This window comes from Polyangiaceae bacterium (genome assembly GCA_020633235.1).
Lineage (GTDB): Bacteria > Myxococcota_A > Polyangia > Polyangiales > Polyangiaceae > JACKEA01.
In genome coordinates, this window is sequence record JACKEA010000001.1 from 1 (window position 1) to 227,134 (window position 227,134).

General features: G+C 67.0%; 218 protein-coding genes, 1 tRNA gene and 1 pseudogene (1 of these 220 cut by a window edge). 117 read left to right on the top strand and 103 right to left on the bottom strand.

Annotated features, from left to right (window positions below):
* The first annotated feature begins 123 nt into the window (after positions 1–123).
* The 3 genes from H6717_00005 to H6717_00015 all read left to right on the top strand — a co-directional run bounded on the left by H6717_00005 (position 124) and on the right by H6717_00015 (position 3,056).
* A complete protein-coding gene (locus H6717_00005) occupies positions 124–1,164 on the top strand; it encodes a polysaccharide deacetylase family protein (protein ID MCB9575393.1) in 1,041 nt (346 codons plus the stop codon).
* 151 nt (positions 1,165–1,315) lie between these two features.
* Complete coding sequence (locus H6717_00010; GenBank protein MCB9575394.1) at positions 1,316–2,173, top strand: hypothetical protein; 858 nt, start codon at positions 1,316–1,318, stop codon at positions 2,171–2,173.
* Between the two features lie 214 nt (positions 2,174–2,387).
* Entirely contained in the window at positions 2,388–3,056 is a 669-nt protein-coding gene (locus H6717_00015; protein ID MCB9575395.1) for a hypothetical protein, read from the top strand.
* Positions 3,057–3,060: 4 nt separating this feature from the next.
* Here the strand turns inward: H6717_00015 and H6717_00020 are convergent, their stop codons facing one another.
* Entirely contained in the window at positions 3,061–3,780 is a 720-nt protein-coding gene (locus H6717_00020) for a hypothetical protein (GenBank protein MCB9575396.1), read from the bottom strand.
* Positions 3,781–3,930: 150 nt separating this feature from the next.
* Between H6717_00020 and H6717_00025 the strand changes: the two genes are divergently transcribed.
* Positions 3,931–4,569 (top strand): peroxiredoxin, encoded by a 639-nt coding sequence (locus tag H6717_00025; GenBank protein ID MCB9575397.1) that lies wholly within the window; start codon positions 3,931–3,933, stop codon positions 4,567–4,569.
* 89 nt (positions 4,570–4,658) lie between these two features.
* Here H6717_00025 and H6717_00030 read toward each other — a convergent pair whose 3' ends face one another.
* From H6717_00030 to H6717_00040, 3 genes are all read right to left on the bottom strand, one after another.
* On the bottom strand, positions 4,659–5,981 hold the full coding sequence (locus tag H6717_00030; protein MCB9575398.1) for a VWA domain-containing protein: 1,323 nt from the start codon (positions 5,979–5,981) through the stop codon (positions 4,659–4,661).
* Between the two features lie 67 nt (positions 5,982–6,048).
* Positions 6,049–6,432 carry a hypothetical protein gene (locus H6717_00035; GenBank protein ID MCB9575399.1) on the bottom strand — a complete coding sequence of 128 codons (384 nt, stop codon included), beginning with the start codon at positions 6,430–6,432 and terminating at the stop codon, positions 6,049–6,051.
* A 49-nt stretch (positions 6,433–6,481) separates the two neighbouring features.
* A complete protein-coding gene (locus H6717_00040) occupies positions 6,482–7,501 on the bottom strand; it encodes an NAD(P)-dependent alcohol dehydrogenase (GenBank protein MCB9575400.1) in 1,020 nt (339 codons plus the stop codon).
* Positions 7,502–7,550: 49 nt separating this feature from the next.
* Between H6717_00040 and H6717_00045 the strand changes: the two genes are divergently transcribed.
* Positions 7,551–9,056: a DUF4832 domain-containing protein gene (locus H6717_00045; protein MCB9575401.1), complete on the top strand. Its 1,506-nt coding sequence runs from the start codon at positions 7,551–7,553 to the stop codon at positions 9,054–9,056.
* 6 nt (positions 9,057–9,062) lie between these two features.
* Here the strand turns inward: H6717_00045 and H6717_00050 are convergent, their stop codons facing one another.
* Entirely contained in the window at positions 9,063–9,965 is a 903-nt protein-coding gene (locus H6717_00050) for a hypothetical protein (GenBank protein MCB9575402.1), read from the bottom strand.
* Between the two features lie 79 nt (positions 9,966–10,044).
* Here H6717_00050 and H6717_00055 point away from each other — a divergent pair, with 79 nt between their 5' ends.
* A complete protein-coding gene (locus H6717_00055) occupies positions 10,045–10,446 on the top strand; it encodes a hypothetical protein (GenBank protein MCB9575403.1) in 402 nt (133 codons plus the stop codon).
* A 4-nt stretch (positions 10,447–10,450) separates the two neighbouring features.
* Positions 10,451–12,859 (top strand): CehA/McbA family metallohydrolase, encoded by a 2,409-nt coding sequence (locus H6717_00060; GenBank protein ID MCB9575404.1) that lies wholly within the window; start codon positions 10,451–10,453, stop codon positions 12,857–12,859.
* Here the strand turns inward: H6717_00060 and H6717_00065 are convergent.
* The 3 genes from H6717_00065 to H6717_00075 form a co-directional block, all read right to left on the bottom strand.
* Positions 12,853–15,429 carry a hypothetical protein gene (locus tag H6717_00065; GenBank protein MCB9575405.1) on the bottom strand — a complete coding sequence of 859 codons (2,577 nt, stop codon included), beginning with the start codon at positions 15,427–15,429 and terminating at the stop codon, positions 12,853–12,855. The two genes, H6717_00060 and H6717_00065, sit on opposite strands and share 7 nt — an antisense overlap.
* Positions 15,430–15,919: 490 nt before the next feature.
* On the bottom strand, positions 15,920–16,378 hold the full coding sequence (locus H6717_00070) for a hypothetical protein (GenBank protein ID MCB9575406.1): 459 nt from the start codon (positions 16,376–16,378) through the stop codon (positions 15,920–15,922).
* Positions 16,379–16,613: 235 nt separating this feature from the next.
* A complete protein-coding gene (locus H6717_00075) occupies positions 16,614–16,907 on the bottom strand; it encodes a hypothetical protein (protein ID MCB9575407.1) in 294 nt (97 codons plus the stop codon).
* Positions 16,908–17,024: 117 nt separating this feature from the next.
* Between H6717_00075 and H6717_00080 the strand changes: the two genes are divergently transcribed.
* A complete protein-coding gene (locus H6717_00080) occupies positions 17,025–19,454 on the top strand; it encodes a trypsin-like peptidase domain-containing protein (GenBank protein MCB9575408.1) in 2,430 nt (809 codons plus the stop codon).
* Position 19,455: 1 nt separating this feature from the next.
* Here the strand turns inward: H6717_00080 and H6717_00085 are convergent, their stop codons facing one another.
* Positions 19,456–19,674, bottom strand: a complete 219-nt coding sequence (locus tag H6717_00085) for a hypothetical protein (protein ID MCB9575409.1) — start codon at positions 19,672–19,674, stop codon at positions 19,456–19,458.
* 109 nt (positions 19,675–19,783) lie between these two features.
* Between H6717_00085 and H6717_00090 the strand changes: the two genes are divergently transcribed.
* Together H6717_00090 and H6717_00095 are read left to right on the top strand one after the other, a co-directional pair.
* Complete coding sequence (locus H6717_00090; protein ID MCB9575410.1) at positions 19,784–20,581, top strand: DUF1223 domain-containing protein; 798 nt, start codon at positions 19,784–19,786, stop codon at positions 20,579–20,581.
* Positions 20,582–20,661: 80 nt separating this feature from the next.
* Positions 20,662–20,946, top strand: coding sequence for a hypothetical protein (locus H6717_00095; protein MCB9575411.1), 285 nt, complete (start codon positions 20,662–20,664; stop codon positions 20,944–20,946).
* 98 nt (positions 20,947–21,044) lie between these two features.
* Here the strand turns inward: H6717_00095 and H6717_00100 are convergent, their stop codons facing one another.
* Complete coding sequence (locus H6717_00100; GenBank protein MCB9575412.1) at positions 21,045–21,680, bottom strand: TetR/AcrR family transcriptional regulator; 636 nt, start codon at positions 21,678–21,680, stop codon at positions 21,045–21,047.
* 73 nt (positions 21,681–21,753) lie between these two features.
* Here H6717_00100 and H6717_00105 point away from each other — a divergent pair, with 73 nt between their 5' ends.
* The 4 genes from H6717_00105 to H6717_00120 are packed head-to-tail and all read left to right on the top strand — an operon-like array spanning position 21,754 to position 26,852.
* Entirely contained in the window at positions 21,754–22,800 is a 1,047-nt protein-coding gene (locus tag H6717_00105) for an HlyD family efflux transporter periplasmic adaptor subunit (GenBank protein MCB9575413.1), read from the top strand.
* The gene (locus H6717_00110) at positions 22,784–24,619 is read left to right on the top strand and encodes an ABC transporter ATP-binding protein (protein MCB9575414.1); all 1,836 of its coding nucleotides are present in this window, start codon (positions 22,784–22,786) and stop codon (positions 24,617–24,619) included. The genes H6717_00105 and H6717_00110 overlap by 17 nt, the downstream gene beginning before the upstream one ends.
* Positions 24,616–25,746, top strand: coding sequence for an ABC transporter permease (locus H6717_00115; protein MCB9575415.1), 1,131 nt, complete (start codon positions 24,616–24,618; stop codon positions 25,744–25,746). Before H6717_00110 ends, H6717_00115 begins: the two co-directional genes overlap by 4 nt.
* Positions 25,743–26,852 carry an ABC transporter permease gene (locus H6717_00120; GenBank protein MCB9575416.1) on the top strand — a complete coding sequence of 370 codons (1,110 nt, stop codon included), beginning with the start codon at positions 25,743–25,745 and terminating at the stop codon, positions 26,850–26,852. The genes H6717_00115 and H6717_00120 overlap by 4 nt, the downstream gene beginning before the upstream one ends.
* A 74-nt stretch (positions 26,853–26,926) precedes the next feature.
* Here the strand turns inward: H6717_00120 and H6717_00125 are convergent, their stop codons facing one another.
* The 8 genes from H6717_00125 to H6717_00160 all read right to left on the bottom strand — a co-directional run bounded on the left by H6717_00125 (position 26,927) and on the right by H6717_00160 (position 33,137).
* Positions 26,927–27,241, bottom strand: a complete 315-nt coding sequence (locus H6717_00125) for a hypothetical protein (GenBank protein ID MCB9575417.1) — start codon at positions 27,239–27,241, stop codon at positions 26,927–26,929.
* Between the two features lie 3 nt (positions 27,242–27,244).
* Positions 27,245–28,822, bottom strand: a complete 1,578-nt coding sequence (locus tag H6717_00130) for a GMC family oxidoreductase (protein MCB9575418.1) — start codon at positions 28,820–28,822, stop codon at positions 27,245–27,247.
* A complete protein-coding gene (locus tag H6717_00135; protein ID MCB9575419.1) occupies positions 28,819–29,361 on the bottom strand; it encodes a hypothetical protein in 543 nt (180 codons plus the stop codon). Before H6717_00135 ends, H6717_00130 begins: the two co-directional genes overlap by 4 nt.
* Before the next feature lie 133 nt (positions 29,362–29,494).
* Complete coding sequence (locus H6717_00140) at positions 29,495–30,451, bottom strand: threonylcarbamoyl-AMP synthase (protein ID MCB9575420.1); 957 nt, start codon at positions 30,449–30,451, stop codon at positions 29,495–29,497.
* On the bottom strand, positions 30,448–31,134 hold the full coding sequence (gene bioD, locus H6717_00145; GenBank protein MCB9575421.1) for a dethiobiotin synthase: 687 nt from the start codon (positions 31,132–31,134) through the stop codon (positions 30,448–30,450). The genes H6717_00140 and bioD overlap by 4 nt, the downstream gene beginning before the upstream one ends.
* Before the next feature lie 51 nt (positions 31,135–31,185).
* Positions 31,186–31,542: a hypothetical protein gene (locus tag H6717_00150; protein MCB9575422.1), complete on the bottom strand. Its 357-nt coding sequence runs from the start codon at positions 31,540–31,542 to the stop codon at positions 31,186–31,188.
* A 149-nt stretch (positions 31,543–31,691) separates the two neighbouring features.
* Complete coding sequence (locus H6717_00155; GenBank protein ID MCB9575423.1) at positions 31,692–32,294, bottom strand: hypothetical protein; 603 nt, start codon at positions 32,292–32,294, stop codon at positions 31,692–31,694.
* A 63-nt stretch (positions 32,295–32,357) separates the two neighbouring features.
* Positions 32,358–33,137 carry a sigma-70 family RNA polymerase sigma factor gene (locus tag H6717_00160; GenBank protein ID MCB9575424.1) on the bottom strand — a complete coding sequence of 260 codons (780 nt, stop codon included), beginning with the start codon at positions 33,135–33,137 and terminating at the stop codon, positions 32,358–32,360.
* A gap of 154 nt (positions 33,138–33,291) precedes the next feature.
* Here H6717_00160 and H6717_00165 point away from each other — a divergent pair, with 154 nt between their 5' ends.
* From H6717_00165 to H6717_00185, 5 genes are read left to right on the top strand one after another with little or no spacing between them, the layout of a single operon-like run.
* Positions 33,292–34,485 (top strand): serine/threonine protein kinase, encoded by a 1,194-nt coding sequence (locus tag H6717_00165; protein ID MCB9575425.1) that lies wholly within the window; start codon positions 33,292–33,294, stop codon positions 34,483–34,485.
* 2 nt (positions 34,486–34,487) lie between these two features.
* Positions 34,488–35,471: a PEGA domain-containing protein gene (locus tag H6717_00170; GenBank protein MCB9575426.1), complete on the top strand. Its 984-nt coding sequence runs from the start codon at positions 34,488–34,490 to the stop codon at positions 35,469–35,471.
* Positions 35,450–36,901: an SUMF1/EgtB/PvdO family nonheme iron enzyme gene (locus H6717_00175; GenBank protein MCB9575427.1), complete on the top strand. Its 1,452-nt coding sequence runs from the start codon at positions 35,450–35,452 to the stop codon at positions 36,899–36,901. Before H6717_00170 ends, H6717_00175 begins: the two co-directional genes overlap by 22 nt.
* A gap of 20 nt (positions 36,902–36,921) precedes the next feature.
* Entirely contained in the window at positions 36,922–38,229 is a 1,308-nt protein-coding gene (locus H6717_00180) for an SUMF1/EgtB/PvdO family nonheme iron enzyme (protein MCB9575428.1), read from the top strand.
* On the top strand, positions 38,226–39,185 hold the full coding sequence (locus H6717_00185) for a serine/threonine protein kinase (protein ID MCB9575429.1): 960 nt from the start codon (positions 38,226–38,228) through the stop codon (positions 39,183–39,185). The genes H6717_00180 and H6717_00185 overlap by 4 nt, the downstream gene beginning before the upstream one ends.
* Here H6717_00185 and H6717_00190 read toward each other — a convergent pair.
* Positions 39,182–40,048: an ATP-dependent DNA ligase gene (locus tag H6717_00190; GenBank protein MCB9575430.1), complete on the bottom strand. Its 867-nt coding sequence runs from the start codon at positions 40,046–40,048 to the stop codon at positions 39,182–39,184. The two genes, H6717_00185 and H6717_00190, sit on opposite strands and share 4 nt — an antisense overlap.
* A 44-nt stretch (positions 40,049–40,092) precedes the next feature.
* On the opposite strand from H6717_00190, the gene H6717_00195 reads away from it, so the two are divergent.
* The 3 genes from H6717_00195 (at position 40,093) to H6717_00205 (ending at position 43,209) form a co-directional block, all read left to right on the top strand.
* Positions 40,093–42,093, top strand: coding sequence for a PAS domain S-box protein (locus H6717_00195; protein ID MCB9575431.1), 2,001 nt, complete (start codon positions 40,093–40,095; stop codon positions 42,091–42,093).
* A gap of 76 nt (positions 42,094–42,169) precedes the next feature.
* On the top strand, positions 42,170–42,847 hold the full coding sequence (locus H6717_00200) for a hypothetical protein (protein MCB9575432.1): 678 nt from the start codon (positions 42,170–42,172) through the stop codon (positions 42,845–42,847).
* Positions 42,848–42,999: 152 nt separating this feature from the next.
* On the top strand, positions 43,000–43,209 hold the full coding sequence (locus H6717_00205; protein MCB9575433.1) for a hypothetical protein: 210 nt from the start codon (positions 43,000–43,002) through the stop codon (positions 43,207–43,209).
* 4 nt (positions 43,210–43,213) lie between these two features.
* Here the strand turns inward: H6717_00205 and H6717_00210 are convergent, their stop codons facing one another.
* From H6717_00210 to H6717_00235, 6 genes are all read right to left on the bottom strand, one after another.
* A complete protein-coding gene (locus H6717_00210; GenBank protein MCB9575434.1) occupies positions 43,214–44,851 on the bottom strand; it encodes a CxxxxCH/CxxCH domain-containing protein in 1,638 nt (545 codons plus the stop codon).
* Positions 44,841–45,890: a hypothetical protein gene (locus H6717_00215; protein MCB9575435.1), complete on the bottom strand. Its 1,050-nt coding sequence runs from the start codon at positions 45,888–45,890 to the stop codon at positions 44,841–44,843. The genes H6717_00210 and H6717_00215 overlap by 11 nt, the downstream gene beginning before the upstream one ends.
* Positions 45,887–47,290: a hypothetical protein gene (locus H6717_00220; GenBank protein MCB9575436.1), complete on the bottom strand. Its 1,404-nt coding sequence runs from the start codon at positions 47,288–47,290 to the stop codon at positions 45,887–45,889. Before H6717_00220 ends, H6717_00215 begins: the two co-directional genes overlap by 4 nt.
* 145 nt (positions 47,291–47,435) lie before the next feature.
* Positions 47,436–49,718: a DUF1343 domain-containing protein gene (locus H6717_00225; GenBank protein MCB9575437.1), complete on the bottom strand. Its 2,283-nt coding sequence runs from the start codon at positions 49,716–49,718 to the stop codon at positions 47,436–47,438.
* Positions 49,719–49,732: 14 nt separating this feature from the next.
* Positions 49,733–52,138, bottom strand: a complete 2,406-nt coding sequence (locus tag H6717_00230; GenBank protein MCB9575438.1) for a hypothetical protein — start codon at positions 52,136–52,138, stop codon at positions 49,733–49,735.
* A gap of 65 nt (positions 52,139–52,203) precedes the next feature.
* A complete protein-coding gene (locus H6717_00235) occupies positions 52,204–53,844 on the bottom strand; it encodes a WD40 repeat domain-containing protein (protein ID MCB9575439.1) in 1,641 nt (546 codons plus the stop codon).
* Between the two features lie 151 nt (positions 53,845–53,995).
* Here H6717_00235 and H6717_00240 point away from each other — a divergent pair, with 151 nt between their 5' ends.
* The 7 genes from H6717_00240 (at position 53,996) to H6717_00270 (ending at position 61,714) form a co-directional block, all read left to right on the top strand.
* Positions 53,996–54,847: an SDR family oxidoreductase gene (locus H6717_00240; protein MCB9575440.1), complete on the top strand. Its 852-nt coding sequence runs from the start codon at positions 53,996–53,998 to the stop codon at positions 54,845–54,847.
* 29 nt (positions 54,848–54,876) lie between these two features.
* Positions 54,877–56,313: an amidase gene (locus H6717_00245; GenBank protein ID MCB9575441.1), complete on the top strand. Its 1,437-nt coding sequence runs from the start codon at positions 54,877–54,879 to the stop codon at positions 56,311–56,313.
* A 13-nt stretch (positions 56,314–56,326) separates the two neighbouring features.
* A complete protein-coding gene (locus H6717_00250; GenBank protein ID MCB9575442.1) occupies positions 56,327–57,322 on the top strand; it encodes a hypothetical protein in 996 nt (331 codons plus the stop codon).
* Positions 57,315–59,642, top strand: coding sequence for a c-type cytochrome (locus H6717_00255; protein ID MCB9575443.1), 2,328 nt, complete (start codon positions 57,315–57,317; stop codon positions 59,640–59,642). The genes H6717_00250 and H6717_00255 overlap by 8 nt, the downstream gene beginning before the upstream one ends.
* Positions 59,639–60,055, top strand: coding sequence for a DUF192 domain-containing protein (locus H6717_00260; GenBank protein MCB9575444.1), 417 nt, complete (start codon positions 59,639–59,641; stop codon positions 60,053–60,055). Before H6717_00255 ends, H6717_00260 begins: the two co-directional genes overlap by 4 nt.
* Before the next feature lie 30 nt (positions 60,056–60,085).
* On the top strand, positions 60,086–60,736 hold the full coding sequence (gene msrA, locus H6717_00265; GenBank protein MCB9575445.1) for a peptide-methionine (S)-S-oxide reductase MsrA: 651 nt from the start codon (positions 60,086–60,088) through the stop codon (positions 60,734–60,736).
* Between the two features lie 261 nt (positions 60,737–60,997).
* Entirely contained in the window at positions 60,998–61,714 is a 717-nt protein-coding gene (locus tag H6717_00270) for a hypothetical protein (GenBank protein ID MCB9575446.1), read from the top strand.
* On the opposite strand, the gene H6717_00275 is transcribed toward H6717_00270, so the two are convergent.
* A complete protein-coding gene (locus H6717_00275; GenBank protein MCB9575447.1) occupies positions 61,715–62,323 on the bottom strand; it encodes a short chain dehydrogenase in 609 nt (202 codons plus the stop codon).
* Positions 62,324–62,394: 71 nt separating this feature from the next.
* A complete protein-coding gene (locus H6717_00280; GenBank protein MCB9575448.1) occupies positions 62,395–63,198 on the bottom strand; it encodes a hypothetical protein in 804 nt (267 codons plus the stop codon).
* A gap of 148 nt (positions 63,199–63,346) precedes the next feature.
* Here H6717_00280 and H6717_00285 point away from each other — a divergent pair, with 148 nt between their 5' ends.
* The 6 genes from H6717_00285 (at position 63,347) to H6717_00310 (ending at position 69,487) form a co-directional block, all read left to right on the top strand.
* Positions 63,347–64,606 carry a hypothetical protein gene (locus H6717_00285; GenBank protein MCB9575449.1) on the top strand — a complete coding sequence of 420 codons (1,260 nt, stop codon included), beginning with the start codon at positions 63,347–63,349 and terminating at the stop codon, positions 64,604–64,606.
* Between the two features lie 111 nt (positions 64,607–64,717).
* Entirely contained in the window at positions 64,718–66,007 is a 1,290-nt protein-coding gene (locus H6717_00290; GenBank protein MCB9575450.1) for a D-alanyl-D-alanine carboxypeptidase family protein, read from the top strand.
* Between the two features lie 278 nt (positions 66,008–66,285).
* Entirely contained in the window at positions 66,286–66,663 is a 378-nt protein-coding gene (locus H6717_00295) for a hypothetical protein (protein ID MCB9575451.1), read from the top strand.
* Between the two features lie 784 nt (positions 66,664–67,447).
* Complete coding sequence (locus H6717_00300) at positions 67,448–67,675, top strand: hypothetical protein (GenBank protein MCB9575452.1); 228 nt, start codon at positions 67,448–67,450, stop codon at positions 67,673–67,675.
* Positions 67,676–67,792: 117 nt separating this feature from the next.
* A complete protein-coding gene (locus H6717_00305) occupies positions 67,793–68,563 on the top strand; it encodes a hypothetical protein (protein MCB9575453.1) in 771 nt (256 codons plus the stop codon).
* Positions 68,564–68,761: 198 nt separating this feature from the next.
* The gene (locus H6717_00310; GenBank protein ID MCB9575454.1) at positions 68,762–69,487 is read left to right on the top strand and encodes a penicillin-insensitive murein endopeptidase; all 726 of its coding nucleotides are present in this window, start codon (positions 68,762–68,764) and stop codon (positions 69,485–69,487) included.
* 26 nt (positions 69,488–69,513) lie between these two features.
* On the opposite strand, the gene H6717_00315 is transcribed toward H6717_00310, so the two are convergent.
* On the bottom strand, positions 69,514–69,822 hold the full coding sequence (locus tag H6717_00315) for a hypothetical protein (GenBank protein ID MCB9575455.1): 309 nt from the start codon (positions 69,820–69,822) through the stop codon (positions 69,514–69,516).
* 275 nt (positions 69,823–70,097) lie between these two features.
* Here H6717_00315 and H6717_00320 point away from each other — a divergent pair.
* Positions 70,098–70,392 (top strand): annotated as a pseudogene (locus H6717_00320) (macro domain-containing protein).
* Between the two features lie 79 nt (positions 70,393–70,471).
* On the top strand, positions 70,472–70,744 hold the full coding sequence (locus H6717_00325; protein ID MCB9575456.1) for a hypothetical protein: 273 nt from the start codon (positions 70,472–70,474) through the stop codon (positions 70,742–70,744).
* Here the strand turns inward: H6717_00325 and H6717_00330 are convergent.
* Both H6717_00330 and H6717_00335 read right to left on the bottom strand, forming a co-directional pair.
* A complete protein-coding gene (locus H6717_00330; GenBank protein MCB9575457.1) occupies positions 70,719–71,609 on the bottom strand; it encodes an SDR family oxidoreductase in 891 nt (296 codons plus the stop codon). The two genes, H6717_00325 and H6717_00330, sit on opposite strands and share 26 nt — an antisense overlap.
* A gap of 51 nt (positions 71,610–71,660) precedes the next feature.
* Positions 71,661–72,341: a hypothetical protein gene (locus H6717_00335; protein ID MCB9575458.1), complete on the bottom strand. Its 681-nt coding sequence runs from the start codon at positions 72,339–72,341 to the stop codon at positions 71,661–71,663.
* Between the two features lie 57 nt (positions 72,342–72,398).
* Here H6717_00335 and H6717_00340 point away from each other — a divergent pair, with 57 nt between their 5' ends.
* Entirely contained in the window at positions 72,399–73,202 is an 804-nt protein-coding gene (locus H6717_00340; GenBank protein MCB9575459.1) for a class I SAM-dependent methyltransferase, read from the top strand.
* 6 nt (positions 73,203–73,208) lie between these two features.
* Positions 73,209–73,463, top strand: a complete 255-nt coding sequence (locus tag H6717_00345) for a hypothetical protein (protein ID MCB9575460.1) — start codon at positions 73,209–73,211, stop codon at positions 73,461–73,463.
* 53 nt (positions 73,464–73,516) lie between these two features.
* Here H6717_00345 and H6717_00350 read toward each other — a convergent pair whose 3' ends face one another.
* From H6717_00350 to H6717_00360, 3 genes are read right to left on the bottom strand one after another with little or no spacing between them, the layout of a single operon-like run.
* The gene (locus H6717_00350) at positions 73,517–74,317 is read right to left on the bottom strand and encodes an SDR family oxidoreductase (protein ID MCB9575461.1); all 801 of its coding nucleotides are present in this window, start codon (positions 74,315–74,317) and stop codon (positions 73,517–73,519) included.
* The gene (locus tag H6717_00355) at positions 74,310–75,263 is read right to left on the bottom strand and encodes an SDR family oxidoreductase (protein MCB9575462.1); all 954 of its coding nucleotides are present in this window, start codon (positions 75,261–75,263) and stop codon (positions 74,310–74,312) included. The genes H6717_00350 and H6717_00355 overlap by 8 nt, the downstream gene beginning before the upstream one ends.
* On the bottom strand, positions 75,260–77,002 hold the full coding sequence (locus tag H6717_00360) for a thiamine pyrophosphate-binding protein (protein ID MCB9575463.1): 1,743 nt from the start codon (positions 77,000–77,002) through the stop codon (positions 75,260–75,262). The genes H6717_00355 and H6717_00360 overlap by 4 nt, the downstream gene beginning before the upstream one ends.
* 142 nt (positions 77,003–77,144) lie before the next feature.
* Here H6717_00360 and H6717_00365 point away from each other — a divergent pair, with 142 nt between their 5' ends.
* A complete protein-coding gene (locus tag H6717_00365; GenBank protein ID MCB9575464.1) occupies positions 77,145–77,747 on the top strand; it encodes a TetR/AcrR family transcriptional regulator in 603 nt (200 codons plus the stop codon).
* Positions 77,748–77,756: 9 nt separating this feature from the next.
* Here the strand turns inward: H6717_00365 and H6717_00370 are convergent, their stop codons facing one another.
* Complete coding sequence (locus H6717_00370; protein ID MCB9575465.1) at positions 77,757–78,245, bottom strand: CBS domain-containing protein; 489 nt, start codon at positions 78,243–78,245, stop codon at positions 77,757–77,759.
* Between the two features lie 72 nt (positions 78,246–78,317).
* Between H6717_00370 and H6717_00375 the strand changes: the two genes are divergently transcribed.
* The 5 genes from H6717_00375 to H6717_00395 all read left to right on the top strand — a co-directional run bounded on the left by H6717_00375 (position 78,318) and on the right by H6717_00395 (position 83,372).
* Positions 78,318–79,940 (top strand): hypothetical protein, encoded by a 1,623-nt coding sequence (locus tag H6717_00375; GenBank protein MCB9575466.1) that lies wholly within the window; start codon positions 78,318–78,320, stop codon positions 79,938–79,940.
* Between the two features lie 171 nt (positions 79,941–80,111).
* Positions 80,112–80,426 carry a DUF333 domain-containing protein gene (locus H6717_00380; protein ID MCB9575467.1) on the top strand — a complete coding sequence of 105 codons (315 nt, stop codon included), beginning with the start codon at positions 80,112–80,114 and terminating at the stop codon, positions 80,424–80,426.
* A gap of 50 nt (positions 80,427–80,476) precedes the next feature.
* Complete coding sequence (locus H6717_00385; GenBank protein ID MCB9575468.1) at positions 80,477–81,598, top strand: C1 family peptidase; 1,122 nt, start codon at positions 80,477–80,479, stop codon at positions 81,596–81,598.
* Between the two features lie 395 nt (positions 81,599–81,993).
* Positions 81,994–82,539 carry a hypothetical protein gene (locus H6717_00390; protein MCB9575469.1) on the top strand — a complete coding sequence of 182 codons (546 nt, stop codon included), beginning with the start codon at positions 81,994–81,996 and terminating at the stop codon, positions 82,537–82,539.
* Positions 82,536–83,372, top strand: coding sequence for a sigma-70 family RNA polymerase sigma factor (locus H6717_00395; GenBank protein ID MCB9575470.1), 837 nt, complete (start codon positions 82,536–82,538; stop codon positions 83,370–83,372). Before H6717_00390 ends, H6717_00395 begins: the two co-directional genes overlap by 4 nt.
* Positions 83,373–83,780: 408 nt before the next feature.
* Here the strand turns inward: H6717_00395 and hypF are convergent, their stop codons facing one another.
* From hypF to H6717_00410, 3 genes are read right to left on the bottom strand one after another with little or no spacing between them, the layout of a single operon-like run.
* Positions 83,781–86,048: a carbamoyltransferase HypF gene (hypF, locus tag H6717_00400; GenBank protein MCB9575471.1), complete on the bottom strand. Its 2,268-nt coding sequence runs from the start codon at positions 86,046–86,048 to the stop codon at positions 83,781–83,783.
* Positions 86,038–86,493, bottom strand: coding sequence for a hypothetical protein (locus H6717_00405; protein ID MCB9575472.1), 456 nt, complete (start codon positions 86,491–86,493; stop codon positions 86,038–86,040). The genes hypF and H6717_00405 overlap by 11 nt, the downstream gene beginning before the upstream one ends.
* Positions 86,490–87,314 carry a hypothetical protein gene (locus H6717_00410; protein ID MCB9575473.1) on the bottom strand — a complete coding sequence of 275 codons (825 nt, stop codon included), beginning with the start codon at positions 87,312–87,314 and terminating at the stop codon, positions 86,490–86,492. Before H6717_00410 ends, H6717_00405 begins: the two co-directional genes overlap by 4 nt.
* 63 nt (positions 87,315–87,377) lie before the next feature.
* Between H6717_00410 and H6717_00415 the strand changes: the two genes are divergently transcribed.
* Positions 87,378–88,331 (top strand): hypothetical protein, encoded by a 954-nt coding sequence (locus tag H6717_00415; protein ID MCB9575474.1) that lies wholly within the window; start codon positions 87,378–87,380, stop codon positions 88,329–88,331.
* A gap of 12 nt (positions 88,332–88,343) precedes the next feature.
* On the opposite strand, the gene H6717_00420 is transcribed toward H6717_00415, so the two are convergent.
* The gene (locus H6717_00420) at positions 88,344–89,078 is read right to left on the bottom strand and encodes a glutathione S-transferase family protein (protein MCB9575475.1); all 735 of its coding nucleotides are present in this window, start codon (positions 89,076–89,078) and stop codon (positions 88,344–88,346) included.
* Positions 89,079–89,122: 44 nt separating this feature from the next.
* Between H6717_00420 and H6717_00425 the strand changes: the two genes are divergently transcribed.
* Positions 89,123–90,817 carry a hypothetical protein gene (locus tag H6717_00425; GenBank protein ID MCB9575476.1) on the top strand — a complete coding sequence of 565 codons (1,695 nt, stop codon included), beginning with the start codon at positions 89,123–89,125 and terminating at the stop codon, positions 90,815–90,817.
* On the opposite strand, the gene H6717_00430 is transcribed toward H6717_00425, so the two are convergent.
* Entirely contained in the window at positions 90,798–92,750 is a 1,953-nt protein-coding gene (locus tag H6717_00430) for an aconitate hydratase (protein ID MCB9575477.1), read from the bottom strand. The two genes, H6717_00425 and H6717_00430, sit on opposite strands and share 20 nt — an antisense overlap.
* Positions 92,751–92,957: 207 nt before the next feature.
* On the opposite strand from H6717_00430, the gene H6717_00435 reads away from it, so the two are divergent.
* From H6717_00435 to H6717_00455, 5 genes are all read left to right on the top strand, one after another.
* Positions 92,958–93,785 carry a hypothetical protein gene (locus H6717_00435; GenBank protein ID MCB9575478.1) on the top strand — a complete coding sequence of 276 codons (828 nt, stop codon included), beginning with the start codon at positions 92,958–92,960 and terminating at the stop codon, positions 93,783–93,785.
* Between the two features lie 4 nt (positions 93,786–93,789).
* Positions 93,790–94,146 carry a hypothetical protein gene (locus tag H6717_00440; protein MCB9575479.1) on the top strand — a complete coding sequence of 119 codons (357 nt, stop codon included), beginning with the start codon at positions 93,790–93,792 and terminating at the stop codon, positions 94,144–94,146.
* 150 nt (positions 94,147–94,296) lie between these two features.
* Positions 94,297–95,733 carry a sigma-54-dependent Fis family transcriptional regulator gene (locus tag H6717_00445; GenBank protein MCB9575480.1) on the top strand — a complete coding sequence of 479 codons (1,437 nt, stop codon included), beginning with the start codon at positions 94,297–94,299 and terminating at the stop codon, positions 95,731–95,733.
* Between the two features lie 9 nt (positions 95,734–95,742).
* On the top strand, positions 95,743–97,815 hold the full coding sequence (locus H6717_00450; GenBank protein ID MCB9575481.1) for a PAS domain-containing protein: 2,073 nt from the start codon (positions 95,743–95,745) through the stop codon (positions 97,813–97,815).
* Positions 97,733–98,248 (top strand): response regulator, encoded by a 516-nt coding sequence (locus H6717_00455; protein ID MCB9575482.1) that lies wholly within the window; start codon positions 97,733–97,735, stop codon positions 98,246–98,248. Before H6717_00450 ends, H6717_00455 begins: the two co-directional genes overlap by 83 nt.
* A gap of 2 nt (positions 98,249–98,250) precedes the next feature.
* Here the strand turns inward: H6717_00455 and H6717_00460 are convergent, their stop codons facing one another.
* Positions 98,251–100,233: a response regulator gene (locus tag H6717_00460; GenBank protein MCB9575483.1), complete on the bottom strand. Its 1,983-nt coding sequence runs from the start codon at positions 100,231–100,233 to the stop codon at positions 98,251–98,253.
* A 9-nt stretch (positions 100,234–100,242) separates the two neighbouring features.
* A complete protein-coding gene (locus H6717_00465; GenBank protein ID MCB9575484.1) occupies positions 100,243–100,620 on the bottom strand; it encodes a response regulator in 378 nt (125 codons plus the stop codon).
* Positions 100,621–100,823: 203 nt separating this feature from the next.
* On the opposite strand from H6717_00465, the gene H6717_00470 reads away from it, so the two are divergent.
* The gene (locus H6717_00470; protein ID MCB9575485.1) at positions 100,824–101,474 is read left to right on the top strand and encodes a hypothetical protein; all 651 of its coding nucleotides are present in this window, start codon (positions 100,824–100,826) and stop codon (positions 101,472–101,474) included.
* On the opposite strand, the gene H6717_00475 is transcribed toward H6717_00470, so the two are convergent.
* Both H6717_00475 and H6717_00480 read right to left on the bottom strand, forming a co-directional pair.
* Positions 101,475–101,942, bottom strand: coding sequence for a CBS domain-containing protein (locus H6717_00475; protein ID MCB9575486.1), 468 nt, complete (start codon positions 101,940–101,942; stop codon positions 101,475–101,477).
* Positions 101,943–101,952: 10 nt separating this feature from the next.
* Positions 101,953–103,335 carry a serine/threonine protein kinase gene (locus H6717_00480; GenBank protein ID MCB9575487.1) on the bottom strand — a complete coding sequence of 461 codons (1,383 nt, stop codon included), beginning with the start codon at positions 103,333–103,335 and terminating at the stop codon, positions 101,953–101,955.
* 227 nt (positions 103,336–103,562) lie between these two features.
* Between H6717_00480 and H6717_00485 the strand changes: the two genes are divergently transcribed.
* Both H6717_00485 and H6717_00490 read left to right on the top strand, forming a co-directional pair.
* On the top strand, positions 103,563–103,937 hold the full coding sequence (locus H6717_00485; protein ID MCB9575488.1) for a DUF4398 domain-containing protein: 375 nt from the start codon (positions 103,563–103,565) through the stop codon (positions 103,935–103,937).
* Positions 103,934–104,938 carry an OmpA family protein gene (locus H6717_00490; GenBank protein MCB9575489.1) on the top strand — a complete coding sequence of 335 codons (1,005 nt, stop codon included), beginning with the start codon at positions 103,934–103,936 and terminating at the stop codon, positions 104,936–104,938. Before H6717_00485 ends, H6717_00490 begins: the two co-directional genes overlap by 4 nt.
* A 4-nt stretch (positions 104,939–104,942) precedes the next feature.
* On the opposite strand, the gene H6717_00495 is transcribed toward H6717_00490, so the two are convergent.
* Positions 104,943–105,743: a hypothetical protein gene (locus tag H6717_00495; protein MCB9575490.1), complete on the bottom strand. Its 801-nt coding sequence runs from the start codon at positions 105,741–105,743 to the stop codon at positions 104,943–104,945.
* Between the two features lie 41 nt (positions 105,744–105,784).
* Here H6717_00495 and H6717_00500 point away from each other — a divergent pair, with 41 nt between their 5' ends.
* Both H6717_00500 and H6717_00505 read left to right on the top strand, forming a co-directional pair.
* A complete protein-coding gene (locus H6717_00500) occupies positions 105,785–106,042 on the top strand; it encodes a hypothetical protein (GenBank protein MCB9575491.1) in 258 nt (85 codons plus the stop codon).
* A gap of 17 nt (positions 106,043–106,059) precedes the next feature.
* Positions 106,060–107,772: a serine/threonine protein kinase gene (locus H6717_00505; protein ID MCB9575492.1), complete on the top strand. Its 1,713-nt coding sequence runs from the start codon at positions 106,060–106,062 to the stop codon at positions 107,770–107,772.
* On the opposite strand, the gene H6717_00510 is transcribed toward H6717_00505, so the two are convergent.
* The 5 genes from H6717_00510 to H6717_00530 form a co-directional block, all read right to left on the bottom strand.
* Positions 107,773–108,321 carry an OmpA family protein gene (locus H6717_00510; GenBank protein ID MCB9575493.1) on the bottom strand — a complete coding sequence of 183 codons (549 nt, stop codon included), beginning with the start codon at positions 108,319–108,321 and terminating at the stop codon, positions 107,773–107,775.
* 83 nt (positions 108,322–108,404) lie between these two features.
* Complete coding sequence (locus H6717_00515) at positions 108,405–109,322, bottom strand: mechanosensitive ion channel family protein (GenBank protein ID MCB9575494.1); 918 nt, start codon at positions 109,320–109,322, stop codon at positions 108,405–108,407.
* A 94-nt stretch (positions 109,323–109,416) separates the two neighbouring features.
* Positions 109,417–110,688 carry a serine/threonine protein kinase gene (locus H6717_00520; protein ID MCB9575495.1) on the bottom strand — a complete coding sequence of 424 codons (1,272 nt, stop codon included), beginning with the start codon at positions 110,686–110,688 and terminating at the stop codon, positions 109,417–109,419.
* 19 nt (positions 110,689–110,707) lie between these two features.
* On the bottom strand, positions 110,708–110,998 hold the full coding sequence (locus H6717_00525; protein MCB9575496.1) for a GIY-YIG nuclease family protein: 291 nt from the start codon (positions 110,996–110,998) through the stop codon (positions 110,708–110,710).
* Entirely contained in the window at positions 110,998–111,900 is a 903-nt protein-coding gene (locus H6717_00530; GenBank protein MCB9575497.1) for a formylglycine-generating enzyme family protein, read from the bottom strand. The genes H6717_00525 and H6717_00530 overlap by 1 nt, the downstream gene beginning before the upstream one ends.
* Positions 111,901–111,994: 94 nt before the next feature.
* On the opposite strand from H6717_00530, the gene gltA reads away from it, so the two are divergent.
* Positions 111,995–114,973 (top strand): NADPH-dependent glutamate synthase, encoded by a 2,979-nt coding sequence (gltA, locus tag H6717_00535; GenBank protein MCB9575498.1) that lies wholly within the window; start codon positions 111,995–111,997, stop codon positions 114,971–114,973.
* A 15-nt stretch (positions 114,974–114,988) separates the two neighbouring features.
* Entirely contained in the window at positions 114,989–115,528 is a 540-nt protein-coding gene (locus tag H6717_00540; GenBank protein MCB9575499.1) for a DUF615 domain-containing protein, read from the top strand.
* 37 nt (positions 115,529–115,565) lie between these two features.
* Here H6717_00540 and H6717_00545 read toward each other — a convergent pair whose 3' ends face one another.
* The 3 genes from H6717_00545 to H6717_00555 are packed head-to-tail and all read right to left on the bottom strand — an operon-like array spanning position 115,566 to position 118,645.
* A complete protein-coding gene (locus H6717_00545) occupies positions 115,566–116,840 on the bottom strand; it encodes a hypothetical protein (GenBank protein MCB9575500.1) in 1,275 nt (424 codons plus the stop codon).
* Between the two features lie 47 nt (positions 116,841–116,887).
* The gene (locus tag H6717_00550) at positions 116,888–117,793 is read right to left on the bottom strand and encodes a hypothetical protein (protein MCB9575501.1); all 906 of its coding nucleotides are present in this window, start codon (positions 117,791–117,793) and stop codon (positions 116,888–116,890) included.
* A gap of 33 nt (positions 117,794–117,826) precedes the next feature.
* Positions 117,827–118,645 carry a bile acid:sodium symporter family protein gene (locus H6717_00555; GenBank protein ID MCB9575502.1) on the bottom strand — a complete coding sequence of 273 codons (819 nt, stop codon included), beginning with the start codon at positions 118,643–118,645 and terminating at the stop codon, positions 117,827–117,829.
* A gap of 175 nt (positions 118,646–118,820) precedes the next feature.
* Here H6717_00555 and H6717_00560 point away from each other — a divergent pair, with 175 nt between their 5' ends.
* From H6717_00560 to H6717_00570, 3 genes are all read left to right on the top strand, one after another.
* The gene (locus H6717_00560) at positions 118,821–119,234 is read left to right on the top strand and encodes a hypothetical protein (GenBank protein MCB9575503.1); all 414 of its coding nucleotides are present in this window, start codon (positions 118,821–118,823) and stop codon (positions 119,232–119,234) included.
* A 79-nt stretch (positions 119,235–119,313) separates the two neighbouring features.
* Positions 119,314–119,811 carry a hypothetical protein gene (locus H6717_00565; protein MCB9575504.1) on the top strand — a complete coding sequence of 166 codons (498 nt, stop codon included), beginning with the start codon at positions 119,314–119,316 and terminating at the stop codon, positions 119,809–119,811.
* Between the two features lie 8 nt (positions 119,812–119,819).
* Complete coding sequence (locus H6717_00570; protein ID MCB9575505.1) at positions 119,820–120,215, top strand: VOC family protein; 396 nt, start codon at positions 119,820–119,822, stop codon at positions 120,213–120,215.
* Between the two features lies 1 nt (position 120,216).
* On the opposite strand, the gene H6717_00575 is transcribed toward H6717_00570, so the two are convergent.
* The 3 genes from H6717_00575 to H6717_00585 all read right to left on the bottom strand — a co-directional run bounded on the left by H6717_00575 (position 120,217) and on the right by H6717_00585 (position 122,595).
* On the bottom strand, positions 120,217–120,918 hold the full coding sequence (locus H6717_00575) for a hypothetical protein (protein MCB9575506.1): 702 nt from the start codon (positions 120,916–120,918) through the stop codon (positions 120,217–120,219).
* A gap of 119 nt (positions 120,919–121,037) precedes the next feature.
* Entirely contained in the window at positions 121,038–121,934 is an 897-nt protein-coding gene (locus H6717_00580) for an extensin family protein (GenBank protein ID MCB9575507.1), read from the bottom strand.
* 4 nt (positions 121,935–121,938) lie between these two features.
* Positions 121,939–122,595 (bottom strand): class I SAM-dependent methyltransferase, encoded by a 657-nt coding sequence (locus H6717_00585; protein MCB9575508.1) that lies wholly within the window; start codon positions 122,593–122,595, stop codon positions 121,939–121,941.
* 135 nt (positions 122,596–122,730) lie between these two features.
* On the opposite strand from H6717_00585, the gene H6717_00590 reads away from it, so the two are divergent.
* The 3 genes from H6717_00590 (at position 122,731) to H6717_00600 (ending at position 126,069) form a co-directional block, all read left to right on the top strand.
* Entirely contained in the window at positions 122,731–123,384 is a 654-nt protein-coding gene (locus H6717_00590) for a hypothetical protein (protein ID MCB9575509.1), read from the top strand.
* 154 nt (positions 123,385–123,538) lie between these two features.
* Positions 123,539–124,543 (top strand): hypothetical protein, encoded by a 1,005-nt coding sequence (locus tag H6717_00595; GenBank protein ID MCB9575510.1) that lies wholly within the window; start codon positions 123,539–123,541, stop codon positions 124,541–124,543.
* A complete protein-coding gene (locus H6717_00600; protein MCB9575511.1) occupies positions 124,540–126,069 on the top strand; it encodes a hypothetical protein in 1,530 nt (509 codons plus the stop codon). Before H6717_00595 ends, H6717_00600 begins: the two co-directional genes overlap by 4 nt.
* Here H6717_00600 and H6717_00605 read toward each other — a convergent pair whose 3' ends face one another.
* Together H6717_00605 and H6717_00610 are read right to left on the bottom strand one after the other, a co-directional pair.
* Positions 126,070–126,924: a phosphatase PAP2 family protein gene (locus H6717_00605; GenBank protein MCB9575512.1), complete on the bottom strand. Its 855-nt coding sequence runs from the start codon at positions 126,922–126,924 to the stop codon at positions 126,070–126,072.
* Between the two features lie 26 nt (positions 126,925–126,950).
* On the bottom strand, positions 126,951–128,525 hold the full coding sequence (locus tag H6717_00610; GenBank protein MCB9575513.1) for a VWA domain-containing protein: 1,575 nt from the start codon (positions 128,523–128,525) through the stop codon (positions 126,951–126,953).
* A 252-nt stretch (positions 128,526–128,777) separates the two neighbouring features.
* On the opposite strand from H6717_00610, the gene H6717_00615 reads away from it, so the two are divergent.
* Complete coding sequence (locus H6717_00615) at positions 128,778–129,236, top strand: periplasmic heavy metal sensor (GenBank protein ID MCB9575514.1); 459 nt, start codon at positions 128,778–128,780, stop codon at positions 129,234–129,236.
* A gap of 83 nt (positions 129,237–129,319) precedes the next feature.
* Entirely contained in the window at positions 129,320–130,576 is a 1,257-nt protein-coding gene (locus H6717_00620) for a hypothetical protein (protein MCB9575515.1), read from the top strand.
* Position 130,577: 1 nt separating this feature from the next.
* On the opposite strand, the gene H6717_00625 is transcribed toward H6717_00620, so the two are convergent.
* On the bottom strand, positions 130,578–131,000 hold the full coding sequence (locus H6717_00625) for a hypothetical protein (GenBank protein MCB9575516.1): 423 nt from the start codon (positions 130,998–131,000) through the stop codon (positions 130,578–130,580).
* A gap of 135 nt (positions 131,001–131,135) precedes the next feature.
* Between H6717_00625 and H6717_00630 the strand changes: the two genes are divergently transcribed.
* On the top strand, positions 131,136–131,963 hold the full coding sequence (locus H6717_00630; GenBank protein ID MCB9575517.1) for an aldo/keto reductase: 828 nt from the start codon (positions 131,136–131,138) through the stop codon (positions 131,961–131,963).
* 1 nt (position 131,964) lies between these two features.
* Entirely contained in the window at positions 131,965–132,177 is a 213-nt protein-coding gene (locus H6717_00635; protein ID MCB9575518.1) for a hypothetical protein, read from the top strand.
* Positions 132,178–132,179: 2 nt separating this feature from the next.
* Here the strand turns inward: H6717_00635 and H6717_00640 are convergent, their stop codons facing one another.
* Both H6717_00640 and H6717_00645 read right to left on the bottom strand, forming a co-directional pair.
* A complete protein-coding gene (locus tag H6717_00640; protein ID MCB9575519.1) occupies positions 132,180–132,656 on the bottom strand; it encodes a DNA starvation/stationary phase protection protein in 477 nt (158 codons plus the stop codon).
* 35 nt (positions 132,657–132,691) lie between these two features.
* The gene (locus tag H6717_00645; GenBank protein ID MCB9575520.1) at positions 132,692–133,105 is read right to left on the bottom strand and encodes a transcriptional repressor; all 414 of its coding nucleotides are present in this window, start codon (positions 133,103–133,105) and stop codon (positions 132,692–132,694) included.
* Between the two features lie 160 nt (positions 133,106–133,265).
* Between H6717_00645 and H6717_00650 the strand changes: the two genes are divergently transcribed.
* From H6717_00650 to H6717_00675, 6 genes are read left to right on the top strand one after another with little or no spacing between them, the layout of a single operon-like run.
* On the top strand, positions 133,266–134,504 hold the full coding sequence (locus H6717_00650; GenBank protein ID MCB9575521.1) for a hypothetical protein: 1,239 nt from the start codon (positions 133,266–133,268) through the stop codon (positions 134,502–134,504).
* Positions 134,505–134,519: 15 nt separating this feature from the next.
* Positions 134,520–135,563 carry an EfeM/EfeO family lipoprotein gene (locus tag H6717_00655; GenBank protein MCB9575522.1) on the top strand — a complete coding sequence of 348 codons (1,044 nt, stop codon included), beginning with the start codon at positions 134,520–134,522 and terminating at the stop codon, positions 135,561–135,563.
* Positions 135,560–136,075, top strand: a complete 516-nt coding sequence (locus tag H6717_00660; protein MCB9575523.1) for a hypothetical protein — start codon at positions 135,560–135,562, stop codon at positions 136,073–136,075. The genes H6717_00655 and H6717_00660 overlap by 4 nt, the downstream gene beginning before the upstream one ends.
* Positions 136,072–136,872, top strand: a complete 801-nt coding sequence (locus H6717_00665) for a hypothetical protein (protein ID MCB9575524.1) — start codon at positions 136,072–136,074, stop codon at positions 136,870–136,872. Before H6717_00660 ends, H6717_00665 begins: the two co-directional genes overlap by 4 nt.
* Positions 136,872–137,912 (top strand): EfeM/EfeO family lipoprotein, encoded by a 1,041-nt coding sequence (locus H6717_00670; GenBank protein MCB9575525.1) that lies wholly within the window; start codon positions 136,872–136,874, stop codon positions 137,910–137,912. Before H6717_00665 ends, H6717_00670 begins: the two co-directional genes overlap by 1 nt.
* Complete coding sequence (locus H6717_00675; GenBank protein MCB9575526.1) at positions 137,909–138,934, top strand: ferritin-like domain-containing protein; 1,026 nt, start codon at positions 137,909–137,911, stop codon at positions 138,932–138,934. Before H6717_00670 ends, H6717_00675 begins: the two co-directional genes overlap by 4 nt.
* Here H6717_00675 and H6717_00680 read toward each other — a convergent pair.
* Genes H6717_00680 through H6717_00695 form a run of 4 tightly spaced genes read right to left on the bottom strand, consistent with a single transcriptional unit; the run spans position 138,923 to position 142,678 of the window.
* Complete coding sequence (locus H6717_00680) at positions 138,923–140,053, bottom strand: hypothetical protein (GenBank protein MCB9575527.1); 1,131 nt, start codon at positions 140,051–140,053, stop codon at positions 138,923–138,925. The genes H6717_00675 and H6717_00680 overlap by 12 nt on opposite strands.
* A gap of 21 nt (positions 140,054–140,074) precedes the next feature.
* Positions 140,075–140,743 carry a hypothetical protein gene (locus H6717_00685; protein MCB9575528.1) on the bottom strand — a complete coding sequence of 223 codons (669 nt, stop codon included), beginning with the start codon at positions 140,741–140,743 and terminating at the stop codon, positions 140,075–140,077.
* Between the two features lie 38 nt (positions 140,744–140,781).
* Positions 140,782–141,630, bottom strand: a complete 849-nt coding sequence (locus H6717_00690) for a response regulator (GenBank protein MCB9575529.1) — start codon at positions 141,628–141,630, stop codon at positions 140,782–140,784.
* 16 nt (positions 141,631–141,646) lie between these two features.
* The gene (locus tag H6717_00695; GenBank protein MCB9575530.1) at positions 141,647–142,678 is read right to left on the bottom strand and encodes a PAS domain-containing protein; all 1,032 of its coding nucleotides are present in this window, start codon (positions 142,676–142,678) and stop codon (positions 141,647–141,649) included.
* A 221-nt stretch (positions 142,679–142,899) separates the two neighbouring features.
* Between H6717_00695 and H6717_00700 the strand changes: the two genes are divergently transcribed.
* Positions 142,900–143,802 (top strand): TerC/Alx family metal homeostasis membrane protein, encoded by a 903-nt coding sequence (locus H6717_00700; GenBank protein MCB9575531.1) that lies wholly within the window; start codon positions 142,900–142,902, stop codon positions 143,800–143,802.
* Positions 143,803–143,863: 61 nt separating this feature from the next.
* Here H6717_00700 and H6717_00705 read toward each other — a convergent pair whose 3' ends face one another.
* From H6717_00705 to H6717_00720, 4 genes are all read right to left on the bottom strand, one after another.
* A complete protein-coding gene (locus tag H6717_00705) occupies positions 143,864–145,639 on the bottom strand; it encodes a glycoside hydrolase family 15 protein (GenBank protein MCB9575532.1) in 1,776 nt (591 codons plus the stop codon).
* Positions 145,636–146,643 carry an SDR family oxidoreductase gene (locus H6717_00710; GenBank protein MCB9575533.1) on the bottom strand — a complete coding sequence of 336 codons (1,008 nt, stop codon included), beginning with the start codon at positions 146,641–146,643 and terminating at the stop codon, positions 145,636–145,638. The genes H6717_00705 and H6717_00710 overlap by 4 nt, the downstream gene beginning before the upstream one ends.
* 275 nt (positions 146,644–146,918) lie before the next feature.
* Entirely contained in the window at positions 146,919–147,206 is a 288-nt protein-coding gene (locus H6717_00715) for a hypothetical protein (protein ID MCB9575534.1), read from the bottom strand.
* Between the two features lie 50 nt (positions 147,207–147,256).
* On the bottom strand, positions 147,257–148,684 hold the full coding sequence (locus H6717_00720) for a xylosidase/arabinosidase (GenBank protein ID MCB9575535.1): 1,428 nt from the start codon (positions 148,682–148,684) through the stop codon (positions 147,257–147,259).
* A 35-nt stretch (positions 148,685–148,719) separates the two neighbouring features.
* On the opposite strand from H6717_00720, the gene H6717_00725 reads away from it, so the two are divergent.
* Positions 148,720–149,460, top strand: a complete 741-nt coding sequence (locus tag H6717_00725; GenBank protein MCB9575536.1) for an SdiA-regulated domain-containing protein — start codon at positions 148,720–148,722, stop codon at positions 149,458–149,460.
* A 72-nt stretch (positions 149,461–149,532) separates the two neighbouring features.
* On the opposite strand, the gene H6717_00730 is transcribed toward H6717_00725, so the two are convergent.
* Complete coding sequence (locus H6717_00730; GenBank protein MCB9575537.1) at positions 149,533–150,276, bottom strand: hypothetical protein; 744 nt, start codon at positions 150,274–150,276, stop codon at positions 149,533–149,535.
* Positions 150,273–152,045 (bottom strand): hypothetical protein, encoded by a 1,773-nt coding sequence (locus H6717_00735; protein ID MCB9575538.1) that lies wholly within the window; start codon positions 152,043–152,045, stop codon positions 150,273–150,275. The genes H6717_00730 and H6717_00735 overlap by 4 nt, the downstream gene beginning before the upstream one ends.
* Before the next feature lie 143 nt (positions 152,046–152,188).
* On the opposite strand from H6717_00735, the gene H6717_00740 reads away from it, so the two are divergent.
* From H6717_00740 to H6717_00750, 3 genes are read left to right on the top strand one after another with little or no spacing between them, the layout of a single operon-like run.
* Positions 152,189–152,815, top strand: coding sequence for an Isoquinoline 1-oxidoreductase subunit (locus H6717_00740; GenBank protein MCB9575539.1), 627 nt, complete (start codon positions 152,189–152,191; stop codon positions 152,813–152,815).
* Positions 152,812–153,270 carry a (2Fe-2S)-binding protein gene (locus H6717_00745; protein ID MCB9575540.1) on the top strand — a complete coding sequence of 153 codons (459 nt, stop codon included), beginning with the start codon at positions 152,812–152,814 and terminating at the stop codon, positions 153,268–153,270. The genes H6717_00740 and H6717_00745 overlap by 4 nt, the downstream gene beginning before the upstream one ends.
* A gap of 2 nt (positions 153,271–153,272) precedes the next feature.
* Positions 153,273–155,513: a xanthine dehydrogenase family protein molybdopterin-binding subunit gene (locus H6717_00750; GenBank protein ID MCB9575541.1), complete on the top strand. Its 2,241-nt coding sequence runs from the start codon at positions 153,273–153,275 to the stop codon at positions 155,511–155,513.
* Here the strand turns inward: H6717_00750 and H6717_00755 are convergent.
* Together H6717_00755 and H6717_00760 are read right to left on the bottom strand one after the other, a co-directional pair.
* Entirely contained in the window at positions 155,510–156,976 is a 1,467-nt protein-coding gene (locus tag H6717_00755; GenBank protein MCB9575542.1) for an NAD(P)/FAD-dependent oxidoreductase, read from the bottom strand. The two genes, H6717_00750 and H6717_00755, sit on opposite strands and share 4 nt — an antisense overlap.
* A 191-nt stretch (positions 156,977–157,167) precedes the next feature.
* Positions 157,168–158,316 carry a hypothetical protein gene (locus H6717_00760; protein ID MCB9575543.1) on the bottom strand — a complete coding sequence of 383 codons (1,149 nt, stop codon included), beginning with the start codon at positions 158,314–158,316 and terminating at the stop codon, positions 157,168–157,170.
* Positions 158,317–158,408: 92 nt separating this feature from the next.
* Here H6717_00760 and H6717_00765 point away from each other — a divergent pair, with 92 nt between their 5' ends.
* Positions 158,409–159,332 (top strand): site-specific DNA-methyltransferase, encoded by a 924-nt coding sequence (locus H6717_00765; protein ID MCB9575544.1) that lies wholly within the window; start codon positions 158,409–158,411, stop codon positions 159,330–159,332.
* Here H6717_00765 and H6717_00770 read toward each other — a convergent pair.
* The 3 genes from H6717_00770 to H6717_00780 all read right to left on the bottom strand — a co-directional run bounded on the left by H6717_00770 (position 159,311) and on the right by H6717_00780 (position 161,123).
* Complete coding sequence (locus H6717_00770; GenBank protein MCB9575545.1) at positions 159,311–159,976, bottom strand: hypothetical protein; 666 nt, start codon at positions 159,974–159,976, stop codon at positions 159,311–159,313. The two genes, H6717_00765 and H6717_00770, sit on opposite strands and share 22 nt — an antisense overlap.
* Before the next feature lie 9 nt (positions 159,977–159,985).
* A complete protein-coding gene (locus H6717_00775) occupies positions 159,986–160,510 on the bottom strand; it encodes a hypothetical protein (protein ID MCB9575546.1) in 525 nt (174 codons plus the stop codon).
* Between the two features lie 79 nt (positions 160,511–160,589).
* Positions 160,590–161,123: a sigma-70 family RNA polymerase sigma factor gene (locus H6717_00780; GenBank protein ID MCB9575547.1), complete on the bottom strand. Its 534-nt coding sequence runs from the start codon at positions 161,121–161,123 to the stop codon at positions 160,590–160,592.
* Between the two features lie 100 nt (positions 161,124–161,223).
* On the opposite strand from H6717_00780, the gene H6717_00785 reads away from it, so the two are divergent.
* From H6717_00785 to H6717_00800, 4 genes are all read left to right on the top strand, one after another.
* Positions 161,224–161,907: a class I SAM-dependent methyltransferase gene (locus H6717_00785; GenBank protein MCB9575548.1), complete on the top strand. Its 684-nt coding sequence runs from the start codon at positions 161,224–161,226 to the stop codon at positions 161,905–161,907.
* A 97-nt stretch (positions 161,908–162,004) separates the two neighbouring features.
* Positions 162,005–163,795, top strand: coding sequence for a thiamine pyrophosphate-requiring protein (locus H6717_00790; protein ID MCB9575549.1), 1,791 nt, complete (start codon positions 162,005–162,007; stop codon positions 163,793–163,795).
* Between the two features lie 2 nt (positions 163,796–163,797).
* Positions 163,798–164,877, top strand: coding sequence for a mandelate racemase (locus tag H6717_00795; GenBank protein MCB9575550.1), 1,080 nt, complete (start codon positions 163,798–163,800; stop codon positions 164,875–164,877).
* A 7-nt stretch (positions 164,878–164,884) separates the two neighbouring features.
* Entirely contained in the window at positions 164,885–167,947 is a 3,063-nt protein-coding gene (locus H6717_00800; protein ID MCB9575551.1) for an FAD-binding oxidoreductase, read from the top strand.
* Here H6717_00800 and H6717_00805 read toward each other — a convergent pair whose 3' ends face one another.
* From H6717_00805 to H6717_00820, 4 genes are all read right to left on the bottom strand, one after another.
* Entirely contained in the window at positions 167,948–168,463 is a 516-nt protein-coding gene (locus H6717_00805) for a type 1 glutamine amidotransferase (protein MCB9575552.1), read from the bottom strand.
* Between the two features lie 85 nt (positions 168,464–168,548).
* A complete protein-coding gene (locus H6717_00810) occupies positions 168,549–170,273 on the bottom strand; it encodes a hypothetical protein (protein ID MCB9575553.1) in 1,725 nt (574 codons plus the stop codon).
* Positions 170,274–170,369: 96 nt separating this feature from the next.
* Positions 170,370–171,512: a hypothetical protein gene (locus tag H6717_00815; protein MCB9575554.1), complete on the bottom strand. Its 1,143-nt coding sequence runs from the start codon at positions 171,510–171,512 to the stop codon at positions 170,370–170,372.
* Positions 171,509–172,120, bottom strand: coding sequence for a tetratricopeptide repeat protein (locus H6717_00820; GenBank protein MCB9575555.1), 612 nt, complete (start codon positions 172,118–172,120; stop codon positions 171,509–171,511). The genes H6717_00815 and H6717_00820 overlap by 4 nt, the downstream gene beginning before the upstream one ends.
* Before the next feature lie 125 nt (positions 172,121–172,245).
* Between H6717_00820 and H6717_00825 the strand changes: the two genes are divergently transcribed.
* The 5 genes from H6717_00825 to H6717_00845 all read left to right on the top strand — a co-directional run bounded on the left by H6717_00825 (position 172,246) and on the right by H6717_00845 (position 175,989).
* Positions 172,246–173,226, top strand: coding sequence for a glycoside hydrolase family protein (locus H6717_00825; GenBank protein ID MCB9575556.1), 981 nt, complete (start codon positions 172,246–172,248; stop codon positions 173,224–173,226).
* A 41-nt stretch (positions 173,227–173,267) separates the two neighbouring features.
* Positions 173,268–173,603, top strand: a complete 336-nt coding sequence (locus tag H6717_00830) for a TfoX/Sxy family protein (GenBank protein MCB9575557.1) — start codon at positions 173,268–173,270, stop codon at positions 173,601–173,603.
* Positions 173,604–173,714: 111 nt separating this feature from the next.
* Complete coding sequence (locus H6717_00835; protein MCB9575558.1) at positions 173,715–174,152, top strand: rhodanese-like domain-containing protein; 438 nt, start codon at positions 173,715–173,717, stop codon at positions 174,150–174,152.
* Positions 174,153–174,323: 171 nt separating this feature from the next.
* Positions 174,324–175,073 carry a cytochrome b/b6 domain-containing protein gene (locus H6717_00840; GenBank protein ID MCB9575559.1) on the top strand — a complete coding sequence of 250 codons (750 nt, stop codon included), beginning with the start codon at positions 174,324–174,326 and terminating at the stop codon, positions 175,071–175,073.
* A gap of 55 nt (positions 175,074–175,128) precedes the next feature.
* Positions 175,129–175,989 carry an ATP-sensitive inward rectifier potassium channel 10 gene (locus H6717_00845; protein ID MCB9575560.1) on the top strand — a complete coding sequence of 287 codons (861 nt, stop codon included), beginning with the start codon at positions 175,129–175,131 and terminating at the stop codon, positions 175,987–175,989.
* A 46-nt stretch (positions 175,990–176,035) separates the two neighbouring features.
* Here H6717_00845 and H6717_00850 read toward each other — a convergent pair whose 3' ends face one another.
* Entirely contained in the window at positions 176,036–176,824 is a 789-nt protein-coding gene (locus tag H6717_00850) for a lipid-binding SYLF domain-containing protein (protein MCB9575561.1), read from the bottom strand.
* A 158-nt stretch (positions 176,825–176,982) separates the two neighbouring features.
* Positions 176,983–177,249, bottom strand: coding sequence for a hypothetical protein (locus H6717_00855; GenBank protein MCB9575562.1), 267 nt, complete (start codon positions 177,247–177,249; stop codon positions 176,983–176,985).
* A 146-nt stretch (positions 177,250–177,395) separates the two neighbouring features.
* Here H6717_00855 and H6717_00860 point away from each other — a divergent pair, with 146 nt between their 5' ends.
* The 4 genes from H6717_00860 (at position 177,396) to H6717_00875 (ending at position 182,199) form a co-directional block, all read left to right on the top strand.
* Positions 177,396–178,715, top strand: coding sequence for an SMI1/KNR4 family protein (locus H6717_00860; GenBank protein ID MCB9575563.1), 1,320 nt, complete (start codon positions 177,396–177,398; stop codon positions 178,713–178,715).
* Entirely contained in the window at positions 178,712–179,041 is a 330-nt protein-coding gene (locus tag H6717_00865) for a nuclear transport factor 2 family protein (protein MCB9575564.1), read from the top strand. The genes H6717_00860 and H6717_00865 overlap by 4 nt, the downstream gene beginning before the upstream one ends.
* A gap of 63 nt (positions 179,042–179,104) precedes the next feature.
* Positions 179,105–179,641: an AgmX/PglI C-terminal domain-containing protein gene (locus tag H6717_00870; protein ID MCB9575565.1), complete on the top strand. Its 537-nt coding sequence runs from the start codon at positions 179,105–179,107 to the stop codon at positions 179,639–179,641.
* 200 nt (positions 179,642–179,841) lie between these two features.
* Complete coding sequence (locus H6717_00875; protein ID MCB9575566.1) at positions 179,842–182,199, top strand: PQQ-binding-like beta-propeller repeat protein; 2,358 nt, start codon at positions 179,842–179,844, stop codon at positions 182,197–182,199.
* 20 nt (positions 182,200–182,219) lie between these two features.
* Here the strand turns inward: H6717_00875 and H6717_00880 are convergent, their stop codons facing one another.
* Positions 182,220–184,541 (bottom strand): hypothetical protein, encoded by a 2,322-nt coding sequence (locus tag H6717_00880; GenBank protein MCB9575567.1) that lies wholly within the window; start codon positions 184,539–184,541, stop codon positions 182,220–182,222.
* Positions 184,542–184,641: 100 nt separating this feature from the next.
* On the opposite strand from H6717_00880, the gene H6717_00885 reads away from it, so the two are divergent.
* The 5 genes from H6717_00885 to H6717_00905 all read left to right on the top strand — a co-directional run bounded on the left by H6717_00885 (position 184,642) and on the right by H6717_00905 (position 187,847).
* Positions 184,642–185,619, top strand: a complete 978-nt coding sequence (locus H6717_00885) for an SDR family NAD(P)-dependent oxidoreductase (protein MCB9575568.1) — start codon at positions 184,642–184,644, stop codon at positions 185,617–185,619.
* A gap of 105 nt (positions 185,620–185,724) precedes the next feature.
* Complete coding sequence (locus tag H6717_00890; GenBank protein ID MCB9575569.1) at positions 185,725–185,892, top strand: ribbon-helix-helix protein, CopG family; 168 nt, start codon at positions 185,725–185,727, stop codon at positions 185,890–185,892.
* The gene (locus H6717_00895; protein ID MCB9575570.1) at positions 185,889–186,233 is read left to right on the top strand and encodes a VOC family protein; all 345 of its coding nucleotides are present in this window, start codon (positions 185,889–185,891) and stop codon (positions 186,231–186,233) included. The genes H6717_00890 and H6717_00895 overlap by 4 nt, the downstream gene beginning before the upstream one ends.
* Complete coding sequence (locus H6717_00900; protein MCB9575571.1) at positions 186,227–187,069, top strand: class I SAM-dependent methyltransferase; 843 nt, start codon at positions 186,227–186,229, stop codon at positions 187,067–187,069. The genes H6717_00895 and H6717_00900 overlap by 7 nt, the downstream gene beginning before the upstream one ends.
* A 76-nt stretch (positions 187,070–187,145) precedes the next feature.
* A complete protein-coding gene (locus H6717_00905; GenBank protein MCB9575572.1) occupies positions 187,146–187,847 on the top strand; it encodes a hypothetical protein in 702 nt (233 codons plus the stop codon).
* A 52-nt stretch (positions 187,848–187,899) separates the two neighbouring features.
* On the opposite strand, the gene katG is transcribed toward H6717_00905, so the two are convergent.
* Positions 187,900–190,062 carry a catalase/peroxidase HPI gene (gene katG / locus H6717_00910; GenBank protein ID MCB9575573.1) on the bottom strand — a complete coding sequence of 721 codons (2,163 nt, stop codon included), beginning with the start codon at positions 190,060–190,062 and terminating at the stop codon, positions 187,900–187,902.
* A gap of 118 nt (positions 190,063–190,180) precedes the next feature.
* Positions 190,181–190,912, bottom strand: a complete 732-nt coding sequence (locus H6717_00915; protein ID MCB9575574.1) for a MerR family transcriptional regulator — start codon at positions 190,910–190,912, stop codon at positions 190,181–190,183.
* A gap of 491 nt (positions 190,913–191,403) precedes the next feature.
* On the opposite strand from H6717_00915, the gene H6717_00920 reads away from it, so the two are divergent.
* Positions 191,404–192,594 (top strand): hypothetical protein, encoded by a 1,191-nt coding sequence (locus H6717_00920; protein ID MCB9575575.1) that lies wholly within the window; start codon positions 191,404–191,406, stop codon positions 192,592–192,594.
* A 633-nt stretch (positions 192,595–193,227) separates the two neighbouring features.
* On the opposite strand, the gene H6717_00925 is transcribed toward H6717_00920, so the two are convergent.
* Genes H6717_00925 through H6717_00935 form a run of 3 tightly spaced genes read right to left on the bottom strand, consistent with a single transcriptional unit; the run spans position 193,228 to position 194,689 of the window.
* On the bottom strand, positions 193,228–193,446 hold the full coding sequence (locus tag H6717_00925; protein ID MCB9575576.1) for a hypothetical protein: 219 nt from the start codon (positions 193,444–193,446) through the stop codon (positions 193,228–193,230).
* The gene (locus H6717_00930) at positions 193,443–193,781 is read right to left on the bottom strand and encodes a hypothetical protein (protein MCB9575577.1); all 339 of its coding nucleotides are present in this window, start codon (positions 193,779–193,781) and stop codon (positions 193,443–193,445) included. The genes H6717_00925 and H6717_00930 overlap by 4 nt, the downstream gene beginning before the upstream one ends.
* Positions 193,782–193,786: 5 nt before the next feature.
* Complete coding sequence (locus H6717_00935) at positions 193,787–194,689, bottom strand: LysR family transcriptional regulator (GenBank protein MCB9575578.1); 903 nt, start codon at positions 194,687–194,689, stop codon at positions 193,787–193,789.
* Positions 194,690–194,814: 125 nt separating this feature from the next.
* Between H6717_00935 and H6717_00940 the strand changes: the two genes are divergently transcribed.
* The 3 genes from H6717_00940 to H6717_00950 all read left to right on the top strand — a co-directional run bounded on the left by H6717_00940 (position 194,815) and on the right by H6717_00950 (position 197,958).
* Positions 194,815–195,831 carry a zinc-dependent alcohol dehydrogenase family protein gene (locus tag H6717_00940; protein MCB9575579.1) on the top strand — a complete coding sequence of 339 codons (1,017 nt, stop codon included), beginning with the start codon at positions 194,815–194,817 and terminating at the stop codon, positions 195,829–195,831.
* Positions 195,832–195,857: 26 nt separating this feature from the next.
* Positions 195,858–196,361, top strand: a complete 504-nt coding sequence (locus H6717_00945) for a hypothetical protein (GenBank protein ID MCB9575580.1) — start codon at positions 195,858–195,860, stop codon at positions 196,359–196,361.
* Positions 196,362–196,512: 151 nt separating this feature from the next.
* On the top strand, positions 196,513–197,958 hold the full coding sequence (locus tag H6717_00950; GenBank protein ID MCB9575581.1) for an FAD-dependent monooxygenase: 1,446 nt from the start codon (positions 196,513–196,515) through the stop codon (positions 197,956–197,958).
* A gap of 57 nt (positions 197,959–198,015) precedes the next feature.
* On the opposite strand, the gene H6717_00955 is transcribed toward H6717_00950, so the two are convergent.
* From H6717_00955 to H6717_00980, 6 genes are all read right to left on the bottom strand, one after another.
* Positions 198,016–198,570 (bottom strand): dihydrofolate reductase family protein, encoded by a 555-nt coding sequence (locus H6717_00955; GenBank protein MCB9575582.1) that lies wholly within the window; start codon positions 198,568–198,570, stop codon positions 198,016–198,018.
* A gap of 52 nt (positions 198,571–198,622) precedes the next feature.
* Entirely contained in the window at positions 198,623–199,570 is a 948-nt protein-coding gene (locus tag H6717_00960) for a dienelactone hydrolase family protein (GenBank protein ID MCB9575583.1), read from the bottom strand.
* A gap of 69 nt (positions 199,571–199,639) precedes the next feature.
* Positions 199,640–200,551, bottom strand: a complete 912-nt coding sequence (locus tag H6717_00965; protein MCB9575584.1) for a hypothetical protein — start codon at positions 200,549–200,551, stop codon at positions 199,640–199,642.
* A 185-nt stretch (positions 200,552–200,736) separates the two neighbouring features.
* Positions 200,737–200,967 carry a DNA-binding protein gene (locus tag H6717_00970; protein ID MCB9575585.1) on the bottom strand — a complete coding sequence of 77 codons (231 nt, stop codon included), beginning with the start codon at positions 200,965–200,967 and terminating at the stop codon, positions 200,737–200,739.
* Between the two features lie 286 nt (positions 200,968–201,253).
* The gene (locus H6717_00975) at positions 201,254–201,652 is read right to left on the bottom strand and encodes an SRPBCC family protein (protein ID MCB9575586.1); all 399 of its coding nucleotides are present in this window, start codon (positions 201,650–201,652) and stop codon (positions 201,254–201,256) included.
* A 1-nt stretch (position 201,653) separates the two neighbouring features.
* Complete coding sequence (locus tag H6717_00980) at positions 201,654–201,995, bottom strand: VOC family protein (GenBank protein MCB9575587.1); 342 nt, start codon at positions 201,993–201,995, stop codon at positions 201,654–201,656.
* Positions 201,996–202,114: 119 nt separating this feature from the next.
* Here H6717_00980 and H6717_00985 point away from each other — a divergent pair, with 119 nt between their 5' ends.
* A complete protein-coding gene (locus H6717_00985; GenBank protein ID MCB9575588.1) occupies positions 202,115–203,038 on the top strand; it encodes a helix-turn-helix transcriptional regulator in 924 nt (307 codons plus the stop codon).
* A 159-nt stretch (positions 203,039–203,197) separates the two neighbouring features.
* Here the strand turns inward: H6717_00985 and H6717_00990 are convergent.
* Positions 203,198–203,274: transfer RNA gene (locus H6717_00990), tRNA-Met, on the bottom strand.
* A gap of 676 nt (positions 203,275–203,950) precedes the next feature.
* Between H6717_00990 and H6717_00995 the strand changes: the two genes are divergently transcribed.
* Genes H6717_00995 through H6717_01025 form a run of 7 tightly spaced genes read left to right on the top strand, consistent with a single transcriptional unit; the run spans position 203,951 to position 209,302 of the window.
* Positions 203,951–204,412 (top strand): MerR family transcriptional regulator, encoded by a 462-nt coding sequence (locus tag H6717_00995; GenBank protein MCB9575589.1) that lies wholly within the window; start codon positions 203,951–203,953, stop codon positions 204,410–204,412.
* A gap of 13 nt (positions 204,413–204,425) precedes the next feature.
* Positions 204,426–205,649 carry an IscS subfamily cysteine desulfurase gene (locus H6717_01000; GenBank protein MCB9575590.1) on the top strand — a complete coding sequence of 408 codons (1,224 nt, stop codon included), beginning with the start codon at positions 204,426–204,428 and terminating at the stop codon, positions 205,647–205,649.
* 15 nt (positions 205,650–205,664) lie between these two features.
* Positions 205,665–206,096 carry a Fe-S cluster assembly scaffold IscU gene (gene iscU, locus H6717_01005; GenBank protein MCB9575591.1) on the top strand — a complete coding sequence of 144 codons (432 nt, stop codon included), beginning with the start codon at positions 205,665–205,667 and terminating at the stop codon, positions 206,094–206,096.
* Between the two features lie 29 nt (positions 206,097–206,125).
* Positions 206,126–206,515, top strand: a complete 390-nt coding sequence (locus tag H6717_01010; protein ID MCB9575592.1) for an iron-sulfur cluster assembly accessory protein — start codon at positions 206,126–206,128, stop codon at positions 206,513–206,515.
* Positions 206,512–207,024: a Fe-S protein assembly co-chaperone HscB gene (hscB, locus tag H6717_01015; GenBank protein MCB9575593.1), complete on the top strand. Its 513-nt coding sequence runs from the start codon at positions 206,512–206,514 to the stop codon at positions 207,022–207,024. The genes H6717_01010 and hscB overlap by 4 nt, the downstream gene beginning before the upstream one ends.
* Positions 207,024–208,958: a Fe-S protein assembly chaperone HscA gene (gene hscA / locus H6717_01020; GenBank protein MCB9575594.1), complete on the top strand. Its 1,935-nt coding sequence runs from the start codon at positions 207,024–207,026 to the stop codon at positions 208,956–208,958. Before hscB ends, hscA begins: the two co-directional genes overlap by 1 nt.
* Positions 208,958–209,302 carry a 2Fe-2S iron-sulfur cluster binding domain-containing protein gene (locus H6717_01025; GenBank protein MCB9575595.1) on the top strand — a complete coding sequence of 115 codons (345 nt, stop codon included), beginning with the start codon at positions 208,958–208,960 and terminating at the stop codon, positions 209,300–209,302. Before hscA ends, H6717_01025 begins: the two co-directional genes overlap by 1 nt.
* On the opposite strand, the gene H6717_01030 is transcribed toward H6717_01025, so the two are convergent.
* The gene (locus H6717_01030; protein MCB9575596.1) at positions 209,303–210,637 is read right to left on the bottom strand and encodes an FAD-dependent oxidoreductase; all 1,335 of its coding nucleotides are present in this window, start codon (positions 210,635–210,637) and stop codon (positions 209,303–209,305) included.
* Between the two features lie 593 nt (positions 210,638–211,230).
* Here H6717_01030 and H6717_01035 point away from each other — a divergent pair.
* From H6717_01035 to H6717_01045, 3 genes are all read left to right on the top strand, one after another.
* A complete protein-coding gene (locus H6717_01035; GenBank protein ID MCB9575597.1) occupies positions 211,231–212,298 on the top strand; it encodes a GGDEF domain-containing protein in 1,068 nt (355 codons plus the stop codon).
* Positions 212,299–212,411: 113 nt separating this feature from the next.
* A complete protein-coding gene (locus tag H6717_01040; protein MCB9575598.1) occupies positions 212,412–213,839 on the top strand; it encodes an OmpA family protein in 1,428 nt (475 codons plus the stop codon).
* The gene (locus H6717_01045) at positions 213,836–215,128 is read left to right on the top strand and encodes a hypothetical protein (GenBank protein MCB9575599.1); all 1,293 of its coding nucleotides are present in this window, start codon (positions 213,836–213,838) and stop codon (positions 215,126–215,128) included. Before H6717_01040 ends, H6717_01045 begins: the two co-directional genes overlap by 4 nt.
* Before the next feature lie 12 nt (positions 215,129–215,140).
* Here the strand turns inward: H6717_01045 and H6717_01050 are convergent, their stop codons facing one another.
* The 4 genes from H6717_01050 to H6717_01065 form a co-directional block, all read right to left on the bottom strand.
* Entirely contained in the window at positions 215,141–215,419 is a 279-nt protein-coding gene (locus H6717_01050) for a hypothetical protein (protein ID MCB9575600.1), read from the bottom strand.
* Between the two features lie 46 nt (positions 215,420–215,465).
* Entirely contained in the window at positions 215,466–216,152 is a 687-nt protein-coding gene (locus tag H6717_01055) for a hypothetical protein (protein MCB9575601.1), read from the bottom strand.
* A gap of 103 nt (positions 216,153–216,255) precedes the next feature.
* On the bottom strand, positions 216,256–217,251 hold the full coding sequence (gene dctP, locus H6717_01060) for a TRAP transporter substrate-binding protein DctP (GenBank protein MCB9575602.1): 996 nt from the start codon (positions 217,249–217,251) through the stop codon (positions 216,256–216,258).
* A gap of 67 nt (positions 217,252–217,318) precedes the next feature.
* Entirely contained in the window at positions 217,319–217,759 is a 441-nt protein-coding gene (locus tag H6717_01065; protein ID MCB9575603.1) for a hypothetical protein, read from the bottom strand.
* A gap of 214 nt (positions 217,760–217,973) precedes the next feature.
* On the opposite strand from H6717_01065, the gene H6717_01070 reads away from it, so the two are divergent.
* Entirely contained in the window at positions 217,974–219,845 is a 1,872-nt protein-coding gene (locus H6717_01070; protein MCB9575604.1) for a potassium transporter Kup, read from the top strand.
* On the opposite strand, the gene H6717_01075 is transcribed toward H6717_01070, so the two are convergent.
* Complete coding sequence (locus tag H6717_01075) at positions 219,830–222,187, bottom strand: acyl-CoA dehydrogenase family protein (protein ID MCB9575605.1); 2,358 nt, start codon at positions 222,185–222,187, stop codon at positions 219,830–219,832. The two genes, H6717_01070 and H6717_01075, sit on opposite strands and share 16 nt — an antisense overlap.
* Positions 222,188–222,336: 149 nt before the next feature.
* Between H6717_01075 and H6717_01080 the strand changes: the two genes are divergently transcribed.
* Complete coding sequence (locus H6717_01080; protein ID MCB9575606.1) at positions 222,337–222,486, top strand: hypothetical protein; 150 nt, start codon at positions 222,337–222,339, stop codon at positions 222,484–222,486.
* Here H6717_01080 and H6717_01085 read toward each other — a convergent pair.
* From H6717_01085 to H6717_01095, 3 genes are read right to left on the bottom strand one after another with little or no spacing between them, the layout of a single operon-like run.
* Positions 222,463–223,350 (bottom strand): GNAT family N-acetyltransferase, encoded by an 888-nt coding sequence (locus H6717_01085; GenBank protein MCB9575607.1) that lies wholly within the window; start codon positions 223,348–223,350, stop codon positions 222,463–222,465. The two genes, H6717_01080 and H6717_01085, sit on opposite strands and share 24 nt — an antisense overlap.
* The gene (locus H6717_01090) at positions 223,347–224,864 is read right to left on the bottom strand and encodes a glycosyltransferase family 39 protein (protein ID MCB9575608.1); all 1,518 of its coding nucleotides are present in this window, start codon (positions 224,862–224,864) and stop codon (positions 223,347–223,349) included. The genes H6717_01085 and H6717_01090 overlap by 4 nt, the downstream gene beginning before the upstream one ends.
* 41 nt (positions 224,865–224,905) lie before the next feature.
* A complete protein-coding gene (locus H6717_01095; GenBank protein MCB9575609.1) occupies positions 224,906–226,171 on the bottom strand; it encodes a hypothetical protein in 1,266 nt (421 codons plus the stop codon).
* A 77-nt stretch (positions 226,172–226,248) separates the two neighbouring features.
* On the opposite strand from H6717_01095, the gene H6717_01100 reads away from it, so the two are divergent.
* On the top strand, positions 226,249–227,134 hold the 5' portion of the coding sequence (locus H6717_01100; protein ID MCB9575610.1) for a glycerophosphodiester phosphodiesterase family protein. It continues 86 nt past the right edge of the window; only the first 886 of its 972 coding nucleotides appear in the window; it begins with the start codon at positions 226,249–226,251; its stop codon lies off the right edge, out of view.

Sequence of the window (227,134 nt, forward strand, 5' to 3'; positions counted from 1 at the left end):
GGCGCCGCCGGCTTCCGCTCGTCGCACCCGAGGGCGGCGCACAAAAGGAGGAGCCACGCCGACCGCACCATACGTCGCATCGTCGCTCCCCCGTCGCGGGACCCGCAAGCTATCATCGCCGCCGTGCGGCTCCCCTTCGCGCTGATCATCGCCCTCTTGCCCTTGTGGCCGGCAGAGCGAAGTGACGTAGCCGCGCCGCCCCGACAACCTGCTGTGGCAAAGCCCGAGCTGGCTCCGGAGCCGCCGCGGCCGGTGGCGCGCATCGTGGAGGCGTTGCCCGAGGGCGATCGCGTCGCGCTGGACGAGCCCGTCGTCATCCGGTTTTCGGAACAGGGCGACGTTCCGAAGCTGAAGCAGCTGGTCACGGAGCCGAGCACCGACGGCAGCGTGAGCTGGCCGAATCCGCGCACCCTGGTGTTTCGCCCCAAGCGCTGGCGGGCGGGACACCCCCAGCGGGTGGTGGTGGATGTCGGCTCGGAGCGCCGACAGATACTGTTCCGCACCCAGATCCCCGAGCCGGAGGCCATCGTGCCCGGCAAGGGCAAGCGCATCGTGCTCACCTTCGACGACGGCCCGCACGATCGCCGTCAAGCGGATCACCTGCTGGACGTGCTGCGCGATCGCGGCGCGACGGCGATCTTCTTTCCCACCGGCCGCTGGGTGCGGCAGCGTCCGGATTGGCTGCGTCGCGCGGTGAAGGAAGGGCACCGGGTGTGCAACCACACGTACAGTCATCGCAACCTGACGAAGCCGCCGATGACGGAGGAGCTGATCCGCTTCGAGATCGAGAACGGCGCCTCCGACGGCAGCTGCAAGCTGTTCCGGCCGCCGCTCATGGCGGTGGACGGCCGCGTGGAGCGCATCGTGAAGGAGCTCGGCTATGAGCTCTTGCTGTGGGACGTGGACAGCAAGGACTGGCAGGACACCCCCGCGGTGGACGTCGAGAACTTCGTGCTCCGCCGCGCCCAGCCCGATGCCGTGGTGCTGCTCCACATCCACGCTCGCGGCACTCAAGAGGCCCTGCCCTCCATGATCGAGCGGCTGATGCAGGCGGGTTATCGCGTTTCTCACGTTCCCGCGGCCGGCGAGCCGGATGTAGGTCTAGGTGGGAGTCACGCGCGACAGGCCGACTTGGCCGCATTTCGCAATGCGCTGCTAGACTGAGAGCGGTATCGGGAAGGTTTACCTCCTCTCCTCGTAGGATTTGCGGGGCCGTTGGGCCCACAAGCCTTACCCGTTGCTTACCCCAAGGAGACAAGACCCCATGCGAAAGCAGATTGCCGCGCTGTTCAGCGCGCTGGCCCTCGCCGTCCCGCTGTTCGTGTCCTCCCCCGCCCACGCGGGCCTCGAGGCCTGCGGCGACATCAACGTATCCGCAGAAGCCAAGTGCGAGGCCGACGTCACCGGCGGCTGCGAAGCCAACTGCGACAGCCTCAGCTTCGAAGCTGCCTGCTCCGCCAAGGGCTACGTCCAGTGCGACGGCCAGTGCTCGGGCACGGCCACCGCCGAGTGCACCGGGAGCTGCAACGTGGATGGCTGCAAGGCCAAGTGCGATGCGGATCCGGGGAACTTCGACTGCTCCGCCAACTGCACCGCGGACTGCTCCGCGGACTGCAGCGGCAGCTGCGAGGCCGAGTGCGCCTCCGACGCCAACAAGAGCGAGTGCAAGAGCAAGTGCGAAGGCTCCTGCAAGGCCACCTGCCAGGGCGAGTGCAAGGGCAGCTGCGAGGGCACGCCGCCCTCTGCCACCTGCGAGGCCAAGTGCAGCGCCAGCTGCTCCGGCCAGTGCACCGCCAAGAGCAACATCAAGTGCCAGGTCGACTGCCAGGGCAAGCTCGACGCCCAGTGCCAAGCGGATCTCAAGGGTGGCTGTCAGGTCGACTGTCAGAGCCCCCAGGGCGCCGTGGTGTGCGACGGCGAGTACGTGGACACCAACGGCAACGCCAAGGAGTGCTTGGACGCGCTGACCGCATGGACCGCCAAGATCAAGGCCAGCGCCAGCTCCAGTGGTAGCGCCAGCTGCTCCGGCGGCTCCTGCCAAGCGGAAGGTGAAGCCGAAGCCAGCGCCAGCTGCGCTGCGGCTCCTGGCACCACCGGTGGCAACGTCGCCGCGCTGGCCGCCCTGGCCGGTCTCGCGGGCATCGTGATCAGCCGTCGCCGTCGGCGTCGCTGATCCTCTCGCCGAGGCCAATGCCGAGGCGTCGTGACTCCGGTCGCGACGCCTCGTTTACGTTTGTCTGTTGGTCCGGCGCGATCCCCGTCGCGCCCCGAATGCACGCAACGTCGCGCTGGCGACCCGCCGCCGGCGAAGTCGCGCGCGAAAGAGCTGGCCGCACTACGTCGTCAATCGATGGTCGAGCACAGAAACTCCGACTCTCCTGATCGTGATGGCGACGACCCGAAGCGTGGCGCGTTGGGCGCGCCGGCCCATCGACACCGGCCATCCCGGATTCGTGCTGCGTCCTCTCGTGCTCGGCCCTGACAACGTGCCGTGCGTGACCGACGAGCGCCAGGCCATTGGAAATCCGCAGCTCTCCGTTCTCAGCGCCGTTCTCCACGGCAAGAGCCGAGAGGGCGTGCAGGTGGGAACGGCGGCGCTGGCCGCCGCCATGACACTCCCGGCAGAGCAGGCTATGCTTTGCCTGGACCTGATACTCAACGCAGCATCAGCATCCGCCCGACGGCAGTTGGAGACCCTCATGGTGCAACACTACGAGCCGACAAACCCCTTCCTCCGACGCCTGTTGAAGGAAGCCCACGAGAAGGCCCGCGAGGAAGTGCGCCAGGAAGTGCGCCAGGAAGTGCGCCAGGAAGTGCGCCAGGAAGTGCGCCAGGAAGTAAGCGAGGAAGTGCGCCAGGAAGTAAGCGAGGAAGTGCGCCAGGAAGGTCGCATTCTGGCGACCGCAGAAGACGTCATCGGGGTCTTGGACGCCCGAGGCCTCCGCGTTTCCAGAGCGGAGACGCGGCGCATTCGCGACTGTCGCGACCTCGAGACGCTGCGCGCGTGGCTCCGTCGCGCCGCCACCGTGACCCGAACGGAAGATCTGTTCGAGTAGCGGCTCAGTCCGGCTTGCCGCAGCGGATGGAGCCGCCCTCGAACAGACAGCTCTCGCCCTTCTTCTCGCACTTCTCGTCAACCACGAACTTGCTGCCCTTGCACACTACGATGGCCTTGCGGTCGAGGGCGCAGGCGTTCTTGCCCTCCATCTCCTTGATGCAAGGATCGTCGAGCTTGGCCACGCTCAGGTCGCAGTCGAGCTTTCCGTCTTTCGCGCTGCAGCCATCGGGACCGCGGCACCAGAACGACAGCGCCATCTTGCCGCTCTGACAGGTGAGCAGCTGCTTGCCGTCGGTGCTGCAGCCCTTCGGCTTCTCGGTGTCCTTGCAGGCGTCTCCGGGGGCGGCAATGGATGTGTCGCAGGTGGGCCGGCCGTCGCTCGAGGTGCAGCCCTTCGGGCCGCGGCACGGCGATGGCTGGTACTTGCCTTCGACACAAGCGATGAGTGTCTTTTCGTCCGAGCACGCCGCGGCGCCCACGTCGTCCGTGGAGCAAGGGTCCCCCGGCTTGTTCTTGCTGATGTCGCAGTGAATGCCATCCGGCGTGATGGAACAGCCGCCGGGGCCGCGGCAGGGCGTGGCGATGTACTTCCCGCCTTGGCAGGCGAGCTGCGTCTGCTTGTCCTGACAGCGCGCTTCACCCTTGTCGCACGAAGTTCCGACACCGGGCTTGCAGCCTGCACACACGACCAGCAAGAGAACGAAGAACGAATTCCACTTCATGTTCGCCGCATCGTAGCCGCACCCGGCCTTCGGGAGCCAGGGCCCGGCGCTTGACGTTGTGGATCCCCGACACTACCGCTTGTTCGCTCCAAAGCGTGGATGGCTCGCATCCAGTGAGCTCCGCGATCACGCGGGAGAGGAGGAAGAGAGATGGGACTTCATCTGGGCAGCACGGCGCCGGACTTCGAGCAGGAATCTACGGATGGGCGCATCAAATTTCACGACTGGATCGGCGATAAGTGGGCGGTCTTGTTCTCCCACCCCAAGGATTTCACCCCCGTGTGCACCACCGAGCTCGGTCGCGCAGCGAACTTGAAGGAAGAGTTCGACAAGCGTGGCGTGAAGATGATCGCCGTGAGCGTGGATTCGGTGGACGACCACAAGAAGTGGGTGGGCGACATCGAAGACACCCAGAAGGCGAAGATGAACTTCCCCATTCTGGGAGACGCCGACCGCAAGGTGGCCAAGCTCTACGACATGATCCACGAAGAGGCGGACAACACCCTCACCGTGCGCTCCGTGTTCGTGATCGACTCGAGCAAGAAGATCCGCGCGATGATCACTTATCCGGCCAGTACGGGGCGGAACTTCGCGGAGATCTTGCGTGTGATCGACTCGCTGAAGCTGACGGACAACTTCAAGGTGGCGACGCCCGTGGATTGGACGGACGGCGGAGACTGCGTGATCGTGCCGTCGATCACCGACAAGAAGGAGCTCGAGGAGCGCTTTCCGAAGGGCTACCAAGAGCTCAGGCCGTATCTCAGGATGACGCCACAGCCGAACAAGTGAGGCGCGACGGGATCCGCGCCGGACCAACAAACAAACGAAAATGGGCGCGTCGGGAGCTACCCGGCGCGCCCTTCGTTCTTCGTTCAACGTCACTCGGCGACGACGAGCCGCTCGCTGCAGGGCTTGGCGTTTTCGTCCTTGCCCAGGCCCGCGATGCGGGTCGGGTCGCGATCCACCGAGGCGAGCTCGCTCTTGATCTTCCGGGTGATGAGCTGGTCCAAGTTGCCGCTCTGGTAGTTCTCGTGGGTGCCGCCGCAGCCGCTCTTGGCGTCCCCGGCGCCGGTGGACTGCGGGCCTGCACCACCCCGCAGCACGAACATGTTGGTGCCGCCGGTGTACTGGGCGATCTGACGGAACACCAGCTGACCGACGTCGTTCATGCCGGAGGCGGCGATGGTGAAGACCTTGATGCCCTTCTTCGAAGCGCGCCGCATGCTGTCGGTGTACTTGCTGCCGTAGTCCAAGTGGGGCGGCGCGTCCGCGATCACGAAGGTCATGCGGGCCACCGATTGCTCGCTCCACTGCAGGTTGTCGATGGCCTTGGCCAGGCCGGAGTTCATGTCCTCCGGCATGTCGCCGCCGCCGTTTGCGTCGATGTGAGCGATCTTTTTCTGGAAGGCGGCGATGTCCGTGGTCATGGGGTACACGCGCGTGACGAAATCGTCGCTCTTGTCTTTGTATTCCACGAGGCCCACGCGAACGCTGGACAGCGGGGTTTCCAGGGTGCTGGCCACCTTGGCGAGGGTCGCCTTCACGGCGGCGATCTCTTCGGACATGCTGCCGGTGGTGTCGAGCACGAAGGCGACATCGATGGTTCGCGTCGTGGGCAGTATCCGCCCGTCCGCGAGCGCGAGCGTGATCACGCCATCGCTGCCGGACAGATCGTGCTTGGCGCTGGCCGTCGAGCTGCCGCAGCGTGCGCTCACGGTCAGGCGCTTGCCGGACAGGCCTTCTGCTCGCGGGAACAGCAGCGCGCGGCCGGAGGCGAGGGTGGACAGCTCCACTGTGTGCTGCTTTTCGTCGCTGACGCTCAGGCGGCAGTTGGGCACTGCCTTGCCGGCCTTGTCCTTGACCACCACGAAGCGGCGCACGGAGACATCGAGGCCCGCCGTCGGGCCGCTCTCGGCGCCTTCCAGGTACTCGAGGAAGTCGCGGTAGTTGGCGTTGTCGTCCCACTCTCCCGCGCGCACGCCGGCAGCTGCCGAGCGGTCCGCCATCTCGAGGCCCGCCGTCGCCGCGGGAGCCGGGGCGGCCGCTTCTTCGCTGGGCGCTTCTGCGGCCATGGCCTCGGGCTGGGGGTAGCCCGGCGCTGCGTAGCCGGCGCTCGGGGCCATGGCGCTCCGCTCGCCGGCGGCGCCACAGGCGAGCAGGGACAAGGAAATCAGGCTGGGGGCGTAGCGTGCGAGCTTCATGCACGAAAGAACGCACCCGCCCGGAGGATCTTACAGAAGGATGTCGGGGCGGCGCGAAGCCCGTCCCTCAGCGCCGAACGACGCGCTCCGTCGAGGCGAAGGACAGGCAGCTCACCACGCTCCGGGAAAGGTCCTGGGCATGCGCCTTCGCGATGAACAGGCCGGCGCGGTGCTGCGCCTGGGCGCGGCGGTCGCCTCGGGCCGTGGCTGCACGAAGCCCCGAAAGGTGCCGCTCGGCGATGCGCGCTTCGGCGTGGGCCATGCTCAGCTTGCCGCTGACGCAACGGGCGGCTTCGGGCCCCAGGTGCGCGCGCGCCATGCGGAGCTCGCGCTGGATCTGCTCCGCCGCGCGATGGACGTCCGCTACCATCGCCTTGGGCGACGCGGCGCGAGGCGCTGGTGCGCTGGCCAGAGCGGTGGACGAGAGCACCAAGACCGCGACGGCGGCCATTCGAATTCCGAGCATTCGGCGGGTCAGATGCCGCCGTGCTGCCGCGCGTTCAGGCGGCGTTCAGATCGATGCAGATCTTGCCGAAATGATCTCCGCGGCCCATGTGCTCGAAGGCGGCTTTCGCGTCCGAGAGCGGGAACACCTTGTCGACCACCGGGCGGAGCTTGGCCTGGGAGATGGCTCGGTTCATCGCCTCGAAGCTCTCCCGATGTCCCACGATCACGCCTTGCAGCCGCACGTTCTGCATCAGCACCGGCAGCAGGTTCACGTCCGTCGTCGGCCCGGAGAGCACGCCGATGACGCTCACGGTTCCCCCTGGGCGAACGGCGCGCAATGAATTTTGAAGCGTGCCGGCGCCACCGACCTCGATGACCTGATCCACGCCCCGTCCGCCGGTGAGATCCTTGGCGGCTTTGCCCCACTCGGCGGTGGTCTTGTAGTTGAGGGTCTCGTCCGCACCGAGCTCGCGAGCGCGGGCGAGCTTTTCGTCGCTGCTGCTGGTGATGATCACGCGGGCGCCGAACAGCTTGGCCAGCTGCAGCGCGAACACGCTCACGCCACCGGTGCCCAGGGTCAGCACTGTCTCTCCGGCGGCCAGCCGTCCCTCGGTGACCAGCGCGCTCCAGGCGGTCACGGCGGCGCAGGGCAAGGTCGCGGCTTCGGCGTCCGAGAGATGCTCGGGGACGCTGACGACCGACTCTTCGGAGACGACCATCTTCTGGGCAAGCGTGCCGTCCAGCGGACCGCCCAGGGTGGTGCGGAGCTTTTCCCGCGCGGGCTCACCGGCGAGCCAGCCCTGCGCAAAGATGGGACACACGCGATCTCCGACCCTAACGCGAGTCACGCCTGCGCCCACGGCTTCCACCCGGCCGACGCCATCGGAGGCGGGGATCAGCGGCAGCGGCTGCCGCGGGTTGTACATGCCCCGCACCATCAACAGGTCGCGAAAGTTCAGGGACGCCGCGGTCATGCCGAGGAGGATCTGCCCGGGACCGGGCGCGGGATCCGGCCGCTCGACGAGGGCGAGGTTTTCGAGACCGAAGCTGCCTTGGATGACGAGGGCTTTCATGGCGTGGAAACGGTAGCCATGACGTGGCGCGAGGTACAACATGTGGTGCATGCGAGCGGCGAAGTTCCTGTTCATCACCCTGTTCTTGGTTGGGGGCTGTGGCTCGGACGATGCAGCTCCGTCCGGCGGTAGCGGCGGCGCATCCGGTGGCGGTGGGCAAGCGGGCGGGGGCGGCACGGGAGGCAGCGGGGGGAGCGCCGGCGGCAGCGCCGGTGGCGGCGCTGGGGGCCAGGCGTTTCAGGACGCACCCACGACGGCAGTGAGCTACCAGGCCACGGACGAGGACTTCCCGAACCCCGAGCGTGGCTTCTTCCGCAACATCAATCTGCTGAAAGACACGAACGTGTCCTGGGTGTCCGACGCGGACAGCACCTTGGCGCGGTCCTACATCCGCCTCGACGACTATCGCCAAGCGGACATCCCCGCGTCCGTGCTCGCAGATCTGGATACGGGGTTTGCCGCGGCGCGCACGGCGGGGATCAAGGTGATCCCCCGCGTCGCCTACAACTTCGGGTCTGGAGATCCCGACGCGCCGAAGAGCTGGGTGCTGAAACACATCACGCAGCTCACGCCCAGCTTGCAGAAGAACGCCGACGTGATCGCGGCGATGGAGGCGGGCTTCATCGGCGCTTGGGGCGAGTGGCACAGCTCCACGAACGGCCTCGACAACCCCACGGATCGCCAAGAGATCGTCGAAGCGCTCCTTGCCGCGTTGCCCCAGAGCCGCATGGTGATGCTCCGCACGCCCCATTACATCTCGGACATCTTCCCCACGCCCCTCACCTCCGCCCAAGCGTGGGACGGCTCGAACCAGGCGCGGATGGGCCACCACAACGATTGCTTCTTGGCGAACGACTCCGACGCCGGCACCTACTCGCCGGCGCCCATCGAGGACCGCAAGAAGTACCTGGAGCAGTCCACGCAGTTCACCGCCGTGGGCGGGGAGACGTGTCAGGTCACGGTGTCGGAGCACCGCACGGATTGCCCCACGGCCCTGGAGGAGCTCGCGCGCTTTCACTTTTCGATGCTGAACCTGGATTTCTACGTGGGGGATCTGGACCGCTGGAAGACCGAAGGCTGCTTCGACGAGATCCATCGTCGACTGGGCTATCGTTTTTCACTTTCGCAGGCGGCGCTGCCCGAGTCGATTCGTCCCGGCGGACGCTTCGTGCTGGATTTCGACGTGGTGAGCTCCGGCTTCGGAGCGCTCTACAACCCGCGCCCGGTGGTGCTGGTGCTCGAAGGCAACGGCAAGCGCCTCGAGACCCCGCTCGAGTCCCTGGATCCGCGTCGCTGGGCGCCGGGAAGCACCCGCTCGGAGAGCGTGCACGTCGAGCTCCCCGCCACGCTTTCGCCCGGCAGCTACACGGTGGCGCTCAGATTGCCCGACGCGGCGGACGCACTGTCCGCGCGGCCGGAGTACGCCGTGCGCTTTGCCAACGCCGGAGCGTGGAACGCGAGCACGGGAGACAACGAGCTCGGAACCATCGAGGTATCGGACGCCGCGCCGGGAGACGCGAACGCGGCGGCCACCGAGCTCCGGGTGTTGCCCTAAAAGGACTCAGAACACGCCGCTGATGGTCGTCTTGCGGGACTTGTCCGGCGCCTCTTGAGCGACGGCGCCGCCAGCGCTGCCCGAACCGCCGCCGGCCGTGCAGGCGCCGTCCTGGGCGGCGCAGCGCTTGGCGTTCTTGCACACCGCCGCCTGACGGCAGTCCGCCGACGACAGCGCGATGCACTTGCCGTCCTTCGCGCTGCACAGGCCTTCCAGCTTGCAGCGGGACGAGCTCTTGCAGTCAGCGGCGGAGGCAGCGACGCACTTGCCGTCTTCGGCGGCACACTTGCCGTCGGTGGCGCACGCGTTGCTTTTCTTGCAGTCCTCGGCGCTGGCGATGCAGGCGCCGTCCTTTGCGGCGCAGGCCGCCTCGTCCTTGCACAGCGCCGAGAGCTTGCAGTCGTCATCGGAGCCTGCCACACACTGGCCTTCCTTGGCGGTGCAGTGGCCCAGGCGAGCGCAGGGGCTCTCCTTCTCGGGCTTGTCGTCGCTGGTGCCCGCGCAGTGAAGCCGAGAGAGAGCGATGCACTTGCCGCCTTGGCTCACGCACAGGCCCTCGCTGGTGCAGGTCTTGGAACACTCCGCGTGGATGGAGCGCGCGAGATCCACGCAGGCGCCGCGATAGGCGCTGCACATGGCGAGCTTCTGGCAGTCGTCGCCCTTTTTGCAGTCGCTGTCTTCCTCCGCGATGCACTCGCCGTCCTTGGCGCTGCACTTGCCGTGGAGCTTGCAGGCTTCGGCCTCGCTACAGTCCTTGTCCGAGCTGACGACGCAGACGCCCTTCGCGTCCACGGAGCATTTGCCGTCTTTGGTGCACTCCGGCACCGTCTTGCACTTGTCCGCGTCGTCACAGCCGCCGAGCGCGGGCAGTGCGAGGAACGAGAACGCGAGCCACCATCCGAGCTTCATGAGACCTCCCATCCGGTCGGCGAGCATAGCCCGCTTTTCTCCGGTTGCGCGGGCTGAAGCCAAGGGCCACTCTTGGGCCATGCGGCTCGGTGTCTTGGTCTTGTTGCTGTCGATCACGATGCCCCTCGCTTGTGGTGGGAAGAGCGAAACCACGGGGAGCGGCGGCTCCGGCGGTACCGACGCCGGCGGCAAGACCTGCCAAGACTTGACCAGCGAGTATGCGGCGGCGCTTGCGGACGCGAAGAAGTGCGACCCCGCCGTCAACACGTTGTTGTGCACCGCCAAGACCGGCAGCGCGCTGTTCTGCGGCTGCCCCACGTTCTACAATCCTGCGAACAAGGACGCGGTGAATCAGCTGGCGACCCTCAGCCAGCAGGCGCAAGCGATGGGCTGTCAGGTGCCGTGTCCGGCCATCGGTTGTACGGATCCGACGTCGGCGGGCTGCTCGCCCAGCGGCAGCTGCCAAGACGCCCAGAACTGAGCCCGTGATCCGCCTCGGCTCTTCGCGGTTGCCTTGGGCGCCCATCGTCGCGCTCCTTTCGGTGGGGATCGCTCTTTCGCCGGCTGCGTGTCCGGCGCCGGCGAAGCCGGTGGAGGCGCCGGCGAAGCCGGTGGCGTTGAACGGAACCGTGGTGAAGAAGCTGGAAACTTCGGAAGTGCCCCACGGCTCGCGGGTGCAAGCGCGCCCGGGAGACTGGCTGATCTCCGGGCCTCTGGTGCGCGCGGTCGTGGCCGCGGAAAGTGGTGCGCTGCTCGACTTCACGGTGAAAGACTTCCGGCTCGACGCGTTGGACGAGCTCTCGAGCGTGGTGGTGCTGGGCGCGATGCCGGCGCTCTTGCGGCCGACGGGCGTCGTGGCGGAGGGCGTGGACGGTCGTGCGGAGCTGCGCGTGGAGCGCGTGAGCACGGACGGTCGCTTGCGAGTCACGGATCGCATCGCGCCGGCCGCTGGCGGGCTGGTGCTCAGCACCAAGGTCACGAACGTGACGAAGGATCCGGTCCGCGTGCGCATCGGCGATCGCCTGCGCTGGTATGGACGCTTGCCCTTCGCTCCCCATCAGGGCTACGTGGAGAGCGCGAAGCGTGCCGCCGTGGACTTCCTGGCGCGCCCCGGAGCGCGCATGTCCTACGCACTGTTCGCAGACACGGGGCAGCTGGACGTGGACTTCCGGGTGAGCCTGCGCGGGCCGACGGAGCAGCTCGCGGTCGGTCCGGAGAGGGAGGTCTTGGCGGGGCAGAGCGTGGAGCAGCGGCGTCACTTCGTCGTGACCCCCGGTGGGCTCGACGCGGTGGCGCGCCTTGCGTGGGCGGCACGCGGCGTTCGCCTGGGCCGAGCTCGCGGAAAGGTGGATCTGCACGAAAGCTGGGGCCTGGTGGAAGCGTACGACGCGACGGGCGGGCTCGTGTCCGTGGTGGAGCCGACAGCCGATGGCAGCTTCGAGCTCGCGCTGCCGCCCGCCAGCTATAGGCTGGAGCTAAGAAGCCCAGGTGGCACCGACGTGCAGCAAGCGAAGGTAGCGGCGGGCGAGGCCGCGGAGGTGAGCTTCATCGCGCCGGCGCCCGCATCCGTCGCGTATCGCGTCACGGACGCGAACGGCGACCTCTTGCCAGCGCGTCTGAACTTCTCCGGCATCGCCCCGACGACGGATCCCGTGCTCGGCCCACCGCACCTGGCCGCGGGCGCCGGCAATGCCAGCTACGCTTGGACGGGCGAAGGACGCGTGGCGCTGCCGTCGGGGCGCTATCGCGTGACCGTCTCTCACGGCATCGAGTACACCCTCGACGAACAAGAGGTGGAGGTCAGCCGCTCCGAGGGCGTCGTGCTGCGCAGCACGTTGAAACGCGCCTTCGAGCTTCCGGGCGTCGTGGGTTGTGACTTCCACGTGCACGCCGAGCCCAGCGGAGACTCCGACGTGCCCCTCGAAGATCGCGTGCAGAGCTTGCTCTCGGAGGGCGTCGGCTTCGCGGTGGCCACGGATCACAACCACGTGACGGACTACTCTCCCGCGGTGCGAGCGCTCTCGTCGAGTCGTCGCCTGGAAACGGGCATCGGCGTGGAGCTCACCACGCGGGATTGGGGTCACTTCAACGCGTGGCCGTATCCGAACGGAGTGGAGCTACCGCCGATCCCGGATCTCGCGCCGCGGGAGCTGTTCCAGGCAGTGCGGCAGGCCGCCCCTGGCGTGGTGATTCAGGTGAACCACCCGCGCATGGGTCCGGACATCGGCTACTTCGATCAGGCGAAGCTCGATCCGCGCGCGCTCACGGCGGAGCGCGAGGGCGCGAGCTTCGATTTCGACACCGTGGAGGTGTACAACGGCTTCGAGCTGCCGAACCCGGCGGAGGTCGAGAAGAATCTGTCGGATTGGTTCGCCCTGCTGGAAGCGAACAAGCGAGTGGTGGCGGTCGGGAATTCCGACTCGCACCAGCTGTCCGCGCAGTGGGTGGGGTATCCGCGGACGATGGTGACCGTCCCGGACGGAGCCGAGAGCTTTGCCGTGCGCGTCGCGACGGCGCTCCGCGCAGGGCACGCGACGGTGAGCAACGGCCCCGTGGTGGAGCTCGCCGTGGAGGGAAAGGGACTCGGAGAGCTGGTGGCGGCCAAGGGCGATCGGGTGCACGCGCGAGCCGTCGTGCATGCGGCGCCCTGGGTGGACGTGACGGGAGTGGACTTCGTCGTGAATGGCGCCATCGCCGAGCACGCCGACCTGAGCGGTCCCGGTGCCGTCGAGCGAGACCTGACGGTGAGCCGCGACTCCTGGGTCGTGGCCATCGCGCGCGGGAACGCGCCGCTGCCGATCCTGTTCGGGATCCGGGCGTTACCTTTCGGAATGACGAACCCGGTGTACGTCGACCACGACGGCGATGGCGAATTCCGTAAAGCGAGTCAGTGACGGAAGCGCCGGGGATCGACGCTCTTTTCCAGCTCCGACATCAGGGCGTAGGCCGCGCGGAAGGCGGGGACGCGACGACGGACGGCGTCGAGGGCGAAGCGACGGATGGCGTCCACGGCGGAGCCGGGCAGGGTGGAGAGCAACGGTGAGGCGGACAGCGCTTGGGCGACCCGCTCCGTGAGCGCATCCGGGACGCAGCCGAGCCACGCGCCCGCCGCCTCGGGCCGCGCGCGCAGGAAGACGTCCAGCTTCGGAGCCAAGAGCTCCTCGAAGCGCCGCCACCCTGCGCTCGACGAAAGGGCGGGGACGCGCTCGGCGGACAAGAGCTCCGCGCCGACGTCCGCGGGGACGGCGCGCCAGAACGCGTCGGCGTGCGCGGAGCCGACCTTCGCCGGCGCCGCTGACAGCGCCGTCCAGTGCTCCGGCGTCAGTCGGTCGAAGGGTGGGCTCAGCTGATCCGCCGCGGCGCGCGCCAGAGCGGGACCAAGTACCGCGACGGGAACGTGCTCCCAACTTGCGGGCAGGAGCGACGGATCGAGCAAGGTTCCCGTCAGCGTCGGACTCTCCGCGCGCTGCCAAGCGTGCCACGCGCTCGCGCACAGAACGCCGAGGTCCGTCCCCGCAAAGCGCGGCAGGTCGGCGACGCAGCGCGCGTCGATGCGTGCAACGTCATCGAAGCCGAGGGCGCCGCTCTTGGCGGCCGCCAGCGCGTGCCCCGGACGTTCCAAGTCGTGTAGCGGATGCCGGGTTGCCTGACGCAATCGCTCCAGCAGACGCAGCGCACCGGCGCGCAGCTCCGGCGCATCGAAGGCGCCGTAGAGCGCGTCCCGCACGCCGTCGAGCAGCATGGGCAAGAAGCTCGGAGCTTCATCGTCGAGCCACGGGTTGAGGGCGCCGGCGGCGCGCCGGCCACCGCTCTCTCGACTCACGCGTTCCGAAACGGCCAGGGCCGCGAGCCAGAACCAGCCCACGTCCGAAGGCGCGCGGGGGTCGTCGGTGTGGCCGACGCGCGGGCGCGGCGGCTCGCCGTCGAGCTCGATCCACAGCCGCTTTTGGTCGTCCCACAGCTCTCCGAGCTGCTCGCCGTCGATCTCCACGCCCAAGAGCAGCGAAAGCCCCGCGCAGCGAAACACCGCTTCCACCGCTGCCACTTGCGCCGGGCTGTCGTCGTCCGAGAGCTCGGACACGTCCGAGAGGGCGCGCTCGCGTCCGATCGAGAGATCACGCCAAAGATCCCCCAACACCACCGTCGCCGTGCGGCGCCCGAGGAGCGCTTCGCCCCATTCGAAGGGCGAGGCGCCGAGCAGCCCCCGAATGGCATCGCGCTCCGCCGCGCGCGCCAGCCAATGGGGCGCGACGGCCAGGCGCTCGTCGTCCACCGGCACCAAGATGCGCGCGGCGCGCAGGCCGCGCACGATGCGAAAGGCGCCGGGAGGAATGCGCCGTGCCGCCTTGTCCACGTCGCTCGGCCGAATGGTGGTGTCGATCTGACGCAGCGAAAGCCGCAGCCAGTCGACGTCGGCTCCTTGGCGCAGCTCCTCCGGGACCAGCTCCAGCCACTCGTCTTCCGTTCGCGGCATGTGCCAAGGGTCGTCGCTGTCCGTGAGCGCGCTGCGCGCCAGCGCCAGCAGCACGTCGTAGGCGTTGCGTCTCAGCCACGCCGCGTCCGCACTGCCGGAGTCCGCCGCCGCGCTCAAGCGTTGGCGCAAGAAGCGCCGCGAGAGGTCTTCCACGCTGCGCCCCGTCAGATCCGAGCTACCGAGCTCGTCCATGAGCCCGCACAGCCCAATGCCGATGCCGAGCGTTCCCTCGCGTTCGCCCACGAGCTCCGACGAGAGCAGCCACGTGAGCACGCGCTCACTGTCGAAGTGACCATCCGCTGGTAGGCGATCTCGCATCCAGTCCACCAGCGCCGGCAAGAACTGCCGCGGCGCAGGACTGTCGATCACGCGGAATCCATGAGCGCGAACGAACTCTCGAGGAACGGATGCGGACGCCACGCAGATGGCGTCGCGCCCGAGGGCGCGATGGGGCTCGCCCTCGAGCTCCACGAAGGCGGGACGCCGGGGCGGAAGCTCTGCTCCCGAGCCCTGCTCGAACACGGCCAGGCCCCGAGCCGCGAGCCAGCGACCAGCCAGGGTGCGGCCCGACCCGCTCGGTGCGCGCCACCAGAGCCGCCCCCAGCCTTCCGGCCGGACCACCTCCGGAGGGATGCCTGGAGGCAGGGCGTCCTCCAGCAGATCGAGGGAGCGGGCGAAGCGCGCATCCTCCAAGCGAAGCCGCCGCGCAGGATCCTCCACCGCGCGAGCGCGTCCTGGCCAAGCCGAGTGCTGCAGGTCGGGCACTGAACAGCCCAGCAGCTCCGCCAGCACCCGTTGAGCGTCCGGCCTATCGGCCAGCCACTCCAGCTCCTGGTCGCGATCGAGCTTGCTCAGCACCGCCGCCAGCGAGCGCGGTTGGGCGCTCACGGACTCGGGCCAGCTCGGATGGTCGAGGGCCGCCCGGGCCAAGGAACCAAAGCTCCGGACCGGCGGATCCCTGCTCGCCATCAGCTCGCGCAGCCAACCCATCGTCTCGAGAGACGCATGATAGCTCGAGAACCGCGAATATGCATCAGATTCAGATAATCTATCGATTATGCAATCCAATGCACAGAAACGCAATCATATCAATGTATTGCAACTATGATGGGCCAGCCCGGAAGCGCTGTTTCCGCGGGTCTCCAACAAAATCCATGGGGTTTGGATGTGTTGGAGCAACACGAAGTGACGCGCTTTGTGTGGCGCTGACATCAAGTCCTATACCGGCCAGCGGGCCGATGGCTCGGCGTTGCTGAGCTGCGATGAGAGCTGGGAGGGGAGGGCGACAAGGGGGGACGGTGGTGAGATGGCTGGCCGTCGGTGGCACTGGAGAGGGGAAGCGGGGAGGGCATGCGCCCATTCGATCACAGTGAACGGCGGGAGCTCGAAGCACCCGAGTCCGCACACTTGATCAGGGTTCTACGCGCTCATCGTCCGTTCAGCCAATTTTCGGGCAGGCTGGCGCGCGCGGGATGCCGCCTCATTGAGCGGGACGCCAGCCGCCTTCGCCAAGCTCCAGAACATAGCGGCCACCGGCCCGCAGGCCGAGGCTGCCCACGTGCTGCTCCCGACCGTCCCGCGCCACGGCGCGCACATCGAACCGGCCTGGACCAGGTACCGGGACCCGGACGCTCCCGCCCACCTCCAGGGCTGACTTGACCAACAGGTCTCGACCCCAGAGCGCCGCCTGCTCGGGACTGTCGTCGTGAAAGGCCTCCCGGCCCGCGCGATCCACGTCCGCGCTCTTGGCCAAGAACAGGTTGTTCACGATCGCACTCGTACCGTTCTTCACTTCCAGCTGGATGGGGCCGCTTCCGCTGGGTGTGCCGAGCGTCTTCAGGCGAGAGCTGGGACCGCTCGCGCATGCGCCGAGCAACAAGAAAGCGGAGAGCAGGATCATGCGTCGCGAGCAACGACGCGCACTCACTATCGACGCCATACACCGAGAGTACTGCAAACGCGATCGGACGGAGCGAACAAACGATCCGCGCTCATGATGTGCGTCGCTGCCCCAGCGCGATCCATTTTTTCCTCCGCGTTACGGAGGACTGCGCGTCACTCCGGCGAGAACGCGTGCGCGCGGAGTAGATCTCGAGCAATCGCGACACGGATCTGGATCGAGCGCAGTCTTCGATCGCGCGGACGATGTGGGTCGACGGGAAACAGCAGGGTGATCAGCGTCGTTGCGCAGCCGGTGCTCGCACGGCCCACACTACGGCAAAGGGCGCGTCGAGCTCGAAGTGGGAGTCGGCGCCCATGATGAGACATACGCTGCAGTCCAATGCGCCGGTGATTCGTCGCGCACGCTCGAAGCCGCGAGAGCAATGGGGGCGTGGCCAGGGCCGGCCCGGGTACCAATGCTCGATCGAGGGCAGCACCTGAGCCCGGAGCAGCGTCTCGAGGGCCGGCGGCGGCGCTCCGGTATCCCACGGTGTCTCACCCTGGGCCCGTCGGCTTTCCCAAGTCATTCCAGGAGTCTGGAGCGTCGATGCCCGGCGTCACCGGGGCACCGGACAACGCTGGCGATCCGGGCTAGATCGGAACGTGAGCGTTCGGCGGTGGCTCCGAGCGCGAGGAGCTGATCCATGTTTGTCTCGAGTTCTGCTCGCCGCATCCTTTCCCTCGCGGCGATGCTCGCGGTCGTCGGCTGTGGCTCGAAGCCCAAGAGCGCCGTCAACACGCCCCAGCAAAACGGCGGCAAGACCGCTACCGCCAAGAAGGAAGGCGACGGCGCGCAAGCCATTCCGAAGGGCGAGCGCGTGCCGAGCCCCAAGCTCATCGATCGCCGCGCGCGGACGGCGGTGGCGCCGGACACGCTGGGTCTGGTGAAGTCCGCGGCGCCACCTCCAAAGTCCGATGCGGAGGTCTACCGCGCCGTGGCGCCGGCCACCGTCATCGTGCGGGTGCCCGGTGGCCTCGGCTCCGGGGTGATCCTCGATCCTGCCGGCTGGGTGCTCACGAACCACCACGTGATCGCGCACGGGGAGACGCAAGACTTCCAGACCAAGGTCACCGTCATGCTCGGCCAGATGAGCAAGAAGGACGGCGGCATGGTGCGTCAGAAGAAGACCTACGAAGCCTACGTCTACAAGGCGGACAAACTCCGGGACCTGGCGCTGATCAAGATCTCCGATCCCCCCAAGGGGCTCCCCTTCGTGCGCTTGGCCGCCAAGAACCCGGTGCCCGGTCAGCGCGTGATCGCCATCGGACATGCCGGCGCGGGAATGCTGTGGGCCATCAAGAGCGGCGAGATTTCCGCCCTGGGCAAGCTCAGCGAGCAGCTGGCCACCTTGGCGTCCTTCAAGGACGACGCCGCGGGGCGGGAAGCGGCGACCAGCTTCAAGAAGTACCTCGACGATCGCAATCTCGGTCTGGTGATTCAGTCCACCTGCAACATCTTGCCGGGCGACAGCGGCGGCCCGCTGGTCACCCAGAGCGGAGAGCTGGTGGGCATCAACGCCTTTTCCAATCGCGACGCCACCACCGGTGGCCTGCTCTCGTTCCACATCCATCGCGGTGAAATCGCGAAGTTCATCAAGGACAAGCCCAAGAAGGCGGCGCGCTTGATTCCCGATCCCTGGAAGGACGGCGGCGGTGACGCCAGCTACGAAGATGCGGATCTGGACGGTCGGGTCGACGCGCTGCTGCTCCAGGGCCGGCGGCCGTGCAGCTACTGTCCGCGCCAGAGCGCGGCCGTGTTCATCGACGTGGACGAGGACAGCTACAAGGGTAAGAGCGCGTTGCCTGCCCTTTCGGACGTGTTCGAGAAGCACCAGTTCGACGCCGAGCTCGTGTACCTGCAGGTCGAGCGGGACGCGTACCTCTGGTACGACACGGACAACGACGGACGCTTCGACCTCTTGCTCGTGGATCCGGGAACCACGGGGCGCAGCAGCGCGGCGTACCGCATAGAGAAGGATGGAGACCTGAAGAAAGACACCTCTTTGGGTATCGGTCGCGTGGTGCGACCGAGCTTGCTCAGCACGGCGGACTTACGACCGCGCTTGGCACGCATCGCGCGGGCCGCGTTTCCGGATCGCTACGTGGAAGCCAGCGCCAACCTGGGGGAGACGCTGCCCGAGCCCGTGGGTCAGACCGGCACCGGCTACACCGCGGACATGGATCACGACGGAAAGAAGGACGCCGTGCGTATCGAGACGGCGTTCAGCACGCGCCTGATCTTGGACGTGGACGAGGGCAGCGTGCCGAGCCTGTCCGCCAGCGTGACTGCCGACAAGCTCGGCAGCTCCTTCGACCCCGAGGTGAGCATCGTGAGCCAGAGCACGCACATGTGGGTCTGGTACGACACGGACGACGACGGCCGCTTCGATCTCGTGCTGCACTCACCCGGCTCTCGCCTGTACGTGGCAGCGGACGCCTGGAGCGTGGACGCGAGTGGCAAGAAGACGGCGCGCTTGGATCAGGTGGGGCGCAAGCTGATCCGCCCGGGACTGCTCCAGAACGCCACCATGGCCTCGCGCATGAAGACCATGGTGGAGAAGAGCTTCCTCTCCATCATGAGCGCGACGGATGAAGGCATCTCGTCCTTCCCGGATCCGATCAAGGACCATCGCGGCGCCGGGTACGAGCTCTTGGACGTGAAGGCCGCGAAGAAGTCCGTGGTCGTGATCAGCGCCCAGGGCAGCGACGGCTACCTCGTGGATCTGGACGAGAACAGTCTGAAGAACAAGAACGTCAAGAAGCTCGACATCGGCAAGCTGGTGAGCTCCGGGAAGTTCGATGCGGAGTTCGCTTACTTCCAGCGCAACGGCTTGGCTTGGGCCTTCTATGACACCGACAACGATGGCAGCTACGACATCGTGCTGTACACGGCGGACCCGCGCGCCGGCAAAGCCAGCCATGGTTTCCGCGTCGACAAGAGTGGCAAGGTGAGCCTGGATGCGACGCTGGCCGGCACCAACCTGGTCACGCACTCCCTGTTCAAGAAGAAGCGTGACCAGGACAAGCTCGAAAAGCTGGGCAAGCAGCTCTTCGGCGACAAGGCGCTGGAGTGAGCTACTGCAGACGCGCCGCCAGCAGCAGCGTCTGAATCAAGAGGAACGCCATGATCGGGAACAACAGCCAGATGTAACGATTCTGGCTTTCCCGGCCGGCGATCATCAGCTCTCGAATCTCCTTCAGAAGCGCCACCACTTCGTCGTCGGCGCGAGAAGCGGCCGGTGCGGCCTTCTTGCTTTCCGACTTCTCCTCTTCGCGCTCCTCGTCATCAGCCACGGCATTCCTCCGGGATAGGGGCTCGAAAAACCGCCCGAGCGCTCGGGATCTTCGCCGGCTTTCCCTCGTACTGCAACTATCCGGTGGCGGCTGGCATATGCCTCGGGTGATGACACGCTGGCTCTTGGTTTTCGCGGTGGTTTTCGCGGCTAGCTGCTCTCGCGGCAACACAGCGGCGCCGGGAGCAACCTCCGCCACGCCGGGTCCACCAGCCCCCGCAGCGCTACCCGCGCCGGCGAAACGCTCGACGCCCTTTGCCGTGGTGGAGCTGTTCACGTCGGAAGGCTGCTCTAGCTGTCCCCCCGCGGACGAGAACCTGTCGGCGATTGCGGCGAAGGCGAGACCGGGTGTGTACGCCTTGTCCTTCCACGTCGACTACTGGAACGACTTGGGCTGGCGGGATCCCTACAGCGCCGCCGCCTACTCCGAACGACAGCGGCGCTACGCCGACAAGCTCGATGGTCATCGTGTCTACACGCCACAGCTGATCGTGAACGGTACCGATCAGATGGTGGGCTCGGATCGAGCTGCCTCACGGCGCGCGATCGATCGCGCCCTGGAAGCGCCGGTCACCGAGGAGCTCGGGATAGAGCCGGTGAGCACGCGCGACGGAAAGCTCCGCGTGCGCTGGCATGCGAGCGCTGCCCAGGGGCTCTTGCTGTCCCTCGCAGTGGTGCAGAGCCAGGGAGAAAAGGCGGTGACGCGTGGCGAAAACGCCGGGCGCACGCTGTCCCATGCAAATGTGGTGCACGCATTCCAGAGTCGGCGAATGCAGGAGCGCGACGGTGCGTCGGAAATTGCCATCGGCGCGGATGTGATTCGGGAACGCGCTTGGCTGATCGGCTATCTGCAGCGCGAGAGCGACCTTCGCGTAGTGGCGGCGGCCGCGGAGCCCCTCGATTCTTGAGATGTCGCGACGCGTTGCACGCGACGCGTCACGCATCCATGCGTGGCAAGCGCTGTCACGAGTGATAAACCTGATCCCGCATGTCGGAGCACGCACCTCATAGTCGGCGTGGTGGCGCCGATAGCTACGACCTGTTCGCGGAGAGCGCGACGCTCACGCCCGCCAAACGCGACAGCGACTCATGGAAGCTCATGCTCGGCGTCGCTCTGCTGACGTTGACCGGAACGATCATCGGATTCGCGTTGAGCGGCGTCGCTGGCGGTTTGTTGGGCGGGGGTCTTGCGCTGGCAGCCACCGGCGTGCTCCTCGGAGTGAGCACGCTGGTGATGGGCTGGCTCCGCGCCGTGAACGAACGCATCCCCTGAACGCGACGGGGCTCGCGCCGAACCAACAAAGGAAGACGTCTGCTCGGGAGCAGGAGCTTGTCGCTGCGCCGCGGAAACACCGCGGTCCGTCGCACTGCTCAGCGCGGACGTAGGCCGTCCACCAAGAGCGACACGATGCGCTCGATCTCGTCGTCGTCCACGTTGTCCTTCTCGAGACCGAGCACGTAGCGCACGATGGCGTAGCCGACCGTCACGGAGACCAGCGTGCGCGCGACGGTCTTGAGCGGCAGGTCCGTGCGCAGCTCTCCGCGGGTCATCAGGTCTTGGACGGCGGCGAGGGCGTCGGGCGCAATGTTCTTCTCGAAGGCCTGGCCGAAGGTCTTCAGCAGCTCCGGGCGCAGCAAGAGCTCATGGGCAATGAGCTTGAGCTTCTTGGGGTGGGCGCGCACCAGAGCCAGGCGGTCTTGCATCAGCGCTCGAAGGACCTGCGCCAAGCTCTTGCCCGGCTGCTCGAGGACGCCCTGAACCCGCGCAAACACGCCGGGCTCCACCAACAGCAAGACCGACGGGCGCAAGGTGCGAGCCAAGAGCTCCTTCTTCGTCTTGAACTGAGCGAAGAGGGTCTTTTCCGCCACCTTGGCCCGGGCCGCGATGGAGGCGGTGGAGGCGCCGGCGAAGCCTTTCTCGGAGAAGACCTCCAGTGCAGCGGTCAGGATCTTGCGCTGGGTCTCGGTCAGGACCTCGTCGTCTGCGGGGGCCTCGGTGGTGGACATCAGGAAGGCACCTTGACACGGGTCCAAGTCCGAGGCAAGTAAGTACTTACTTACCAGCGCCGAGGACCTCGCCATGAAGAAACCTCTCGCCATCATCCTCACTCTCGCCGTGATCTTCGCGGCCCTCCTGGGCTGGCGCATCCACGCCCAGAGCGAGCAAGCGCAGGCGCCTTCGGGCGGCTCGGCCACCGTGGAGGGGGTCGAGTCCGTCGTCGGTGCGCGGATTTCGGGGCGCGTGAAAGAGGTGCTTGCGCACGAAGGGGACCGCGTGAAGCGCGGGCAAACGCTGGTCCGCATCGATTGTCGCGACAACCAAGCGACTCTGAACGTCGCCATCGCGCGCAAGGAAGCCGCCGAGGCGCAGGTCGGCGTGTACGAGGCACAGCACGGTTCGGCCAGCGACTCCGCCAAGGTGGCGCGTGCTCAGGCTGCCGCCGTGCGGGCTCAGGCCAAGGTGCTCGAAGTGCAGAAGCAACAGTCGGCGCGCGACCGCCAGCGCGCGGAAGCTCTCGCGTCGCGAGGGGCGATCCCCGGCGTGGAGCTCGAGCACAGCACCACGCATCTCGAAGGACTGGATCAACAGCTGAAGGTCGCGTCCGCTCAGGGCACGGCGGCGGAGCTCGGTGCGCGCGCCTCGAAGTCGAGCGTGAAGGTCGTGGACGCCAGCCTCGCCGTGGCCCAGGCGCAGGTCGCCGCCAGCAAAGCGGACGTGGAGCGCGCGAAGATCGCCGTCGCGGAGTGCGAGATCACCGCGCCCAGCGACGGCATCGTCACGGGTCGGTTGGTGGAGCCGGGCGCCGTCGTGGGCCCTGGTTCTCGGCTGATGGTCACGGTTGCGGTGGATCCCGCCAAGGTCACCTTCTTTCTCCCGGACGCGGAGCTGTCCCGCGCCTCCATCGGCGCTCCGGCGAGCGTGCGGGTGGATGCCTATCCCGATCGCGTGTTCAAGGGCACCGTGAGCCGCGTGGCGGCGGAAGCGGAGTTCACCCCGCGCAACGTGCAGACCCGGGAGGACCGCGACCGCCTGGTGTACGAAGTCGAGGTGCGGGTGGAAAACCACGAGGGCCTGTTGCGGCCGGGCATGCCGGGCGACGTGTCCCTCGATGGTACGGAACGATGACCGCGCTTCTGGAGGCGAGCCACGTCGAAAAGTCCTTCGGCGCTACGGCGGCACTGCGCGACGTCAGCGTCTGCGTAGAGCCGGGCGAGCTCGTGGGTCTGGTGGGTCCCGACGGAGCCGGCAAGACGACGCTGCTCCGAGCCATGACCGGGCTCGTGGACGTGGACGCCGGCCAGGCGCGCGTGGACGGCGTACCCTGGACCGACGCGCCCGGGGACGCGCGGGAGCGGCTGGGCTACATGCCGCAGCAGTTCGGCCTGTACGCGGATCTTTCCGTCGACGAGAACCTGCACTTCTTTGCGGATCTCTTTGGTCTCGGAAAGAAGCAGTTTTTGGAGCGACGAGAGCAGCTGCTTTCCCTGACGCGGCTGGAAGAGGCTCACGACCGACCGGCGGGCGCGCTCTCGGGTGGCATGTACAAGAAGCTCGCCGTGGCGTGCGCCCTGTTGCACCGACCCAAGGTGCTGGTGCTGGACGAGCCCACCAACGGCGTGGACCCCGTCAGCCGTCGCGAGCTGTGGGAGCTGCTCTACGAGTTCGTGCGCGAAGGCATGGGCGTGTTGCTCGCGACTCCGTACATGGACGAAGCGGCGCGGGCCAGCCGCGTCGCGCTGCTCGCGTCCGGCAGCGTGATCGCCGATGGCGAACCGACGCGACTGGTTCAGGACTTCGAGCACGTCGTGCTCGACGTCTCGGTGAACGACCGCCGCGCCGTGGACACGCTGTTGGACGAGGCACCGGGAGTCTTGGCCACCACGCCCGCAGGGCCGCGGCTGCGAGCCGTGGTGCAGCAGAACGCAGCGGCGGACGTGTCGGCGGCCCTCGAAGCGGCGGGCGCTGCCGTGCGGCGCGTGCCACCGGACTTCGAGGACCTGTACCTCGCTCGGGTGAGGTCGTCGTGAGCCCGGTGATCGAGGTCAGCGAGCTCGGCAAGCGCTTCGGTGATTTCCAGGCCGTGCGGGGCGTCTCCTTCCAGGTGCAGCCCGGGGAAATCTTCGGCTACCTGGGGGCCAACGGGGCAGGGAAGTCCACCACCATCCGCATCTTGTGCGGGCTGATGGCGCCTTCTTCCGGGAAGGCAACCGTCGCGGGGCACGACGTGGGCAGCGACCCGGGCTCCGTGCGCATGTCCGTCGGCTACATGTCCCAGAAGTTCTCCCTGTATCCCGATCTGACCGCGATCGAGAACATGGACTTCTTCGGCGGCGCGTACCACATGCCCCGTGCGCGGCGGCTCGAGCGCGCGCGCACGCTGCTGGACGAAGTGGGTCTCACGCCGGATGCGGAGACCTCCGTGAGCGCGCTCCCCGGTGGCAAGCGGCAGCGGCTGGCGCTGGCGACGGCGCTCCTGCATCAACCGCGCATCGTGTACTTGGACGAGCCGACGGCGGGGGTGGATCCCGGCGCGCGGCGGAACTTCTGGCGCATCATCCGCAAGCTGTCGGACACGGGCACCACCGTCTTCGTCACCACCCACTACATGGACGAAGCGGAGTACTGCCACCGCGTCGGGCTGATGGTCGCCGGCAAGCTCGTGGCTCTCGACACCCCCGCGGCGCTCAAGAAGACCCATGTGGTCGGCACGCTGCTCGCGGTTCGCGGCAAGGGCCTGCGGGCAGACGCCCTCGCCGCCCTCCCGGGGGTGATCGACGTCGTGCCCTTTGGTGCCGGGCTCCACGTGCGCGGGGAGGGCATCACCGACGGCGCGATCCGAGCGGAGCTCGAGCGCCACGGCGCCACCGGCGTTCATGTGGAGCGCACCGAGCCGACGCTGGAAGACGTGTTCCTGGCCGTCACCACCCAGAAGGACGCCGCATGAACGCCGCGCGCGGAGCAAAGCGGGTGTGGGCCATCGCCAAGAAGGAGGTGATGCACATCCGCCGGGATCCGTGGACGTTCTGGTTTGCGTTGGGCATGCCGGTGCTGCTCTTGGTGTTGTTCGGCTACGCCGTGTCCTTCGACATCGATCACATTCCCGTGGTCGTCGTCGATCAAGACCGCACGCCGGCCAGCCGCGAGCTCGTGCGCCACCTGTTCACGGGCCAGACCTTCCGTCGCGAGGCCGACGTGGACGATGCCGTCGCCGCGGAGGCGGCGTTTCGCCGGGGAGAAGCGCGCTTGGCGGTCGTGATCCCGCCGGACTACGGCGTGCACGTGGCCCGCGGTGGGCGCGCAGAGGTGCAGCTCCTCATCGACGCCGCCGACAACCAGACGGCGGGTAACGTGCTCTCCTACACCGGGCGCTTTGGTGCGGCGACGAACGCGCGCTTCCTGCGGGAGCAGGCCTTCGCCCAGCCGAGCACCGTGGAAGCGCGGGTGCGGGCGCTGTTCAACCCCGGGCTGAAGTCCGCGCTGTTCCTGGTGCCGGGCTTGATCGCGATGATCCAGAGCATGATGGCGGTGTTGCTCACGGCCCTCACGGTGGCTCGGGAGTGGGAGCGCGGCAGCATGGAGCAGCTGTTTTCCACGCCGGTCAGCCGCCTTCAGATCGTGCTCGGCAAGCTGCTGCCGTACTTCGCGGTGGCCCTCGCCCAGCTGGCCCTGGTGCTGGGCGCGGCCACCTGGCTCTTCGACGTACCTCTCAGAGGATCCCTGCTGGGCTTCGTAGGCGTGTCCTGCTTGTTCCTGCTCGCGATGCTGGGTCAGGGCTTGCTCATCAGCGTGGTGACCAAGAACCAGCAGGTGGCCACGCAGGTGGGGGCAGTGAGCTCGATGCTCCCGGCCATGCTGCTCTCCGGCTTCATCTTGCCCATCGACAACATGCCGATCCCGCTTCAGTACTTCACGCGGGTGATCCCGGCGCGCTACTTCGTGCACGCTTCCCGGGCACTGCTGCTGCGTGGCGCAGGGCTCGACGTCGTTTCGGGCGACGCCTTGGCGCTCGCCATCTTCTCCACGGTCATGATCTTGCTGTGCGTGGCTCGCTTCAAACGGAGGATCGCATGAGGGGTGCGTTCATCACCTTCGCCGCCGTCGTGCGCAAGGAGCTGTTACAAGCCACGCGGGATCGCCGCATGGTGTTCATGCTGCTGGTGGCGCCGCTGATTCAGATCATCGTGTTCGGCTTCGCCGCCAATCTCTCCTTCGAGCACGCCGACACGGTCTTGGTGGACCAAGACAAGACGGCCGAGAGCCGCGCCTTCCGCGACGAGCTCGCCGCCGAGGGGACTTTCCGGGTCAGCGAGGTGGAATCCGTCGCCGAAGCGCAGGCGGAGGTCGTGGCTGGCCGTGCTCAGCTGGCGGTGGTCCTGCCGCACGGCTTCGGGCGCCGCTTGAACGCCGGGGAGCACGTGCAGATCCAAGCGCTGATGGACGGTTCCGATCCTGCGCGGGGCGTGCAAGCCGGCTACGCCATCGAAGCCTATGCCGCGACGCGCGCGCCCCCGACCATGCCCGCCGTCGGCGTCCCGCATCTGATCTTGGTGCCGCGCCTGCTCTACAACCCCGGGCTCAAGGGCCGCATCTTCATGGTGCCCGGCACGGCGGCGTCCATTCTGATCGTGATCACCACCATCGTCACAGCCATGGGTCTCACTCGGGAGCGGGAGACCGGAACGCTGGAGCAGCTGTTGGTCACGCCCATCGAACCCATGGTGCTGATGGTCGGCAAGATCGTGCCCTACGCGATCTTCGGACTGATCGACGCCACCTTCATTCTGGTGGTGGGCAACATCTTGTTCGACGTACCCATGCGCGGGCCGCTGTTGCTCGCCTTCACCGGCGTGGGCTTGTACTTGGTGACCACGCTGGGGACCGGCCTCGTGATCTCCACGTTGGCGCGCACGCAACAGCAGGCGCTGATGGCAGGCTTCTTCTTCCTGCTGCCGGCCATCTTGCTCTCCGGCTTCATGACGCCGGTGGACGCCATGCCGGCCTGGATCCGTCCGCTTACCTACGTGAACCCGATGCGTTGGTTCCTGGAGATCTGGCGCACCGTGCTGCTCCGTGGCGGGCGCTTCGCCGACGTGTTGCCGCAGCTGGGCGCGCTTTCCGTGATCGCGGCGGCGGTGATGGCCATCGCGACGGTGCGCTTCCGTCGCTCTTTGGGTTGATATTGTCGCTGCGGCGCGGAACCTCGTTTCCGCGCTGCAACGACATGAATCGTAAACCGAAGGCTCCGCCGGGGTCAGGAGACGTCCGTCAGCTGGAAGTACAGCGTGCGGCGTGCGCCGCACTGCGGGCACCGAGTGGTGACCACCCGCAGGCGCGCGCCATCGATGGTGCGGGCGTCGTGGTCCACTGCGCGCACGGCCTCGCCGCAACGAAGGCAGGGCTCGTTCTCCGCGCGCGGCTCCACTTGCGAGGCGCTGCTCACCGTGAGCGGTCGGCGCGGGCTGCCTCCCGCTTCCAGGCGCGCGAGCTTCTCGCGTTGGTCGCCGAGCTTTTGCAGGACGCGGTCGCGCTCTCGGCGGAGCGTGCGGGCGCGTTTCTTCTTGGCCATGCGTTACCCGAGGAGCGAGTGCACGTGACCGGCGGCGACGGCGGAAAACGCCATGATGGTGAGGCTCGGATCCACGCTGGGTGGGCTCGGTAGCACGCTGGGATCGGAAACGAACAAATTGTCCGTGCCGTGGACGCGGTGATCGAAGCCCACGACGGAGTCGTCCTCTCGCGCGCCCATGCGGGCGCCGCCGCCGGGGTGCGGCGCTGCGAAGACATTGCGCGCAGGCTTGATGCTGACGGCGGCCACGGCGGCGTCGATGTCCCTTTCGGAGTGGATGCGGGTGTCCTCGACGTCGCCGAACAGGACCTCCCGCGCGCCGACGGCGAAGAGCAGGCGCGCCTGCTTTTTCCAGGCGTCGCGGATGCGTTCGCCATTACCGCCGCCCAGCGGCACGTGCACGCGCCGACGATCGCCGTCGAGGTAGACCACGCCTTCTTCGACGTCGTCAATCCAGCTGATGGTGCCGCCCAGGCGCGGCAAGTCGTGCATCAGCTCCGTGTGCGCGGCGCCGAAGCCGGGCAAGGTGGCCGCCAACAGGCCCGGGTGCAGCTGGTTCGCCATCAACAGGTAGCCGCCTTCGCGGTAGCGGCTGCGTGCGGGCTTACCGAACACGCGCTCCGGGCCCGCGTAGCGCGCACGGCGAAACTCCTCCACGCCCCAAGCCGCGGGGATGTTGCGCCACTGGATGATGTCCTCGGAAAAGCGCGCGTGCAGCATGGGGCACGGATTGCAGAAGAAGTGATGCCCGATGGCCGGCAGTCGAGTGGGCAGCTCCTGACGCAATAGGAAGCCGGGCGTGGAGAAGCCGCCGGCCGCCACCACGAACGCGCGAGCGGCGATGGTGACAGTGGGGCCGGCGGGCAGGCCACGGGCGCGATCCAGCACGCGTGCGTGGAGGGCGCGGACGCGGCGACCGTCGAAGGAGAGCCGCTCGGCGCGGGTGTCGGCGAAGAGCCGCGCCCCCGCCGCCAGCGCTCGCGGCAGATAGGTCACGAGCTGGCTCTGCTTGGCGTCGTAGGCGCAGCCTTGCATGCAGTGGCCGCTGGCGCGGCACGCCTTGCGCGCCTGCGGCACGCGGGCCACGTGCCAACCGAGGCGGGTGGCGCCCTCGTGGAGCAGCTGGTTCATGCGATTGACGTACGGATCGGTGGCCGGGTGCACCGACAGATCCCGTTCGATGCTCTCGAAGTGCGGCAAGAGCGTGGCGGCGTCGTGTCCCGTGAGGCCGAACTCGTCCTGCCACTGCTGCAAGCGGTCCGGTGGAGTGCGGTAGCTGTCCGCCCAGTAGTGCACACTGGCTCCGCCCACGTTGTTTCCGTAGGTCATGGCGATGCCGCCGTCGTCGGAGGTGGACAGGCCGCGGCCGCCGTCGATCTTGGCCAGCATGTCCACCTCGCGCTGATCGAAGTCCGCCTTGGTGTAGTAGCCGCCCTGCTCCAGGATCACGACGGAGCGGCCGGCTTCGGCGAGGCGCGACGCCAGGCTGGCGGCCCCGCAACCGCTGCCAACGATGCACACGTCCGCGCTCTCGCTCACGTCGCTACTGGTGGCGAGGTCGGGCCACTGGCGGACGGTCATGCGCGCTCCTTCAAGAGCTTTTGGTAGGCCAAGGCGCTGGCCGGTGGCTTCCGCTCCTTGATCCAAGGGCCGTCGTAGCCGATGGCGTCCCACACCGCGTCGGTGGAGTAGTAGAGGATCTGCGCCATCTGCTTCAGGCCGCTGACGGCCTGCACGAACACCTCGCGCTTCGAACGCAGCATGCGAGTGAGGAGCTCTTGCCGCGCCGTGCGGCCCAGCCGTGTGAAGCGCCCGAGCACTCCGAACAGTGGCGGCGAGTGCTCGATGAGCAAGAGCGCCGCGCGCAAGTCCGCCTGCAGCCCGGGCTCCGCCGCCCACACCTGTTCGTCCATGCCCTGCACCACGCCCAGAGCCACGCCGTCGGGCAAGAGCGCGTCCACCACCGCCTTGGCGATGCAGTACTCCTTCACTCCGAGACCGATGGCGGCTTCTCCGGGCGCCAGCGCGTAGCCCGACGTTAGCCAGCGGAATGCGCCCACGCCGCCGAGCAGCAGGGCGCCGCCCGCGCCGAGCTGGAACAGTCGTCGGCGCGACCACATGGCTCCCGCCCGCCTACCCCCTCCGGAATCCTCCACGAGGGGCTCACCGCCCCTCGTACTCCCCGACGCGACTCCCTTTACTCCCCCCGGGCTCGCTCCGCTCGCTGTTCTCGAGTCTCGACGCATTGGGCTCTCAAGGCCTCCGAGGGCCGGCCGCGCGGCGCAAGCGATCCGCGATGGCGAGGCCGAGGCCCGTCTCCGCGGGGAGCGACGCGAGGATCACGTCGCTCGTTGCGTCGAGCTCTCGCAGCGCGGCGTACAACAGGCGCGCGGCGTCTTCGTTGCTTTGGGGCAGGCACAGCGCGTGGATGCCGGGGGTGAGGTTCGACAGCGGCGCGCGGCATAGCACGCCCACGCGCGCTCCCGCTTCAGCGCGGCGGTTCGCTTCGACCTCGAGGCCCGCGTCGGCCACCAGCACGACGCGGGCCTGCGGCGCGTAGTGCGACTCTAGCGTGCCCGGCGCGCGCACCTCTGCGGAGGCCGTGACGGCCACCGCGGCGCCCACCACGCCTTCCAGCGCTTCGCGCGAGACGCCGCCGGGGCGCAGGATCACCGGAGCGCCGCGGGACACGTCCACGATGGTGGACTCCACGCCCACGCCGCAAGGGCCGCCGTCGAGGACGAACACGCTGTCGCCGAATTCGTCGCGCACGTGCGCTGCCGTGGTGGGGCTCACGTTGCCGAAGCGATTTGCGCTGGGTGCCGCGATGGCCGAGCCGAATGCGGCGAGTAGCTCCAGCGCGACGGGGTGCGACGGCACGCGCACCGCGACGGTCTCGAGGCCGCCGGTGACCGCGAGGGGCACGCGCGGACTGCGAGCGAGCACCAGCGTCAGGGGACCGGGCCAGAACTTCTCCGCCAAGTGGCGGGCGACGTCCGGGACGTCGGCGACCCAATCGCCGAGCCAGCTGGCCGCGCCGAGATGCGCGATCAGTGGGTGATCCGTGGGGCGTCCCTTGGCCGCAAAGATCTTCGCAACGGCCGCGGCGCTCTGGGCGTCCGCGCCGAGGCCGTACACCGTTTCCGTGGGGAATGCGACCAGCTCGCCGGCGCGGAGCAGCTCGCACGCGCGCGCGATCCCGTCCGTCATGCGCCGAACAGCTCCTTGGGGTCGAGCCCGGCGGCGACGATCTCGTCGGCCAGGGCGTCGTCGTCCGCATCGGGACGGAACGCGAGGGGGCCGAACACCGGTGCGCGCAGGAGCTCCCCGAGCTGCCGCCGGTGATCGAGACCCGGCGGCTCTGCCGCAACGGGCTGGAGGACGATGCCTTGCACCGCGACGCCGCGACGCTCGAGGGCCTCCACCGTGAGCAGCGTGTGGTTCACCGTGCCGAGAGCGTCCCGCGCCACGATCAACGCCGGAAGGCCGAGGCGCGCGACCAGATCCGCGAAGGTGCCGTCAGCGCCAAAGGGAACCAACGCGCCGCCGGCGCCTTCCAGCAGCAGCGACGGACACAGCGCCCGCGCCGCCTCGACGTGCAGAGCGAGCTCCGTGAAGGACAGCGTGCGCCCGACGGCCCGTGCCGCCTCTGCCGGTGACGCGGGTAGCTCGAAGCGCAGCGGTGCGACGCGGGAGAGCTCCACGTTGGCTGCCCGTGCCAGCGCCACGCCATCTTCCGGCACCAGCTCCCCCGCCTTGTGAATGCACCCGGTCTCCACGAGCTTGAGGGGGGCTACGGAAACGCCGCGCCGCAGCGCTGCGCGCAAGAGCGCCCGCCCCACCCGCGTCTTTCCGACGCCGGTATCCGTTCCCGTGATGGCGATGCTCGACACGCCGCCCATCGTAGTGCCCCATCCGAAAGCGGCAATGCCTAGGAGCGGCGCTCACGTCCCGGCGTCACCGCCGCTGCTGTTGCTGGGGCACTCCGCCGGCGTTCCCAGGCGCTCGTTGGTGACAGTGGCGCCGGAGAACGCGCAGTTCGCGCTGCAGGCGCCGCTCACGGCGGCGCACTTGTGACCCGAGCAGCTCCGCGTGGTCCCCCCAGGCTGTCCATCGCACTCACACACGACGCACAGGCAGTCGTCCGCTCCCAAGCAGGTTTCCCCCGGCTGCTTCAGGGTGCCGGACGAGCTGCCTCCGCTGCCCCCGTCCTTGCCGCTCTGACTCGAGTCGTCACTGCTGCTGCAGGCTGCCAGGGACAGGGCCAGCGTCAAGGCAATCGATAGCGACAGGGATCTCATGGGGCGTTCCTCCTCCGTCAGAGTACGCCGCGAGGCCCCGCAGCCTTCCGTGGTGGTGTCGCCGCCACGAACTTTTGCATTTGTTTTTCTGGTTCGGCGCGAAGACCTCGCGGCGCGAGCTTCCGCGCCGGACCAGAAAAAAGATCGGACTATTGCACGCAGTAGGTGCCGCTGGCGTTGCCCACTTCCTCGCAGTTCCAGAAGTCCGGGCAGTCCGTGAAGCTGGAGCAGATCTTCGAGCAGTAGCCGAAGGCCGAGCCGCTCTTGAACAGGCAGATGTTGGAGTTGCAGTCGCCGTCGCCCTGACACTCGTCGCCGACGTTGCCGCCGCCGGTGCTGGAGCCGCCGCCCGAGCCCGGGCCGCCGCCGGTGCTGGAGCCGCCGCCGGAGCCGCTGTTGCCGCCGGACCAACCCCCGTGGCTGCCGCAGGCGTCGGTGCAGGTGACCTGCTCCGAGGCGCAGCAACCGTTGTCGCAGAACGTGGAGTTGACGATGCTGGAGTCGGCGCAGTGGCACACGATGTTGGGGCAACCGTCGTTGCACGAGGTGCAGGAGCTGCCACCGCCGGAGCTGGCGTTGCCGCTGCCGCCATTGTTGCCGCCGCCGTTGTTGCCGCCGCCGTTGTTGCCGCCGCCGTTGTTGCCGCCGCCGTTGTTGCCGCCGCCGGAGCCGTTGCCGCCCCCACTGCCGGAAGAGCAGGCGATGAGGCCCGCCGCGAGCAGTGTCGATAGAACCAAGCCAATGCGATGCATGGGAATTTCTCCTTCCACCGCATGGACGCGTCCCCCCGGAGGCTGTCGCAAAAAAAGTTCGGCTCAGCCGTCCTGGCTGCCGAGCAGGCGGGTGACGCTGGCGTCCAGCTGACTGCCGATGATGCGGATCACGCTCTGGATCTCCGGTGCCGGCAGGCTCAGTCGCTGGCTGAGCTCGGTCACGGTGCCGTCGAACAGGTCCTCCCGTGCCCGGGCGAGCCAGCGGGCGGCGGTGGCGCGATGTACGCCGTACAGGGCGCCAATGGCGTCGATGCCGAGATCGTCGATGAGCTGGTGGCGGAGCAGGTTGCGCTGCCGGGGCTCCAGCTGGGCGATGGCCATCTCGAAGGCGGCCTTGAACTCCTCGCCGTAGCGGGCCTTGAGCGAGAGGAGCTCGGGATCCGAGTCGTTCACCAGCTCTTCCAGGTCGGGCTCCGAGCGGCGCGTCCGCGCGTCCGCACGTCGCGCCAGGGCCACCACCTCGCGAGCTGCGATGATGCGCACGAAGCCGCGCAGGCTGCCCTTGCCGGTGTACTGCGCGAGCTTGCCCGGGCCGCCGTCAGGCCCGACCAGCAGCTTTTGACGAGTGGTCTGCAGCGCGTCGTCGAGGCTGGCGCTTCCCACCTCGAAGCGAGCCAGCGTGCTCCTCAAGCCGCTGATGCACTGCTCTTCCAGTCGATCCACGGCGCCTGGCACGCCCAGCAGCGCGGCGCGCGCCAGCCAGATGTCCGCTGCGGGAGCGTCTCCGTCGGCAGCGGCCATCGCCTTGTCGAATTCCTCTGCGGGCAGGTCGATGTCCGGATGGGCCGCACGCGCCTCGGCGATCAGCTGTTCCGACACCATTGTCCGACCGTAGCCCGTTCCCCGCGCGCTGCGGATGCGCGAGCATAACTGTCCGTAATCATTGACTGCTCGGCCTCGCCCCGACCCCGCGGCGGTGGCGTGCTATTCCCGCGCCGGAAATATGGGACTCGGTGGGCAACAGCCGGGCGACGTGGTGGCCGACAGGTTCCGCCTCGTTCGGAAGCTCGGTGCCGGCGGCATGGGAGCGGTGTGGCACGCCACGCACGTCGTCACCGGACGCACGGCCGCGCTGAAGTTCCTTCACGCCGGTCGCCATGCGGACGCGAATGCCCGCGCTCGACTGCTGCGCGAAGCGCGCGCCGCGGGCGCCGTGGAGCATCCCGCCGTGGTGCCGGTTCACGACGTGATCGAGGTCGACGGCGCTCCGGTGCTGGTGATGGACTTGCTCGAGGGTGAGTCGCTGCGGGAGCGGTTGGATCGCGAGGGCCGGCTGTCCGCGCGGGCCGCCGTGGACGTGGCACTGTCCGTGCTCGGGGTGCTGAGCGCGGCGCACGAGAAGGGCATCGTGCACCGCGACTTGAAGCCGGAGAACGTGTTCCTGTCCGCAGATGGAATCCATGTGTTGGACTTCGGTATCGCAAAGATCACTCGCACGGACGGGCTTCAGGGCCTTTCCACCGCCACCGGTGCGCTCTTGGGCACGCCGCACTACATGGCGCCGGAGCAGGCATTCGGCGAGAAAGACGTCGACGGACGCGCGGACCTGTGGGCCCTCGGCGTGCTGCTGTACGAGTGCTTGAGCGGCACGCGCCCCATCGAGGGCGACAACCTCGGTCAGATCTTGCGGGCGATGACGGAATGCAAGAGCACCCCGCTGCTCGAGGTGGCGCCGGAAGTGGATCCGGAGCTTGCCAAGGTGGTGGACGGCCTGTTGGTGGAGCGCTCCGAGCGGCCCAGCGATGCGGCCCTGGTAAGCGCCAGCCTGCAAGCGCTGGCGGGTACCCTCAGCGGGACGGTGCGCGTCTCACCGAAGCCCAAGGCGCGAGGGGCGGAAGCGACGACGGCGGAGCCCGTCACTCGCGAGGCGCCGCGCTCGAGGTCGCGCGGCGGCTACGTGATTGGGGCGGTGGCCGTGGCCCTCGGTGCATGGGTCGTTTTTCCGCGTGCGCCACGAGCCCATTCCCTCGGGCGCGGTCTCGGCCAGGTGACCGTGGCGGCGGTGAGCGCAGCGACGGTGAAGAGCGAAGTGCCCGAGCCGCCGGTGGAGCCGAAGGCCGTTGTTCCCCGGGTGTTTCGCCGCGTCGTGCAACCGAAGGCGCCGCCGTCCGCCGAGCCTCCCGAACAGCCGGCACGGCCCGACAAGCTCATCAACGAGCCGCCCTTTTGAGCATGCTGCGACTGTTGCTCGTGATCGCGCTGCTGTTCGCGTCCGGAGTGGCGCGGGCGGAACCGGACGCGGATCCCAAGACGGAGCAGGCACGCGAGCTGTTCCGACAGGGCGCGCGCTACGCCAGCGACACCCGCTGGGGCGAGGCGCTGGCGCACTTCGAGCGATCCGCCGCGCTCCGTCCCCATCCGGGCACCACGTTCAACATCGCGATTTGCCATCGTGCGCTGGGGCGCTACACACGCGCCGAGCGTGCGTTCCGCGCGGCGCTGGCAGAGAACACCGGCGGCGAGCTCGCCGAGAGCGTGGTCCACGACATCACGGGTTATCTGCGCGAGATCGACGCGACGCTGGTCCGGGTTTCGGTGACCCTCACGCCAGCGACGGCGAGCATCACGGTGGACGGAAGCCCGCTCGAGGTCGTCTCTCGCGCCCCCTTGACGCTGCGGGCGGGAACGCTGGCCGCCGGTGAGAGCCAGCGGCCTCCCGGGGGGAAATTCGTGGTCGTACTCGATCCGGGCACCCACGTGCTCTTGCTGAGGCGACCGGGTTACGCAGACGCCGTGGTGCGCAAGAGCTATCGCGCGGGACAGCGCGGGGCGCTGAAGCTCGAGCTCGACCGCTTGCCGGCGTCGTTGAGCATCACCTCCAACGAGGCCCGGGCGGCCGTGAGCATCGACGGCGTGGACGTGGGCACGGCGCCGGTGCGGCTCTCCCGCCCTGCAGGGAGCTACCGAATACTGGTGCGGAAGGAAGGCTACCTCCCCTACGACGGCGTCGTGCGCGCGCGGCCGGGACAGAGCTTGGAAGTGCCGGCACGGTTGATCAAGGATGAGCCGGCGCTGACGGAGCGCTGGTGGTTCTGGACCGCGGCCGGAGTGGTCGTTGCTGGAGCCGTGCTCGGTACCTACGCTGCAACGCGACCCGAGCCCGAGCGACCGGCAGTGGACGGCGGAGGACTGGGATGGGCCATCCGCGCGCCCTGATCCTGCTCGCCTTCGGTTGGGGTTGCTCACCGGCGGCGCCAAAGCCGTACGGTGAGGTGCTGTTGAACGTGGACACCAACGTGACGGTGCCTCGCTTGGCGAGCGAGCTGCGCGTCGACTCCTACGCCGAGGATGGAACCTGGTTCGACTCCCGCGCCATCGGCCTGCCCGACGCCCCGAGTTGGCCGGTGAGCTTCAGCGTGTACTCCGCCGACGAGACGCGGGAGACGTGGGTGTGGGTGCGGCTGCGCGCCTTCTCCAACGGCGCCGTGCGGGACTACCGGGGGGAGCGCTTCACCACCGTGGAGGGCCCGGCGCCCGTGCCAGAGGGGGAGCAGCCGCGACTGACGAAAGATGGCGTGGACGTCACGCCCCAAGAGGAGCCGCTGCCCGCCCTCAGCGTCGATCGCCTGCTGCGCGTTCGGCTCGCACCGGGGAACCGCGGAACGGTATCCGTGCTGCTCGATGGCAGTTGCGCCGGCCGCATGGCGTTCCTTGGCGAGCTCGCTCCCGGTGTGAGCAGCAGCTGTATCGCCGGTCAGGACACCGTCGCCCTGGACGCGGAGCGGAGCGCCGGCATTCAAGCTGCAAAGGAGACTCTGGCGGGCACCTGGGGCGAGCCCTGCGAGAGCGCGCGGGAAGGAAATCGCATCTGCGTACCCGGGGGCGGCACCATCCTGGGCTCCCGTGAGCTCTTGCTGTATCCGGGTCTGCCGCCGACACCGGAACGCGTGATGTACCTGTCGCGCTTCTGGGTCGACGAACGCGAAATGAGCGTGGCGCGATTTCGCGCCGCGCTGGCCCAGGGTTTTGCACCCGCGAACATGCCGACGGAAAATCCCGGGGCCTTGGGGCCGGACTACGTCCAGAACGGCTGCACCTGGAGCACGACGCCCAACGGCCGGGAGGGCTACGCTCTGAACTGCGTGTCGCAGGTCACGGCGCGGGCGCTGTGTCAGTTCTTGGGGGGCGATCTTCCGACGGAGGCTCAGTGGGAGTACATGGCGACCTCCGCCGGCCGCAACGAGCGCATGCCCTTCCCGTGGGGAACCGCTCAGCCCGAGTGTGAGCGCGCGGTGTACGGACGGCTACCGCTCAGTGGCGTCGCCGGCGTTTGCCAAAGCCTGGGGACGGGCCCGGTACCCCTCGACGAAGGACCGGGGGACGTGACCCCGCTCGGGATCTTCGGCCTCGCCGGAGGCATGAGTGAATGGACCCGGGATACCTACGCCGACTACGGCGCGCCGTGCTGGAAGCAGGCGCCGCTCGCCAACCCCGAGTGCAGTGGCCCCGGCGCGAACGTGTCCATGCGCGGCGGCAACTGGGCCACGCCGCCTACGATCCTGCGTAGCGCTTCTCGCTTGGGCACCAGCGCCCAGGGCAAAGCGTCGTTCATCGGGTTTCGCTGCGCGTATCCGGGGGCGGCGTGAAACGGCTCGCGTGCGCTCTGATGGCAATCCTCTGGGGGTGCAGCTCGGCGGCGCCTCCACCCGAGGGACAGCTGCTGGTCTACGTCACGACCGACGCGCCGTTGCCCCCGGCACCTGGGAAGCCAGAGAGCGACGTGGTGCCCTTGTTCGACCGCGCCGAGCTATCCGTAATCGAACCCGGCGCGAGCGCGCCGTGTACGGACTGCCGTCGGGTGCTCGCGCTCGACGCCGAGGCCGTGGACGCCGGCCGCGTGAGCTTCGGCCTGGTCGCTCCCCCGGGGCGTGCAGGCTATCGCTTGCGCGCGCGCTTGTTTCGTAGCGCCACCACCATCTCCGCCGAGCCCCGCCCCGCCTCTACCATCGAAGCGGTGGCGGAGCTTCCTGCGGTCGTCGCGGGCGAGGTGACTCGGCTCACGCTGGTGCTGCGGACCGACGACGTTGCGAAGCCCGAGCTGCCCGTGGCGCTAGTCCCCGGCAAGCCGCCGCGGAGCCTGGTGGGAAGCTATCCCGGCGCTCGACGCACCCCGTGCCCGAGCGCGCCACCGCCCGGCATGGCCTGTGTCCCGGGCGGGGCGTTTTGGATGGGAGATCCCAGCTTGGACACGACGGACGGCGCCGAGTACGACGGCCGGCTGGAGCGCATCGTGGTGCTCTCCCCGTTCTTCGTGGACACCACGGAGGTCACCGTGTCCGCGTTTCGCGCGTCGGGCCTGGCCACGCCGCTCTCGCCCGGGGGACCCAGCAACAACCCCCACGTGGCGGACGCCGATTTCTTCGACTGTCGCTACACCGATGCGCCGGGAGCGAACGAGGACTACGCGGTGAACTGCCTGAGCTGGCAGAAGGCCGAGGCCTACTGCGAGTCCCTGGGCAAGACGCTCCCGACGGAGGCACAGCTCGAATATCTCGAGAGTCGTCTGGGGCGCGCGCCCTTCGTGTGGGGAACCGACGCGCCGACGTGTGCCGACGCGGTCTTCGATCGGGACGCGAGCGGCGGCTGCAAGCCGTTCGGCCCGGCGCCGATAGGCAGTGGCGCTCGCGATCGTCTGGACCTCGACGGCGTGGAAGTGTTGGACGTCACCGGCGGCGTCACGGAGTGGGCTCGAGATCAGTGGAATCGCGAGACCGAGGGCTGCTGGGGCACGGGCGTGTTCTTCGACCCTTTCTGCGACACGCCGAGCGCGCTGGACCCTGCGGCCCGCGTAATGCGGGGCGGCGGCTGGTATGCGTCGATCTGGCTGCTCCGGGCGTCGCTGCGCGCCCGCACCGTGGACGAACAGTTCGCCGTCGCGGGTGAGATCGGGTTTCGCTGCGTGAGCAGTCCATGAGCGAGTGCCTGGACGACGCCGTGCTGCTCGGCTTCGTGGAGCAGCGCCTGGACGGCCCGACCGCGGCGCGGGTGGAGCGACACATCGACGCCTGCGGTGCCTGCCGTCGCTTGCTCGCGATGCTAGCGCCCAGGGAGACGCGGGGACGCACTCTGGACGGGCGCTGGCTTCTCGAAGAGCCCATCGGCGTGGGCTCCATGGGGCGCGTGTTCGCCGCGCGCGACACGCAGTCCGGCGAGCGGGTCGCCGTGAAGCTGATGCGCGACGGGGTGCCGGCCCAGCTGGAGCGCTTCGCTCGCGAAGCGGAGCTCTTGAAGCGTATCGCCCATCCCGGCGTGGTCGGCATCCGCGAGGTGCTCGAGCTCGACGACGGCCTCGCTTTGGTGATGGACCTCTTGGAAGGGATTTCCCTTGAAGTCCATCTCACGAAGCGAGAGCGAGAGACTGCCGGCGAGGCGCGGCGCATCGGGATCGCGCTCGCAGAAGCCGCCGGGGCGGCACATGCCGTCGGCATCGTTCATCGCGACGTCAAGCCCGCCAACGTCTTCTTGGAGCGCGGCGAGCCGCCGCGGGTGCGGCTCTTGGACTTCGGGCTGGCCAAGCTCATTCGAGCGGACTCCGCGGCGAGCACCATCGGGCGCCTCACCGCCAGTGGCACGGCCATCGGCACGCCGGCGTACATGGCGCCAGAGCAAGTGCGCGGCGAAAAGGATGTCGATGCTCGCGCCGACGTGTGGGGCGTAGCGGCGGTGATGTACCGCATGCTCGCGGGTCGTGCGCCGGTCGAGGGTCGCAGCTTCGGCGAGGTGTTTCGGCGCCTGCAAGCTCCCGTTGCGCCGCTCGGGAACGTGCGCCCGGACGTTCCCGCCGCCCTCTGCCGTGTGGTGGACCGCGCGCTGTCCCTCGATCGGGAACAGCGGCCCGCTGACGGAACGGCGTTGGCCCGGCAGCTCTAACGCAGACGCCGCGCGTGGCGACCGAGACCCTTCCACGGGTCCTCGCGCTGCTCGAGGCGGTCGAGCACGCTCTGCATCGAGAAGCCGTCGGGGCGGAGGTCGTCGTCGAGCTCGTCCCAATCGAGGGGCACGGCCACACTCGCGTGCTGTCGCGCCCGCACGGCGTAGGGGGCCACTGTCGTTTGCGCGTAGCCATTGCGCATCACGTCGAGATACAGCCGCCCGTCGCGCTTGTCCTTGCGTTGCTCCAGCGTGAAGCGGTCCGACTCCAGCTCGCTCGCGATGTCGCGCGCCTCGGCGCGTACCTGGTCGAAGTCTACGCTGCGATCCAGCGGCACCACCACGTGCAGCCCCTTCGAGCCCGTCGTCATGACTTGGCAGTAGTACCCGCGCTTCTCGAGCACCGCGCGCAGCTCCCGCGCTGCCGCCAACACCAGACCGAAACCGCCCTGGGGTGGATCCAGATCGAAAATCATTCGATCTGGATTTTTGGGGCGGTCCGCTCGGCTCAGCCACACATGTGGGGTAATGGTGCCCTGCCCCACCAGGTAGGCAAGTGTCGCTGTGTTCTCGACCAGCGTGTAGCGCGTGCTACCGCCCTCCTTCGCCTGGGTGCTCCGGGGCACGAAATCGGGGAAGTGGTGGGGCGTTTCCTTTTGGAAGAATCCGTTCTTGCCAACGCCATCCGGGTAGCGCTCAAGCGTGACCGGTCGGCCCGTCAGATGCGGGAGCATCACCGCCGCCACCGCAACGTAGTAGTCCGCCAGGTCCCCCTTGGTGATGCCGAGCTCGGGGAAGAGGACCTTGTCTGCGTGCTCCAGCGCGACGGTGTGGGGACCGAAATGCAGCTCTCGTCTGGACATGATGATAACGTAGTGCGCGGAGCCGCTTTCCCCAGAGCCACACCGTGAACGTCGCCGAATTGCTAGCCCTGTTGCGACGCGTGGATGCCGTTTCACTGCGGCAAGACGGCACGGTGGTGGCAGATGGTCGCGAGGTAGGACGCCTCACTCCCGGCGAACCGGCCTACGAGCACATCTTCCGCAGCGCCGAGGACGCGATGATCGTGTTCGATCCGGAGGACGAGAAGATCCTCGAAGCGAACGACAGCGCGTGCCGCCTGTACGGCTTCGAGCGAGAAGACCTCGTGGGCCGCAGCCTGGCCACGCTTTCTTCGGACGTGATGCAGGGTCGCCACTACATCGAACAGACGCTCGAACGCGGCGCCCTCGCCGGCATCGAGACGGTGCAGCTGCGCGCGGATGGCACTCCGATGCACCTCGAGTGCAGCGCGAACCGCGTGGAGTTCCAGGGCAAGAAGGCAATCTTGAGCATCCAACGGGATGTGACCAAGCGTCGTCGCATCGCCCACGAGCTCGAGCGCCTGGCCGCGGAGCTCGGCATCATGCGGGCGGTGGATCAGGCTGTGCTGGCCGGCGAGCCGCTGGAAAACGTGGCTCGTGCGGCACTAGCGCGGCTCTTGGATCTGGTGCCGGTGCAGCGCGCCAGTGTGGTGCTCTACGACGAAGAGCGGCGCACCGCGCAGCCGCTGGTGCAGGCCGGCGCGCTCGACGAAGTGCTGCCCAAGGCGCCGCTGCCGCTGGGGGATTGGGGCGACCGCGACGACCTCCAGAGCGGTGCCACCCGCTACCTCTCGGATCTGCGCGCGGAAGGCCGCACGCCGCTCCATCGCCGCCTGGTGGACAGCGGCATTCGGAGCTTCATCACCGTGCCGCTGCTGGCCGCGGGTGCGCTCCTGGGTGAGCTGAACATGGCGAGCGCCGAGGTCAGCGCCTTCGACGAGGATCGCCGTCACCTGGCCCAGGCGGTGGGCAACGAGCTGGCCATCGCGCTGCACAGAGCGCGATTGGCGCAGCGTCTTTCGCAGGAACGCGCGCGCCTTTCCGCACTGATGAACGGCCTGCCGGACGGTGTTGCGCTGCTCGATGCCAATGGTCGCGTGCTGCTCGAGAACGAGCGCGGCCGGGAGCACATGGAGCTTCTGGCTCGCTCCGAGCAGTTCGCCCAAGGCAAGGACGACCTGGCAGCGGCGTCCAGGCCCACGCGTCTCGAGGTCACGGTACAGGGGCGCGTGTTGGTCGTTCGCTTCGAGCGCATCATGGACGAGACGGGTGTGCTCACGGGTAGCGTGCTGTTGAGCGAGGACGTCACGGCGGAGCGCGCCATCGAGCACCGGGTGAAGGAGCACGAGCGCCTGGCCGCCGTCGGGCAGCTCGCTGCCGGAGTCGCTCACGACTTCAACAATCTGTTGCAAGGCATCTCCGCGCACACGGAGCTGGCAGCTCACGTGAGCGGAGTGGCGGAGGTACGCCGACGTCTGGAGCCGGTGCTGGAGCTGTCCGAGCGCGGCGCGCGCCTCATCCGACAGATCTTGGATTTCTCCCGCAAGACCCCGCGCCATGCGGAGCTTCGAGACCTGGGCGCGCTGGTGGAAACCGGCGTCGAGATGCTACGCCACTCCATTCCCCCCAGCGTGGACCTCACCGTGGATCGCGGCAGCGAAGCGGTGTTCGTGCAGGTGGACGAAGCACAAATGGACCAGGTGCTGACGAACCTCGTCCTCAACGCTCGCGACGCCATGCCCTCCGGCGGCGTGCTGCGAGTGACCGTCGGCAGCAGCGAGCCGCCGGAAGATGCGCCGGAGCTTCCCGAACGCTGCGGCTACCTCTCGGTGCAAGACAGCGGCACCGGCATCGACGAGGACGTGCTGCCCCGGGTGTTCGAGCCGTTCTTCACCACCAAGGAGCCGGGTCACGGCACCGGCCTCGGTCTATCCCAGGTGTACGGCATCGCGCGCCAGCACGGCGGTGTCGTGCGCGTGCAGAGCAGCCGCGACCAAGGCACCACCTTCACCGTCTATCTTCCGCTCCACGAGTCCAAGCGCTGAAGCTCGCTTCTTTTGTTGGTGCGGCGCGATGCCCGGCGCGCGAGCGAGCTTCACGAAAATGCAGTACCGTCAGGGCATGCCTTTCGGCGCCCCACGGGTGGCGCTCGTTGCTGCCCTGCTCCTCAACGGCTGCGGCTCATCCGAAGCTGCGGCCGGAGGCGCCGCTGCGGGCGGTGGCGGAGCCGGCGCCCAAGGTGGCGGCGCCGTGGGGGGCGGTGGCGGCGCGAGCGGGGACGGCGGCGGCGGGAAGGACGCGGGGACCTTCGTCGTGCTCCCGGCTTCGCTCAAGGCTCCCGACGCGCCGCTGAACCTGCTGAGCGACGGCGATCCGCTGGTGGTCGCCCTCGCGCCCCAGGGCGGATACTTCTCGTTCGTTACCGCGCGCTTCGGTCCCTTCGACGCCGACGAAGTGGAGCTCATCGTGCGCGTGAAGGAGCCCGGCACCGGCCGCGTGGTGCGGGAAGACCTACGCCAGGGGCCGGTGGTGAAGGTGCCGGGCTCGCCGGGCTTGGTGGAGGCGGACCCCGCCTACCGCGGCGCGGTCGCGCATCTTGCAATGTGCCCGATCCAGGACGAGCCGATGGTGGGCAAGGCGTGGGATCTGGAAGTGACGGTGACGCCCAACAACGCGGCCCACGTCACGGGGACGGGCAGCGTGCGCGTGACGCCGAGCTGCATGCCGACGGACGGGGGCACGAAGTCGATCTGCGAGTGCACCTGCGCCCCGGGCTGGGAACCGGGGGCGTGCTACTGACGAGCCGCGACGGACGCGGCGTGAGGTACCGCGGCGGACCGACATTCCCTGGCCGTCGAAGCACTGCGAAGTGACAGGGGACGCCCGGCATTCGCGTGGAAAGCGGCTCTTGGCTTGACCGGGTGGTGGGGGCGGGGGTAGCTCTCACGGCCGTGAGCGAGAAGTGCGACAAGCGTGCGATCCTGATCGTGACGCAGAGCGTGCAGGGGACGGCCTCCAACGTGGCCAAGCAGCGCGTGGAGCTGTGCTGCACGGAGCCGGCGGGGCACGAGGGGCCGCACTACGACCGCACGCACGACGAGCGCTGGCAAGATGACGGTCGCGAGCTGACGACCGTCTTGCGCCACGAGTCGGACGAGTAGCTCGTCAGAACGTGACCTTGCCGTCGATGTGCGTGGTCTTGTCCGCGCTGAACTTGGTGTGACAGGTGCTGCACGACGAGTCGTTCGGGTGTGGTGCCGGCGGCGGGAATCCGTGACAGGCACCACAGGGGGCTTGATTCACTCCGGTCCAGGTCGGGGCGGTATTGGAACCGTTCGAGTTCCAACTGCCACCGTGGCAATAGGTGTTCGTGCAGCTGACGCCGTCGTAGGTCGGAGTGTTCACGTTGGTGCCGTTGGCGTGATCCAACGTGGCGACGCCGCTGAACGTGAGCTCTGCAGGCCCCGCGGTATCGTAGTGCCCCGGGGCGTCCACGCTGGCGGGCACGACGTGGCACTCGACGCACTCCACCGGGCGCCCCGTGATCCCACCGCTGAGGTGCGTTTGGTGCGCGCCTACGCCGGGGAAGCTGGTGGCCGTGTGGCCCGAGAGGTCCACCGGCGGCGCCGCGTTCTGCTGGCTGCCGTGGCAAGCGTTGCAGGTGGTGGGTAGCACCACGTCTACTGTGCCATTCACGTGCAGGTCGCGGTTCACGATGGTCTGATTGTCCGCTCCGACGACTGCGCCATGGCAGAAGTTGCAGTTCGTCATTTGCGGGTGCGGCGCGGGGGGCGGCGCACCGTGGCAAGTGGTGCAGGAGAGGTTACCGGCGGTGCTGGTCCACTCCGGGCTGTCCGTCCCAGTGGCGCTCGGTCCGTGGCACCAGGAGTCGCTGCACTTCTTGGCGGTCCGATTCCAATCTGGAGCGCGGCCACTGGTAGTGGCCACGCCGGTGAAGATCACCTCGGCGGGCGCGGTGTCGATGTGGCCGGGATCCCCAACTTCCTTGGGTACCACGTGGCACTCACCGCAGGCGACGGGACGGCTGTTGGCGCCGCCCGCGAGGTGCACCTGATGGGCGCCCACGCCGATGGCGGTGATGTCGCTGTTGCCCTGCGTGTCCACCGGCGGCGCGGCGTTCTGCTCGCTGCCGTGGCAGGTGCTGCAGGTGAGGTCGATGACCTCCACCTTTCCGTTCACGTGCTTCTCGGGCGCGATGAACTTCATGTTCGCGCCGATGACCTCGCCGTGGCAGTTCTCGCACTGCTCCACCGCGGGGTGAGGCAAGGGCGGTGGCAACGCGTGGCAGCTGCCGCAGGCGTCTGCGCTCGACCGTGGATGGGTCCAGCGTGTCTCTGCGTTCTGGTGACAGTAGGTGTCGGTGCAGCTGCGCGCAGCCGCGCTGTAGCTGGGATCTCGACCGCCGGTCTTGGCCAGCTCGCCGAAGGTGAGCTCCGCCGGGCGATCCGTGTCCGCGTGGCCCTTCTGCCCGGTGGTGGTAGGCACCACGTGACATTCCTGGCACGGTACGGCCGCGTGGGTGGGGCCGTCGTGCAGGTGATTCTGGTGGGCGCCGACGCCGGGGTAGGAGGGATCCGTGTTGCCGTTCAGATCGATGGGCGGCGCGGACTTCACCAGATCGCTGCCCGGGTTGTTCGGGCTGCCGTGACAGCTGGTGCACTCCAACGTCTTCGGTGAGGTGTCTTCCGAGCGTCGGTCGAGGCAACCCGGAGCCAAGGCGGACAGCGCGGCGAGGGAGACGGCCGCGCACAGGAGGCTGGTGACGCGCGCGCTACTGTTCATGGCAGTACCTACACATCGCCGCGCCGTCGGAGCGGCTGCTCTTCCAGCCGTTCGGGTGGGGGTTGCCGCCGTAGGCGCCCACCTTGTGGCAACGGATGCAGTTGGTGGCGGGGCCCTGATCGTGGCACGCGGCGCAGGCAACGATGTCCCGTCGTGCTGCGCGACCGTGGAAGCTGCGCCCGTCGGTGTTGCCGCCCACCCAGCCCGGCGGGTGGGGGTTGGCTCCGCGGATGGCGTTGCCGCTTACACCGTTCTTCACGTGGCAGCTGTCGCAGGTTTCCACGGTGTGGCACTTGAGGCAGCGGGTCGGCTGGCTCTTGGCTTCTATCGGGTGCCGAGTCAAGAAGTCCCCGCGGTGCACCAGACGCCGCTCGATGGAGTCCGGACGGCGCTTCTCGATGCTGAGCCCCTGGCTCACGTCGTGGCAGTCGTCACACTGCTGCTGGGAGTGGCAGTTCTGGCAGATGGCCTGCTTCTGCCGAGCGAGCACGCCATGCCGATGGGTGACGAATCCCGCATCGTGACGCAGGAACGTCTGCGGCATGAGCTGAGATAGGTCGGCGCTTTGATGGCAGGGCGTGCACACGCCTTCGTCCCACTGCTTCTGGTGCTCGTGGCAGGTGAAGCAGCGCGCCATCGTAGGAAATCGTGGCTCGCTCTTTTCCACGATGCCAGCGTGACACGGCACGCACTGGCCTTTGTTGCCCGGCATGGCCAGGTGCTTGGCGTGGAAGAAGCGAATGCCGTAGGCCAGCGGCTCGGGATCTTGCGGCGGGCGATTCACTGCGGCCAGCGCCTGCTGATCCGTGGGTTTGTGGCAGCGCTGGCAGACGTCCACCTTGGGCAGCGCCGCGGTGCGGTTGCCCTGCTTGGGGTGGTGACAGGTCGCGCAGCTGAGGCAGTCCGGCAGGCCCGGGCCGCCGCACTTGAGCTCCGTGAGGTGGAGATCGTGAGGGAAGCGCGGCTGGCTGTGTTCGCTGCACGCCAGCAGCAGCGCCAGGCCGATGGCCAAGAGCAGGAGCAAGCGAGCGTGCTTCACGTGCCCCCCCTTCCGCCGAACAGGTAGCTGAGGCGCACCAGGCTCTGCACGTCGGACTTGGCGTAAGGCGAGCGCGCCACCGAGGCCCCCCACAACACGGACAGCTCCGGCAGCACGGCGTAGCCGAGGGTGCCGGCGTACACGCTGGAGGTATCGATGCCTCGAATGCTCTCGTCGTAGAAGTAGAGATAGGCCTCCGCAGTGGCCGTGAGGGGTCGCACGATGCGGCGACGCAGCGAGGTGCGCAGGGAGTGGTAGCCGTTCTCCGGCGCAATCACCCGGCCGTAGGCCACGATGATCATCGTGCGCTCCGGCCGATCCGGCGACCAACGCACTTCCGCGTCTCCCCGGCTGCCCCGCTCGCCGTCCGAGAACAGCTCGATGAAGCCATTGCCTTCCAGGGCCAAGCGCGGCATCGCGTGCAAGGTGAAGCCGCCGCCGACCTCGTCGAAGGAATCCGTGCTGAACACGCTGAGCACGGATTGATGCGAAAGGAATGCGGCGGGCACCGTGTGCGTGAACTCGCCGGTCAAATCCACGAGGTAGTGGGGCGTTGCGTCGACCCACGCCCGCGCGTCTGCCAGGCGACTGCCGTCCAGATCGAAGATGCCATTGCCGCCGACGGCGAGCTTGTCGCTCGGCTGCCAGTGGGCGTCGGCTCCGACGTTGCGATGGGCGAGCTCGCTGTTTTCGTGCTGCTCGTGGAAGGACGCCCCCGCGGACAGCGGCCCCTTGTCGTAGAACAAGCGCGCCCCCGCCAGCCAGTAGCCCGTGCGGTTCGGATCCTCCAGCGCGTCGGGATTTCGAAGCAGCGTATCTTGTGCGCTACCGAGCTGCTGATAGCCGATTTGTTGGTTCCAGCGCGGAAGCACCGAGAGACCGCCGTAGGCTTCGGCTCCCAAGCCGACGTCCAAACGGCTGCCCACGGCCAGGCCGTCGAAGCGCGCGTAACGAGCGGCACCACCGGCGAAGGCCTGGCGCCCGAGGCGGAGCCAGGTTTGCCCTTGGTGGTAGCGCACGTTTGCGCTCTGGACGTCGCCGTCCAGGCGGTGCTCGCGGGCGACGCCGTCGCCGTTGTCGAGCTCCCCCAGGTGCACTCCGCCCCAAGCACTCAGCTCGACGTCGAGGCTGTCCTTGTGTCCGATGGCGTCGATGTCCTGGACGCGCAGTGACAGGTACTGATTGATGGGCGCGACGCGGCGGCTCACGACCAGCGCGCCGTCCGGCCCCGGGAGCAGCGCGCGCTCATACAGCTGAAACAGCGTTTCGCCGCGGGCCACCACGGAGTAGTGATCGGAGGGTTGGTCCTGCACGTCGTCGTCCGCCGCTGCAGCCGAAGCTGACAGCGCGGTGACCGTGAGCGCCGCACCAATGCTCGTAACGAGTGGTCTCAATACCACGACAGCTTTCTACCACAGCGTTCAAGCGCCGAAAGACCCGCCGAGCGTCCGACGTGACAGCGCGCAGCTCGAGGATCCCGACTCCAACATTTTCGTCTCAGACTTCAGTGTTTTGGAGCAGGGTGCGCAAATTTCGCGCGTTTTGTCAGGGGTAGAGGCGATAGCGACGGCGGAGCCGCTCGAAGGCGGCGAGCGCGTCGGCACTCTGGCCGGGTGCAGCAGCCACCAGGGAATCCATCGCGCGCTCGTTCCACTCGCTTGGGTGACGCGCGGCGATCGCGCGCCGGAGGGCGAAGGCCAAGGCGACGGGGCGGAACCGTTTCACGTCGGTGACGTGGAAGGAGACGGCCTGGCAACGCTTGCCGGAGTAGGGAGAGGCGGTCGGGACCATTTCCGTTGCGCGGAGCTGGACGCCCGGCACATGGACGCGCTGGACGATCGCCCGAGCGTCCAGCCAGGGCGCTCCGATCCACTCGAAGGGCCGGCCGGTGCCGCGCCCCACGCTCAAGTTCGTACGCTCGAGCAGACCCACGCCTGCGTAAAGCAACGCCTCAGTGGGGCTGCGGATGTTGGGGGACAGGTTCACCCAGGGCAACCCGGTCTCGTCGAAGGGCTCGGCGCGGTGCCAGCCCTCCATGGGGATCACCTGTAGATTCAGGGGAAGGTGCCGCTCGCCGCGAAACAAACGTGCGAGCTCACCCAGGGTCAGGCCGTGGCGCACGGGCAGCGGAAAGGGATTGACGAACCCGAAGCGCTCGGCGACGGGCCCCTCGACGTGAACGCCGTCGATGGGATTGGGCCGATCCAGCACCACCACGCGCAGGCCCCGCGCCGCAGCGACTTCCATTACGGCGAGCATGCTCGAAGCGTAGGTGTAGATGCGCGAGCCCACGTCCTGCACGTCGATCACCAACGTGTCGATGCCCTCGAGCATCTCCGGGGTCGGGCGCCGAGTGGCGCCGTACAGGCTGAAGACCGGGACGCCGGTCTTGGGGTCCTTTCCGGACGGAACGGGGCCTTCGCGATCCGAGCTCAAGCCGTGCTCCAGGCTGAATGCTGCAACGAGCGTGGTGTTGCTGGCTTCGGCCAAGAGGTCGAGGGTGCGCCGGCCGTCGCGGGCGCGGCCGGGGGCGTGGGTGACGAGCCCAATGTGCGCTCCAGCGACCGGGGCGAATCCCGCCTTTACCAGCACGTCGATGCCGGCGAGCACGGCTGGCGGCGCCGAGGCCTCCCGGAGCCCAGCGGCTGCGAACAGCTGCCACACCAACGGCTGCACCTTGCCGTGGGGCTTTGGGTGCAAGCGACTGCTGAGGAACACGATGAACGCGTCGCGCTCCGGATCGATCCACAGCGCGGTGCCGGTGAAACCGGTGTGGCCGAAGGTGCTGGGGGAAACGCCGAGGGCGTAGGGTTCGTTGGGAACGTCCCAGCCGAGGCCCCGGCGCTCGTCGCCGAAGCTCACGATCGAGCGGGGCAGACCGCGTGCGAGCACGGGGTGCGCTGCCAGTGAGCGGGCGCCCAGAAGATAGCGAGCGAAGCGCGCGAGATCGTCCGCGGTGGAGAACAGCCCGGCGTGCCCCGCGACGCCACCGAGGCGCGCCGCGCGGGGATCGTGCACGCTGCCGCGCAGGCCGCCTTCGGTGGGGGCGCTACGCCGGGGGTCGGCGCCGAACGCGGTGTCGTTCATGCCCAGGGGCTCGAAGATCTCGCTCCGCGCGGCGTCGTCCAGGGAGCGCTTGGAGACGCGCTCCACGAGCTCGCCGAGCAGGATGAAGCCCAGATCGCTGTACTCGTAGCGCGTGCCGGGATCCCGCGTGGCGGCCAGGCGAGCAATGGCGGCGATGGCGGCCAGGTGGCCGTGCTCGTAACGTTCGAGGGCGTTGTCCGCCGGCAGGCCGCTGGAGTGCGTGAGCAGCTGACGCACGGTGATGCTGGAGGCGCCGAGCTCGGGGAGCCAGCGCCGCACGGGCTCATCGAGGGCGAGAGCGCCGTGCTCCCGCAGCTGAAGCACCAGCGTCGTGGTGACCACGGCCTTGGTCAGGCTTGCCAGATCGAAGACCGTGTCCGCCGTCATCGCTTCTTGCCCGACGACGCGCTCACCGTACGCGCGCCGGAACACCACGCCGTTCCGCCGCCCGATGATCACGACGCACCCCGGGATGCGACCGTCTGCGATGGCGCCCTGCACGAGCGCGTCGATACGCGCCGTCGCCTTCGCGCCGAGGCGCGCTTCCGGTGCTGGCAGAGCGACGAGCGGAACCGTGACGGCGTGACTACGCGAGAGGACGCGCGCCGGCACTCGACGGGGCGCGTCGGTGAGTGCCAGGAGCGCCAGCACCAGGGTGAACGCGCGGAGCCGCACGTCGGGGAACGCCGTGCGGGGCGCCGCCATTCCGCCGCGGCGGGTGGTTCCGCGGCGGACCGACATGAGAAGACTGCAGCCTACGGCAGCGTGTACTTGTAGCTGCCGCCTCCGTCCGTGGCGATCCACAGCACCTTGGGGTCGACGGGGTCGGCGACGATGTGTCCGAACTCCGACACCATATTGCCGGTCGGCAGCTGGGTCCAGGTCTTGCCGTCGTCGGATGTGATGGCCAACGGGTTGACGTTGGTGGGGCTCTCGGAGCTGGCGTACGAGGTGTAGCCGGCGACCAGCTTGCCGTCCTTGGTGTACGTCACGGCAGAGACCGTCTTTGGAGTCTTGGAGCTCGCCGGGGAGATGTCGTCGTCGATCTTGCTCCAGCCGGATTCACCGTCCGGCGACAACCACACGCCGCCTTTGGAGCCCCGCACGCCGACGGCGACCTGTCCCGAAGGTCCTACGGCGACTCCACGCGCATCCGACATGGAGCTGCTCGCGCTGGTGCCGGCGACTCGGGCCCAGGAATCTCCGAAGTCCGTCGACTTGTACACGCCACCGCTGCCTGCGACGGCAAAGGTCGCGTACAGCACCTCGGGGTTGCTCGCGTCTTGCGCCAGTCCGGTCGGATACTCATGGCCGTTGTATGCGGGCAGCCCACTGAGCTGAGACCAGGTCTTCCCGTAGTCTGGAGACGACCAGATCCCCGTCTGCCACGGTGTGCTGTCGTTCAGGAAACCGCGCACGATGGCGAACAGGTTTTTCTTGGTGCCGGACTTCAGGAAATGGAGCTGGATGGTGGACGTCGCGTAGAACGTCTTCAGCAGCGACCAGGATTCCATGTCCTTGCTGGTGAAGATCCCGATGCGGGCGTTCGGCGAGCTGTCTCCACCGTAGGTGACGTAGTACGTGCCTTGGTCGTCCTTGGCGAAGCCGCCGGAATCGTGGCCCTTGGTCTGGGTGCCATCCCCCACCTGCTGGAAGTTCTTCCAGCTCTCGCCGCCGTCCTTGCTGATGGAAAACCCCTGGTCGAAGCCGCCGACCATCGCGTTCTTCGGGTCGTCCGGATCGACGAACACGTCCCACCCGCCCGTGATCATGATCTGTCCGGTGTTCTTGTAGAACCCGGGGGTGGCCGCCGGCGTCGCGTAGGTCGGCACCCAGGACTTCTTGGTCTCGGTGCCGTCGCAGGAGAGGGGCTGGCCGTTCGTCTTGATGAAGAGATTCGTTCCGGCGACGAGGAACGTCGGGTCGGATTTCGAGACGTCGAAGGTCAGTCCCGCGCTGCTCCCGAAGTACGTCGCCCACCCAGTGTTGTACGGGAAACTGTAGCAGGACCAGGTGTTGCCGGCGTCCGAGGACTTGTAGATGACGTTGCCGAACATGGCGTAGAGGTTTTTGCCGGCGTCGTCCATGATGTGAAAATCCATCACGCGGACGTTGTCCTTGGCGGCCGATCCCGTGGGCCCGAGGCGCGTCCAGGTCTTGCCGGCGTCAATGGATTTGTAGAGGCCGAAGCTGGAGGTCGCCGGGTCGTGGTCGGGGTCGCTCGTCGACGTCGAGTGCATCCCTTTGGCGGCGTACACGATCGACGGGTCGTCCTTCACGACATCGATGGCCATGATGCGTTGCTGGAGGCGCGAGTCCTGGATCTGGCTCCAGGAGCTGCCGCCGTCGGTAGACTTGAAGATCCCGACCATGCCCGCGTAGTAGACCGTCTGCCCGTCGGCGGACGCGATGGCGATGCTCGCCGTGGAGTATTCGGCGGTTAGCGACGGACCGCCGGTGAGCCCTAGCGGTGTCCACGAGGCGCCGCCGTTGACGGACTTGTACCCCATCACGGCGTAGTCCGGATCGGTACGCCACTTGGTGTTGGAGCCCGCGCCAATGTAGATCACGTCGTGATCGAAGGGACTGATCTTCATTGCCGAGAAGCGATTGGCATGGAGAGGGGCGCCGCTGGCATACCCGTAGTCCGGCAGTCCATCATGAAGATCCACGAAGGACTTGCCCCGATCCGTGGACTTCCAGATGCCGCCCATGGTCGCAACGAACACGGTCTTCGGATCCATTGGATCGAGCTCGATGGTACCGATCTTTTGGCTGAGCAGGCCGCCGTGCTCGCCGATGATCCTATCCCAGCTGTCGCCCCCGTCTTCGGACCGCATGAAACCGCCGTTGTCGGACGCGATGTAGACGTACTTCGGATCGACAGGATCGATGACCACGTCGTTCACGAACGCGTCGCCGCCGGGACCGAGCTGGACGATCGGCGGGCCGCTCGGCGAGCCGCCGGAGCCCGCGGCACCGCCGGAGCCCGCGGCTCCGCCCGAGCCCGCGGCGCCAGCCGAGCCTGCGGCGCCACCCGAGCCGGCGCCGCCTGTGGCCACACCGCCGCCGCCGCTCGCGTCGCCGTTCTCGCTCGAGCCACAGCTCGGAAGGGCGCTGCAGAGAACGACGAGGACTACAAGAGTGCTACCTTTTGCCATGAATTTCCCTCCAAGGAGCCTAGCGTTTCGCGGCGCTTCCACGTTCGACAGTTTCGGACACGGTCTCAGAGTTGATTGCACTGTCCGCAGCCGAATCCGTCGTAGACGAAATCGCCCACACCACTGATCTGGCGCGCCGGTTGGATCTGCCCGTCCACGATCGCGATCGAGTAGAGGCGCGAGTACTGGCCCGGGGATGCGTCGAGGTAGATCACGTGTTCGACACCGTTGGTGCTCTTCACGTAGCTCCAACCCGAACCTACCGAGAAGCTTCCCTTCGACAGCGGAGCGCCGCTCCCTAGGTCGAACAGCTCGTAGCCGAGCCCCGAGCCCTTGCGTACGAACAGGGCCTTGGAGTCAGTGGAAAACTGCGGGAGCGCGCCCGAGAGCGGGAACGCGGCGAGGGACGAGAGGTTCGTCAGCTTCAGCGAGCTCCCGACCGACACCAGCCAGTGATCGTCGGCGCTCACCATGAAGTCGTAGCCCACGTCGGGCGGTAGGGTGACCGCGGTCGCCAAGGTCGCGTCCCAGAGCGTCTTCTTGTCGGTGATCAGATACTTGCCGGAGGGCGACCACTCGAACCATGGCGGCTGATTGCCGAAGCCCGTGGTCGTGAGCTGCGTCACGGCCGGCGACGTCTTGCCGAAGTCGAGCAGCGCCACTCCCTTGCCGGGATCGCTGTTCGACCTGAACGCGAGTCGAGCCCCGGATGCCGCCCACCCGAAGCCGTCCACGTGCACCCCGCTCGACTGCCACGCGAGTGTGGGCGCCGAGCCTGCGAGATCGTAGACGCGCAGCGTGCCGTCCGCGCTCCACGTCGCGAGATGCGTGCTGTCCCCGCTGAATCCGCACTTGTCGAAGCTCGGCAGCGGGGAGAGCGTGGCCGTGCCGCCGGAGAAATGGACCACGCTCGTAGGCCACGCCGCCCACTGGTGATCCGGCGAAACGAAGTGGCCATCGGCGACGGATGCGCTCTGCAACGTGTGCACGGCGTTCGTGCTCGTGGTCACGGTGCGAAGCTCCCCGAAGCCCGAGGTGTGATCGTATGCGGTGTACAGCAGTAGATTGGAGCCGAGCCAGGGACCATCGCTCGGGGCGTACTTCGGCTCCACCGCCACCAGATCATCGGAAAGGCCAGTGAGAGTCGTGGCCAGCGTCGGCGTCGAGCCCGTCAGGTCCCAGACGTTGATGCCCTTCTCGCTCCCGGTGAGCGCAGCGACGCGCGTGCCATCCGGGGAGAAGTGCGCGTGGACGCCGCCGCCCACGGCGACCGGGGACGGGTTCGGCGCAGCGACGTCCACCACGTACAGCGCCGTCGACCACTCCTTGTAGTAGACGAAGCTTGGCGCACCGAGACTCGGACCGCCCCCGCCAGCGCCCGCGGCGCCCCCCGCTCCGGCAACGCCACCGGAGCCGGCAACGCCACCGGAGCCGGCAACGCCACCGGAGCCGGCAACGCCACCGGAGCCGGCAACGCCACCGGAGCCGGCAACGCCACCGAATCCCGCAACGCCACCGAATCCCGCTGCGCCACCGAATCCCGCTGCGCCACCCGATCCGAGTCCTCCGCTCCCCGGCGTCGCGCCGCTCCCCCCTTGCCCGCCCACCCCGCCGGTGTTGGTCGCCTCCGGTGTTCCTGCGCCGTTGCCGCCACACGCCGCTGCCAGCACGGCTACCGCGATTGCACATAGTCTCTGAAGTCTCATGACGAGCGGACCTACGAGAGCGCGTGCGCCGGGGTTCCCTGGATGTCCGAAAGTGCAAAGCTTCAATGTTGGCTCGCCGCGGAAACATCGCGGCGAGAAGTCCGAAAGTGTCGAGAGCGCGGCGGTCTGCCCGCCCTCACGATGCCTGGCCATGAGGGTCCTCGTCACCGGCGCCAGCGCGGGAATCGGCCGCGCGGCAGCGCTGAGCTTCGCGCATCGTGGTTTTCGAGTCTTTGCCACCGCTCGTCGGCGTCCGCGGCTGGAGGCGCTTGCCGCGGCCGGTCACGGCAACATCCACGCGATCGAACTGGACGTCTGCTCCGCCGACTCCATCGCCAAGGCCAAGGAGCGCATCTTGGAGCTGACGGAAGGCTACGGCGTGGACGTAGTCGTCAACAACGCCGGGATCGCCCTGGCCGGCCCGCTGGCAGAGGTGGATGACGCTCACGTCCGTAGCCAGTTCGAGACCAACGTGTTCGGACTCTTGGCAGTCACTCGGACGTTCTTGCCCAACATGATGGACCGGCGGAGTGGGCGCATCGTGAACGTGAGCAGCTCCGGGGGACGTATCAGCTTGCCGTTGGTGGGCGCCTACCACGCCAGCAAGTTCGCCGTGGAGGCGCTCTCCGACAGTCTGCGCTGGGAGCTGTCGCCGTTCGGCATTCGCGTGTCGGTGATCGAGCCCGGACCGGTCCGTACTGAGCTGGGGGACAAGCTGCTCTCGTCGGCCCTGAAGCTCGGTCCGCGTTCGGCATATGCCGCGGTGCTGCGCAACGCCGACGAGGTGAAGGCTTTCGCGGAATCGCGTATGGTCGAACCGGAGGCCATCGTCCGCGACATCGAGCACGCGGCGCTGGCCAAGCATCCGCGGGCTCGCTACCTATCGCCGCGGCCGATGGGATTCCTTCTGGGCCTGTACCAGCTGGTGCCCACTTGGCTTTCGGACTGGGTGATCTGCCGCGCCACGGGCATGACGCGCTCGCGCTTGCTGCTGGGCGCCTGAGCGCCGCCGCGTGCTATCGTCCCGCCGACATGCCGCTGCACGAGGTGTCGGGACGGGAGCTCGCGCGCCGGATAAGAGAGCGTGAAGCCTCGGCCAGAGTGGTGTGCGAGGCGCACATCGCGGCCATCCGTCGCGTGAATCCGGTGCTCAACGCCGTGGTGGCCACGCGCTTCGACGACGCTCTCGCCGAGGCGGACGCCGTGGATGCCCAAGTGAAGCGCGGCGATGCGCTGCCGCCCTATGCCGGTGTGCCCTGCACCATCAAGGAATCCTTCGCGGTGACCGGCATGCCTCAGTCGTCGGGGCTTTGGGCGCGGCGGAACGTGCGCGCCACTGAAGATGCACCCACGGTGGCGCGGTTGCGCGCTGCGGGCGCCATCGTGCTCGGAGTCACCAACGTCTCCGAGCTGTGCATGTGGATGGAGAGCAACAACCGCGTCTACGGTCGCAGCAACAACCCCTATGATCCAACGCGCATCGTGGGCGGAAGCTCGGGCGGGGAAGGGGCCATCGTCGGTGCCGGCGCGTCGCCCTTCGGCTTGGGCGCGGACGTCGGCGGTTCCATCCGAATGCCAGCGTTCTTCAATGGCGTGTTTGGTCACAAGCCATCTGCCGGCCTGGTGCCCAATCGCGGGCAGTATCCGGTGACGGAAGGCGAGGGTCTGAAGCTACTGTCTACCGGTCCGCTATGCCGGCGCGCCGAGGATCTGTACCCGTTGCTGGAGGTGCTCGCCGGGCCCGATCCGGAAGACCCCGGTACCCGCGAGCTGCCGCTTCGGGATCCGAGCAGCGTGGATCTGTCGAAGCTCCGCGTGCTGGTGGTGGATGGAGACGGCGTCAGTCGAGTGAGCGCCGAGCTCGTCTCCGCCCAGCGCCGCGTCGCCGACGTGCTCGCGCGTCGCGGCGCTCGGGTGCGTCACGAGCGCATCGGCGCCCTGAAACGCACGCTGGAAGTGTGGTCCGCTGCCATGTCCGCCGCGGCGGACACGCGCTTCGCGGAGCTCCTCGGGAACGGTCGGCGGGTGCGCGCGGGCCGCGAGCTCGGACGCTGGCTTCTCGGGCGGTCGCCGCACACGCTGCCGGCCATCGCCTTGGCGCTTCTCGAAGGCTGGGCGGACAAGCTCGAAGAGCATCAGCGCCACATGCTCGCGATGGGCGGCGAGCTCCGCGGCGAGCTCACGGATCGCATCGGCGAGGACGGCATCATGCTCTATCCACCGTACCCCACGGCGGCGCCCAGGCACTTCATGCCCATGTTGCCGCCCATTCGCTGGGCTTACACCGCACTCTTCAACGTGATGCACTTTCCCGTGACGCAGGTGCCGCTCGGGCTCGGGCCTCAGGGTCTACCGCTCGGCGTGCAAGTCGCGTCCGTCCACGGCAACGACCACGTCACCATCGCCGTGGCAGAAGAGCTCGAGCGCGCGCTCGGTGGCTGGGTGGTCCCGAAGGCCCGGGCACGGTAGGTTTCCGCCCGGCATGACTCGGTACTGGCTCGCGTTCTGTTTGCTGTTTGCTGCCGGTTGCTCGGACGATCCCGCCCCGGAGCAAAGGCGAGGTTGGAGCACTGCTTTCGACGCGAAGGACAGCGGCTGGCTACTCTCGTCCTGGGGGCCCGCTCCGAACGACGTGTACGCCGTCGGTGGTACGGAGAGCGAGGGCGCCATCCAGCACTTCGACGGCAGCAGTTGGCAAGCGCTGTCCCTCGGAGTTTCGGTGCCGCTCTTGAACTGGGTCACGGGCTTTGCTGCGAACGACATCACCGTGGTTGGCAACGAAGGTACCGTGGTGCATTGGGACGGCGCGACCTGGTCGGCACAGACCACGCCCACCGGCGAACCGCTGTGGGGTGTGTGGGGCGCGGCGCCGACGGATCTGTGGGCCGTGGGCGGCTCGGGGCGCGCGACCGGCGTCGCCACCCTGCTGCACTTCGATGGCACGAGCTGGGAGTCCGTCGCGTTGCCACCGTTGCAAAAGGCCGGGGTGAACGCGCTGTTCAAGGTGTGGGGCACGAGCGCTTCGAACGTCTGGGCCGTGGGCCAGAAGGGCGCCGTGATCCACTACGACGGCTCCGCCTGGAGCGAGCAGCTGGTCGGCGCCAGCGACGATCTGATCGCGCTATGGGGCACCGGACCGGATTTCGTGGTGGCCGTGGGTGGCCGCTCCATCGGCATCGCCAGCGTGTGGAACGGCAGCGAGTGGAAGACCGAGTCTTTGGCTCCCGTCCCCGGATTGAACGGCGTCTGGATGCGCACCCAGGATGCCGTGCACGTGGTGGGCGCAGCCGGTACACTAGGAGTGCTCCGGCCCAAGGACTTCTCGTTCAAGGATGAGTCCCGCGACACGGAGCTCGACATCCACGGCGTGTTCGGAACTGCCGCAGGAAGCCTCTTCGCCGTAGGGGGGAACTTTCTCGGCCCGGTGCCACCTTACGAAGGCATCGCCCTGACGAGGAAGCTGCTTGACGATGAATAGACGGAGCTGGGTCGTGCTTGCCCTGCTGCTCGCGGGCTGCGGCGACGGTGAACCCAGCCAGGCGCCCGACCCCGGGATTGCCCCAGGCATCTTCGGTGCCCTGGGCGAGGTGCGTCCATCTGCCACGCCAGAGCAACAGGCCACCTTCGAGCGTGGGCGCGCGGTGCAGCTCCGGCGCTTCACCCCCGCTACCGGACTCGGCCCTCAGTTCAACGTCACCTTCTGCGGCGCCTGTCACGAGCGTCCGGTGCCGGGCGGCAGCAGCGCGCGGTATCGGAACTTCCTGCTCGTCGGGCAGAAGCTTTCCGACGGCTCGTTCACACCTACGGGGGTGAACGGCATCCAAGATCAGTACACGCTGGCCGAAGCGGGCCGCGTCCCGGACGCCGAGAACACCAACAACCGCGCCCTGCGCAACGCGATTCCGTTCTTTGGTGTCGGGCTCATCGCGGAGATCCCGGAAGCGTCCATCTTGAAGTACGCCGACCCGGACGACGCGAACCACGACGGCATCAGTGGTCGCCCCAACTACGACCGAGGCTTCGTGGGCCGCTTTGGGCGCAAGTCGCAGACCGTGAGCATCGAGGGCTTCATCCGCGGGCCCCTGTTCAACCACGCCGGCATCACCACGGACCCGCTGCCCGACTCCATGAAAGCGGAGCTGCCGGTGCCCAGCGTCGCGCCCCCCGAGTCCGATGCGTTGTCTGTCAGTGGAGATCTCGGCACCGTACGGCAGCGGCAAGCCGCGGCGCCGGCGGAGCCCACGGTGGACGACGACCCGGTGCAGGATCCCGAGCTGTCCGCCGACGACCTCTTCGATCTGGTGTCCTTCGCCATGTTGCTTGCGGCACCTCGACCGGACGAGCCCACCGCGGAGAGCGAAGCCGGCAGGGATCTGTTCGCGGAAAGCGGCTGCACCGGCTGTCACGTTCCGGCGCTGCGCTCCCCCCGCGGCATGATCCCGCTGTACTCCGATCTCTTGCTCCACGACATGGGGCCCGAGCGCGGGGACGGCGTGCGTATGGGGGAAGCCTCGGGCTCGGAGTTTCGCACTCAACCGCTGTGGGGCGTGGGCGCCGTCGCCCCGTACTTGCACGACGGCGTGGCCGACACGCTGGACGAGGCCATTCGTCTGCACGCCGGCGAGGCCCAGGCCGCCCGTGATGCCTACGTCGCCCTCGCACAGGAAGATCAGCAGCTGATCGTGACGTTCCTGGAGTCCCTCGGTGGCTCCGCGCAGACCTCCGCCGGCCTGCTTCCGCCCGACGCTCCGATGTTGCCGGTGGGCGACTACGGCGGACCCGATCGCGAGCTGTCCGCGCCCGAGAAGGACCAGTTCCTCCGCGGCCGGGCCGTGTTCGATCGCGACATCACTCGCGGCGCCGGCCTCGGCACCGCGTTCAACGGTGACTCCTGCCGCGCCTGTCACTTCGATCCCGTGATCGGCGGCTCCGGACCGAGCGACGTCGACGTCACGCGCCAAGGCATCATCGAGAGCGGCGTGTTCACGGCGCCCAGCGGGGGCACCATGGCGCACCACCAGAGCCTCGACCCACTGCGGCCGGACGTGGATCCCAAGACCAACTTCTTCGAGCTGCGCCAGACGCCGCCCATCTTCGGCTTCGGCCTCATCGATCAGATCCCCGACTCCGCCATCTTGGCCCACGCCGATCCGACCGACGCGGACCAGGACGGGATCCGCGGCGTGGCGCACGAGCTGAGCGACGGACGCCTCGGTCGCCTCGGATGGAAGGCCAACGTGCCGTCCGTGGCGGAGTTCGCTCGCGATGGCTTGAGCAACGAGGTGGGCGTCACCCTCGCGGATCAACCCGGGCTCAGCTTCGGCTTCGCGACGGACGCCGATGCGGTGGCCGACCCCGAAATGGGCGCCAGCGACATCGACGACCTGATCTTCTACATGCAGCACCTCGCTCCGCCTCCCCGCACCCACACAAATGCCGCTCTGGAGGCCGCCGGAGAGCAGGTGTTCCAGTCCGTGGGTTGCGCCAAGTGCCACGTGCCCGAGCTGTCGACCGAGAGCGGAACGCCCGTGCCGCTGTACAGCGACCTCTTGCTCCACGACGTGCTCCCCGCGGGCGCCAACGGCATCGTGGAAGGCATGGCGGGCATGCGCGCCTTTCGCACCTCACCCCTTTGGGGCTTGGCGAAGAGCGCGCCCTACATGCACGACGGCCGCGCGTTCACCGTGCAAGACGCCATCCTGGCGCACGACGGCGAGGCCGCGAAGGTACGGCAAGCTTTCGAGGCGCTGCCGCCAGCGGATCGCGACGCACTCATCGCGTTCTTGAAATCACTGTGAAGGCGCTGCCTATCGCCTTCGCGCTGCTCGCCTTCGCTTGCAGCAGTGATCCGGAGTGCGATGGCACCGAGGTGACGATCACCCGCGGTAAGAGCACCTTGCTGAGGGTGTGCGCCGAAGTGCGCGATACCGAAGCTGGTCGCGCTCGAGGCCTCTCGGGACACGCGCCCCTGGCAAAGGACGAAGGCATGCTGCTCGACTTTCCCGTGGAGGGTGAGGTGTGCATCGTGAACACGGACGTGAGCTTCGACATCGACGTGGTGTATGCGACGGACGCTGGTGACGTGACGGCGATCGAAACCTTCGCCGCTGGGGACGCCGCCCCGCGCTGCCACCCGGCCACGCGCCGTGTGCTCGAAGTCTCGCGCGGCGTCGCCGCGACGGTGCAAACCGGCGACCAGCTGGTCCGGTAACCGCGGGCGTTTCCGCGGCGTACCAACATCATGCGCTCGATAGTCTTGGCCCTGCTCGTTTCTCTCCCGCTCGCTGCGTGTCACGGCTCCGTGAGCGACAGCGCCCCGCGGCACTCCGCTACGGCTCCGGTCGTGGGCACGGATCCGGGGCATTTGGGCGCGGGCACGCCGCTCACGCCGCGCACGGGGGACGAGCTCGCGGCCTTTGCGGGCGGCTGCTTCTGGGGCGTGGAGGACGTGTTCCGCCACGTGCCCGGCGTGGTGGCCACGGCCGTCGGCTACACCGGCGGCGACAAGCCCTACCCGACGTACTCGGAAGTGTCGTCCCACACCACGGGCCACGCGGAGACGGTGCTGGTGGAGTTCGACCCCAAGCGCGTGAGCTACGACACGCTGCTCAACGTGTTCTTCGAGAATCACGATCCCACGCAGCTCAACCGGCAGGGGCCTGACGTGGGCACCAACTACCGGAGCGAGATCTTCACCTTCAGCCCCGCACAAGCGAAGGCCGCACAGCGCGCCAAGACCCGCGCTCAGAAGAAGCACGACGAGCCGGTGGTCACGCAAATCGCGCCTGTCGGGCGCTTCTGGAAGGCGGAGAACTACCACCAGCAGTACGACGAGCGCACCGGCACGCATTCCTGTCCGCTCCCCGGTGGCGTACCCAAAGGCGCCATCTAGCTAGCTAGAGCGCATCTCACAACCTGCTCACGAGCGCTTTCGGGCGTGCGGCACCATCTGCAGCGTTGCCGCTCGTTGAAAATACTCCGAGTATTCCGTCCTCGCGCCGCCTCGCAGCTGGCACCGCACGCCTCGAAATCACAACCCTCGAGGTTGCGAGATGCGCTTTAGATTGGTTAGCGCTTCTTGTTGGTGCGGCGCGATACCCGTCGCGTTTCGCCTCGGAGTTGCGTTGCGACAATGGCAGCTGTACGAGGACGCATGGCGAAGCGCGTCGCGGTCCTCGTTCTTCTCGTCTCCGTCGCGGGCTGCGGCGGCGCTGCCGGAAATTCTCCGCCGCCGGCGAAGGCCGCCACGGAAGCCAAGGAGGCGCCGGCAGAAAAGCCCGCGGAATCGTCCGCCAAAGCGGACTTCATGGCGCAGTGCGAGCACGCTCCGGAGCAGCACGACTTCTGCGCTTGCAGCTTCGAGGTGGCGTCCAAGGTGCTGTCGCCGGAAGAGCTCGAGAGCCGCCGGCTGCCCCGGGAGCGCGAGCGTGAGCTGAAGGCCGGGGTGATCCGCGAGTGCGCCGGCAAGTTCCCCGAGCCCGTGATCAAGAAGGGTTTCATGGTCGGCTGCGCGTCGCAGGGCACCGGCCTCAACGGCTTTTGCGCCTGCACCTGGGAGACCTTGCGCAAGAGCGCGGAGCCGGGCGAGATCGCGACCATGGACGCGGGGCAGGACTCCCGCGCGCTCGGCGCGGCCAAGACGTGCATGGCGAAGATGCCGAACCAGGAGCTGCTCGCGAACCTGAAGACGAAGTTTCTGGAGGGGTGCAACCAGGAGCCGGGCTACGAGAAGTTCTGCGACTGTGCTTGGGGAACTTGGAGCGCGGAGATGACGCCGGCGGAAATGATCCTGAGCGGGCCTGGATCCAAGAAGACCCGAGACGCGGTGCCCAAGATCAAGAAGGCGTGCAGCGCGCTGGCGCCGAACTGATCACGCGAAATCGCGAACGTCCAAGAGCGCGCCCGTGTCCGTACCTTCCACGCTGGCCAGGTAGGCCCGCGCGGTGTCCTTCGCGCTCATGCCGCCCTCGGGATCCATGCCCAGCTTCAACATCGTTTCCTTGACCCAGATGGGGCTCACCACGTTTACGCGGAGCTTGTGCTCGCGAAGCTCGAGCGCCGCCGCCTTCACGAACGCTTCCAAGGCACCGTTGGCCATGGCCAGGGCCGAGCTTCCGGGCATCGGTTCCCGGCTGAGCACGCCGCTCGTGAGCGTGAACGAAGTGCCCACAGCCACGTGCTTCATGCCGGCGCGGAGGACGTTCACTTGGCCCATGAGCTTGTGCCGGAGGCCGAGCTCGTAGTCTTCCTGAGAGAGCGTTGCCAAGGGACCGAACTTGCCATCCCCCGCGGTGGTGACGACGGCGTCGATCTCCTTCACCCGGCCGAAGAAGCTCTCGATGGACGCCAGGTCGGCGATGTCGACGCGTTCGTCACCGCTCTGGCGCGCGGCGCGGACCACCTCGTGGCCGTTGTCCTCCAAGGCATCCGCCACCGCGCTTCCGATGGTGCCGCTGGCACCGATGACGACGACCTTCATGCTGACCTCCCTCTGGGCGCGGCGCCCAGTCATGGTTTTGGCCCAGCTCGGGTCGCTTCACAAGGGAAGACTTACTTGCACGTGATCGGGTTGTACTGAACGACGGTCGCCTTGCAGGCGGAGACACCGCCCGACGACAGCTCGCAGACGCGGTAGTCCGTGCTGCCGCAATAGGGATTCTCTCCGGGCCCCGTACGCTTGGTCGGCAGGTATCCGTCGCCCTTACAGGGCTTGCTGGGACTCGAGGGATCCAACGCGCAATCTCCGGTGGCCTTCAGATACGCACCGCATTCCGTCTCGGCGCCGTCGCAGTTGTAGTCGAAGGAAACCTTGCCGTTGTCGATGGGGTAGCCGGTGTGATTGCAGTTGTTGCTGCCGGGGAAAGCGTATTGATTCTCGTCGTTGCAATCCCCGCAGGCCTTGGGCTTGCTGCCGGCCTTCACCCAGCTGGGGCCTGGGGGGTCGCAGCTCTGCACGGCGGGCAGCGCGCCATAGGTGTCGTTGTCGTCGTCCTTGCACCACGAGGCTGCGGTGCAGCCGCCTGCGCCCGCGCTGCCGCCCGTTGCGCCTGCGCCCGCGCTGCCGCCGGTTGCGCCCGCGCCCGCGCTACCGCCGGTTGCGCCTGCGCCCGCGCTGCCGCTGGCGCCCGCGGTTCCTCCCGTGGCTCCCGTGCCTGCAGTGCCGCCGGTCGCCCCCGTGCCCGACGCACCGCCATCGCCCGCAGTGCCCCCCGTCGCCGCGCTGCCCGCGGATCCATCCGGCGCGTCCCCTCCGCTACCTCCACCGAACAGCTCGTCGTTGCCCGAGCCACCGCACGCCGTGGTCCAACCCAACGCGGCAACGACCAGCGCGAGCTTTGCTCCACCGAGTCTCATTCCAAGCCCTCCTGCTCAAGTAGTGGAGCTGTCCAAAGCACGGGGCGTGCCGAAGAGAAAACTCACGAGTTTGTGGAGGACGTGTCCCGCGTGGCTATGCATTCGTTGCGGACACCGGACGTTCGGTGCGGTCGTGTAGGATGTGGCGATGCGGTGGGCGTTGCTACTGGTCGGGTTGTTGGTGTGGGGTTGCGGGAGTGACGACGCCAACGGGGCGGGGGGGAGCGGGGCTGCTTCGGGCGGCGGCGGCACCTCTGGCAGCGGCGGTACGTCCGGCAGCGGCGGCGCTTCGGGCAGCGGCGGCACATCCGGCAGCGGCGGTGTGGCCGGCAGCGGGGGCACGAGCACCATCGCGCACGGCGAGCAGCTCTCCCTATCCGACGTGGGCCCTGCGGGGCTCGGCGTGACCGAGCTGGAGAAGACTGCCGTGAACGACGAGCGCATCAGCACCTGGCCCACGGACGGTCTGCCGTCTTGGATCCCGGACGCGCCCTACGTGTACGACGACAATCCCCAGAATCACGGCGGCGTGGTGCCCGCCGGCGGGATGGACATCGACGGATTTCAGATCCCCGGCGGAAGCTGGGTCGTGCAATTCCGCGACTTCGGCAGCGATTCCATCATCGTCAGCGGCAACAACGATGGCACCTCGCCCGACCTACCGGGGGTCGTGTTTCGGGGCTGCCGCTGGCGCGGCGCGATCACGGCGCCGGGCTTTCTGAACGTCTACGCGAACAGCAACACCAAGATCTGGATCTTGTATTCGGACGCGGGCGGGCTGGGGGCTTCCGACGCCGACTACAACGAGATCCCGTTCAAGCTGAGCGACAGCACGACGGACAGCGTCTACTACCGAAACTACATCTCCTACACGACGACGGCGATCCAGCCGGGCTCCTTGGGGCCGCAGATCATCGAGAACTACATCGAGAAGATCACGTACTACTACGACGGTCAGCCGCCACCGGGAGAGTCTACCGGCAAGCATTTGAACGGCGTGAGCCTCAACGGCGGCCAGACGAACGCGCTGATCCTCCGCAACAAGATCTTGCTCCAGAACCCGGATGACGCCGGACGTACCGTGGACCAGACGGACTGCATCTACTTCAAGCAGGAGCCCGGGACGTTTCCCGGCACCGGCAAGAACGTGGACGGCAGCATGGGCTACGCCGTGAAGGACAACTACATTGGCGGAGGCGCCTACAGCGTTTACGCCGGCTGGGACTCGTCCGAAGGGGCGCCGGCCCCGGGGTCGGTGAAGAACATGGTGCTGAGCGGCAATCGCATCACCACCCAGTGGTGGCCAAAGGGCGGCGCTCTCGGTGCGATCGCCAAGGAGCCGCCGTGGGGCACGGACGGCAACGAGAAGACCGAAAACACCTTCGCGGAGAGCGGTCAGCCCTGGTGAGGGTGCCAAGCGCGGGTTGGCAGCGAAAACCCGAGGTTGGCGGTGATGCGGGGGTAAGTGTGCGGAAATGCGGCACATGCCGTGGGCACTGGGCTTGCTGTAGGTCCTGGCGTGAAGACCCAACGCCCCTTGTTCCTCGTGTTTCTCCTCGCTCTGTTCGCGGCCGCCTGCGTGGCGCCTCCAGAGGACTCCGCCGATCCCGCGGAAGGCGTGCCGGGCGGGGACGAGGCGCTGATTGCCACCAGCAGCGATGCGCTCTCCAGCATCGACTGCTCGGAGTCTTCGGACACGGGCTACACGTCGGGTAAGGCGTTTGCCATCACCGTGGTGACGGTGGACGGCAAGAAGGTCGAGAAGGACACGGCCAACGCCTACTACGTGATGGCGAAGGCCGCGGCCGCCGCGGGCGTGAACTTGAAGATCGTGAGCGGCTTCCGCACCATGGCGGAGCAGCAGTACCTCTATAACTGCTACGTCAACTGCAGCTGCAACAACTGTAACCTCGCCGCCAAACCTGGCTACAGCAATCACCAGAGCGGCCACGCTCTGGACTTGAACACGTCCGCGAGCGGCGTGCTCACTTGGCTCAACAACCACGGCGCGACCTACGGGTTCAAGCGCACCGTGCCCAGCGAGACGTGGCACTGGGAGTGGTGGGGTGGTGGCCCCGGCGGTGGTCCGTGCGGCAAGGCGAAGTACGCCGGCGAGTCCCTCGGCCTCAGCGGCCAGAGCTATCCCATCGTGTCGCAGGGCGCGGTGGAGGTGGAGGTCGGTGAAACCGTCACCGGTTGGGTGAAGCTCAAGAACATCGGCACGGAAACGTGGAAGGCCGGCACCGTGAAGCTGGCGCCCATCCCTCGGGACAAGCCGAGCCCCTTCGCGAGCCCCAGCTGGCTCTCGGATCACCGCATCTCGACGCCCAGCGCAGACGTTAAGCCCGGCAGCGTCGGGGAGTTCCCCCTCGACATCACGGGTAGCGTGGAGGGGGAGTCGCTCCTCGAGCTCGGTTGGGTCGCCGAGGGCATCACTTGGTTCGCGGATTCGGGCGGCCCGAAGGACGGCTACTTCGCCGTGAAGGTAAAGGTCGTGCCCAGCACCAAGCCCCCGGGAACCGGCGGGCAGGGCGGCGCCGCAGGCGCGACGGGCAGCGGTGGCAGTGGCAGCGGCGGCGATGCCGGCGCTGCGGGTACCACCGGCGCGGGCGGCAGCGCCGGTTCGAGCTGGGGTGACGGCGGCGTGATCGGCGCGGCCGGCAAAGGCAGCTCCGGCACGAAGGTCCTCGCCGATCCCGGCAGCGACGGTGGCTGCAGCGTGTCGACGGAACGCGCCCCAACGCCGTCGTGGCCATGGCTGACGATGGCCGCACTGGGTCTCGCGCTGATCCGACGCAAGCGCGGGTAGGCCCTGCCGCTTGAGGGGGGGCTGGGTCCGCGGTATCGGGATGGACCGTGGACGCCGGCGTCACCGTGATCGAGGGGCTCGAGCCCGTCCGGCGGCGTCCGGAAATGTATCTCGGCGACGTTGGTCTCCACGGTTTGCACTGGCTCGTGCGTGAGCTCCTGGACTGTGCTCATGGTCTCACCAGCTTTCGGGCTCGGGTCGACCCGCAAACTCTTTGGATCGACACGGAAGCTACGCCCGTTCGCACCACACCGCGGACGGTGGGGCGCCCGCCCTACTTGATCGAGGCATGTACGTCGATCGCCGTCCCGATCGATGAGCCCGCGACGCTGCGCCCAACCGAGGCACTGGACGAGTCGACCGAGGTCGCCGTGTTTCGTTCGATCGGCCAATCTCCCGTGGCAGTGGCCCTTGCCAACGCGGTGTCTGCAGAGTTCGTCCTTTCCTCCCGCGCCAAGAGAACGAACACTACCGTGCAGTTTGCCGCAGGACGCCTCGTGGGCGGACCAGACGTCGCCGCCACAACGGCGCCGGACGGAGTTTCACTCACCTTCAGTCCCGATCCCGAGATCTTCGAGCGGACGACGCTTCGCTTTGACATCGTGTGCGAGATTGCTCGTGACGTAGCCTGTGTCCGCGAGCGAGGGCCGTCGTGATCAACGCCGAAACGAGCGCAACCTACACGTGCAAGCCGCCACGATGACCGAGCGGGTTCCCTCCTTCTACTTGTTGGTCCCGGGTCCGTGGCGCGCTCCAGCGGAAATCATCGGAGCTCTCGGCGCACACGGGATACACGGCGAGCCCGGGCAGCCGACGGGGATCGAGCCTGGTGTCGTGCGTGTGGACATCATCGAGGACGGTGAGCTGGCTTCCGCCTGCAGCTGGGGGCGGCGGGGCCCCCTTCCAGATGCGCTCCTCTCGCACGTGGCGCGCTGCGGGAGGGCCGCGCTGCTCGAGTGCGGATTTCGCCTGCAGGAGCAGCCTCGTCTCGTCGCGAAGATAGGGCGGAGCTTGCGGGACGCTGGCGGCGTGCTCGTACGGATGGAGGCCTCTGGCTCGGCGTCTGAATGGGAACCGTGGCTCGAGGCGTTGGAGTCGGGCGATCCGACTCACCTCTACGAGGTTGCGGTGCTCCTCGTGCGCGACGACGACGGCGTCATGTTCACGTGTGGCATGCACCACTTCGAGCTGCCGGACGCGCAGATTGCCATGGGCGACCCAGTGGAGGCGATGGCCTGGTTGGACGCCTTCTGCGTCTACCAGTTGGCGGAGCAGCCGACGCTCGTGTCCGGGCACACGTTCCGCCCGCACGAGCACGCACCGCCGCGCGCCCTCGAGCGCTGGCCCGATCATAGGCACCGTACCGATGACGGACGCCATAATCCATTCGGCGTCTGGCGCTTCTTGGCGCCCGGTGACTCCGGGCTCCAGGCGTCGGCGTTGGTGTCAGTGCTCGTACCCGCGCTTGCCGCCGTGCTCCTGGCCGCCGAGCGCACCAAAGGAACCCCGCTCACCCGCGACGAGGTGGAGAACATCCGCGACAACGCGTCTGCCATCGCCATGACCCCGACGGATGCGGCGAAGTTGGAACAGTCGAGGGGGTACGCCGACATCGAGCCGGAGCGCGCCTGGGAGCAATGGCAGCTCCTCCGCAGGCCAGGGGCGTGAGGGTGTTGGTCCGGCGCGGAAGCACTCCGCGACGCCAAGCGCAGTGTGCCTCGCGTCGGGTCCAAGATTTGGATAGCCTTTAGAAAGGTGGGCAAGGCGCGAGCACGAAGGGGCGCGGTGGTCGGCGTCGTAGAGCACGGGAACTCGGCCGTGCTCGTCACCCTGGCGGCGAATGGCAAGCTCCTGGATCGCCGGCGCGTCGACCTCACCGACGGCCTGCCCACACATCCGCATCACCACGAGGGCTCGTGGGCCGTGGGTCGCTACCTCGATAGCCCTTGGGCCAAGCCGACGTCGCTGACGGACGCCATCGCGCTCGTCGAGCGCGTGCGCGTGGCTGCAGGGCAGGGCGCCGAGCGTGCGCTGGAGATGTTGGCTCAATCGGTCGCCGTGCCCGTTGCGAGCATCGCTCTGCGCGAGTGCCCGGAGCTGCCGGCGACCACGGAGGAACGCATCCGAGACAACCGCGCGCAGACCTACGCCGACACCGTGATGTATCGCCAGGCCTTGGCGGAGGCCGCGCGGGCGCGAGATTGGACGGTGCGCTGGTACGACCGAGAGCGGGTCTTCGAGCAAGCGTCCGTGGCAGTGGCCCAGGACGACATCCAGTCCTTCTTGACCGCGATGGGTCGCGCTGTCGGGCCGCCCTGGCAAGCTCAGCACAAGCTCGCCGCAGCGGCTGCGCTCGTCATCGCCTTGGGCAATTCCTTTGGCCTCGAACAACCAACAGCATGGCGATTCCGTGTTGAGGAGGTAAGCGCGGGAGTGTACCGAGCATCCGGCGTTGACGCTCAGGGGCGTAGCGTCTCCGCGACGGGAACCGATCCCAACCGAGCGCTCTCCGATTGTCGCGCCTACGCCGAACGAGTCGGAGACATCACGAAGTAACGAGGGGCGGACCAATTGAGCATTCCGAGGCCTCCCACTCACACTTGGTATTGAACGTCTGGTGAGCAGCCGCGCGGTTGCCGTGCTCGTGGTGGGCATAGCAGATAGGTCGAGGCGCGGGGAACGGCCGTTTGAATGTTGGCTCGGCGCGGATCCCGTCGCGGACGCGGTGCTACGATTGCCCGTCAGGTTCAGGGGATGCGTTGGCGCAGCAGAGCGTTTCTCGGGTTGGGGCTCGCCCTTGTCACCATCGGCGGAGCCGTGGTGATCTGCTGTCACGGCGGATCGAGCACGCCCAGCACGTGCTTTGGATCGCCGGGCGCCGGGGCGCTCGCACACGGCTGGCGGCTGCCGGCGTCGGGTCCGAACTTCAGCGCGTACAGCTCGACGGGGTGGGCGCTGGGGAGAACCTACGTCCACAGCGCGGTGTACCCGGTGATGCTCGACGCCTATGCGTCGCTCCGAGACGAGCATCCGACGCTCCGCTTCGTGTATGGAGAGACGGGGCTCGTTCGCGGCGGCCGATTTCGTCCGCACCGCACCCACGAGAACGGCCTCTCGGTCGACTTCATGGTGCCGGTGTTGTCGCCAGACGGGAAGGTTGGGACGTTGCCAACGTCGCCCGTGGACAAGTTCGGCTACGGCCTCGAGTTCGACGCTTCGGGTCACAGCGGACACTACTCGATCGATTTCGAGACGATGGCGCTGCATCTGGCGGCGCTTCGTGCTGCGGCGGAGCGACATCGAGTGGGCATTGCGCGAGTGATCTTCGCGCCGGACCTTCAACGACATCTGCGTCGCACCAAGGCGTGGCCCATGATCCGCCGGCTGCCGTTCTCCGCCCGTCCCTCTTGGGTGCGGCACGACGAGCACTATCACGTGGATTTTCGTGTTCCTTGCCAGCAGCTGTCGCGGGCGCGGTAGTGGCGTAGCCGCCACACCCGCGGAGGTCAGTCGTCGCTGGCAAGTGCGTCCCGTTCCTGTTCGCGAATCCAACGGCGCAGCTCAGCCTGGTCGCCCGGCACGACGGCAGTCCGCTGGCCGACCTCGTACATGATCACGAGCTGCCTGCAGGCGCGACAGCGCACCTCGAAGACCTTGGGCTGCCTCCCCCGTGAGCAGCGGAAGACTTGTTGGCGAATCGGTGTGCCATGGCCATAGCGAGCCCACGCCATGGACGCTGCGCACGCCGGGCAGGCGTCGCCCGGCTGTCGCGTGGTCAGGCTCTCAACATCGATGACGATGGGTCTCGTCGCCATCGGCCGAGTCTACGGCAGATTCTCCTCGCGTTGCTTACCCGCGCACGCAATGCCGGCTAGGCGTGCGCAACTTCATCACAAACCTGGCGCCCACATGCGATGGCCGCGTAACGTTTCGCTCCATTGTCACCGATAGGAATTGCGCTGAATCGCTTGCACTTGGAGCTGGGAGACATCACCAAGCTCGAAGTCCACGCCGCCACCGGGCAAGAGCGCCTCGTTCGCAGCGTTCACGATGGCATCGGACGGAGCCATTCACGACGCCGCAATGTCTTGTGATCCGCGAGCTGCGCCCCGGCGTCAGATGTGCGACCGGTCAGGCCTGCGCTACACCGGGGTTTGCGCTTCCGGCGCGCTGGGTGATCCACACCGTGGCACCGGTTTGGCGCGCCAGCGCTCGGCTGCGGCGCATTTCGCCATCCACTGCGACGCGCGGCGCGAATCGCGGTCGAAGAATCCGTGAGCGCGCTGATGCTCAGACCCGAGCTGCGCGTCCATTGGGTCGCATTCGAGCACGACGTGCACGCTGCATTCGCGCAAGCCCTCCGTGAGCGCGGCGCGGAAACCTAGCGGCCTCCGCAGCACAAGATGGGCGCTTGACCGCACGTGGTAGTCTGTGTGGCGCGTGCCCGCGGATACATCGGAGACGATGAGCTTGGGCCAGCTGCTGCTGGTCTACTCGCTCTTTCCTGTGTTGATCGTTACGTACTACGGAATCCAGCGCGCACGGCGAGCCGATGCCGGCTGGCTTTCGTGGTTGCCCATAGCGCTCTACCTCGGGACAGTGACTTCGGTCGTCTGGAGTCACCTTGGCATGCCTCACGCCCTCGCGATGGGCATGGTCTACGTGTTCGGCGTCAGCAGCGCGTTGTCCGGGATCTGGTTGTTCTTCAAGTTCAGGTCAAAGGACGAGAGCTCGTAGAGTCGGAGTCCTGGCACAGCCCGCTGAAGAAGTCCGCCAGGTGACGCTTCCCGACCTGTGGTGCGATGGCATCCCCGCTCAGCACGGCGAACATGGACAGGAACGTGGCGGCGTTCTGGTTGAACGGTTTCGCCATGGCGGCCCCTGCTTTCAGCACCCACGCGGGAAGCGATCCGAAACGCGGAGGCTTGCCGAGCTTTTCGAACGCGAGCTCACCGACGCCTCGCATGGAAAAGACGTCCGGGCCGCCAATCGGGCGCGCGACGTCGGCGTCCGAGCTCCGAGTCAGCTCGTCGACGACGACCTCCGCGATGTCCGCGCCGTGGATCGGATTGAAGCGACCCGCGCCGCTGCCCACCAGCCACACCCGGCCGCGCTTCGCCATGTCGAACATCTCGCGCATGTCGTTGAAGAAGCCGTTGGGCCGCACCACCGTGGCTCGCATCTTCGAGGCGCGAAGCGCGTCCACCACGCGCTCGCGCGCTTCCGCCACGGCGAGCTGGCTCCGGAGCTCGTCTCCGCGAAACAGCGAGGCGAACGCGAAGTCGCGCACCCCCGCGCGCTCCGCCAGCTCCACCAAGTTCAGGTTCGCCTGGCAGTCCACGTCCCAGATCGTCGGCTTGCGCGAGAAGCTCCGCAGGCCAATCGACGAGAACACCACGTCGATGCCGTCCATGGCTCCGGAAAGCGTGCTCGGCTTCGTGGCTTCTCCCACGAACACGTCGTCGCACGCGTCCCGCACTGCGAGCCGAGCTTCGTCTCGCGCCAAAGCGCGCACCCAGTACCCCGCTTCGTGCAGCACCTTGACCACCTCGCCGCCGAGGTAGCCGGTAGCTCCCGCGATCAGTGCTCTCCGACGCTCCATGCCGTCCCTCGTGGCGCGACGGGTATCGCGCCGCACCAACATACACCCGAGTCAGTCCATGGGAGCGACGGCCACATAGCGGATCGCGGAAGGGCCATCCCCCGACTGCTTTTTGCTCATCTTGAGCGTGACTTTGTGGCCTTCCTTCCACTCCCAGCTGGCTTCCATGCTGGCCTTGCCGTCGTCCATGCAGGTGACGAAGCCGTCGTTCTGACACTCCGCGGGGACGTTCGTGGCTTCGGAGCTCGGTGGGCCGAACTTCTCTTCCAAGGTTTGCCGCATCTTCTGGAAGCGCTCGGACCATGCGGCGTAGCCCTTGCCGTCCACCACCACGACCATGCCCACGCCGCACAGCCGGAACTTGCAGAAGTTCAGCACCGCCTCGCCGTCGAAGGCGGCGCCTTCCAGTGCCTCGCTGCAAGAGTAGGTGGGCGCGTGCTTGTGCCAGGTCTTGCCGTGTCCGGTGCATTCCCCCATCACCGCACGGTGCTCTTCGCCAAAGGTGAAACCGAGAGCGTCCGTCGGCGCGGGGGAAGTCGGTCCCGTCGGCTTGGGCGGTGGCTCCGGCTTCGGCTTCTCCGGATCCTTCTCTTCCGGCTCCTGCTCCACTTCCTTGTCGGCGGTGGCGGTGGGCATGGGCGCCTGTGGCGTCATCACCGGCTCACGCCGTTGGCGCGGCCGGCAGGCGGGAAGCAGGGCCAAGATTGCGATGCCGGTCCACAGAGTCTTCATGACGTCGCCGAGTATAGGGCAATTGTTTCCCGCGCTGGCGCTGGCTAACGTTCGCGCATGCCTGCTGCGGAGAGCCTCGTCGCTTTGCTCGCTTCGGAGCTCCGCGCGGAGCCTTCCGGGGAGCAATTGAGTCTTGCTGTTGCGCGGCATTTGCAGCGGCAAAATCAGTTCGTGGACCTCTCACCGGAGCGATTGGCAGAGCTCCGCGAGCTGTGCGAGCAGGCGGTGGCACACCTGTTCGACGTCATGGAAGGTGACTCGCAGGAGGAGGCCGTGAGCGAGGCCGTGCACCTGCTTTCCCAGGAGATCCAGGATTGGTTTGCCCGGCGCGAGCCCGGCGCGAACGTCCCCTCCACGCGGCAGCAGGTCGTGTGCAGCGAATACTCCGCGACCTTGCAGCTCTCGGTGCTCGGTCTCGACGCGGAAACCCTCCGCGAGCCCGTGCTCGACCTCGGCTGCGGCGAGCACGCGGAGCTGGTGGTGGCGCTCCGGCAGCGCGGCATCGAAGCGTTCGGCATCGATCGCGTGGCGCGGCCGGCGCCCTTCGTGCTGCTCGGCGACTGGTTCTCGCGGCGCCTGGATCCGGAGACCTGGGGCACCGTGATCTCGCACATGGCGTTCTCGAACCACTTCGTGCACCAAGATCGCCGCGGCGGTCCGGAGGCCGCGCTGTATGCCCAGAAGTACATGGAGATCCTCCGGAGCTTGCTCCCCGGCGGCACCTTCGCGTACGCGCCGGACCTGCCCTTCATCGAAGAGCACTTGCCCGAAGACGAGTACGCGGTGGAGCGCGTCAGCGTGCGCAGCGAAGACGGCGAGCTCTTGCCCTACGCGGCAACGCGCGTGACGAGAGGGGAGTGAAGCGGATTGGCCGAGGTGATGGAGCGGGCTATGCTTGGTGCGATGTGCAGCGAAGCCCAACGTCTCGAAGAGGCACTCGAGCTGGCCGAGCTTGCGGTGGAGATGGTGGAGCAGCAACTTCGCCGTCGGTTTCCGAACGCCACAGATGCCGAGATCGAAGCAAGGCTCGGCGAGTGGCTGATGGATCGCCCGGGCGCGCCGCAGGGCGATGCAGTCGGACGCGTGGTGACGATCCCGCGGTGCGATGAGCCGGCTTCGTGATGGAGCTGATTTCGGAGCTGGAGCGAGCGCAGCGAGAGCTTGGCCCGGATTGATCAGGTCAGCTCGCTCTTGAGGCTTCGCGTCATGCTGCGTTGATACATGCCGGGGGCGATGCGCGAGAGCCACACCGCGACCTTGCCCACGGGGGAGAGCACGACCAGCTTCTTGCGGGCGAGAGTGGCGTCGTGGATGGCGTCGGCCACGCTCTCCGGCGTGGCCTCTTTGCCGACCTTGGAGCGGGGGCGCGCCACTCGCTCTCCGTGGGCGCCGAGGGCGCGGCCCTCGAAGGGTGTGGTGGTGAACGATGGGCACACCATCAAGACACCGACGCCATCATCGGCGAGCTCCGCCCGCAGGCTCTCGAACAAGCCGTGGAGCGCGTGCTTGCTGGCGGAGTAGCCGCTGCGGCCGAAGAGCGGAACCAAGCCGGCGACGCTGGAGATCACCACGATCATGCCGCGCCGCTCGACGAGGGAAGGCAGCGCGGCCTTCGTCACGTGGATGGATCCGAAGTAGTTCACCTCCATCACGCGGCGAAACACGTTCGCTTCGGTGTCCTTGAAGCTGCTCCGGTGCACGAGGCCGGCGTTGTTCACCAGCACGTCCACGCCGCCGAAGCGCTCCGTCACTTCTTTGAGGGCGGCGCGGGTGGCGCTCTCGTCGGTAATGTCGACCTTCAGCGTCATCAGGCGATCGGAAGCAGTGCCCTCGGCCAGCTCGGCGAGGGAAGCTTCGTCGAGATCCAGCGCGGCGACACGAGCGCCGCTCTTCAGGAAGCGGGCGGCGAGGGCGCGTCCGATGCCCCCGGCGCCCCCCGTGATCACCACCACGCGGTCGCGGAACGCCTCAGGCATGGCCGTCCTTGCTCGCGAGGTAGCGCTCGAAGGCCTGGCGGCTGGTCCACTTGGGAGTGTACCCGAACTGCTCCTTGAGGCGCCGGTTGGACAGCACCGGGCGATAGCGCAGGAAGCGCACTTGCTCGGGGCCATACTGCGTCTTGCCCAGGCGCTGCAGCACGCCGAGCGCAGCCCCGAGGAGCCCCGCCGGCACGGAGAGATAGGGCTTGCCCATCACGCGCGCGATCTCCCGCGGCGTCAGCGCGCCGTCTCCGGCGAGGTTGTAGGTGCCGGTCGCGTCGCTGAACACGCCGCGCACCAGGCACTCGACCACGTCCTCGTCCCAGATGAACACGAAGGGCGAGTCCGAGCCGCGCACGCCGATCATGGCGGGCTTCTCGAACAAGTCCGTGACGGGGCTCTTCACGCTGGGTCCGATCACGGTGCCCGGGCGGAACACCAACTGGGCGAGCTCCGGGTGCTCGCGGCGGTGGCTCGCGAGCATCTCTTCGATCAGTCTTTTGTGGTGGGAGTAGGGGAACTCGGCGTTCCCCCGGACCGGATCGTCCTCCGTGAGCCAGCTCTTGTTGTCCGCGTGGTAGCCGTAGGCGGCCCCGCTGCTGGTGACGATCAGCTTCTTGACGCCGTGGGCCACGCACGCCTCGAGCACGTTGCGCGTTCCCTCCACGTCCACCTGATAGGCAAACTCCGGTCCCTTTCCCGGCGGCGGCCGCAAGATGCTGGCGAGGTGCACCACGTGGGTGATGCCACGATCGCGAATCACGTCGGCGAGCGCGGGATCGCACACGCTCATGCTCACGTACGTCACGCCGTCGATCCGCTCCTTGGGCTCGGCCACGTCGAGGGCCACCAAGGCACTCAGCTCGCGGCGAGCCAAGGCCTCCACGGTGAGCCGCCCGACGTAGCCGGCGGAGCCGGTGACCAGGACGCCGGGAGGGCTCATCCGGCGGGCTCCTGGTGCATGTCCTTGAAGGCCTGAAGCCCGGGCGCCCACAGGTGCAGCATGGGATCCACGTCCACGTGGACCACGGCGGCCTTCTTGGCCGCAAACGCGCGGGCCAGCGCGGCTTCCAGCTCTCCCGGCGCTGCGACGCGTTCGCCGTGGGCGCCCATGCTACGGGCCAGGTCGTCGAAGCGGACCTCGTGGAAGTCCGTGTTGATGGTGCCCTGGTCCTCCACGCCGATCACCTCGCGGGCGGTGCCCAGCGCGAACTGCTGCGTGAGCTTGACCATGCCCCACTGCTTGTCGCACAGCACCACGAACACGACGGGCAGCTCGTGGCGCACCGCGGTCTCCAGCTCCTGGCAGTGGAAGCCCATGGCGCCGTCGCCCAAGATGCACACGACGCGCCTTTCCGGGTGCGCCACCTGCGCGCCGAGAGCTTGCCCTACGCCGGCGCCCAGCATGCCCAGCTTGAAGGTGCCGAGCAGCGTGTTCGGCGTGCGCACGTCACTGAAGAACTGCGTCCACACCACGGTGTTGCCGCCGTCCGCCACGATCACGGTGTCGTCCGGCACCATGCGCCGCACGGTGGCCGGCACGTGGGCCGGGTGCATCGGGGTTGCGTCGTTCTGGAGCGCCACGTCGAGCTCGCCGCGGGTCTTCTTCTTGGTCTCGGAGATGGAATCGAGCCACGCCTTGCGACCGCTGGTCTTGGCCGGCGTCTTCGCGAGCTCCGCCGCGAGCGCCTCGAGGAAGGCCTTGGCGTCCGCCTGTACCGCGAGCTCCGTGGGGCGGTTCAGGCCCAGGATTTCTTCGTCCAGATCCACCTGGATGAAGCGTTGCTCGCCGACGCGACCCCAGTAGGGCGGCTTGCCCCACCAGTCCGTCTCGCCCAGGCGCGAACCGATCACGAGCACCACGTCCGCGCTGGTGCGGGCTTGGTTTTGCGCCTCCATGGCGCTCACGGGCAGGCTCAACGCGTGCTGCTCCGGCAGCGCGCCGCGGCCGCCCCAGCTGGTGCTCACGGGCGCCTGCAGTGCTTCGGCAACCTGCTTCAGGGCTTCGAAGGCCTGGGCGTGCACCACGCCGCTGCCGGCGTGGATCAACGGCCGCTCGGCGCCGCGCAGCAAATCTGCGATCTGCTTCACGACCACACCGGGAGGCGCGATGGCGTCCGTGCGCCGGTACTCGTGGGGCTCGCGCAGCGCGAGGGGCTCGAGATCGTAGGCACCATTCATGACGTTCTCGGGAACGTCCACGTGGACCACGCCCGGGCGGCCGCGGTGGGCGACGCGGAACGCACGGCGCATGACCTCCGGGATGCGCTCGAAGGTGGCAGCGCTGCCGCTCCACTTCGTCATGGGCCGGGTGACCGCCACCTGGTCGAAGTACTGGAACGTGCCGCCGCGGTCCGGATACGTGATCCCTTGGCGACGCGAGCTCGTGATCACGAGCACGCGGTTGCCCTCACCGTTCTCCACCGCGATGCCGGGCAAGATGTTGGCAACGCCGGGGCCGTTGCTGGCGATGCACACCCCGAGCTTGCCCGTGAGCCGCGCGTAGGCGCCGGCCATGTGCGCGGCGCTGGTCTCGTGCCGCGGCGACACCAGCTCGATGCCGTACTTCTTGAAGCTCGCGTACAGGCCCAGATACGTCCCGTCCACGATGCCGAAGACCTTCTCCACGCCTTCCTTGGCGAGCATCGCCGCTACGACCTCGCCGCCCAGTGCTCGTTGCATGACCCCTATTCCTTTCGGTGCTGACCGATCGGTCAAACAACTACGCCCCAATATTCTTGCTTGCAAGCAGTAATTTTGGCGCTCAAGGAATTCGTGGACTTAGGCTTGACCGATCGGTCCACTCGGAGCAGGATGCTCCGAGATGTCCCAAGAAGAGGGCGCTGCCGAGCGCATCCTGGACGCCGCCGACGAGCTGTTCTCGACCCGGGGTTTCGCGGCCGTGAGCATGCGGGACGTGGCGGACCAGGCCGGAGTCAAGAAGGCGAGCGTTTTCTACCACCACGGAAGCAAGTCCGTGCTCTTCGACAAAGTGCTCGAACGCTACTACGACGCCCACGTTCTCGCCTTGTCGCGGGCGGCGGACGGTGAGGGGAGCGTCGCCGAGCGGCTGCATCGCCTGATCGATGCTTATCTCGACTTCATCGAGGACCACCAGCGCTACGTGCGCTTGGTCCAGATGGAGATCGCGTCGGCATCGGAGAATTTGCCGCGGATCCGCCACGGCTTGGCGCTCATCTCGGATCGCGTCGCGGCGATCCTCGACGGCCTGGTTCCCGAGACGGGCCCCCTCGCCGCGCGACACTTCTTCGTGACGTTCTCCGGCATCGTCAACGCCTACCACCTGTACGCGCCGGCGCTGGCGCCCACCTGGGGCGAAGATCCCTTGGCGGCGGGGCCGCGGCGGGAGCGCCGCGAGCACGTCCACTGGATCGCCGACGCCCTCCTGGAACGTCTACAGGCGTAGGGGAAAGCCCTACGAGCCGTTCGACTTCTTCTGCTCGCGCACCATGTCGCGGAGCACCCGAACGAGGTCCAACGCGCTCACGATGCCGGTGACTTTAGTGCCATTGGTGACGAGCACGCGATGGATGCGCCCCCGCGCCATCATGTCGGCGACCTCGTCCAAACTGCTGTCCTCAGCGATCTGGAACATCACCGGCGTCATCACGTCACGCACGCTGCGACTCGACTGGGCCTGGAGGTGCATGCTCGCCAGCTCGTCGGCGGCGAGGGGACGATCCAACGTGGAGACGAAGAAGCCATCGGCGCGCGTGTTGTCGGTCTCCGCGTCGTCCGAGCGCAGCAAGTCCGTGGACGACACGACTCCGATCAGCTTGCCGCCGTTGTCGACGACCGGAGCGCCCGAGATCCCGTGCTCCAGCAGGAAGCCCTTGAGCTCGTCCAGCGTCCAGTCTGCTCCGACGGTGAGCAACTCCCGAGTCATCACGTCTTTGATCTGCATCGAGTCCTCTTCTGATGGGGCGGGCTACTTAGCAGGGAATCGCCGCCCGGTCAGCGGTTGTATACTGCCGCGGTGAATCCGAGGGCCTTGGTGCTGGTGGTCTTGGCTCTGACGGCTTGCGGGGCGCCCCGAGCGGCGCCGGTCGTCGCTGCTCCTGTAGCGGCCGAGCCCGCTGCGAAAACCCCCGATCCGACCCCGACTTTGGAGCTTCGGCTACGCCCGGATGGCGCGTCCTCCCAGGTTTTTGTCACGGTCACTGCGGAGGGCACACCCGCGGAGCTCGCACGCTGGGCCGGGGCCATTCCGCCCCAGTTGAGCGCGCGGGATCGGCAGGGGTCCGTCGCGTTGCGTCGTGATCAAGTCGGCCTCGGGTTCGAGCGACCCGTGCACGCGCCACTCACGTTGGAGTACGCCGTTCGGTCCGGCCCGTTCGGCCAGGTCACGCCCGGCGGCAGCGCCCTCGATCCGAATCACTTTCGTGGCGCTGGTGAAGATCTCTTGCTCCTTCCGGTCGCCTTCGAGGATCGGCCGGTGCCCGTGCGCCTGAGCATCGACGCGAAGAGCTTCGGTCCGGACGCCGGGGGAGCTTCCAGCTTGGGATCGGACTCCGAAGAGAGCCTGTCGATCAGCGGCAGGGCGCTCCGGCGCTCGAGCTTCATCGCCGGTCCCCTCGGCCGCGCACGTTTCGATGCACCGGAAGGCATCGACCGCGCAGCATGGCTGGGCTTCACCAGCTTCGACCCGCGCCAGGTGGCCGCCGAGGTTGCCGGCTTTCGCACGGGGGCGCGGCAGTACTTCGCTGCCCGCAGCGCGCCCCCGCTGACCTTGTTGCTCGTGAGCGACGCGCGCCGTCCGGGTCGCTTCGACGTCGCGCGCCGTACGGCGAGCATCTTGATTCAGGTCGGAGTGGCTCAGCCTTGGGACGCGCCACTGCGGTTGGCCGTCTATCAGCGAGTCCTCCAGGAGTGGCTTGGCTCGGAGCTGGCCGTCGCTCCCCAGAACCCCGGTGACGTGGTGGAGCCTGCCTGGTTCACCGAGGGCATGAGCCGACACCTGGCACGGGACCTGGCGTTCCGCTTTGGGCTGCTATCGGCCGAGGAGGTCGCCGCGGAGGTCAACCATCTGATTGGGCTGTACGTTACGAGCCCCTACCAAAACGTTCCCTTGGGAGAGCTCGTCGAGCAGCCGGACCGCGCCGCTGCGTTGACCCAAGCCGTGGTGCGCGGCGCGCTGTACTCGCTGTCCCTGGGTGACATCGACGACCTGCTTCGAAAGCTGTTCCGCGAGGCGCGCAGCACCAACGCCCCAGTGAGCATGGACGCCCTGGGAGGCGACCCCACGCCCCTGCGTTCCGGCGCGCGGATCCAGCTGTCCCCGGACGCGCTCGGTCCGTGCTTCATCCCCCGACGACAAAGCGTCACCCCCTTCGTGCTGGGCTTCGTGGAACAGGGGCACACGGTCAAGAGTCCCAGCGGCCCCGCCCGAGCAGCAGGCCTCGTCGATGGCGACGAGTTTTCGGACCTTCGCTACCAGTCGAACGACCCTTCCGTAAAGGTGCGGCTGAAGGTGAAGCGCGGGGACGCTTGGCAAGAGCTGTCGTTCTTGCCCGCCGGCAAGCCCGTCTTCGCCCAGGGTTTCGCCAAGAAGCCTGGCGTGAAAGACGACGACTGTCGCCGCGGTCCGGCGAAGGAGTAGCCGGCGCACCGGTTGCGTGGGCGCAGAAGCTCACGGCGAAACCTTCGTGCTCTGCGACATGCAGCTCACGTCCACGTCACTTCGCGACCGTTGGAATTCGTCGCGCGGCTGTCGAATTCACTGCGCCTGGCCTGCGGGTTGCACGTCGCGAGCGGACTCGAGGGTGTTCTGATGACGCTGCGTCGCTATTGCGTGGTGTGGTTCGTGGTGGCGTGCACTCCTGCTCCGTCAGGGCCGGCGGCAACGAGCTCGCCGAACGCCGAGCCTCCGCCAAGAGCCGAGCCCGCGCCCACGGCGCAGGGGATGGCCAACCCCGCCAGCAAGCACTGCATCGACAACGGCGGGAAGCTCGAGATCCAGACGGAGCCTGCAGGGGAATACGGCGTGTGCGTGTTCGCCGATGGCTCCCGATGCGAGGAATGGACCTTCCTTAGGGGCAGCTGCAAACCCGGCAGCTGCAGACAGCCTTCGGGTCGTTGCCCTTGAAAACTTCCGTCCCGGCATCGTGCCGGCGACTCGGAGATGGAGAACCAATCATGAAGCTCATGCGCAAGGCCACGGGGGCTCTGGTGATCGCGGGCGGTCTCGCTCTCTCTCTCGGCGCTTCCGGGGCGAAGCCCAAGGTCGCGCCCCAACCCAAGGTCGTCCTGAAGCTCAAGACCATCCAGGCGTCCGCCAAGCTCAAGCAAGCCATCAAAGGCAAGGCGCTCTACCAAGCCGCCAAGGTGGAGTCGGTCCTCAGCTACACGAAGACCGGCGAACCGAGGCTCAAGCTGAAGACAGGGGCCCAGGTGCTCCTCGAGAGGGTGGACAAGGCCGAGGCGCCGGCGCCCACGCAGCTGAAAGTGGCCGCCGCCAAGCTCGACCCAAGCCTGAACAAGTACGTCAAGTACGTGAAGGCACCGTACTTCAAGTTCGAGATCCCGAAAGTCACCCTGCTGCCGCCGGCCAAGGTGTCGCATCGAGACCGGGAGACGTCGATCAAGAATCAGGGGCCGCGCGGTGCGTGCGTCGCCCACGCCGCGATGGCGGGCCTGGAGTCCTTCTTCAAGTGGAAGAACAACGCGAATCGTGATCTCTCGGAGCAGCACGCCTACGAGATCTTCGCGGCGCAGGAGGGCACCAAGACCTGCTACGACTCCGGGCTTCAGACCTGGAAGGCCGCGGGCTATCTGACGACCAACCGCGTGTGCGACAACTGGCCGTACACCACGTCCGTCCCGTCCTGCAACATCACCGTTCCGGCGTCCTGCACCAGCGCTGCGCGCTTCGGACACCTCAGCACGCAGGTCATCTTCGGTACGGCGTTCGGCGGTACCGGCGACACCACCGCCAACAACACCAACTATCTCGAGTCCATCCTGTCGATGGGCAACGACATCGTCTTTGGCGTCTACGTGGCCGGTTCTGATTGGTCCGACGGCACGCTGAGCAGCGGCGTGGTCGACGTCCAGACCAACAGCAACGGTACCCCCGCCGCTGCCTACGGCGGCCACGCCATGTTGATGGTGGGCTACGACCGCGACGCCAACTACTTCGAGATGAAGAACAGCTGGGGCACGGGCTCCGGCCACGCGGGCTACGCCTACCTCAGCTACGAGTACATCCAGACCTACGGAAAGTACGGCTACTACATCAAGACCGCGACCGCTCCATAACCGGCTTCCTTTGTTGGTTCGCCGCGGAACCGAGAGGATTCGCCGAGAGGATTCGCCTTTGGCGAATCCTCTCGGGAGCTTGTTCAACACCGCTCCGACCCGCGTCTGGCGACTGCTCCAACCCGAAGAAGAGCATGCGCCCGGCCTCGCCGGGTTCTCCCTCGCCTCTCACTTCCAAAACGTGATCTGATCGTGCCAAAGACTGTCCATGTGATTCCAGCGAACGGGTCCCCGCCCCCGTTCGCGTTGTGACTCGACAGCCTTGCTCTGCGCCGACCAGACGGGGCTTGTGGCTGTTCTGGCAACCCGGCGCTGGACCCGAGCTCGGGTCTCGAGTCTAAGCGTGTCACAGGATGCGTGGCTCGGTCGTCGTTCTGGGTAGGAGGACGACGACCATGCTCAAGTGGCTGATACGCTGGAGGATTTCCGCTTTCGAGGCGGATCTGGGATACGACGCGAGCTACCTCCGGGACCTGTTGGACCGGGACGTGGGGGCATTTCTTCGCTTCGCCCGGGTCTCCGGGCTTTCGGACTATCGCAAGGACGTGCCCGCCGCGGCCTGCTACGCGGCCAAGATCACCGGCGCACTCCGCGAGGACTGTGGACCATGCACCCAGCTGCTGGTTACGATGGCCTTGCGCGACGGCGTCGCCGAGGAGACCCTGCGAGCGGTGCTGACGGGCGACGAGCAGCGGATGGGCGAAGATGCGCGGCTGGGCTTCGCTTTCGCCCGAGCCACGCTCGATCACGCACCGGAAGCGGACGCGCTGCGACACGAGGTGGAGCGCCGCTGGGGGCCGCGGGCGATCATTTCCCTCGCGTTTGCCGTCGTGTCGTCCCGCCTGTTCCCCACGCTCAAGTACGCACTCGGTCACGGCCGAGCATGCCAGCGCGTTCTGGTCTCCAACGAGCCCGTTCAGGTGGCGCGGCTGTCGGCATGAGCGAGCACGATTTCGAACCGCATCGTCGTTACCTGGTGAGCGTCGCCTACCGAATGCTCGGATCCATCGCCGAGGCGGAGGACGCCGTGCAGGACGCCTACCTGCGCTGGCAGAACGTGGACCACGCGAGCGTGAGCGATGCTCGTGCCTACCTCGGTAAGGTGGTGACGCGCCTGAGCTTGGACCGCTTGAAGTCCGCGCGCATGCAGCGGGAAAAGTACGTGGGCACGTGGCTCCCGGAGCCCATAGTGGAGGACGCGGGGGCAGCGGCGGCAGAGGACGTGTCCGTGGCACTGATGATGACGCTGGAGCGACTTTCGCCTCTGGAGCGGGCGGCGTTCCTGCTGCACGACGTCTTCGATCTGGGCTACGCGGACATCGCGAGCGCGCTGGATCGGAGTGAAGCGGCGTGCCGCCAGCTCGCGGCGCGGGGGCGCACCCACGTGCGGGAGAACCGGCCGCGCTTCGACTCGGATCGCGGTACGGAACAGCGCGTGACCGAGGCGTTCGCCGTGGCCGTTTCCACGGGGGACGTCACCGGGCTCGCGGCGGTGCTGGCGGAAGACGCCGTGCTGTACTCCGACGGCGGCGGGAAGCGCTCGGCGGCCCTCAATCCGATCTACGGCCGCGACAAGATCCTGCGCTTCTTCTTGGCGACGGCGCGCAAAGGTCGCTTGCCCACGGACGCCCAAGTGGTGCGTATCAACGGGCACCCTGGGTTTCTGTTCCATCGCGACGACGGCGTGGAGACCCTGGCGCTCGAGATCCGCCACGGCAAGATCGTGGCCTTCTACGGCGTGCGCAACCCGGAGAAGCTGCGTCACCTCGCGTGAGTGAAGTCGGCAATCGCGCGGGTGAGCGGAGCCTCCGGGGCCATCAAGTCCGTCATCGCAGTGAAGTGATTGCGCCCGGGCGCCGTAGCTCATCAGCAGCGCCGGCGCTTCGGCCGGGAGTGGGAAGAGCAGCGGGCTTTGCCGCCGGATTTCCGCGCACTGGAGCTGGAGTGACGGCCCCAGCGGCCGTACGTCGTACAGCCCCGAGAGGGGCACGCCGCCCGCGATCGCTCGCGCGTCGAGGCCACGTCGTTCTCTGCATCGAGGGCCGCCTGCGTTTCGAAGTCTCGGCACGACTTCACGGTGAACCTCCGTCCTCGAGCGGTGCATCAAGCCTGCCGCTTGCAGCCGCGGATTTCCGGGAGTCTTCGCGTAACGGCCGCGGATGTAGCTCGAACGCGCGCGGGATCAGCGCGCGCCGGCGATGGCCAGCTGGCCCAAGCTGATGCCGCCATCGTTGGGCGGAACGCTCCGGTGGGTGAGCACGGAGAGCCCGTCCAATCGAAGCCGCGCACGGAGCGTCTCGGCCAAGAGCGCGTTCTGAAACACACCGCCGCTGAGCGCCACGGTAGAAAGTCCGGTGCGCGCCGCGATGCGCTCCACCACCGCGGAAACGATGTCCACCAGCGTCGCGTGGAATCGGCTCGCGACGCGGGCGACGTCGTCATCCACCAGGCTGCGGATCAGCGGAGCCGTGTCCACGCGGAGCGGCGTGCCCTCGATCAGACCGAAGGGATAGGGGGCCGCGCCGGGTAGGGCCCGCGCTTCGAGCGCCATCGCGGCGGCGCCCTCGTGGCTGGTGCGGTCTGCGACGTTCGCGAGGCACGCGACGGCGTCGAACAGGCGCCCCACGCTGGACGTGAGCGGCGCGTTCACGCCGGCCTCGATCATGCGTAGCAGCCCGCGGACGTTCTCTCGTTCTGCCACGGCGTGGGTCAGCGGATCGATGCCCGCGTGGTGTAGATGGCTGACGGCCATGCGCCAGGGCTCCCGCGCCGCCGCGTCCCCGCCCGGCAGCGGGACCTCCGTGAAGCACGCGGCGCGCTCGAAGTGCCGCGCGTCGCCGACCAAGAACTCGCCGCCCCACGCCGCGCCGTCGCTGCCGTAACCCATGCCGTCGAAGATCACGCCAATGGCCGGGCCGTCGAAGGCATTGTCCACCAGGCACGACACCAGGTGCGCGTGATGGTGCTGCACCGCCACGAGCTCGACGCCTGCCTGTTCGCACGCGTAGCGTGTGCTCGCATAGTCCGGATGCAGGTCGTGCGCCCAGCGCAGGGGCCGCACTCCGTACGCGCGTTGGTAGTGGCGGATGCCTTGCGCCCACGCGCGGAACGCGGACACGTCGTCCAGATCCCCCGCGTGCCCGCTCACTACGGCATGCTCGCCGAAGCCCAGCGCGAACGCGCTCTTCAGATCTGCGCCGAGCGCCAGGATGGGGCGCGCCAGCGGTCGGGACAGGCGCAGCGACAGCGGCGCGAAGCCCCGGGCTCGCCGGAGCGGCAGCTCTGCCCCGCTCACGACGCGGGAAACCGAGTCCTCCACCCGTAGATGGATGGGGCGATCGTGACTCAGGAAGAAGTCCGCAATGTCGGACAGGCGCTCCCGGGCGTCGTCGTCCTCGAAGGCAATGGGCTCGTTGCCGCGGTTGCCGCTGGTCATCACCAAAGCGCGACCCACGGCCCGGAGCAGGAGATGATGCAGCGGCGTGTACGGCAGCATCACGCCGCACGTCTTCACTCCCGGCGCCACCGCTTTCGACAAGGGAGCGTCCGCGCGCCGCGCCAAGACGACGATGGGTCGCTCCTTCGAGCACAAGAGCGCAGCTTCTTCTGCGCTCACGTCGGCGAGCTGTCGCGCCGCGTCGAGATCCGTGACCATCACCGCGAAAGGCTTCTCGTCACGGTGCTTGCGGCGCCGCAGCTCTTCCACGGCGCGGTCGTTGCTCGCGTCGCAGGCCAGATGGTAGCCGCCCAGACCTTTGATCGCGCCGATCTCGCCGGCGCAGAGCCGCCGGGCGCACTCCTCCAGCGGCTGGTCGCTGCCGGCGAGGGTGAGCCTCGGCCCGCACCGGGGGCAGGCGATGGGCTGCGCATGGAAGCGCCGGTCGCGGGGATCCTCGTACTCTCGACGGCACTCCGCGCACATTTCGAAACCGCGCATCGTCGTGCGCTCGCGATCGTAGGGCGCGCTCACGACGATACTGAGCCGCGGGCCGCAGTTGGTGCAGTTGATGAACGGATACCCGTGGCGCCGGTCCGAGGGATCGAACAGCTCCACCAGACAGTCGTCGCAGGTCGCGATGTCCGGCGCGATGACCACGTCGCCATCGCGTCCGCCGGCACTTTCGCGGATATCGAAGCGCTCCGCGCCGCTGGGCTCCAGCGCTTCCACGCGCACGTTTTCCACGCGAGCAAGCGGCGGCGGTCGGTCGCGGATCTCCTGCACAAAAGCGTCGAGCGCCGCCTCGGGCCCTTCCACCTCCACTCGCACCGCGCCGACCTGGTTCTGCACGAAGCCGCCGAGCCCGTGCCGCTCCGCCAGGCCGTACACGAACGGACGAAACCCGACGCCCTGCACCGTGCCCGTGACGATCAGCGCGCGGCGATGTCGTTTCTGCTCCGTCAAGGGGATCGCGTGCTCGTGGTTCCGCGTCTCACCAACATCATTCTTCATTTGGGGGTCGGTCCGCCGCGGAACCACCCGGACGTCCCCGCGTGACGCCACCGAGACGGTCGGCCCAGTTCTCCGGGTAGCCGTCGAAATACCGCGTCCAGCGCCGGCCGGTGACCTCGCGATGGGCAATCGCGTAGAGCACCCGCATCACGCTCGGCACGCCCACGAGGGGAAGGTACAGGGGACCGAGCAGGCGCGACTGAAAGGTGTGGCCGTACTCGTGAGCGCGCGTCTGATCGTCCAGCACGAAGTAGCGACTTTCGCGTGCGCGACACCAGAACACGAAGTGCCCGAGCGACACCGCTGCGAGCTTGGACTCGATCATCAAGCGACCGCCTTGGCTGTCGGTGCCGACGGCAGTCCCCAAGGTCCTTTCCAGGCCAAGGAGCGAGAGCCCCAGCACGTTCTGGGGCAGCTCCCACAGAGCGAGGGCGATGCGCTTCATGGTGTCTTCTTGCAGCGTCGCGCTCGGGCCTCGACCCGCGCGGGAGGTGTGGTTGCGGAAAGTGCAGCTTCGCACGCCTTGGCCGGCATCCCGCTGCTCTCGTACGCGTCCATCAGGCTGACGATCATGGCGGCGGCGGTGTCGTCGTCGGGTGCGATGTTACGGAAAAAGCTCCACGCCGCCGTGGGGCGCCCGACGGTGACGTAGGTCGTCACCACGCCCGCGCGGGCCAAGTCGGAGATGGCTTCGCCGCAGGCGCTCTTGTCAGCTGCTTCGATGGCGCGCTTGTAGTCTGCCAACGCCCGCGATCCTTCGTCTTCCTCGAGCTCGGCGATGCGCAAAGCGGCGTAGGCGAAGACCGGGTTGTCCGCCGGCGGGTACTTGAGCACTTCTCTCATTGCCTGGATCGCGAGCTGCGCTTTGGATGGATCCTTGGCGGCTTCTTCTCGGAACTGCTCGCCGAACGCCAAATACGTGAGGGGCACGAAGCGCGAGCGCGGGTAGTTCTGGATCAGCTCGAAGTACGTCCTGCGTGCCTCCGTCAGATCTCCACGACGCTCCGCGTCGAGCGCGGCGGCGTAGAGATCTCGCTCCTCCGGCGCGCTTGGCAGGTCGCTGGCAGATCGAAGCAGGGCCACGCACTCGTCCAAGTCCGCCCGCCGCGAGGGCGCCGCTTCGGGAGGGGCGTCGCCGGATTCGTCCGAGGCATCCTCGGCGGGGGGCGCGACCGTGACCACGGGCTTTTCGACCGCCGGAGCCGGCGCGGCTGCCCCGCAGCTCGCCATCAAAACCCAGGAAAGCACCGCAAACGCTCGTGTCACGATTCGATCATAACGCGCCGGGCCCCTCTTGCCCTTCCTGCATTGCGGGGTTACCGAGGCCCAATGGACGCGGTGGCTCTCGGCGGCGGCGAGGTGGCCTTGGAGCTCTATGACGTCTTGCGCGGTTTGGACCGCGCGGGCTGGCGGGACGACGTCTCCACCGCCTTTCGCGACCGCCTGGGGCAGATCCAGCAGCGGGTGACGCACATCGTCAACGCCTCCGCCGCGACCAAGAGCGCCCTAAGAGAGCGGCTGAACGAGGTGGGGCGGACGATTCGAGAGAGCGCACCGGCGGAGCACAGCGCTCCGCGGGAAGCGTGGCTCGCCTTTCGCGCTCGCGTGATCCCGGCCTACGAGGCCTTGGCGCAGGGGCTTCGCGCGCAAGCCGTGGACGTTCCCAGCTTGCGCCCCAAGAACTGGACGCGCTCAGCGTTCCACGTGCTGTCCGGGTTGACCGTGCTCTTGCTCGTGGAAGAGGTGCTCTCGCTCCGCGGCATCATCATCGCGCCGGCCATCTTCGCGGGCACGTTCTGGTTTCTGGAGGTACTGCGCCGCGTGAGCCCACGAGCGAACGACGGACTGATGTGGATCTTTCGCCCCATCGCTCATCCCCACGAGCGGCATCGGGTGAACTCCTCCACCTGGTACGCCACCGCGCTCCTGACCATCTCGTTCATTCAAGAGCAGATGGTGTGTGCCGTCGCGGTGGCCGTGCTGGCGCTCGCGGACCCCATGGCGGCGCTGATCGGACGGCGCTTCGGCAAGCTCCGAATCGCGCAGGGGCGCTCCTTGGAAGGCACGCTCGCGTTCTTCGTCACCGGCGTGCTTGCGGCCGTGGTGACACTCCTGGTTTGGCACTCGGCCACCCCCATGCTCGCGGTGATCGGCGTCGCGGTGGCCGCGTCCGCCGTCGCCGCCGTGGTCGAGCTCTTCAGCAAGCTCGACGACAACTTCACCGTGCCCGTCGCCGCAGCGGCGGGCGCCTGGGTTGCGGCGCTGGCCCTCGGCGCGATCTGAGGACCCTGAGCCTCAGGCTTCGTCCAGCTCGGGGTAGCGCCGAAAGATGCCGTCTTCGTTGAAGGCGAGGCGGCGGGGAGAAGCGAGGTAGGCGGCGACGTTCGGGCGCCGTGACACATCGTCGGCGAGCTGAACGAGCTTCGGAACACTGGCTGCAAAGTGCTTCCAGGCGTTGGGAAACGCATACTCCAAGCCGCGCACGACCTGGAACATCGAGAGATCCACCGCGGTGAGCGAGCTGCCGACCATGTACCTGCCACCGTTTTCGTCCAGCAAGCTCTCGAAGTAGTGCATGAACTTCGGCAAGCGCGACGACAAAAACTGCTCCGCGCGGCGCTTCGCCTCGGCCTTCTGCTCTTCGTAGTAGGCGCCCGAGCCGATCGGGTGGTGCGTGTCGTGCACCTCGGCGACGAAGTCGGCGATCGTGAGCTGATGCTGAAGGGCTTCTGTGCGAAGGGGTTCGCTCTCGGGGGCGAGACCCAGGCGCGGCGCCAGCACCTGGAGGATGTTGGCCACCTGGGCGACGAGCCGGCCGTCCACGACCAGCACCGGAGGCGCGAAGGGCAGCGGCCGACCGCGCTCACCGCGGAGCACGGCGAGCAGAGCGGGAACGCCGCCTCCCTCGGACTCGGGCAGGCGAGCGACGTCGCGGTACGACGCGCCGGCTTCTTCCAGGGCCAGACGCACGAATTCTCCGCGCCCCGGGATGTTGGGCCAGTAGTAGAGATCGAACGAGCCTTCGGTCATCGCTTTTTGACGCCTCCGTGGCTCGGAGGATACTCGCTCCCGCCGTGATTCGCCCCTCTGCCCGCGCTCCCGACGAACCACGTCGCAAGTTCACCCGCGGTCGGGAGCATCCGCGCGGCGTGGTGTGGTTCGGTATTCGCTCCTTTTGGGGGCACCTGCGCCACCTGTTGGCGAGCGGTATCGCGACGGAGGACGTCGACAGCCGCGACTGGATGACGCCCGATCCTCCGGCGGAGCTTCTCCGACGCATCGTCCGCGAGCTCGGAGTGGAGTCCGAGGCGGAGACCCTGAGTGAGGCCCTCGGTCGAGAGGTGTGGATCGACTATCTGGCGGATACCGGGGACGACGTTGCGGTGAGTCGCGCCGTCGCGCGGCTGGTCTTCGCCGAGTACGAGTTGCCGGATCCCGAACGCGAGGGAGAAGTGCTCAGCGCACCCCGCGGCGACCTGCTCATGTTCGGTGGGGATACGGCGTACCCCGTGGCCACGGCCAAGGAGATCACGAACCGAGTGCTGGTGCCCTTCAACCAGGTGCTCGAAGAAGCGGACGACGAACGCCCGCGCGTGTTGCTCGGCATTCCAGGGAACCACGACTGGTACGACGGGCTGGATGGCTTCGGGCGTCTGTTCCGGCGGCGAGACCGGCAGGACGACGACGACGGTCCCCGTCCGAGCACGGTCGGAATTTGGCGGCGTCCTTTCGAGCACTACGCGGACTGGGCCAAGGAGCTCGTCAAGGGCGGCTACGTCTCGAAACCACCGCTCTTGGCTCTGTCCGGCTACGTCCCGGTGCAGACTGCGAGCTATTTCGCCCTGCCGCTCAGTCCGCAGCTCACGCTGTGGGCCATCGACCGTCAGCTCAAGCAGCTGGACTTTCGGCAGCGGCGGTTCTTCTCCGAGGCTCGGGACGAGCTGCCCCACGGTCGGTTGTGGTTGATGCTGCCGGATCCCGTGTTCGCCTTCGGTGAGCCGAGCCGCACGGGCGTGGGGATGGTCACTTCCCTCCAGCTCGACCTGGATGCCGAGCCTCACTTCGTTCTCTCGGGGGACATCCACCACTACGAGCGCCTCGAGGACGGCCCCACGTTGCACGTCACTGCCGGGGGCGGCGGAGCTTTCCTGCACCCCGCCTGTCCGGATGCGCCGGGGCGCATGCGGCCGACGCTCTCCTGGCCTGGTCCTCGCGCGTCGGCAGCGCTGCTCCGGCAAGTCCCATGGAAGGTCGCGGTGGGACGTTCTGGGTTGATTCCTCACATTTTGCTGTTGGCCTTGTACGGTCCCGTGCTCACGACGGTTCGCGAGCTGGGGATCGCTCCAACCCTGCCCGGGCTGGTTGTTGCCTGGATCGGCATCACGGTCGTGTTCTCGCTGATTGGAGGGCTCCGCTCGAAGCGCCGAGGGGTGATCGTCGCGCTCGCCCTACTTGCCGCGGGGGCGATCGTCGCGCTCCCCGTGGCGCCCGCGGCGGCGGCGAGCAGTTGGCCGGCTGCCGCACTGCTCCTGCTGCCCACCACGTTGCTCGGTGCCTTCGTGTTCGGCGCGTACCTGGCCCTCCTCACGCGGTTCGGGCTGGAACAGACGCAGGCCTTCACCGCGCTGGACCACCCCGGTTTCAAGCACTTCTTGCGCTTGCGCGTGCGCCCAACGGGTCAGGTCGATGGCTGGTGCATCGGTAAGCAAGACCCGCTCTCGCAGGAGCCTCCCGTGCTGGTCGACTCCTTCACGTTCGATCCGCGGTGACACGGTTTCGGACCTCCGCAATCCGCCCACCTGCAAAGATCACTTCGAGCTCGCGCTCAGAGAGATCGTGCGCCACTCGGAGAGTCTTCTTTCCGGCTACCTCGATCGCAGCGTCCCTGTCGGGTGCAAGCCGAGCGGTGTCCAGACCGAGGGTATCGCCCTCGGAGACGGCGTCCTTGTCTTCGGGGGCCTTGAACAGCAATGGAAGGACGCCGTAGTTGATCAGGTTGGCCCGATGGATCCGACTGAGGCTCGTGGCCAGGACCAGTCGCAGTCCTAGATGTCTAGGGGCGAGGGCCGCGTGCTCCCGGCTGGAGCCCTGTCCGTAGTTCTCCCCCGCCACCACCGCGTGGCTTCGTAGCTCGCGGGCAGCTTCGGCGTAACTGCGACCGTCTTTGGTCTCGTAGGGTTCGAAACAGAAGTCTGCAATCTTGTCGATGTTGCTCCGATACGGCAGGACCCGGGTTCCCGCGGGCAGGATCTCGTCGGTGGACACGTCGGCTGGGAGTGAGAGCAGCACCCTGACCTCCAGCCGCTTCGGGAGCGGATCGAGAGTGGGCATACTTCCAATGTTCGGGCCTTTCTCCAGAGGTTCGTCGGCGCCACTGGTCGGCGGGTGTCGATACGGGTCCTCGGCCAACAACGGCCCTCTGGGCGCTTCGAGATCGAACCATTGACGACCCAGCTCCCGAGGATCGGTGATCTTGCCCGCCAACGCAGAGGCCGTGGCCGTCTCTGGGCTGCACAGCCAAACGCGATCTTCTCTCGTGCCTGAGCGGCCAGGGAAGTTGCGAGGTGTGGTGCGTAGGCTGTTCGTCCCCGTCGCCGGCGCCTGGCCCATCCCGATGCAGCCGTTGCAGCCGGTCTGGTGTACCCGTGCTCCGGCGCCGATGAGGTCGGCGAGCAAGCCACTACGAATGAGCATCAGTAGAAGCCGACGCGACGTTGGGTTGACGTCGAAGCTCACGGTTGGCGGCGTGTGCTTGCCTCGCACCATCGCCGCGGCGATGGCGAAGTCGCGGTACCCGGGGTTGGCGGACGAACCGATGTACCCTTGGTACACGGGTTCACCGACGACATCGGAAACGGGCACCACGTTGCCCGGGCTCGAAGGCTTCGCAATCAACGGCTCGACCTCCGATAGTTCGATGGTTTCGGTGTAGTCGTAGCTGGCCCCATCGTCTGCGGCGAGGGCACGGAAATCCTCACCCCTTCCCTGGGCGCTCAAGAACTCCTCCGTGCGCAGATCGGAGGGAAACACGCTCGTCGTGGCTCCGAGCTCCGCGCCCATGTTCGCGATGACATGGCGATCCATGGCACTGAGGCCGACGAGGCCCGGACCGCTGTATTCGATCACGCGGCCGACGCCACCGGACACGCCATGACGGCGCAACAGCTCCAATATGACGTCTTTGGCGCTCACCCATTCGTCGAGCTCGCCGACCAGTTGCACATTCCAGACCTCCGGCATCGGCACCACGTACGGCTCGCCTGCCATGGCCAGGGCCACGTCGAGCCCCCCCGCTCCGATGGCCAGCATTCCGAGGGCGCCGCCGGCGCAGGTGTGGCTATCCGAACCCAGCAAGCTCTTTCCAGGAATCCCCAGCCGCTGCATGTGTACGGGATGGCTCACGCCCCCGCCAGGGGCGCAGAACTCGATGCCGAAGCGGCGGCAAGCGCTGGCCAGGAATAGGTGGTCGTCGGGATTCTTGTGATCTGCTTGGATCAGGTTGTGGTCCACGTATTGAGCGGACACCTCGGTTTTTACGCGGTCCAGACCCAGCGCCTCCAAGGCCAGCATCACCAGCGTTCCCGTCGCGTCTTGGGTCAGGGTCTGATCCACGTGCAGGCCGATTTCGGCTCCCGGCTCCAGAGCGCCCCATTCGAGATGGGAGGAGATCAGTTTTTGAGTGAGGTTCTGGGGACTCGGCATTGGGACTCGTGGCGGTTTGCCCGGGGCGATCCGCGCCAGGCGTGGCGGACGGGGAAGGGGATGCCCGAAGAAGACGGACGTCCCGCGTGTGCTCCCGGGCTACAGCATGCGACATGCCAGATCCCCCGGAGGTGACGCAGCGTCGCCAAGAGAGATGTTGCGTTCGGAATGCCGATGGGTTCCTCTGGAAAGAACCGGAGGGTCACGATGGATCCGTTTGCACCAATCAATGGAATCTCACTGGAGCGCTATGCGGACATCGGCGCGGCGTTGGACGGCAAGGACAAGGATCCGCAGGCCACGGCACAAGTGCTCGCGGCGGAAGGGGTGAGCCAGGCGGACTGGGAGGCGGCGAAGACGGGCTGGACCGCGCGCATGCAGGACATGTCCCTCATGGGCCGAGTGGCAACGGCGTTCATGCCGATGTATCAAGCGGCGCTGGCTCGCCGAAAGGGTGGCGCTGCTCGGGTCAGCTATGAGGACTACGTCCACGTCAGCGCGCTCATCAAGATCTACGGCTTCGAAGCGGGCGTCCAGGCCGCCGGCGTCTCCCAGAGCGACTGGACCGAAGCGGCGGGCCATTGGAACGCCACCATGGGCCAGAACATGATGCAGTACGCTGGACATCCCAACAATCTCGCCCAGGAAGAAGCGCGCATTCGCGGTGGCTCGCCTCCGCGCCAAGTACAGGTCACGCGGGACTCGAGCGCGGCGGCCATGCAGCAACCCAACGCGCAAGCAGTGATGGCGCAGGCCAACATGGATCCCGTCCAGGCGGCGATGCAGAACCCCGCCATGCTGCAGGCGCAGGCCGCACAGGCGGCAATCATGCAGAACCCGATCGGCTTTGGTTTCGGCCAAGCGGCTTCTTTCGTGACCGGCGGCATCGTGGCGGGCTCACGCGTCGGCGTGAAGTGGTCGGACGGAAACCAGTATCCGGGCCAGGTGATGCAAGCCGCGCCCGGGCAGTACCTGGTGCAGTTCGACAACGGCTCTCAGCAGTGGATCCCTGCGAACGCCGTGGTGAAAGCGTGACCTCGTGAACTGCGAGCACTGCGGCGCGAACTTGTCCCTGGAGGACATGACGAAGCCGAACTGCCCGTACTGCGGCTTGGTCCTCAAGCATCACGCGAGGGCGGCGGAGCACGCCGCCCTCGTCAACAAGGTGCTCGACGATCGAATCCGTGGTCAGTACCCGGGGCTCGCGCCCGGTCAGGTGCCGCAGATCGGCTACCAGTACGGCGCGCCCCTGTCGCCGTCGTTCCAGCAGTTCCAGAGCCAGCAGGTGAATCAGGCGGTGCGCCGGGCCGGGGTCATCACCCTCATTGCGATCGTGGTGCCAGCGGTGTTGGCGATCGGGATCGGCGTCGTGGTTACCTTGTACCTCTTGCTCTGAACGCGCGCTGCATTATGCCTCAGTGGGGCGTATTGCCACGTGTCGGCCCGCGTACTTCGCGTAAATACGCCTCGGAATGGCCGGCATGGGGCTTGCTGCCTCGATCGCATCCCGTTGGCGTCCTGCCTCTGGGTCACTGAGGAGAGTTAGATGCAGTTGTCCGAGGCCGAGCGCCAGCCCGACCGAGATTCCACCCCCCCCGAGTCCTCGAGGATCCGCTCCAGCGGAGCTCGTCGGGGCCGCGTCCTGTTCGTCGATGACGACCGTGGCATGTGCGAGCTGGTGGCGTTGACGCTCTCCAAGCGCGGCTACGAAGTATCCGTTGCCAGCTCCTCCTCGGGCGCGCTGGCAGAGCTGGACTCCGGGGACTTCGACGTTCTGCTCGCCGACCTCAACCTCGGTGACTCCGACGGACTCGAGCTCTGTCGGCGCGCCTTGGAGAAGCAGCCGGACCTTCCCGTGGTGGTGCTCACGGCGTTCGGCAGCATGGACGCAGCGGTCGGGGCAATTCGCGCGGGGGCCTATGACTTCGTCACCAAGCCGATCGAGATGGACTCGCTCGGCATCGTGGTGGACCGCACGGTGCGGCACCGCGCACTCACTCGCGAGGTCCAACGGCTGCGCCGCGCTGTGTCCACGCCCGAGCGCTTCGACGCCATCATCGGCGAAAGTCCCGCGATGAAGCGCCTGGTGGAGCTCGTGGGTCGCATCGCGGAGAGCGATGCCGGCGTGTTGATCACCGGAGAGAGCGGCACCGGCAAAGAGCTCATCGCCCGCGCCTTGCACGAGCAGAGTGCCCGCCGCGGACACTTCGTGGCCATCAACTGCGCGGCGGTTCCGGAACAGCTGCTCGAGAGCGAGCTGTTCGGCCACATGCGGGGCGCGTTCACGGACGCCAAGTCGTCCCGCGCGGGTCTGTTCGTGGAAGCCGACGGCGGCACCCTGTTCCTCGACGAGATCGGGGAAATGCCGCTGGCCATGCAGTCCAAGTTGCTTCGGGCCTTGGAGGAACGCGTGGTCCGGCCCGTCGGTGGCTCTCGAGAGGTGCCGTTCGATGCCCGGGTGGTGGCGGCGACCAACAAGGAGTTGGAAGACGAGGTCGAGGCGGGACGTTTTCGCGAGGACCTCTTCTATCGCATCAATGTCGTCCGCCTGGAGGTGCCGCCCCTGCGCGCCCGCGGCAACGACACGCTGCTCTTAGCGCAGCACTTCCTGGAGCGGGCGGCCAAGCGTGTGAAGCGAGAGCTGTGCGGGCTGGTTCCGGAGGCCGCTGAGCGGATCATGAGCTATCCGTTCCCCGGCAACGTCCGCGAGCTCGAGAACGCCATGGAGCGGGCGGTGGCGCTGGCGCGCTACGACCGCATCACGGTGGACGATCTGCCCAAGAAGATCCGGGAAAGCTCGGCGATGTCCGCAGTGGTGTCCAGCAACGACCCGAACGAGCTGCCCACCATGGAAGTGGTCGAGCGCCGCTACATTCAGCGCGTGCTGGACGCCACCAACGGCAACAAGACCCAGGCCGCCAAGATCCTCGGGCTGGACCGCAGGACCCTGTACCGCAAGCTTCAACGTTACGAATCGAGCTGAGTTCCCGAAGTGTTTGCCGCTGCCGTTCCCCGGACGGCTACCGAATCCGACCAGGAGCTGTCGCTCCTGGTCGACGTTGCGGGAGCCGTCAACGCCACACGTTCCTCCGCTGAGGCTCTGCAGGTCTCGCTGGAGCGTATCTGTCAGTTCCTGGAGTGGCCCGTGGGGCACGCTCTCTTGGTAGCGCCGGAAGACGACCGATTGGTCTCGGTAGACGTGTGGCACCTTGCGGATGAGCAGCGCTACCGTTCCTTTCGAGAAGCCAGCGCGGAGGTGGAGTTTTCCCGTGGTGGCCTGCCCGGAGCCGCGCTGAAGTTCAAGCGGAGCCAGCTGATCAAAGACGTGAGCGCCGAGCCGCGATTCCTTCGGCGGTCGGCGGCGCTCGCCGTCGGCTTGCACACGGGGCTGGCGATCCCCATCCTCGCTTTGGACCACGTAGTGGGAGTGATCGAGCTGTTCGACACGCGGCCGGCAGATCTGGACGCGCGGGACATCACGGTGCTCGAGCACGTGGGTATCATTCTGGGTCGTTCGGTGGAGCGAGAGCGAGCGCAATCCGCGCTGGAGGAACGTGAACGCGCACTGAGCGAAGCGCAACGCATCGCTCACCTGGGCAGCTGGCAGTGGGACGCGGGCTCCGGCCGGGTAGAGTGGTCCGATGAGCTCTACCGCATCCATGGCTTGGAGCCTGGCATCGGTCCGGTGAGCCTCGACGACGCGCTGGGCTACGTTCATGTCCAGGACCGAGCGAACGTGGAAGCCGCGCTACGGCGAGCCAAGGACGAGGGCGCGAGCTTCGAGTTCGACGAGCGCGTGGTGAGGCCGAGCGGTGAGATTCGATGGCTTCACGCCAGAGGCATGCCCGTCTTCGGTTCCGACGGCGAGCCCCGAGGGATGATGGGAATCGCCATCGACCTCACCGAGCGCCGTCAGGCGGAGGAGCGTGCGCGTGCGCTGATGTTCGAGCAATTGGCCCGCCAGCGATCCGAGCGTGAGCGGCTACGGCTGGGGGCCCTCTTCGACCAGGCGCCGGCCGTCATCGCTGTCGTGGATGCGGACACGGGCCGATACCAGATGGCGAATGCCGAGCTGGCCGGGTTGGTCGGTCAGAGCGTCGAGCGCGGAACGAGCACCCGCGAGCTCTTCCCACGGTCGCCGGACGATGTTTTGAGGAAGGCCTTCGACGTCGCCACCGAGACCAGGGTGCCGCAGTCCGTCTCCGAGGTGAATCTCGGAAACGGGCGCGAGCGGTACTATAACTTCCTGTTCCAACCGGTGTTCCGCGACGAAGGCGAGACCATGGAGATCATGATCCATGGCGCGGAAGTCAGCGAGTTGGTCGCAGAACGCCGGCAGGTGGAGGACAAGATCGCCGAGCTGGCGCGGGTGGCCGCGGAGCTCGAGCGCAGCAATCGCGAGCTGGATCAGTTCGCCTACATCGCGTCCCATGACTTGAAGGCGCCGCTGCGCGGCATCGCCAACGTATCCACTTGGGTGGAGGAAGACCTGGGAGACGCAGCGGACGACGAGATTCGGGAGAACCTCCGTCTGCTTCGAGATCGAGTTTCCAGGATGGAAGCGCTCATTGATGGGCTCTTGCAGTACTCGCGCGTGGGCCGCTTCTCGCGGGCGCCGGAGCCGTTGGACGTTGTCGCCATTTGTCGAGACGTTGCGGAGCTCTTGGATCCCCCGAAGAACGTTTCCATTGTCGTGCCTCCGGAGCTGCCGGAGGTGGAAGCGCAGTTGGCACCATTTCGGCAGGTGCTTCACAACCTCTTGGCCAACGCCATCAAGTACGCCCGCGTGCCGTCGCCACGCATCGAAGTGGGGGGGCGCAGCAACGGAAGCCATGTCGACTACTGGGTGTCCGACAACGGGCCGGGCATCGCGCCGGCCCATCAAGAAAAGATATGGGGCATCTTCCAGAAGCTCGAGAGTCGCGACGTGGTGGACGGAACCGGCATCGGGCTCGCCCTGGTCCGAAAGATCGTGGAGACCCATGGGGGCCGAGCGTGGGTCGAGTCCACGCCGGGTGAAGGAGCCACATTCCACTTCAGCTGGCCGAAGGTCTCAGGAGAGTAGTGTGAACGACAGTACCCCGCCGCACGCCCAGTTTCACGTTCTACTTGTGGAAGACGACGAGATCGACGTGAAGAACGTGCGCCGCGCGTTCGAGAAGAACCGCATTCTGAATCCGCTTCATGTCGCTCGAGACGGCGAAGAAGCGGTGAAGATGCTGGAGAGCGGTGAGATCAAGGCCGAGCGGCTCTTGGTTCTCCTGGACCTGAACATGCCGCGCATGAACGGCATCGAGTTCTTGCGGCATATCCGGGGGGACGAGCGCTTCAGGTTGCTGCCAGTGGTCGTGTTGACGACCTCGAACGACGAGCGCGACAAGGTGGACGCCTATCGGCTGGCGGTGGCGGGCTACATCGTCAAGCCGGTGACATTCGCTCGCTTCGTCAAGGCCATGGCCGCGCTCAACAAGTACTGGACGCTGGTGGAGCTTCCCTGATTTCAGTCGACCGCCGGCAGCTCGAAATAGAACCGGCTTCCGGCGCCCGGCTTGCTCTGCACCCGAAGCCTGCTGCCGTGGGCGAGGACGAGCCCCGAGGCGATGGCGAGGCCGAGACCTGCACCGGGCGCCTTGCGATCGCCACGCCAGAACCGATCGAACAGGTGCGGGATGTCTTCGGCGGGAATTCCTCGGCCCGTGTCCGTGACGGATAGAGTTACCGTCGCGGACTGCGCGCAGCCGCCGACCGTGATGCTGCCGCCCCGCTCCGTGAACTTCAGCGCGTTGCCGATGAGATTCGCCAGCACCTGGCCGATGCGATGCGGATCCGCGGACACTAGGGGAAGCCTGCCGTCGATTTCCGCGATCAAGGCGATACCCCGTTCGTCGGCCTGTGAGGCGAACAGCGCCACGGAGTCCTCGAGCACACCCGCGATGTTCGTGGACTCGATGCTGACCGCGAGCGATCCGGTCTCGATGCTCTCTGCGTCCAGCAGGTCCCGGATCAGCCGGTCCATACGCTCCACGCTGCGAGTGACGGTCTTGGCATGGTCCACGATGCCGTCTTCGCTGCCCCACTCGTCCTCCAGGCTCTCTGCCACCAGCATCAGCGTGCCGAGAGGGCTTCGAAGATCGTGGCTGACGACGGCGAGGAGGTCGTCCCGGATGCGGATGGCGCGTGCGAGCTGTTCGAGCAGCCATGCGTTGTCTACCGCCAGCCCGACGCGCCGACCGAAGTCTTGAGCGAAGGCCATGTCTTCTCGGTCGTAGCGGCGCGAGCGGCTGGCCATGAGCAGCAGGCCGAAGACGCTGTGCGCCGAAAACGGCACCAGCACTGCGGTCGGCTTGCTTTGCTCCGCTGCTCCGCTGCCGATCAAGAGCTCGCGAGCTTGCTCCAGGTCGAGTGCCGCCACCGCCCCCAAGCTGCTGGCGCGGCTGAGCGGGTGGTCCATGTCGTCAGGGGTGAAGAGCTGAGCCTCACACAGCTCCCGGAACAGCGGTGGCTCGAAGTCGACGCTCTCCGCGCGCGCCCACTGCACGCGACCACCATTCCGGGGTGCCACGCCCACGAGGCAAGCATCCGCCAAGGTGGGAACGGCGACGTTCACCGCCGTATCCAAAGCCGGGGAGAGCTCGCGGGTGGCGCCCAACACCGGGCTGGCGGCGGCGAGAAATGCCAAGCGCTTCTCGGCACGACGTTGCTCCGTCACGTCCGTGAGCGAGATCACGGCGCCGCTCGGAGTGCTGCGGTCGCTGCCCATCAAGAGGCTGACGCGCTCCTCGACCTCCAGCCGTGACCCGTCGCTGCGCAGCAAAGACAGGCGGTTGCGTGAGCTCGCTACGGGAGAGCCGAGGAGCGCCTGGCGGACGCGGGTCTCGAAGTTGCCGTCGTCGACCCGCACCAGCTGCCACAACGGCTTTCCGTTGGCTCGGGCGTCGTCGACTTCGAGCAGCCGCTCGGCCGCCGGGTTCAGGTACGTCACGTTGCCGGTGCTGTCGGTGGTGACCACGGCGTCGGCGATGCTACGCAAGGTGGTGGCCAAGGACTCTCGGTGAGCGCGGAGGTCGTCCTCCGCCTGACGCGCCTTGCGTTCGACCTCCGCCAGCCGCACTGCGCGCCGCACGGCCCCCGGGATCCGCTCCCCCATGCCGCTGCTCTTGGTCAGATAGTCCGCCGCGCCGGCCTGGAGCAGCTGGACGGCGAGCTCCTCGTCTCCCTGTCCCGTGAGCACGACGACCGGGACCCCCAGTCGTTCTTGGGCGATCTTGAGGAGGATGCGGCTGGCATCTCCGTCCGGCAGATAGAAGTCGACGATGGCGCAATCCACTTCGTGAGCCGACAGGCATTCCATTGCCTGTGCGCAAGTGCTCGCTTCCAGGACGTCGAACTCGTCGCTCGAGGTTCGGAGCGCGCGTATCACCGACTTGCGGTCGATCGCGTCGTCGTCCACCACGAGAACATGGAGTGGGCGCTCGGCCGCCATCTGCGCTGGCTAGTGGATCCCGCCTGTCACGGATTCGAGCACGGACGCCAGCTTCCCCGCGGTGATGGGCTTCTCCAATACCGCAGAGGCAACGCCCTTGGCGCGTGCGATGACATCCCTGGAACCACTGACGACGACGACTGGCATGTCGGGCTGAGTTTCGTGGATCTCCCGCGCCAGATCCAGCCCGTCGTCGACCTCACGAAGGGTGGCGTCGGTCACGACGGCGTCGATGTCCGGGGACGACTTCAGTCCGGTTCGAGCCTCGCCCGCCTCTCCGCATGCGAGCACCTGGATGCCTCTGCGCTCCAATCCGCTCTTCAAGAGCTCACGAAGGTCTCGCTGGTCCTCTACGAGTAATACACGCACGGCAGCATCAGGGTGCATGGTTGGCTCACCTCCTTCAAGGGAAGGCTCGATCAGCTCGGGGCGAATTGCCCCGCTGCGAGGCAGAAGGGCCGCCCGGAGTGCTTTCCGATAAGCGCTTTTCCGTGAAATGATCCCTCTGAAGTCCGTCACATGTTTGGCCGTTTCACCCTTCGTGCCAGTTCTTCCTTGGGGTTTTGCGGGCGTGGCCCCAGTTTCGCATCATGGCCGGCGTGGACGAGCTCGATTGGTTGAAGGTGCTGGACGTGCTCAGGACGGCGTCCTGGGAGCGGGCCATGCGGAGCGTGGCACACGAGCTGGGAACTCCCCTGAACGTGGTGCTGGGGCACACCGAGCTGTTGGAGGAAGACGGTGCCGCCCCGGGAAGTGTCGGCGCCATCGGATCGCAGGCTCGCAACATGACGGCGTCCCTCCAGCAGGCGGTGGGCTTCGTGGCGGAGGACCGAAGGCCGGCCGCAACGTTCGAATCGGTGACGGCCAAGGTGATGGACGCAACGCGTTCGGAGCTCGACGAGCGCTCCGTGTCGCTCACCTTGGAGGGAACCGGTAACGCGGGGATGTCGAAGGAAGAGACGTTCCTGTTGCTGGTGGCGCTGGCTCGGTTCGGCGCCCGCTTTGGTGATGTGAAGATTGTCGCCGAGGGCGGCAAGACCCCCAGGGTTTGCATGACGTGTCCCGACGGAGACGCTCGGGCGAACAGCGTGCGTCAGCTCGCGGAGCCGTGGTTCACCGAAGGCTCCGTTGACGCGCTGGAGTTGGCCATCGCTCTCTGGATCGTCCGTCGCGCCCACGGCAAGACCAGCCTGCAGCGGGACGCGGGCGTGCTGACCGTCGAATGCAGCTGGGCCGGCTGACTACCAGCCCAAAGCGCGCAAGACGTCGCCAGCAAAGACCAGTCCTTCGATTGCGCCCGTGCGGGAGGTGACGAGCGCGAAATCGCTCGGTGTTCTTGCGAGAACGTGCGCTGCCATGTCGACGCGTGTCGTGTCTGGGAGCACGGCCGCTCGCAGCAAAGGAGCATCCACGGCCCGCATGTCGCCGAGGCTCGTTTGTTGGCGTTGCGACACCACAGCCAGCAGCCCTTCCGGAGTGATGACTCCCAACGGGCGCTTCGATTCGTCCACTACGACGAGCGCACGAACATGACCATGGCCGAGCGCTCTCCCGACGCGTGTCAGGCTGGCAGTGGACGGAACGCACACCGGTCGGCTCATCACTTCGCTGACCATCTGAGGCAACGTGCCCAGCTGGCGCGGGCCCGCGTCGGGCCAGGTGTCGTGTTCGGTGCGTACGGGGGTCGTGTCGCGGCTAGCCTGCTGCATCTATCTCTCCTCAGTCCCCGAGGGTGCCCAGAGGCGTGAGCCCTTGATGCTGGATCCATTCGCGGTACCGCTCCTTGCGGGCCGCGATCTCGTCAGCGGACAGCGGCGCGCTCGGGGGCGCGACCCGCTGCGGCACGGGCGTGGTAGTCTCCGTGCGCTCTACTTCGGGCTCGGCTGCGAGGGTCGGGCCGGGGATGGCGCCGCGCACGCCCAGCACGAACGGTGGCGCAGGATCGATCTCGGCCTCCCCCACGGTGCCGAGCTTCGGGGAAAGAGACGACAAGTCCGGCTGGCTCGCATACGCGTAGCCCGCAACGCCCAAGAGCGCGAGGGTCGCGAGCACGGCGAGCGTCCGCGGAAACAGTGAGCTCTTGGGGATGTCCCTGCTGTCCACGGGCACGTCGTCGAAGACGGGAACTTCGCTGTCCCGGATCACGGCGACGGGGTTTGCTTCACTGGTCATGGGCTGGCTCGCGACGCTCTCCTCGATCGGCTCGGCGTAGGGACCGAGGGCCTCGGCGAGCGCCGTCACGCTCGCGAATCGCTTTTCACGATCCTTCTCCAGGCACTTCATGACAATCCGTTCGAGAGCAGGGCTCACCTCCGAACGAACCGCGCGCACCGGCGGCGGATCCTGGCTGAGCACCGCGGAGCAGATCGCTGGCACGGTAGGGCCGTCGAAGGCGCGTAGGCCCGTAAGTAGCTCGTACAGCACCACGCCAAGAGACCAGATATCGGTGCGCTGATCGGTGTCGTCTGGCGTGGTCATCTGTTCCGGTGACATGTAGCTGGGAGAGCCGACGCTCTTGCCGGCTTGGGTCATCCGCCGGCTCGTGGCGACCGCGCCGAAGCGCGCCGACACGCCGAAATCCAAGAGCTTCAGCGAACGCTTGCCATTCGGGTACTCGGCGAGGAACAAGTTCTCCGGCTTCACATCGCGATGGATCAAGCCACGAGCGTGCGCCTCCTCCAGCGCCTCGCACGTCGCCATGGCATGACGAACCGCCTCGTGAATGGGCAGCTTTCCTCCTTCGTGGAGGATCATCGAGAGATCCTGACCTTCGAGGTGCTCCATCACGAAGTACGGAATGCCGCTCGGCATCCACCCTGCGTCCAGCACCTTTGCTATGTGCTCGCCACGCAGCGACGCGGCGATGCGAGCTTCGTCCAGAAAGCGCCGCAAGACCTCGCCGTCTGCGGCGTGGTCGGCCCGGACGAACTTGATGGCCACCGTCTGCCCCAGCTCCAGATGGGAGCCGGCGTGCACTACGCCCATTCCGCCGGTGGCGAGACGTTCTCCGACGCGATACTTCCCGGCGAGCACGGTGCCCGCCTGTACCGGATCCGCGGCGTTTTCGTTCACCACGTAGTCGATGTCCACAGAAGCATTCATGGCTGACCTCGGGGATCCCAACAGCAAGTGTCGCGCCAAGCGCCTGGGGTCAGAGAAATTCGAGAAAGCTGCGTGAGCAAGGCGATGTCGTGCGGTGACGAAGCGCCCCGAGCGCGGCGCTTCGCCCCGTCACAAATCACGACATCCGCCTTGGTTTGACGCTGGATCGCGAGTTGGTCCGACCCTTGCGTGAACGATGGGAAACCAACCAGACAGGAGGACCACACATGAACCGACGACGCATCGTGCGCAGTCTGCGCATCGCGCCCGTGGTGGTGGCGTTCGCGGCATTCGGCTGCGGCGGCGCCGCAGTTCCACATCAAGAGCTGACCAACGCGAAGTCCGCGATCAGCGCAGCCGAAGCGGCTGACGCCAGCACGGTTCCGCAAGCGACGCTGCACCTTCAAATGGCCAAGGACGCCGTGCACGAGGCCCAGGGCCTGATCGACGACGGCGATAACGAGCGAGCGGCCAAGGAGCTCGTACGCGCCCGCGCGGACGCTCAGCTCGCATTGGCCCTTGCGAAGCAGGAAAGCGCCCGCGCCGATGCGGACGCAGAGCTTGCAAAGATCCAGGAGCTCGAAAAGGAGGCAGCCCAGTGATTCAGAACGACTTCAGACGACCCATGCTGCGCGGCGCCGCAATCACCGCGCTCTCTTTGTTGCTTCCCACCCTGACCGCGTGCGGCGCCAGTCAGCACTCGAAACAGTTCATGGACGCCCAGCAGGCGATCCACAGCGCCGAGAACGGGCGAGCCGCTCAGCTTGCTCCGGCTCACCTGTTGGAAGCGAAGAAGACGATGAAACAGGCCGAGGCAAAGGACAACGGCTCCCCAGAAGAGGCCCAGCTGGCCTACGTGGCAGATCGACAAGCGCGCGTGGCTACGGCCTACGGGGACATGGCTTGGGAGCAGCAGCGCTTGATTGGCCTGCGCCAGAAGTATCAGCAGCAGCAGACGGAACAGCGCCGCGCCGCCGAAGCCGACTTGCGTCGCGCGAAGGACAAGCTCGCGGAGACCAAGGAAGCGCTGAGCACGGTTCAGAAGCGGCTCGACAGCAAGGACGGCAAGGTTGCCGACCTGGAACACAAGAAGCAAATGCTCGAAGCGCAGCAGTCCCAGCTCGAGGGACAGCTCCAAGATCGCCAGAAGGCGTTGACCGAAGAACGCGCGAAGCGTGAAGCGGCCGAAAAGCGCGCTGCCGACGCGATGAAGAGCCTTCAAGAGATCGCCAACGTGAAGGAAGACGCCAACGAGACGACGATTACGCTGTCCGGCTCCGTGCTGTTCAAGACGGACTCCGCCGACCTCTTGCCCATCGCACGTGATTCCCTGGACCGCGTGGCGGATGCGCTCAAGAATGCCGACGATGACCGTACCTTCGTGATCGAGGGCCATACGGATTCGCGAGGTTCCGCGACGCACAACCAAAAGCTATCTCTGGATAGGGCTCAGTCCGTGCGGGACTACTTGGTGAATCACGGGGTGGACTCTTCTCGAGTCACCACCGTGGGGCGAGGGGAAGCAGAGCCCGTGGCGACGAACCAGACGGCGGAAGGTCGTGCCAACAACCGGCGCGTGGAGATCATCATCCGCAAGAAGTGAGCGGTCACATTCCCAGGCAGGCCGCGATGAAGTGGAAGTAGAGTCCACCGAGCGCCCACAACGGGAACGTGACGAAGGAGGTATGCCCCTCGTCGATCTGCCAGTGGTTGTAGGTCCAAAGCCCACGCTCGAAGAACGTGCTCATGCTGCGGCCGTAGCCGTATTCGGTGAGAAAACCGACGACGGCGAAGGCCGCCATCAGGAGCGCGTACTTCGAGCTGGCGAAAACGGACAGCGCAACGGCAGTGGTGACGATCGGTAGACAGAACACGAAGAACGCGGGCTTGCTGAATTCGCGAGCTCGCGCCTTCGTGTATCCACGCAACGCGAAGGACGCCAGCAGGCCGATCCCGAGGGCGACGGTGCTGATGGCCATGGGGACGAAGGGCGCGCCGCTACCGACTCCGCCGAGCAGGCGACTGGTTTCGTGAAACAAGAGCGCTCCGACAGCCCAGGGCAAGAAGTTCAGCGTGCTGGTGTATCCGGATAGGACGGACCGGTAGCTGTAGGTCCAGATGGGCTCGCGGAAGAAGCTCCGCCACAGCACGGAGACGAGCAGCTCCCCCACGATGCCGGCGACCCCCGCCACAACGAAGAGCAGCAGGTAGCGCGCGTCCACCAGCAGAGCCAAGACCACGAAGGCCAGCGGAGCCCAGCCCATCAGTAGGTAGAACTTCTTCAGGGAAAAGTGGGGGTCGAACAGCAGCGTGCTGCGGCGCGCCGCGACGACCGCGACCATGGCGCCGCCATACACGTTGGACACCATCACCAGGATCAGCAGGGACAACGCCGCGGCGGTGACCATCGCGCTAGCCCCCGCTTCGCCAAACCACTAGCATCACCGCCATGCCGACGGGGCGCCGCGTGGCCGTGATGCTGTCCGGGGAAGACTGGAAGATGCTGCAGCAGCTGAGCACTGCATTCGGGGACAAGCCCCCGGAGGTGGTGCGCAAGCTCATTCGCGAAGCGTATGCTCGCAAGCTCCCGGGTCTGGAGTCCAGAGCGGGCTTTGGTTTTCTCGAGCTCCTGCCCCAGCCCAAGCGAACCAAGCGCGCAGCCAAGTCCAAGAAGACCGCCGTGAAGAAGAAGGCCAAGAAGGCCTGAGCCGCGAACGGGGGTCGATGACCAGCGAAGACGACACCGTCGTAGACGGAACTCCGCTCCGCCCCGACGACGAGGATTCCAGCGACCTGATCGCGACCTCGCGCCTGAAGCGCTCTCTGCCGCCGCTGGCCACGGGGCCTACGGCGGCCAGCGCGGGAACGGCGCGCACCACGGAAAGTGTCCTCTTGCTCCGCAACGAGGAGGCAGCGCGGACGGTGGCGCTGATGCGTCTGGTGGCTCCCGTCACCGCCATGGCGATCGCAGCGCTGTGGCTGAGTGATCGCACGGACGGTCGCGTTCTGTGCACCGCCGTGTTCGGCGTGACGCTGGTAGTGACGTTGTGGCTGCTGGCGCGCTTTCGAGATCCCTCGCGCTTCGACGTGGGCTTGGCCGTGCTGCAGGGAATGCTGTGCGTTGCGGCCATCTTGGTTGCGGCCATGTTCGTCGGTATCTTTTCCCCGGTGATCATGGCGGCTTGCATTGGCATCTACTTCTTCGGCCAGAGCGACTCGGAGTGGGCGGGGTGGGCGATCTACCTGGCCTGCGGGCTGGGTTACGGTGCGCTGTGCTTGGCGGCCTTGCTGGAAGTGGTGCCCTTGAACAACGCCGTCGTGGCCATCGAGACGCCGTACTTCCGCGGCCTGTGGGTCCTTTCGGTCATGATTCAGGTCGTGCTCGCGCTGACCTTCTGGATGGCGCAAAAGACCCGACGAGCAACCCGGGAAGCCTTCGAACGCCTGGACCGTGCAGCGCGGCAAATCCGACAACGAGAAGCGTTGCTCAACGAGGTGCGGGCCGAGCTCGACAACGCGCAGGCCGCGCGCTTGGGCCGCTACAGCGGGCGCACCGTGGGGAACTACCTGGTCGACGAAGTGATCGGTCGCGGCGCCATGGGCGAGGTGTACCAAGCACGGGACCTGACCAAGGACCAGCTGGTGGCGCTGAAGTTCCTCCACCCGATGGCGCTGGAAGATTCGGCGATCTTGCAGCGCTTCTTCCGGGAAGCCGAAGCGGCCGGTGCGATACGTTCGAGCCACGTCGTGCGCGTGCTCGCCACCGGGACCGCGGAAGACGGCGCGCCGTTCATAGCGATGGAGCGATTGGACGGCGTGGATCTCTCGGAGCGCCTGCGCGACAAGAAGCGCCTGTCGGTGAAGGAAGTCATTGGCATCGTGCACGACGTCGCCGAAGCTCTGATGGCTGCGGACGCCGCGGGCATCGTGCATCGGGACCTGAAGCCGCAGAACGTGTTCCGAGCCGAAGAAGGCCGGCGCAGGACCTGGAAGGTGCTCGACTTCGGTGTCTCGAAGGTGCGGGAGTCGGCTGCCACCTTGACCCAGGGCAACGCCATCGGAACGCCCAGCTACATGGCGCCGGAGCAAGCCATGGGAAAGGACGTGGACCACCGTGCGGACGTGTTCGCCCTCGGCGTCATCGCCTATCGCGCGCTGACGGGGCGTCCCGCGTTCACGGCGCCGGACAGCGTCACTACGCTGTACAACGTGGTGCACACCCAGCCTGCCAAGCCCGGGGACCTCGCGAAGATGGACCCGGACGTGGAGCGCGCGCTGTGCTTGGTGTTGGCCAAGGATCCGGAGCGACGTTTCCGGAGCGCGACGATGTTTGCCGCCGCGCTCGCGGACGCCGCGGTCGGGCGCCTCGACGATCGGCTGCGGGAGCACGCCGACAGGCTGATTCGCGAACAGCCCTGGGGTCGCGAAATCCGTTAGCTACGGCGCGTGAACCACGTTCAGCTGGACGACGTCGACGCGACGATCCCAGCCGAACGAAAACTCGTTGGTGTTCCCCTTGGCTCCGGCCTCTCCGCGAGTGGCGACCGCGATGCGATCGGGGCTCACGCCGTAGCCGACCAACACTTGCTTGACCGCCTTGGCGCGCTCGAGTCCGAGCTTCCGATTGTATCGCTTGGACCCTCGTGGGTCGGCGCGACCCACGAGCTTCAGGTCGAGGTGCTCGTACTTCGGGCTCTGCAGGCAGACCGCCAGCGCCTCGAGCTCGCCGCGGTCTTTCATCTGCACCTTGGCTTCGTCGAAATCGAACTGAGCCTGGGTGTAGCCGCAGTCATCCAACCCGTCGCCAAGGGCGAGGGTGATCTTGCGGCTTTCGTACGGACCCTCGTCGGGAAACGTCGGCGGATTCACTTCCGCTGCTTTCACGTCGCGCGGCGAGTCAGCTCGTTGTTCAGGGGTGGTGGTGGCGCAGGCCGCCAGCGTGAAACCGCAGGCGCCCAGCGCGAGAAAGCCTCGCATTCGGGTCATCTAGAAACTCCTTTCGTGTCGTCCGGGCGCTCACGAGGGACCGCGGACGAAATCCTTTCATTGCAGCTTGCGTGCCGAAGTCGTCAGTTGGCCTGGGCAGACGCCTCTCGCGGGCGTTCCGTCTTGCTGCGCAGCGACAGGGGCTCCGGGAAGGTGAGCGTGCGTTGGGGGAAGGGGATTTCGATGCCCGCTTCGTCCAGCGCGCTCTTGATCGCCATGATCACCTCGCTCTGGGACTCGCGGAACTCCGCGGGCTGAGAGCTGGTCCACCAGCGAATGTCGAAGTTGATGCTGCTGTCCGCCAGTGCTTCGGCGAATACCTGCAGGGGCCGTTCGCCCTCCACGCTCGCGCACTGGGAGACGGCGCCATGGATCACCCGCTGAGCAGTGGCCAGATCGGTATCGTACGCCACGCCGCAGACGACCCGGGCCCGCCGAACCGGTTCGGCGGTCAGCACCGTTACGGCGTTCTTGAACAGGATGCTGTTGGGCACCAACAACAGCTCGCCATCCAGTGCGCGAATGAGCGTCATGCGAATGGTGACGTCCTCCACGCGCCCGGTGATGCCGTTGCATTCGATGACGTCGCCCATTTCGAAGGGAAAGCGCCACAGAATCAGGATGCCGGCGAAGAAGTTCTCGAAGATGTCCTTGAAGGCGAAGCCGATGGCCACCGATCCGAGGCCAACCACGCCAACCAGCTGGCCGGGCGTGAGCGATGGAAACGCGATGGTGGCGGCCACCGTGATCCCGACCAGCCAAACGGCGATGTAGGACAACTGACGAGCGAGCCCCACCAGGCTGGGACGTTTGTCTGCGCGTTCGAGCAGGCGCTTCACCGAGCGCGCCGTGAGCTTGGCCGCGAAGAACGTTACGAGCACCGCCACCAGCGCGGCTGCCAAGCGTGGCAGGCTGGCGATCAGCTCGTTGCCGAGCTCCGACACCTTGTCGGCGAGAGTGGTCAGGGGACCCAGAGATGCAGCTATCGCTTCGTCGTGCATGGCGCGTTGCCATGCACGCGGCGCGCCGACCTCGGCGCGCTGGAACGGTGGCGCGAGTGAGGCGCGTTGCCCCACCGCGTGCGCTGGCGCACGCTCAGCTACCGAACCAACGACGCCAGAATGGGCCTTCCTTCTTCTCCGGGGGCTTTTGCATGCGTTCCCGTGGCGGCGGCGGGGGCGGCGCTGCCTTGGGCGGGGGCGGAGGCGCCGCGGCGGCCTGCGCTTGCGGCGGTGGGGGCGGGGCGGGCTTTGCCGGCTCTTCGAACAAGGCGTCCAGGCCCCAGGAGCTGGGGTCGACGAAATCTCCGCCGCCAGCTTCCACGCCGGGCGTTCCGAGCTTGGACGGCTCTTCGTCGAAGGCGTCCGCGCCCGAGAACTCGTGGAGGGTCTCGAGGATCAGATCTCCGATGACGCCAGCGCGGTCCTTGCCTTGGGCCTTCCTCTTCTTGTCCCGCTCCTCCGCGGCGGCCCGCACGAGACCCGCGATGTCCAAGTAGATGGCGACGCGGGGCAGGTGTTGCATCACCACACTGAGGTCTCTCGCCATTTCGTCGGCGGTCCGGTAGCGCTGCTCGGGATCCTTCGCCAAGGCGCGGGCGAGCACGCGCACCACGTCCTCGCTGATGTCTGGACGAAACTGTCGCGGGTCGGGGATGTTCGCTTCGCGGACGAGCTTGAACGTCTCCACGTCCGACGCGCCGAGGAACAGGCGGCGGCCGGCCAGCATTTCCCATAGCAGGATGCCGGCCGCGAAGATGTCCACCCGGCGATCCGCTTTTTGGCCCAGCGTCACCTCCGGCGCCAGGTAGCCGAACTTCCCCTTCACGATGTCTTCGTCTTCCGCCGTGAGGTGAGAGCTGGCCTTGGCCAAGCCGAAGTCCACGAGCTTGACCTCACCGAAGCGGGTAATCAGCACGTTGTGGGGCGAGATGTCCCGATGGACGATCTCGAGCGGCCTCCCGGAGTTGTCGCAAGCCTGGTGTGCGTAGGCGAGCCCTTCCGCTACGTCCAAGGCGATGCGGCAGGCGACCTCCACGTGCATGCGCTCCCCGCGCTGATTCAGGAACTCCAGCACGTCCTTGAGGTCCGCGCCGTCCACGTACTCCATCACGATGAAGTGGGAGCCTGCGCCCTGGCCGATGTCGAACACCTGCACGCAGCGAGAGTGGTTGAGGTACGCCCCGAGGCGCGCCTCGTCCAAGAACATGTTGATGAACTCGCGGTTCGCGCTGAGCTTCGGCAGCACGCGCTTGATGGCGACCTTTTTGCGGAAGCCCTCGATGCCCGCGCTCTCTCCGCGGTACACCTCGGCCATGCCGCCCGCGGCGATGAGCTCGACGATCTGGTAGCGCTGGGCTTCGCTCATGAGAGCACAGAGTACGCGATTAGCACTCTTGACGCGATAGCTCGCGAGCGAAAGCGCTCAAGCGGCGCCCCTGCGTGAGCCGCAGCTTTTCCGCTCGAGACAGGCGCTTCACGGCGTGCTCCAGCCGCAGCGCTTCCCCCTTGGACCGGCAGCGGCGCGTAGCGCACACCGTGAGCGGGCCTCGGCCGCGAGTGTAGCGGGCGCCCTTGCCGGCGTTGTGGAGGGCGATGCGCTCTTTTACGTCCACCGCGACGCCAGTGTATAGCGTGTCGTCGCTGCAGCGGGCTATGTAGACGAACCAATAGTCCATCACGGGGCGCAGCAGCGGAATCCGTAGATGTCGTTCTTGGTGTCGCGATCGTTCGCGTTCGGGTTTTCGCAGGTGAGGTCCGTCTCGCCGTTGAACCAGTACGAGCCTCCGCGCACTCGGCACTGGTCTTGAGCGCCGCTGTCGGTCTGGCAGGAGTCTTCCCACTCCCACACGTTGCCGCTCATGTCGAAGATGCCCGGGGTGCCACCCTCGCAGCCCTCGAGCTCTCCCGCGTCCAGTGCATGCCCCGCCGCGTAGTCCACGCCGTTGCAGGTCGCGGGTGCGTACACGTTGCCGTACGGGTACTTCTTGAACCCGCTCGAAGAGCACGCCCCCATCCACTGGCTCTTGAACGGATCGCTCACGTCCGCGTAAGCGTTCGCTCCTCCACCGATCTTGCCGCACAGGCGCTTGCCGGCCCACAGGCAGTAGGCGTAGGCATCGCACCAATCCACGTACACCACGGGTCGGTTCGGCTGCGCTGCATTCGGCCAGCTGGAGCTGGGCACGAAGCTCGAGTTGAAGGCACAGGCGGCGGGTTGGCCGGACGTTTCGGGACTCTGGTCGAGGAACTCGGCGTACTGCGCGTTGGTGACCTCGGTGCTGTCGATGCAGTAGCCGCCCACGCTGACCATCGTGGGACCCTTGCCGCTCGGGCAGGGCGTCGACCCGCCGGCCCCGCCGGCCTCCGCCCCCGCACTACCGCCGGCATCGGCGCCGGCACTGCCGCCTCCGGCGTCCACCCCCGCGCTCCCTCCGGCGCCGGCGACACCTCCGGTCCCGGCATCCACGCCTACCGCGCCTGCTCCGCCGAGACCACCGGTGCCCTTTCCGGTGTCGTCGTCCGTCGCTGCACAGCCCAGCACAAGCAGAGCCGAGAACGTGAAGAGCGCGCTTCGCATGGCGCGGGGATTAGAGCACATGACGCCCGTGGGTTGCTCGTGCCCCCACCGGCCCCGTAGCTTTTGGCATTCTCCAACCCCCGGTGGTGACGCGGTGTACCAAATCGTCCGGCACGAGCAGTTCTCCGATTCCACGTTCCTGTGGGAAGTGTTCGCGCCGGACGTTGCGCGCGCTGCCCAGCCTGGCCAGTTCGTGATGCTGCGGCTGCACGAAGGTGGGGAGCGTATCCCGCTGACCATCGCGGATTTCGATCGGGGGCGCGGCACCATCACCATGGTGATCCAGGCGCTGGGCCGCTCCACGCACGAGATGCTGGACAAGTATCGGCAGGGCAGCTGGTTTCTGGACTTCGTCGGACCGCTGGGTATCGCCAGTCACGTCGGTGAGCCGGGGCACGTGGTGCTCGTGGGCGGCGGCTTGGGCGTCGCGCCCATCTTTCCGCAGGCGCGAGCCTTCAAGGAGGCGGGCTACCGCGTCACTTCCATCATCGGCTTCCGCAGCCAGCCGCTGGTGTTCTGGGAACAGCGCTTCCGTGAGATCAGCGACGAGGTCATCGTGTGCACGGACGACGGCAGCTACGGGCGCCCGGGCTTCGTGACGGAGGCTCTGGCCGAGGTGATCACGCGTGATCCGGCGCCCGATCAGGTCATTGCCATTGGTCCGTTGCCGATGATGCGGGCCTGCGCCGACGTGACGCGCCCCGCCGGAGTCCACACCGTGGTGAGCCTGAACGCCATCATGGTCGATGGCACCGGCATGTGTGGCTCCTGCCGTGTGACCGTCGGTGGGGACATCCGTTTCGCCTGTGTGGATGGACCGGACTTCGACGCCCACGCCGTGGATTTCGACGAGCTCATGGTGCGTCAGCGTCGTTTCAAGTCCCAAGAGACGCGCGCTCAAACGGACTACGACCACGTCTGCAACCTGGAGCTCCAGCTGTTCCAAGAAGGCAAACGGAACTACAAGAAGATCAAGGCGATCCCGGCGACGGCGACGCCCATGCCCACGCGCGACGCCCTGGAGCGCTCGCAGTCTTTTGCGGAGGTGAACCTGGGTTACGGTCAAGACGACGCGCTGCTAGAGGCCGAGCGCTGCATCCAGTGCGTACGCCCCACCTGCGTCGCCGGCTGTCCCGTCGGGATCGACATTCCCCGCTTCATCCGCCACGTCTTGGTGCGAGACCTTCCCGGCGCGCTCTCGGTGATCCACGAGAGCAACCTGTTTCCGTCCATCTGCGGTCGCGTGTGCCCGCAGGAGAGCCAGTGTGAGGCGCAGTGCATCCTGCACAAGAAGATGGAGCCCGTCGCGATTGGTCGCCTCGAGCGCTTCGTGGGGGATCACGCGCCCGAGCCCATCCCGGAGCCGGTGGCGAGAAACTCCGCGCTCGGAAAGGTTGCCATCGTGGGCTCCGGACCTTCTGGGTTGGCCTGCGCGGGGGATCTCGCGCGCCAGGGCATCGAGGTGGTGGTGTACGAAGCGCTGCACGTCGTTGGCGGAGTGCTGCGCTACGGCATTCCGAGCTTTCGCCTACCGCGGGAATCGATCCAGAAGGAGATCCGCTCCCTCGAGCAGCTGGGGGTTCGCTTCGAGGTGAACAAGGTCGTGGGTAAGACCTTCACCTTGGAACAGCTCCTGGGCGAGATGGGCTTTTCGGCGGTGTTCGTCGGAACGGGCGCTGGCTATCCGATGTTCCTCGGCTTGCCGGGGGAGTCCGCGGGGCAGGTGCTGAGCGCGAACGAGTTTCTCACCCGCGTGAACTTGATGGGCGGCGACTCCTTCCCGCATCGAGACACGCCGGTGGAGCTGGGGGGCGACGTCGTCGTGATCGGTGCCGGCAACACGGCGATGGATTGCCTGCGTGTGGCCAAGCGCTTGGGCGCCAAGAACGTGCGCTGCGTCTATCGCCGCACGGAAGCTGAAGCGCCCGCGCGGATCGAGGAGCTCCGGCACGCCCGAGAAGAGGGCATCGAATTCTCGTTCCTCCACGGACCCACCGAGATCCTCTTGGACGCCGATCAGAACGTGCGTGCGGTTCGCTGTCAGCGCATGGAGCTCGGCGAGCCCGACGACTCCGGTCGCCGCCGGCCGGTCCCGGTCGAAGGGGAGATCACGGAGTTTCCGGCCCAGACGGTGATCTACGCCCTGGGCACCCGCGCCAATCCCATCGTTCCTCGTTCCGCCAAGGACCTGGCCCTCAACAAGTGGGGCTACATCGAGGCGGATCCGGTGAGCCAGGCCACGAGCATCCCCGGGGTGTTCGCCGGAGGGGACATCGTGACCGGAGGCGCCACCGTGATCCTCGCGCTGGGGGCGGGCCGGCGCGCCGCTCGGCACATGACGGCCTTCTTGCGCGACAAGCAGTGGCCCCCCGTCGCCACGGACGGCAGCCAGGACGAGCATCCAGTGGGCGAAGGCAAGTGTCCGCGCTGCCATGGCGCCATCGAGCCCGGGGATCCGTACGTCTGCTGCGCCGGGGAGACCATCGTGTGGCAGTGCTTGGACTGTCACAAGGTGTACGAGGGCTTCGCCTTCCCCTACGGCCTATGCTCCGCCTGTGGGGGCAAGCTCACGCGAGAGCTCGAGGCCGGCCATTCCGACGACGGCACCCGTCAGGCCGTGCGCGAGGCCATGGAGGTGGAGCTCGGAGGCCTGTCCTTCTACCAGCGTGGCGCGGAGACCTCTCGAGATCCCGAGCTGAAGGACCTCTTCGCTCGTTTGGCGGCGATGGAGCAGGAGCACCTGGGCCTCTTGGCCGCGCGCTATCACATTGCGCCCCTCGAGCTGGGCGCAGCGGATCTGGGTCCTCAGACGGCCGCGCTGTACGCGGGCTTCGATGGTCCCGTGGACGGCACGCTGGAGCTCTTGGAAGTGGCCGTGAAGCTGGAGCAGCGGGCACGGGACTTCTTCGCCGCGCGCTCCGCCGGCCTCACCCGCGGGAGCACCGTGTGGCGCATGTATCGGGAGCTGGAAGCGGAGGAGCACGAGCACGTCGCCCTGCTGCAGACGGAGCTCGAGCGCCGCCGCGCGGGGCTTTCGGGGCTGCTCGGAGTCGCCGGTCCGCCCGCGATGTGACAGAGTGCGCCTCGGATGCGCAAGCTTCACGAGATCGCCGCCGATCAGGACGAGGACCTCACCTCCCGCAGCGACATCAAGCGCGCGCGCAAGGTGAAGGAGGAAGCCCTCGCGCGGCTCGCCAAGGAGCTCGTGGGTCTCGGTGAGCGCACACTGGCCAAGCTGGAGCTACCGGAGGACGTGCTCGACCCCGTGGTGGACGCGCAGCGCATCCAAAGCCCCATCGCGCTGGAGCGCCAGCTGCGCGTCGTGCGTCGTGCCTTGCGGGACGCGAGCTGGCCGGAGATCCGTACCCGCCTCGATCATCTCTTGGAGCACGGGACGCTGCCCAAGGAGCGAGCAGCGAGCGGCGGCACTCACGAGCGGGAATGGGTGGTCCGTTTGATGGGCGAGGGTCAGCGCGCGCTGGAAGAGCTCATCGCCGATCACCCCACGGCGGATCGCAAGCATTTGCGCCAACTGATCCGCAACGTGCAGACCAGCAACGTGCAGCGCAAGAAGCGGGCGGAAGAGAAGCTGGCGGCTGCGGTCCGCTTCCTCCTCGACCACGGTTGATCGTCTTCTGTTGTTGGTCCGCCGCGGAAACCACGCGTCAGAAACAGGGGGGTGGTTTGCAGGAACAGTAATTGCCGGCGCACTGACCACCGGCGCACGGGCACTGGCCCTGGAGGCCACAGCTGGCCGAGCATTGCACTTGGCCGCCGCAGCCATCCGACGCGGTGCCGGCGCACTGGTTCGAGGGGCACGGGTTCGTGTTGGGCACGCAGCTGCAGGTTCCGTTCACGCAGGTGTTGGGCGCGGAGCAGGTACCGCAGTTGAGGGTGCCGCCGCAGCCGTTCGAGATCGTCCCGCAGCTCTTGCCCTGGGCGGCGCAGGTGGTCGGCACGCAGGTGCAGACACCGCCGCTGCACACGTCCGGCGCAGAGCACGTGCCGCAGTTCAGGGTCCCGCCGCAGGCGTCGGAGATGGATCCGCAGTTCTTGCCCTGGGCGGCGCAGGTGGTCTTGGTGCAGCCGCAGACGTTGGCCGTGCCACCGCCGCCGCAGGTGTCCGGGGCCGTGCAGCTGCCGCAGTTCAGCGTCTTGCCGCAGCCGTCGGAGATGGTGCCGCAGTTCTTGCCCTTGGCGGCGCACGTGGTCGGTGTGCAGGGGGCCGTGCCGCACTTGTTCGCGCCGCCGCCGCCGCACACTTCGTTCCCGGTGCAGGTGCCGCAGTTGGTGGTTCCGCCGCAGCCGTCGGAGATGGTGCCACAGTCCGCGCCCACGTCCGCGCAGGTGGTCTTGGTGCAGCCGCACTGGTTGTTGGTGCAGATTTCCGGAAGCTGACAGGTGCCGCACACGATGTTGTTGCCGCAGCCGTCGGAGATGGTGCCGCAGGCAGCGCCCTGGTCCGCACACGTCTTGGGCGTACAGCCGCAGGCGTTGTCCGCGCCGCCACCGCCGCAGGTCTCGGGCGCCGTGCAGGTGCCGCAGTCGAGGATCGTGCCGCAACCGTCCGAGATGGCTCCGCAGGTGGCGGCCAGCTCCTTGCACGTGCGCGGTACGCAGGGCGTGCTTCCGCACTTGTTGGGTCCGTCGCCGCCGCAGAACAGACTGGCGTCGCAGGCGCCGCAATCCAGAACGCCGCCGCAACCATCGGGAATGTCGCCGCACTCGGCGCCCTGTGCAGCGCACGTCTTCGGGGTGCAGCTGCTTGCGTCGCTGCCGCTGTCACTCTGGGTGCTGGAATCCGGAATCGTGCCGGCGTCCATGGAGGCTTTGCCGCCCTTGAGGTCGTCGAGGGAAGTGAGGCTGCACGACGCGGCGCTGACGATGGTCCAAGCGGCCGCCAAGCCCATCGCCAGCACGCCCTTCGAGATCCGGCCCATGTTTCAATGCTACGCGGGCGCCGCCACGGAGGCCAGGTGGATCGCCGTCAGGGTCCCGACGATTGCCCGGAGCACAGTGAGGCCGAGGCGATCTGATCCACCACGCAGATCCCGCTCTTGCAGCGGCTCGACGCGCACTCCGTGGCCTCGCCGCAGGCCGCTCCGTTGGCCTTGGCAGCCTGACACGTGCCGTTCGCGTCGCAGTACGAGCTCTCGGGGCACTGATAGCCACCGCCGCAGGGCTCGCCGACCTTCGGCGTGGCCACGCAAACGCTGCCGTCGCAGTAGGCGCCGGCCACGCAGCCCTCGTAGCTGCAGGGTTCACCGATGGCCGGCAGCGGCTTGCAGGTCCCGTTGCAATACAGACCGTCGTTCGTGTAGCAGGCCGCGGTGCCGGACCCGGAGCTGGTCCCGCCGGTGCACCCCGAGCTCGTGCCGTGCTCCGTACACGTCATGCTGCACGCGTCTCCGGCCGTGCCGCGCGGCTCGGTCACGCACGCCCCCTGGTCGCAGTAGGCGTTTCCGCCGGCAGGCGCGGCGCATTCGACGCTCTTCTGGCAGGCGGCGCCCGCGGGGAGCTTGCCCACCAGCACCAAATCGCACTGCTCCAGGCCGTCCAGATCCACGGCCCCGCACGAGCGCACCAGATCCGAGATCGCTGCGACGCATTTGCCCGCGGCCACGGCGTCGTAGTCGACATTGGGATTGCCGAGCGCGTAGCTGGCGGACAGATCGGAGTTTCCGAGCGCCTTGCACGCGGCTGGATCGTAGGGAAACCCAGCGCTCTGGCAGCACGGGCCGACGTTGTCGCAGACGGCGCTCACCACTCGCTCGACGAACTGATCCGCCGGCACTGGCTGTGCGCCGTCGCTTGTGGTGGATCCGCTACACCCGGATCCCAGGGCCACACCCAACAGACCGACCGAGGCAAAAAGAACGGAGTTCCGAAGCATGCACTACCTCCGAGCCAGCTGACCAAGCAATGGTCATACCGGTCGGCGTGACCAGTAGCTGGAGAGCGTGAGTCCGGACACCAAGTGCCACACCCCCCACCACGCCGCCACGATGGCCATGCCACCCAGCCCGTGGAAATAGCTGAAGATGAGCACCAACCCGAGGGCCGAGTTCTGTATCCCGACCTCGATCGAGATCGCCCGGGCGTCGTAGCGCGAAGCGCGCAGCAGTCGTGCCGAGCCGTACCCCAAGCTCAGGCCGAGCGCGTTGTGAGCGGCCACGGCGAGCGCCACGTAGCCCACGTAGTGCAGGAAGTAGGTCCAGTTCGCCGCCAACGCGCCGACGATGAACAGGCTGAAGGCCACCAGCGAGAAGATCTTCATGGGCCGCCTCAGTCGCTCGGCCCAGCGTGGGCGTCGCGACGCCACGGCCATCCCCAGCAGCAGCGGGATGCCGAGGATCATGAAGACGGTGAGCAACAGTGAAATCGGATCGAGGTGAACCTCCTCCAGCACGGCCCGGGTGGACGGGTGCAGCGCTCCCCAGAACGAGAGATTCAGGGGGGTCATCACGATGGCCAGCACGGTAGAGACCGCCGTCATGCTCACCGACAGCGCCGCATTTCCCTTGGCGTGATGGGTGAAGAAGTTGCTCATGTTGCCGCCCGGGCACGCGGCGACCAAGATCATGCCCAGCGCGACGCTGGGTCGCGGCGAGATGACGCGAGTGAGCAGGAACGTGAAGGCAGGCAACAGCAGGAACTGCGCCGTCAGGCCAATCAGCGGCCCCTTGGGGCTCCTGAGCACGCGCCGGAAGTCTTCCCCCCGGATGTCGAGGGCGACCCCGAACATCACGAAGCCCAGCACCACGTTCAGCGCCACCAGGCTGCTCGGACTGAAGTTCAATCGGACTTGATCGATGTCCAAACCGGCTCCCGCACGCTCCACCGTAGACCGACCCCGCGCGCCGACCAAGGCTTCGCGACTTTTCGTGATCGCAGCGGCTCGCCGCGGCCATGGGGAGGGGATGGCATCCGTGCTGCTGCGCCTGCTCGCCGCCTCCTTGGCGTTCACGCTCACGGGTTGCACCGCCGGGCTCGGCGCCGGAGCCGCCGTGGTGGTCGGCGGCGCGGGGGTCTTCGCCTTCGATTGTTCGGACCACGTGGTGCTTTCGGTGCGCGATCACTCGGGCGCGGAGCGCTGCGGCGTGCCGCTGATTGCCCGGCAGGGAGATCGCGAGCGCTCGCTCCATAGCTGCGAGCAGTCCCCGCTGGCGGAAGGCACGTGGACCGTGACCGCGGCGCCCGGCTCCGGCTACGTGCTGAAAGAGCAAGTGACGTTGCCGCACCGCGACGGGTGCGACCGCGTCGTGTACAGCGTGGAGCTGACGGAAAGCGCCGAGCGAAACTTCAGCGCGACGGCAGCTGGCCGCAGCTGGTGAGCGCGCGGTTCCGCGCCGCCGCGACAAACCCAACAAAAGATCGTGATGGGTGGAGATAGCTGTGCTCTAGATTCGCCTCATGAAGTGGCTCGGCGTGGTGGCTCTTCCGCTGTTGGTGGTGGCATGCGGCAGCTCGGATGACTCCTCGGGTGGTGGCAGCGGCGGCCACCCATCGGACGGAGGCTCGACGGACACGGGAGCGGACGTCGTCGCGGACACGTCCCCGCTGCTGGAGGCGGGGGATGCTCCCATCGTGGACGTGCTGGTGAAGCCGGACGTGGAAGACGCGGGCGCGTGCACGCTGACCAAGCCCTATTCCAGTCAGAATGCTGCCTGCAACGCGTGTGCGGAGCAGCACTGCTGCTCACAGGTCAATGCCTGCACCGCCGATGCAGAGTGCGACGACAGCTACGTGAACTGCATCTTGGCCTGCGCGCTGCTTCCTGAAGACGGCGGCGCAGATGCGGGCATCGATCCATGTCTGGCGGACTGCGAAAGCCAGTATCCGAAGGGCAAGGCGGAGTTCGACGCGGCCATCGGCTGCGCCGACACGCAGTGCAGCGTCGAGTGCCAATAGGAGGAGCCATGATCGACCACATGAGCATTCGCGTTTCCGACTACGAAAAGAGCAAGGCCTTCTACGTTTCTGCGTTGGCGCCGCTCGGCTACGTGGTGGTGATGGAATTTCACCGTACGGAGATCCCGAGCCTGCCCACGGCGCACGTGCTTGGCCTCGGTGCCGGCGGAAAACCCGATTTCTGGCTGAGCCCCGCGGACGGTCCGGTGCAGCCCACGCATGTCGCGTTTCGCGCGGATGACCGCAGGACGGTGGACGCGTTCTACGAGGCTGCCAGCGCGGCGGGCGGCAAGGACAACGGCAAGCCCGGCCTCCGCGAGATGTACCACCCGAGCTACTACGGCGCGTTCGTGCTCGATCCCGACGGCTACAACATCGAAGCCGTGTGTCACACGCCGGAGTAGATCACTTCTGCACGGCGGCGCAGCCGAGGAACGCGCCGCCGCCGCAGGCACAGTCGCACGGCTCCTTGCCCGGGCATTGGTAGTCGCACTCGCACAAGCAAGTGTCGGTCAGGGCTTGGCAGTCGCTGCGGTCGAAGCACTCGCAGGCGTCCAAGCCGTCGCACGGGGGCAGGGTGCAGTTCGCCGTGCTCACGCTCCAGGTGCCGCCGTCGCACTGTGCGACGACGTGGGGCGAACCGTCAGAGCACTTGGCGTAGGTGCAATATTGATACGGGCTGGCGCAGGGATCGCTCGAGCCGCACGCGGTGCCGGCCACGGGGGGATCGTAGGGACAAGGATCCGGCGGCGGCGGGTTGCAGCTGCTGGCGTAGGCCTGCCACTTGTCGTCGACGCAGCTGGCTTGCCACGCGGGGCAGCACACCCCCTGGTCGTAGCTGCAGATCATTCCGCTTGCGCCCTTGCAGCTGTCACCGTTCGTCGGGAACGATGCCGGGCACTGGGGCGAGTTGCCGCCGGTGCCGCCGCTACCGCTCACGGCGCCGAAGCCGCCGCTGTTGCCGGACCCTCCAGAGCCGCTGACGGCGCCCGAACCCCCGGTGTTTCCGGAGCCTCCAGTGCCGCCGTCGCTCGCGGTGCTGCCGCCGCAGGCGGCCAAGGCGGAGGCGACGGTGACGACGAACGGAACGCTGAGCTTACGCGACAAGGGGTGCTCCTTCGATGCGGCACAGGCTGTGCCAGAAACGACTTCTCGATCCGGGGGTGGACGCCTCCTGGCGCCTCCTCGGGCCCATCCAGCCGAAGCTTCAGCAACCTCCGTACCATTCAGTGGACGATGACGGCGGTATCGCCCCGCTTGATGTCCAGGTGCAGATGATTGCGGTGCGCTGCGTTGAAGCCGGGCGTGAGCAGATGATGGAACACGCCGGCCCGCGCCAGGTCGCACACGATGTCGTGCAGGGCCACCGTTTCGGGCGTCGGCGCTTCGGGCTGGCTCTCTGCACCACACGCCTTGTCCCCCACCGTGCCGTGCCAATCCCGCTCCACGGACAGCTCGCGGCCGTCCGCCAGCGTCATGCTGAAGACGTCCATCGCCAAGCCGTAGGCGTGCTGACTCTTGGCGTGCTTGCCGGGTAGGTGAGCTTTCGGGCGATAGAAGTTGTCGACCCGCACCGACGCCACGTCGTGGCGCGTGAGCACCGCTGCCATGTCCACGAGCGTCAGCGCCAAGCGACAATCGAGAATGCCATAGGGGCTCTTGCCGCCGGGTGCCACGAAGCGCACGCCCCCGATCTTTCCAGTGATGCGTCGCGGATTGGCGACCCCCGGCGTTGCGCGACGAGCTCGACCCACGGCCAGCTTCTGCTTGGCGAGCTCCGCGCGACAGGCGGCCGGCGACAGATTCGCCCAACGATGTGCCGGCGTCTTGGCTGCCGGAGGCGGATTCACCAAGTCCTGGAACGCGTAGTGCTCGGGCTCCGGCTCGGGAGCTTCGGGCGCGGCTTCGGCGTCGGCCACACCCGCGTCCTGTCCATGTTCATCTGGGGGTTGGTCCGCCGCGGGCTCATCGGGGACGGTCGGTGCGTCCTCTCGCGGCGCGGGCACGGGTGTGGGCTCGCTCGCCCGCAGCAAGGTGGACGGCTCACGGTGCTGCTCGGCAGCAGCGCAGCCACTGGCGCTCGCGACCAGGACGGCGAGCGCGCTCACGATCAACGCACGCACGACCCTACGTGCTCGCCGGGCCTTGGGCGGAGGGTCCGCCTTCATCCCGCCGCGTGGACGGCTGCGCGGGGACCGTGCGCTTTTCCGCGACGCACAGCCAGGCTGCGGCAGGGCTTGGATTGTGCGCGCGAAACCACGTCGCCCGCAGCTCTTTGAGCGCCAGGGTCGGCTCCACCGCGGTGGCGATGTCACGCACCGAGCGACGCGGGGGCCCATGCTCGCGGTCCCTGCCCTCGGTGCTGCCGATCAACGAGAGCCACACTCCGCCCGGCGACAGACAGCTCGCTACACGCTTCGCGAAGGCGGCGCGCTCCGACGCTTCGTCGAAGATGTGAAAGCAACCACGGTCGAACACCAGGTCGAAGGGGCCGTCGTGGATCTCGTCGTTCAGGAAGTCGAGGCAGCGAAACGAAACGGAGCCGCCGGCGTGCTCCGCCTTCGCCTTCTCGATGGCGAGGGGCGAGAGGTCCACGCCCAACACGGAGAACCCGCGCTGCGCCAGCCAGCGCGCGTTGGTGCCCGTGCCGCAGCCCACCTCGAGGGCGCGCCCCGGGCGCGCGAGCCCGGTGCTCACGGCCTGCTCCAGATGCTCATCCACCACGCCCACGTCCCAGGGGGTGTCTCCCGAGCGATAGCGTTCGTCCCACATCCCTTGGCTCATGGCCGCCACATGTAGCAAAGCGGCATCGGAGCGCCAGGTCGCTGCGCCAATGTCGGCGGGAAACCTACCTCGACCCGCATGTTTGCCGAGGTTGTGGGATGGTAAGCTGGTGATCCTCGTGCGGCGGAGGTGCTCGTGATGCGTGTTGGCAAGACTCTGGGTTTGCTCGGTCTCTCACTCGTGATGCTGCTGGGCTGCAGCAGTGAGGATTCGGGCAGCGGTGGTCAAGGGGCGACGGGCGGTGGCGGCGCCACGGGGGGTGGCAGTTCGACGGGGGGCGCTTCGAGCGGTGGCAGCAGCGCCACCGGTGGAAGCGGCAACACGGGCAACACCAGCTCGGGGGAGCCTGCAGCGCTGGCCGGTATCACCCAGCTGCACAACGCAGCGCGGGCCACCGAAGGCCTGTCGCCATTGACCTGGGACCCCGCCCTCGCGGCCATCGCTCAAGCCTGGGCGGACAGCTGCGTGGACAACGAAGCGCCCACGGGGCTCATCGATCACAACCAAGGCCGCAGCGACAACTACCCGGGCTACGTGGGCGAGAACATCTACGGCTCGAGCGGCAAGGCCACTGCCGAGGGCGCTGTCTCCTCCTGGATGAGCGAGAAGGCGGACTACGACATCAGCACCGGCCAATGCGCGAGCGTGTGCGGCCACTACACCCAGGTGATGTGGTCGACGACGACGAAGCTCGGCTGCGGCATCTCGAATTGCGCCGGGCTGAAGTACGCGAACAGCATCGTGTGCGACTACGCGCCGGGCGGTAACACCGGCGGCAAGCCGTTCTGACGCCGTAGCGCGAGGTCGGGGCGCGACGGGGATCGCGCCGGACCGACATGATCTCGGTCCCGGGGCGGCTTTCCCGAAGGGCTCGGCTGTGCTAAGCGGCTGCGCACATTTCCGTACACTTGCTCGGGAGCACGGTGCGGAGGGGATGAAAGCCATGAATTACCGACATTTGCGTTGGCCAGTGGTGGTCTTTGGGCTGGCTCTGGGCGTGGGATTCAGCGCCTGCGCAGGCACGGAGACGCCCTCGGAGTCGGGGCAGCAGGCCCAGGCGGCGACCCGCCTGCCGGATCGCTTCGAGCGCACGCTGCCTTGGGGCGAGGCGGACGACGAGCTCGGCCTCCGGCCAGCGGTTGCCGAGAGCATCGCCTACGGGCCGAACGCGGTGGCCGTGACCACGCACGGCGTGCTGCTGCTCGATCGCCTGAAGCAGCGAGTGGTGATGGTGGACGACGCGCACGCGCTCCGCACCGTGGCAAAGGTCAGTGAGGACAACGAAGATCTGGTGGCGGGCACCGACGGCGCGTTCGTGGCCTACAGCCCCGTGCGGGCGCGCGCGAGCTTCTACGACGCGAACGGCGCTCCGGCGGGGGAGCTGTCGATCCCGCGGGCGCTGACGAACGGCGTGCGGCTCTCGCTCGGCATCTCGCGCAGGCTATCGCTGGTCACGGGCTACCAAGAGCAGATCGCCATCGGCAGTCCGGCGGCGCCGATGGCACTTTCGGTTTCGCTCGCGGCGAAGCGTGAAGGCGCCCACGTGCTCGCCGATGGTCGCGGCGTCGTGGTTCGCGTGGAAGATGGCGCGGGCACCCTGGAGGTCGTGTCGCAGCCCACGGAACAGGAGCGGAGCGCGGTCGTCGGCAGTGTCGCGCTTCCCGGCAGCATGACCGCGGCGCGGGTCGTTGGCGGCGACGCCAGCACGGTTTGCCTGCGCACGGAACAGGTCGCCTTCGGGGCGAAGCTCTCGGTCAGCCGGCGCGCGCTGTGCGTGAGCACGAAGAGCTGGAAGGTGGTGCTGGATCAGGCGTTGCCCGCGGTGGGGCTGTACGTGCCGCGCACGGAGGTCGCCTACGGTGACGGCCATCTCGCGGTCATTCGCCCGACCGAGGCGGGGCTCGAGGTTTCGGCTGTGCGCGTCGTCCGCACGGAGGTGTCGCAATGAAGGCGCTCCGAGCGGCCCTCTTGGGCCTGGGCGTGCTGTCCTTGGGCGGCACCGCCCTCGGCATCACACGCACCGAAGCCATCGTGCGAGCCAAGGCGTTCTCGTTCCACCCCTGGACCGCCACGGCGGCGAACCAGACGGCCTCGTGCAACGGCGCCTACAAGAGCGTCAACTCGCCGGGGGACTACATGGGGCTGCCCTACGACTGGGGTGGCTACATGTCGCTGTTCGAGTTCGATCAGCAGATCAAGGCGGGCTACGGCGCGGGCTCCTATCCCGCGGACGGCATTCTGGATTGCACCAGCGGGCTGGATTGCTCCGGGTTCGTCAGCCAGGCGTGGAAGTCGGGCCACATCACCACCAGCACGGCGGACACCGTTTCCAGCGCCATTGCGCTGTCCGAGATGCTCCCGGGAGACATCTTCAACGACGCCGGCAACCACATGGCGATGTACAGCCACAAGTTGGGGAACGGGGACCCGGTGCTGTACGAGTCCGTGTTCTACAACGTGCATCTGAGCATGCCCGGGTGGTCTTGGGTGAACGGCTTCGTGCCGCGGCGTTACCAGAACATCACCGGAACGTCCGCCGCCACGCCGGACGGAACGCTGGCGGATCCCGTCAAGATCGGCAGCTTCCCGTTCACGGATTCCCGCAGCACGCAGAGCTCCATGAGCGACGTACTGGACGGGTGCGGCACGGCGCCCAACACGGACGAGAGCGGCCCCGAGGTGGTGTACCAGGTGACGCTGACCCAGCCCGGTCAGCTCACCGTCAGCGTGCAGGACGACGTGGGCGTGGACATCGACGTGCACCTGTACACGTCCGCGAACACCAACGACTGCGTGGCGCGCGCCGACAGCACCTTCACGGAAGCCGTGGATTGCGGCACTTACTACGTTGTCGCGGACACCTGGACCACGCTCGCGGGGAACTACACCCTCACGGTGGACTTCGCACCCGCTTCAGGTCAGGCCTGCGGTTCTGGCCCGCCCAAGTACGACTTCAAGGGTGCCCCCGGCACGCCCTGCGCGTACCCGGGAAACCAGACGCTGCCGTTCTGCAACCCGAACCTGGGTGCGGACACCTGCCTGTACACTTCGAGCTCGAGCTTCTGCTCCATGCCGTGTGGATCCGCGTCGGACTGCGGCGCCCTGCCCGGCGCGTGCTGCGCGGACATCGGTAGCGGGGAGAAGTACTGCTTGCCCGCGGCTCAGTGCGGCGCGGCGCCGGGGGACGCCGGCGTGACGCCCAAACCGGACGCGGGCGGCGATCCGACGGACGCGGGTGTGGGCGGAAGCGGCGCCACCACCGGCACCGGCGGTGCGGGCGGGGGCAGCGCGGGGACCATGCCCGGCACCGGCAGCTACGGCGGGCTCAATGCCGGCGGCGCAGGGAACGCCGCGCCGGCTTCGCAGGGCTCGGACAGCGGCGGCTGCAGCACTGCGCCGCGGAAGAGCGGCCCCGCGGGGTGGCTGTTTGTGGGGCTCGGTCTCGCCCTCGCGTTGCTCCGACGCCGGCGCTGATCACAGCCTTCCGAGCCACTCCACACCGAGCGTCTCGCCCGCCACCCACGGAACCACGATCGAGCTCTCCGTGGGTGTGGGCAGGGGCGTGCGGTAGTGGAGCAGCGTCGGCATCAGCCACCCCGAACCGAGACCCAGCGCGGCACCCGACAGCACGTCGGACAAATAGTGTCGCGATGAGACGATACGAGACGTCCCCACCCAGGTGGCGACGCCCAGGCCCAGAGCGCAGGTCAGGGGATCGGCAACGCTGCCGTAGATGTCCAGGTTCAGGTGGTGCGCGCAGCCGAGCCCCGCGCCGGTGAAGGCGATGATGGTGTGGCCGCTGAGGAAGCTCTGGCTCTGGGCCTCGAGCTGGTCGCAATCCTTGTCGAAGCTCGGATCGCCCGCGCAGTGCTCCAGGAACGGGCGCTTTCTTCCCACGAGCTTCTGGGTGCCTACGGAGATGGTGCCGCTGATGGCGAAGGCCTGGGCGTCGATGAGCAGCATCTGCGCTGCCGCGTCCGGGCTCTGGTGGGCGGCCCCCACGCCCACGGTGGCATCCAGCACGGGGAACGCCATCAGAGAGTAGAACCCCGCGTCGCCGACGGCGACGGCGCCGTCCCGGGCGGAACGCGACCCGAGGGTGGCAGCGTCCGTCACGGCCTCGTCGAACAGCACGCCGCCGCTCGGCCCGTTCAGGTTCTGTTCCAGGAACAGGATTTCCGCGGTCAGGGTCGCGGCGAAGGCGCCGGTGGTGACGTACTCCGCGGGGCGAAAGCGAGGATGATCCCAGCGCACGGGCTCCGCTCGGGCGGCGGTGGTGGAGAGCACGAGGAAGAAGAGCAGCTTCAGCTTCATGGTCGATGCGGCCACGGCGGCGCGGCTGCATCATTCCATAGTCAGTACTGGAGCAGCGCCTTTTCCAGCAGTGCTTGGATCTCCGTGAGCTCGGGGTCGGTGCCGCCGGCGTTCGCGCTCTTCACCGCGTCCAGAGCTGCCTGCAGGCGAGACTTGGACGGCTGCTTCAACGCTTCGGCGTAGGCCACGATGGCGGAGCCCTTGGCCAGGTACAGCGGCGTTGCGCCCAGCAGATCGGCGAAAGTGGTCGTCTTTTGCACCTGCTTGGACTGGTGCGTGTCCGGTGTTTCCCAGCTCACCACCAGCTCGATGGGATCGGCGTCCGCGACCACGTCGGGCGAGCAGGCTCGCACCACCTGGTTGAAGACCATGGCATCGTTCGGCGCCAAGTGCTGAGGCTCCACTTCCTTCGGGTCCGTGGAGTACTCCTCGCCGTGGAACACCTCGATGTTCATGTACCAGGGCATCCGCAGCTGGACTTGCACGGCCCGGGCTGCCACGTCCATCACCTCGTCGAAACGTTGGCCGAACATGCGGCTCACCTCGGCTGACTCGTCGAGGTACACGTAGGCGCCGCGGCCCGCGTCCGTGACGGCGTTCATCAGCGTGTCGTTCACGCCGGTGCCCACGCCCACGCCTACCAGGTACACGCCGTCGCCGTCGTTCAGCGCGGCGCCCTTGGCGATGATTTCCTTGTCCGTCACGCCGGCGTTGGCCTGGCCATCGCTGATCAACACCACGCGATTGAGCTGCCCGGCGACGAAGTTCTTTTGCGCCAGCGCGTAGCCGGCGCTGAGCCCACCGTTGAGGTCGGTCCCGCCGCCCGCCGAGATCTGGTTCGCCATGTCCATGACTGCGGGATCGTTCGGACCACCGACGCCATAGGAGTCGAGGACCACGGCATTGCTCGTGTTCCAGGTGACGGCGCTCACCTTGTCTCCCGCTTGCAGCTGGCCGGCGATGGCCTTGACCGTCTCGCGCTCGAGCTGGATGGGCGAGCCGCCCATGGATCCCGAGGTGTCCAGCACGAAGGTGATGTTGACGGGGCGGCGCGGTTTCACCGCGGCCGGCGAAACGACGCCGACCTGCAGCTCGAAGGCGCCGGGCGCGCTGCCTTGAGCGAGCTCGGGAACGATGCTCAGGGTGCCCGCCGGCGCCGACGGGTAGCCGACGTTGTAGTAGTTCAAGAACTCGTAGGTGCGGATCAGGCTGGCCGGCACCGTCTGACCGTTCTCGATCAGACTGCGAGCGATCACCGGAGAGGCCATGGAGTTCGAGTCGTCGGAGGACAGATAGAAGACGGCGTCCTTGCTGTCGTCGAGGCCGTCGCAGGTCAGGCCGGCGTCCGCGGCGTCAGGGCCTGCATCCGCTCCTGGCCTGGGCGGCGCCCCCGCAGCACCGCCCGCTGCGTAGCCTCCCGCGCTGCCCCCCGAGCCGCTGTTGCCGACGGCGCCTGCTCCGCCGTAAGCGCCGCCGCCACCGTAGCCTCCCGTACCAGAGCTCACCGCGGGATCTCCCGTCGGCATTCCGCCGCCGGCTGCGTCGTTGCTGGAAGAGCATGCCGCGATCCAGACGAAGGTGAGGGTCAGCGTGCCCAGGGCGAGGTGCAGGCGCATGATCGCCCTTTCAGCATGGAGCGTGCCAGCGCTCCGATCGGCGAGCTTTTGGTGGGGACGACGACGGCGCTGGCGGCGTTCGGATCGTGCTGGCACGGCCTGGCACATCCTGGCGCGCTTCACACTTCTTCACCTTGACACTGTGGCGCTCGGCTTCATTCTGGTGGCGTTGCGCGGCATTTGGGCCCGCAACGAGAGCCCGCTGGCGGCACGAGCCCCAGCGCGAGGAGACACAACATGATGCACTTTGGAATGCCCCGATTTTTCGGGGGGCACGAAGGCATGGGCCATTGCCATGCCGCAGGGCACTTTGGTCGTGGCGGCGGACCTCACGGTCATGGGGGCGGGCCCGGCCGCGGTCCCTTTGGTCACGGCGGCGGAGCGCGCCGTCCGCTCCGGTTCTTGGTCCACAAGCTGGAGCTCGACGAGCGACAGGCTTCCCAGATCGCCAAGATCTTGGAGGCGCTGAAGATCGAACGCGCTCAGGCGGAGGTCGACGACCGCCGCGCCACGGCCTCCTTCGCGGACGCGATAGAGGGCGAGGCGTTCGACGCTGCCGCAGCGGAAGCTGCCGCTCAGCGGCGAGGCGAAACCGCAGCGCGCGTGGCGGCCGCGGTGCAGAAGGCCCTGTCGGAGATGCACGCCGTGCTGCACGGTGAGCAACGCGAGATCCTTGCGTTTCTCATTCGGAGCGGCGCTCTGGGGATCTGAGATCGGGAAACGCGCCGCGTCTCTTTGGAGGCGCGGCGCGTTTGCGCATCGGACGGACGCGGGGGCGTGGTACTCCCGCCGCCATGCCGTTCACCAGGCTGAAGCTCGTGTTGGCCGCGCTCGCGGCCGTTCCCGCCTGCGCGCCCCACTGTCCCCAATGTCCACCACCGGTGGTGAGCCCCGCGCCCGTCTCGGCCGCGCCGCCCGTGGCGCCGACGGCAGAACGCGAAAAGCTCGCGGTGCTGCCGATCGACGATGACGAGCTGTTCCGGCTGGAGCGCGGTGCGCTGCAGCGCGAGCTCTCGGCACGTGTCGCGGAGCTGCTCCCGGCGTACGAGGTCCTTCCGGTCGCGGAGGTGAACGCCGCGCTGATCGGGAAGTCGCAGTCTGGGGCGCGCTGTGCGTTTCAAGGCGTGGCGCCGGAGCGCAGGGTGCGGGATCGCGGCTGGACCTCCGCAGCATTGATCGAGATCGGAGGCCTCGAGGGCAAACCTCCGGAGCTGTGGCTGGAGCTCGGGAACGGCCCCAACGTGCGCCACGAGCTGGCCGCGGAATGGAAGCGCGCTCTCCCCCGCATGGAGCGCTATCGCGCTGCCTTCGCTGCCTTTCACTCGCTGCCAGCGAACGCCGGCGTCCTGGGGGGGCTCGCCGCCTCTGGTGACTCCAAGGGCGCGGTGAAACAGGGAGCGATCACCCTCTGCGAAGAGAAGTCGTTCTTCGAGTGTAGCGAGACCACGGCAGAGTGGAAGGACGCCGCCCCGGAGCTCGAGAAGTGCTTTGCCGGAGTGGACCAAGAGCGCGACAAGTTGCTGCTGGAGGGGTCACGCTGCGAGGTCGTCAATCTGAACGACACCAGTGGCGCGCGGGGCAAGACCGAAGCTTGCGTGTGCGGCGTCCTTGGCCGGTCCAAGGCGGCGTCCCGTGCAGGGCGCCGGAAACTCACCGTAAGCTATCTCTCGCCCGACATTGCCGGCAAGCCTCAGCCCGCGCTGCGCGTGATCGACGTAACCGGTGGGCTCGACTCCCAAAAGGACTGGGTTTCGCAGAAGTACGATGAAGGCGGCAAGACGCGCTATCGATCGTGGCAGCGTCTCGGCGTCGACAATCTCGACGCCGCGGCGCCCGCCCTCGCCCGTTGCAGCTTCGAGCCGGGCGCCGTGGTCACGGCGGAGCTCGCGGTGACGGGTGCGGGCACCGTCGCGCGCACCATTGTCACCAGCGGCGCCAAGACCAAGGCGCAGGCAACCTGCGTGGAGAACGCCTTCGGCCAGGCGGAGCTGGATTGCCCGTCCGGTGATTCCGGAGCGACGCTCCGAGTGTTGCTCCGCTATCCAAGGTAACTCAGGTGTCGTGCACCTTGCAGCTCAAGGCGAGATAGGCGCGGTAGGCACCGTTGGGAACGGTGAGGGTCACGCCTTGCACGTCCCGGAGCACGTCCGACTCGCTCCGTGCGGGGCCATCCGTGTAGCTGCAGGTAGTGGATAGTTGCACCACGGCGGCGCCCATCGAGCACTTCAGCGTCAGCGTTCCTTTGGTACGGCCGCCCTCGGGAGTCGTGGCTTCCGGCTTGCCGTACTCGCATTTCCAGGCGCCGCGGGGCAGCGGCACCTTGCCTCCCGAAGCGGCGAGCTTGAGCGGTTTCAGCGCTGCACCATTCTCCGAGAAGGCCAGGCCGAACTCGATGCCCGGCTTCTCTCCGGCTTGGCCTGCGCTGGCCACCAGAAGCGCTGCGATACCCAGGACAAGGGAAATGCGATGAGCCATGGGTGCATCGTATCGCAGATTTGACCGATCAAGGACGCCTCGGCGTGGCATTGGATCCCGGGTGATCCCCCGTCAAACGGCCATTGTTCGGGTGGCGCAATCGTTGCTCTCCGTTCCATCCAGGAAAGGAGAGCCATGGAGTTCGTAGACGTTTCGAACGTGAGGATCCCCGCACTGGGATTCGGAACCTGGCAGATCACGGGAGCGGCCTGCCGCAGCGCTGTTGCCGCAGCGCTGGAGATTGGATATCGGCACATCGACACCGCGCAGATGTACGAGAACGAAGCGGAGGTGGGGCTCGCTCTGTCGCAAAGCGGCATTCAGAGGGAAAAGCTGTGGGTCACGACCAAGCTGGCACGCCTGAAGCCGGAGAAGGTGCTGTCCTCCACTCGCGAGAGCCTTCGGAGGCTGAACACTGACTACCTGGATCTGCTCTTGATTCACTGGCCCGACCCGGAGATCCCGCTATCGGAGACTCTTGGCGCCATGCAAGAGCTGGTGAAGAGGGGCGAAGTGCGCCACATCGGAGTGAGCAACTTCACTCCGAAGCTGGTGGCGGAAGCTTTGGCGCAAGCCCCAATCATCTGCAACCAGGTCGAGTGTCACCCGTTCCTGAATCAGGCGGCTTTGAGGCAGATCGCGGTTCAGTCACACACTGCCTTGGTGGCGTACGCGCCGTTGGCGCGCGGAAAAGTCGGTCGCGACCAGACGCTGCTGGACATCGGCCGGGCCCACGACAAGTCCCCGCATCAGGTCGCGCTGCGCTGGCTGCTCGACAAGAAGAACGTCGTCGCCATCCCGAAGGCGCAGCTGCGAGAGCACGCCGAGGCGAACTTCGGCATCTTCGACCTTCAGCTCACGGCTGAGGAGACGCGACGCATCGACGGCTTGAACCGAAGTGAGCGTCTCATCGACCCCAGCTGGGCACCGAACTGGGGCGAGCGACCCCGCGTCGAGGCGTGAGATGTCCCATCAGAAGATAGATGATCTTCCGGAGCCCGCGCGCTCCAAGGCGCTACACGTAGCCCAGCAACTCCGCAATGCCGGCTACTCGCTCGTCACCGCGGAGCTCCTCGCGGTTCGCGAGGTCGAGAACGAGGTACTGGAACGCATACCGGCGGCCACTCACGAGTCCGTGATCGAAGTGACCGCCGTCTGCGTATCGACCAAACGCTGACCTCACTCCTCCAACAAGCTGCGCAGCATCCACGCGGTCTTTTCGTGGACCTGCAGGCGCTGCGTCGCGAGATCCGCCGTCGCCTGGTCATTGGTGGCATCCGCGACGTTCAGCACCTGCCGAGCGGTGCGCACGACGGTCTCGTGGCCTTCCACCAAGAGCTTCACCATTTCCGTAGCCTTGGGCACGCCATCGGTCTCCTTCACCGACGAGAGGCGGGCGAAGGCAGAGTAGCTACCGGGCGCGGGATGACCGAGAGCACGGATACGCTCCGCGACGGCATCCACCGCCAAAGCGAGCTCGTTGTAGTGCATCTCGAACATCGTGTGCAGCGTCTGGAACATCGGGCCGGTGACGTTCCAGTGGAAGTTGTGGGTCTTGAGGTAAAGGGTGTAGCTGTCCGCGAGAAGCTTGGACAGCTCCAGGGCCAACCGTTCGCGGTCCTCTGCCTTGATGCCGATGTCGATCTTAACGGTCATTTCGTTTTCCTCCAGCAGGGATACCAGCGGCGTCGTCAAGCGCGGCGCTTCTTCTTGGATTGAGAGCCCCGTAGCACCACCTGATACTCGCGCACGTCGAACCCCTCGAGCTGATTGACATTCGACACTTCAAGCGCGTCCCACGGGATATCCGAGATGACGCCCGTCTCGTCGTCGATGAAGTGGTGGTGGGCGGACGTGTTGGGATCGAACACCACGCGGCCCTCGGTAAGCGCTACCTGACGCAGGAGTCCCTTCGCCACCAAGAGGTTGAGCGTGTTGTAGATGGTCGCGCGAGAAATGTGGGGGAAGTGCTCGCGAACCCGGTTCCAGACCTCGTCCGCCGAGGGGTGCTGATTGGTGTCGAGAACGTACTGAGCCACTGCCACGCGCTGAGCCGAGGGTTGGATTCCATGCGCGTTGAGCAGAGCGGGGATGTCGACGGTCACGTGGTTAAACGTAGTCCAAGATTAGACGTTGTCAAACTTGGCTAATTGAAAGCGACTTGCAAGAGACGCCGAAGTGCATGCGATAAGTCGCCGATACATGCGGAGCAGTACGACATAAATGAAATTGAAAATCATTTTCATTTAGTCTAGGGTCCGCTTCATGACTTGCCGGCCCGCGCTCCTGGCAGCGCTGCTGCTTCTTTCCCTGGGCCTGGGCGCCTGCGGGTCGGACGACGACAGCGCGCCTGCGACGCCGCCCACGCTCTCCGTCGACAGCTTCGATGTCCCCATCGCCGACCTTCCCCCAGCCCTGCAAGCGGCATTCGACGATGGGGACATTGCTTTCAGCACGCCGCTCCGAGAAGCTGATGGGCTCGGCCCGGTGTACACGCGCTCTGCTTGTGATTCGTGTCACGCGGAGGGGCTTCGCGGACCCGGGCTCGTGCAGAAGATGTCGGTGGTGAACGCGGACGGCGTCACCGCCAGCAGCGACCAATCCTCGCTCGGGTTTGGCCACACCGTGCACCCTCTCGTGAGCGGGGGCGGAAGCACTCCCGTACTTCCGCCGGACGATCCCAGCGTACTGGTGACCACCCGCCTCGGTCCGCCCATTCTGGGGCGCGGTTACATGGAGGCCGTGCTCGACAGCGAGATCGAGCGTGTCGAGAAAGAGCAGTCGCAGCGGACGGACGGCATCTCCGGGCGCATCAACCGCACCGCCTACCAATCCGCGGCCAGCGCGGCGCCGGAGTTCGATCCCTTCGAGAAGGGGGACGTCGTCATTGGACGCTTCGGGCTGAAGGCGCGCATCGCGACGCTGGACGACTTCGTGGCGGACGCGTTCCAGGGCGACATGGGGATCACGAGCCCGATGCGCCCTGACGAGGTGCCGAACCCCGACGGGCTCACGGACGACGCCAAGCCGGGCCTCGACGTCGGGCACGCGAGTATCCAATCCCGGGCCATGTACGTCCGACTGCTCGAGATTCCGCGGCGGACCGACAACAAAAAGGGACAAGAGCTGTTCGAGCAGACGAACTGCTCCGTGTGTCACGTGGCGACGCTCCGGACCCGCAGCGACTATCCCGTGGCGCTGCTCGCGGGCATCGACGCGCCGGTGTACACCGACTTCCTGCTCCACGACATGGGAAGCGAGCTGGCCGACGGCCTGCCCGTGGGCGTGGATGGTGACGCGAACGGCTTCGAGTGGCGCACGGCGCCGCTCATCGGCCTGCGCTTCGATCGCACCTTCATGCACGACGGCCGCGCCCACAGCGTGGAGCAGGCCATCGTGATGCATCGGGGTCCCGGCTCCGAGGCAAACGGCTCCATCGATCTCTTCGATGCGCTCTCGGCGGCGGATCGAGATGCGCTGATTCAATTCGTCGAATCCCTCTGACACAGGAGACATCCAATGAAGCGTGCAGTGCTCGTCCTGCTGACGGCGTTGTCGGCGTGCTCTTCGAGCGACGATGCAGAACGGACCAGCTACGAGACGAAGGTCACCACGGGCATGCACCAGACGCTGCTCGTGGACATCACCGAGCTCCGAAACGCCAGCGTCGCCCTTCAAGACGCTGCGCCTCTGACACAGGGCAGGGGATGGGATGCGACGGAAGATGCCGCGGCCATCGAGAACATGAAGAAGGCGTGGCTCCGGGCGCGTGGCGCCTACGAACGCACGGAAGGTGCTCTCGCGCCGCTGTTTCCCGACATCGATGGCGCCATCGACGCGCGCTACGAGGACTTCTTGGAGGAGCTGGCGCCTGCGGGTGACCAGGACTTGTTCGATGGACAGGGCGTGACGGGCATGCATGCCATCGAGCGCATCTTGTTCGCGCCGGAGATACCAGCCGAGGTGACGGAAGTGGAACAGACGCTGCCGGGGTATGCGCCCGCCGCCTGGCCCGCCACCGAAGCGGAAGCGAAGAAGTTCAAGGAGGAGCTATGCGCCGCCTTGGTGAAGGATACCGAGACGTTGCTCGACCAGTGGGCGCCGCAGCACATCGATGTGGGCGGGGCATACCAAGGGCTCATCGGTCTGATGAACGAGCAGCGCGAGAAGGTCGTGAAGGCGGCGTCTTCGGAAGAGGAGTCGCGCTATGCGCGGCGCACCCTGGCCGATCTCCGCGATAACCTCGCGGGCACGCGCAAGGTGTATTCGCTTTTCAAACCGTGGCTGGCAACGAAGGAGAAGGGTGAGAGCATCGACGCCGACGTGGAGGCCGGCTTTGCGGCGTTGGATGCCGCCTACTCCGCCAATGGCGGCGATGCGATTCCCACGCCTCCCGCGAGCTGGAGCTCGGAACAGCCGTCTGCCACCGATTTACAGACCCCCTTCGGTCAGCTCTACACCGCGGTGTTTACCGCCGTGGATCCCAAGGAGCCCACTTCGGTGGTTGGTAGCATGGACCGCGCGGCGAGCGCCCTCGGCTTGCCTGGGCACGAGGAAGAATGAAGCGCGCGACGTGGGTGCTCATGGCCACCATCGCCCTCGCCGGTTGTTCCGGCGCCGGCGAGGAGCCCGCGAGCGACCAGAAAGACGTGTTCGTGGCGTTCGCCGCGGACTTCAAGGGCTTCCGCTCCTGGCAGGCCTTCGACGTGACGGAGGACGCCGACCTGGTGGGCATTCACGATGGCAGCACGGTGATGGAATACGTGAACGCCATGCCGCCGGCGGGCAGCGAGAGCTTTCCCGTCGGCACCATCATCGTGAAGGAAGCCACCGTCGGCACCTTGGCTCACGAGATGTTCGCCATGGTGAAGCGCGGCGGGGGTTACAACTCCGGCGCGCCGGGGTGGGAGTGGTTCGAGCTCGAGAGCACGGGAGCGGAGGACGTGGTGATCGTGTGGCGCGGCGTGGGACCGCCCTCCGGCGAGAACTACGGCGGCGACCCCAACGCCGGCTGCAACACGTGTCACGTGGACTGCGGCAACGACGCCGTGTGCGCCAAGGCCCTTGCCCTATGAAGCTGAGCGTCTTCCTCGTGTCGATGGCGCTGTGTTCGGTGGCGGTGGCCAATCCGCGTCCGCTTCCCTTCAGCTATCAGCACGAGCAGCTCGCAGAGGGTGAAGCGGAGCTCGAGCAGTTCGTGGATCTGAATCCGGTCCGCGCGCGCTCGGACAGCACCGGCGAGCCGGTTTGGTACGGCCAGACGCAGTTCACCACGGAGCTCGAGTACGGCATTTCCAGCCGCCTCGAGCTCGGTCTCTATGCCGTGATCGTTCCGGGAGCAGCCAGCGGTTTCGCCAGCATTCCGCGGGCCTCGGAGAGCAACGGCATGAAGCAGCGGCTGCGCTATCAGCTCGCGCCCACGGGGGTGTGGCCGCTGGACGTGGGGCTCTACGGAGAGGTAGCGGAGAACGAGCGGGAGATCGAGCTGGAGGCGAAGATCATCCTGCAACGCCGCATTGGGCCATTGCGGCTCATCGCCAACGCTTCGGCGGAGCAGGAGATCTACTACGACGGCACGCGGGATCTCGTGCTGTCGCCCTCCGCGGGCGCCACGGTGGAGATCACGCCGGCGGTGCAGCCGGGCATCGAGTGGTGGATGCACGCGGAGTATCCCGAGGAAGACCCGCCGGACCCGCGTCCCTTCACCCTGGGTCCGCACCACTACGTGGGGCCCGCGCTGCTGCTCCAGTTCGGCAAGGTGTGGTGGACCTCCGGCGTGTATCTGCGGGTGAACGAGACACGCCGCACGCTACAGCCGGGTGAAGGTTTTGGTGCCTTGTGGGCGCGAAGTGTGGTGGGTATCGGTTTATGATGGTTCGGCGCGATACCCGTCGCGGGGTGCTGGTCGCTGCGCTGCTCGTCGCCTGCTCGTCTCCCGACGACGCGGAGCCCGACTCAAAGTACGAAGCTCGCGCCGTGAGCGGCGTGCACGACGGCACGCTGGCGGACATCGACGAGCTGCTCGACGCCGTAAAGGAGCTGCAAGCCGCGGCGCCCACTCCCGCCGGCCGCGGCTGGGACGCCGCGCTGGATGCGGACGCCATCGCCGGCATGAAGACGGCGTGGTACCGCGCGCGCTCCGCCTACGAACGCTCGGAAGGGCTCATCGCGCCGCTGTTTCCGGACACGGATGCCGCGATCGACGCGCGCTATGAAGACTTTCTCGCTGCGTCCGGATCCGACGACACACCCTTCGATGCCCAGGGCGTGACGGGCATGCACGCCATCGAGCGCATATTGTGGGCGGATTCTACCCCCGGCTACGTCGTCGAGCTGGAGAAGTCCCTGCCGGGCTACGTGCCCGCCAAGATGCCAAGCACCGAAGCCGAGGCCAAGGCCTTCAAGGCCGAGCTGTGCGAACGCCTGGTGACGGACGTGACGACGCTCCGCAGCGAGTGGCAGCCACTGAAGCTGCACGTGCTGATCGCGCTGCAGGGACTCACTTCTTTGATGAAGGAGCAGCGCGAGAAAGTGGTGAAGGCGGCGTCCTCCGAAGAGGAGTCCCGTTATTCCCAGCGGACGATGGTGGACCTGCGGGACAATCTCCAGGGCACGCGGGCGGCCTATGCTCACTTCTCGCCCTGGGTCGTCGCCGAGAACGCCGCAGCAGACCAGCGGGTGAGCGCCGGATTCGGGCGACTGGACGCGGCGTACACCGCCATTGTCGGGGATGCGTTTCCGGCCGTGCCCGCCAGCTGGAGCTCGGAGGAGCCGAGCGCCACGGACCTCGCCACTCCCTTCGGCGCGCTGTACACGGCGGTGACCGACGAGTCCAACCCCGCAAATCAGGGCAGCCTGGTGTCGGACATGGCAGCGGCAGCAGCCGTGATCGGGCATCCTTTGCCGCAATGAAGCGCGAGCGCCAGCTACGACGTCTGTTCCAACAGCTACTGACCCTCGCTGCCGTGGCACCGGGCGTGGTGGCGTGCTCGGACGACAACACGTTGCCCGCGCGGCCGGCGGATGCGGGCGTGGCGGACGCGGCCTGCGCCCCCACGTTGATCGACGCTTCCACCAGTCAGGTGGACGGCGCGCTCGAGTGCCACGCCTACCACTCCCTCAGCTGCGGCTTGCCGCCGGGCATCGAGCCGACGGGCTGCGAGTTTGCCCTGGAGGACTGCCTCACCTTGTGCCCCACTTTCGGTGCCTACCACTGTGCGGCCACTGCGGAGTCTTGCACCGACGCGGGCTGGGTCGACGGCGGCGCGCTCATCGTCTCGTGCGACTTCTGTCCGTCCAACGTGGGGCGGCGCCCCCTGGGATACGAGGACGCGCCGACCGACGTGTCGTCCGTCGCAAGCTACTTCGCGGAAGTATCGCGCTTGGAGGCGGCGTCCGTCGGGGCATTCGTGGAGCTGGAACGGGCGCTCCGGCGCTTCGGCGCGCCCCGGCGCTTGGCTCTGGCTGCACGGCGGGCGGCGGACGACGAGCGCCGGCACACCGCGCTGACCGCTGAGCTGTGCCGCACTTTCGGCGGCGCGCCGCGGAACGACGTGCCTTCGCCCCGGAGCTACGCCTCGCTCCTGGAGCTGGCCCTGGACAACGCTCGCGAAGGCTGCGTGCGTGAGACGTTCGGCGCACTACTGGCGCAGCTGCAGGCGCGCCATGCGCGGGAAGAACGGATCCGGAAGGCCATGAGTGTGATCGCGCGGGACGAGACCCGTCATGCGGGCCTGGCGTGGGAAATCGCCGACTGGCTCGAATCACGGCTTTCTATCGAGCAATTGCGGGCAGTCCACGCCGCGCGCGAGCACGCCGCCGCGGAGCAGCGGCTGCTCGTGCGGGAGCCGACCCCAGCGTTGCGGGACGCGGGCGTACCGCCCGCCGCGTTGCAGCGGACACTCCTCGCAGCGCTGTGGACCTCAGTCTCTTAGAAACCGCGTGTCGGGGTTCTCGCGGCGCCAGAGCACGGTGTCCATGAAGTAGTGGTGGATGTTCACCACGGCGAAGAACGCGGCGAAGTAGGGCGTGGCGCCCAGATCGTCGAGCTCGTGGGACGCTCCCGTGAGCACCAGGCGCTCGTCGAAGAACCCCGGCATCAGGTGGAAGAGCAGAAGGCCGAGGCCGATGGCGGTGACCGCCAGAAGACCGAGGCGCACCCCCACGGGTCGACCGAACGCGGGAGGACCCTCTTCCGATCGCGCGCGGTTCTTCTCCAACAGGTGGACGAAGTACAAGTACTGGAGTGAATGGAGCGCCGGGATCACGTAGATCATCAGCGGATCCATGCTGGAGAAGACCGTCCACAGCCACGCGGTCACGAGGAAGCCCGTGAGCGGCGCCAGCGGCGGCCAGCGGCCTTCGCGGCGGCGCTTCTGAATCAGCACGATCGCCAGCGCCAGCGCGCTCCCCAAGAACAGGACGCCGGTGATCTCGAGAAGCCCCGCGGGGTGGGCGACGGTAGTGTACACGACGCCCTTCTCTTCCACTTCGCGGCCCGGATCGAACGGGCTCGCCCAGGCGAAAGCCCATGCGGCGTAGCAGTGGAAGAGCGCGACGGTCCGCTCGACCCGCGTGAAGGTCGAGCCGCGCCGTGCCGAGAGCACCGTCAGCACGCCAAAGCCTTGCTTCACGTAGTGCCAGCCGACGAGCAGGAACATCAGCTGGATCAGCATGCCGAGGGCGGGAGCCGAGCCCTTGGCGATGCTCGCGCCGGCCCAACCCGCGAGCACCACGGGCACAACCACGCCCGCAAAGACGTAGCGAGCGCGCTGCACGGGCGAAAAGACGCTGCCCAGCGCGCGTTCTCGCGCACGCCGATAGAACAAGACGTAGCTGACGGAGAAGTGCGGATCGTTGATCACGTGGGCAGCGTGGAACGCGACGAAGCCGACGAAGAGCTCTGGCGCATCCAGTCCAAACGCACGTTGCGCGAGCCAACTCAGCGGAAAGAGCACCAAGGTGACGCCGCCGGTGAGTAGGAACTCCGCCCAGCTCCTCCCGCGCTGCGCGGGAGCCGCGGGCTGCGGCAGCGCCACGCTGGCGGTGGTCATATCGACGAGGGTACCACGCGCTCAGCGGCAGGCGTCGAGCTTGGCCTTCGCCCGCGCGAGCCGAGCCTCGCACTCCCGCAGTACCTCGGCGGAGGCGTGATACGCCGATTCGGCGCGGGCCAGGGTTGCATCTATGGCTGCCATGTCTGCGGCCGTGCGCATTCCGCTGTTCTGCGCCACCGCGCGCGCTTTGGACACTTCCTTCTTGGCACGTACGCGCGCCTCCGTGGCGGCCGCGACACTGGCTTCTTCGCGAGCCACACGGGCGGCGTAGTGCGCCGCCGCCTTCTCGCGGGAGAACGTCGAAAGCACTTCGACTTCCTCCGTGAGCTCCGCGATCAGCGCCTTCTGTCGTGCGATCTCCTCGTCTCGACCGTCGTGGGCCAGCACTGCGGCCTGGCGAGCGGATGCCAGCTGTGCCTCCGCTCGCGTTTTGGCGATGTCCACGTGAGTGTTGGAGGCCTGGGTGATCAGCGCAATTTCCGCCGCGTGCTCGGTGCGCAGCGCCGCCAGATTGCGCTCGTACAAATCCTTGGCGGATTTCAACTCGTGGCGGACCGCTTCGAGCTCCACTTCGCTCCTGAGCCTGGCGAGGGTGTCGGGATCCGCGCGGCTACGCCACTCGGCTAGCTCGGCTTCGAGAGCTTTGATGCGGGCTCGGGCGGCATTGGGGTCATCAGGCTGAGTCATCGACCTTCGGAAGGTACCACGGCTGCCCCGAAACCGAGCTATGGCTCGCGCTTCGTGTAGCCCAGCTCCCGTAGTCGCCGGAGGTTGGTGTTGACCTGAGGGTGCTCGGGATCGATGGCGTGCGCAGCTTCGAAGGCGCGCACTGCGGCGTCGTAGTCCTTGGCCAGGAGCGCAGTCACGCCGCGCTCGAGCTCGCCTTCGAAGTCGGGGGTGTGGCCTTGCTCGTCCAAATCCTTGGCGGTGTTCATCAACAGCGCTTCCGGGGTGCCCTCCAGCGTCCGAGGCCCCGGATCGCCGACCAAGGAGTGGCACCGGATCCTCGCCCCCCCACGCCACGCCACCTCCGAAAACGCCTCGACTCCCGAGAGGTCGTCGAAGGATGCCGTCCAGACCTCACCTTCGTGCACGACGATGGAACCGCGCCGGCCATCGGGCCATTGGGCGTCGAGCACTACGGAGCGGTGGGTCATGCCCGCCAACTGAAGGAAGTCCGAGATCGAGAAGGGGTCTTCCGCCGCCATCGCCATCAACTTCGTTCGGATCGCGTTTCGAAGTTCCTCGAGGGCTACCGGCTTCTCGAGCACTTCGATGTTCGCGTGTTTGGGGAGCTGAGGGCCGTACGCCTGAAGATATGCAGATACGAAGATCACCGGTATCCGTAGCCCGCGTTTGCCCAGCTCGCCCAAGAGCTCGATGCCGGTACGTCCGGGCATGTCGATGTCCGACACCACGATGTCCGGTGGCTCTCGCTCCAGCAGGGCGACGGCCTGTTCCACGTCCCCCGCTTCTTGGACGTCGAGGTCCAAGCTCCTAGCCAGCCCGCGTGCCAGGGATGCGCGCAGCATGGTTTCGTCCTCGACGATCAGCACTCGTCCGACGGCGTTCACGAGCGTGCTCCGCTTCTCAAGCCAACGAGTCGGCCCATCCCATTGCTCCGGAAGATGCCCCCCGGGGTCGATCGATTGGCACCCGCACGGAGACGCTGGTGCCAAACCCTGGAACCGAGCTCAAGTCGAGCTCGCCTCCTGCGACTTCGACTGCGCGGGCGCACAAGGCGAGGCCAATGCCACTTCCGCTCTGCTTCGTGGTGAAGAACAGTTCCGTGGCACGCTCCAGCACGGAGGGCGTCATGCCGCCTCCAGTGTCCACGACGACCAGATTCAACGTCCGGTCCAACAGGTGGGCGTGGAGTAGGACGGCGCCACCGTCGTTGCAGGCATGGAGGGCATTGGTGACGAAGTTGAACACCAGCGCCCGCACCATCGCCGGGTCCAGAGGAAGCAACGGTAGATCTGCGACGTCGTGGCGGAACACCACGCCGGCATTGCGGAGGCGTGGCTCCAGGACGCGGCACGCTTCACGGATTGCGAAGTCGATGGCCGAGTCCCGCTTCGACCTCAACAGACCGTGTACCGCACCGAACCCCTCGAATCCGAGCTTCATGCGCCGCACCTCGCTGAGGATGGCGTGCAGTTGGTCCGCAACGTAGCCGGGCTCCACCTCTTCGGCCAGCACCTCGACTGCGGCGGTAATCGCGGCCAGAGGATTCTTGAGCTCGTGGAGCAGCGACGGCAGAGCCTCTCCGATGGCCGCCAGGCTCATCAGTTTGTCGCGCTCGCGTTGCAGTTGCTCCACGCGAGAAATGTCCTGGAAGACCACGACGGTGTCGGAGCCGGAGCGTGCCGTGGAGAACAGCACGGACACCGTTCGACCCGTGCTCGAGATGATGGTGCACTCCCTTTCTGTCGGCGCGTCACTGCACAGCCCCGCGGGCGCGAGAGAACCTTGAAGCTCCTTCCGTGGCTGACCGAGCACCTCCGCGGCGCGCTCGTTGGCGAAGCGGATCTTCCCCGCTGCGCTCAGCACCAGGACTGCCGTTGGCAGCACCTCGAGGATGCGCACTCCGCCGCGCTGCCGTGCTCCGTTGCCGTTCATGGGATGCTCTCGGCAACCGTGCCATGTACCAAACGGGACCGACTTGACCGCGGTCGTGACGGCCCTCCGTCGTGTTTCTCGTCATTTGCCGGCGCGACAGTGTCTCGACCGGGTACAGCGGCGGATTGTCGCGGGTCGGGGCGAAGGGCCACACCCGGAGTCGCCGCCGAGCCCGTTTAGAGGCCCATTTTGCGTGGCACGGAACGCGCAGCATCCGCCGCATGGACGCTTGGCCGGTCCTCGGAATCTCCATCGCCGTGCTGCTCGGCCTGGACTTGTTCCTGCATCGAAGCGCTCGCGAGACCTCACGCACCGCTGCCATCGCCTGGAGCGCGGTGTGGGTCCTCGCCGGCCTGGGGTTTGGTGTCTACGTCTGGGCGACGCTCGGCAAGTCGGCGTTTCACCAGTACATCGCTGCGTACGCCATCGAGAAGAGTCTGAGTCTCGACAACCTGTTCGTCTTCCTGATCGTGTTCAAGACCCTCGGCATCGAGCAGGAGCAGCAGCACACGGTGCTGGCCTGGGGCGTTCTGGGCGCGCTCGTCTTTCGCGGGTTGTTCGTGTTCCTAGGAGTGGCCGCGCTGGAGCGCTGGGATTGGGTCAGTTGGGGGCTCGGTGCAATATTGGTGTGGGCCGCCGTGCGTACCTTTCGAGAAGATCCCGACGAGGAGAAGGACAGCAGGATCGTTCGGTTCCTTTCGAAGCACCTTCCCATCGCGCGGAAGACCGCCGCGACCAAGTTCTTCGTGAAGCGTTCCGGTCGCTGGCTCGCCACACCGCTCCTGGTGGCGGTGATAGGCCTGGAGCTCACCGACATCGTCTTCGCGACGGACTCCGTCCCCGCCGCGCTCAGCGTGTCGCGGGACCGCTTCGTGGTGTACAGTTCCAACGCGTTTGCCGTTTTGGGACTCCGGGCGCTGTATCTCGTATTGGCGCAAACCCTCGCGCACCTTCGATACCTGCACTACGGACTCGCTGGCGTGCTCGCCTTTGCGGCGTTCAAGCTATTCGTCTCGGACTGGGTCGAGATCCCTCCTTTACTTTCCATAGGCGTGATCGTCGGCGTGCTCGGCGTGGCGGTCGTTGCCAGCCTGCTGGCCGGTGACCGCACGGTCTCGGCTTAGAGCCGGTCTCAAGACCACCGCGCGGCCGCTCAGTCGGGTCGGTCCGGTTTGAGACCCGCTCTCAAGTTGCGCCATCCAGAGCGATTGCGGCGCGGATCAAGCCAAGGTGAGTCAGCGCCTGGGGGAAGTTGCCAATCAGGTCACCGTCGCCGCGAATCTCCTCGGAGTAGAGACCCAGGTGATTGGCGTAGGTGAGCATCCTCTCGAAGAGCTCGCGTGCCTGTTCGTGCCGGCCGTTGCGAGCGAGGACCTCGATCAGCCAGAACGAGCAGATGCAGAAATCGTTCTGCTCTTCGGGCTTTCTACGCATCAGGGCGCTGCCCTCCACCAACTCGAGTCGCAAGCGCTCCAGGGTGGACGCAAAGCGAGGATCCGATGGCGCCATCAGACCGCTTTGCTCCAGGAACAAGAGCGCCGCATCCAGCGAGTCCGAGTCATATGCCCGCGTGAAGGTGCCCAGCTCCGAGTCGTAGCCACGATTCAGGATGTCTTCGTAGACACGATCCCGAGCCGTTCGGATGCGCGGAACGTCGAACGGCAGGCCCCGGCGCTGAGCGAGGCGCAAAAGGTTGTCCAATGCAGACCAGGCTTGGATCTTCGAGTGCACGAAATGCTCGGGTTCTCCGCGCTTTTCCCAGACTCCCGCGTCCGGATCGGAAGCGTGCTCGGCAAGCCAGTCCGCCATGCCCCGGAGCCAATTCCAGTCCGGATCACTCACGCGCTCCACTTCTTGGTCGTAGAGCAGTACGGCGCGCACGTATTCGCCGTACACGTCCAACTGCATCTGGTTCGCGGCAGCGTTTCCAATCCGGACGGGGCGCGAACCCTCGTAGCCCGCCAGGTGCTCGAGGTTCACCTCGTCCAGCGGGGTCCCGGACAGCGAATACATGACGTCGAGCGGACCCCGTGATCGATTCCCCTCTTCCCTCCGCTCGTTGAGGAAACGCATGAACGCTCGTGCTTCTTGATGAAAGCCGAGGCGCATGAAGACGTCCGTCGTCCAGCATGCATCTCGCACCCAACAGAAGCGATAGTCCCAGTTGCTCTCACCGCCGAGCACCTCGGGCAAGCTGGCGGTGACAGCGGCGGCGATACCGCCGCTGGGGGCGTGGGTAAGGAGCTTCAGCACCAGCGCGGAGCGCTCCACTTCCGCGCGCCAGCGCCCTCGGTAGCTGGCCCGAGCGATCCAGTTGCGCCAGTACGCGATGGTCTTGCCCAGCTCCTGCTTGTGGTTTCGCGCGATGTCCTCCGCGCCGACGTGGCCGTCTCGACGTACGGTGAGCACCAGCGCGACGGACTCGCCACCCGAGAGCACGACTTCGCCTGTGACGCCGCCATCCACGGATCTGAGATGCCGGGGACAATCCAGCTCCAAGCAGAGGCGGGGCGTCTCGAAGCGAACGCTGCCACTGTCTCGCAGGACGACGTGCTTTTGTCGTGCGTAGTCGAAAGCCGGACGACACTCTACGCGAAACCGAGCCTCGCCGCGCACTGCCCGCAAGATCCTCACGATGGCATGTGACCTCGAGGAGCCGCCGTGCTCGGTGGGGATCGGCATGAAGTCCTCTACCTCTCCGATCCCGTTTTCCGTGCCGAAGCGGGTGAGGAGCACGTTGGTTCCCGATACATAGGTTTGTTGCTGCGCGGAAGCGTCCGGAACCCAAACGCGGAAGTGTCCACCCTTTTCGTCGTCCAGCAGGCCGCCGAACACGCTGGGGGAATCCATCTCCGGCAAGCATGCCCAGTCGATGGATCCATTCTTCGCGACCAATGCGGCGGAATGCATGTTGCCGATGACGCCGTAGTGAGAGATGGGCTGGAACGCCACCGCACTCACCAGAGCCAGAAGGCGCCGCCCACGACCAACATTGCGACGACCATTACGGCGGCCGCAGACGCCCACACGGCGCGATGCACCGCGAGCCATGCGGCTGCACTTTCAGAGCGTGCGCGTTCGTCGAACTGTCCGTGAGCCCCAGGGTCACCCGGTAGCGGTGAATGGAGATTGTCGGGTCGTGAAGGGTCGATGCGCTCTTCTGTCTGCTGGCCGGAGTAGGCTTTTTTGGCCAGGTAGTGGTCGAGGAACGCGGAAGCCAAGCGCGAGCCCCAGACCGTCTTGATCGTGGAGCCCCCCAGCCAAACCTCGCGGCGGGACGTGAGCGCGATGTCTGCGACCGACCGCGCGATCACTTCGGGTTGGTAGATCGGAGGGACAGGCTGCGGTTGGTGGTCCAGTCGCGTGCGGCACCAGCCGAACTGCGGCGTATTCACCGCCGGTAGTTGCACCATTGTGAGATTGATGGCGCTTCCATCGTGGATCAGCTCGCTGCGCAACGAGTCCGTGAATCCGCGCATTGCGTGCTTGGCCGCGCAGTAAGCGGATTGCAGCGGAATCGCACGGTAAGCCAGTGCCGAGCCGATCTGAATGATGTGCCCCGCATTCCGAGGTCGCATGCGTGCTAGCGCGCTCAGGGTGCCGTGCACCGCACCCAGGTAGGTGACGCGGGTCACGCGGTCGTACTCTTCCGCGCTCATCTCCGCGACCGGACTCAAGACTGTCACCATTGCGTTGTTGATCCAGACATCGATGGGTCCGAGATCGCGTTCCACGCGCTCTGCCGCCGATTCGACTCGTGTTGCATCTGCGACGTCCGCAGAAATCGCGATGACCTCTGCGCCGTGGCTCTGCAGCTCGTCGCGGGTCGCCGCCAGCCGATCCTCGCCGCGAGCGATGAGGGCAATCCGTGCACCTCTGCTCGCCATCTCCCGCGCGATTGCCCTTCCGACGCCCGCGGAACCACCCGTGATGACGACGACTTTGCCCGATATGTCCACACTCATGCAGCTCGCCCATGCATTCGATGTGCCGCCAGGGGTGAGGCTAAAATCGTCCGGCTTGGACGCGTCGCGACGTGGCACATTGTCGCCGTGAGGCGGATCTTCTCGCTCCTCGTCTTGCTCGCCAGTTGCCTCCCGACGCCCTCCGCCGCCGATACCAGCGCGCGCCAGAGGCCAGCTGGGCCACCGCCGAAATCGCGCTGCACTTCGCACCCGCGATGGGCGGCTACCGAATGGCCGTGCCTCGTGCCTTTCCGCCACTTGCACGACGGCGCTTGCTATGGGGAGTCGCCCGCGTTCGAGCCGAGAGTAGTGGCTTTCTGAGGGTCCAGCGTCCAGCGATCGCGTGAAGCGCTGGGCGTCGTCGGATCCCCGTGGAAATTCAGCATCCCAAAGCCAATCAGTTCCTCGACCAGCTGTTCGGCGACGAGATCGGAGCACTCCAACCGGTCCCGAATCGCGTCCCGCACACGGGTCTTCCCCCGCAGGTAGCCAGCAAGCTCTTGCTGGCTCAACCGCGCCTTCAGATCAGAGGCCAACACGGCCAAGTCGGTATGGGTTTTCATCGCCCGGTCTCTTTGCAATCCATGGGCCGCTCTGCGCGTGGCAGATGGCCTCAGGGGGAGATCGGGATCGTGGGCGAGAGTGGCAGCTCCCCGCGCAACATCTTGGCGCCCGCGCCACCGAGCCGCAGATACCAGTCGCTGGGCAATGACTGGCCGTCGGCGTCGAGCGTGACGAAGCTTGCACCGGCGGGCACCGTCGCCGAGGTGGGTGCGATCTTGAACATAGCCGTTCCCTCGTCGACCTCGTCGAACATGGCGCCGTACAGCATGGTGCTGCCCTTGCTCACGGCGTTGAACACCTGCCGCCACCAGAAGGTGCCGCCCTTCCGAGGGATCTGGTTCAGCGGCCCACCGTTCAAGTTTTTCCAGGAGAATCCTGGCCACACAACGGGCATGTAGTCGAAGCCGTGGGTTTGCGCGTCCGCGAGATCCACGGCGATCTGCCCGATTGCGAAGTTGTCGGCGCCCGCGTCGTCGGCATAGCGACCCACGCTCCACGGGCTCACGATGTCGAAGGAGCGGTACACGAAAAGCCACGCCGGATCCGTCTTGGAGTCGTCGCTCAACGTTCGCCAGTGGGTCGGCACTCCGCCCATCAACGTTACTTGCGCAGTGTTCTGGAAGTAGCTCACCAAGGCAGCGGCTTCTGCCGGCGTCCCCGGTCGGTCGGAGAAGCCGAGCCCCCAGATCGCGAGCAGCGGCCTATTGTCATGGCGTTGGTAGCGCGCGCTGCTCGTTACTCCGAGGTCGTTCACCAGGTGCGCCCAGTCTTGCTTCAGGTCGTCGACCAGGGTGGCCGCGTTCGCGCCGGATATGTCGTACATGATCGCGAAGGTGCGGCCATGGGCCTCCGCGCCCGCCATCACGTTTTGAGCGACCTTGTCCCGAAGGGCGAGGAACGCCGGGTCCTTCAGCTCGGAGACGAAGCGCTGCAGCATCACGCCGTCGATGCCGGCATCTTCCATCCACGCGAAGTGCCGCACCACGGTCGCGTTCGTGTACGCGGAGTAGAGCGCGGCTACCTTTCCGCCGGGGAGTGTGAGACTGGTAGGGAACAGCTCCGACGCCGAGAGCTCGGAGACGTCGGGCCACATGTCCACGGTGAGGTGCTGAGCGTCGGGGGTGTTCTGGGAGAACCAGTGCACCCATCGATTCGGCGGAGCGCCGTCGCCCTCGCAGGCAAACCAGCCCTGATAGCCGAACAGGAGCTTGCCCGTGGCCGTGCTCACGTCGACCGCGCCCGCCGTGCCGCCGCTGCCCGCAGTACCTCCGAGGCCAGCAGCACCGCCGCCGCTCCCCGCGCCGCCGCCCGTGCCGCCGCTGCTCCCCGCGAAGCCGCCCGTACCATTGCCCGCAGTACCGCCGGCGCCCCCTCCACTCGTGGCGCCGCCAGTGCCCGCAGCGCCCGGTGCTCCGGACTCTTCGCTGCTGCATGCACTCACGAGCGCCATCACGGCCAACGTCAACGCCACCCGCATGCACCGAGTGTGCGCTCATGGTGTACGGTGGAGCAATGGGGAAGAAGGCGAAGGCGCGCCGCGCAGAGACCGTAAGAGAGCACGCCACCGGGATCGAAGAGGCGAGCGGTGTGGCACCGCTTCCCGATGGCTCATTTCTGGTGGTGGATGATGAAGAAGGCGTGTTCCGCCTTGCGCTCCAGGGCGAGCCGGAGTCCCTCGCCGCCGGCCGTGGGCTCGCCGATCTCGAAGGTGTGTGCGTGGCTCACGACGGCGCTGCGGCCTGGGTGCTCGCGGAGCGCGATGGCGGCGTGTGGCGCTTCGAGATGGCGCAAGGAAAGCTGAGGAACGGCGTTCGAATCGGCGCGTTGCCGCGGCTCAACGATCGCAAGAACGCCGGCTGGGAAGGCCTCGCGTTCGCGCCAGCGGGAACCTGGGCGGACGCTCCGCGTCTGGTGGCCGCACATCAGAGGAAGCCGCGCTCCATCTCCATCGTGGAGCCCGACTCGCTGCGCGTCGACCGAACGTTCTCGTTGCCCAAGGCCGCCAAGAAGGCCCTCGACGATCTGAACGACGTTGCCGTACACCCCGAGAGCGGCGAAATCGTGGTGCTCAGCGGCAAGGCCGGGCGTCTTGCTCGTCTCGAGAGAGACGGGGAAGAGCTCGAGCTCCGCGGGCTCTATTCGGTCGAGGAACACGATGACGACGTGCCCGAAGGGCTCGCCTATGATTCGAGCGGCCGTCTATGGATCGTGTGGGACGGCAGCGGCCGTCTGCGTGAGATCCGTCTTCCTTGACGATGGCTGCCGGTCCGCCGCGGAACCCGCGCGGCGCGCCTTTTCCGCGGCGGACCAACATCCCATCGGACCTCAGGGTCCTCCGTCGGGAGCGCCGCCATCCATCTCTTCGCAGCTGCCCTCGGTGTAGGAGCAATCGATGCACGTGGCGCGGGCACACGTGTCTGCGTCGCTGTCGGAGAACGCCAGCACCTGGACCGTGGAGCGATACATCGTAGCCGGCGTGAGCTGGCAGTACTCGTGCTCCTCCGGTGGATCTTCGAGCTCCAGGGTCGTGTACCCGGGCGGGAGCGTCATCGCCACGCAGCTTCTCGCGTCCGACGCGCTCGAAGAGTGCACGACCCTGACTTCCGTGGCGCACAGGTTGGGGTCCCGCACTCCGATGCTGAAGACTTCCGGCCCTACGCACGGACCCGAGGGGCCGGTGACGCACTCGTTGGAGCTCGGGTCGCACATGGCGTCTGCGTTGCAGGTACCGGTGGACGAGAAGCGGCTTTCGCAGCAGCGCTCCCCCACCTCGCCACAGCCGCCGCACACGTCCAAGGAGCGTGAGTCGTCCCATTCGCAGGTAAGCCCCGTGGCGCACCCGCGTGACGAGTTGTTGCAGCAGTGCTCGCCCGTGTGTCCGCAGCTCACGCACATTCCGCTGTGGCACTCCGAGTTGGCGTCGTAGCAGGACGAGCCACCGAGGAACGAGGTTCGCGCACAGGGGTGGCCGATGTGGCCGGCGAGCGGATCGGTGGAGCCGCCGCCGCAGTTGATGCCGAACAGCACGAAGGCAGAAAGGGCAATCGCGGTACTCAGTTTCTTGATCATGACTTCTTCCCCCACACGGCCGTCAGGGCAACGATGGACAGTTTTCCTTCGAGGTAGCCACGCGCGACGACGTCGCCGCCGCCCGTCATGCTCAGGGCCTCGATGGGGGAGAAGCTCTGGTCCGGGAGCAGGGACTTCAGGCTGACGACTCCGATGGAATCGCCCACCAGGTAGACGCCATCCGGCTTGCCCTTCGCGTCGAGCGCGTTCACGACGGCGAGGCCGTTGTCGTCGATGCCGACGGCTTTCTGCGCATAGGAGGGCACGGCGTCGAAGACCTTCAGCTTCTTTCCGCGGGACAGCAGAAACGCACGGCTCCTGCCCTTGATGTCGCGCGTCCAGCCGACCACATCCGAAGCTGAATTGGCAGCCGTGACGCGCGTTTCTCCACCGAGGCCGCCGATGTCGAACGGCTTGTCGCCGTAGAACACGAAGCCACGCTGCACTTGATCTTTGGTGTATTGACCGGCGAGCAGCATTCCGCCGCTGCTCGTCGTGATGCCGCTCTCTTTGCCGACGGCGAGCGAGAACAGCTCGCTGCCGTTGTAGTAAGCGCCCATCGGTGCCTTTTGCGTCCAGGCTCCGAAGGCCGTACCGAGAGAGCTCACGCCCTGGATGGAGAACCCTGGGATGGGAATGACTTTTCCGTCGTCCGGTCTCACCTGGAAGGCAGAGAACCCGACTTTCGGAACGTCTCCCATGCCATACAGGTCTCGGAGGAAGGTCGGGAAGATCTCTTTGGCGTGGAAGCCGAGCACCTCGTCAGCGGGATAGATGTTTTGATTGGCGTCGGCCAGGTACCACTGATCCGCCACGCGCGCGGCAGCCTCTCCGTGGTCCAGGATGCGCAGGTCGTCGATCACCCACGGGGGGAACTTCTTCCGCGGAAGGATGTCTCGAAGCGTGTAGCCGAGCTGCTGCAGGCACTGCTTCTGCACGTGAATGGGCACCGTGCGCGCGGCGCCGCCAGCGGCCGCCCACATCGTCACGTCCCCTCCGAAGCCGGCGGGAATGCGGACCAAGAACCCCTTCTGTGTTCGATAGGCGTCGACGTTCACTCGCTGGTCCGGGAAGAACTCGGGGCGATCGCTCATCAACCGTACTACTCCGCCGCCATCCGGGGCCGGCGTGGCAATCGTCACGCGACCGGTGAAATAGCGGTCGCGATCGACGGCGCACAGGCGGCTGGGCACGTCGACTTCCAGGTCGTTCAGAATCGGGCGCGGCAGGCCGCCCAACATCTGGAACTGCAGCTCCGTGCTGGTTCGAGACCAAGTGGTCCAGAACGGCGCCGTGCCATAGGCCGTGACGCTGCTAGTCGGTAGCGCCGTGAGGACAACGCTGTATGGGCAGCTCGACGTGTTGCACGTCGGGTCGGTGTCTTCGGAGATGTGGTCGACGCGCGCAACCAACTGCCCCGCGAGGCGTGTCAGGTGGGTGTCGAACGCGACCTCTTGAGGCACCGGCAGGGTTTCATCGAAGGTCCAGGTGATGACGTTGCCAACGGCGATCCCGTGCATGTGCACGTTCATGCTGAAGTCCGCGCCCAGGTCCGCGGTGTTGATGGTTCCGTCCAGAGTGCCGGGCGCCTTCGAAAGCACCAGGCCTCCGGCCGTGAGCGATTTGTCGTCGATTTCCAGGTGGGCGGTGCGAAACAGCACACTCGCGCCGCGCCGCACGTCATCTGCGGGTGATGCAGATGCCGAACGCGCGGCGAGCAATGCTGCGCACGCAACCAGGCCCGTCCCCACTCTCTGTAGCCAGCGCATTTTCTCCTCCGTGTTGTTCCGGTGCGAAGACCGAAAGGACGTGGGGGTATTCGTCTTCGGGGAAGCGAACCTGACAGAGAAAACGCAACCGGTTGCCGCTTCGGGGCCCTGCACTATAAGGGCAAACCGTGCGTCACTATTTCGTGTTGGGGATCGTGCTGGCCTTGCCGGCATGTGGTCGAACGGTGGAGGCTCCGCGTTCCGGACACGCCGAGCTACCGCCGGTAGAGGCGGGCGGACTCCGTCCGGTCAGCGACTTCGAGACCATCACGGATCCCACCGCGCGTTCCGCCGCCATGTTCCTGGAGGCGAGCCGCGTGCTGACCCATCCGCGGTGTCTGAATTGTCACCCCGCGGGGGATACGCCACTGCAAGGCGAGAGCATGATGGTGCACGAACCGCCGGTCACGCGGGGCGTGGGCAACCGTGGCGTGGTGGGAATGGAGTGCACGAGCTGCCATCAAGATGAAAACCTGGAGCTGGCGCGGGTGCCGGGCGCGCCGGACTGGCACCTGGCCCCGATACAAGCGGCGTGGGTGGGACGTTCGCCGCGTCAGATCTGCGAGCAGCTGAAGGACCCCAAGCTCAACGGCAAGCGCACGCTCGAGGCCATCGTGGAGCACAGCGAAAACGATCGCTTGGTGGCGTGGGGTTGGCAGCCGGGCCACGGGCGGGAACCCGCGCCGGGTTCGCAGGCCGCGTTCGCAGCGCTGATTCGCGGTTGGGTCGAGGCCGGTGCTGCGTGCCCGGCAGAAGGGAGCACGCCGTGAAAATCACCCTCAGCGTCAACGGCAAGCAGCACCAGTTGGACGCGGATCCCGACATGCCGCTGCTGTGGGTGTTGCGCGATCTCCTGGGGCTGACCGGCACCAAGTATGGATGTGGTCAGGCCCTGTGCGGCGCCTGTAGCGTGCACCTGGACGGGCAGGTCGTGCGCTCGTGCGTCACGCCCGTGAGTCGCGCTGCAGGACGCGCCGTGACCACTATCGAGGGATTGTCGAAAGACGGAACCCACCCTCTGCAAGAGGCGTGGGTCGAGCTCGGTGTTCCCCAGTGTGGCTTCTGCCAAGCGGGGCAAATCATGGTTGCCGCGGCGCTGCTCAAGGAGCACCCGCGGCCCACGGAAGAACAGATCGAGCAGTCCATGGCGGGCAACCTGTGCCGCTGCGGTACCTACACGCGCATCCGCACGGCCATTCACAAGGCTGCGGAGAAGGGCAAGTGAGCATGGAGGCGCGGCACGTCACCCGCCGGTCCTTCCTCTTGGGCCTGAACCTGTCGCTCGGCGGTCTGGCGCTGGGTTTCTTTCCCGGCGCCGCGCTGGCGCTCGAAAACAGCGTGCAGCGCATCCGGTCCACCTTCGATCCGAACGTCTTCATCCACGTGAGCGAGAGCGGCGAGGTGACCATCGTGTGTCACCGCTCGGAGATGGGGCAGGGGATCCGGAGCTCGCTCCCCGTGCTGCTAGCGGACGAAATGGGCGCGAGCATGGAGCGGGTGCGCGTGGTCCAAGCGGATGGCGACAAGGCCTACGGCGATCAGAACACGGACGGGTCCACCAGCATCCGTAGCCATTGGGAGGAGCTGCGGAGGGCGGCTGCCACGGCGCGCACGGTGCTGATCGCCGCAGCGGCGACCAAGCTGAGCGTGCCTCCGGGCTCACTCGTGGCTCGCGATGGGACCGTCACCCACGACAAGACGAAGCGATCGCTGAGCTTCGGAGACCTGGCGCCCATCGCCGCAAAGCTTCCGATCCCGAAGTCCGTGAAGCTCCGCCCGGATTCGGAGCTCTTGCATTTGGGCAAGGAGCTGCCGCTGCTCGACGGTCCGGCGTATGTCACCGGCAAGGCCGTGTACGCCGCGGACGTGCGCCTGCCGGGCCTGTTGGTCGCGGTCATCGCGCGGCCGCCGGTGGTGGGCGCTCGCGTCAAGAAGCTCGACGCTTCTTCGGCTAAGAAGATCCCGGGCGTGCGGCACGTCATCGAGATGCCCGCCCCCAAGAAGCCGTGGGCGTTTCAGCCGTGGGGTGGCGTCGCGGTCGTTGCCGACAACACCTGGGCGGCGTTGCGCGGGCGCGCGGCGTTGGTGATCGAGTGGACCGAGAGCGAGAACGACGGCTACGACTCGGCGAAGTTTCGCGGCGAGCTCGCCCGCTCCGTGAGCGCTCCCGGAAAGGTCCACAAGCAAAAGGGTGACGCGGAAGCGGCCCTCCAGAGCGCCGCGCAGCAGGTGGAGGCGGAGTATTACGTGCCGCATCTCCCGCATCTTTCGATGGAGCCCCCGTGCGCCACGGCGCATTTCGACAACGGCAAGCTCGAGGTGTGGGCCTCGACTCAGGCACCACAACGAGCGCGGACGGAGGCGGCCAAGACCCTCGGCATCCCCGAGCAAGACGTGACGGTGCACGTCACGTTTCTCGGTGGCGCTTTCGGTCGAAAATCGAAGGCGGACTTCGTTGCCGAGGCCGCCGTGCTCGCCAAGAAGGTTGGCGCGCCGGTGCGCGTGCAGTGGACGCGGGAGGACGACGTCCAACATGACTACTACAACACCGTGAGCTTCCAGCGCTTGAGCGCGGGGCTCGATGCCGAGAAGAAGGTCGTCGCCTGGCGGCGCCGAACGGCGTTTCCGCCCATTGCCTCCGTGTTCAACGCGACGGCGGACACCCCTTCGGCGGGAGATCTGCAGCAAGGGGTGCTCGACCTGGCCCTGTCCGTGCCCAACGTGCGGGCAGAAGCATGCAGCGCGAAGGCCCACGTTCGCATCGGCTGGCTGCGCAGCGTCTACAACATCTTCCACGGCTTCGCGACGGGCTCGTTCATGGACGAGATCGCCCACGCTCGGCGCATCGACCCGCGCGAAAACCTTCTCGAGCTGATCGGAGCGCCGCGCAAGCTGTCGCTCTCGGACCTCGGCATCTCCGATCTGTCGAACTATGGAGCGCCACTGTCCAAGCATCCCGTGGATGCCGGACGCCTACGCGGGGTGGTCGAACGCGTGACGGACGCTTGTGGTTGGAGTCACAGAAAGGACCGCGCTCTGGGCCTGGCAGCGCATCGCAGCTTTCTGAGCTACGTCGCTACGGTCGTATCCCTGGTGAAGGAGGGCAACCGCGTCCGGGCGGACGAGGTGTGGGTGGCGCTGGACGCGGGTATCGTGGTGAACGCGGAGCGCGCTCGATCCCAGATGGAAGGCGCGGTGATCTTCGGGCTCAACTTGGCTTTGTTCGGCGGCGTGACGTTCGAGAAGGGCCGCGCACAGCAGACGAACTTCCACGACCTGAGGCTGCTTCGCATCGCCGATGCACCTCGGAAGATCCACGTGGAGATCGTGAAGAGCGACCAGCTACCCGGCGGAATCGGAGAACCGGGCGTTCCCCCCGTGGCGCCGGCCCTCGCCAACGCCTGGTTCGCCCTCAGTGGCAAGCGGGCGCGCTCTTTGCCTTTCGGCAAGGATCTGAACGTCGGTTAGGCGACGAGCTCGCGGTGGTCGCCGGCGCACAATAGCTGCACCACTTGGCGTCCGCTCATCACAGCCGTCGGAACTCCCCCGCCGGGCTCGACCCATTGACCGGCCATGTACATGCCGGAAAGTCCCGGCAGCGTCTTCGGCACGTGCTCGAAGATCTGGCCGTTGCTCGGCATCCAACCTTCGTAGGAGCCACGCCAGGAGCGCGCTGTGGTCCAGAAGGTGAGGGGCGTCGCGATGTCCGTCATTTGCACGGCGTCCGACACTCCGGGAAGGTGCGGTTCGATGAGCTCGAGGGCCTGACGGGCCACGGCGTCCTTGGCGGCGTTGTAGCCAGTGCCGCGCTTCGCCCACCAGTCATAGTGCGTGGCGGCCATCAGCTGCACCACGCTGTGGCCCGGTGGCGCGTAGCACGGGTCGTCGTTCTCCAGGCGCAGGTAGAGCTGGTGGCCGGTGCGTCCACCCAGCTCGAAGGGCGTGACACCATCGACGTGCAGCAGCGAGGGTTCGTCCTTCAGCGCCAGCGACACTCCAAAGCTCGCAAGCACGATGGGATCGAAGAGCTTCCAAGTTTGTAGACGCTTGCGCGCGGCGTCCGCGCCAAAGTGCCCGCCGAGCAGTCGCAGCACCGTTTCCGGCATGCTGGACGTCGAGATCACGACGTCGGCGTCGATGATCTCGCCGTCGTCCAGGCGCACACCCACCGCTCGGTCCCTTGCGACCAGGATCTCGTCCACCGTGGCGTGCACCCGGACCTTGCCACCCGCGCGCTCGTAGCTCGCGATCAGCGCATCGCGGAACGCTTCCGTGCCGCCCACCGGACGTGAAAGGTAGCCGCGCTCGAGGTAACCGAGCACCATCAACATGAACAGCGCCGGCGCTTCGGGTGGCGCCAAATGCTCGAAGAAGCGAGCCAGGCGCGGATCCTTCACGTGCTCTTCCAGCCAGCGCTTCATCGGCTTTCGGAAGCGCATCACCGTCGGGATCTCGTGGCGCGCGTGCCACAGGTAGGCGACGGAATCCCCCAAAGTGGAGAGCTCCGGTGGGTGGTCCACGCGCGGATCCAGCTCCGCGAGATGGCGCGCGCCGTCCACCACGCGATGGATCTCGTCTCGATCCGTGGGCGACAGATCTTCGAGGTCCCGCGCGAGGGCTTCCAGGTTCTTGGTGACGGACACCTGAATGTGGTCGTGAACGTGACGGTATGTCGAGAAGTGCTCCAGCGTGTGGCGCTGCACCGCGGGCAAGATCCCCAGCTCCTCGTACACGCGGTCGAAGGCGCCGCCGGTGAGCCAGTGGATGCAGCCGTCCACCAGGTACTCGCCGCGACGCCATGCCGTGCACACCCCACCCAGCGCCAAGTTGTGCTCGACGATGGTCGTCTCGTAGCCGTTTCGTCGTGCGTACACTCCAGCGGACAGGCCGGCGAGGCCGCCGCCAATGATCACCAAGCGTGAGCTCGCCATGCCATTCGTGCGGGCAAGGGGTGTGCCCTGGGCGAATTCCGCAGCGCGATGCAGATTCGCGGAGCCGCGTTGCGCACTGATTGCGCCGCTTGGAGCGAGCGCGGCAGATCCTTCAGCGACGGGATTCGCGCCGTATCGACATCATGGGCATGGGGATGTTGGCTCGGCGCGATACCCGTCGCGAACGGCCGTCAGGCGGCGTCGCCGAAGATCTCGCGCTCCACCGCGAGCTCGGCTTCACCCTGGGTGCACTCCGCGCTCATGAAATCCTTGTCCACGTGGCCCGGGCGCGTGGCACGGCAGTACGCGTTGAACACGCGGTTGAAAAACGCATTCTGCTGTCGCGCGTCCTCCGGCTGCAGGAAGCCCGCGCGCTCGGTGAGGTGGGTGACCTTGCGCATCACGGAGCCCGCGAAGTCGAAGGCGTCGATGCCGAGCACGGCGAGCTCCGGCTCCAGGTACATGATGAGCGGCAGCGTGGGCAGCGTCATCTTGATGCGCCGCACGCGTCCGAGGGGGCTTCGCATCTGCCAGCGGCTCAGCGGGAACTCCTTGAAGTAGTTCATGGGCAAGGCCGTGTGCCGGCTCTCGTCCAGGTGGAACAGCCGCAGTACGTCGAGCCCCGGCAGCGTGGACAGCACGCCGAAGATGCTGAGGGCGATGCTCTCCACCAGGATGTTCATGCCGAAGAAGCGGTCCAGTCCCTTCGCCTTGAGGGTGCCCTCGAGCAGCAAGTACTCCCAAGCGCTCTGGCGCGGCACTCCCACCCCGAAGGCTTCCACCAGCTCTCGCATCACGACGAAGTGCTTGGCCTCCTCCAGCACCTGCATGGTGACGGCGGCCTTGGCACCGGTGCTCTTCACCTGGGGCAGCAAGCTGGCGGAAACCAGCCAGGCGTAGGCCTCGCCGTGACCGATGGCCGACAAGATCGCGACGATGGCGCGCTTCTGTTCCACCGTGTACTCGCGATCGAGAAGCGCCTTGAACTCCGCGCTGGTGATGCGTTCGCGGATGCTGCGCTCCTCCCCCGTCATGCTCTTTTCGGCCAGCTCCACGATCTCGCCCTCGTGCTTGCCGGCGTCGTGGAACGACGACCACGGTGCGGACAGCTCGGCCTTCCACAAGAGACGCAGGCTCTTGTCGTAGTGCTTCTTGCGCAGCCCGTCTTGGGCGCCTCCGACGAACTCGTAGTGCACGTCGTCGTACTGGGCAGCGCGGCCGCCCAGATGCGCGAGCTCCTTGACGTGGTCCCAGGAGCGGAGCACGCCGTTGGCGACGCGCTCCACGTTGCGGTTCAGCTCTGCGGCTCGCGGGTTGACCGGGCGCTCGTGAAACTGCATGCAGCCCTCCTACGCCGAATTTTACAGCGCGCGCGTCGAGACGGTCTTGCTCTCGGTCAAGAGCAGGCGGCGTGTTAGCGTGCGGCTGCTCGATGACCAACCGCTCGCACCACAATTCCGGCCATCGCCGGATGAACGCGATGCGAAAGCGCGGCGAGGCCCACTCGTCCGAGAAAGCCGTGGTCGCCGAGGTTCCGACGCAATCCAGGCACGCAGTCCTGAGTGCGGACTGCCTGGAGGTGCTCGCGCGCATTCCAGACGGTTCCGTTCAGCTCATCGTGTGCGATCCGCCGTACAACATCCAGCTGGCGGACTGGGACGCCCACGCGGACTACATCGCCTGGGCGCGAACGTGGCTGGCGGAAGCCGAGCGGGTGCTTTCGGACACCGGCAATCTGGTCATCTTCGGTGGGCTCCAATTCCAAGGGGAAGCCGGCAGCGGGGACCTGCTCTCCATCTTGCATCACATGCGCACGGCGAGCGCGATGCGCCTGGTGAATCTCATCGTGTGGAACTACCCCAACGGGATGAGCGCCCATCGCTTCTTCGCCAGCCGGCACGAAGAAGTGGCGTGGTTCGCCAAGTCGTCGGGTTACTTCTTCGATCTGGACGCCGTGCGGGAGCCGTACGACGAAGAAACGAAGGCGGCGTACCTGAAGGACAAGCGGCTCCGCCCGGAGAGCGTGCAGAAGGGCAAGAACCCCACGAACGTGTGGCGCATCGGACGCCTCAACGGAAACTCCCGAGAGCGCGTAGGGCACCCCACGCAGAAGCCGCGACAGCTCGTGCAACGGCTGGTGCGAGCGCTGTCGTTCCCGGGCTCCGTGGTGCTGGATTTCTTCGCGGGCAGCGGCGTCACGGCGCGCGTCGCCATCGAAGAGGCGCGCCATAGCATCGTGGCGGACGTCGACCCCGCGCTCTACGGCTATCTGGAAAAACAGCTCGAAGACTTGGACGGCGTTGTCTACCAGCTCTCATCCGAGCTGGACGCGGATCATCCGGTGTTCGGCGCCTGAAACAGGCCGAAGGCGCCGCCCTGCGGGTCGTCGCAGGCCGCGAGCAGCGCCCCGGTGCCTCCCACCGTGGGCTCGAGGGCCAGACCCGAAAGGCGGCGCACGCGCTCGAGCGCCGCGGCGATGTCCGGCACGCGAAAGAAGAACTGCCACTGGGGGTGCACGCCCTGTCGGCCGGCGAGATTGCTGACGCTGCCCACCGGCTCATCGGAATCGCCCCAACTGAAGGACTGATGCCGCGCGCCCGCCACCTCCCGGAGCGCCAGCGCCTTCCAACCGAACAGGGACGAGTAGGTCGACCACGCCTTGGCTTCGTCGTCCGTGATGAGCAGATGCCAGCCGATGCGGTGGCTCGGCGAACCCTTCGGGCAGAGCGCGACGATGGCGCCGAAGGGATCCCGAAACGCGGGTGGGCCGAGGCGCTGTGCGCCGCGCTCCTCGAGGCGCTGCCCCGTCAAGGTCACGTCCTCCACGCCGACATGGCCCAGCCAGTGGGGCGGTGCTCCCGCAGCCTTGGCCCGCTCCGGCAAGGGAGCGAGGGAGAACACGTCGCCCCAGGGCAGGCCGTCGAGCACGTCGTCATAGAACGCGCGGGCGGCGGCAAGGTCATGGCTGCGGTGCTCGAAGCGATGGAACGGATTCGGCATGACGGAAGCCTAAGACGCGGAGAAACCTCGTGTCTCGCTCGCGAGGCATCGGTGGGCCAATTCTCGCCCCCAAGCGGCGCTTGGGCAGAACAGCACGACACGATGAAGGAACGGAACGAGACCCGTGCTCGACTCCAAGATCGAGCATTCTGGCCCGTGCCACCAGCGCTCCAAGTCGTCGCTCGCTTGCTCATGCAGCGTGCTCGACGTCGCGCGTGCCAAGCGGGGGGCGATGTCGGCAGGGAGAACCTCCAGCGCTTCCGTGTAGCGGGACGCCGTCCAGCGTGCGGCCTCTTGCTCCAGCAGCGTGACCACGGAGCGGGCGACGAGCGCAGGATCGTGGTCTTCGATTCCCGCGTCGTCCTCCACGTCCCAGATCTGACCCCGAGCGTCGACGTACAGCGAGGCGTGGGCCGTCGCGATGCGCACCCACTCGGCTCGGTGGCGGAACGGCGGACAGAAGCTGACGAAAGCCAAGCGACGACCGGGCCATTCGATGCCGTCGAGGCGGAGTCCGTCGACCAGGCGCGGCACGGGTAGGGGAAATGTGCCGCCACCTGGATCGAATGTTCCCTCGGACGAGAGTAGCGCTCGCGCCCGTTCGGACAGTGCTTCAGTCGACACAGCAGCCGCGTTCCGCGCAGCCGCACTCCGTACAGGAGCGCGCGCGCAGGGTTCCGCAGTGCTCCGCCATGCGCTTGCGCAACGCTGCGCGGGCACGATGGAGCCGCACGCTCGCGTTGTTCGTGGTGAGACCGAGCTCCGCCGCCACTCCCGGGAGCGGCGCGCCATCGAGCACCACGCGCCGGAGTATTTCCGTGTACTCCGGCTTGAGCTGCCGCGACTGAGCCAGCACGCACGAGCACGGCGCCGTCTCGATCGCCGGGTCGTCTGCGACGTCCGCTGGAAGCTCCACCTCACGCTGGGCGCGCAAGGCGTCTCGCAGCGCGTTTTGCACGATGCGCGCCACCCATGCTTCCGCGCGGGCTGGATCCCGAAGCTGCGCGGCGTGCTCCAAGGCGCGCGCGCTCGCCGTCTGCAGCACGTCCTCCGCGCTCACGCGTCCCGCAGCCTTGCTTCGCACTCGGCGTAGCAGAACGTCACGCTCGGTCTCGAGCACGCGGCGAACGGCTGCAGAATGGCCCACGAATGCGAGTTTGGGGCGGCCTGGCTTCCGGAGCAATCCCGACGCCGGAAATATTTGGACGAGCGCTGTAAGATCGCCGGACCCTCTGCGTCAGTCGGGCATGCAACTCGCAGACGTGACTCGCAACTACGACCGGGCCGCCAAGCACTACGACAAGCTGACGGACGTGGTGTTCGGCGGCATTCTGGGCGTCGAGAAGTACCGCAAGCGCACCGTGGAGCTCTTGGGCGACCTGGCCGGCAAGACGGTGCTCGACGTCGGGGCCGGAACTGGGCGCAATTTGCCGCTGCTCTTGCCGCGCGTGGGCCCCGAGGGCAGCGTCATCGCACTCGATTACTCCACGGGCATGCTGCAGCAGGCGCGACAGCGCGTACGAGACGCCGGATGGGAGAACGTCCGCCTGCTTCAGGGAGACGCCGCGCGGTTGGCGGGCGTGACGGTGCCCGTGGACGCGATCATTTCCGTGTGGTGCTACGGCATCGTTCACGATCTTCCGGCGGCGCTTCGGCGCGCCGTGGAGGTGCTCCGTCCGGGCGGGCGCTTCGCCATCATGGACTTCGATCGCGCCCGACCCGACCATGGCGTTCTGCACTGGTTGTACCCCACGTATTCGCTCCTTTTGCGCTGGGCTGGCATCGATTCCAAGGAGGATCTGGACGATGCACGCTTGCGCGACAAATGGCGCCGCGGGCGCGAGCTGCTCGATTCGCTGCTTACGGACGTTCAGGTGGAGCGCTACTTGGCCGGAGGGGGCTTTGTCCTGGCCGGACGCAAGCCGGGCTAAGCGGCGGCGATCTGCCACGGTGCGAAGCATCGCCACACTGCTCGACGAACAAACGCGCAATTGAACGGGGCATGGTGAATGCATCCGAGCGCCCGCCATGAGCAGCAACACCGTCAGCGACTTCGTGATCCAAAGGCTACAGCTCTGGGGTATCAGCCGTATCTACGGTTATCCGGGCGATGGCATCAACGGGCTGATGGGTGCGCTGCGCCGCGCCGAGCGGGAGATGCGCTTCGTGCAAACGCGGCATGAAGAGCTGGCCGCCTTCATGGCCTGCGCGCATGCAAAATTCAGTGGGGAAGTGGGCGTGTGTATGGCCACTTCCGGTCCCGGAGCCATCCACTTGCTGAACGGCCTGTACGACGCCGCCATGGACAACCAACCCGTAGTCGCGCTGATCGGTCAGCAAGCCACAACGGCAATCGGCAGCGACTATCAGCAAGAGGTCGACCTGGTGAGCCTGTACAAAGACGTGGCGCACAACTTCGTGCACGTGTGCATGAACCCGTCCCAGGCGCGCCACTTGATTGACCGTGCCATTCGCATCGCGAAGGCGGAGCGCAGCGTCACTTGCGTGATCTTCCCCAATGACATCCAAGAGGCCGACGCGGTGGAAACACCGCCCCGCGCTCACGGCGTGCCCCTGAGCGGAGTCGGTTACTCGGAGCCGTCCATCGTGCCCCGTGAGCGGGAGCTCGACCACGCTGCGGAGCTCCTGAACAGCGGTGAGCGGGTGGCCATGCTGGTGGGGGCGGGCGCATTGGGGGCGAGCGCGGAGGTGCTGGAGACGGCGGACGTGCTCGGCTCGGGGATCGCCAAGGCGCTGCTCGGCAAGGCCGTGGTGCCGGACGACCTGCCGAACGTGACGGGGGCCATTGGTCTGCTCGGCACCGAGCCCAGCGACTGGATGATGGCACACTGCGATCGCCTGCTCATGGTGGGGACGAGCTTTCCGTACTCGGAGTGGCTGCCCAAGGAAGGCCAAGCGCGGGCCGCGCAGATCGACATCAAGCCGCGGAAGCTTGGCCTGCGTTTCCCCACGGAGGTCAACTTGTGGGGGGATTCCCGCGAAACGTTGCGGGCTCTGTTGCCGCGCTTGAAGAAGAAGGAGGACCGAAGCTTCAGGAGCAGCATCGAAGAGCGCGTGAGGGCCTGGTGGCAGCTGTTGGAAGACCGCGCGATGAACGACGCGGATCCCATCAATCCCCAGCGCGTGTTCTGGGAGCTTTCCCCGCGCCTGCCGGACGAGTGCATCCTGACGGCCGACTCCGGTTCCGCGGCGAACTGGTGGGCGCGGGACCTGAAAATCCGGCCCGGGATGATGGCGTCACTGAGCGGAAACCTCGCCACGATGGGTCCCGGTGTTCCGTACGCGCTGGCCGCCAAGCTGGCGCATCCGGACCGCCCCGTGATTGCCGCCGTTGGAGATGGCGCGATGCAGATGATTGGCATGAACGGGCTCATCACCATTGCGCGGCTCTATCCGAGTTGGACCAACAAGCAGCTCATCGTCCTCGTGCTCAACAACGGTGACCTAAATCAGGTCACCTGGGAGCAGCGGGTGATGGCAGGAGATCCGAAGTTCGACGTTTCCCAAAACCTTCCGGCGTTCGCCTTCGCCGGCTATGCGGAGCTCTTGGGGTTGAAGGGCATCGTGATGAAGAAGCCCGAGGACATCGCGCCGGGGTGGGAGGAAGCACTGTCGGCAGATCGCCCCGTGGTGGTCGAGGCGTTCACCGATCCTGAAGTGCCGCCGCTGCCGCCCCACATCAGCTTCGAGCAGGCCACTCATTACTGGCAGTCCATCGTGCGCGGGGATTCGAACCGCTGGCGCATGCTCAAGCAGTCCGTCAAGGACATGGGACCGAGCTTCACTGGCAAAGGCTGAACATGGCGACCATCGAGAGCGTCGCCGTAGAAGCCTACGAGATCCCTACCGAGACTCCCGAGAGTGATGGCACTCTCGCCTGGAGTTCTACGACCTGGATTGTCGTGGAGCTCCAGGCCGCGGGGGAGCGCGGCCTGGGCTGGACCTGCTGCGCTCCCGCGGCGGCGGACTTGGTGCGTCGGAAGCTGGGGCCCTTGCTGCAGGGGCACGGCGCGCTGGACATTCCGGGCGCACACCGAGCGTTGCTCGACGCCGTGCGCAACGTCGGTCGGCCCGGAGTTGCGGCCTGCGCCATCAGTGCGTTGGACGTGGCACTCTGGGATTTGAAGGCTCGGATACTTGGCGTTCCACTCTCCGCTCTGCTGGGTCGCGCAAGGTCCAGCGTTCCGGTCTACGGAAGCGGCGGCTTCACCTCCTACTCGGCGAGCAAGCTCGAGCGGCACATGGCGGCGTTCGTCGAGCTGGGGCTTTCGAGCGCCAAGATGAAAGTGGGCCGTGACGCTTCAGCGGATCCGGAGCGCGTGGGTCGCGTCCGCGCGGCCGTCGGCAGCGACGTGGATCTGTTCGTGGACGCCAACGGCGCCTACCAGCGAAAACAGGCGCTGGAGATGGCCGCGCGCTTCTCGGAGTTTGGGGTGTCGTGGTTGGAGGAACCTGTGAGCTCTGACGATCTGGAGGGACTGCGACACCTGAGAGACCATGCGAGTCTGCGGGTGGCGGCTGGAGAGTACGGTTACGACTCGTTCTACTTCTTGAGGATGCTCGAGGCCGGCGCGGTGGACGTGCTGATGGCCGACGCCACGCGCTGCCTCGGTTACACTGGCTTCCTGGAGGTTGCAGCGCTGGCGCGTGCATTCCACGTGCCTCTATCCACGCACTGCGCGCCGTACCTCCACGTTCCCGTGGCCAGCGCCGTGCCGGACCTCCTGCACATCGAGTACTTCTTCGATCACGCGCGCATCGAACAGAAGCTGCTGGACGGAGCAACGGTGCCGATGAAGGGGGCCCTGACCGGTGATGCGAGCCGGCCCGGCCACGGCTTTGAGCTGCGCCGCGCCGACGCGCAGCCCTACCACTGTTGAGGAAGACATGGAGCTCGTATCACTCCGAACCGGGAAAGACGGCCGTCCTGCATTGATCGGGGCGCTCCAGCGTGCGGTGCGAGGCGAGGTCCGCTTCGACGCAGGTTCGCGTGCGCTTTACGCAGCAGACGCGTCCAATTACCGCCACGTGCCCACCGGTGTCGTGTTTCCGAGAGACGCGCAGGACGTGCTTTTGACGCTGGAGGCATGCCGGCGGCACGGGGTCCCCGTACTCTCGCGCGGCGGCGGTACGAGCCTCGGCGGCCAGACCACGAACGTCGCGGTCGTGCTGGACTTCTCTCGCTACATGAACGGCGTGCTGCAGATCGACGTCGACGGGCGATCCGCGCGCGTGCTTCCCGGCACGGTGTTGGACCTGCTCCGAGACGAAGCAACGAAGTACGGCCTGACGTTCGGTCCCGATCCTTCGACGCACGATCGCTGCACTCTCGGCGGCATGATTGGGAACAGCGCATGCGGCATTCACGCCGTGATGTCCGAGTTCTACGGGCCGGGTCCCCGCACCGAGGACAACGTCGAAGAGCTCGAGATCGTCACCTACGACGGGCTTCGCATGCGCGTGGGGCCCACCTCGGAGGAAGACCTGCGGCGAATCGTCAATGAAAAGGGACGACGCGGCGAAGTCTATCGCCGGCTTGCCGAGCTGCGAGATCGCTACGCAGACGCGATTCGCGAGCGCTTTCCAGACGTTCCGCGTCGCGTATCCGGATACAATCTCACCGAGTTACTACCGGAGCGAGGCTTCAACGTGGCGCGCGCGCTGGTCGGCTCAGAGGGAACCTGCGTCACCGTGCTGGAGGCAACGGTGACGTTGGTGGACGCGCTTCCCGCGCGCTCGCTCTTGGTCGTCGGTTACTCTAGCGTCTATGAAGTGGGGGACGTCATCCCGTGCGTCCGGGAGCAGCGGCCCGTGGGGTGCGAAGGCCTCGACCGACGACTGATCGATTACGATCAGAAGAAGGGGGCACACGCCCGGGATCTCTCGATGTTGCCGGACGGCGACGGTTGGCTGCTGATCGAGTTCGGCGCGGACACCAAAGAAGAGGCAGACGAGCAAGCTCGGCGCTGCCTCGACGCTCTGCAGAGGCAATCTCCAAAGCCCACGGGGCACCGGCTGATGGACGATCCGAGTGCAGAGGCGCGAATCTGGGCCGTGCGCGAGTCGGCCCTGGGAGCTACCGCGTTTGCTCCCAACGAAAAGGACACCTGGCCGGGGTGGGAAGATGCCGCTGTCCCCGTGGACCGAGTCGGGGTCTACCTGCGCGAGTTTCGACAGCTCCTGGAGCAGCACGGCTACGACTGCTCCCTCTACGGTCACTTCGGTCAGGGTTGCGTGCACACCCGCATCGACTTCGACTTCTCGTCCAAGGAGGGGATGGATCGCTACGCCGCCTTCACCGCGGAGGCCGCCGATCTCGTCGTTCGACACGGGGGCAGTCTTTCCGGTGAGCACGGAGACGGCCAGGCGCGTTCGGACCTGCTGCCCAAGATGTACGGCTCGGAGTTGATGAATGCTTTCCGCGAGTTCAAGGCGATCTGGGATCCGGATGGCAAGATGAACCCCGGGCGAATCGTGGACCCGTCTCCCCGAACGGCGGACCTGCGCTTGGGTCCCGGCTACCAGCCAGAGCGGCCGGATACGTACTTCTCCTATCCCGAGGACGGCGGCGACTTCTCTCACGCGACCGTGCGCTGCGTGGGCGTGGGCAAGTGCCGGCGCGAGGACGGGGGCACCATGTGTCCGAGCTGGCGTGTCACGCACGACGAGCAACACACCACGCGCGGCCGTGCCCACCTGCTGTTCGAGATGCTGCGTGGGGAGGTGATCACGGACGGATGGCAAAGCGAGGAAGTGAAGGCTTCCCTCGACCTGTGCCTCGCCTGTAAAGGCTGCAAGGGAGATTGCCCGGTGGACGTCGACATCGCCACTTACAAGGCGGAGTTTTTGGCGCACTACTACGAAGGCAAGCGCCGACCGCGGCAGGCTCTGGCTTTCGGATACATCGATGTATGGACATCCTTCGCCTCGAAGCTCCCTTCGCTCGTCAACTTCGCGACTCATGCCCCCGGGATCGGACGCTTCTCCAAATGGGTGGCCGGTGTGAGTCAACAGCGCGAAGTCCCACGCTTCGCGCGCCAGAGCTTTCGCGCTTCCTTCGCCGGAAGAAGCCCGCGCGGACACGGCAAACGGGTGCTCTTGTGGCCCGACACCTTCAACGACGCCTTCTTCCCCGAGATCCTTTCGGCGGCGGTGGAAGTCCTGGAGTCGGCGGGCCATCGGGTGATCATCCCCGACACCAAGCTGTGTTGCGGTCGCGCACTGTACGACTACGGGATGCTGGAGCGCGCCAAGCGTCTGTGGTCCCGCACCTTGGACGAGCTGGATCACGAGATTGCCGCCGGTACCCCGATCGTGGGCGTGGAACCCAGCTGTGTGGCTGCATTCCGCGACGAGCTGCCGAACTTGATGAGCGACGACCCCCGTGCGGAAAAGCTCGCTGGGCAGGTACGCTCGCTCTCCGAGCTGTTGACTGAAGAAGGTTTCCAGCCGCCGACTCTCCGGGGCAACGCCTTGTTGCACGGCCACTGCCACCAGAAGGCCGTGTGGGGAACGGACAGCGACCAGCGCTTGCTCGAGGGAATGGGGCTCGACGTGGAAGCACCGGAAACCGGTTGCTGCGGGATGGCCGGCGCCTTCGGGTTCGAGAGCGACAAGTACGAGATTTCGATGCAGGTGGGGGAGCTCGACGTCCTACCGCGAGTCCGCAGCACGGAGCAGAAGACGCTCATCGTGGCCAATGGGTTCTCCTGCCGCGAGCAGGTGATGCAGGCCACTGAGCGCCGGCCGCTGCACCTTGCAGAAGCCGTGCGCCTGGCACTGCACCAAGACGAGATCCTCGATCACGAAGCGCCTCCCGAACGCCAGCTCCCCGTGCGTCGACCCCGAATGAGGGCGTCGGCGGCAGCGCTATTCGTCGCGGCGTTGTTCGTAGCTATCTTGCTGCTGTCGTTGTGGGCGCCGGCGCTGGGAGCGCCGGCCCCTCGGTGATCACGCTCCGTCGATTTGCTGCATGAAGCGCTCCGTGAATGCGGGTAGGTCGTCCGGCTTGCGCGACGTCGTCAGGTTCCCATCCGTCACGACCTCGCGGTCGACCCACGTCGCGCCCGCGTTCTTCAAGTCGGTCTTGACGGAGGGCCAAGATGTCATGGTGCGCCCATCGACCACGCCCGCCTCGATCAGAAGCTGAGGCCCGTGGCACACCGCCGCTACCGGCTTGTTGGAGCGGAAGAACTCCTGCACGAAGCTCACCATGTGCGGGTCCGTGCGCAGCTTGTCTGGTGAGTAGCCGCCCGGGATCAGCAGCGCATCGAAGTCCGTCGGGTCACGCTGTTCGGGCGTCCCTGCCACGGCGGTCTTGGACTTGCCCCGCTTGCCATGAATCTCCTCGCCGGCCTTTTCACCGATGATCACCACCTCGTGACCAGCAGCCTCCAGAGCCTCTGCGGGGTATGTGAGCTCCGAGTCCTCGAAGTCCGAAGTTACCGTGACGGCAATCCTTGCCATGTCGCTCTCCTTTTGGTTCGGGTTCACCTGGCATTCAGCAAATGCCGTGCCCGGTCCGAGATCGCGGCGCATTGCCACGCAGGGGTCACAGCTTGGTGATCGTCAGCGATTTCAACGCGTACTGGCTGTTGTCGGTGGAGTCCGAGTCCAGGCTCAGGTGGTAGCCCCACTTGCCCACGAAGCGCGCGTCGGTGACGTCCCAGGTCAAGGTGTGCCACTGGTCCTGAGCGGGCACGCCGTTCCAACTGCCGGTGGACTTGGTTCCGGCTGCAGATTCGTACTTCAGGTTGAAGCCGGCGGCGCCGTTCGTCGTGCGACGCACCACGGCGGTGACCCGCAGGGGCACCGTGTCCCAAGTGTTGAAGTTTGGATCCAGCGTGAAGGAATGCGCGGCTGCGCTGCCGCAGTCCCGCGCTAGATCGCCCCCGAGCGTGATGGTGGGCGCAGCGCCGAGCACGTGCAGCCCTTGCTCCGCGTTCGGCGTGAAAGAAATCTCCTTCGCTCCGCTGAAGTCGCCCCCCCACCAGAACGGCGCGCCCTTGTCGTTCGCGGCTTCGTTCACCAGCGCAGCGGGGATCTGACGCACGATCAGCGGCGCGCTCAGGGGCACGCTGCTGCCACTGCTTCCGCTCCCGGTCAGCGGATCCACCACGTCGACCGTCTCGCCGAATTCGATGGTCGGGCTGGTGCCGGGCGCCGGCCAAGCGACGAGCAGCGGCCCCGACGGTCCGTCGAACACGAAGCCGTAGTGGGCGCCGTCGAGCAGCACCCAGCCCAGGTACTTGGGCAGCGCGCCGAGGTTTTCGATCAGCACCTTGGCCGCGGTGAACGACGGCCGCGGGGTTCCGTCATCCGCGAGCAAGCCGAAGGGGCCGGAGTCGCCGTCGATGCCCTCGAACCAGTGGATTCGAGTCACGCCCTGGGCGATCGACAGCACGTACGCCTTCAAGAACGTGGCTGCCTGATGCTCCGGCGTGTGTGATCCGTCCACCGGCTCCCCCAGCTCCGTGAACACCACCGGGACCCACTGCTTCGCAGGGTTCAGCTCCGCCAGCATCTTGCGCACCGTCGGCACGATGCCCATGAACTGCCCCTCGAAGCCGCGGTCCACCAAGTCCAGCGTCTCGTACGGATGCAGCGTGATGTAGTCGAAGTGGTCGGCCGCTCCCGCGACAATGGCCTGCGACATGAAGCTCAGGTGCACGCTCGCAGAGCACAGCCCCACTTGCAGCGTGGGGTCGACTTCCTTCACCGCGTCATAGGCGCTCTTCACGATCGCCGCGTAGCTCTCGGGCGTCTTGTCCGTGGAGAAGTTGGGCGGCTCGTTCCACACCTCCCAGTACTTCACGCGGCCCTTCGCCTCGGTCACCAGCTGCTTCACGCCGTCGCGCCAGGCGTTCAGGTCCCCGGCGGGAAAGGCCGCCCCCTGCTGCAAGATGCCGCTCACCTCGAAGCCCGCGGCGAGCGCGTCGGACAAGCTCTTGTCCGCGTTGTCGCGATCGAAGCCGCGCAGCCACGCGATCCCGGTGGTGCCGATGGTCGTGAGCCAACCGAGGTTCAGCGAGCGCGAGTGGGACGTGGCGATGCCGAAGGGGCTGCCCTCGCCGATGCCGGTGGGGCCGCCGTCACCCATCGGCGAATCCGTGGTGGCGTCTTGGGCACCGCCGTCGCTGCTGGTGCCACCGTTGCCTCCGGCGCCGCCGCCATCGGCTCCCGAAGTGCCCGGCGGGGTCGTCGACGAGTCGTCTCCGCAGCCCGCCGCCACCACCACGCCAAGCCCTTGCACGAACTGCCGTCGAGTCTGCCGCATGGCCGAATCTTAGGTTTTGTCGGGCCGCCGCGGAACCGCCTGGGACGGGGCTCGCGCCGAGCCAACAGGATCTCGAAACCAGCGGCGCGGCTACTTCTATTTCGACTTCTTGCGGCGCGCTTTCTTCAGCGCCTTGGCCACGAAGTCCGCTGCAGCGCCGCCTTGGGCAGCCTCTAGTTCTGGCACGGCCTCCGCGCCTGCGGCTTGGAAGTATGCGAGCAACGACTTTTCCGGCAGCGGTGCGAATCGGCGGGACGCCTTCAGCTCGCCACTGGCGGCGAGCTCGGCGTGCCGCTCGATGCCGCGCAGGATGTGCTCCGTGATCTGCGGTGATGGATGGCGCTGCGCGAGATCCGTGCAGTCGCGCGGGGTCACGAACTGCACCCAGCCATGCTCCACGGTCTTGCCGCGGATCACGTCGCCGCGGTTGGCGGCGGCATAGATCGGTCGGAGCAGCACGAGCTCGGCGCGGCGCTCCTCGGGAAAGAGCGAAAGCACGTGCTCGCACAAACCCAAGCTCGGGTGGCGAAGCGCGATGGGCAGTAGCGGCACCGTGCGTGCGTCGAGATCGGTCGCGAGCAATGCCTCCACCAACACCGCCGCCGAGAGCGGGGAAGGGTTCGACGCCGCGAGCAGCGCGTCCGCGGCCTGCGCCGCTGCGTCCGGCGGACAGGCCCGGACCAACATCGAGACCAACCGGAGGCGATGCTCGAGAGCCCACGCTTCGTCGCCCTGCCGGACGGCGATGCCCTTCTTGTAGCTGTCTGCGTCCGGCGCAAGCGGTTGCCACAGCGAGTATGGGAAGGTGGTGACCACCTCGTGCCAGGCGGCCGCGGTCTCGGTGTTGGCAATGGCATCGAGGGTCGTGCGTTCGTCCAACAGCCCATGCGCCACGTGAGCGATGGCCATCCAATACGGCACGCTGGCACCGCCTACCTCGATCTCGAGATCCGCCGGACCGCTGGGAGCGTCTCCCACGAAACGGGCGATGTCTTCCCTCAGCGCCGGCAACCCCACGTAGGAGGTAGCGCTCACGCGGACCTTCGCGAGCACGCGGGCCAGCCGTAGCTCGGTATCGGAGAGCTCGGCCTTGGTGCGAAGCGGGAGCGGTCGGTACTCCTTCCCGAACACCTGCCACACCAGGTTCTGCGCGGTCTTCACGTCCTCGGCCGCGGGCGGATCTCCGAGCGAGGCCTCCAGCGCCGTCAACGTCGACTCCACATCCATGTCGTCGGTCACTCCTCGAGCATCAACGTCTTCTTCCACTCCCGCTGGTCTGCGAACTTGGAGAAGAAGGGGTTCTGGCGAGCCGCTTGAATGGCGTTCGGATCGTCGCGGATCACGCGCTCGAGCTCCAGCCGTGCATCGGCGGAACGGCCCAAGATGGCGAGCGACTCGGCCTGTTTGTAGCGCAGCATGCGGGCCCTGGGCATGTGCTCGAGGCACGTCGCGCCCACCTGCAGCGCGTCCTCATGGCGGGTGAGGCGTCGCAGCAGGAGCACCAGGTTCAGCGCCACGTTGGTGTGCGTCGGGTCCACTTCCAGTGCCGCGCGGTAGGTGCTCACCGCGTCCTCGAGGCGGCCGAGCTGATCGAGCGCTGCGCCGCGGTTGAAGCGGCAGTCCGTGTGCGTCGCATCGAGCGCGATGCCTTCGTCCGCTCGCGCCAGGGACGCGTCCCAGTCGCCTGCCGCCGCCAGCACCGTGGAGAGCAGATACAGCGCGTCCGCCGTTGGCTCGCGAGCGACGATGCCTTCGAGCTCGCCGCGGGCGTCCGAGAAATCTTGATTCACCATCGCGTGGTACGCGCCATGGAGGGGCGACGCGGGATCTTCCCAACTACGTTCCACTGGTTCTCCTGTCTGCTGACCCTCGCCCACGGTAGGCTCGGGCCCGGCTTCTTTCCAGGGAATGTTGGCGCGCCGCGGTCACACCGCGATCCCGACGTCGATTCCCGGCTACACTTCGTCTTGGCATGAGGCTCGCGATCTACGGGATCTGTCTGGCGTTGCTCGCCGCGTGTTCCGGTGAGGACGACGGCGCGAGCTCGCCGGACGCGGGCAGCGGCGGCGCGGGCGCAGCCGGCGGTACGAGCAGTGGCGGTACGAGCAGCGGCGGCACTGCGGGAGGCAGCGCGGGCACGGCCGGCAGCGCGGGCGCGGCGGGCAACGGGGCAACGTCGGCGTGCAAGCGCGGCGTGGCCTACGGCGAGCACTCCAAGCAGGATCTCGCCGTGCTCTCGCCGGCGGTGAGCTGGTGGTACAACTGGGCGCACACGCCGGACAAGGCGCTGCAAGACGGCAGCTACGCATCTCAGGGCGTCGAGTACGTGCCCATGATCTGGGGCGGCACCTTCGACGCCAGCACCGTGAGCGCCGAGCTGCCGAGTGGCGTGACGGCCCTGTTGGGCTTCAACGAACCGAACTTCGGCTCCCAGGCGAACCTCTCGGCGACGAAAGCGGCCGCGCTGTGGCCGGAGGTGGAGAAGGTCGCGGATGCCCAGGGCCTCACGTTGGTGTCCCCGGCGGTGAACTTCTGCGGCGGGAACTGCCAAGAAACGGATCCCTACAAGTACCTCGACGACTTCTTCGCCGCGTGCAGCGGGTGTCGCGTGGATCGCGTCGCGTTCCACGTGTACGTGGGCTGCCATCCGAGCGGCGCGAACAAGGCCCAGTGGCTGATCGAGAAGGTGGAAGAGTACAAGAAGCGCTTCTCCCAGCCCCTGTGGCTCACGGAGTTTGCCTGTGACGACGCCAGCGGCTTCGACGACCAGATCGCCTTCATGAAGGACGCCGTGAGCTACCTGGAGGGCGACGCCCGGGTCGAGCGCTATGCGTGGTTTTCGGGCCGTTCGACCAAGATCCCCTTCGTGGATCTGCTGGCGGCGGATGGTGTCCTCACGACGCTGGGGCAGGCGTACGTGAGCGCCGCCACGTCGCCCGCCTGCACGCACTGACTCACTTCGCGATCTGCTCGTTAGCGCGTACCATCCCGGCCATGAGCTACGACGAAAAGCTCGCCGCCCGTGTCCGCACGGCGCTCGCACGCCGGCGCGGCGTGACGGAAAAGAAGATGTTCGGTGGCGTGTGCTTTCTCGTGAACGGCGCCATGTGCTGCGGCGTGCTCGGGACGGAGCTCATCGCCCGGGTGGGCAGCGAGCACCACGCGGACGCCGTCGCCGACAAGCACGCCCGGCCCTTCGACTTCACCGGCCGCCCGTCCAAGGGCATGGTGTACGTATCGGCGGCTGGCATTCGCACCGCCGCCCAGCTCCAGCGCTGGCTCGACCGCGGCCTCGCCGAAGCGCGGGCGAAGGCCAAGAAACGCGGCTGACCCGCTCCATTTGGCTGGAGCTCCTGCCAGAAGCTCGGATTTGCAGAGGGGGGCTGCGGCTGGGCACGCCGCGTCCCTATGCTACCGTCTCGGTCCCTTGGAGGAGACAAGATGAAGAAGCTACTCGTGTCCGCTGCCATCGCGCTGTGTCTGGTCGGCTGCAACAAGAAGTCGGACGCCGACGCGGCGACCACCACCGCCCAGGCCGGCAAGAGCATCACGGAGACGCCGCTCCCGGAGGTGCGCAAGTTGGTGGAGACCAAGTCCGCCACGGTGCTCGATGCGAACGACAACGACACCCGTAAGGAGTACGGCATCGTCCCTGGCGCCAAGCTCCTGACCAGCTCGGACGGCTACGCCCTCAGTGAGCTGCCGAGCGACAAGGACTCGAAGCTCGTTTTCTACTGCGGCGGCATGAAGTGCCGCGCCTCGGATCACGCCGCCAAGCGCGCCCAAGAGGCCGGCTACAAGCAGGTGAGCGTGATGCGCGAAGGCATCCGCGGCTGGAAGGAAGCCGGCGCCCCGACGGAGCCCCTGCCGCAGAGCTGACGAGCGCTGCGCGGTGTTACCGCGGCGAGCCAACACCCTGATCTTCATTGATCGAGATCATGTCGGTTCGCCGCGGAACCTCCCGCTCCGCCAGATGACGCATGCATTTCGGCGGCGGTTACGTCACTTGCCGGCTCGCCGAAGCCGTCGGTCGTGGGCCATGAAACACCCATGACCGAACCGAAGCGAGCGTTGGTGTGGGACCTTCCGGTCCGATTGTTTCATTGGCTTCTGGCCGGGGCGTTCCTGGGCGCCTTCGCCATCGCCAACCTGGTGGACGACGAGAGCACGCTGTTCGCGGCTCACATGTGGCTGGGCGCCATCGCCGCCTTCATGGTGGTGCTGCGCGGGGTGTGGGGCTTCATTGGCTCGCGCTACGCGCGCTTCGGTAGCTTTGCCCTGAGCCCGGCTGCCTTGGTCCGATACGTGAAAGGGGCGGCGGCGGGGAATGACCCGCCGACCCCGGGCCACAACCCCGGGTCCAGCTTTGCCGCGCTGGCCATCTTCGTGCTGATGCTGGGTCTGGCAGCGAGCGGCGCGCTGATGGCGCGCGCCGAGGTCTTCGAGGAGCTCCACGAAGCGCTGGCCTGGACCTTGATGGGAGTGGTCGCCATTCATGTGGCCGGCATCGTGTGGCACACCATCCGGCACCGAGAGAACATCGCGCTCAGCATGGTCGACGGGCACAAGCGGATAGCCAAGGGCGCGGCCATCGAGTCGTCCCACGCGCTGGCGGCGGTGGCGTTCCTCGGGCTCACCGGGCTCTGGGCCGGAGCCCTGTACGATGGGTACGACGCCGCGGGCCGTCAGGTGACGTTGCCGCTGTTGGGGGTCAGCGTTCAGCTCGGTGAGGCCGAAGGGGCGCACGCCGAGCGTGGCGAGCACGAAGAGCACGAAGAGCACGACGACGACGACGATTGAGCTTCGGGCCCCCCCGCTTTTCGGCGCGGCGCCGCCGCGGTAGGCACGCCCTTGCATGGCGACGGAGGACAAGCCCAAGGAGCCCGAGGACAGCTCCATCCTGGTGCTCGGGGTGCGCGCGCACCCGCTGCGGGACATCTACCACCTCTTCTTGCGGGTCTCCTGGCCCACGGCGCTCGGGATCCTCAGCGCCATCTACCTCGCCATCAACCTGGTGTTCGCGCTGGCGTACTGGCGTCTCGGTGGCGTCGCCAACGCGCGGCCTGGGTCGTTTCAGGATGCGTTCTTCTTCAGCGTGCAGACACTGGCCACCATCGGCTACGGCGGTCTGTATCCCGCATCCCGCGTGGCCAACGTGCTCATGACGGTGGAGTCCATCAGCGGCGTGTTCGTGACGGCGATCTTCACGGGACTGGTCTTCAGCAAGTTCTCCATCGCGACGGCGCGCATCGTGTTCTCGCGGAACATGGTCATCACGCCGCGCGACGGCGTGCCCACGCTCATGCTGCGCATCGGCAACGATCGCAACGATTCGGTGCTCGACGCGCGGGTGCGATGCGTGGTGACGCGAACCACTCACACGGCAGAGGGCGAGACCTTCTACCAACTGGTGGACCTGCCGTTGGTGCGCGACTTGGCGCCCGTGCTGTTTCGCTCCTTCGTGATCATGCACTGCATCGACGAGCAGAGCCCGCTGTTCGGGCTTTCGGCCCAGGGGCTGGCCAAGGAAGAGATCGAGGTGATGGTGAGCGTGTCCGGCATCGACGAGACCACGAAGGGCTTGGTGCATGCCGTGCACCGTTACGATCACAGTGACATCCTGTTCGATCACCGCTTCGTGGACGTGCTGACGGAGCGCAGCGACGGCCGCATGGTGCTCGACGTGCGACACTTCCACGACGTGGAACCGCTGTAGGGTCCGGGAAGACGGAAGTCCGCGGACGCCCGTCCTCCCGCCGAGATCAGAGGGTCTTCAGTTCTTGCGCCAACGGTCCCGGCTTGCTGGGAACATTGCCGCGCAGTACGTCGTCAGCGGCGACCTTTTTACCGTAGTATGCTGGGTTCTCCTCGTCGTCCCAGGAGATGTCGGTAGCGCTCAAGGCAGCGCCCGCGAACGCTCCTTCGGTGTCCGACCAGAAGACCACGTCGCCCACGTCCTTGCCCAGCGACGCTTCCGACAGGGCAGAGTAGTCCACGACCGTGAGCTTGGCGCCGGCGTTCAGGGAGAACGTGTTGTCGGCCTTGAACGCGCGGAGCGCCTGATCGCTCATCAACAGCATGGCGATCTCCCCACCTTCGCCACCAAACTGGGCACCGACGCTGATGCCACCGATGTCGTAGAACAGGGGGCCGTTCCATTGGTCTGCTTCTTTCCCCAATAGCGCGCCTTCGCCGCCTCGTATGCCTACGCCCACGGCGCCCCGCCCGTAGTCGGGGACGATGAACACGCCCTTCGCCTTGCTCAGCAAGGTTTTCACGCCTTGGTCGGCCTTCATCTTTCGAAGAGTCTGAGTCGCGTCCTTGACCAGCTCGCTGGCGTCCTTGGCGTCCTCCGTGTCGGCGTTCGGCACCTTGGCGGCCTCGTCCTTCGGGGCCACTTCCGTCGCTGGAGCAGCAGGCGTCGCCGGCTGCGTCGTCGATCGGGTGTTGGCCGCGGTGCGCTCGTGGGAGTCCTCCGGACCCTGCCTGTCGCAAGCCGCCACAGCAGCAACCATTCCAGCCACCGAAAGTAGCTTCGCGTAGAGTTTCATCGCTCACCTTTCCGTCCCTCGAGGACAGCAGAGGTCGGGCCTGGAGCAAGGCACGTGCCGCATGCTGCCGACGCGAGAACCCGGGCGATTGAAGCTACTTTCGTGCTCTGCCGCAGTGCGGCGGGTGTGGCAAAGCTGAGCCGCCGCCGCAACTCGCCTCAGGCGTAGGCGCTTTCCTTGGTGGCGCGGCGCATGGCGTTCCCGCCGAAGAACGCGATCGAGCCGATAGGCACGAAGGGGAGGGCGGCGAGCATGACGAGTACCGCGCCGCCGCGATTGCCCACGTACGAAAGCGCGATGCCCACAGCGGACACCAACGTGCAGGCGAGCATGAAGAAGCACAGCCCGCCGGGGTAGCGGCCAGTGCTGAAGGCCGCGATAGCGACGACGACGTTGACTCCGGTTCCAACGATTGCACGGGTCATTCCGGGCATTGAAATCTCCTTTGCCCAGAGAGTTTGCACCCCACATGCCAGTCAGTTTTTGGGGGCTTTATCGTCCAAACGTCACCTGCGGGTGACGCCGTGAGGTTCCGGGGCATGACCTTCCGGTGCTGGTATCCTCGGCTTCCATGGCCGCGAAGAAGTCGCCCACGAAGAAGCCCGCCGCCGTACCTGCGCTCCTCGAGCAGCTCGAGCGGGCGCTGAAGAAGCGCTACCCGAGCGTTCACGAGACGCTTCGCCCGGGCCTTGACGCAAAGGGCGTGGAGCGGCTTTCGCGCTGCGTGTCGAAGAAGCTGCCTCCGGACTTCGTCGCGCTATATCGCTGGCACGATGGGGTCTCCGGGGAGGAGCTGTTTCAGGAGTGGGGGCTCTTGCCGCTCTCGGACGTGGAGCGGGAGCAACGGACTCTGAGGAGGGCCGCGCGTGCCACGTTCGGAGGGGAGACCCTGGCGTTCATGTCGAACTTCGCCGGCGACTTGCTGTATCTGGATCTCGCAGGCGTGCTCGGAGGCAAGCCCGGGCAGGTGCTCGCTTGGCGCCACGAGGAGCCCAAGGCTCCGGAGGTCGTCTTCGCCAACGTTCGCCAGCTCGTGCTCACGATGGCGGAAGCGGCCAAGAAGGGGCTGCTCTTGCCGGACGACGACGAGGACGCCTTCGAGCGGCTGTACACGCGGCTGAACCCGCATCGCGGAGACGGCGACCTGAAGGCCATATTGAAGGCGATCGAGAAGACGTCGGAGCCGAAGAAGCGCCTGGCCCTCACCGATCGAGCGCTGGCCCTCGACCGGAAGAACCGGGACGTGTGGCGCGCACGCAGCGACGCGCTGAGCGATCTCGACCGTGACGAAGAAGCCGCGGACGCGCTCGCCGAAGAGATAGCGCTGACCAAGGAGCCCTTCATGCGGGCACGGCTCGGGGTGCGCCGCGCGGAGCTCCTCAACTACGCGGGCTGCCATCAGCGCGCGGCACAGGCCGCCAAGGCCATCGTGAAGGAGCTCGAGCGCGGTGGGGACCGGGGAGATCTCGCTGCCGCGTGGGCCGCCATTCAGACTGCGGAGGCGGAGCTGGGCAACGAGCGCGAGGCGCTGACCGCTGCGAAGAAGGCCGCGACCGTGTTCGAAGGGCCGGAGGCGACTGCTGCGAAGTATTGGATGAGCTACACGCACGTCGAGACCGATCCAAAGCGTCTGCGACAAGCGCGGGACAAGACCCGAAAGCTGCTTCGCAAGTGGGTGGGCGCGAGCCCGCACACGGCCAACGACCACGAGGCTTGGTACAACATGGCCTGCATGTCCGCGCTGCTGGGTGAGGCCGATGCTGCGCACCAAGAGCTCTCCAAGGCCGTGGGACTGAACCGCGGCTACGCGTCCGACGCACCGGGCGACGACGACTTCGCGAGCGTTCGCGGTGAGTCGTGGTTCAAGAAGCTGACCGGAGCGCGATCATGATCCAGCCGGAGGACGTGCTTCGGCACTACGTGCAGCGACACAACCAGGGCGTAACCCGTGGCAATTTCGAAGGCCTGATGGAGATGTTCCGGGACGATGCCGTGCTGGAGATCCAGGGGCGGCGCAGCTGGTCGGGCAAGGCGGCCATCGAACGCGCCTTCCGGGAGCAGCCGCCCACGGACGAGCTCGTCGCGCTCGCCTTCCGTTTCCAGCCGCCGGGCACCCTCGAGGCGGACTACGCCTGGAAGCGTACGCCCTCCCAGCGCGCCGGCAGCCTGCGTTTCGAGATCGTGGACGCGTCCATCGCACGATTGCAGATCACTTGACGCGAGGAGCACCAAATTATTCAAGGACGGAACTCGGGGTGCCGCGCGCTGTCACTTCCTTCCATGTGGCGCTGGCTCGGCTTGGTGTTGCTCGTCTCTTGCGCGGCTCCGCGCGAGCCCGACCACGGGCCCAGCGCGGCGGTGACGGTGCCGGAGCCAGCGCCGCACTACAAGCAGCACCCGGATGTCGCTCCCGACGAGCTCGGCGAAAGCGTCGCACAGGATGCAGGCAGCCAAGCGCCCTGCCAGGTGGTCGAGCCCCCGCCGCTGTCGCAACCGCCACCGCGCATCCGCTCGGGGCCGCCTGTTACGAACTACATCTCGCCTCAGGTCGTGATGCGGCCCATTCGCGAGCGCGCCGCTTGTCTGCGCCGGTGTTACCAAGCTGGACTGGCGCGTGATCCGAGCCTCGAAGGTCGCCTCGTGATCCGATTCGTGGTCGATGCCGACGGCTGGGTGCGTCGAGCACAGCTGCAAGAAAGCCAGCTCGCTAGCGACGACGTCGGGGAATGCGTGCGGCAGGTGTTTCTCGGTCTGCACTACGAGCCGTTGCACGACGCGATAACCGTGGTCTATCCGGTCGTCTTCGCGCCGGATTGAGCTCGTGTGGAGGTCAAGGCCGGGACGTCGCCTCGCGGTCCATGACAGGCGCCTGGTGGCTTCACTGGGCGATTTTGCCGGAAACCGGCCATGCCGTGCGACGCTCCCTGTCGCACGAGCAATTGCGCTGGGTTCCTGCTGCGCCTTCGGGGTAGGGTCGAACGATGACCGCGCCGTAACGCGCGGGTGGGTGGTGACACATGAAGCATACGCTGTGGATCTTGGGTGCGAGCCTCGGGGCCGCCTTCTCGTTTGTCGGGTGCGGCGGTTCCGACGCTGCGAACCTGACGGGTGACAAACCGCCGATCGTCGACGCCGGACCGGACGTTCCGGACGCGGTCGCGTGCGGAGCGGGGCAGGCTGCGTGCGGGGGCGCCTGCACCGAATTGAAGACGGATCCTGAGAACTGCGGGGCGTGCGATCGCCGTTGTGACCTGAACGAGAGCTGTGTGGACGGCGCCTGCCATCCCGCGTGCACGGGGGACACCATCGAATGCGATGGCGTGTGCGTGGATCCGTTCCACGATCCGAGCCACTGCGGCGGCTGCGGTGGTGTGTGTGGTCCTTCCGAAGTATGTGATTCTGGCCTTTGCTCTCTGACCTGTGGCGGCGGCAGCACGAAGTGCGGCTCAGCGTGTGTGGACGTCAAGAATGATCCCGCAAACTGTGGAGCGTGCGGGACCCACTGCGCGGCGGGTGAAGTGTGCGTGAACGGAGCGTGCGGACTGCAGTGTCCGCCGGGCACGATTCAGTGCGGTGGCCAGTGCCTCGACACGTCGAACGATCCCGACAACTGTGGCGCCTGCAACACCACGTGCCCAAGCGGCGAGCTTTGCTCCGCCGGCAAATGCGGCGTGATTTGCCTGGGCGGGACAGTGCTGTGCAACGGCAAGTGCGTCGATACGGCGCACGACCCGGACAACTGCGGCAGTTGCGGAAAGATCTGTGGCGTCGGCTACGACTGCGTCGCTGGTAAATGCGCTTACACTTGCGGCACGGATTCCCTCCTGTGCGGCGCTGACTGCGTGAGCCCGCTGACGGACCCGAGCAACTGCGGCGGCTGCGGCAAGAAGTGCCCGACCGGCCAGGTTTGCAACAACGGCACCTGCGGCCTGGATTGCGGAAGCCTCACAGCGTGCTCGGCTCAGTGCGTGGACATCCAGAGCGACACCAAGAATTGCGGGGCTTGCGCGAAGCTCTGTGCGCCGGGCGAGGTCTGCGTTGCAGGTCAGTGTGGCTGCCCTTCCGGCTACGACAGTTGCCTTGGGAAGTGCATCGACGTTCAGACAGATCCGCTCAACTGTGGCGCCTGCGGCGTGGGCTGTGGTGATGACGAGGTGTGCACTGCAGGCGTTTGTGTGTGCAAGCCAGGATGGACTTCGTGTGGCGGGACCTGCGTGGACACGAAAACGAGCTCGCAAAACTGCGGCGCATGCGGAACGACTTGTGTGGTCGGCAAGGTGTGCACTGCAGGCGGCTGCGCAACGTCTACAGGTCAGTGGAACACGCTGGGCTTCGATGTCGCTCACACCGGGGAGAACACCGCGGAACTGGGCAAGCCGCCGCTCTACCTGGCGTGGACGCACGAAGTTCTCGAGAACATAGCGCTGAACCCGGTGGTGGTAGCCGGCGGCCGAGTGTTTGCCACCGCGAGCGCATACTTCGGCACCCTGACCCCTTTGGTGGCATTGAACGCGTCCGACGGCACCAAGCTTTGGGACTACAACTTTGGCGACATATTCAGCGTCGGTCAGCCGGCCACTTTCGGTGGGTACGTGTACGTACCCACTGGCAAGGGGACGTCCGGGCTTCCCTATGTTTGGAAGTTCGACGCGGCAGCGGGAACGACTTCATGGTCCGCCACCATGAACGCGCAGTGGGAGCACTACTGGGCGCCGATTGTCGTGAACGGGGTCGTGTACTCCAACGGTGGAACTTATGGTGGTCTGTACGGATTCGCAAACACGGATGGCGCGCAGCTCTTCTTCCAATCATTGGACCAGTACGACGAGTGGAGCCCCGCCTACGGTGGAGGCTCCGTCCTCACCTTCGTCAAGGGGATTCTCCGCGCTCACGATCCGGCGGCCGGAACCGTGTCGTGGTCCACGACCGTGACTTGGAACTGGTCCGGGTATGCCATGAAGACGGCTCCAGCCGTCGCATATGGTCGTGCCTACGTGATCGCGCCTCCCAACCTCTACGCGGTCAACCTCACCACGCACGCCGTGGATTGGACGGCGAACGGGACCTATGCGGGCATGGCAGCAGTAGCCGGCAACGTCGTCTACGGCCTGAGCGCAAAGCACCTGGTGGCCCGGAACGCGGACACCGGTGCCCTCGTTGGCACCTTCGCCGGTGACGGACAGCTCAGCTACCCGCCCGTGATCGCGGGCAACTACGTGTATGCGGCCAGCGACTCGAACGTGTATGCGGTGGATCGCACGACGCTCAAGTCCGTGTGGACGGCTGCCAGCGGTGGCTGGCTCACCATCGCGGACAAGCGGCTTTTCGTAGCCAAGAGCAACGGCACGTTGGAAGCGTACGTCTTTGAGAACTGAGGTGCCGCGCGGGACTCCGGCTACTTGGCGCTGATGCGAAAGTCGGAGACGCGCGCTTCGGCGCTCACGGTGTTCTTGCCGCTGCCCCCGTTTCGCACTTCCGTCGCAATGTTCAGCGCGGTGGTGACTCCGGTCGACAAATCCCCGTTGCTCGGGCCGGTCAGGTGGCCCTGCGCGACGAGCTGGCTGAGGATCGAGTACCAGGGGATCGTCAGCGGCGTGTCCTGCTTGCGCGGCACGGTGATGCCGAGGGCCTTGCCGTCCAGCTCCACCCACTGAAACGGCGGGCTCGGGTTGAACTTCTTTTGCACCAATAGGGGTGAGCTCGGGAAAGCGTCACCCCAACCCACGCTCTGCAGATCGATCTCGACCGTGATGCCTTGGTTGTTCCACTCGCCGGCGTACGTCGCGATCAAACGCGAGCCTCCGTTGGGGGCGAAGTCGTCGTACCAGACGTTGGCGTGAAACACGGTCTCGGAAGGCTTCGGGTAGTTGGGCCCCCCGTTGTGGTGCTTGTGATCGAAGAAGGCGTACCAGGTGTAGGAGCCCGCTCCGCAGGGGTGAGCGAAATCGATGAAGTTCGACTTCAAGATGGCCTGCTGATTCTTGCGACCGAGCTCGTCCACGTGCGGCGCCCACAGCAAGCTGAGCGGACCGCCCGCGTTGATCGGCAAGGACTGGCTGTTCACCCCGGTGCACGTCGCCTGCAGCGCCTTCTCGGATTGGTTGGCGATGGTCCAGTTGCGACCAGCGACGGGGCAATCGGTGGTGTCTTCGTAGTAGTTGGGCTGGCCCGCCGAGATCGACTTGATGCAACGGTGTTGCAGGTTGTAGTCCCAGCCGTAGGTCGCCGAGCAGCTGCTCCCGGCACACCCGTCGAGACAGGCCTGCGCGCTGTCCGCGTAGATGCAGGTGCCGTGCTGGCAGCTCCCGGTCTTGGCGTAGCTCACGATCTCCGTGCCGCCGGAGCAGACTTGGGGCGGCGGATTGACGCAGTTCAAGCTCGCGCACGGGTCGCCGCTGCTCGAAGCTTCGAAGTAGCCGCTGACGTCGATGATCAAATGCGTGGCGACGGTCGTGTACACGCAAACGCGCCCGCTGTTGCCCGGTTGAATGATGGCGTTGTTCGCCACGGTCTTGCCGGCGCCGAAGTTGACGGTCGAGGTGCTGGGCACGCCGTGACCTTCCGGGTACACCACGGCAAAGCCCGCTGCGGACGGATTGACCGCGACCAAATTCAACACGACGCCGCGGGCACTGGCTGGCAGCTCCGCGTTCGCGAGCGTCACGCAGGTCTTCGATTGAGCCGCGGGCTGGGCGCCGCCCGTGGTGTCCAGGCGGCGAGCGGGTTTCAGCGGATGCAGCCGAGTTTCCGTCGAGAAGAACGCGCTCACGTCCACGACGTAGTGACTCGCCGCCGGCCCGAGGGTGACGCACACCTGACCGCCGCTCCCCACGGCAACGATCGCGCCGTTCGCCAGCGTTTGCCCGGCCTCGAAGTTCAGGGTGGACGTGCTGGCCACGTTCTGACCCGCTGGATGGAGTCGCAAGAAGCCCTTCGCGTCGGGCTGCACGGTGGTGACGTTCAGCGCCACCGCTACGGCAGAGTCGGCAACACCGGCCGCGCCGGCGACCTTGAAGCACTGGGTCGAGCTGGCGGCCGGCTTCGCTCCGGTGCGCGTGTCGAGCAAGCGCTGAGGCGTGAGCGCGGTGTAGCCCGAGCTTTGCGCGAAGAACCCGCCGACGTCGATCACGAAGTGCACGCCCGCCACTTGCGGCGTGACGCAGATCTTTCCGCTGGCTGGCAGACTCACGATCGCGCCATTGGCGACGGTCTGATTCTTGAAGCTCAGGGTGGACGTGTCCGGAGCGGCGCCGTCCGGATGCGCGATCAGATATCCGGCGGCGCTCGGCGCCACCGCGGTCAGATTGATGAGCACGGCCTTGGCGTCGGCGGGGATGGTTCCCGTACCGGCGAGCTTCACGCAGCGCGCCTTGCCGATGGCGGGCAGCGCGCCGCCCCGCGTGTCCAACGCGCGATACGGATGCAGCGGGACGAAGCCATCGCCGGGCGGAGGCGGCGGTGGCGGCGGACCCGCGTCGGGCGTGGTGCCGCCGGCTCCGGACGTGCCACCGACGTTCGAGCCGCCGGACGACCCCGCCTGTCCACCGCTGGCCGAGACCCCGCCGCCACCGTCGAGGGCTCCGGCGTCGAGGGTGTGTGCAGCGCCGCTCTCGTCGTCGCTCCCGCACTGCGTGAGCGCGAGCAGTGAAAGTGCCAGCAGCGCTTGCAGGAACCAACGCTGCGACGGTTTCAGGCGCAAAACCCGGAAAGATTGCACGCGCGCAGCATATCACGCTCGGATGGCGCGGGCGTGACGCCCCCGAGCGCGCGCGCAGCTGCTAACTTGGCGCAGCGACACGCGAACACAGGAGCAGGGCATGGCCGTTTCCGATCAGAATCCGACGCAATCTGGCTTCCACGCGCACAGCACGGGCACCGAGGTGTTGGCCGACGTCGACCTCACCGGCAAAACGGCGATCGTGACCGGTGGTTACAGCGGCATCGGCATCGAGACCACGCGAGCCCTCGCCGCCAAGGGCGCGACGGTCATCGTGCCGGTCCGTTCACCGGAAAAGGCAACCGAGAACCTCGCGGGCGTGCAGGGCAACGTGAAGACCGCGCCGCTCGATCTCGCCGATCTGAGCTCGGTCCGCGCGTTCGCTCAGACCCTGCTCGGCGAGCTCGAGCGCCTCGACCTGCTCATCAACAACGCCGGCATCATGGCCTGCCCCGAGGCGCGGGTCGGCCCTGGTTGGGAGTCGCAGTTCGGCGTCAATCACATGGGACACTTCGCGCTGACGCAGGCGTTGCTCCCACTGCTGGAGAAGACCTCCGGCGCCCGCGTCGTCGCGCTCTCTTCCACGGGTCACAAGATCAGCGACATCCGCTGGGACGACATCCAGTTTTCGAACGGCGACTACAACAAGTGGAAAGCCTACGGTCAGGCGAAGACCGCCAACGCTTTGTTCGCCAACGCGCTCTCTCGCCGCTTGAAGAAGAGCGGCGGCCTCGCTTTCGCCGTGCACCCCGGGGGCATCTTCACGCCCCTCCAGCGCCACTTGCCCAAGGAAGAAATGATTGCCCTCGGTTGGCTCGGGGAAGACGGCGAGCCCAGCGAGATGGCCAAGGCCGGCTTCAAGACGCCCGAGCAGGGCTGCTCCACCACGCTATGGGCGGCGACGTCCGCGCGGCTCGTGGGCAAGCCCGGCGTGTACTGCGAAGACTGCGACATCGCCGCGCCCACGGATCCCGAGAGCCCCATGGCCCGCTACAAGGGCGTCGACGCCCACGCCGCGAACGACGAATCCGCCGAGAAGCTGTGGAGCCTCAGTGAGAAGCTCCTGGCGCAGGCATGACGCTTGATTGTCGGGCCGGCGCGGGCACGACGGGGTTCGCGCCGGACCAACATCCAGATGCAAACGGCCTTGCGGCTAGCATGCTAGCATGCTAGCTCTTTGGGCGTGGCAGGCGAGGTCCGACAGTTCAACGTCTATTTGCCGTCGGAGCTGATCCGCGAGGTCAAGCACCACGCCGTGGAGACGGAACAGTCGCTGTCGGCGATCGTGGCGACGGCGCTGCGTGAGCACCTCGCAGCCCAACGCAAAGCGAAAGGACGGAAGCGACAATGACGACCAAGGGAATCGACATGGTCTTGGTGGAGACGCACAACTGGGGCAAGTCCGTCGCCTTCTGGAAGGCGCTCGGCTACGAGATCGAGTTCGAGACGGATCATCACTCGGGGCAGCTGCGGCACCCGGCGGGCGGGCCCAAGATCTTCGTGGCGGAGCGACCGGAAGGCCAGCCACTGCAGGTGGTGTTGGGGCTCGCGACGGGATCTGCGGAAGCGTTTCAGCCGCCGGCCGCCGGAACGGTCACCCAGCCGTTCGAGAAGCAGCACTGGGGGGTGCTTCAAATGCTGGTGGCGGATCCGGACGGGCGCCCGGTGAGCATCGAGGCGCCGGCATCGTGAAGGAGCCGGACTCGACGGCGGTGCGCGTGGCGCTGTGGCGTGCGCTCCACGTTCAGGTGGATCCGCCGCCCCACGTGATCGAAGACGAGATCGGGCTCCGGCTCGCGGCACCGGATGCGGGCTGGCAGGAGCGTCCGGACATGAGCCCGTTCACGCGGCCGTTTCGTGCGTCGATCCTGGCGCGGGCTCGCTTCGTGGAGGACTCCGTCGCGGAGCGTGCGGCGCACGGGGTCACGCAATACGTGATCCTCGGCGCGGGGCTCGACACCTTCGCGCAGCGGCGGCCCGTTGCAACAGATATGCGCGTGTACGAGGTCGACCGACCGGAAACGCAGGAGTGGAAACGCGAGCGCCTCGTGGAGCTGGGGTTTGGCGTTCCCCCGCACCTGTGCTTCGTGCCCGTCGATTTCGAAGCGGGGGAGCCGTGGTGGGAGCGGCTGGCGGCGTCGGGCTTCGATGCCGGACAGCCCGCGGTCGTCGCGTCCACCGGGGTGAGCATGTATCTGACGCGCGACGCGATCCTGGACACGCTGCGGCACGTCGCGGCGCTGGCAGCGGGATCCACCTTCGTGATGTCCTTCATGCTGCCGATCGAGATGACGGACCCCGAGGTGCGCGTCGCGGTCGAACGCGCGGCGGCCGGTGCGCGCGCCAGCGGTACGCCCTTCATCAGCTTCTTCACCCCGGAGCAGATGCTCGCGCTCGCCCAAGAAGCGGGTTTCCGGAGCGTCGCACACGTCTCCGCCGAGGAGCTCGCGCAGCGCTACTTTGCAGATCGCACGGACGGCCTACGGCCGCCGAAAAACTCGGAAGAGCTTCTCGTGGCGTCCACCTGAGGGGTCTGCGGGTGAAACCAGGCCGCCGGCTCGACCCGCCATCCGCTTCGAGCTATGCGTGTCGTGCCGAGTCGACATGGTCTTGGTCCTTCTGGCCTTCTTCGCCGTCCTCTGCGCCGTGGCCGTCGCGGTCGCGTTCATCGTGATCGCCGCGAAGTTCTGGGCGGCGGAAAGTCGGGGCGATGACCTTCGACACGCCGTTTCCGCCGGCGACGCGTGCTCTCTCGAAGCGTGGAGCCCAGAAATGCTGCCATGGCTTTCGAAGGACGCAGTCGGGAGCTCGAGCTACTACCGCCCGATGGGTGGCGCCCTCACGTCGAAGCTGGCGTTGACGCTCTTTTCCGCGCAAGGTGCGGCGCTGGTCGCCATCATCGGGGAGGTCACTCGCCGAAAGGGTCGCGGACGGATCGACGTCTTGGTGCGCGGCACGAGCATGGTGCTTCAGCTGGAGGGCGCCCGTTGGATCGTGTTCGTCAACGGCGGCCCTCTGGGCGCGATCGAGCCCACCTCCGGGCGACTCGACGACGTTCGCGGAATGCCGGTGGGCTTCTGCCGGCCGAGCGCGGGAGGCGCACAGGTCGAGCTCCGCGGAGTGAACGTCGGGTGGATCGAGGCGGGGGCAGAGCTTCACGAGGCTCGCGTCGCGAACCCGCGACCGCTGCTTCGCCTCGCCGCTCCCGTGACCGAACCGGAGCCGGTGCTGTGGCTGCTCGCCGCCATCGCGTTCACTCTGGTCAATCAGCTCATGGTCTCGAGCAGCGGCCTCATGTCCATTTGACGTGGTCCGGCGCGGAACCTCGAGGTTCCGCGCCGAGCCAACATCAATCGCTTCACGCCAGGTCGAAGCGGTCGAGGTTCATGACCTTGGTCCAGGCGGCCACGAAGTCCTGTACGAACTTCTCCTTGGCGTCCGCGCTGGCGTACACCTCGGAGAGGGCGCGGAGCTGGGAATTCGATCCCAGCGCCAAGTCCACGCGGCTGCCGGTCCAGCGGAGCTCACCGGTCTTGCGATCGCGTCCTTCGAACACGTTGTCGTCCGAGGTCTTCTTCCACTCCGTGCCCATGTCGAGCAGGTTCACGAAGAAGTCGTTGCTGAGGGTGCCCTCCTTGTTGGTGAGCACGCCATGCTTGCTCTGCCCCACGTTGGCGCCGAGCACCCGCAGACCGCCGATCAGCGCCGTCATTTCCGGCGCCGTCAGGGTCAGGAGCTGCGCCTTGTCCACCAACAGCGCTTCCGCGGGCACGCTGTACTTGCCCTTGAGGTAGTTGCGGAAGCCGTCGGCGATGGGCTCGAGCACGGCGAAGCCGTCGACGTCGGTCTGTTCCGCCGTGGCGTCCATGCGCCCCGGCGAGAACGGCACCGTCACGGAAACGCCCGCGTTCTTCGCGGCCTGCTCCACCGCTGCGCAGCCGCCGAGCACGATGAGATCCGCCAGGGACACCTTCTTGCCTCCCTTTTGGAAGTCGGCCCGAACGCTCTCGAGCTTGGCGAGCACCTTCTGGAGCTGCGCCGGCTGGTTGGCTTCCCAGTCCTTCTGCGGCGCCAGGCGAATGCGGGCGCCGTTGGCACCGCCGCGCTTGTCGGAGCCGCGGAAGGTGGAGGCCGATGCCCACGCGGTGGACACCAGCTCCGGGATGGACAGCCCCGACGCCAGCAGCTTCTGCTTCAGCGTCGCGATGTCGCTTTCGTCGATCAACGGATGGTCGACGGCGGGGATCGGGTCCTGCCACAGCAGGTCCTCCTGGGGAACCTCGGGGCCGAGGTAGCGCGATCGCGGACCCATGTCGCGATGGGTCAGCTTGAACCAGGCGCGCGCGAAGGCTTCCGCGAATTGATCGGGGTGCTCCAAGAAGCGCCGGGAGATCTTCTCGTAGGCGGGGTCGAAGCGCAGCGAGAGATCCGTGGTCAGCATCGTGGGTCGATGCTTCTTGGACGGATCGTGGGCGTCCGGGATCACGGCGTCGGCGTTCTTGGCGACCCACTGGTGGGCGCCGGCGGGGCTCTTCTCGAGCTCCCACTCGTAGTTGAACAGGTTCTCGAAGAAGTAGTTGCTCCACTTCGTCGGCGTTTGCGTCCACGTCACCTCCAGGCCGCTGGTGATGCAGTCGCCGGCCTTGCCGCTCTTGAAGCTGTTTCTCCAGCCGAAGCCCTGCTCCTCCAGGCCCGCGGCCTCCGGATCGGCGCCGACCAGTTGGGCGTCCCCGGCGCCGTGGGTCTTGCCGAAGCTGTGCCCGCCGGCGATGAGCGCGACGGTCTCTTCGTCGTTCATGGCCATGCGCGCGAAGGTCTCGCGGATGTCCTTGGCGGCCGCGACGGGATCCGGATTGCCGTTCGGCCCCTCCGGGTTCACGTAGATCAGCCCCATCTGCACTGCGGCCAAGGGGTCTTCCAGATCGCGATCACCGGAGTAACGCTCGTCGCCGAGCCACTCGCGTTCGGCGCCCCAGTAGACGTCCTGATCGGGTTCCCACACGTCGGCGCGACCGCCGGCGTAGCCGAACGTCGGAAAGCCCATGGACTCCAGCGCCACGTTGCCCGCCAGGATGATCAAGTCCGCCCAGGAGATGTTCTTTCCGTACTTCTGCTTGATGGGCCAAAGCAGCCGCCGCGCCTTGTCCAGGTTCACGTTGTCCGGCCAGGAGTTCACTGGGGCAAAGCGTTGCTGCCCGCGGCCGCCACCGCCGCGCCCGTCCCCGGTGCGGTAGGTGCCGGCGCTGTGCCACGCCATGCGGATGAAGAGCCCTCCGTAGTGGCCGAAGTCCGCGGGCCACCAGTCTTGGGAATCCGTCATCAGCGCGTTCAAGTCGCGCTTCACCGCGGCGAAGTCGAGGCTCTCGAAGGCCTTCTTGTAGTCGAAGTCCTCGCCCATGGGGTTGGACTTGGCGGAATGCTGGTGCAAGAGGTCGAGCCGCAGTTGGTTCGGCCAAAAGTCCCGATTGGACGTGCCGCCGCCGGCGACGTGATGGAAGGGACACCCCTTTTCTGATGACATGTTCTCTCCTTGAGTCGGGTCGTTCGACTGTGGAAAGAACCTAGGGCTGGCCCTCGCGACGAGCAATTCGATCGATCCTATGGGCCGATACGCTCCGCTTATCGCGAGGGCACCGTGCTCAGTGGCCGGGGTCGTCCACCATGCTGCCCAGGTAGGCAAAAAGCTCTTCCGATATGCCGTGGTCTTCCCGGGCTTTCTTCTCGTCGTGAAGCAGCTTGAAGATGCGCTGGGTCATGTCGCTGTCCCCATCGCTCACGGACTCCACGGCTTCCTGGAAGCGCTGCCACAGGCGCTGCGCTTCAGGATCCCGCGGCGGCAAGCCGCGTTGCCGGGCGGCCTCCAACTCCTGGATCACGGGGGTGACGACCTCGTCTCCGCTCTGGGCGTGGGCCTCGAGACGCTTCTGCTGGGCCGGCGTGAAGTATTTCTCGTACATGGTGATGAGCTCCAATGCTGAAAGTAGCGTTTCAGTGGTTTGGGCGTCATCGGGGCTTCCGCCTTCGAGCTGCCGAGCGAGCTTCCGTAGCTGAACCGAGAGCCGCTCCAAGTCCCGCCGTTGCGCTTCGATCTTGGCCAGGTGATCGGCGACCACCTGGCGCGCATCGACGCTCCCATCGGACAAGCAATCGGCCACGGCGGATAGCGAGAGCCCCAGCTGTTGCAGGCTCCGTATCTGTTGCAGCCGCTGAATGTCCGCGGGCGTGTACAAGCGGTGCCCGGAGCGCGTGCGCCCGGACGGCTTCAGAAGCCCGATCTCCTCGTAGTAGTGCAGCGTCCGCACCGACACGCCCGTGCGCCGGGCGACCGCTGTGACCTTGAGTGCTGCCTTGGGTTCGACGGGGTTTGCCACGATGACGAGCCTAACCTGCGCCCTCACGCCGCGTGAGGATCAAGCCTCACGTCGGGAGAGGTTCCGCGCCGGACCAACGAAGATTGGCTCTCCTCACACATTCGTGGGTGCCTAGACCCACTGTTCATCTGGGGTGACCACCATCGGTGCCACTCCGGCGAGAGCGACGGACAGGTGCCGCCGCTGCGGCGTGTCGGTCGAGGGCCAAGCGACCTGAAGATCGAGAACTATGGCGACGCAAGACGAGTGCGAACGGACGACAGAATTCGACATCGCGAATGCGATTTCAGTTGACGAGCTTGCGGACGCTCCGCGCTCTCATTCCGCCGATGTGGTTCGGATCACGCGTGCGCAGCGCACGTGCGCCCAATGGGCGCGCGTTCGAAACGAAATCGATCTTCGAAGTGCGCGCGGGCTCGAAGGGCAGCTACGGCGTGCTGAAGAAGGCGAAATTTCTCGTGGTATGCCGGGGGAAACCACGGGGGGTTGTCATGTCATCGTCCAAAGCCATTTCCGTAGAACTGTCTGCCACCGAGCGCACTGCGCTCTCCGCACTTAAAGACCTGTCCAATCGCGATCTCTGGTCCAGCGCGGTGGTGGCCAACGCCGGGCGGCGCAAAGCCACCGCGCACTTGGTCGCCCACCTCGCTGAAATCGACCGTCGCGAGCTCGTGTACGACGAGGGCTACTCGTCGATGTACGACTTCTGCGTGCGCGGCCTCGGGATGAGCGAGGGCACGGCGTATCGGAGCATCGCCGGAGCGCGGGCAGCGCTTTCGTTTCCGGTGGTGCTCACGCTGCTCGCGGACGGAAGCCTGCACCTTTCTGGGCTTTCGCTCTTGGCTCCGCGGCTCACGCAGGACAATCACACTGCGCTGTTGAAACAAGCCGCCGGCAAGTCCAGCGCGGGGATTCGCGTCGTGCTCGCGCGCTGGTTTCCGAAGCCGGACGTCCCGGACCAGGTGAAGCCGCTGCGCACTGGTGGAAAGGGTCCAGCGCCCGGCGTGGAACCGCTTTCGGAAGGGCGCTTCGAGGTGCACTTCAGTGCCGGAGCGAGCCTGAAAGCGAAGCTCGAGCACGCCCAGAATCTGATGAGTCACGTGAGCCGGGAGCTGGAGGTCGTGATCGAACGGGCGCTCGACGCGCTGATTCGCGAGCTGGAGAGGAAGCGCTGGGGCAAGACGGACAAGCCGCGCCGCTCCCGCGGGACGAAGCCGGGCGAGCCCGGCCGTGCAGCCCGGCGCGAGGTGTACGAGCGCGACGGCGCCCAGTGCTGCTTCGTGTCGGAGTCTGGCGTGCGTTGCACTGCGAAGGCGTATCTCCAGTACGACCACATCGAAGCCACCGGCATCGGTGGTAGCGATGGCGCCTCCAATGGTCGGGTGTACTGCAGGAGCCACAATTTGAATGCGGCCAAGAAGACCTTCGGCCGCGAGTACGTCGAAGAGAAGATTCGCCTTCGTCAGCGAAGGCGTTCAGACACCGAGGACACCGGGGACACTACCGACGCCGAGGACACCGACGCGCGGGAGAAGCAAGACAAGCTCCTCTTGGCGTTGACGACTCAAGGCTTCAAGAAGGGCGAAGCCAAGAAGGCGACGGAGAAGCTCGCTGCCGAAGCCCGCAGCCTCTCGCTGGAAGAGCTGCTCCGTCGTGCACTGGCGTTGCTCGTTCCGCGGTAAGCGCGATGCGCGCCGGCTGATTCCGCGCCGAACGGACGTCGGGCCGCAGCTTGTGAGAGAGGACCGACTCAGGTGGGGCCAAGTGAGATGAGGAGGGCTCAGAGGGACGTGCCACTCGACTGGGTCATGGTCTTTCTGGTCCGGCGCGGCAAAGGGCCGAAGCGTCCCCTCTGCGCGACATCACGCCAGTGAAGGCTGGCGAACTCGGCGCGGGGTGAGTCTGCGCAGGGCCTCGCGGTGCGCCCCTGCGCGCATCGTGACGCGAGACGCGGCGCGCCTGAAGTCCTGTCCACTGAATTCGGCTTCGGGTTGCGACCCTTTTTCCCGATGGCCGAAACGCGGGGACCGGCGCACCAAGGCTAACGATTCCTCAGCCACGAAGATGTCAGGTCGGCGTCGACCTCGGTTGCGCCGACCTCTTCAGTCGCTCAGCGGCACGCGCTCCCGCCGCACCGCCGCCCAGCGCCAGTCCGCAGGCGCCTCGGCGCTTGCGTCTGCCACGGCGGGATCCGATGCGCCCCGCACACTGACGTCGCCTGGTCGGCCGCCACGCGAGGTACCGCGCCGGACCAACAAACTCTTGCGGGGGAATGTCGAACCGCCGCGGAACCTCGCGCTTTGCTGGCTTGCGGCTCAAAACTGCGTGATCTGGACGATCCTGCGCGCCTTGGGATCTCGAAACAGGTAGATGTGCGCGTCAGCGAGGCTCTCCGTGAGGCGACCGGTTCGGAGCTGTCCGAGAAAGCGCATCGGCGTGCCGTCGGGACGCTTCGGGTGCGCGGGGTTCTGATGCCAGAGCGGCTCGCCACCGATGAACACGTCGGGCCAGAGGCGGGCATCGGACTGTTTCACGAGCTCCGCGGGACCTCCACGGTAACGAGCTCGACGGCGCGACACTGCCACTTGGGCTTGGCCCGGAGTGTCTTACCCTCTGGGTAGAACCGCAGCAGCGCCTTTTCGGTCCTGCCGCGCAGGCCGCTCGTCGTCGCGTCGAACTCCAGGCGCTCGACCTCCGTGAAGAAGAACACGAGGTCCGCGGCATTGCCGCCGACCGACTTCGCGTCGATGTGCAGGCACGGCACGAGGCGACCCAAGAGGCGCGGTTCCCAGCCGGCAATCGAGTCGGGCTTGGGCCCAACGACGTGAGCGGAAGCGCGAGTCGGCCTTGCGAACAGCACTGTCGGCATGTCCTTCACCCACGCACGGCGAACTGCTTGGCGGCTTCGATGAACGCCCGGAGCGGGGCGGAGTGGCGCGAAATGGCAGGGTAATAGAGGAAGAAGCCCGGGACCTTCACGGCGTAGCGTTCCAGCACGCGCTCCAGGCGCCCCGCCTCCAGGGCTGCCGCGATCATGGGCTCCGGAACGTAGACGAGCCCCAGACCCCGCTCCGCAAGCTTGGCGCACAGCTCGGCGTCATTGGTGACCACGCTGCCGCGGACCGGAATGCGCCAGCTCTTTCGACCGCGCTCGAGCTCCCACGCATAGAGAGCTCCCGTGGTCTGGGACCGGAACGTGATGCAGTCGTGGTGCAGTAGGTCTTCGGGACGCTCCGGCGCGCCGTGGTGCGCCAAATAGTCGGGAGCGCCCGCAACGACGAAGCGAAAGCCATCGGTGAGGCGCACTTGAACCATGTCCCGCTCGATGGCCTCGCTCAGGCGAACGCCGGCATCGTGACCCTCCGCCACGATGTCCACGAAGCGATCCTCGACGGCGACCTCGACCTCGATGCGCGGGTGGCGTTCGTGAAAGGCCGGCAGCACGGGCTCGATCACGAAGCCCAGGGCCGCGCGGGGTACGGACAGGCGTAGGCGCCCGACGGTCTCCCCCGGTTGGGCCGACACCTCCGTGAGGGCGGAGAGCACGTGCGCCATCGACGGGCCCGCGCCCTCGACAAGCCGACGCCCGGCGTCCGTCAGCGCAACGCTGCGGGTCGTGCGGGTGAGCAGCACCACATGGAGCTGCTCCTCGAGCTGCCGCACGGCCTGGCTGACCGCGGATCGAGAAACTCCGAGCTCGCGGGCGGCTCCGCTGAAGCTCCGAGCCCGGGCGACGGCCAGAAACGTCTGGAGCTGGGGAAGGGGAGCGGGATTCACGGTCAAATCAGCCGATAGCGGCGGAGGATTGTCAAGAAGCACTTAACAGCTCGTCGACACGTCGAGCCCTACCGCACCAAAGGCGATCGGCGCATGTTCAGTCGGGCAAACGAAGGGAGAGAGCGATGCGAGGAGCAGTCATCCACGGGCCGCGCGACGTGCGTTTCGAAGAGCGGGAGGACCCCAAGATCCAAAAGCCGACGGACGCCATCATCCGCATGTCGGTCACCTGCGTCTGTGGATCGGATCTGTGGCCGTACCGCGGCTTCAATCCGATCGAGGCACCGACCCCCATGGGTCACGAGTATTGCGGGATCGTGGAAGAGGTGGGCCGCGACGTCACGTCGGTGAAGCCGGGACAGTTCGTCATCGGCTCCTTCTTCGCCTCCGACAACACCTGCCCGCACTGCCAAGCTGGCTACCAGACGTCCTGCCAACACCGTGAGCTCGTCGGTGACGCCCAGGCGCCGATCCTTCGCGTGCCGCTGGCGGACGGCACGCTGGTGGCCACACCGGAAGTGCCGCCGGACAGCATGCTGCCGAGCCTGCTCGCTTCCTCCGACGTGTTTGGCACCGGCTGGTTTGCTGCCGTGGCCGCGGAGGTGAAGCCCGGCATGACGGTGGTGGTCGTCGGCGACGGCGCCGTGGGCTTGCTCGCCGTGCTCTCCGCCAAGCAAATGGGAGCGGAGCGCATCATCGCCATGAGCCGACACGAATCACGTCAGAAGCTGGCGCGGGAATTCGGCGCGACGGACATCGTGCCCGAGCGCGGCGACGAGGGCATCGCCCGCATTCTGGAGCTCACTCGTGGTGTAGGTGCGGATGCCACGCTCGAGTGCGTGGGTACGGCGCAGTCGATGAAACAAGCCGTCGACTGCACGCGTCCTGGTGGCACCGTGGGCTACGTGGGGGTTCCCCACGGCGTGGAGCTGAACGGGACGGAGCTGTTCTTCAAGCACGTGCGCTTGTTCGGCGGACCCGCGCCAGTGCGCCGCTTCCTGCCCGAGCTCATCGAGCTGGTGCTCTCGGAGAAGGTCGCCCCCGGCAAGGTCTTCGACCTCACGCTGCCGCTGGAGCAAGTCGCAGAGGGCTATCGAGCCATGGACGAACGGCGTGCCATCAAGACGCTGCTCCGGCCATGAGCCCGTGCTCGTGGTAGAGCGCCCGCATGAACCGCGTGCAGCTCTTGGTGATGGTCGCCCTACCACTGCTCGGCTGTGATCAGCACAAGGCCACTCCGCCAGGTGCGCCCACGAGTCCCCCACCGGAGGTGGCGTCCAGTCCGACGGCACCTGCGAACGCGTCCGAGCGGTACATCGTGCCGGTAGAGCGAGGCGCCGAGTTCTTCCGAGGTCACTACGAGGACGCTGGCCAGTACTTCGAGCCAACGAACGCCCAGGTGCGCGCGTTCGAGGACCATCTCGCGGACTTCCTGCAATCCTCCAAGGATCCGGGAGCGGGAGCGTTGGCCGCCAAGCTGCACCGCTATCGCCGCCAGTTCGTGGGTGTCGTGACCGACGGCAAGCGCCTCGTCTTCGGCAACTTCTTCTGTTCCGACGTGCCCGCCACCACGCCGGTGATCGTGGACGACGGCGGCGACTGCTACTTCAACGTCTTCTTCGACCCGACGACGGGCGCGTTCTCGAAGCTGATCATCAACGGCGACGCCTGAAAATCGCGCGCCGCCGCTCCGCGTGAAGTCGCGCGAAGAGCTCCCTCCGGAGAAGGTGGCCACCCCCTGCCACTCTCGTCATATGCCAGGGTCGGGGGCTTGCGACAAGCCCCGGGTCGTGCCCCACAGTTTTCGCCGGAGGAGCGAAGAGATGCACGAACACGCGGTGGTGATTGCTGGCGGGGGCCCCACGGGGCTGATGTTGGCGGGGGAGCTCGCGCTTGCACGGGTCGACGTTGCCATCGTCGAGCGGCGCAAGACCCAGGAGCTCGAGGGCTCGCGCGCCGGCGGCTTGCTGGCGCGCACGCTGGAGGTGCTCGACCAGCGCGGAATCGTGGAGCGCTTTTTGGAGGAGGGGAGGAAGGTAGAGGCCGCTCCATTCGCGCAAGGCACCCTCGACATCAGCGACCTGTCGACCCGTCACAACTACTACCTCGGGCTGTGGCAGAGCCGCATCGAGCACATCTTGGCGGATTGGGTCGGCGAGCTGTCGGTGCCAACGTATCGCGGGGCGGAAGTCACGGGCTTCGAGCAGGACGATGCCGGCGTTGGCGTGCTGCTTTCATCCGGCGATCGATTGCGAGCTCGGTATCTCGTGGGCTGCGATGGCGGCCGGAGCCTCGTCCGCAAGCAGGCCGGCATCGACTTCCCAGGTTGGGAGGCATCCACCAGCTACCTGATCGTCGAAGCTTCGGCGACCGAGGAGCCGGAGTGGGGCATCCGCCGCGGCGAGAAGGGCATCTACGCCGTGGGAAAGCTGGGCGACGGTCGCCTCCGAGCGGTGCTGAGCGAGCTTCGGATGGGCGTGGGGGAGCCCACGTTGGAAGACGTCCGCGAAACCCTCGTCGCCGTGTATGGCATGGATTTCGGCATCGTCGATCCCACCTGGATCTCGCGCTTCACGGACATGACGCGACAGGCGGCTTGCTACCGCGCGGGCCGCGTGTTGCTCGCGGGCGACGCGGCGCACGTGCACTCCCCCGTTGGCGGCCAAGGGCTGAACCTCGGCGTGCAAGATGCCGTAAACCTCGGCTGGAAGCTCGCCGAGGTCGTTGACGGCAGCGCGCCGGACAGCCTGCTGGACAGCTACCACGCGGAACGACACGCGGCCGCGGCCCGAGTGCTGCGCACCACCATGGCGCTCACCGCCCTCGAGCGGGGCGACGCGCGCAACGAAGCCTTGCGAGAGCTCGTGCTCGAGCTGATGCAGAGCGACGAAGCCCGCAAGCGGTACACCGCGAAGATGTCGGGGCTCGACATCCACTACGACCTGGGAGAAGGCCATCCGCTGCTCGGGCGGCGCATGCCGGATCTCGACTTGGTCGACTCCGGGCGCGTGTTCACGCTGCTCCACGACGCCCGTCCGCTGCTGCTCGACTTCGGCGCCGCTCTCGAACTGGGACCTTGGTCCGATCGCGTCCGGCACGTCCGCGCACACACCACGAGCGCGTGGGACATCCCGGTGATCGGTGCGGTGGCGCCACCAAAGGCCGTCCTGGTTCGCCCCGATGGTTACGTCGCCTGGGTGGGCGAGGGCACGGACGCGGGGCTTCGCGCTGCGCTGACCCGCTGGTTCGGACCGACCGTCGATTCCTGAGCTACTTTTGTTGGTGCAGCGCGGACCACGCCGCGAGAGCGGCGTCTTTCTGCAGGCTCATCCCTCCTTGCGGCGGAAGTGGAGTGCCTGCACGCCGGAGTCGAACCGCCGCGTCGAGAGCAGCTCGAGATGCCGCGCCGTTGACAAGCCATGAAACAACGTCGGCCCGCGGCCACTGATGACGGGATGAAGGACGATACGGTACTCGTCGATGAGTCCCAGCTCTTCGAGGGCAGCCGAGAGCATGGGCGCTCCGACCAGGACACCGCGCTCGGTCTTCGCTTTCAGCGCAGATACTGCCTCGCCCAGATCACCCTCCACTTTGAACGTGTTGTGCCACGGAAAGTCGCTCCGCGAGCCCGACACGACGTACTTCGCCTTGGCCTCGAGCTTCTGTGCCCACTCGCGCATCGCGCGCGGCGCCTTTTCGTCGCGTGCTACCGCGGGCCAGGCTGCCTCCATCAGCTCGTAGGTGTTGCGTCCGAAGAGCATCGCCCCGCTGTCATCCATGAGCTGCGTCCAATAGTCGTGCAGCTCGTCGTCCACGATCCCCTGGGTGTGATCGATGCACCCGTCCAAAGTCACGTTGAGACCGAAGGTCAGGAGGCCCATGGCCCGGCATTCTAGCGGAAGGCGCGCGCAGTGCGCAGCTCGCCCGGACCGCTCAAAGGTGCTTCTCGAGGAGCGCGAGCAGGCGCGAGTGGGCGCGTTCAGCCTCGGCTTCGGCGTACACCGGGGAGTCGATGGCGCACCAGCCATGCTGCGCGGGGTAGACCTCGATCTCGGCCGGGAGCTTGGCGGCGTCAGCGGCCTTTCTCAGGACCGTCTTGGCTTCGGGATCGCGCTCGTCGTCGTTCTGCGCGATGCAGATGAGGGCCGCGGCCTTCATCTTGGAAAGCAGCGTGTGCGGGCTGTCGGGCTCTTTCGTCACCAGGCCGCCGCCATGGAATGATCCGATGGCCCCCACGCGATCCGGAGCTGCCGCTGCGGTGCGGAACGTGAACGGGCCGCCCATGCAGTACCCGGTGGTCGCGAGCTTGCGCGCCGTGTCCACCTCGGGCTGCTGATCCAGCCACTGGGCGAAGGCGGCGCCGTCGCGAGCGATGCCCTCGGAGGTGAGCGCTTCGCGCATGGGCGTGATCTTCGCCTTGCCCTCGTCCGTGCGCCACTCGGCGAACGTCTTCAAGATGGGCAGCTTGGCGGAGCGGTAGTACTGATTGACGACGAGGACTGCGTAGCCGTCCTTGGCCAGCCGCGTCGCCATCTTCTCGTAGGCTTCGCGGAGCCCGGCCACGTCCGGCCACACGATCACTCCGGGGTGTTTGCCCCCCGCCTTCGCGACGAAGAAGCCCTCCGCAGTTCCGTCCGGCGTCGTGATCTCGACCTTGCGCTCCGTGACGTCGCTCGGGGGCGTGCTCGGCTCGGGATGGGCGGCGGTGGGACCGGGTGGCGGGGCAGGGGGAGGCTTCGGGCCCTGCGGCGCCGGTGCGGGACCGCAGCCCGTGAGCAGCGCCGCCGCCGCCGCGCCGGCCCCGATGCCGAATTCTCGCCGTCCAAGCCGCTTCTGCTCCAAATACACTTCGTTCTCTGCTTCGGTCGTGTCGTCACACATGCTCGATCTCCGGTGGGCTGGCTCGACGGGTACGCCGTTGTCGCCGCAGAGTTTCGCAGTTTCTCGCCGTCAAGTTCCAGCGGGCTTCAGGATGCGGAGCACGGGCGCTCCCGCCGGCCCCTTAGCGAGGGGAAAGAACACGCGGTGCGTTTTCGGATCGACGGCCACGGTGTGGCTGGCGTCGCCGGGGTGCTCACTGTCGATGGCGACGAGGCCCGCCTTCCCGATGTCGAAGACCTTCAGGTTTCCGCTCTCCGCCGCGACGTAGAGCCATCCGAGGCTGGGGTCGATCGCGAGCACGTCGGGCCCGGCGCCGCTCGCCGCAATCTGGAGCGTTCGCGTGGCAAGGTCGACCCGGACGAGCTTCGAGTTGCCCTCGCACGCGATCAGCGCGCTCTTGCCGTCGGGGTGGATGCGCAGGCCATGGGCGCCGATGCACCCTGGTAGAGGAATGCGCAAGGTGACCTTGGCAGCGATGGGATCGACGGACACCAATTGGTCGGGGGGCGATGATCTCACGACGGTGACCCAGAACACGCCGCGCGCCGCGTCGTACACGACGTTGCCGGTCTCGGCTCCCAGCGGCACTTGCTTCCGCGGTCCGCCGCCGGAGTCGGCGATGAGGGACAGCGCGCCGTCGCCCTGATCGTACACCCCGACGACCTGGTCCTTCGCATCCCAGCCGACACCGTCCGGCGCGGAGCCGGTGGTTCTCCGGTCGATGACCTCGAGCGACGTACTGTCGATGATGACCAGCTGGTCTGGCGAGCTGGTCACGAAGATGCGTTCCACATCTTGCGCGACGATCACGCCGCGTGGTGTCGGGATGTCCGAGATGACCTTGACCACCGAGCCGTCTGCCACGTTGACGATCACCACCGAGGCGTCGTTCATGTGCGCGATGACGAGACGCCCGTGGACAACGTCGATGTCCTGGTAGTCGAAGCGGACCGGCTTTCCGGGAAGCGGAACGTCCGCCACGCGCACGAGGGGGAGCGCCGCAGTTCCCTCGCCGCGTCCTGAGCGTCTAGCGTCCTGGGGTTTCGCGCTGGCGCGCTGCGGCGGGCTCCCGGACGGCGTGCAAGCCAGTGCCAGCAGTGGAATCAACCAGAAGACGCGTTGCATGTGGCACCGAAGAGGTTTTCATCCTTGGCTTCGCAGGAACATCACAGCTCTGCGCGTCGCGCAGGTGGCTTCTTGACCTCGAAGTCAGGGTCGTCCCCGGCGCTGGGCATCGCCAGCAGGTGTTGCTTCAGGCTTGGGGAAGGCCGGCGGAGCAATACCTCGCGCAGCAACTCACGATGCTCGGCCTCGGCGGAACGTCCGTGCCGTGCTGCCCGGAGCTTGAGCGCCTCGACCAGCTCCTCTTCGAGGTTCCGCACGATCAGCTGAGCCATGATTCGATGATAGCGCCGTTCCGGATGTGGGCAGAGCCTACGCCTCATCCGCGGCCATCCCGAGCCATCGAGCGCGGCGTCGCTGCCTCGCAGCGGCGGAGGGGGTCGCCGTGGCCTCACCTGGGGTCCTCTCGACGACCCGCGAGCCACGTGGCCGTGCGCGAGAAAGCCAGGCCGAGCAAAAGAAAAGCCCGCCGAGAGGCGGGCTTTTGGTTGCACGGGGGCGATACGCGGGCTGGACCACGCTCAATCCGTGCACGGGTTGTGCTGTGTCCCGCTTGCGGCGTCACTCGTCCGAAGCGTGTGCCAGGCGATCGAGGGCGGCTTCCATAGCGCGGCAGCCGGCGTCCATCGCGGCCTGGATCCGGGCCCTGGTCTGGTCCGGGAGAAAGTCCACGCGTGCGCCGTCTGGTTCCGCGTGAACCTGGACGGCGCCGTTGTAGTGCGTCGTGTGCTGGCCCTCGATCGTCCATACGAGGCGCCTCGCCGCCTCGTCGAGCGTTACGATCGGCTCGCGGACCGTCATGCCGGAGGCAAAGGTGACGACCCGCGCACCCCCTTCGAGTCGCGTATGGGTGACGAACCCCGGCACCAGCCGCGTGTGCAGCGCCCCAACGTCGCGGATCGCATCCCAGACGTCCTCGGGTTGCGCTTTCGTGATGATGTCTTTGCGTACTGTTGCCATTTCACTTGCCGGCGTTGCAGCACGCTTCAAGCCGGTTGGGCCCGCAGTCGGAGCGCAGGCCGGGATGGCCGTTGTCGCGACCCCCGCGCGCAAGGGCGGCGGCATGGAAAGCATCGACGCTCCGGCGATTCGTGGCGGAAAGGCAGATGTGGAGGCCCGACGAGGGATTCGCGGACGGCGGCGCCTCGCTGGCGATCACCCAGAAAGATGCGCTCTCTCCTCCATAGCCGAGGGACGAGTCGTCCTGGCTGACGCAATGGAATCCGAGGGGCTCCAGTGCTGCATCGTAGAAGGCCTTGGCCCGGCCCAGGTCGCGTACTCCGATAGAAACGTGGTCGATCATCGAGACCTCCTTGCTTGCGGCAGGAGCAGCGTAGGAACGTCCGGGCCGGCGGACTTGGGAAAAATTGCCATTTGCGCGTCGAGCCAGAGCCTTGGTGTGCGGTGCTACGCTTCTTCTTGATGACGGCCGAAACGACGACTCTTCGCGCGGAGTCCTTGGCGTCGGGCCACGGCTGGAGCGTATTGGATGTTGTCTGCACGGCGGGCCCGCACAACCGCCCGTTCGAGGAGAGACACCAGACGTTTTCGCTCTCGCTGGTCGTGGACGGAACCTTCCAGTACAGGTCGCGACACGGATCAGTCCTTCTTGCCCCCGGCGCGGTGCTGCTTGGCAACGTGGGCGACTGTTTCGAGTGTGGGCACGAGCACGGAACGGGAGATCGCTGCCTCTCCGTCCAGTTTGACCCTGGCTACTGGGAGGACCTGGTGGCCGCCGTGGCCGGTGCCCGAACGACTCGCTTCGACGCTCCGCGCGTTCCACCCGCGCCGGCCCTGCTCGCGTCGGTGGCGTCGCTCTGTACGGCGCGGGCGGTCGGTGGATCCGCGCTCGAGGAGGCGGCTCTCGAGTTTGCAGCCTCGGTGCTGCGCACGGCCGGCGGGCTACGGGGCGTCGGGCGCGGCGCCAGTCCTCGCGATGAGCGCCGCATCACGGAAGCCGTGCGTTCCATTGCGGACAAGGCGCACGACCTGGAATGCGCCGACCTTTCCCTGGGCTCGCTCGCGCGAAAGGCCGGCATGACGCCCTATCATTTCCTGCGTACGTTCCGGAGTGTCGTGGGGATGACGCCCTACCAGTACATCCTGCACACGCGAATGACCCGTGCGGCCGCGCGCCTGCGCTCGTCCGCCGACTCCATCTCGGACATCGCCTACGAAGCTGGCTTCAACGATCTTTCCACGTTCAATCGCCGGTTCCGACGCCTCCTTGGGGCGAGTCCGGGGCGGTATCGTGAACGAGCCAAGGGCGCCGCATCATTGCCAGCGGCGGAGGAGAGACGGGCTGGAAGCTGCGGCGTCGCGCGGCTCCGTCCACGAAACCCGTGAGCTCCAAATCTGCCCACGACAAAACGGAAGAGCCCGCCGGAGGCGGGCTCTTCCAGTGGTTGCGCGGGCAGGACTTGAGCCCGGGAGCGAGCTGCGGAGCAGGGAGCGAGGCCCTGAAGCCAGGCCGAGCAAAAGAAAAGCCCGCCGAGGGGCGGGCTTTGGTTGCGCGGGCAGGATTTGAACCTGCGACCTTCGGGTTATGAGCCCGACGAGCTACCAGGCTGCTCCACCGCGCGTCAGAGGTTCGCGCACTCTAGTCACAGCGCGGGCCGAGTCAAGGTCCGTGCGTCAGGGTGAGTAGGTCGGGCGCTCGAGCCAAATGTCCGCGGCAGCGGTCGCCGTGGCGTTTGGGCCAAATGTCCGCGGCAGCGGCGCCGTGACGTTTGGGCCAAATGTCCGCGAGTCGCCGTTGGGGGCCAAATGTCCGCGGCAGCGGCGCCGTGGCGTTTGGGCCAAATGTCCGCGAATCGCCGTTGGGGCCAAATGTCCGCGAAGGGTCGTTCGGGGTGGGGGAGGGCGGAGGGGCGCGGCGCGACGTCCGTTCGCGAGGTTCCGCGGCGGACCGACATGATGCGCATCAATTTGGTACGGATTACGGGGATTTTCGTGGTGGGCGCGGGGTTGACAGAGGGGCGGCCTGCCGCTAATACATGCCGTAGCGTAACCCTCACCCATACGTAAGGGTTCGAGTCATACTAGGAACATCGCCTGAGCGGCCCTGCTGTCATCCCCATCCCCCGGCACTTCCGCTCGAGCGTGAGAGCCCACAGCCCACAGCCCACAGCCCGCAACGTTCGAAACCTCATGACTGACAAGCGCCATCTCGATCTCGTGCCGCCGGATCCCAAGTGGATTCACGGCGGCGGTGCGTCCGCGCCGGACGGCGAGGGGGACGACGGCGAGCTGATGCTGGTGGGGGAGATCGCCAAGGCCACGGGCAAGACGGTGCGCGCCATCCACCTGTATGAGGACATGGGGCTGCTCCGCCCGCAGGATCGCTCCAAGGGGCGCTACCGCTTGTTCGGTACGGACTCGCTGGTGCGCGTGCGCTGGATCACGAAGCTGCAAAGCCTCGGGCTCTCGCTCTCGGAAATCCAAGAAGTGGTGCGCGAGCAAGAGGGTGCTGCGACGGCGATGTTCGCGGCGGCGCGCTTGCGCGAGGTGTACCTGGAGAAGCTCGCCGAAGCGCGGGCAAAGCTCGAAGAGCTGCAGTCCCTCGAGCGCGAGCTGGAAGAGAGCCTCGCCTATCTGGACGCGTGTGATTCGCACTGCGAGCCGCAGATCCCCACCCAAGGCTGCTCCAACTGCGAGCGCCACGACAGACCCACCACCGCTCCGGACTTGGTTGCCGGGGCCCAAGCCCAAGCCCACTAGCTCGGAAACCGAAATGGCCCTCAAGCTTCCCGTTTACATGGATTACCACGCCACCACGCCGGTCGACCCGCGCGTGCTGGAGGCGATGCTGCCGTATTTCACGCAGGACTTCGGCAACGCGGCGAGCCGCACGCATCGCTTTGGCTGGGAAGCGGAAGCCGCGGTGGACGACGCTCGAGATACGCTGGCAGCGTTCATCGGCGCGGATTCCAGCAAGGAAATCGTGTTCACCTCCGGTGCCACGGAGAGCGACAACCTCGCGATCAAGGGTGTTGCCGAGTACTACCAGAGCCGCGGCAATCACATCATCACCACGCAGATCGAGCACAAGGCCGTGCTGGATTCGTGCAAGCGCCTGGAGAAGCAGGGCTATCAGGTCACCTACCTGGCCGTGGGCAAGGACGGCATCGTCGATCCGGACGACGTGAAGAACGCCATCACGGACAAGACCATCCTGGTGACCGTGATGCTCGCCAACAACGAGGTGGGCACCATTCAGCCCATCGCCGAGATTGGCAAGATCACGCGGGAGCGCGGCATCCTGTTGCACTGCGACGCGGTGCAGGGCGTGGGCAAGACGCCGTTCAACGTCAAAGAGATGAACGTGGACCTGGCGTCCATCACGGCGCACAAGATCTACGGACCCAAAGGCGTGGGGGCGCTGTACGTGCGCCGCAGCAAGCCGCGCGTGCGGCTGGTGGCGCAGATGGACGGCGGTGGCCACGAGCGCGGCATGCGCTCCGGCACGCTCAACGTGCCCGGCATCGTGGGTTTCGCCAAGGCTGCGCGGATCCTGATCGACGAAGGCGCGGAAGATGCCGCCCGCATCAAGAAGCTGCGCGACAGCCTGCAGCAGAAGATCGAAAAGGAGCTCGACATGGTCGTGCTCAACGGCCACCCGGAAAAGCGCTTGGTCGGGAACCTGAACCTCTCGTTCTCTTTCGTGGAGGGCGAGGGCCTGATGATGGCCATCAAAGACGTAGCCGTTTCCAGCGGCTCCGCCTGCACCAGCGCCAGCCTGGAGCCCAGCTACGTGCTGCGCTCCATGGGGCTGGACGAAGACCTGGCGCACTCCAGCATTCGCTTCGGCCTCGGTCGCTTCAACACCGAAGAAGAAGTGGATTTCGTGGCGGACCTCGTCGTCTCCAAGGTGAAGAAGCTCCGCGACATGTCGCCCCTGTACGAGATGTACAAGGACGGCGTCGACATCAAGTCCATTCAGTGGGCAGCACACTGACAAAGGAAAGGAACCATGGCGTACAGCAACAAGGTCATCGAGCACTACGAGAACCCGAAGAACGTCGGCACGCTCGACAAGGAAGACCCTTCGGTGGGCACGGGGCTCGTGGGAGCGCCGGCTTGCGGCGACGTCATGCGCTTGCAGATCAAGGTCAGTGAAGATGGCGTGATCGAAGACGCCAAGTTCAAGACCTTCGGCTGCGGCTCGGCCATCGCGTCTTCTTCCCTGGCCACGGAGTGGATCAAGGGCAAGAACGTGGACGAGGCGGAGCAGATCAAGAACAGCCAGATTGCCGAAGAGCTGAGCCTGCCGCCGGTGAAGATCCACTGCTCCGTGTTGGCGGAAGACGCCATCAAGAGCGCAATCGAGGATTACCGCAAGAAGAAGGCCGCCCGCGAAGCACTGGCGCAGCCCGAGGCCGCTGGAGAGTCCGCCCAGACCTGAGGAGCGCGGCGCGTCCGCGACGAGATCCCATGGAAGCAGCCACCGTGACCACCGAAACCCGAGAGCCCCAGATCCCCGCCGACAAGCTCGGCATGCGCATCAGCGATGGTGCCGTCGCGTTTGCGAAGGAGAAGCTCGCCAAGCGGGGCACGCCCGATGCGGCGATTCGCTTGGGTATCAAGGGCGGCGGCTGTTCCGGCTTCAGCTACGTGATTCAGTTCGAGGATGATCCGCCGCGCGAGCGCGATCGCGTGTACGACATCGAAGGCGTGCGCTTCATCGTGGACAAGAAGAGCCTGATTTACCTCGCCGGCTCCTTGCTCGACTACGAGCGCACGTTGATGTTCCAGGGTTTCAAGTTCCGGAACCCGAACGAAGCCTCGAGCTGCGGCTGCGGCCACTCCTTCACCGTGAAGTGAGCGACCCGTTTTCCACCCTCGGGGTCGAACCGGCGTTCGATCTCGATCTCGCCGTGCTCGAACGGCGGCACCGGGAGCTTTCGCGCGAGCTTCACCCGGACCGCTACGTCGGAAGACCGGCGGGCGAGCGGCGACAAGCGCTCGGGCGCGCGATAGAGGTGAACGAAGCCTGGCGCGTGCTCAAAGACCCCATTCGCCGTGCGGAAGCGCTGCTCACGCTCAGCGGCACGCCGGTGGGAGAGACGAACGAGCCCAAGCCGGATCCCGAGCTGCTGATGGACATGATGGAGCAGCGCGAGAGCCTGGCGGAGGCGCGCCAGAAGCGCGACCCCGCGCTGTTGGAGAAGCTCGCCGGCACCATGCGCGATCGCTTTCAGAAGACGGAGCAGTCGCTCGGGACCGCCCTGGCCGCCAAGGATGCCGCCGCGGCCGTGCGCCAGCTGGGCGAGCTCCGCTACCTGCGGCGCTTCTTGGATGAAGCGGCCGCCATCGAGGACGAGATTTTCTGATGGTCCTGCTCGATATCTTCGACCCCAAGGCGCCGCCGAAAGCCATCGGCATCGATCTGGGAACCACGCATTCGATAGTGGCCACCGTGAAGGACGAACGGCCCGCGGCGCTGACCACGTGTGACGGCACGCCGCTCCTGCCGAGCGTGGTGTATTACGGGGATCACCGGAACATCGTGGTCGGCGAGGCCGCCAAGAGCTACGCCACGCGCCATCCGGAGCGGACCATCGCTTCCGCCAAGCGCTTCATGGGACGCGGCGCGTCGGACGCGCAGACCGCGCGCCTCGGGACTTATCGCTTCGTGCCCCCGAAGACGGAAGACGACGCCAAGGTCGTGCGCTTCGACGTGGGCGTGGCGGAGGTCACGCCGGTGGAAGTGAGCGCGGAGATCTTGAAGAGCCTGCGGCAGAGCGCGATGGATCAGCTCGGCGCCGTGGGCGGTGCGGTGGTCACCGTGCCCGCCTACTTCGACGATGCCCAGCGCCAGGCCACCAAGGACGCCGGCCGTCTCGCCGGCTTGGAAGTGCTGCGTCTGCTGAACGAGCCCACCGCCGCGGCGCTGGCCTACGGTCTGGAAAAGAAGGACAACGGCCTCTTCGCCGTGTACGACCTGGGCGGCGGCACCTTCGACATCACCATCTTGATGCTCGACGACGGCGTGTTCCAGGTAAAGAGCACGGGCGGGGACAGCGCCCTCGGCGGGGACGACATGGATCGCCTGATCGCCGAGGAGATGCTCTCCGCCATGGGCTTCGCGGAGCCGGCGGATCGCACGCCCGAGGTCATCGGCATTGCGCTCAGCGCAGCGCGGCAGGCCAAGCACGCCCTCACGGATCGCCCCGAGGTGCAGGTCGAGCTCCCGAAGCGCGGGGGCGGCGCCGCCGAATACGTCATCACCCGCGAGCACTTCGACCAGCTCATCTTGCCGCTGCTGGATCGGACCGGCCGCGCTTGTCGGAGAGCGCTGCGCGACGCGGAGCTCGCTGCAGAGCAGCTGGATGGCGTGATCCTGGTGGGTGGCTCGACGCGAGTGCCCCGGGTGCGAAGCTACGTCGCCGAGGTGTTCGGCAAAGAGCCCCTCGGGGACATCGATCCGGATCTCGTCGTGGCCTACGGCGCGGCGATCCAGGCCGAGCTGCTCGCCACCTCCAGCGACGAGGTGCTGCTCTTGGACGTGTTGCCGCTGTCCCTCGGCGTGGAAACCATGGGCGGCGGCGTGGACAAGATCCTGCCGCGCAACACCACGATCCCGGCGGGTGCCAAGAGCGTGTTCACGACGTACGCCGATAACCAGACGGGCTTCGACATTCACGTGGTGCAGGGCGAGCGGGAGCTGGCGTCGGACTGTCGATCCCTCGCGCGCTTCGGCCTGAAGGGCATTCCGCCGATGCCGGCAGGGATGGCGCGCCTGGAGGTGGAGTTCTTCGTGGACGAGAACAACCTCCTGAAAGTGGAGGCGCGCGAGATGACCACCGGCATCACGCAGCACGTGGAGGTGCAGCCCAGCTACGGCCTGACGGACGAGCAGGTGGAGGACATGCTGCTCGACGCCTTGGACCACGGCGAGGAAGACTTCGAAGCGCGGCGCCTGGCGGACGCCCGGGTGGAGGCGGAGCGCATCTTGCTCGCCACCAGGAAGGCCATCGCCGCGGACGCGGATCTGCTGGAGGCCGGCGAGGGCGAGCGCGTGGAGAAGGCGATGGCAGATCTCCGAGAAGCGATCGACACGGCGAAGAAGGCCGCGCGGGTGCAGCTGTGCATCGACGCGCTGGACGACGCGACCCACGAGTGGGCCGGGCGGCGCATGAACCGCGCGATCCAGAGCGCCATTGCCGGCAAGGGCGTGGACAGCGTGCGAGAGAAGGTGGAACACGCCAAAGGCGTGGACGCCCACGTGGAAGACCACGCGCGCGCGCGTGAGGAGCGACACTGATGCCGCGGGTGAAGTTCATCGATCAGGGTGTGGAGGTGGAGGTGCCGGTGGGGACCAGCATCCTCTCAGCGTCCAAGAAGATCGGCGCGCCGGAAGGGGACGCGTGTGGTGGCGTGTGCGCCTGCTCCACGTGTCACGTGTACGTGGACACCGGCCTCGAGCTCCTAGCGGAGGCCAGCGAAGACGAAGAGGACATCTTGGACAAGGCCTTCGACGTCCGAGAGAACTCCCGCCTCGGCTGCCAAGCGCGCATAGAGAAAGACGGCGAGGTCGCCGTGCGCATCTCCAAGGAGAGCCTGGACGCCTACTACAACGAGCACCCGGACGTTCCGCGGCCGGAGTGACTACGCGACCCGCACTTCTTCCGCAGCCCGCTCGCCGGATTCCACGGCGCCTTCCATGAAGCCCATACAGGCGCGGGCGGTCTCCGACCCCGCCCAGTGGATGCGTCCTACGGGAGCGCGCAGCGCCGCGCCGTGGACGCTCAGGCTGCCAGGGGGAAACAGAGCGATGGGGCCTCCCCCGCTGTACTGCTCCGTGCACCAGTCCGTCTCGACGTACGCCATCGGCCGCTTCGCCTCGTCGCCGAAATAGCGCGCGAGCTTCGACAGGATCAGGCGCCTTCGCTCTGCCGAATCGATGCGATGCCAGCTCCTCGCCGGCGCTCCGCCCACGAAGGCGAGGAGACAGGCGGCGGAGCCGTCCGCGCTCGATTGATCGAAGGTCACGGAAATGGGGCCGTCGCCGCTGGCGGCTTCACCGCTGAGGCCACGCTCGCGCCAGAACGGGCGCTCGTAGCGGGCAAAACACTTGACTGCGGCGCCCATGGGCGCGCGCTGCGTCAGCTGCTCCCGTAACGCGGGCAGGCGGGGCGAAAATGCGATGCGGGCCCCGAGGGGAACGGGCACCGCGACGACCACGCGCGACGCTCGCACCTCGCCGCCAACTGATTTCACGATCACGCCGTCACCATCTTGGGCGATGGACGTCACCGGCGCCTCCAGGACGACGCGGAGCTCCTTCGCCAGCGCCAGGGACACAGCCTGCGCCCCACCGACGATGCGATCATGTTGGAAGCCGCCTTCAGTGGAGATGAGCTTCTCGAGACTGCCCGCCGAGCGTACGTAGGCGAGGGCGTGGAACAGCGAGAGCTCGCCGGATTCCGCGCCGAAGATGGTGCGCATGGCGGCGTCCATCGCTGCGCGTGCGTCCGCGCTCCACATCAGCCTGCGTCGCATTGCATCCAGAGTGGTCGCGTCCCACGCGGCTGCCCGCGGATGGCTCCAGGGCTCGACCGGATCCAGCCGCCGCGCGAGCGCGTCGATGCTCCAGATGGCCGCCTGCATCTGCGCGAGCTTCCATGGCGCCATCCAAGGAATGGTTCCGGAATAGGTCGAGATCCGACCGCGCATCTCGAGGATCTTCTTGCCGGTGTCGAAGGTCGGAAACGTGGACAGTCCGAGCTCTTTCAGCAACGCGTACATGCGTGGTTGCCCGGCACCGATCCACTCGCCGCCGTAGTCCACCTCGGCGCCTTCGAGCTGCCCGCTCCAGGTGCGTCCGCCCACGCGGTCTCGCGCTTCGAGCACGACCACGCTCTTGCCGGCCGCCGCGAGCCTGCGCGCTGCGACGAGCCCCGCGATGCCGGCCCCGACAACGACGACGTCTGCGTCCCGCATCCCGCGGGAGAGCTTACTCCGCCGGGGCTGCGTTTTCGCGCGGAGCCGGGCGCTCCGACGCCGGGCCCAGCGAGCCCAGGAACGTGCACTGCTGGCGATGAAGCAGCGCGTTGGCCACGCAGCGGGCGTATGTGCGGAATCCGAACAGCTTCACGATCAACCCCGCGTGAAGGACGAGATGTCGGGTTCGGATGGTGCCCAGCATGACAGCCGAGAAACTGCATACACCATGCCGTGCCGATTTCGAAGATTTCCGTTCAGGGGCACCAGTGCCGCCTTTCAAATGTGAAATCGGAGGCCCAGATCCGCAGTGCCGTTCGGGGACAGTGGTTCCGCGTTGGACCAACAAAACCAGTCACGAATGCAGCTGGATGTTGGCTCGCCGCGGTAACCGCACGAAGCGGTGTAGGCAATGATGCGACCTGGTTCTCAGAGCACGGCGCAGCTCCCCGCCAAGCTCGTAGAACAGCGGACCGATCGACACATCCCAATCCCAGCGCGGCGGCGCCGCACGCGCCCGGAAACAGTGCAGGACATTCGGCGTTTGCCGCCCCCATTCAAGGAAGCCGCCTTGGGGCCGTTTCCCTCACAGCATGCTATTTCGCCGCTCGAAACCGGAGATGGTGGCGGTTCGCCCCAGCGCGCCGCCGCTGGATGAGCTGGACAGCGCCCTCGACACCATCGCGCAGATCCTTCGAAGCATCGGCAAGAACGCGATCGGAAGCGAGGAGCGATCCAGTCAGGCCGTCCGCGCCGAGTACGACGGCTGGGCGCAGAAGCTCTTGATCGGCAATCGCGAGGACGAGGCAGGAGGCGCCCGCGACTACCGCGGGGTGCGGCGTTTCGTCGGACAAGAGCGGTCCGAGGAGCACTCCTACGTCACCCGCACGCTTTCATCGCTGCGGGAGGCGGTGAGCGAGTTTGGTCGCGCGGTCACCACGGGCGTCAGCGCAGATCGGCGCGAGGACGGCGAAGTGCGTACGGCCCTCGGTGGCCTGATGGACGCCCTGGGAGGGAGCGATCCGGATCGCATCGCGCGAGAGGCGACGGCCGTCGCCGGTGTGGTGCAACGGGCTCTCGACAGCCGCGCGCGCCGCCAAGAACAGCAGATCGACCGACTGCGCTCCCATGTGCGAGTGCTCCAAGAGCAGCTGGAGGCAGCACGTCACCAGGCCACGAAGGACAAGGTGACGGGACTGTTCAACTCCGCGGCCTTCATGGACCATTTGGAGCGCGTGACGGAGCTCAGTCTGCTGATGGATCGCGAGCCGATCCTGGTGCTGGTCCACGTGGACGCGTTCGATCGTCTGTTCGACGAACACGGACAAGAGCGCGCAGACACGTTGATGCGCACGCTCTCGGACGTGCTCGTACGTCACTTCTTGCGGCGGGAAGATCTGTTGGCGCGGCTGGAGGGCGAGCGCTTCGCGGTGTTGGTTCCGGACTCCCGACCCAACATCACGGAGGACCGCGCCGAGGCGGTGCGCAAGGAAGTGGCCGGCAACGCCATCGAGCTGGGATCCGAGATGGTGTGTGTGACGGTGTCGGTGTCGCTGGCGATTCATGGGCCTGGCGAAACGCCGGACGCGTGGCTGGCGCGGGCGGACAACGCGCTCTACGGACTGCTCCGCGCGGGCGGAAACGGCCTGGTCAAGGCCTGACCGGAGCCTGCCGGCCGCCGCGCCGGACCAACCAGCCCCCCTAAAGAATCCTGGAAGATCGCCGTTCTTGCGGTCGTCGGAAAGCGGCCGATACGATGACGATTCACGTGGGTATGGGACGACTCGGACTCAGCGGCTTGGTAGCCGGGCTGGTGCTTCTCGTCGCTCTTCCCGTGGGCGCTCAGACGATGCGGCTCCATGGGACGGCGGCGGCAGGGCACGCCGTGAGTGGGCATCAGAAAGACGAGCTCGGGTTCGGCTTTGCCGGGTTGGGGGCAGGGGAGCTCGGGTTGACGCGCGCCCTCGGGCTGCAGTTGGAGCTCGGCTACCTGTGGATGAGCGAGGGCGATGCGCCCAGCGATCCGAAGCTGAAGCCGTTGGGCTCTGCGTCGAGCGGGCAGATCGGGGTCGGCGTGCGCGTGCGGCCGTTCATCGCCGGCTGGGATGGCGAGCACGCGGCGAGCGCGGCGGGGCTGTGGCTTTCCGCCGCGGCCGGCGGCGCGCACACCGGTGGACTGACGCGGCCAATGGTGGACGTGTTCGCGGGTTGGGATCTGCTGCTGGACCAGGGGCGGCTGGGAGTCGGCCCGACGGTGGGGCTGATCCACGTGTTCCAGCCGAATGACGAGCTGCGGCCGGCGGATGCGAACCTGCTGTTCGCGGGCGTTCACGTGATGCTGGATCCTTCGGCGGCGCCGGTCGACGACGATCGCGACAAGGACGGCATCAAGAACTCCGTCGACTCTTGCCCGGACGACCCCGAGGACAAGGACGGCTTCCAGGACGAGGACGGCTGCCCGGACCTCGACAACGACAAGGACGGAATTCCCGACAAGACCGACCAGTGCGCCAACGATCCCGAGGACAAGGACGGCTTCGAGGACGAGGACGGCTGCCCGGATCGCGACAACGACAAGGACGGCATCCTCGACAAGCAGGACAAGTGCCCGAACGAAGCCGAGGACAAGGACGGTTTCGAGGACGAGGACGGCTGCCCCGAGCTCGACAACGACCAAGACGGCGTACCGGACGCGCAAGATCAATGTCCGGAAGAAAAGGAAACCAAGAACGGCTACGCCGACGACGACGGCTGCCCGGACGCCGAGCAGGTGCGCGTGGTCGGCGACAAGATCGTGCTCGACGACAAGGTCCACTTCTGGACCAACAGCTCCAAGATCCGGCCGACGAGCTTTGCGCTGCTGGAGCGCGTGGGGAAGCTCATCGAAGACAATCCCACCTACGTGCACATCGAGGTACAGGGACACACGGACGAGCGCGGGCCGGAGTGGTTCAACGAGAAGTTGAGTCAGGGGCGAGCGAACTCCGTGATGGAATTCCTGATTTCTCGCGGCATTGCCCGGGAGCGGCTGAGCGCCAAGGGCTTCGGCTCCAGCGTGCCGCTGGTGGACAAGAAATCCGAGCGCGCCTGGTTCATGAATCGGCGCGTGGAGTTCAAGGTCACCCGCCAGGTGAAGCAGGTGACGCACCAGGGTGGACCGAACGCTACCGATGGTGAAAGCTCGAAGGGAGGAGGGTCATGAGCTTCGCCCGCCGAATCCGTGCTGCGCTCCTGGCCAGCGTCATTGGTCTCGCCCTCGCGTCCGCGTGTACGGACGGCGGAGTGGTGGGCGGCGATTGCGTCGATGGGCTCACCGCCTGCGGCGGGGTGTGCCTCGACGTGAGCGCGGACGAAAGCAACTGCGGCAGCTGCGGGCACGTGTGCGCCGCCGGCGTAGCCTGTATCGCCGGTGTGTGCGGCGGCCCGGACGGTGGCACCGTGGACGGCGACGCATCCCTGGACGGCCAAGTCGACGGCGACGCACCGTACTGGGACGGGCACTACCCGGATCGCGATACCGGGGCCGACTCCGACGACGGCACGACGGGGGACGGCTCGCCCGCCGACGGCGGAGACGACGGCTCCGCCTGCAAGCCGCCCTTCGACAAGCCGACCCAGTGCGGCGATTGCGACACCGTGTGCAGCGGAGCTGCGCCCATCTGCTCGCCGGTGGACGGCGGCTACGCCTGCGTGCCGCTGTGCACTCCGCCGCTGGTGAACTGCGGCGGACAGTGCGTGGATCTGAACAGCGATCCGCTGAACTGCGGCAAGTGCTTCAATCAGTGTCCGAGCGGCATTTGCCAAGCGGGGCAATGCGTGGGCGCGCTACCCGGTCACGTGGTGGTCGGCTGCATGGACTACCAGCAGAGCTTCCAGAACTCGCCGCAAACGGTGCTCTTGGGCAATGCCGTGTTCATTCCGGTGCAGGATCCCGTGCGCATCTTGGCGTACGAGCAGTACACGCCGCCGGCGGTGAAGAACAAGGTGAACCAGACCATCGGCTGGGCGGCCTCGGCGAAGGGGCGCACCTACGCCATCACCGCCGTAACGGACCCCGCGAAGGTGGTGAGCGACCTCAACGTCCTCGCCTACGACGTGCTCTTGGTCTACGACCAGCCCAACGCTCCGGCAGGCGCGCTCGGCAACATCGGCACCAGCTGGACGAACACGGTGACGCAGTTCGCCAAGGCGGGCGGGACCATCGTGGTGCTGAACGGTGGCCAAGGGACGGGCGAGATGGGCGACCTGCTCACGAGCTCCACGCTGCTCGCCGTGAGCGGACAGACGAACGTGACCGGCAGCACGCTCTACAACAAGGCGCCGGCCGACGCCGTGGGCATCAACGTGATCTCGCCCTTTATCGGCTACAAGGAAACCTGCACGCTGACCACCAATGCGCCGCAGAGCTCCAGCCTGGTGTACGTGATCACGAACGGTGCGGACGCCGGCAGCGGGCAGCCCGTGGTGGTGCACCGCATTCAGGTGCCCTGAGCCGATGGCGAATCAGGGCCAGGCTTGGCTGGCGTCGGGCGCGCCGGCGTCTACCACGAGCGCGTTCGGAGGCGGTTCGGGGGTCGGCGTTTCTTGACCGAACATCGTGCGCCGTACGCGGCCTGCAGCCTGCCAGAGCTCCGCCGCGGCTTCGCGCGCGGGCGCCGTCGCAAAGATGGCCTTCGCGTGCTCGAGCCCCGTCTTCTTGCCCAGGGGCACGTAGCAAAACCCGAGCACCGCGAACACCACCACCAGGGCGTCGAGGGCGCGGCGGCCGAGGCGCGTGAACACCGCGCGATGGTAGTCGGGCCCGCCCGCGGCGGCGAAATTCTCGGCGTCAGTCCTTGGCGTGGAAGGAAAACACGTACTGTGCGCTCAGGCCAAAGCTCCAGATCGCCGGAGCGCTGCCGCTGGTGCCGGAAAACAGCACGTTATCGGCGCTCGTTTGCGCGTGGGCGTCCAGGGGCAGCTCTCGGCGACCGCTCAGCAGGAGCTCGAGGTGGCCGTCCACCACGCGCGAGATGTGGTGCAGGCGGAGCCGAAACCCTGCGTCCAGGCCCACTCCCAGGAGATCCAGGTGGGCGCTGCCCGCGGGCGAGGACGCGGCCAAGCGTTGCGCTCCAGCGCTGGGACCGACCAGCAGACGCAGCCCGTCCGAAAGCTCGGGCGCGTAGCGAATGCTGCCGTACGCCCCCGCGGCGAGCGAAGAACCGACGGTCTCCGGCTCGGAGCTGAAGTAGCGCCGTTCGATGTCCGACAGGGCGAGGCCCCCAGCGGCCAAGGTACCGGTGGCATCGAGCTCCAGGTCGACGGGCAAGAGCACGCCCGCGCGCATGTCGAAGCCCAGGGAGCCAGGGCTCACGTCGTTCTTGTCGGAGTAGCCCGCCGCCCCAGCAATCTCAGCCAGGTTGGCCGACGTGGTGTGTCGAAGGGATAGACCTGCGCCGGCCAGCCCCTCGAGCTTGGTTTGAGCGACTGCAGGAGCAGCGACGGAAAGTGTCAGGAGAAAGAGAAGGATTCGCATCGAGACGCGCCAATGCACGGGTCGAGCCACGGGGTCGCCGCGAAATACTCCGACCGAATACCCGGGGCCGATAACGCCGGTTCACACCCTCGCGACGCGGCGATCAGCTCTTGCCCGTGGCCTTGAGCACCTTCTCCACGAGAGTCTTGTCCAGCGTGCCCTGGCTCAGCTGCTTCACCGCCGGGAGCAGCACCTTCCGCCACGCCTTCACGTCGTCCTGGCTCAGGTCGACGATCTTCATCTTCTTGGTGAGCCGCTTGTACGCGGCCTCGTCCAGCCGCCGAATCCGGTTCTTGGTGGCCTTGTTCAGCCGCTCTTGCATGTCATCCAGGACCTTGCGTAGGTCTGCCGGCAGCGCTTCCAGCGCCTTGGTGCGGATCACGCTGCCCCCAATGGCGCACACACTGGAACGGCTTGCCACGTGATCGAGGTACGGTGTCCACTGCAGCTGCTCTGCAGCGAGGGCCGGCGCACTGACGACGTTGATCTTGTGCGCGCGCAAAGCCGGCAGCACCTCCATGGGAGACACCGGAACGGACACCACACCACCGATCTTCGTGTACACCGTCGGCCCCATCGGTTCGTTGCGCCAAACCGCCGGGCTCTTTCCGCGCAGATCGCTCGGCCGCCGCACGGCGAATCCTTTGCTCATCTGTCGCACCAGGCCTACGTCTCCCCAGCCGGTCAGGGTGAAGCCCTGCGCTTTGAACCGCTTCTCGAGCTCCGAGCCCACCGCCTTGCGCGCCTTGCCCAGCGCGTCCCAATCGTCCACCACGCCCGGGAGCTGAAGCACCAACACGTCCCGTTCGATGCGCGAGAGACCCACGGACGTGAGCGCCGCGCCGTCGATCTGGCCGGTCTTCATCTTGCCGACCATGGAGTCTTCGTCGCCTTGCACGGCGTTGTAGTAGACCTCCACCGAGAGGCGTCCCTTGGTCTTCTGGTCCACCGCCTTCTGCCAGGTACGGAACACCTTGCCCCAGGCGGAGTTCTTCGGAGCCAAGGTGGCAATGCGGAGCGAGTGCTCGGGCTTCGCGCTGACGAAGGGGCACGCGAGCACGACGACGAGGCTTGACAGCAGGGCGAGGATCCAGCGCATACGCGGGATTTTGACCGCGTTTCCAGCTTGGGTCGAGGGTTTGTTGGTCCGCCGCGGAAACCTCGCGTCAGGTCGCTTCCGCGGTCGTCGGGATCGCGACGGGCGCCTTGCGGAGGCCCTTCTTGGCAGGTTCCACGAAACGCAGGGTGACGTCGAAGCGACCGCCACCGAGCTCCCGCTGCAGCACGTCCACCAGAGCGAAGAGCTCGTTCTGACGTTCCACCCGCGTGGGAGTCGCGACGAAGGTGAGCGTCACGCGGCGGTGGGGGGCCGCTCGGAATGCCGCCGCAGCGACGATCGATCGGCAGAGAAAGCGCTCGTCGTCTGACGTGGCGCACGTCAAATACATGACATCCAAGCTGCCGCCGGCCTCACTGGCCGAAGCAATGCCTTGTACGGCGCGTGCCGCGAACTCGGAGGGGGTCTCGTTGCTTCGCTCGCAAATCTCGGGCCCGCTCGCTGGTGCAGCGTTGGCGCCGTGTTCGACGATGGCAAGGGTGTGTCGCATTCTCGCGGAGCCTTTCGCTTCGAGTTCGTGCGCGGGCGGAGCAAGAAGCGGGCCTGCTCGATCTCCCCGGAATTCACACGGAGTCTGTGCCAGATTGTCTCCCTCTGGGTCGCTTTGCCCCCACGCCTGACACGTCGGCGTAACACCGGCGGCCGCGGCAATTCGTCCCACTTCGGCTCTGTGGAGGCGTGCACCGCCTATGCTGTTCGCGACCATGAGCAGTGAGCCGCCGCGTGGACGAAGACTGGCGTCCCTGAGCCTTGCTGCTCTGGGGGTGGTGTTCGGCGATATCGGAACCAGCCCCCTCTATGCCTTCCGCGAGTGCTTTCGAGAGGAGCACGGTCTGCCCCTGACGGCCGCCAACATTCACGGCGTGCTGTCTCTGATCTTCTGGTCGCTGACGATCGTCATCTCCGTCAAGTACTTGAGCTACGTCCTGCGCGCGGACAACCACGGAGAGGGCGGGATCTTGGCGCTGATGGCCCTCGCCAGTCGTGTCACCAAGGGAAAGCTCGCAGGGAGCGTGGTGGTGGCCCTCGGTCTGTTCGGTGCGGCATTGCTCTATGGGGACGGCATGATCACGCCGGCCATCAGCGTGCTCAGCGCCGTGGAGGGCTTGCACATCGCGGCTCCAGCGCTGAGCAGTCACGTCTTGTTGATCACCATCGCGATCCTGATCGGGCTCTTCATGCTCCAGCGGCGAGGCACCGCAGGCATCGGTGCGCTGTTCGGACCCGTGACGCTGATCTGGTTCTTCGTCATCGGCGCCCTGGGTTTGGCGGCGATTCTCGACAATCCCAGCGTGCTGCTCGCCCTCGACCCTCGAGCCGGGATTGCGCTGCTCACCAGCGGCAAGCTGGCCGGGTTCTTGGTGTTGGGCTCGGTGTTCCTGGTCGTGACGGGCGGCGAGGCGCTGTATGCCGACATGGGCCACTTCGGACCGCGACCCATCCGCCTCACGTGGTTCGTGCTGGTGCTGCCGGCGTTACTCCTGAACTATTTCGGCCAAGGGGCGTTGCTGCTCGCGAATCCGGGGGCGATCAAGAATCCCTTTTATCGCTTGGCGCCCGACTGGGCGCTGTATCCGCTCGTGGGTCTCGCGACGCTGGCGACCATCATCGCATCCCAGGCGGTCATCTCCGGCGCGTTCTCTCTCACTCGACAGGCCACGATGCTCGGCTTCTGGCCGCGAGTGGAGATCCAACACAAGTCCGAGGAGCAGATCGGGCAGATCTACGTTCCGGGCATCAACTGGCTGTTGATGGTGGTGACGGTGGCGCTGGTGTTGGCCTTCGGGTCGTCGTCCAGTCTGGCGTCTGCTTATGGCATTGCCGTGACCACGACGATGGTGATCACGACGGCCCTCGCCTTCGTGGTGGCCCGCCGTCGATGGAGTTGGCCGCTCTGGGCGGCGGGTGGCCTCTCGCTCCTGTTCCTGGTGCTCGATCTCGGATTCTTTGCCGCCAATCTGGTCAAGGTCGAGAACGGCGGCTGGTTTCCTCTCGCGGTGGCGGGTCTCGGCTTCTTGCTCATGTCCACCTGGAAGAAGGGCCGAGCCTTGCTGGGAGAGCGCGTGCGCGAGGAGCTCGTTCCCCTCGACGAGCTGTTCGAGCGCATTTCCGAGTCCGACGTGGCACGGGTGGAGGGAACGGCGGTGTACATGACGAGCAATTTGGAGGTCGCCCCGGCGGCTCTCACCCGGGTGCTCGAGCACAACCACGCTCTCCACGAGAAAGTGATCTTGCTCACCGTGACATTGGAGGACGAGGCGCGCGTCACGGAAGATCGGCGGATCGAAGTGAAAGAGCTGCGCGAGGGGTTCACTCGTGTCGTGGCGCACTACGGCTTCATGGAGAACCCCGACATCCCGAAGCTCCTCGAGCGAGAGGACACACCCACTCCCGAGCTGGAAGAAACGTCCTTCGTGCTCGGCTATGAAACGCTCTTGCCCACGGGTCATCGGGGCATGCAGCGGTGGCGTCAGCGTGTCTTCGCTGCCATGTCACGCAACTCGCAGCCCGCGACGGCGTTCTTCAACATACCGGCAAAGCGTGTTCTGGAAGTCGGCTCTCAGATCGAGTTGTGAAGTGCCGGGTGCTCGAAGTAGTGCTCGAAGGCGATCGGAGCCAAGCAGGACTCGGGCACTTGGAGCGCTTCGACCAGGGCGATGGCGTGCGGCCGGAGCTCCCGACACAGCGTGAGCACCAACTTGCGAATGGCCCGCGCCTTCCGCGGCTCCACGTAGCCGTTCTCCGAGAAGAACGCCATGTCTTCACGTACGCGCGTGAGACAGTACAGCTGCGCTAGTCGCTCCAATTGGGCGCGCTCTGCCGGAGCCGTGGCGCGCTCCACCGCAGCGGTGACTTCACGCACCACGAAGCGTTCCCCGTACGCACGGGCCAGGGCCAGAAGGTGATCCTGCACTTCGTTGAAGGCGTCGAAGGCTGTCATGCCGTCATCGATGCGGCGCTTGATGCGGCGGGCCGCAGCCACGGTGAGTGCTTCCTCACGGTAGCCGAAGGCATCCGCAAAGAACTGAGGGTCGGTGAGATGCTCGCGATCCGTTCGTCGTGCGGCGATGGGGTTCTTGTGGTGAAGGGTCGCCCGAGCGCGGTGGGCGAGGAGCTCCAGCGTCGTGCGAACGGCGTCGTCGGACAGTTGCTGGCGGAACCGCGTGAGAAGGCTGCGCGCGACGAGCTGGAGCAGAACAGTATTGTCGCCCTCGAAGGTCACGAACACGTCGACGTCCGTGCGGAGCTTCGCGATGCGATTGGCGGCGAGATAGCCCATGCCGCCGCAACATTCACGGCAGCTCTGGATGGTGTCCACTGCGTTGCGCGTCGCGAGCGCCTTGAACGTGGCGGCCAACGCCTCGAGCTCGCGGTCCTCACGTCCGTCCACGACCCTTCGCGTCAGCGCCTGGGCCGCGAAGCCGATCGCGATGGAGGCTGCAAGACGAGGGAACAAGCGAAGCTGATGTTCCGGATAGTCCAAGATGCGCACTTCCGGAGCACTGCCGGAGCCGAACTGACGCCGCAGGGCACCGTAACGAATCGCCGTCGCGAGACCCGTCTTGGCCGCCATGTTGGCGCACGCTCCAACGCCAATGCGCCCGCCCACCAGGGTGGAGAGCATCGCGAAGAACCGCTTGTTGGGGCTCGCGATGTCGCTCTGGTAGTTGCCGTGCTGGTCCACGCGGCCGAAGCGCCCGAGAAGCTGGTCGCGTGGCACGACGACGTCGTCGAACCAGAGGCGACCGTTGTCGACGCCGTTGAGGCCCATCTTGGGACCCGCGTCCTCGGTGCGGACACCAGTGACGGGGGTGCCATCGTCATGGCGGATGCGGACCAAGAGGGCGTGTACGCCGTGGCGTCGGCGGTCCACCTCGAGCTGGCAGAATACCGTCATGAAGCGGCCGTCTTCGCCGGCGTTTCCGATCCATTCCTTGCGCGCAGACTCCTTTGGCGTGCGCAGGACGAACGCGTTCTGGTCGGGGTGGTACCGCGCGACGGTTTCGATGTCGCGGACATTGGAACCATGACCGAGCTCCGTCATGGCGAATCCGCCCAGCATTCGGCCCCGGGCGATGTCTGGCAAGAACCGAGCGTGCTGCTCGTCCGTTCCCAGGCCGCGCACGCTGCCGCCGAAAAGTCCGAACTGAACGCCGAACTTCACCGCGAGGTCCAGGTCGAACATGCCCAACCCCTCCAGGCTCGCGATCAACGCGCGCTGATCGCCCCTGCTGTCCGGAGCGGTGGGCAGGCCTACCGAGCCAATGCCCTCCTCCGACAGCGTCCGCAGCCACCCGCGCACGACCCTCCGCTGCTCCCCGAGTGACAGCCCGAACCGCGGCACGAGCTCTCGACCGCGAATCACGGAGCGAATCCGGTTGAAGTGCTCGCGGTGCTCTCCTTCAATGAGCTCAGCGAGTCGCCGGCTCGAGAACTTCGCGTCGGGCTCGTCGAAGGTGTCGGAGAGCGGCCACGGCGGCGGGCTGAGCAGCGCGCGAACGGCGTCTTCGGACACCACGCCCAGGGCCTTTTCGACCTGCAGCAGCGCTCGTTCCACCTCGGGCGCCTCGAGACCATCGATGTCGTCCTTCTCGTGCTCCAGGCGAGCCAACTCGAGGCCCAGGTTGGCGAGCGTGTGCCGTTTCGATTGGGACAGGTCCGCCGAGTGCCGCCGGATGACGTCCAAGAGCTTGTCGAGCTCCGTGGGGCTCGGCGGAGCCTTTGGATCCAGCCATGCAGACACGCTCTGGCGCGCGTCGTCGGCAATCCAATCAAAGCCTTCCATGGCCTTTCGCACGGAAGCGATCTCGTCGTCCGTGAGTAGACCGTCGGACCAGGCGATGTAGAGCAGTGGAACCGTGGCGCAGGCGCGCGGATCACGCTCCAGGGACTGGGCGGTGGGGATGCGACGGGGCATGCCCGAGAGAAGGCATGTCGCGTGCCCGCGCCGAGAACACGAAAGAGTGCCTTCGCGTGCCTCAATAGTGTCGCAGTGAGGCATCGGGCCGCGGCGGTTCCGCGGCGAGCCAACAAAGAGGCAGTGCCCGTTGCGGGCCCTGGCTCACGATGGGTCGCCGTGCCTACCCCGTGGAGGTGCTCGGGCCCGCGTCCGGCACCACCAAGCTCGACGTTGCCATCGGTGGCGCCGCACGTCCGTGGGCCGTCGGCGTGACGACGGCGTTTCGAGAGCCCTCAGCAGTGAGCGAGCGGCGGTAGGTACAGCGGGCCGGCCGTGTAGGGGCCGCGCACCATGAGGTGCTCGTCCGCATCGCCGGGGTGGGTGGCGATCACCTGGGTGTCGAAGCGGTCCGGGCAGAACGATAGCAGCACTCGCCGGAAGTCGAAGGGCACACGGGCGAGCAGCTCTTCGATGGGCGGCAGCTCGCGCGCCACCACGTCGAGCACCGTCAGGGTGTCGCCGGTGAGGCTCAACGCCACCACTGTGTCGAGGTCGTCCGCCGCATACAAGCGGGAAAACCCCGACGACGCCAGCACCTCGTCGATCACGAACAGCCACCCGGGCTCCACCACGCCGAGTCGATGGGAGACCGGCATGCGATGGCGCAAGAGCCGCCACAGGAGCTCCCGGTCGGCGTCGCTGTGAATGCTGAGCTGCCGCAGGGTGGTTTCGGACCTTGCGACCGGTGCCACCTCGAAGCGGGTCATGGGCAGATCCCGAAAGCCGCTGGGCGTGAATACGCGAGGGGACGCCGTGGTCAGCTGCGCCGTGGCGAGGCCGCGCTCCTCGACGTGCGCGAGCGCGCGGCCGAGCAAGCGCGTGATGTGTCCCTTCTTGCGATGCTCAGGGTGCGTGCCCACGGCGTGCACGCCCGCCACGGTGGTCGGCGTGCCGTCGAGCACGAGGGGGATCTCGATCACGCCCACGTGGGCGACGGCCGTGGAGCCCTCCATCTCCACGAAGGGCGCGGAGACGGCGTGCCAGTCCGCGCCGGCTCGAGCCGCGAGGGCGATACGCGGCGTCAGGTGCTTCCACACCGTGTCGAACAGCGTGTGCACGCTCCGTCGAAATGCCGGATCCTCGTACATGGCCTCGTCTTGATGTTGGTCCGCCGCGGTCACGGCGCGATCCGTTTCCGCGGCGGACCGACATGGAAACGATCCAGATGGGCAACGGGTGTCTCCAGCTCCGGCGGGATGGCGAACAGCGTGAGGTCCCTGGCGCGGCCGTGCTCGGAGCCGATTTCGGCGGCGAGGTGCGTGTGGGCGGCGCCGGTGACGACCAGCCAACGGGCGTTTTCGAGGGTGAGACGCTCCCGGAGGGATTGGCTGCTGGCGAAGGGGTCGGCTTCCTTTTCCTTGCGTGGGTCGCGATCCGAGAGCGGTCGCGCGATGGCCGGCCCGCCGGCGCCGGCGATCACCGCGTAGAAGGCGAAGTCCGGCGTGTCGATGACGAGGGGATTGGCGCGGCTCGCGCCCAGGGTGCGCGCCTGCGCGCCAATGGCGAGCTGGGCGCTGCGATCGATGAACGAGTCTCGCCGGGCGAACCACGGGCGGATCATGGTCGTCGCTCCCACGAAGGCGAAGGTGCCGGCGGCGACGATGACCGCGTGGGTGCCCGCCTTGGACTTGCGAAGCACGCGCGGAGCGAGATCTCCGAACAGCACGGCCGCAGCGAACCAAATGGCGAGCAGCGTGCGCTCGGCGTGGTGCGTGGCGGAGCTGTCACGCACGTCGCCCGCGATCAGGAACGCGAGCAATGCCAGGAGACCGAGGCCAACGCGACGATAGCGCGCTGCCCAGCCGCGTATGCCGAGATAGTCCGCTGCCACCACGGCGACGACGGTGATGGCGATGAGCTCTGGCTCAGCGCGCACGATGGCGGCGGGGGCGCGCACCAGGTCGAGCAAGAGCGGATCTCCGCCGGCGCCGATGGCGCGCTGGTAGTCGGCCACGCGCTTGACGAAGAACAGCGCACTGCCGCGGCTGGTGGCGCCGTACAGCATCCAGCCAAGGGGCGCTGCGACGGCGAGGAGCGCGGGCAGGAGCTTTCGTGGATCGCGCGCGCGGACGGCGTCGAGCACGAGCAGGAGCGCGAACACCGCGGCGACGGGCCACGCCTCGTAGCGGGAAGCACAGGCTACGGCCAACGCCGCGGCGCCGAGCCAGCGGCGAGGGGCGCCGTCGCTGGACACCCCGGCGAGACCCAGCAGCATGAGCGCCGCGGTGAGGGACTCCGGCACCGTGGCGACCCCGAGCCACGCTGCGTACGGGAACACGCTGGCGACCATCGCGGCCAAGAGCGCGCCTCGGCGCGACACGCCCAGCCAGTGGGCGGCGGTCCACACCAAGAGCGACGCCACGATGCCCGAGAGCACTGCCACTGCGCGTGCCGTCTGCACGCTGTCGCCAAACAGCGCCATGGCGCTGCCGGTGAGCCAGAACGGGAACGGCAACCAGCTGGTGCCGCTCGGATCCAACTTCGGAGCCTGGGCGAAGCCCTGGGCGATCACGATGCGCGCGTAGTCGTCGTCGGAAAGCGCGCGGAAGCCGGCGGCCAACACCAGCGCCGATGTCAGCGCCTTGAAACCGACTACGAGCAGGGCATCTTCTGTGCGCGCGGACTCCGAGCTCACGGCCGCGCACCATAGCCCGAAATCACGGGTATGCCGTTAGCTCAGTGACAACCAGCGCCGATGCGGATGTTCTTCGGCGCCGGGGAGCCGCAGGACGCGGGGCACAGTATCACCCGGTGCGGCAGGATACCGGGGCTCGGATTGCGGTCGAAGTAGTAGCCCAGACCGTCGCACGCGAAGGAATCCCATACTCGCGGCAGCGTCTTGCCTGCGACGCTGATGGTCAAAGACAGCGGGTCGATGCCGCCGCTCTCGGGCCACGGGATGGCGTACTCGCAGGTGGCGGCGCTGTCGCGGATCTGGTCGAAGGCGTCCAGGAGCTCACTCGAGACATTGCCTCCGGTGTTGACCACGAAAGCGTGATTCGTGCCGCCGCTCTCGGCGATTTGGCCCAAGGCGAGCTCTGCCATTTCCTGTTCGGATGGGGCGAACACGCCGATCACGAAGGTCTGCACGCCGTTCTTCACGCCTTCCGTGGCGGCGTGTACCACGGCGGGGATGCCTTCCAGGCCTTCCTCGGTGGAGGGAGTGATGGCGGGATCGCAGGCGGTGGGCAGGCCGTCCGTGGCCAACAGCACGATGGCCTTCTCGTCGGCGTGCGAGTCCTGCCAAGCGCCCGCGGCGGCGAGCGCGCCGGTGAGAGCGGGCAGCGTGGGGGTGCCGCCATCGGCTTTCTTCTCGTCGAGAGCGAGCAGGAGCTTGCCCTTTGCGCCCGGCAGCGTCGCGACGTCCACCACCTGCTTCGCGTACTCGCTGGAGATGCACGACGGCTGATTGAGACACACGCCGCCCTTCAGGCATTTCACCCCGGAGTCGCAGTACGCCTCGGGTGCCTGGATCAGGCAGCCCTTGGTCGTGTCGTTGGCGCACAGCCCGACGGGCTCGCAGCTGCCGCCCTGGCAGTCCGCGTTGCTCGAGCAGGGCTTGCCTCCGGGCAAGCAGATTCCGGTGCTGATGGGAAAGCACGCTTCGGCCTCGCCGCAGTCTGCGTTGTCGATGCAGTTGTCCGGTACGTCCTCCTTCAGGATTGGAAAGAAGGACTCCGCCACGCCCAGACCGGCGGAGGCCGGATCACCATAGAACGCCGCCAGCGCCTCGCGCATCGCCGCCGCCTTGGTGGTTCCATTGGCGGTGCCGAAGGCCATCGAGCCGGAGCTGTCGAGCATCACGAACACCACCAGGCGCGGGCGGTGCGCTTGGCTGTCGAGCTCGGTGCAGGTCAGGCCGGCGTCCCGTTCCACCTTCAGGCCCGTCTTGGAACCGCAGGCCACGATCCCGAACAGTCCCGCCGCAATCAGTCTCCGCACCATTCCCTCCCGGCGCCCTAGAGTAGCTCGCTCGCGCGGGGCTGGCCACGGCGCGGGCTCCGTGGAACGCTCCCCGCATGCGAACGCTCTGGCTCTGGCTCGCGTGCGCGCTGCTCGCGGGGTGCGGCTCCGAGGACGCCGCGAAACCTACCGGTACGGGAGGCGCAGGCGGAGCTGCGGGTGCTGCCGGTGCGGGCCCGGTGCTGGATCCGTCGCTCTTCGACTGCACCCTGAGCGGCATCCCGGAGCGCACGTCGAAGATCCCGATCACCTGCGCTACGGACAACGCCTGCACCGAGAAGCTGGTGAGCGGTCATCGTGGCGCCGGCGGGCCCATCGGTGTGATCGCTCCCGAGGACACCGTCAGCGCCGTGAAGGCGGCCATCGTGTTGGGCGTGGACTACGTGGAAACGGATCCGCGTCCCACGCTGGACGAGAAGCTCGTCAACCTGCACGACACCACGGTGGACCGCACCACGGACGGCAGCGGGGAGGCTTCGCAGATGACACTGGCGGAGATCCAAGCGCTGCACGTGGACGCCGAGAAGTTCCCCGGGGATTTCTCCTGCGAGCACGTCCCCACGCTGGAGGAAATCCTCACCGCGGCTCGCGGCAAGGTGCACGTGCTGGTGGACGCCAACAAGACGGACCGCGTGGATCTCCTGGTGCAAGCGATTCAGACGACGGACACGCTGGAGTGGGCCATCTTCGACACCGACAGCGTGTCCAAGATCCAAGAAGCCCTCGCCCTCGAGCCCAAGCTGCTCACCATGATCCGCATCGGAGACCCGGCAGAGCTCGACAGCGAGCTACAGACCTTTGCCGCCCATCCGCCGGTGCTGGTGGAGCTGCACGACGGCGCGGATCCGAAGACGCTCGCCGGGCCGGTTCACGCTGCAGGCCATCGCGTGCTCATCGACGCCTTCGGGACCGACATCGCCGCGGGCTTGGGGGACGATCCCA

Bases quoted from the DNA above. Each gene is read 5' to 3' on its own strand.
- H6717_00065 (MCB9575405.1), bottom strand. From the start codon at position 15,429: ATGGGTTGGCTGCGCGAGCTGATGGCGAGCAGGGATCCGCCGGTCCGG.
- H6717_00505 (MCB9575492.1), top strand. From the start codon at position 106,060: ATGACCAGCGAAGACGACACCGTCGTAGACGGAACTCCGCTCCGCCCC.
- H6717_00885 (MCB9575568.1), top strand. From the start codon at position 184,642: ATGGCCGTTTCCGATCAGAATCCGACGCAATCTGGCTTCCACGCGCAC.
- H6717_00435 (MCB9575478.1), top strand. From the start codon at position 92,958: ATGGATCCGTTTGCACCAATCAATGGAATCTCACTGGAGCGCTATGCG.
- H6717_00280 (MCB9575448.1), bottom strand. From the start codon at position 63,198: ATGAGACTCGGTGGAGCAAAGCTCGCGCTGGTCGTTGCCGCGTTGGGT.
- H6717_00685 (MCB9575528.1), bottom strand. From the start codon at position 140,743: ATGACTCAGCCTGATGACCCCAATGCCGCCCGAGCCCGCATCAAAGCT.
- H6717_00625 (MCB9575516.1), bottom strand. From the start codon at position 131,000: ATGGCTCATCGCATTTCCCTTGTCCTGGGTATCGCAGCGCTTCTGGTG.
- H6717_00835 (MCB9575558.1), top strand. From the start codon at position 173,715: ATGAAGAAGCTACTCGTGTCCGCTGCCATCGCGCTGTGTCTGGTCGGC.
- H6717_00380 (MCB9575467.1), top strand. From the start codon at position 80,112: ATGACGCTGCGTCGCTATTGCGTGGTGTGGTTCGTGGTGGCGTGCACT.
- H6717_00670 (MCB9575525.1), top strand. From the start codon at position 136,872: ATGGTTCGGCGCGATACCCGTCGCGGGGTGCTGGTCGCTGCGCTGCTC.
- H6717_00805 (MCB9575552.1), bottom strand. From the start codon at position 168,463: ATGGCAAGGATTGCCGTCACGGTAACTTCGGACTTCGAGGACTCGGAG.
- H6717_00785 (MCB9575548.1), top strand. From the start codon at position 161,224: ATGCAACTCGCAGACGTGACTCGCAACTACGACCGGGCCGCCAAGCAC.
- H6717_01010 (MCB9575592.1), top strand. From the start codon at position 206,126: ATGGAAGCAGCCACCGTGACCACCGAAACCCGAGAGCCCCAGATCCCC.
- H6717_00035 (MCB9575399.1), bottom strand. From the start codon at position 6,432: ATGGCCGCCGTCGCGGTCTTGGTGCTCTCGTCCACCGCTCTGGCCAGC.
- H6717_00405 (MCB9575472.1), bottom strand. From the start codon at position 86,493: ATGAAGCGCATCGCCCTCGCTCTGTGGGAGCTGCCCCAGAACGTGCTG.
- H6717_00660 (MCB9575523.1), top strand. From the start codon at position 135,560: ATGAAGCGCGCGACGTGGGTGCTCATGGCCACCATCGCCCTCGCCGGT.
- H6717_00100 (MCB9575412.1), bottom strand. From the start codon at position 21,680: ATGTCCACCACCGAGGCCCCCGCAGACGACGAGGTCCTGACCGAGACC.
- H6717_00940 (MCB9575579.1), top strand. From the start codon at position 194,815: ATGCGAGGAGCAGTCATCCACGGGCCGCGCGACGTGCGTTTCGAAGAG.
- H6717_00510 (MCB9575493.1), bottom strand. From the start codon at position 108,321: ATGACCCGAATGCGAGGCTTTCTCGCGCTGGGCGCCTGCGGTTTCACG.
- H6717_00270 (MCB9575446.1), top strand. From the start codon at position 60,998: ATGGCGAAGCGCGTCGCGGTCCTCGTTCTTCTCGTCTCCGTCGCGGGC.
- H6717_00585 (MCB9575508.1), bottom strand. From the start codon at position 122,595: ATGAGCCAAGGGATGTGGGACGAACGCTATCGCTCGGGAGACACCCCC.
- H6717_00635 (MCB9575518.1), top strand. From the start codon at position 131,965: ATGTCCCATCAGAAGATAGATGATCTTCCGGAGCCCGCGCGCTCCAAG.
- H6717_00335 (MCB9575458.1), bottom strand. From the start codon at position 72,341: ATGAAGACTCTGTGGACCGGCATCGCAATCTTGGCCCTGCTTCCCGCC.
- H6717_01055 (MCB9575601.1), bottom strand. From the start codon at position 216,152: ATGCGAATCCTTCTCTTTCTCCTGACACTTTCCGTCGCTGCTCCTGCA.
- H6717_00310 (MCB9575454.1), top strand. From the start codon at position 68,762: ATGCGTTGGCGCAGCAGAGCGTTTCTCGGGTTGGGGCTCGCCCTTGTC.
- H6717_00395 (MCB9575470.1), top strand. From the start codon at position 82,536: ATGAGCGAGCACGATTTCGAACCGCATCGTCGTTACCTGGTGAGCGTC.
- H6717_01080 (MCB9575606.1), top strand. From the start codon at position 222,337: ATGGGTCGCCGTGCCTACCCCGTGGAGGTGCTCGGGCCCGCGTCCGGC.
- H6717_00390 (MCB9575469.1), top strand. From the start codon at position 81,994: ATGCTCAAGTGGCTGATACGCTGGAGGATTTCCGCTTTCGAGGCGGAT.
- H6717_00360 (MCB9575463.1), bottom strand. From the start codon at position 77,002: ATGCAACGAGCACTGGGCGGCGAGGTCGTAGCGGCGATGCTCGCCAAG.
- H6717_00700 (MCB9575531.1), top strand. From the start codon at position 142,900: ATGGACGCTTGGCCGGTCCTCGGAATCTCCATCGCCGTGCTGCTCGGC.
- H6717_01070 (MCB9575604.1), top strand. From the start codon at position 217,974: ATGAGCAGTGAGCCGCCGCGTGGACGAAGACTGGCGTCCCTGAGCCTT.
- H6717_00495 (MCB9575490.1), bottom strand. From the start codon at position 105,743: ATGGTCACCGCCGCGGCGTTGTCCCTGCTGATCCTGGTGATGGTGTCC.
- H6717_00095 (MCB9575411.1), top strand. From the start codon at position 20,662: ATGTCGGAGCACGCACCTCATAGTCGGCGTGGTGGCGCCGATAGCTAC.
- H6717_00025 (MCB9575397.1), top strand. From the start codon at position 3,931: ATGGGACTTCATCTGGGCAGCACGGCGCCGGACTTCGAGCAGGAATCT.
- H6717_00920 (MCB9575575.1), top strand. From the start codon at position 191,404: ATGTCATCGTCCAAAGCCATTTCCGTAGAACTGTCTGCCACCGAGCGC.
- H6717_00040 (MCB9575400.1), bottom strand. From the start codon at position 7,501: ATGAAAGCCCTCGTCATCCAAGGCAGCTTCGGTCTCGAAAACCTCGCC.
- H6717_00120 (MCB9575416.1), top strand. From the start codon at position 25,743: ATGAGGGGTGCGTTCATCACCTTCGCCGCCGTCGTGCGCAAGGAGCTG.
- H6717_00415 (MCB9575474.1), top strand. From the start codon at position 87,378: ATGGACGCGGTGGCTCTCGGCGGCGGCGAGGTGGCCTTGGAGCTCTAT.
- H6717_00245 (MCB9575441.1), top strand. From the start codon at position 54,877: ATGCCGCTGCACGAGGTGTCGGGACGGGAGCTCGCGCGCCGGATAAGA.
- H6717_00985 (MCB9575588.1), top strand. From the start codon at position 202,115: ATGACGGCCGAAACGACGACTCTTCGCGCGGAGTCCTTGGCGTCGGGC.
- H6717_00630 (MCB9575517.1), top strand. From the start codon at position 131,136: ATGGAGTTCGTAGACGTTTCGAACGTGAGGATCCCCGCACTGGGATTC.
- H6717_00725 (MCB9575536.1), top strand. From the start codon at position 148,720: ATGGGGAAGAAGGCGAAGGCGCGCCGCGCAGAGACCGTAAGAGAGCAC.
- H6717_00675 (MCB9575526.1), top strand. From the start codon at position 137,909: ATGAAGCGCGAGCGCCAGCTACGACGTCTGTTCCAACAGCTACTGACC.
- H6717_01035 (MCB9575597.1), top strand. From the start codon at position 211,231: ATGCTATTTCGCCGCTCGAAACCGGAGATGGTGGCGGTTCGCCCCAGC.
- H6717_00680 (MCB9575527.1), bottom strand. From the start codon at position 140,053: ATGACCACCGCCAGCGTGGCGCTGCCGCAGCCCGCGGCTCCCGCGCAG.
- H6717_00130 (MCB9575418.1), bottom strand. From the start codon at position 28,822: ATGACCGTCCGCCAGTGGCCCGACCTCGCCACCAGTAGCGACGTGAGC.
- H6717_00930 (MCB9575577.1), bottom strand. From the start codon at position 193,781: ATGCCGACAGTGCTGTTCGCAAGGCCGACTCGCGCTTCCGCTCACGTC.
- H6717_00620 (MCB9575515.1), top strand. From the start codon at position 129,320: ATGCCGTTCACCAGGCTGAAGCTCGTGTTGGCCGCGCTCGCGGCCGTT.
- H6717_01045 (MCB9575599.1), top strand. From the start codon at position 213,836: ATGAGCTTCGCCCGCCGAATCCGTGCTGCGCTCCTGGCCAGCGTCATT.
- H6717_00765 (MCB9575544.1), top strand. From the start codon at position 158,409: ATGACCAACCGCTCGCACCACAATTCCGGCCATCGCCGGATGAACGCG.
- H6717_00905 (MCB9575572.1), top strand. From the start codon at position 187,146: ATGGTCTTGGTCCTTCTGGCCTTCTTCGCCGTCCTCTGCGCCGTGGCC.
- H6717_00750 (MCB9575541.1), top strand. From the start codon at position 153,273: ATGGAGGCGCGGCACGTCACCCGCCGGTCCTTCCTCTTGGGCCTGAAC.
- H6717_00140 (MCB9575420.1), bottom strand. From the start codon at position 30,451: ATGACGGACGGGATCGCGCGCGCGTGCGAGCTGCTCCGCGCCGGCGAG.
- H6717_00350 (MCB9575461.1), bottom strand. From the start codon at position 74,317: ATGCCTGAGGCGTTCCGCGACCGCGTGGTGGTGATCACGGGGGGCGCC.
- katG (MCB9575573.1), bottom strand. From the start codon at position 190,062: ATGTCATCAGAAAAGGGGTGTCCCTTCCATCACGTCGCCGGCGGCGGC.
- dctP (MCB9575602.1), bottom strand. From the start codon at position 217,251: ATGCGCTGGATCCTCGCCCTGCTGTCAAGCCTCGTCGTCGTGCTCGCG.
- H6717_00600 (MCB9575511.1), top strand. From the start codon at position 124,540: ATGAAGGCGCTCCGAGCGGCCCTCTTGGGCCTGGGCGTGCTGTCCTTG.
- H6717_00150 (MCB9575422.1), bottom strand. From the start codon at position 31,542: ATGAGATCCCTGTCGCTATCGATTGCCTTGACGCTGGCCCTGTCCCTG.
- H6717_00980 (MCB9575587.1), bottom strand. From the start codon at position 201,995: ATGATCGACCACGTTTCTATCGGAGTACGCGACCTGGGCCGGGCCAAG.
- H6717_00080 (MCB9575408.1), top strand. From the start codon at position 17,025: ATGTTTGTCTCGAGTTCTGCTCGCCGCATCCTTTCCCTCGCGGCGATG.
- H6717_00175 (MCB9575427.1), top strand. From the start codon at position 35,450: ATGGGCCATCCGCGCGCCCTGATCCTGCTCGCCTTCGGTTGGGGTTGC.
- H6717_00950 (MCB9575581.1), top strand. From the start codon at position 196,513: ATGCACGAACACGCGGTGGTGATTGCTGGCGGGGGCCCCACGGGGCTG.
- H6717_00945 (MCB9575580.1), top strand. From the start codon at position 195,858: ATGAACCGCGTGCAGCTCTTGGTGATGGTCGCCCTACCACTGCTCGGC.
- H6717_00235 (MCB9575439.1), bottom strand. From the start codon at position 53,844: ATGAGACTTCAGAGACTATGTGCAATCGCGGTAGCCGTGCTGGCAGCG.
- H6717_00855 (MCB9575562.1), bottom strand. From the start codon at position 177,249: ATGACCCGTGCAATCGTTGGAACCGGAGTCAACGTCGTCGTCGCTATC.
- H6717_00255 (MCB9575443.1), top strand. From the start codon at position 57,315: ATGAATAGACGGAGCTGGGTCGTGCTTGCCCTGCTGCTCGCGGGCTGC.
- H6717_00665 (MCB9575524.1), top strand. From the start codon at position 136,072: ATGAAGCTGAGCGTCTTCCTCGTGTCGATGGCGCTGTGTTCGGTGGCG.
- H6717_00125 (MCB9575417.1), bottom strand. From the start codon at position 27,241: ATGGCCAAGAAGAAACGCGCCCGCACGCTCCGCCGAGAGCGCGACCGC.
- H6717_00230 (MCB9575438.1), bottom strand. From the start codon at position 52,138: ATGGCAAAAGGTAGCACTCTTGTAGTCCTCGTCGTTCTCTGCAGCGCC.
- H6717_00045 (MCB9575401.1), top strand. From the start codon at position 7,551: ATGCGAGCGGCGAAGTTCCTGTTCATCACCCTGTTCTTGGTTGGGGGC.
- H6717_00330 (MCB9575457.1), bottom strand. From the start codon at position 71,609: ATGGAGCGTCGGAGAGCACTGATCGCGGGAGCTACCGGCTACCTCGGC.
- msrA (MCB9575445.1), top strand. From the start codon at position 60,086: ATGCGCTCGATAGTCTTGGCCCTGCTCGTTTCTCTCCCGCTCGCTGCG.
- H6717_01000 (MCB9575590.1), top strand. From the start codon at position 204,426: ATGGCCCTCAAGCTTCCCGTTTACATGGATTACCACGCCACCACGCCG.
- H6717_00735 (MCB9575538.1), bottom strand. From the start codon at position 152,045: ATGCGCTGGCTACAGAGAGTGGGGACGGGCCTGGTTGCGTGCGCAGCA.
- H6717_00385 (MCB9575468.1), top strand. From the start codon at position 80,477: ATGAAGCTCATGCGCAAGGCCACGGGGGCTCTGGTGATCGCGGGCGGT.
- H6717_00810 (MCB9575553.1), bottom strand. From the start codon at position 170,273: ATGCGGCAGACTCGACGGCAGTTCGTGCAAGGGCTTGGCGTGGTGGTG.
- iscU (MCB9575591.1), top strand. From the start codon at position 205,665: ATGGCGTACAGCAACAAGGTCATCGAGCACTACGAGAACCCGAAGAAC.
- H6717_00170 (MCB9575426.1), top strand. From the start codon at position 34,488: ATGCTGCGACTGTTGCTCGTGATCGCGCTGCTGTTCGCGTCCGGAGTG.
- H6717_00340 (MCB9575459.1), top strand. From the start codon at position 72,399: ATGCCTGCTGCGGAGAGCCTCGTCGCTTTGCTCGCTTCGGAGCTCCGC.
- H6717_00030 (MCB9575398.1), bottom strand. From the start codon at position 5,981: ATGAAGCTCGCACGCTACGCCCCCAGCCTGATTTCCTTGTCCCTGCTC.
- H6717_00860 (MCB9575563.1), top strand. From the start codon at position 177,396: ATGGCCGCGAAGAAGTCGCCCACGAAGAAGCCCGCCGCCGTACCTGCG.
- H6717_00870 (MCB9575565.1), top strand. From the start codon at position 179,105: ATGTGGCGCTGGCTCGGCTTGGTGTTGCTCGTCTCTTGCGCGGCTCCG.
- H6717_00955 (MCB9575582.1), bottom strand. From the start codon at position 198,570: ATGGGCCTCCTGACCTTCGGTCTCAACGTGACTTTGGACGGGTGCATC.
- H6717_00525 (MCB9575496.1), bottom strand. From the start codon at position 110,998: ATGGACTATTGGTTCGTCTACATAGCCCGCTGCAGCGACGACACGCTA.
- H6717_00500 (MCB9575491.1), top strand. From the start codon at position 105,785: ATGCCGACGGGGCGCCGCGTGGCCGTGATGCTGTCCGGGGAAGACTGG.
- H6717_00760 (MCB9575543.1), bottom strand. From the start codon at position 158,316: ATGCAGTTTCACGAGCGCCCGGTCAACCCGCGAGCCGCAGAGCTGAAC.
- H6717_00275 (MCB9575447.1), bottom strand. From the start codon at position 62,323: ATGAAGGTCGTCGTCATCGGTGCCAGCGGCACCATCGGAAGCGCGGTG.
- H6717_00070 (MCB9575406.1), bottom strand. From the start codon at position 16,378: ATGGCGTCGATAGTGAGTGCGCGTCGTTGCTCGCGACGCATGATCCTG.
- H6717_00530 (MCB9575497.1), bottom strand. From the start codon at position 111,900: ATGCGAAGCGCGCTCTTCACGTTCTCGGCTCTGCTTGTGCTGGGCTGT.
- H6717_00365 (MCB9575464.1), top strand. From the start codon at position 77,145: ATGTCCCAAGAAGAGGGCGCTGCCGAGCGCATCCTGGACGCCGCCGAC.
- H6717_00200 (MCB9575432.1), top strand. From the start codon at position 42,170: ATGCCTTTCGGCGCCCCACGGGTGGCGCTCGTTGCTGCCCTGCTCCTC.
- H6717_00015 (MCB9575395.1), top strand. From the start codon at position 2,388: ATGGCGACGACCCGAAGCGTGGCGCGTTGGGCGCGCCGGCCCATCGAC.
- H6717_00285 (MCB9575449.1), top strand. From the start codon at position 63,347: ATGCGGTGGGCGTTGCTACTGGTCGGGTTGTTGGTGTGGGGTTGCGGG.
- H6717_00240 (MCB9575440.1), top strand. From the start codon at position 53,996: ATGAGGGTCCTCGTCACCGGCGCCAGCGCGGGAATCGGCCGCGCGGCA.
- H6717_00540 (MCB9575499.1), top strand. From the start codon at position 114,989: ATGCGCAAGCTTCACGAGATCGCCGCCGATCAGGACGAGGACCTCACC.
- H6717_01065 (MCB9575603.1), bottom strand. From the start codon at position 217,759: ATGCGACACACCCTTGCCATCGTCGAACACGGCGCCAACGCTGCACCA.
- H6717_00570 (MCB9575505.1), top strand. From the start codon at position 119,820: ATGATCGACCACATGAGCATTCGCGTTTCCGACTACGAAAAGAGCAAG.
- H6717_00865 (MCB9575564.1), top strand. From the start codon at position 178,712: ATGATCCAGCCGGAGGACGTGCTTCGGCACTACGTGCAGCGACACAAC.
- H6717_00250 (MCB9575442.1), top strand. From the start codon at position 56,327: ATGACTCGGTACTGGCTCGCGTTCTGTTTGCTGTTTGCTGCCGGTTGC.
- H6717_00370 (MCB9575465.1), bottom strand. From the start codon at position 78,245: ATGCAGATCAAAGACGTGATGACTCGGGAGTTGCTCACCGTCGGAGCA.
- H6717_00480 (MCB9575487.1), bottom strand. From the start codon at position 103,335: ATGAATGCTTCTGTGGACATCGACTACGTGGTGAACGAAAACGCCGCG.
- H6717_00565 (MCB9575504.1), top strand. From the start codon at position 119,314: ATGAAGTGGCTCGGCGTGGTGGCTCTTCCGCTGTTGGTGGTGGCATGC.
- H6717_00560 (MCB9575503.1), top strand. From the start codon at position 118,821: ATGGCATCCGTGCTGCTGCGCCTGCTCGCCGCCTCCTTGGCGTTCACG.
- H6717_00075 (MCB9575407.1), bottom strand. From the start codon at position 16,907: ATGACTTGGGAAAGCCGACGGGCCCAGGGTGAGACACCGTGGGATACC.
- H6717_00115 (MCB9575415.1), top strand. From the start codon at position 24,616: ATGAACGCCGCGCGCGGAGCAAAGCGGGTGTGGGCCATCGCCAAGAAG.
- H6717_00020 (MCB9575396.1), bottom strand. From the start codon at position 3,780: ATGAAGTGGAATTCGTTCTTCGTTCTCTTGCTGGTCGTGTGTGCAGGC.
- H6717_00730 (MCB9575537.1), bottom strand. From the start codon at position 150,276: ATGATCAAGAAACTGAGTACCGCGATTGCCCTTTCTGCCTTCGTGCTG.
- hscA (MCB9575594.1), top strand. From the start codon at position 207,024: ATGGTCCTGCTCGATATCTTCGACCCCAAGGCGCCGCCGAAAGCCATC.
- H6717_00110 (MCB9575414.1), top strand. From the start codon at position 22,784: ATGGTACGGAACGATGACCGCGCTTCTGGAGGCGAGCCACGTCGAAAA.
- H6717_00420 (MCB9575475.1), bottom strand. From the start codon at position 89,078: ATGACCGAAGGCTCGTTCGATCTCTACTACTGGCCCAACATCCCGGGG.
- H6717_00090 (MCB9575410.1), top strand. From the start codon at position 19,784: ATGACACGCTGGCTCTTGGTTTTCGCGGTGGTTTTCGCGGCTAGCTGC.
- H6717_00225 (MCB9575437.1), bottom strand. From the start codon at position 49,718: ATGTCGGTCCGCCGCGGAACCACCCGCCGCGGCGGAATGGCGGCGCCC.
- H6717_00615 (MCB9575514.1), top strand. From the start codon at position 128,778: ATGCCCCGATTTTTCGGGGGGCACGAAGGCATGGGCCATTGCCATGCC.
- H6717_00520 (MCB9575495.1), bottom strand. From the start codon at position 110,688: ATGAGCGAAGCCCAGCGCTACCAGATCGTCGAGCTCATCGCCGCGGGC.
- H6717_00850 (MCB9575561.1), bottom strand. From the start codon at position 176,824: ATGAAACTCTACGCGAAGCTACTTTCGGTGGCTGGAATGGTTGCTGCT.
- H6717_00315 (MCB9575455.1), bottom strand. From the start codon at position 69,822: ATGGCGACGAGACCCATCGTCATCGATGTTGAGAGCCTGACCACGCGA.
- H6717_00055 (MCB9575403.1), top strand. From the start codon at position 10,045: ATGCGGCTCGGTGTCTTGGTCTTGTTGCTGTCGATCACGATGCCCCTC.
- H6717_00795 (MCB9575550.1), top strand. From the start codon at position 163,798: ATGGCGACCATCGAGAGCGTCGCCGTAGAAGCCTACGAGATCCCTACC.
- H6717_00105 (MCB9575413.1), top strand. From the start codon at position 21,754: ATGAAGAAACCTCTCGCCATCATCCTCACTCTCGCCGTGATCTTCGCG.
- H6717_00640 (MCB9575519.1), bottom strand. From the start codon at position 132,656: ATGACCGTTAAGATCGACATCGGCATCAAGGCAGAGGACCGCGAACGG.
- H6717_00655 (MCB9575522.1), top strand. From the start codon at position 134,520: ATGAAGCGTGCAGTGCTCGTCCTGCTGACGGCGTTGTCGGCGTGCTCT.
- H6717_00485 (MCB9575488.1), top strand. From the start codon at position 103,563: ATGAACCGACGACGCATCGTGCGCAGTCTGCGCATCGCGCCCGTGGTG.
- H6717_00715 (MCB9575534.1), bottom strand. From the start codon at position 147,206: ATGAAAACCCATACCGACTTGGCCGTGTTGGCCTCTGATCTGAAGGCG.
- H6717_00445 (MCB9575480.1), top strand. From the start codon at position 94,297: ATGCAGTTGTCCGAGGCCGAGCGCCAGCCCGACCGAGATTCCACCCCC.
- H6717_00155 (MCB9575423.1), bottom strand. From the start codon at position 32,294: ATGCATCGCATTGGCTTGGTTCTATCGACACTGCTCGCGGCGGGCCTC.
- H6717_00160 (MCB9575424.1), bottom strand. From the start codon at position 33,137: ATGGTGTCGGAACAGCTGATCGCCGAGGCGCGTGCGGCCCATCCGGAC.
- H6717_00595 (MCB9575510.1), top strand. From the start codon at position 123,539: ATGAATTACCGACATTTGCGTTGGCCAGTGGTGGTCTTTGGGCTGGCT.
- H6717_00430 (MCB9575477.1), bottom strand. From the start codon at position 92,750: ATGCCGAGTCCCCAGAACCTCACTCAAAAACTGATCTCCTCCCATCTC.
- H6717_00210 (MCB9575434.1), bottom strand. From the start codon at position 44,851: ATGAACAGTAGCGCGCGCGTCACCAGCCTCCTGTGCGCGGCCGTCTCC.
- H6717_00465 (MCB9575484.1), bottom strand. From the start codon at position 100,620: ATGCACCCTGATGCTGCCGTGCGTGTATTACTCGTAGAGGACCAGCGA.
- H6717_00190 (MCB9575430.1), bottom strand. From the start codon at position 40,048: ATGTCCAGACGAGAGCTGCATTTCGGTCCCCACACCGTCGCGCTGGAG.
- H6717_00180 (MCB9575428.1), top strand. From the start codon at position 36,922: ATGGCAATCCTCTGGGGGTGCAGCTCGGCGGCGCCTCCACCCGAGGGA.
- H6717_00975 (MCB9575586.1), bottom strand. From the start codon at position 201,652: ATGGCAACAGTACGCAAAGACATCATCACGAAAGCGCAACCCGAGGAC.
- H6717_01040 (MCB9575598.1), top strand. From the start codon at position 212,412: ATGGGACGACTCGGACTCAGCGGCTTGGTAGCCGGGCTGGTGCTTCTC.
- H6717_00710 (MCB9575533.1), bottom strand. From the start codon at position 146,643: ATGAGTGTGGACATATCGGGCAAAGTCGTCGTCATCACGGGTGGTTCC.
- H6717_00610 (MCB9575513.1), bottom strand. From the start codon at position 128,525: ATGCGCCTGCACCTCGCCCTGGGCACGCTGACCCTCACCTTCGTCTGG.
- H6717_00550 (MCB9575501.1), bottom strand. From the start codon at position 117,793: ATGCTTCGGAACTCCGTTCTTTTTGCCTCGGTCGGTCTGTTGGGTGTG.
- H6717_00475 (MCB9575486.1), bottom strand. From the start codon at position 101,942: ATGCAGCAGGCTAGCCGCGACACGACCCCCGTACGCACCGAACACGAC.
- H6717_01025 (MCB9575595.1), top strand. From the start codon at position 208,958: ATGCCGCGGGTGAAGTTCATCGATCAGGGTGTGGAGGTGGAGGTGCCG.
- H6717_00455 (MCB9575482.1), top strand. From the start codon at position 97,733: ATGGGGGCCGAGCGTGGGTCGAGTCCACGCCGGGTGAAGGAGCCACAT.
- H6717_00460 (MCB9575483.1), bottom strand. From the start codon at position 100,233: ATGGCGGCCGAGCGCCCACTCCATGTTCTCGTGGTGGACGACGACGCG.
- H6717_01075 (MCB9575605.1), bottom strand. From the start codon at position 222,187: ATGCCCCGTCGCATCCCCACCGCCCAGTCCCTGGAGCGTGATCCGCGC.
- hypF (MCB9575471.1), bottom strand. From the start codon at position 86,048: ATGAAGAATGATGTTGGTGAGACGCGGAACCACGAGCACGCGATCCCC.
- H6717_00470 (MCB9575485.1), top strand. From the start codon at position 100,824: ATGGCCGGCGTGGACGAGCTCGATTGGTTGAAGGTGCTGGACGTGCTC.
- H6717_00650 (MCB9575521.1), top strand. From the start codon at position 133,266: ATGACTTGCCGGCCCGCGCTCCTGGCAGCGCTGCTGCTTCTTTCCCTG.
- H6717_00720 (MCB9575535.1), bottom strand. From the start codon at position 148,684: ATGCGGGTGGCGTTGACGTTGGCCGTGATGGCGCTCGTGAGTGCATGC.
- H6717_00555 (MCB9575502.1), bottom strand. From the start codon at position 118,645: ATGTTCGGGGTCGCCCTCGACATCCGGGGGGAAGACTTCCGGCGCGTG.
- H6717_00325 (MCB9575456.1), top strand. From the start codon at position 70,472: ATGAGCTTGGGCCAGCTGCTGCTGGTCTACTCGCTCTTTCCTGTGTTG.
- H6717_00830 (MCB9575557.1), top strand. From the start codon at position 173,268: ATGAGCTACGACGAAAAGCTCGCCGCCCGTGTCCGCACGGCGCTCGCA.
- H6717_00545 (MCB9575500.1), bottom strand. From the start codon at position 116,840: ATGGGCCGGATCTCGAAGGGCGTGCTGGCGATGGGCTTGGCGGCCGCT.
- H6717_01030 (MCB9575596.1), bottom strand. From the start codon at position 210,637: ATGCGGGACGCAGACGTCGTCGTTGTCGGGGCCGGCATCGCGGGGCTC.
- H6717_00840 (MCB9575559.1), top strand. From the start codon at position 174,324: ATGACCGAACCGAAGCGAGCGTTGGTGTGGGACCTTCCGGTCCGATTG.
- H6717_00895 (MCB9575570.1), top strand. From the start codon at position 185,889: ATGACGACCAAGGGAATCGACATGGTCTTGGTGGAGACGCACAACTGG.
- H6717_00185 (MCB9575429.1), top strand. From the start codon at position 38,226: ATGAGCGAGTGCCTGGACGACGCCGTGCTGCTCGGCTTCGTGGAGCAG.
- H6717_00355 (MCB9575462.1), bottom strand. From the start codon at position 75,263: ATGAGCCCTCCCGGCGTCCTGGTCACCGGCTCCGCCGGCTACGTCGGG.
- H6717_00800 (MCB9575551.1), top strand. From the start codon at position 164,885: ATGGAGCTCGTATCACTCCGAACCGGGAAAGACGGCCGTCCTGCATTG.
- H6717_00970 (MCB9575585.1), bottom strand. From the start codon at position 200,967: ATGGCTCAGCTGATCGTGCGGAACCTCGAAGAGGAGCTGGTCGAGGCG.
- H6717_00770 (MCB9575545.1), bottom strand. From the start codon at position 159,976: ATGCCGAATCCGTTCCATCGCTTCGAGCACCGCAGCCATGACCTTGCC.
- H6717_00960 (MCB9575583.1), bottom strand. From the start codon at position 199,570: ATGTGTGACGACACGACCGAAGCAGAGAACGAAGTGTATTTGGAGCAG.
- H6717_00755 (MCB9575542.1), bottom strand. From the start codon at position 156,976: ATGGCGAGCTCACGCTTGGTGATCATTGGCGGCGGCCTCGCCGGCCTG.
- H6717_00135 (MCB9575419.1), bottom strand. From the start codon at position 29,361: ATGTGGTCGCGCCGACGACTGTTCCAGCTCGGCGCGGGCGGCGCCCTG.
- H6717_00825 (MCB9575556.1), top strand. From the start codon at position 172,246: ATGAGGCTCGCGATCTACGGGATCTGTCTGGCGTTGCTCGCCGCGTGT.
- H6717_00845 (MCB9575560.1), top strand. From the start codon at position 175,129: ATGGCGACGGAGGACAAGCCCAAGGAGCCCGAGGACAGCTCCATCCTG.
- H6717_00695 (MCB9575530.1), bottom strand. From the start codon at position 142,678: ATGAACGGCAACGGAGCACGGCAGCGCGGCGGAGTGCGCATCCTCGAG.
- H6717_00515 (MCB9575494.1), bottom strand. From the start codon at position 109,322: ATGCACGACGAAGCGATAGCTGCATCTCTGGGTCCCCTGACCACTCTC.
- H6717_00875 (MCB9575566.1), top strand. From the start codon at position 179,842: ATGAAGCATACGCTGTGGATCTTGGGTGCGAGCCTCGGGGCCGCCTTC.
- H6717_00050 (MCB9575402.1), bottom strand. From the start codon at position 9,965: ATGAAGCTCGGATGGTGGCTCGCGTTCTCGTTCCTCGCACTGCCCGCG.
- H6717_00790 (MCB9575549.1), top strand. From the start codon at position 162,005: ATGAGCAGCAACACCGTCAGCGACTTCGTGATCCAAAGGCTACAGCTC.